Here is a 225,939-nt window from a genome sequence, read left to right on the forward strand (position 1 = left end):
ATAGTCCGCCTTTCGGCTTAACGTGCGGAAAGAATTTTCTTAGATCAGTTATTACTTTTCGCCTACTTGCTTTCTTCTCGGCCAAAAACGTTATCTCAGCCAGCTCCAGATCCTTATCCAGTTCATACTTCTCGGCGAAATGCCCAACCAGTTCATTGACGCCTGGAGCTCCTGACGGGATAGACGCACCCGCTCCGAACAGAAGGACAGTTTTCTCTGGGTCAACCAGACTAATAAATTCATCCATCGAAACTGGCATGAGGGAGCTTTCACTTTTCAGTTCTTCTTACGCGCGAGGGTAAATGAACAAGATAACGGCTTGCGTCGCAAGCCTTGGGTACGAACACTACACTGAAATTTTCGTTTTCACCTCGGACAATGCGGTTCACTAAACCGTGGCTCTCAACGCTACGCGGCGGGATCGGCTTTGGCATCGAACCAGTCATTGGCGACAAGATACCTGAACGTCGGCTCAGGGCCGGAAGCAACAAAGCCACCTCGGTCCACCGTTGCGGGATTATAGACAAATATGATTTTTTGTCTGTAACGCTTTCCACGGCAATGCTGGCATCATTACGCCGCTCCTCCGGTGGATTGCTGACAAGAGCTCGAACCTAGGGGGGCACCCGAACTTTCTCTCCCTGTCGTTCCTCAATATCGGCACCCCGGGTCAACCTCGCCGCGCATATCAGCCCTCTCCCGTGTCGTTACGCGCCATACGTTCCCGCCAGGCCCCTAACAGCTCATCAAGCAGCAACAGGTCATCCAGTGGCCGATACCCTGGCAGGTCAATCTGAACGAATCCTGAAGGGGCTTCTTCCATCCCGAGGCTCTCGGCGATCGTCGCCTCATAGTCAGAGAAGGGTTGAGCCAGAACATACCATCGAGACGCCGTACGCGCCCAAGCTCGGTTGGCGTCAATCGCGACAAGCTGCGAGGTTGTGATCCAGCCCTCGGCCAGTGTTGGATGCCCCGAAGCCATCCCCCACAAGATTGGGGCGCCATGATGAGTGATATGCGGACGCCAGTAGTTCAGCACCGGTGCCTCGGCGAGGTCATGTTCCGAAGGGCCACCTTCGGCAGCGGTGATAGCGGTACGAATTTTCTGAGCCCAGAAGTGTCTATTGTTCATGGGGAACTCCAAAGTAAGATTGATTGTCTGATTGTGGGGTAAGCAGCATGGCCGTTCGGACGAGACGCCCCTCGGCCCCGCCGACCTTGTTCAGTGCAACAGAGGGCGGTTCATCGCTTGCTCGACAGCATCCAGCATCCGAATGACCGAGCGCAGGCTGACGTGGTGCGGAGTCCGGATGGCCTCGATAATCTCCTTGACCGCATCAACCGCATCCTGGGGAAGATCGCGACGCGTCCCATCCCGTTCCGCAAAGCCAATCAGGTGTTCTTGCGTCAAGGCGGCCAGTTCCGTGGGTGGACAGCGGCTCAGGAAAGGCGCCGACAGACCACGAAGGCTATTGGCTGTCAGGATCCAAGTAATCCAGGACATGTCGAAGCCGATGCGGAAGTACGGACATGACCAGTGGCGCGCGGTAGACCTCTCTAGGAGCGGTAGCAGACCCTCATCCAGGGAATAGCGCTGTCCGCCAGTCGACTGGACACCCCCAGCCTTCTCAATCTCGTCGATCACGATCACAGGGTTGGCAATTTGAGACGCCATGATCCCTTCCAGAACCTTTCCGGGGCTCGCCGAACCCCAGCCCCTCTGTGACCCCGTCACAGCAAACGAGGCAGGCTCCCCTGTGGCTTCGATGATTGTCGTTGGCACGGAGAGCAGATCCCCAAGCAGGCGGGCAAAGTGGCTCTTCCCGATCCCTGGTGGACCAACAAGAAGCATCGGTCTCAGACGGGGCGCAGGGTCGCCGTCGCGGACCGAAGCCCGCATATCCTGCCAGAGACGATCAGTGGCAGGTGCCATCCACGGCATGGCGGTATGAATAGCGCTGGCGATCTCGTCAGCGCGGTGCTCTGTCTCTACGGGCTGTATCTCTGCGCCATTGCGGAAGACCTCGAGCCGCGCACGATCTTTCCTGTCGAGATGCGCCAACCCGGATTGGTTCGCGACCGCGCGGAGGTATTTCTGTGTTCGGCGCTCTATCTTTGCGCGGTCCTCTTCCGACAAGCTCCACTCATCTGGAGGGTTTTCCATGTTCTCCTTGTACCGCCACAGGAAACGTTTCAGGCGCGTGTTGAGCTCGAATTCAGTTGGCAGGTTTTCGGGAGGGAACCTGACATCGGCAAACGGTATTCGGGGCATTGGGTATCCTCTCTGAGCCGGCGCGCCATTCGATTGGCGACCAGCATTCGGCAGCGCGGGGCTGCCAAGGGTTTCAGTAAAAGGATCCGGATCCTTGAGAACGTTATGAGAACATGTAGCTGCTCAGGTCAACCTCGCCCACCGCGGGCCAACCCAGAATGAAAGAACGCCGGCCCTTTCGGGCCGGCGTTCTTCATTTCAAGCAATATCAATAACTTAGCTTCCACTGGTCATTTTATACCCAACAAATGTCCGTTTTTTTGGCCGGAATGTCCCTCAATTGCCCGCCGAAACATCTCACAACAACAGCCCCAGGCAGGCCTAGCCGCATTTGGAGTGGCCACAGCTCGCACAGGTCATGCAGCCTTCAACCATCCGCATCTCGAACTGACCACAAGACGGGCAGGCCTTGCCGCGCGGGGCTTCGCCCACGGCCATAGCTTCGGTAGTGGGGTCTGCCTTGAGGCCAAGACCCTCGCCCTCGATAAAGCCGATGGCGATCATGTGGCGCTCGATCACGCCGCCGATCGCGGCAAGGATCGACGGGATGTATTTCCCTTCCATCCATGCACCGCCGCGCGGGTCGAACACGGCCTTGAGCTCTTCGACGACAAAAGACACATCCCCGCCGCGACGGAACACCGCCGAGATCATCCGCGTCAGCGCCAGCGTCCAGGCGTAATGCTCCATGTTCTTGGAATTGATGAAGACCTCGAACGGACGCCGATGACCATTGATGATCACATCATTCACAGTGAGGTAAATCGCGTGCTCACTATCGGGCCACTTGAGCTTATACGTGGCCCCTTCAAGCGCCTTGGGCCGCTCAAGCGGTTCCGCCATATAGATGACCTCGCCATCGGCGACGTGATCTTCGGGTTTCTCGCCCGGCGCACTTTCCGTCTTCTCCGACACGGCAAGCACCGACCCGGTAACGTCATTCGGACGATAAGTCGTGCAGCCCTTACAGCCGGTATCCCAAGCCTGCATGTAGACGTCTTTGAACGCCTCAAAGGAGATATCCTCAGGACAGTTGATGGTCTTGGAAATCGACGAGTCGATCCACGATTGCGCCGCCGCCTGCATCCGCACGTGATCGGCGGGCGACAGGGTCTGGGCGTTGACGAAATAGTCAGGAAGCGCCTTGTCCCCGAACTTGTCGCGCCACATCTGCACGGCGTAATCGACAACCTCTTCCTCGGTGCGGCTGCCGTCCTTCTGAAGCACCTTGCGCGTATAGGCATAGGCAAAGACCGGCTCGATCCCGCTCGAGACATTGCCCGCATAAAGGCTGATTGTGCCCGTCGGCGCGATAGACGTCAAAAGCGCATTGCGAATTCCATGTTCGGCAATTGCCGCCTTCACGTCTTCATCCATATGCGCGACAAGCCCGCCAGATACATATTTCTCTTTATCGAAAAGCGGGAACGCGCCCTTCTCCTTGGCAAGATCGACCGACGCCAAATAGGACGCCCGCGCGATCGCCTTCATCCATTTTTCCGTCTGCTCTGCCGCCTCTTCGCTGCCATAACGCAGGCCAAGCATCAAAAGCGCATCGGCAAGACCTGTCACGCCAAGCCCGATCCGGCGCTTGTTGCGCGCCTCTTCGGCCTGTTCCGGCAACGGGAAGCGCGAGGCGTCGACCACGTTGTCCATCATCCGCACCGCCAGCGCGACAAGCTCCGAAAGCTCCGCCTCATCAAGCGCGGCGGCGTCCTCGAACGGCTCTTTCACCAGCCGCGCAAGGTTGATCGAGCCAAGCAGACAGGCCCCATAGGGCGGCAGCGGCTGCTCGCCGCAAGGGTTCGTCGCCGCGATGGTCTCGCAATAGCTGAGGTTATTCATCTGGTTGATGCGGTCGATAAAGATCACGCCGGGCTCGGCATAATCATAGGTCGACTGCATGATCTTGTTCCAAAGATCGCGCGCATCCACCGTGTGATAGACCTTGTCCCCGAACTTGAGCTCCCACGGCCCATCCGCCTTCACGGCTTCCATGAAGGCGTCGGTGACAAGCACCGACATGTTGAACATCCGAAGCCGCGCCGGATCGGATTTCGCGGTGATGAATTGTTCGATATCCGGGTGATCACAGCGCATCGTCGCCATCATCGCCCCTCGGCGCGACCCGGCAGACATGATCGTGCGGCACATCGCGTCCCACACATCCATGAACGAAAGCGGCCCCGACGCATCCGCTGCCACGCCCATCACATCCGCGCCGCGCGGACGGATGGTCGAGAAATCATAACCGATCCCGCCCCCCTGCTGCATCGTCAGGGCGGCTTCCTTGAGCATGTCGAAGATACCCGCCATGCTGTCGGGGATCGTGCCCATCACGAAACAGTTGAAAAGCGTCACGGACCGTCCCGTTCCGGCCCCGGCGGTGATCCGTCCTGCGGGCAGGAATTTGAAATCCTCAAGCGCGCCGTAAAACTTCTCTTCCCAGCCTTTGGAATCGTCCTCGACCCGCGCCAGATCACGCGCGATTCGACGCCACGAATCCTCGACCGTCTTGTCGATTGCCGTCCCATCGGCCTCTTTGAAGCGGTATTTCATGTCCCAGATGGACTCGGCGATCGGGGCGGCAAAGCGGCTCATGCGGTGATTCCCTGTCGGTGCTGTTCGCGGAAGAGGTTCCCAGAGTAACCCGAACCACCCCCGCGACACAACGCTTTGAGGGGTGGAAAAATGCCCTGAAATGACAATTGAGGCACAACGCCTTGCCGCTGCTCGGAATTAACCTACTATATGAGGTTCATTCCACGAGAGCCGCTCCCAGTGACCAAGACCGTCAATCTCATCAAACTGTCCGTCGGCACAGAAAGCGTCGAAACCCTCGCCGCCTGGCAGGAAAGCCGCGCGGCCCAGACACCGGATGGCCTACCGCGGCACGTCACCCGCATGTGGCCCAAACGCGAGGCGGAATTGCTCAATGGCGGCTCGATCTATTGGGTGATCAAAGGGTCGATCCAGTGTCGGCAGAAGATTCGTCGCCTCGACGAGGTGATCGGCGCGGACGGTATCCGCCGCTGCGCCATTGTGCTCGAACCGGAATTGCACCGCACGGCCTCGGCCCTGCGCCGTCCGTTTCAAGGCTGGCGCTACCTCAAACCTGAGGATAGCCCGCGCGACCTGCCGCCAGGCCGGGATCAGGAAGACGCCCTCCCCGAAGATCTGAACCGCGCACTGGCCGAAATAGGCGTCCTTTAGGGCTAGAGCTCGCCTTCTGTCTCAATATGAATGACCGCGCCGCAATGCTTGCAATGCACCGCGTCCGCATCATGCAGGCTGAGCCCACAGGTCTTGCAAGTCTCCTTGACCTTTGGCGGACGAAACAGCACCTGCGCCAGCCGCAGGAAAAGCGTGACCCCGAAAATCATCACCCCGACCGAGAGCATCCGCCCGCCTGTGCCGCTTAGCGTGATGTCCCCGAACCCCGTCGTGGTAAGGGTCGTCACCGTGAAATAGAGCGCGTCGGCATAGTTGCGGATGTCCGGATTGACCTCGTGCTGAAGCGCATAGATCAGGCCCGTCATCACGAAAAGAAACACCGCGAGGTTGATCGCGGCAAGCACCACCTCTTCGTTGCGCCGGAAATAAGGGAAATCCGCCCGCAACCGATGCAGCAGTTGATAGGTATGCAGAAGGCGCAGTGTGCGCAGGATGCGCAGGAACCCAAGCCCCTCTCCCGCTATCGGCGCAATGAAGGAGACAATGGCAATGATATCGGTCCATGTCGCGACCCGCAGAAAGAACATCCCCTTCCGCCTCTCAATCGCCACCCGCACAAGGAAATCCGCAAGGATCACCACACCAAGCACGAGGTCGGTGATCTCGATGGCAGGCGTATGGGGAATGAAAGAGGTCACGATCACAAACAGGATCGTCAGGATATCAAAGATCAGAAGGGCATAGCGAAACCGATGCGATGCCGGGCCATGCCCCTCGTATAGCTCTTTGAGCCGCGCCAGCACGCCAGCCTCCTGCTTCTTTCCGCGCCAAGCCTAGCCCTGCGCTGCGGTCAACTGCAAGCCTAGCCGTCAACCCCGAGCTTCGCGACCAACGTCTCGAGCGCCGCCTTTTCCGCGTCATCGACCGGCGCCCTGCGGCTGCGCCAGAGGGTCGCCTGACTGCGGAGGATAAGGCCATCCGCAAGGATCTTCAGGTGGTTCGCCCGAAGCGTATCCCCCGTCGACGTGATATCCGCCACAGCTTCGGCGGTCAGGTTCTTGACCGTGCCTTCCGTCGCGCCTTGGCTGTCGACAAGCTGATAGTCCGCAACGCCATTGTCGCGCAGGAACTCCCGCACGAGCCGGTGATACTTCGTCGCGATCCGCACGCGGAACCCGTGTTCCGCCCGGAACGCCGCCGCCGCCGCGTCAAGATCGTCGAGCGTGTCCACATCGACCCAAATCTTTGGCACCGCAATGATCAGATCCGCCTGCCCGAACCCGAGCGGCTCGACCTCTTCGACCTGCTGGTCCCACTGGCCAAGCTTTTCGCGCACGAGGTCCGTGCCGGTGACGCCGAAATGGATGCGACCCGCAGCAAGTTCGCGCGGGATCTCCCCCGCCGACAACAGCACCAGTTCGACCCCCTCGACGCCTTCCACGGCCCCGGCATATTCCCGTTCCGATCCGGTCCGCGCGAGCGTCACGCCCCGCGCCCCGAACCAGTCGAATGTCTTTTCCATCAACCGCCCCTTGGACGGCACGCCAAGCTTGATCGTCATAGCACGCCCTCCAGTTGCAGCATCAGGCCCGGGCGGATCACCCCGCCCACAGCCGGGATTTCGCGCCCTTGGCCAAGCACACGGGTCAGCGCATCATACCGCCCGCCCGTCGCGACAGGCGGCATGTCATGCCGCCCCTCGGCGTAGAACCCAAAGACGAACCCATCATAGTATTCCATCTGGGTGCGCCCATAGCTCGTCTCGAACTCAAGCGCATCGACATCGACGCCGCGCGCGGCAAGCGCCTCCATCCGGTCCTTGATCCGGAACACGGCCTCTGTGATCGCGGGCATATCGACCGCGATATCGCGCAGGTGCTCGAGCGCGAAAGGCAGCGTCTCGCGCACGCCCAAAAGCGCCTCGAGCATCTCGACCTGTCCCGCCGACAAGGGCGGCGTCTCGGCGTCTTCGCGCAGCGCCTCGATCCGCGCCGCAATCTCCGCTTCCGAGCGCATCCCGATCATCGGCGCGTCAATCGCCATCGGATCAGTCTTGGCCAAGAGCGCAGATCGGCTCGCAGGTACAGGCGCACGGCCTGCAAAGCGTTCGATCAACGCCCGGAACCGACGCGGCCGCCAGATATGACGCATCAGCGCAGCCTTGCGCCGCGCGCTCGTCTCAAGCCCCTGCACCGCTGCCATGAGGACACCAATATCCCCTGTCGCCGCCCGAAGCCCCAAGGGCGCCACGACCGACTGGATCAGCGCGAAAACCTCCGCATCCGCCGCCGCCGGATTCTCGCGGTCAAAGACCTCATAGCCGACCTGCGTATACTCATTGTCCTTGCTGGCGTCGTCTTCCTGCCGCCGGAACACCTGCCCCGAATAGGTATAGCGCGCAGGCTCCGCGCCGTGCTCCATATGCATCTGCACAACAGGCACCGTGAAATCGGGCCGCAGCATCTGCTCGCCCCGAAGCGTGTCCGAGGTCACATAGGCGCGCCCCCGGATATCCTCACCATATAGGTCGAGAAGGACTTCGGCAGGCTGCAAGACATTGGTCTCGACCGGCTGCGCCCCTTCCGCCTCGAACATGGCGCGCAGCTCTGCCGCCCGCGCCCGGATTTTTCCCCGTGCCGGCATGTTAGCTGTCCTGCCCCGCAAGGATTTCGCGCACCTTCACCACAAGGTCGCCACGCGGCACCTCGAACTGGCTCGGGCGCTCTTTCCATTCCTCGAGCGTCGCGCTCTCGGCAATCTTCGCGCCAAGGATCAGGTCCTTGATCTGCACCTTGCCCGCATCGAACTCGTCCCCGCCCGCGATTACGGCCAAAGGCGAATTGCGCTTGTCCGCGTATTTGAGCTGGTTGCCAAAGTTCTTCGGGTTGCCAAGGTAAACCTCGGCGCGAATACCCGCATTACGAAGCTCTGCAACCATCGCCTGATACTCGGCCATCCGGGCGCGATCCATGACCGTGACAACCACAGGCCCCTGCACCGTCCCGCCGATCCGGCCCTTCTCGTGCAGCGCGGCCAGAAGGCGATCCACCCCGATCGACACACCCACGGCTGGCACTGCCTGCCCGGTAAACCGCGCCACGAGATCGTCATAGCGCCCCCCGCCCGCGACCGAGCCGAACTGCCGCTTGCGACCTTTCTCGTCAAAAATCTCGAAGGTGAGTTCTGCCTCGAACACCGGCCCGGTGTAATAGCCAAGCCCGCGCACCACCGAAGGATCAATCTCGATCCGGTCCGCGCCATAACCGCCCGCCTCAAGAAGCGCCGCGATCTGCTCCAACTCGGCAATGCCGTCCGCGCCGACCTTGGACTCGCCCACCGCCTCGCGCAGGTTGGCAAAGGTCTCATCCGCGGAATCCGCTTTAGAGGTCAGAAACGCCACAACCGGCGCCGCCTGTTCATCGCTGAGGCCCACGCCGTCGATAAAGGCTCCCGACGCATCAAGACGCCCCTTTCCGAGCAACTCGCGCACACCTGCCTCGCCAACCTTGTCGAACTTGTCGATAGTGCGCAGAACTGCATCCTTGCGGTCCTGATCGTCGCCAAGGCCCATGGCCTCAAGCACCCCGTTCAAAACCTTCCGGTTGTTCACCCGAACGATGTAGTCGCCACGCGGAATACCCACCGCCTCGAGCGTATCCGACAGCATCGCGCAAATCTCCGCATCCGCCGCCATGCTCGCCGTGCCCACGGTATCCGCATCACACTGATAGAACTGGCGGAACCGCCCCGGCCCCGGCTTCTCATTGCGCCAGACCGGGCCCATCGCATAGCGCCGATACGGCGTCGGCAACTCATTACGATGCTGCGCATAGACCCGCGCCAACGGCGCCGTCAGATCATAGCGCAGCGCCATCCAGTCGCCTTTGTCGTTCTCGTCAAATTCCTGCCACGCAAAGACGCCCTCGTTGGGCCGGTCCACATCCGGCAGGAACTTGCCAAGCGCCTCGACGGTCTCGACAGCACTCGATTCCAACGCATCAAACCCGTAATGATGATAGACCCCCGCGATCTTCTGCAGCATCTCTGCACGTTCGGTCACCTCGGCGCCGAAATAGTCGCGGAACCCCTTGGGCGTGATCGCCTTGGGGCGGGGGGCTTTCTTCACTTTGGCCATGTCGCATGGTCCCTTCGGTTTGCAGTCGCCCCGCCTTTACCCAATGGACCGCACGGGGGCAAGCAAACCCTCTGTAACAGGGGGGCTAGATATCCCCGAAATCGCCGCCCCGACCCTTGCCCGAGGCAAACCGCGCCGCACCCGCCGCGCCCTCGGCGGCAAAGGCCGCGAACGAGGCCCACTCGCGACGGATCAAACTCGCCAATGCTGCGCCATCCATCCGGCCCGAGGCGAAATCCGCCCGCATGCAGGCTTGCGGAAACCGCACCAGCCCCTCGGCAATCTCTTTCGCCGCCGCCAGCGCCCCGCCTTCCGGCACAACCCGGTCGGAAAGCCCCATCCGGTAGGCCTCTTCCGCCCCCACGGGCCGCCCGGTGAGGATCAGGTCATTGGCCCGCCCCTGCCCGAGGATTCTCGGCAAGCGCACGGTGCCGCCGTCGATCAACGGCACGCCCCACCGGCGACAGAAAACCCCGAATGTCGCGCTTTCGCTCGCCACCCGCATGTCGCACCACGCCGCCAACTCGATCCCGCCGGCAACCGCATAGCCCTCGACCGCCGCGATGACGGGCTTCGTCAGCATAAGCCGCGATGGCCCCATTGGCCCCGGAATCGGCTCTGCCGCCGCATCCTGCCAGCCTTCCGGGATATCCACCTGCGCCAGCCAGGCCGCACCGCCCTCTCCCGCCGCCGCCTTAAGATCGTAGCCCGCACAGAAATGCCCGCCCGCTCCCGTCAGGATCGCCACATCCACGGTCTCATCTGCCTCAAAGGCACAAAACGCCTCAAAAAGCGCCCGCGCCACCTCCGGGTTGACCGCGTTGCGCGCCTCTGGCCGCTGGATCGTCACGATCCGCACCCGGCCTTCTGTCTCGACTGAAATGCTCATGATGTCTCCTCCCTCACCAACCGCAGCACCCCGCCCCGTTCCGGTCAAGACAGACGCCGCGTCGCTTGACCCCGACGCGCAAGCGGCCTATCGCAAGAGGCATGGAAGACCTCGAAGCCCAGATCGCCCACCTGACCCGCACCGTCGATGACCTCTCCGAGATCATCGCCCGTCAGGATGCAGAAATCGCCGTGCTGACTCGCCGGGTGCACATGCTCATGGAGCGCGAAGCCACCCGCGAATCCGAAGGCACCGGCGGCGTGGTCCTCGGCGACGAACGCCCACCGCATTACTGACGCCCAATTCTTCCTCTTGCCAGAAATATCCCGGGGGGGTTGGGGGGCTGGCCCCCCAATGAGGAGTGATTGGTTTGGGGGCAGCGCCCCCAATTCAAATGGGCTTGAGAACGCCCCCTCAATACTCCTCGACCGCCATCACCCCATCGAGCGATTTGATCGCGCCCTTGATCTGCGGGTTGACCGGAAATTCCCGGCCGGTGTCGATCTCGACCTCGCCGGGCAGGTCCGCGCTCATCAGACAAAAGAGCACCGGCCCCTTCGCCCCCGCCTTCACGGTCTCCGCGGCCTGCTGCAGCACATTGGCCACCGGCCCGACGGCCTCGGCATCCTCGAGGAACACCTTCAAGCCCGCACTACCCGCATCGGCAACCACTGCATCAATCGGCGCAATCGAGCGCGCCAGCAATTTCAACTGCTCCGACTCAAGCGTCGCCTCCGCCGTCACAACAACCTTGGATCCGGTTTCGAGATACTCCCGGCTCTTCTCGAGCGTGTCTGAGAAGATCGTCACCTCATAGGCCCCGGTCGGGTCGCTCAATTGCGCAAAGGCGAACCGGTTGCCCTTCATAGACTTACGCTCTTGCCGCCCAGACACCCGCCCGGCGAGCTTGACGACGCATGGCCCGCCCTTGGCCTGCTCGGCCACCTCGTCAAGCGTCAGAACCTTCTTGCGCTTGAGCGCAGGCATGTAATCCTCGAGCGGATGGCCAGACAGGAAGAAGCCAATCGCCTTCGCCTCCTCGTCAAGCCGCTCCGCCGGGAGCCAATCGCCCACCGGCGAAAGCCGCGGCTCCGGCAGGTCGTCCCCCGCCTCACCAAAGAGCGAGACCTGGTTGGAGGCTTTTTGCTCATGGATCGCCGCCGAGTAATTCACCAAGGAATCGAGGCTCTCGAGAACCCGCCGCCGGTTCGCGTCCAACTCGTCAAACGCCCCCGAGCGCGCCAGCATCTCCAAGGGGCGCTTACCCACCCGCTTCAAATCCACCCGGCGCGCAAAATCATAAAGCGTCGCAAAGGGCTTCTCCACGCCCTCGACCTTGCGCCCCTCGGTCACAAGCCGCATCGCCTCGACGCCGACATTCTTCAACGCGCCCAGCGCATAGACGAGCGCCCCGTCGACAACCTTGAACATCGCATCCGAACGATTGACACAAGGCGGCACGAAAGGCAGCGCCAGCGCCTTCTTCACCTCTTCGAAATACACGGCGAGCTTGTCGGTCAGATGAATATCGCAGTTCATCACGCCTGCCATGAACTCAACCGGATGGTTCGCCTTGAGCCATGCGGTCTGATAGGACACCACCGCATAGGCCGCCGCGTGCGATTTGTTGAAACCGTAGTTGGCGAATTTCTCGAGAAGGTCGAACACCTCTGAGGCCTTTGCCTTGTCGACCCCGTTCTCCGCCGCGCCGGTCTCAAACTTCGGGCGCTCGGCGTCCATCGCCTCCTTGATCTTCTTGCCCATCGCACGACGCAGCAGGTCCGCACCGCCAAGCGTGTAGTTCGCCATGACCTGCGCAATCTGCATCACCTGCTCCTGATAGACGATGATGCCCTGCGTCTCTTCGAGGATATGGTCGATCAAGGGATGCACCGAGGTGATCTCCTTCAGACCGTTCTTCACCTCGCAATAGGTCGGGATATTCTCCATCGGACCCGGACGATAAAGCGCCACAAGCGCAACAATATCCTCGATACAGGTCGGCTTCATCCGCTTCAGGGCGTCCATCATGCCCGAGCTTTCAACCTGGAACACAGCGACGGTCTTGGCCGAGGCGTAAAGCTTGTAAGTCGCCTCATCATCAAGCGGGATGGCGTTGATCTGGTTCTCCGCCCCGTCCGCCGGTTCATAAAGCTGCGTGCCATCCGCCGCGACATGCAAGTCACGCCCCGACGCGTGAATCTGCTCGATCGCATTCTGGATCACGGTGAGCGTCTTCAGGCCAAGGAAGTCGAACTTCACGAGCCCCGCCTGCTCGACCCATTTCATGTTGAACTGCGTCGCGGGCATGTCTGACCGCGGGTCTTGGTACAAGGGCACGAGATGATCCAAGGGCCGATCCCCGATCACAACCCCCGCCGCGTGGGTCGACGCATTGCGCAAAAGGCCCTCGACCTGCTGACCATAGGTCAAAAGGAGATCAACAACCTCTTCCTCGCGCGCCGCCTCGCGCAAACGCGGCTCTTCCTTGAGCGAATCCGCGATCGACATCGGCTTGACCCCCTCGACCGGGATCAGCTTCGAGAGGCGGTCCACCTGCCCATAGGGCATCTGCAACACCCGCCCGATATCGCGCACCGCCGCTTTCGACAAAAGCGCACCAAAGGTGATGATCTGGCCCACCTTGTCGCGGCCATATTTCTCCTGCACGTAACGGATCACCTCTTCGCGCCGGTCCATGCAAAAGTCGATGTCAAAGTCCGGCATCGAAACACGTTCCGGGTTGAGGAAGCGTTCGAACAGAAGCGAATAGCGCAGCGGATCAAGGTCGGTAATCGTCAGCGCATAGGCCACGAGCGAGCCCGCGCCAGAGCCCCGCCCCGGCCCGACCGGGATATCGTGGTCCTTGGCCCATTGGATAAAGTCCGCAACGATAAGAAAGTAGCCGGGGAACCCCATCCCCTCGATAATCCCAAGCTCGAAATCGAGCCGTTCCTGGTATTTCTCGACACTGACCGCATGTGGGATCACGGCAAGCCGCGCCTGAAGTCCCTCATTCGCCATCCGCCGCAATTCCGCGACCTCGTCATCGGCGAATTTCGGCAGGATCGGATCGCGCCGATAGGCCATAAAAGCACAGCGCTTGGCGATCTCGACCGTGTTCTCGATCGCTTCCGGCAGGTCCGCAAAAAGCGTGACCATCTCTTCCTGGCTCTTGAAATAATGCTGCGGCGTGAGGCGGCGACGCCCCTCCTGCTGATCGACATAAGCCCCGTCCGCGATACAGATCAGCGCATCATGTGCCTCATACATATCGCTCTTGGGGAAATAGACGTCGTTGGTCGCCACCAGCGGGATCGCCATCTCATAGGCCATCTCGATGAACCAGCGTTCCGTGGCGCGTTCCGGCTCCGGCAACCCGCCCTCGCCCGGATGGCGCTGCAACTCGATATAGAGCCCATCGCCATAAATCTCGTGAAACCGCCGCATGAGCGCATCGGCCTCGTCCCATTTGCCCGCCTGCATCAGCCGCCCGACAGGCCCGTCCGCCCCACCGGTCAAACAGATCAGTCCCGCGCCATGCACCGCCAGCTCGTCCATGCTGACCTGCGGCAACTGCCCGCCCTTGTCCACATAGAGACAGGAGGAAAGCTTCATCAGGTTCTCATACCCGACCTCATTCTGCGCCAATAGGACAATCGGCGCCGGCTTGGCGATCTGACCCCGCCCATTGTTCGGCACCTCGTCTTCCGGTGGCGTCACATCGACCTGACAACCGATGATCGGCTGCACCCCGGCCCCGCTCGCCGTGACGGAGAACTCCAACGCCGCGAAAAGGCTGTTGGTGTCGGTGATCGCCACCGCGGGCATGTTCATATCGGCGCACATGCCGGGAAGTTTCTTGACCCGAACCGCCCCCTCGAGAAGGGAGTATTCGGTATGCACGCGGAGATGGATGAATCGGGGATCGCTCGTCATCCCGCAAGGCTACCCGAGCGCGCCGCCCTTTGGAATGGGCCAAACGCCCTGCTCTTCCTCTTGCCGGAAATATCCCGGGGTGAATTGGCCGCCTTCAGGCGGCCAAGAGGGGCTGGCCCCTCCCCCCCTCTCAGTGACGCAGGTGGCAGGCGTTGATCTCACCGCGCCAATAGGGCTCATAGCCATCCGGATAATCATACCCGACCTCGCCCCGCGCCGGAATGCGCCGCCCCCCGATCCAACGATACTCCGAAAACCGCCCGCGCCAATCGCGCAAGCGGCTTTCGCCATCAGGGTCGCGCACCGGGCGACCCTTGGCCGTCATCTCGACAATATCGCCCGCTCCATCGAACCGGAACTCGACCGCCACCTCGCCAAGGCTGACCCGCACGCGCTGCGCCTCGATCTGGTTCCAGATCAGCGCCCCGTTCTCGAGGATCGCATCCGGCACCCACGGGAGCTCTGCGAGATAGCGCATCGCCTCGCCCCGATCGATATCCGCGCCCTTCGCCCGCACCACCGGGATCGCCCCAAGGAGATTGACCCAAAGTCGCCCTTCGCCCCACACATAGGCATCCAGCACGAGGATTTTCGCCAGCGGCCTCCAAAGCTGCTGACCCGCTTTCCAGACAAAGCCCGGCTCGCGCACGCAAATCCATTGCCACGCCCAAAGCCGGGTCCAGCGCCCCCGCCGCTCAAGCCGCATCTCGACCGATTGTCCAAGCTCGACCCGACGCACCCGCGGCCCCCGGCCCGCCCCGTTGCGGCGCGCAAAATCCCGCACGATGCGTGGCATTGGTGCCTGCTGAACCGGGCCGTCCGCCTTGCTCATCTCGCCCGCACACCAGTTCGCGGCCCGCTCGAACAGGAAGCGCCCCAAAATCAAGCCCGCAACCACCAGAAAGAGGGCGAACACAAGCAGCCAAGCCCAGAGGTTCATTGAAACACCTTCAGGTTTTTCCAAATAATAATGTGCGCGCAACCGTCTGAAACTTAACGTTTTTATAAGACCCCAGCAATGCCGAAAATTTAGCCATTTGCCCAGCCAGGCGGCGTCCTGACCCAAGTTTCCCTTGCCAAGATCAATCCCCCCTTCCTAGTGTGGGTCGGCACAAAAAACGGCATGCCGGGTAACGGCTCTGCCCCTTCAGGGAAAAAACATATGACAGGGACTTTGCTAAGTATCCGCGGCCTGACCAAGGCCTACCCCGGAGTGGTGGCAAATGATTCAGTCTCCTTCGATATTCAGGAAGGCGAAGTCCACGCCCTCTTGGGGGAGAATGGCGCCGGGAAATCAACTCTCGTCAAGATGATCTACGGCCTTGTAAAGCCCGATAGCGGCACCATGACATGGCGTGGCGGCGAATTCGCGCCGCCCGAACCACGAGCCGCCCGCGCCACCGGCGTCGCAATGGTGTTTCAACACTTTTCCCTCTTCGACGCCTTGAATGTCGCAGAGAACGTCGCCCTCGGCATGGAGAACCCGCCTTCGATGCGCGATCTCGCCGCGCAGATCCGCTCGGTCTCCGAGAATTACGGGCTGCCGCTCGATCCCGACCGCATCGTCGGTGACCTCTCCGCCGGCGAACGCCAGCGGGTCGAGATCATCCGCTGCCTGCTGCAAGACCCGAAACTCCTGATCATGGACGAACCGACCTCGGTTCTGACCCCGCAAGAGGTCGAGATCCTGTTCAAGACTCTAAACAAACTCAAATCCGAAGGCACCGCGATCCTCTACATCTCGCACAAGCTCGAGGAAATCCGCACCCTCTGCGATCACGCCACGATCCTGCGCCTTGGCAAGAACGTCGGCACCTGCATCCCGTCCGAAACCACAGCGCGGCAGATGGCCGAGATGATGGTGGGCGACACGCTCCACACACCGACCCGATCCGCCAAGGAAGAAGGCGCGCCGGTGCTGCGTGTCAACGATCTGTCGCTATCCTCGGCCAACCCGTTTGGCACCCGGCTCAAGAACATCTCCTTTACCGTGCACGCCGGGGAGATACTCGGCCTTGGCGGCGTCGCGGGCAACGGGCAGGACGAACTCCTCGCCGCGCTCTCCGGCGAAGCCCCGACCGAAGCGGAAACGATTACCGTCAACGACAAACCTGTCGGCCATTTCGGCCCCAACGAACGGCGCGAACTTGGCATCCTTGCCGCGCCCGAAGAACGGCTCGGCCATGCTGCCGCCCCGGATATGAGCCTGACCGAGAACGCCCTCCTGACCGGGGCGATCCGCGAAAAGCTGATGAACAACGGTTTTGTGGACTGGAACGCCACAACGAAATTTGCCGAACGCATCATCTCGGCCTTCGATGTGCGCACCCCCGGCCCGACAAGCGCCGCGCGCTCGCTCTCCGGCGGTAACCTGCAAAAATTCGTCATTGGCCGCGAGGTTCTGCAAAACCCGCAAGTCCTCGTCGTCAATCAACCGACATGGGGCGTTGACGCCGCCGCTGCGGCTTCGATCCGTCAGGCGCTTCTCGACCTCGCTGCCGAAGGCGCCGCCCTCGTCGTCATCTCGCAGGATCTCGACGAGCTGATGGAGATCGCCGACCATTTCGGCGCCCTCAATGAAGGCCGCCTCTCCGAAATCCGCCCCGCCTTGGGCCTGACCATAGACGAGATCGGTCTGATGATGGGCGGCGCCGACGCCTCCGAAGGAGCCGCCGCATGATTGTTCTCGAGAAACGCCCCGAACCCTCGCGCCTGCTGTCGATGAGCACGCCCGTCTTTGCCGTGATCGTGACCATGATCGCCGGGGGCCTGCTCTTTGCTGCGCTGGGCAAGAACCCGTTCGAAGCCATCCGCACGATCTTCTGGGATCCGCTCTTTGGCGAATATGCCTTCTACTACCGGCCACAACTCCTCGTGAAAGGCGCGCCGCTTGTGCTGATCGCCATCGGCCTTTCCCTCGGCTTCCGTGCCGGGATCTGGAATATCGGCGCCGAGGGCCAGTATATCATGGGCGCGATCTGCGGCGCGGCGGCGGGCCTTGCCCTCTACCCGTCCGAAAGTGTCCTGATCTTCCCGCTCATGGTTCTTGCCGGGGCGCTGGGGGGCTGGATCTGGGCGATGATCCCGGCGCTTCTCAAGGTGAAATTCGGCACCAATGAAATCCTCGTCTCGCTGATGCTCGTCTATGTCGCCGAACAGCTCCTTGCCTCGATGTCCCTCGGCCTCTTGAAGAACCCGCAAGGCTTTGGCTTTCCCGGCTCACGCAACATCGCTGAATGGGAGGCCGCAAATAGCTGGATCGCGCAAGACTACGGCATGCACTGGGGCGTGGTCGCCGCGATGATCGCCGTCATCATGGCCTATGTCCTCCTCAACAAGCACATTCTCGGCTTCAACATCCGCCTGACAGGTGAAGCCCGCCGCGCCGCGCGCTTTGCGGGCGTGAACCCAACCCGCTTGATCCTGTTCTGCCTCGGCACCTCCGGCATGCTCGCCGGTCTCGCTGGCCTCTTCGAGGTCGCAGGTCCCTCCGGTCAGGTGAGCATCGACTTCAATGTCGGCTACGGCTTCACCGCCATCATCGTCGCCTTCCTGGGTCGCCTGCACCCGGTCGGCATCCTCCTCGCCGGTCTCCTCATGGCACTCACCTATATCGGCGGTGACATCGCGGAATCCCAAATGGGCCTCCCCGCCTCCGCCATCCAGGTCTTCCAGGGCATGCTCCTGTTCTTCCTGCTGGCGCTTGACCTCTTGACCAACTACCGCGTGAAACTTGCTATGAAGGGGACTGCATAATGGATCTCTCAGCCATCAACCCCGTCCTCCTTGTCGCCTCCCTCATGGTCGCCGCAACACCGCTCCTACTCGCCGCGATTGGCGAATTGGTGGTCGAACGCTCCGGCGTCCTCAACCTCGGCGTCGAAGGCATGATGATCACCGGCGCCATCGCGGGCTTTGCCGTCTCGGTCGAGACCGGCTCGCCCTATGTCGGCGTCCTCGCCGCCGCCGTGGCTGGTGCCGCCCTCTCGTTCCTCTTCGCCTTCCTGACCCAGTTCGCGCTGGCCAATCAGGTCGCCTCCGGCCTTGCGCTGACCCTCTTTGGCCTCGGCCTCTCGGCGCTCATGGGACAAGGCTATGTCGGCATCCGCCCCCCGGCGATGACCCGCCTCGACATCCCCGTGCTCTCTGACCTGCCCGTGGTCGGCCCGATCCTGTTCGGCCACGATCCGATCCTCTACTTCGGCCTCCTCCTCACGGCGGCAGTCTGGGCCTTCCTCAAGTTCACCCGCGGCGGTCTCATCCTGCGCGCCGTCGGTGAAAACCACGATGCCGCCCACGCGCTTGGCTATAGCGTGATCCGCGTGCGCGTCCTCGCGATCCTCTTTGGCGGTGCCTGTGCAGGTGTCGGCGGGGCCTATATCTCGCTCATTCGTGTGCCCCAATGGACCGAAGGTATGACCGCCGGCATCGGCTGGATCGCCCTCGCCCTCGTGGTATTTGCAAGCTGGAAACCCTGGCGCGTGCTGCTTGGTGCCTATCTCTTTGGCGGCATCAACGTGCTACAACTCAATCTACAGGCCGCAGGCGTTGCGATTCCCGTCGAATACTTGGCAATGTCGCCATATCTGATAACCATCCTCGTGCTGGTTATCATGTCGGCTGACAAGAGCGGCGCACCCGCCTCGCTCGGCCGCAGTTTCCACGCCTCGCAATAATGCGCGGCATCGTTTGACTACCAACAGGGGGATATCCCGAATGAAACTGACCAAACTCCTGACAAGCGCAGCTGTCGCGCTGGGCCTGGCGACCACCGCCATGGCCGAGGACAAGACCAAAGTGGGCTTTGTCTATGTCGGCCCCGTCGGCGACGGCGGCTGGACCTATGAACACAATCAGGGCCGCCTCGCGGTCGAAGAAGAATTCGGCGACAAGGTCGAAACCGTCTTCGTCGAATCCGTCCCCGAAGGCCCCGACTCCGAACGCGTGATGACCCAGATGGCTCTCAACGGCGCCGACCTGATCTTCACCACCTCGTTTGGCTACATGGACCCGACGATCAACGTCGCGAAGAAATTCCCGAACGTGAAATTCGAACACGCCACCGGCTACAAGACCGCGCCGAACGTCTCGGTCTATTCGGCCCGCTTCTACGAAGGCCGCGCCGTGCAGGGCCACATCGCAGGCAGCATGACCAAGTCGAACATCGTCGGCTATATCGGTTCCTACCCGATCCCCGAAGTGATCCGCGGCATCAACTCTGCCTTCATCCACGCCCGCAAGGTGAACCCCGACGTCCAATTCAAGATCGTCTGGGCCTATACTTGGTTTGACCCGGCAAAAGAGGCCGACGCCGCCAAGGTTCTCATCGAACAAGGCGCCGACGTGATCCTTCAGCACACCGACTCCACCGCGCCGCAAGCCGCGGCTCAGGCCGCTGGCAACGTCATCACCTTTGGTCAGGCCTCCGACATGAGCGAATACGCGCCGCTGCCGCGCGTCTCTTCGATCATCGACGACTGGGCGCCCTACTACATCGCGCGCACCAAGGCCGTGATGGACGGCACCCGGGAAAGCAAGAGCACTTGGGACGGTATCGGCGCTGGCATGGTCGGCATCGGTGAAATCTCCGACGCAGTGCCCGCCGACGTGAAAGAAGAAGCCCTCGCGCTCAAGGCATCGCTGGCCGATGGCTCCTACCACGCCTTCACCGGTCCCCTGAACAAGCAGGACGGCTCGGCATGGCTCGCCGAAGGCGAAACCGCTGACGACGGCACGCTCGCGGGCATGAACTTCTACGTCGAAGGCATCACCGGCGACATTCCGCAATAAGCGACCTGCCCTTTAAGACACAAGAAAGGCCCGCCAATCTCGGCGGGCCTTTTTCATTGAGGCTCAAAGGACGCGCTGTTAGGCTCAATCCATGATTGTTTCACGCATTCTCTTTGTCCCCTCAAAGAGAGCATTCATACAAGGTTATATTCCCGATGAACTATATCGCCGCCGCTCTCTGCGCCCTCTGCTTCGCGACCCAGTCCCACGCCGGTCAGGTCTGGAAATGCACGATGGAAAAGAAATCCCCAATGGATCTTGGTGCCGTGCAGGACACCATCTTCTTCGAGCACGATGTCAAAGCGGACGCGGTACTCGTGCTTGACGCCTTGATTCACTTCTTCGGGAAGAAATACGTCAAGGCCGCTATCACGTCGAATACAGAAGAACGTCTCAGATTCGATTGGCGCCTGAAAGATATCCCCACTGTCGCCCTGAACACGACCGAGAGAGAACTGGTCGAATGGCGCTTCAAAGCCTTCTTCATCAAGAAGAACAACAATCTGGTGGTGCGCAGCATCTCTGCCGGCGAGACGAATGTCTCTCGGCGCGGCGTCTGTGAGAAATACTAAGACACAGCGCAGGAAAAAGGCCCGCTCAACGCACGGGCCTTTCTTATCCCTGCCCCCGCTTTACTTGGCCTTACAGGTGTTGATCCCGAGGATCGAATAGAGCGCGCAATTGCCCATCAGTCCGGTCGCCAGCGGAATGATCCCGATCAGGCCCCACATGCTTCCCCCGGTGATCGGAAGCAGCAAGAGCGCAATCCCAACAATGATACGCAGCGCGCGATCGATAGTGCCAACATTTCGGGTCATCACGAATCTCCTGAATTGGTATATAATATATTCGATATATAGCACATTTCCCGCAAAAAACCCGGCATCAAATGTCACATCTTCGCGCGCCCGGTTTGCCAGCACCGCCCCCGCCCCCTATCCTGTGCATGACGCGACAGGAGACACCTCATGACAGACATCCAGCGCATTCAATCTCAGGGCGTGCACCACATCACGCTCACCGGCGCAGACCGCCAAACTTCGATTGATTTCTGGGAAGGGGTGCTCGGCATGCCCTTCATCTTCGACCAACCCAATCTCGACGACCCGGACGAAGGCCACCTCTATTTCGATCCCGGTGATGGACGGCTGATCACCATCTTCACCAACGAAACCCGCAAGCCAGATCGTAGGCGCACACCGATGGAACCGGGCTGTGTCCACCATCTCGCCTTCAACGTGAGCCGGGCCAGCTTCCTGCTCGCAGCCGAACGGCTCGAGGCGCGCGGTATCGGCCATTCCGGCGTCAAGGATCGTGGCTTTATGGATTCGATCTATTTCAAGGATCCGCTCGGCCTCCTGATCGAACTGGCCTGCTATAAATTCGAACCGCCCGTTGGCTGCACCCATGCCGACGTGATGATCCGCGCCCACCGCATCCGTGTCGCGGCCGGGGATTACAACATCGCCGAACCGCATCTCGCCGCCGCCATCGAAGAGCTGGTCCTCGCCCGACAGGACTCGCTTTCCAAAGATCGCGGCCCGCGCAATCCGTTCTGAAACCAGTCTCGCGGGAAGGTGGGCGGGGCGTCTTTGCCAAAAGAGCGCCCGCCCTCCCGCGAAAACCACACCACCGCAATACCGACGTCATACCGACGCGATACAGACCCCCGTTTTTCGCGACTTTGCCCCCCTTTCCCTAGCTCTGAAACCATGGCAACGTCGCGCCATGACTCGCGCCGCCACCGGCCCAAGACAGACTGAAAAACGCATGAACGATTTCCTCGTGATCGGCGGCGGCATCGCCGGAACGTCCGCAGCCGCCCGTCTCGCCCAGCTTGGCAAGACCCTTCTTCTCGAACGCGAACCCGCGCTCGGCTATCACGCCTCTGGCCGGTCGGCGGCCCTGTTCGAGGCGAACTATGGCCTCGACTCCACCGTTGCCCTGTCTAAGGCGAGCGCCGATTTTCACACCAACGCCCACGGTGGGTTCCTGTCGCCGCGTGGCCTGATGCTTGTGGGTAAATCTGAGGACGCCGCCGCCTTTGAGGCGGCCTGCATTGACCTCAACATGGACCCGATCCCGCTTGCCCGCGCCTTTGACATGGTGCCGATCCTGAACCCCGATGTGATCGGCTTTGCCGCCTATCACGACGAAGCCTATGACGTGGACACCGACCGCGAAATTCAGGTCTTTGCCTCAATCGTGCGCGACAACGGCGGCGCGGTCATCACGGGCCAGGACGTCACCGCCATCCGCCGCACCCAAAGCGGCTGGAGCGTGACCTCGAACGGCACCGACCACGAGGCCCGCACCCTCGTCAACGCCGCCGGAGCATGGGTCGACGTGATCGCCCGCATGGCCGGGATCAAACCCCTCGGTTTTACCCCGTTGCGCCGCTCGATGGCGCGCTTGCCCGCGCCAGGTGGCCATGATGTGAGCAAATGGCCGATGATTATCGGCGCGCACGAAGATTGGTACGCCAAACCCGACGCCGGGAAATTCCTTGTCTCGCCTGCCGACGAAGACCTGCAAGACCCCTATGACGCTTGGGCCGATGACATGGTGCTGGCCGAGGGTCTTGCCCGCTACGAAGAATACGTCACCGAACCCGTGACCCGCCTCGAAGGCAGTTGGGCCGGGCTTCGCACCTTTGCGCCGGACCGCAACCTCGTGATCGGCCCGGCTTCTGACGATCCCGCGTTCCTTTGGTTCGCCGGGCAAGGCGGCTACGGGTTCCAAACGGCCCCCGCCGCATCGCAGCTTCTGGCCGATATCGTCTCTGGTGCGCCGTCCGAACTCGACGAGACAACCCGCGCCGCCCTTGATCCGCATAGGTTTGCCTGATGCCCAAACGCCTGAACCTGCCCGATAGCGCCTCAGTCGCCACGCCCGATGCCGAAGGCCGCCTCTTTGCCCCCTCCGCCGCGCGCAACGCCGAAGCCATCGTCTCGCTTATAGGGGATGTCGCAGGCGAAATGACCGGCGTCGCGCTCGAGATCGCCTCCGGCACGGGCCAGCATATCGCCGCACTGGCAGCAGCCCTCCCCGGTCTCCACTGGCAACCAAGCGATATCGACGCCGAGCGCCGCAAAAGCATTGACGCCTACGCGGCATCGGCCAACCTTCCGAACCTCTCCCCCGCCATCGCGCTCGATGCGACAAGCCCCGGTTGGGGCGCGGAACATGGCGGCAAGTCCTTCATCTGCCTTGCCAATCTCCTGCATCTCATCTCCACGAAAGAGGCCCGCATCCTGATCTCCGAAGCCGCCGAAGCCCTTGCTCCGGGTGGCCGCCTGATGATCTACGGCCCCTTCATGCGCGATGAAGAACTGACAAGTGCGGGCGACGAAGCCTTTCACGCAAGCCTCGTCTCACAAGACCCCGAGATTGGGTACAAGAGCGATTTCGACGTCGTCGAATGGGGGCTGTCTTCTTGGCTCGATTACGAGGATATGGTGGAAATGCCGGCGAATAATCTCGCGATCCTCTGGCGCAAACCGGGCTGACGCGAGGAACGCCAGCTTTTCAAAGGTCTATCTGATCTTAATCAAAGAACACACAGGCGAAGCATGGTCTCCAACCGATGAACACAATCATTGGAGACGCCCATGTCCTGGAATGACACGCTCGACAAGACTCGCAACCAACTGCGCGCCCTGAACAAGACCATCCCCGATACGACCCGCGCTTTCGGTGCCCTCGGCAAGGCGGTAAAGGAAGGTGGCGTTCTCGAATTCAAGCAGAAGGAATTCGTTGCTCTCGGCATCGCGGTCGCGGTCAAATGCGAGGCTTGCATCGCCCTGCATATCGAGGCGCTGGTGCGTGCCGGTGCGACCCGCGAAGAGGTCGGCGACGTGCTCGCCATGACGATCCAGATGGGGGGTGGCCCGGCCATGATGTATGCCGCCAAGGCGCTCGAGTGCTACGACGCGCTGACCAAAGAATGAGCATGAAAGGGCCGCTTCACGCGGCCCTCGAGACGCCTGCGGCAAGGCGCCTGATTTTCCCCTGAAATGGATCGACATTCCCTGATCTAATCGTCGCGACGATACAAAGAAGTGGAATTTCAGAATGTCGATTCTCTCTCTCCTGCAACAAGCCCAGAACGGTCAGGGCCTCGCCAATGTCGCCTCCCAGTTCGGGATCGGCACCGACAAGGCCGCCGAAATTGCCGAGATGCTCGCCCCCGCGATTAGCGGCGCAGCCAAGCAAAAAGCCGCCTCGGGCGGACTGGATGCGCTGCTCGGCAATTTCCAAGGCGAAGCGCAAGGCGCGCTATTCGAAGATGCCTCAGCCGCCGCATCCTCCGAAGGTCAGGCCCAAGGCGCCGCATTCCTCGACTCGCTCCTCGGAGGTCAGGAAGGCCGCGCTGCGCTCGAAGGTGTCGCCGCCGAGAAATCCGGGCTCGACTTCTCCATGGTGCAGCAGATCCTACCCGCCCTCGCCGCAATGGCCCAAGGCGGAATGCAAAAGTCGCTTCCCGATGACTCGATCTCGTCGATGCTCGGCGGAGCGTCCTCTGGTGGTGGTGGTCTGCTCGGCATGGCGGCAGGTCTCTTGGGCGGCGGCGCGAAAGGCGGGCCCGATCTTTCTATGCTGACCAATATGCTCGACGATGACGGAGACGGCTCGGTCGTCGATGATCTGCTCGGCAAGTTCCTCAAGTAAGACGCGGGTTCGGCCCCGGCCTACGCGCCGGGGTCAGGCCGCGCGCGGCTTTGCCCACATCCGAACCACAAGGACGAACCCGCCCAAAAGCATCATCGGCAGGATCAGGATTCGGAACACAAAGACCGACAGGATCGTCACATAGCTCGCGATCAACGCGTCCGCCCGATCGACAAGCGCAGAGGCCAACCGGGAATACTCCTTGGCGTCCTCCCATACGCTCCAGCCCCGTGCATCTTCCTCCACGACGACGGGCGCAATAGAGCCGGTGATCTCTTCGAGAAGGGCCTCGTTCTCGGCCCAGACGTCGCGCGTCATGGCATCGGCAAAGAGGCTTGCCAAGACGAAGGCCAGTGGCACCGCCACGCCCAGTATCGCCCCATACCAGCCAAGGCTACGCGTGATCTCCGTCACCCGCCGCCCGGCCCCCATGCGCTTTTCAAGAAGCCACACGATCAACGCCACCCCCACAAGCGCCGCCCCAACCGCACTCGCCGGGCCAAGCGCAACCGAGAGAATGCCGGTCACCACCATCACGTAAAAAACGATATCCGAGATGCGCTCGACCGTGTCGTCGATGGGTTCGAGCACCTTGAAGGGCTGCGCCGTGCCCTGCACGACAAGCGATCCGCCGACCTCGATCTCCTGCGCAGCCGAAAGAAAAGCATTCACACCGCGCAGCGAGACATAAAGAACCGCGCTCGAGGTGGCGATATCCTCGGCATAGGTTTCGGCCTGCCGGACAAGGGGGTTGCGATCGAAAAACGCCATGGCAACAAGAGCTGCCATGGCGATCACGAAGAGGATTATCTGGCGCGAAGCGCGCATCTAGCCATCCTTGCGGATCGTTTCGTTCTTCGGGTCATAGGGGCTGTCGCAGGTCACGACCGCATCCCAGAGCTTATCAAGCATCTTAACCTTCAGCTTCGTCCCTTCAACCGCGAGTTCCGGGCGCACATAGCCCATGCCGATGCTCTTCTCGAACGCGACCGAGTAGCCGCCCGAGGTCAAGCGTCCCACGCGGGTGCCATCCTCAGCATAGAGCACCTCACGGCCCCAAGGGTCTGCATCCTCCGGACCATCGATGAGCACGGTGACACATTTCGAGCGAATGCCCTTGGCGACCATCTCATCCTTGCCGTTGAAATCCTTCTCGAGGTCGATGAACCGCGGCAGGTCGGCTTCCGCCGGGGTCGCATCACGGCCAAGCTCGTTGCCGAATGCACGATAGGATTTCTCCTGACGCAACCAGTTCTGAGCCCGCGCCCCGACGAGTTTCATACCGTGCTTCTCGCCCGCTTTGTTGAGCAGATCCCAAAGGTAGTTCTGCATCTCGATCGGGTGGTGAAGCTCCCAGCCAAGCTCGCCGGTATAGGCCACGCGGATCGCGCGCACCGGGCACATGCCAAGCTCGATATCGCGCGCAGAAAGCCACGGGAACCGTTTGTTGGAAAGCGCGGTCTCCGGGTCTGCGTCGCTGATGATTTCCTTGAGAACATCGCGCGATTTCGGGCCCGCGATGGCAAAGACGCCCCATTGCGTGGTCACATCCTGGATCTCGATATAGCCGAACTCTTCGGCCTTCTCGGCGGCTGCCTTGCGCAGGTAATCGGCGTCGTATTCGGTCCATGCACCGGCTGAGACGAGATAATAGTCATCCTCGCCGCGCCGCACGATGGTGTATTCCGTGCGCGTCGTGCCTGCCGACGTAAGCGCATAAGTCAGGTTGATGCGTCCCACCTTCGGAAGCTTGTTGCAGGTGAACCAGTCGAGGAACTGCGTCGCGCCGGGGCCTTTGACCACGTGCTTGGTAAAGGCGGTGGCGTCGATCAGGCCAACGCCTTCACGGATCGCCTTGGCCTCGTCCACGGCATATTGCCACCAGCCACCGCGGCGGAAGCTACGCGCATCGTGATCGAAGTTTTCCGGTGCATCGAGCGGCCCGTAATAGTTCGGACGCTCCCAACCGTTGACCCAACCAAACTGCGCGCCTTTCGCCTTCTGGCGGTCAAACGCCGGCGCGGTGCGCAGCGGACGACATGCCGGGCGCTCTTCGTCCGGGTGGTGCAGGATGTAGACGTGCTCGTAGCATTCTTCGTTCTTGCGTGCCGCAAACTCGGTGGTCATCCAGTTCTGCGAATACCGTTTCGGGTCGAGGCTCGCCATGTCGATCTCGGCTTCGCCGTCGACCATCATCTGTGCGAGGTAGTAGCCCGTGCCGCCTGCTGCGGTGATCCCGAAGGAGAAGCCTTCGGCAAGCCACATGTTTTGCAGCCCCGGTGCCGGGCCAACCAGCGGGTTGCCGTCCGGCGTATAACAGATCGGACCGTTGAAATCGTCCTTGAGACCGGATTCGGCACAGGACGGCACGCGCTCGGCCATCGCCATGTATTGCTCGGCAATCCGGTCAAGGTCGAGCGGGAAAAGGTCGGCGCGGAAGCTATCCGGCACACCATGTTCGAAGCGCGCAGGCGCACCGCGTTCGTAGATGCCGAGGATCCAGCCGCCGCGCTCTTCACGGGCATAGGATTCATTGTCCGCATCGCGCACGACGGGGTGCTCGGGATTGCCCGCTTCGCGCCATTTGACGAGTTCCGGATCCTTGTCCATGACGATGAACGTATGCTCAACCGGGATCGCGGGCATCTTGATGCCAAGCATCTTGGCGGTGCGCTGCGCGTGGTTGCCCGATGCAGTCACGACATGCTCGGCAGTGATGACAACCTGCTCGTCGGATTCGACAAGGTTGCCGCCCTTCTCGACCATCTTGGTGCAGGTGACTTCCCAATGGGTGCCGGTCCAGTGGAAGGCATCGGCCTGAAGCTTCCGAACGATCTCGACGCCACGCTGACGTGCGCCCTTGGCCATCGCCTGGGTCACATCGGCGGGGTTAATGTAGCCATCCTCGGTGTGATAGATCGCCCCCTTGAGATCGTCGGTCTGGATCAGCGGCCAACGTGCCTTGATCTCGTCCGGGGTCAGCCACTCATAGGCGACGCCACAGGTCTCTGCGGTAGACGCATAAAGCATGTATTCGTCCATACGCTCTTGCGTCTGCGCCATGCGCAGGTTGCCGACAACCGCAAAGCCGGCATTGAGGCCCGTTTCCTCTTCGAGGGTCTTGTAGAAGTCGACCGAGTACTGGTGAATATGCGTGGTCGCATAGGACATGTTGAACAACGGCAAAAGGCCGGCTGCGTGCCATGTGCTGCCACTGGTGAGCTCATCGCGTTCAATGAGCATCACGTCGTCCCAGCCAGCCTTGGCCAGGTGATAGGCAATGGAGGTGCCGACGGCACCGCCGCCGACGATCAGAGCTTTGACTTGGGTTTTCATGTCCTACCGACTCCCGAGGAATTATCTTGCCACACCCTGACAAAACAATGATCCTCGCGGCGGTTTCAGCCGACCGAAAATCGCCGAAAACCGACCCATCGGCGCGGAATGACATTTTTTCGCCGCGCGACCAGCCGTTATTGTAGCGTCTCGACCTCGATCTTGCCCGGCTTGAAGGCATAGCCCGCCATCTCCTGAGGCGGTTCAACTTGGGCTTGGTAGGCCGCCATGGCAAAGAGGAACCCGGCGCTTAGCAAGAAGAGAAAGGGTTTGCGCATTGTCTCAATCCTCACATCGTTGCCCCCATGACGAAGAGTCTCGCACGGCAACACGGCGCTCTCACGGAGGAATTGCGGCATCGTTCAGGCAATGACGCTGCGCCCGTAGTATCACGGCTTCCCGCTATAGCGCTTGCCGCAGCGCAGCGCCCCCTGCTAAGAAAACACGCAGAAAGACCGGAGACTGCGCACCTTATGAAAACCTGCCGCACCATCGCCGATTGCCGCGCTGCCGTGGCCGAATTCCGCCGCGCCGGGGAAAGCGTTGGCCTCGTGCCGACCATGGGTTTCCTGCACGAAGGCCATATGGCGCTGGTCGCCGCCGCCAAATCCGCGGCCGATCGCGTCGTCGTCACGATTTTCGTCAATCCGACACAGTTCGGCGAGGCCGCGGACCTCGACGCCTACCCCCGAGACGAGGCGCGCGACCTTGCCATGCTCGAAGCGGCGGGCGTCGATCTCGTGCTGATCCCATCGGTCGAAGAGGTCTACCCCGAGGGGGATGAAACCATTGTCGAGACCACGCGCATGGCCAATATGCTGCATGGTCTCGTGCGCCCCGGCCATTTCCGCGGCGTGACCACCGTCGTTGCGCGTCTCTTCAACTTCGTGCAGCCCGACATCGCCTGTTTCGGCGAAAAGGACTATCAACAACTTCAGGTCATCAAGCGCATGACCCGCGATCTCGCCTTCCCGATCAAGATTCGCGGCGTGCCGACAGTGCGCGAACCGGATGGCCTCGCCATGTCCTCGCGCAACGTCCGCCTCAGCGCCGAGGACCGGAAAGCCGGCCTCGTGCTCTCCAGCGCGCTCGATGCTGCAGAACAGGCAGCACGCCAGGGCACCACCATCGAAGCCCTGCACAGCCTCATCTCCGACACCATACATGCCGAACCCCGCGCAACCCTGCGCGGGCTCGACATCGTGGGCGCCGAAGATCTCTCCGATCTCTCCGGCCCCCTCACCACCCCCGCCGCCATCATGCTTTCGGCTGAATTCGGCGGCATTCTTCTGATTGATCAAAGGGTCGTCACACCATGAGCACTCAAGCCAAAATCCGCCGCAACACCGTTCCCCAGATCGCTGCGCGCAAAGGGGGCGAGCCCATCGTGTCGCTGACCTCCTACCACGCCCACACCGCCGCCATCGTCGACAAATACGCCGACTTCATCCTCGTCGGCGATAGCCTCGGCATGGTGATGCACGGCATGGAAAGCACCGTCGGCGTGCCCCTCGACTTGATGATTATGCACGGCAAGGCCGTGGTGCGCGGCACGCAAAAGGCGCTGATCGTCGTCGACATGCCCTTCGGCACCTATGAGGAAAGCCCCGGCGTTGCCTTTCGCAATGCCGCCAAGATCATGAAGGAAACCGGCTGCGGCGCGGTGAAGCTCGAAGGCGGCAAGCGCATGGCCGAAACCATCCGCTTCCTCGTCGAGCGCGGCATCCCCGTCATGGCCCATATCGGCCTCACCCCGCAGTCGAGCCATGTGATGGGCGGCTTCAAGACGCAAGGCCGCGATGAAGAGAGCTGGGCCGAACACGAAGAAGACGCCAAGGCCGTCGCCGAGGCGGGTGCCTTCTCGATCGTGCTCGAAGGCATGGTCGAACCGCTCGCCGCAAAAATCACCAAACAGATCGACATTCCCACCATCGGCATCGGTGCGTCGGCTGAATGCGACGGGCAAATCCTCGTCCTTGAAGATATGCTTGGCCTGAACGAATGGACCCCAAAATTCGTCAAGGTTTATGGCGATCTCGGCCCCGCCATCGAACGCGCCGTCGAGCAATACGCCGAAGAGGTCAAGGACCGCTCCTTCCCCGGCGAAGATCAGGTCTACCGCTGAATGCACAAAGGGCGCCCTAACCGGCGCCCTTTCTTCTTCTCTGGTAAAGTACTCCCGCCGGAGGCCTCGACTCTCAATCACACCCGTTATGCTTGCGCCACATATCCGGGTCATGCCCTTCCGGCACCGCCTCGCAGGGATCGCTCGCGTAACCGCGCAGGCGGTTATAGGCCGCGATCTGCTCTGGTTCGAGAATCTCCACCGTCGCCAAATGCTGGCGCAGATGCACGAACCGCAGATCGGCCCGCGCCTTGCCTGACGCCTCAAGCAGCCCGCGCAACGTCGCCTCATCCAGGCTATCGCCCGCAAACGCATCGCTGAGCGCCGCTTCGGCGTCGATAAACCGGTCGCCCGCTGCGATCGCCTCGCTCTGCATCTCGGCAAAAAGCGCCTCAATGGCGCGAACCTGTTCCTTCGAAAGACCGATTTCCGCCTGCAATTCAAGAAGATGCGCCGGACCGGGCTTGCCGTTCAACTCCGCTGCAAGTGCAAGCCCCCAGCCCTTTCCGGCCCGCAACTGCGCAAGATCTTCCTCCGAAAGACTCTTGATCGCGCGCCCCTCGAACCCGGCATAAGGCTGATGGGCGCCATGCCCATGCGACTGCGCCGAGACCGCCCCGGCGGTCATCGCCAAGAAAAACGAAAGTAAACCGAGTGTCTTCATCGCCACCCTCATGCGTCCGGAAGGATCTTGCCGGGGTTCATGATGTTATCGGGGTCAATCGCCCGCTTGATCGCGGCCATCATATCGACCGCCCCGCCAAGTTCCTTGACGAGATAAGGTCGTTTGCCTTGCCCGATCCCATGCTCACCGGTGCACGTCCCGCCCATTTCAATCGCCAGATCGTTGAGCCAACCGATGAACGCGTCCGCCTTGGCAAGTTCCTCTGGGTTCTCCACATCGACAAGCGGCAGGCAATGGAAATTCCCATCCCCCACATGGCCCACGATGGGCGCAATGAACCCAAGCTCATCAAGCCGTGCCTGCGCCGCAGAAACGCATTCCGCAAGCCGCGAGATCGGCACACAGACATCGGTCGAAATCCCCTTCGCACCGGGGCGCAGCGCGACCCCCGCCCAATAGGCATCGTGGCGCGCCTGCCAGAGCTTGTTGCGCTCTTCCGCGCTGGTGGTCCATTCGAACCCCGTACCGCCAAATTCCTCGGCAATGCCGCCAAACAATTCCGCCTGCTCCGCGACGCTGCTCTCGGAGCCATGGAACTCCAAGAGGAGCAACGGCGCCTCGGGCAGCGATAGCTTGGAATAGGCATTCACCGCCTGAACCGATAGCGTATCGAGAAGCTCGATCCGCGCCACGGGGATGCCGTATTGGATCGTCATCATCACCGCCTGACAGGCCGCATCGAGGCTCTCGAAGGACACCCGCGCCGAGGACATTGCCTCGGGAATACCCTGCAATTTGAGCGTGATCTCAGTGATTAGGCCCAATGTCCCCTCCGAGCCCACCATAAGCCGCGTCAGGTCATAGCCTGCGCTCGACTTCTTCGCCCGCGTCCCGGTGCGGATGATCTCGCCCTGCGGCGTGACCACCTCAAGACACACCACATTGTCCTTCATCGTGCCATAGCGCACCGCGTTGGTGCCGCTCGCCCGCGTCGCTGTCATCCCGCCAAGCGAGGCATTGGCGCCGGGATCAATCGGAAAAAACAGCCCCTGATCGCGCAGGTAGGTATTGAGCTGTTCCCGCGTCACGCCCGGCTGCACCACGCAATCGAGGTCTTCGGCATTGACCGCGAGAATCTCGTTCATCTCCATCAAATCAATGGAAATCCCGCCTGCTGGCGCGTTCACATGCCCCTCAAGAGACGTGCCCGTGCCGAACCCGATGACCGGCACTTTATGCGCGGCACAGGTCTTGACGATCTCGGCGACTTCCTCAGTGCTTTTCGGAAAGACAACCGCATCCGGCAACTGGTTCTTGATCCAAGTGGTCGTATGCCCATGCTGTTCGCGCATCGACTCCCCGGTCTGACATTTCTCGCCAAATCGCTGCTTCAAGACGCCAAGAACGGCGGCGATGCCCGTCTCGTTTCGTGGCAGATCGGTTGCTTGGACCATGGATGTTTCCCCTCACTTTGCGCCGCGCACTATCTGCTTTCCCTGCTGGGCCTGCAAGGGCTACTCGCCAAAGGCAAGCCCCTCGCGACGCGGGTCCGCCCCGCCGCGCAATCCGCCTTCAAGGGAAATCGCGTGCAACCCAGAGTTCAGCGCCCTCTCGCGGGTCTCAAACCCCATCTCGGCAAGCGCCGACACCATCGCCTCCGGCACTCGCCCCTCTTCAAGGTCATAGGTGCCAAACCGGTTGACCATATGCGGCAACGAGACCGCCTGCTGCACATCCATTTGCCAATCAATATAGGCAATGATCGTGGTCAGAACGTAGGGAATGATCCGGCTGCCACCCGGCGATCCCACGGCCAGCACCGGGTCGCCCTTCCACAAGACGATGGTCGGCGACATGGATGAGCGCGGCCGCTTGCCCGGTGCGACCGCATTGGCCACGGGCACGCCCTCCCGATGCGACCGGAACGAAAAGTCCGTCAGCTCGTTGTTAAGCAGGTAGCCATTCGCCATGACCCGACTGCCAAAGCCGTTCTCGATTGTGGTCGTCATCGACAACACGTTGCCATAAGCATCCACGATAGAGATATGCGAGGTCGATGGCGCCGCGCGTTCCTCGTCATCGGCCCAGTTGAGCGCGTGATCGAACGCTGGCTGGCCCGGCTCTGCGCGCTCAAGCGCCCGCTGGGGTCGCAGCAATTCCGCCCGATCCGTCAGGTATCTCTGCGCGAGCATCCCCTCAACAGGCACCGGAACATAATCGCTATCGGCCACGTATCGCCCCCGGTCCGCAAAGGCGAGCCGCGTCGCATCCCCGATCAACCGCCAAGTCTGTGGGTTTTCCGGGCCAAGCCCCGTCATGTCATAAGGCGACAAAATGCCAAGCGCCTGCCCAACGGCCAACGCTCCCGAGGACGGTGGCCCCATGCCGCAGACATCGAACCCGCGATAGGGCGCACAGACCGCCGTCCGCTCCTTCACCTCGTAAAGCGCAAGGTCCACAGGCGTGAGCTTGCCCGGCTTGGCCGCGCCCTGCACCGCCTCGACAATGCCTGTCGCAAAGCGGCCCGTGTAAAACGGCGCGCTCCCCTCTTGCGCCAAAGCGCGCAGGCTTTCGCCATAAGCGGGATTGCGCAGCACATCCCCCGCCGCAACCGGCGCACCACCTGGTAGGAAATAGGCCGCCGTCTCTGGATGCACCGCCAGTCGCTCCGCATCCCGCGCCACCGACTCGGCCATGCGCGGCGAAACGGTAAATCCCTCCTCCGCGAGCCGGACCGCATCATCGAATAGCCCGGCCCAGTCCTGTCGCCCCCAGCGCGCCTGCGCCGCTTCCATGAGCTTTGGCGTCCCCGGCACGCCGACGGACAACCCACCGACCACAGCCTCAAAGAACCCAAGCGGTTCGCCCGTCGCATCCTGCAAAAGCTGCGGCGTCGCTGCCAAGGGCGCGGTTTCGCGCCCGTCCAATGTCGTGACCGTGCCGCTTGCGGCATCATACCAGACAAGGAACGCGCCTCCGCCAAGGCCCGAGCTTTGCGGCTCGACAAGGCCAAGCACGGCCTGCACCGCGACCATCGCATCCGCCGCCGTGCCACCTGTGCGCAGGATTTTCGCTCCGGCAGCCACGGCCTCTGGATGCGCCGCAACCACCATCCAGTCCTCGGCCTCAACCGGGCGACCGGCGTCTTTTTCCGCTTGCGACGCCACAAGGCCCGGCAGAACCGCCGCCCCAACCACCGTGCGCCCCTCCGGCGCGACCGTATCGGCCTGTTCCTGTGCAAACACCGGCCAAGCGACCAGAGCCATTGCCGCCACGGCGGCCCGCAAACTGCGATATGTCATGAAATCCCTCCGTTTCGCGCATCCCGACTGTATCATGGGCGCGCGAAACCGCAGGTCAATTTTTGTGCGCGCTGGCTCAGAGCATCGCCGGCACGACAAGGTCCGGCGGACGGTGCCCGTCGTCGAAGGTCTTGATATTGATAAGAACCTTCTCGCCCATCTCGAGCCGTCCTTCGATCGTCGCCGATCCCATATGCGGCAGCAGCACCACATTCTCAAGCGCGACAAGGTCGGGGTTGATATCGGTGCCCCGCTCATACACATCAAGCGCCGCCCCTGCGATGTCGCCCGCCTTGAGCGACCGCACCAGCGCGTTCTCGTCGATCACCTCACCGCGCGAGGTGTTCACAAGATAGGCCTCCGGCTTCATGAGCCGCAGCCGACGGGAATTCATAAGGTGGAACGTCCCCGGCGTATGCGGGCAATGCACGGTCAGCACATCCATCCGCGCCACCATCTGATCAAGGCTCTCCCAATAGGTCGCCTCGAACTGTTCCTCGATCTCCGGGCGCAAGCGGCGACGGTTATGATAGTGGACTTGCATCCCAAAGGCCTGCGCCCGTTTGGCGACGGCCTGCCCGATCCGGCCCATCCCGAGAATCCCAAGGCGCTTGCCGCTGATCCGCCGACCAAGAAGCGCGTTCGGCGCCCAGCCCGTCCACTCGCCCTTGGCCAGAAGGCGCATCCCTTCGGGGATCCGACGCGTCGCACCAATGATCATCGCCATGGTCATATCCGCCGTATCATCGGCCACGACGCCCGGCGTATTCGACACAAGAATACCACGGCTGCGCGCGGTTTCGACGTCGATATGGTCAACGCCTGCACCATAGTTCGCAATCAGCTTGAGCCGATCCCCGGCCTGCGCCAAGAGCGATTGGTCAATCGTGTCGGACAAGGTCGAGACAAGCACATCCGCCTCGCGCACCGCATCCACAAGCTCTCCCCGGCTCATCGGGGCATCGTCGTCGCGCAACTTCACATTGAACAGTTCGGACAACCGGGTCTCGACCGCTTCTGGCAAGCGTCGCGTCACGACAACACTCAGACGTTCCTTGGGCATACGGGACCTCCCAATCCTTTTCAAAACAGCGCTTTGGTGACACAGTGCAACACACATCGGCGGGCTACAAGAACCCGCTGACCGATAGAGCAGAAAAAAACGAAAAACAAATGTCGGGGCAAACAGGATGATCTTGCGGATAAGCTTGGCACTTGGGCTGTGTCTTGGCCTTCTTGCGGGCATGGTCGCCGCCGAAGGCGCGCGTGGGCCGGTCACCAACCTGCCATTGCCGCGCTACGTCTCTCTCAAGGCAAGCAAGGCCAACGTGCGGCGCGGCCCTTCGCTCACGCACCGGATCGACTGGGTCTTTACCCGCCGCTCCATGCCCCTCGAAGTCACCGCGGAATACGGTCATTGGCGCCGGGTGCGTGATGTCGAGGGTGCGGGCGGCTGGGTGCACTATTCGCTTTTGTCCGGCGCACGCACCGTGATCGTCGAAGAGGACATGCTGCCGCTCACGGTTCAGCCAACCTCGGAAGCACAGGAAAAGGCCTATCTCGAAATCGGCGTCATCGCGCGCCTTGGCGAATGCAATCCCGATTGGTGCCGCCTGAGTTCCGGTGGTTACGAAGGTTGGGCGCCCAAAGCAGCGCTTTGGGGAGTCAAACCGGGCGAACTGCGCGAGTAGCGCCCTACCCCGCCTTTGCCGCTGCCTCGCGCAAGGCACGGATGTTCGCGCCGTAGACCTCGGGCGTGTCCACCGTGCCGCCCCTGAACACCGCCGAGCCCGCGACAAAGCAATCCGCGCCCGCCTCGACCAAAGCGCCAATCGTCGTTGGATCGACCCCGCCATCGACCTGAATATGGATCTCCCGATCGCCGATCATCTCGCGGATCTGACGCACTTTCTCGACGCTCGAGGGGATGAATTTCTGCCCGCCAAAGCCGGGGTTCACGCTCATCACAAGCACCATGTCACACAGGTCGAGAAGATACTCGACCGCCGAAGCTGGCGTGCCGGGATTAAGGCTGATCCCCGCCTTCGCCCCCGTCGCCTTGATCGCCTGAAGCGTGCGGTGCGGATGCGGCCCGGCCTCAAAATGTGCCACGATCATATCGGCGCCCGCATCGGCATAGGCCTGAATATACGGGTCCACCGGCGCGATCATCAGATGCACATCCATAAAGGTCTTCACATGCGGGCGAAACGCCTTCACAGCCGGCGGGCCAAAGGTCAGGTTGGGCACGAAATGGCCGTCCATCACGTCCACATGCACCCAATCCGCCCCTTGATCTTCAATCGCCCGAATCTCCGCCCCGAAATTGGCGAAATCAGCAGAAAGGATCGACGGTGCGATCTTGATGTTGCGGTTGAAGGTCATGGCGACGGTCCTTTGAAGTTTCACCGCGCCCTCTCTGGCCCGGTCGATTCGACGATGCCGCGAAGATGATCCGCCCGGCCCAAAAGTGCAAACCCCGGCGGCCAAGATTTCTCTGCGCCGCAGCATCCGCGCTGCCTATTTTTTGGGCAGATCAACTTTGTCGCGCCCGCAGAAACGCCAATTCCCTTGGATCAGCCCAATTCTTCGGCACACTTGTCTCCATTCTGACATGCTGCACTGCCAAAATGCAGCCAATGGCTGGAGGCCCCCATCAACGCGTTTGCGCAAATATCGTCGCTCGACGCCAACACCGCCCCCCCGCGGGCGCGCGGTTCGGTCCACCTCGCCGCCAAGGCGCGCGACGGCCAGAGCCATATTGCCGATCTGCGCCTGTCCGGGTCGAGCCGGGCGCTCTTTCCGCGCAATCGCGACGCCGCGCTTGAGGCCGTCCTTCTCAATACATCCGGGGGCATCACCGGTGGCGATCATTTCGACATCAACGCCACGGCCCTCCCCCACAGCCACCTGACTTTGACCACACAGGCCGCCGAACGCGCCTATCGCGCCCTCTCTGAGACCCCCGGCATTCTCGACACCACCCTCACGGTCAGCGACCACGCCGCGCTCGACTGGGTGCCGCAGGAAACGATCCTCTTCGAAGGCTCCTCTCTGCGTCGCCGCCTTCGTGTCGACATGGCGACCACCGCGCGCTTGCTCCTCGTCGAACCGATGATCTTCGGACGCACCGCGATGGGCGAAACATTGCATGACGCGCGCCTGAATGATCGGATCGAAATCCGCCGCGCGGGTCGTCTCCTCTTTGCCGACGCCATCGCCCTTGAGGGCGACATGCAAGCGCAACTCGACCGTTCTGCCATTGCCGGCGGCGCACGTGCCATGGCCTCGCTCATCCTCGTCGCCCCGGAAGCCGAAGCCGCGCGCGACACGTTGCGCGCCCTCCTGCCGCACGGTTGCGGCGTGAGCCTGATCGGCCCCGACCTCTTGTTCGCACGCCTCCTCGCCGAGGATGGTCATATGCTCCGCAAGGCCCTGATCCCCGCGCTCGAAACCCTGCGCGCCCGTCCCCTCCCAAGAACATGGATGCTCTGACATGCAACTCACCCCGCGAGAAAAGGACAAACTCCTGATCGCCATGGCCGCCGAAGTGGCCCGCAAGCGCCTCGCCCGCGGCGTCAAGCTCAACCACCCCGAGGCCATTGCCCTCATCACCGACGCCGTCGTCGAAGGCGCGCGCGATGGTCGCTCTGTGGCTGACATGATGCAGGCAGGCGCCGAGATCATCACCCGCGAAGACTGCATGGAAGGCGTGCCCGATATGATCCACGAAGTGCAGGTCGAAGCGACCTTTCCCGACGGCACCAAGCTCGTCACCGTCCACAACCCGATCCGCTAAGACCCTGAAGGAATTAGACTAATGAAACGTCTCGCTCTTGCCCTCCTGCCCGCGCTCGTCGTCGCAAGCCCCGCCCTCGCCCATCTCAATCCGGGCGAACACGGCTCTTTCGCCGCCGGGTTCAGCCATCCGATCTTTGGCACAGACCACGTGCTTGCCATGCTTGGCGTTGGCCTCTGGGCCGCGCTGCTCGGCAAGGGCGCGACGCTGCGCCTGCCGCTGGCTTTTGTCGGCGCGATGATCGCAGGCTTTCTCCTCGCACTGCTAGGCATGCCGCTGCCCTTCGTGGAACCGGCGATCCTTGCCTCGGTGCTGATCCTTGGCGTGTTGGTCGCCCTCGCCGTGCACATGCCCGCATCCGGGGCGGCGCTGACAGTGGCCGCCTTCGGCCTTTTCCACGGCCACGCCCACGGCGCAGAGATCGGCTCGGCCTCGCCATGGGGCTATCTCGCTGGGTTCGCCATCGCGTCCATGGCACTGCACCTCGCCGGGATCGGCATCGGCCTTGCCCTATCACGCCTGCAGGCCCTTTCGCTCACCCGCGGCTTTGGCGGCCTGATCGCGCTCATGGGCGCGTGGCTCGTCGTGAACTGAGGAGATCCGCACATGATTCCCGGAGAATTGCTACCTGCCGACGGCACCCTGACCCTCAATGGGGACCGCACCGCTCTGACGCTCATGGTCGCGAATACGGGCGACCGCCCCGTCCAAGTCGGCAGCCATTTCCATTTCGCGGAAACCAATCCCGCACTGGACTTCGACCGCGACGCCGCCCACGGCATGCGCCTCGACATCGCCGCCGGAACCGCCGTCCGGTTTGAACCCGGCCAACGCCGCGAAGTGGCGCTGATCCCGATCACCGGGGCGCGCACGATCTACGGGTTCAACCAAAAAGTCATGGGGCCGCTCGGGTCCTGATATCTCATGGAGGAATGACCAATGCAGACGATCCTGACGACACAGTATACCGGCGCCCTGACGGGCATGCTTGCCTTTGGCCGCGTCGTGGAACAGCAGATGCGCATCCAATCCGCCATCGGCAAGGCCGTGCTCGAAGCGCACCCGTTCTTCACCGCCAAAGCCGCCCCGATGCTTGGCGATGCGGGCCTCGTGGCCAAACCAGCCGCCAAGGTGAAACCGACCGCCAAGGCCAAGCCAGCTGCGAAACCGAAACCTGCCGCGAAGGCAGAAACCCCGGCCAAGCCAGCCCCAGCGCCCAAGGCCGAAGCAAAACCGGCTCCTGCACCAAAGGCAGAGGCAAAACCCGCCCCAGCCTCCAAACCCGCACCGAAGCCCGCACCCAAGGCCAAACCGGCCAAGAAAGCAAAGTCCAAACCGGCCCCGACCAGGGCGGCCAAGGCCCCCGAGGCCAAAGCCGAAGCCCCCGCCGCACGCAAACGCCCGCGCGCGCCCTCAAAACCGCCCGCGATGCCCGAAACGGCCGCGCCCAAGACAGCGCCCAAGACCGCTCCAAAGAAAGACGGCTGACGCAGATCGCGCCCGCCACGCCCTGACCTCCCGGCGCCCTCTGGCGCCGGACCTGCCAAAGAGACGCCCCATGCCTGCAACGATCTCCCGCTCCGACTATGCCGCCATGTTCGGCCCCACCACCGGCGACCGCCTGCGCCTCGCCGATACAGAGCTCGTGATCGAGGTCGAACGCGATCTGACCGCGGAACGCGCCGGGGCTGCGGCCACGGGCGGCAGCGGCGACAACGCGCTCCTCTATGGCGAAGAGGTCAAATTCGGCGGTGGCAAGGTGATCCGCGACGGCATGGGCCAATCGCAGGTGACACGCGCCGACGGGGCCGTCGATACGGTCATCACCAATGCGCTCATCGTCGACCATACCGGCATCTACAAGGCCGACGTGGGCCTGCGCGACGGGCGCATCGCCAAGATCGGCAAAGCGGGCAACCCCGATACGCAACCAGGTGTCGACATCATCGTTGGCCCCGGCACCGAGGCCATCGCCGGCGAGGGCAAGATCCTGACCGCCGGCGGCTTCGATAGCCATATCCACTTCATCTGCCCACAACAGATCGAAGACGCGCTGCATTCTGGCCTGACGACGATGCTCGGCGGCGGCACCGGCCCGGCCCATGGCACGCTCGCAACAACCTGCACACCGGGCTCTTGGCATCTTGGCCGGATGCTGCAGTCCGCTGACGCCTTCCCGATGAACCTCGCCTTCGCGGGCAAAGGCAACGCCTCGCTGCCCGCCGCACTCGAGGAACAGATCCTCGGCGGCGCCTGCGCCCTGAAGCTGCACGAGGATTGGGGCACCACGCCTGCCGCCATCGATTGTTGCCTGTCGGTCGCCGATGCCTGGGACGTGCAGGTAATGATCCACACCGATACGCTCAATGAGTCCGGCTTTGTCGAAAACACCGTTGCCGCCATGAAGGGCCGCACGATCCACGCCTTCCATACCGAGGGTGCGGGCGGTGGCCACGCCCCCGACATCATCAAGATCTGCGGCGAGGAACACGTCCTGCCCTCCTCGACCAACCCGACCCGCCCGTTTACCGTGAACACGGTCGACGAACATCTCGATATGCTCATGGTCTGCCACCACCTCGACAAGTCCATCCCCGAGGATGTCGCCTTTGCCGAGAGCCGCATCCGCCGCGAAACCATCGCCGCCGAGGATATCCTGCACGACATGGGTGCGTTCTCGATCATCGCCTCAGATAGTCAGGCCATGGGACGGGTGGGCGAAGTGTTGATCCGCACCTGGCAGACCGCCGACAAGATGAAGAAACAACGCGGTCGCCTAGCCGAAGAAACCGGCGACAATGACAATTTCCGCGTCCGCCGCTACATCGCGAAATATACGATCAACCCCGCCATCGCGCATGGCATCGGCCACGAGATCGGCTCTATCGAGGAAGGCAAACGCGCCGACCTCGTGCTCTGGAACCCAGCCTTCTTTGGCGTGAAGCCCGAGATGGTCCTGATCGGCGGATCCATCGTCGCGGCACAGATGGGCGATCCCAACGCCTCGATCCCGACACCCCAGCCCGTCTACTCCCGCCCCATGTTCGGCGCCTATGGCCGCTCGGTCGAGAATTCAGCCGTAACCTTCGTCTCCGAGGCCGCCCACGCCGACCGGATCGGTGATGCCCTTGGCCTCGCCAAGACGACAATCCCGGTCAAGAACACCCGCAATATCGGCAAGTCCGCGCTCAAGCTCAACGACGCCACACCCGAGATCGAGGTGCACCCCGAAACCTATGAAGTGCGTGCAGATGGCGAGTTGCTCACCTGCCAACCCGCCGAAGTCTTGCCCATGGCGCAGCGCTACTTCCTGTTCTGAAACTGCCCGAAATTCATGCTGCAATGCAGCACACGCAAGGTGGCCATGAGAGATCAACACTAGTAAAGTCAACAATGATGACCCATTATCAAAGCCAAGGGAGGACCAACTTGAGACATATCGAGGGTCCAAATGGCACATACAGCACTTCACATCGGCGACAGCAGTGCGCTTCTTCACAAAATCGCTGCTCCGTTCAACGCGATCGGCAAAGCGATGATCCGCCTCGCGGAATCGAACTCGCGCATGCAGGAAGTCAACTATCTCAACGGCTTGACCGACGCCGAGCTCAACAAGCGCGGCATCAAGCGCAGCGAGATTGCGCATCACGTCTTCAAGGACGTCTACTACGTGTGATCCGCACGGGAGGTGCCGCATGAGCACCTCCCTGCTGACCGCCCGCGCCTATCATGGCCATAGCCATGGCACAGTGACCGGAAAGGTCGCGCTGACCTACGAAGACCGTTTCCTGCGCCGCAAGGTGCTTCAGACAACAGATGGCCGGTCGCTTCTCGTCGACCTGCCGAAGACAACCTCGCTCGATCATGGCGGGGTGCTCGTTCTCGAAGAAGGTGGCGAAATCGAAGTCATCGCCGCGCCCGAGCCGCTTCTCTCCATCACTTCGGACACCCTGACCCGCATCGCCTGGCATGTCGGCAATCGCCATACCCCTTGCCAGATCGAACCGGGCCGTCTCTTGATACAACCCGATCACGTCATCCGCGAGATGCTGCGCCATCTCGGGGCCGAGGTCACGGACGTGACCGAGCCCTTCACGCCCGAGGGCGGCGCCTATGGTCACGGACGCACCCATGCGCATGAACACGGCCATACCCATCACCACGGCCAAGATCACGATCACGCCCGCTCCCATGAGCACTGATCCGATCCTGACCCTGACGCAATGGCTGTCGCCCGCCTACCCGGTGGGCGCCTTCAGCTATAGTCACGGACTGGAAGCCACGGTGCAGGACGGCACGGTGCAGGACGCCGCTTCTTTTCGCGGCTGGCTCTCGGATGTCCTGACCCACGGCGCGGGACGCAATGATGCGATCCTCCTCGCGGCCGCATGGCACAGCCGCGACACTGAAACCCTGCAAGAGATTGACGATTGGGCCCGTGCCCTTGCGCCGTCTTCGGAACGTCTTCTCGAAACGGATCAACAAGGCGGTGCCTTTAGCCGCACCACGGCAGAGGTCTATTCCCATGACCTACCTGCCCTCGCCTACCCGGTCGCCGTTGGCCGCGCCGCCGCGCTCGAGGGGCTGCCCCTGGCCGAGACCGCACGTCTTTTCCTGCATGCTTTCGCCGCGAACCTGACCTCCGCCGCGATCCGCCTCGTGCCCTTGGGCCAGACTGAGGGTCAACAGGTGCTGCATAGCCTGACCCCACTCTGCCGCGAGATCGCCGACCGCGCCATCACCCAAACCCTCGACGATCTCGGCAGCGCCTGTTTCGCCGCCGACATCGCGTCGATGACCCACGAAACTCAATATTCGAGGCTTTTCCGCTCATGACCTCTCCCAATGGACCTCTTCGCATCGGCATCGGCGGCCCTGTTGGCGCTGGCAAGACGACCCTGACCGCCAATCTCTGCCGCGCCCTGCGCGATCGGCTTTCTATCGCCGTGGTCACCAATGATATCTACACCCGCGAAGACGCAGAGGCGCTCATGCGCGCCCAAGCCCTGCCGCTCGATCGGATCAAGGGCGTGGAAACCGGCGGCTGCCCGCATACCGCGATCCGCGAAGACGCCTCGATCAACCTCGCAGCCATCGCCGAATTGAACGCCGATTTTCCCGACCTCGACATCGTTCTCGTCGAATCCGGTGGCGACAACCTCTCGGCAACCTTCTCGCCCGAGCTGGCCGACTTGACGCTCTACGTGATCGACGTCGCCGCCGGAGAGGAAATCCCCCGCAAGGGCGGCCCGGCGATTACCAAATCCGATATCCTCATCATCAACAAAACCGACCTCGCGCCCTATGTCGGGGCCTCTCTCGAGGTGATGGACCGTGACGCCGCAAAGATGCGCGGCGACCGTCCCTATGTCTTCACCAACCTCAAGACGGGCGCCGGACTCGACGCGATCTTGCCTCTGATCGGCGCCATTGGCGGCATCCCGGAACTGCTCGAAAACAAAGAGCAATCCCAACCGCTCGACGCCTAAGACCATGCCAGTAGGGCATTTTTTGCCCGAGCCTTCCTCCGCGACCAAATACCGAAAAATACGGACTATTCAGAAAGCGCCAGCTTGGCTAGGCTACCTCTCGATACGGAAAAGAAACCAATCCGTGCAATGGGAGGAAATTATGATGAACCTTATGGGTAAGGCCGCAGTCGCGGCCCTTGCATTTGGCTTTGCAAGTGAAGCCGTGGCGACGGAATGGAATGCCTCGGTCTGGGGCAAGCGCCGCGCCTTTACCGAACACGTTGAGAAACTGGCCGAACTGGTCGCCGAAAAAACCGGTGGTGAGTTCACCATCAACATCAGCTACGGCGGCCTGTCCAAGCCAAAAGAGAACCTCGACGGTATCTCCATCGGGGCCTTTGAAATGGCTCAGTTCTGCGCCGGCTATCACCGCGACAAGAACCGTGTTGTGACCGTGCTTGAACTGCCCTTCCTTGGCGTGAATACCCTCGCCGAAGAAGTCGCCGTTTCCGGCGCCGTCTACGCCCACCCGGCCGCTGCCGAAGAAATGGCCCAGTGGAACGCCAAGCTTCTGATGACCTCGCCCATGCCGCAGTATAACCTTGTCGGCACAGGCGATCCGCGCGACACGCTGGCCAAGATGGACGGCATGCGTGTGCGCGCCACCGGCGGTATCGGCCAAGCGTTTGAGGCCGTGGGCGGTGTCCCGACCTCTGTGCCTGCCCCCGAAGCCTATCAGGCGATGGAATCCGGCGTTGTCGATACTGTCGCCTTCGCCCAACACGCGCACCTGAGCTTTGGCACCATCAATCAGGCCGACTGGTGGACCGCGAACCTCAACCCCGGCACCGTGAACTGCCCTGTGGTCGTCAACACCGACGCCTATGAGGCCCTCTCGGACGCCGAGCGCGAAGCCCTCGATAGCTCGATCCCCGAAGCCCTCGACCACTACCTCGCCAACTACGGCAAACTGCTCGAGAAATGGGATACGGTCCTGGCCGAGAAGGGCGTCGAAAAAGTGACGCTCTCCGAAGAGGAGCTTTCCAAGTTCCGCGCCACGGCCGCCGATCCGATCCGCGAAAAGTGGATTGCCGATATGACGGCACAGGGCCTTCCGGGCCAGGAGCTCTATGATCTGGTCATGAGCACCCTCGAAGAAACCCGCGCAGGCAACTGATCTGCGCGCTGCGCGCCCTCCTTCCCCGTGAAGGAGGGCGCTTTTTTGTCCCTACCTGACATGATTGGGGGTATGCATGGCAGGCGCCTCACCCGTCCTCGAAGATGGCTCGATCCTAAGCCGCATCGACCGGTCCCTACTGACACTTGAACGCTTCTTTGCTCTGATCGCTGGAATCGCGGTCTTCTCGCTGATGCTCTTCGCAGTGCGCTCCGTCGGTGGGCGCATCTTCTTCGAAGCGCCGCTTTCGGGCTATGTCGACTGGATCGAGCAACTCATGCCCTTTGTCGCCATTCTCGCCGTCTCCTACGCCCAGCGCGACGGCACCCATATCCGCATGGATCTCCTCGTCGAAAACCTGCGCGGGCGTGCGCTCTGGTTCTTCGAACTGGTGACCGTGACCGCGATTTTCTTGCTGATCCTGCTCCTGATCTGGGGAAGCTGGTCGCATTTCGACCGCTCCTTCGATTTCTCGCGCCCTTTGTGGAGCCGCGATAGCTCGACCGACATCGCCCTGCCGCTCTGGCCTGCGAAACTCGTGGTACCATTGGCGTTTTCCGTGCTCGGCCTGCGCCTGTTGATCCAGATTTACGGCTATGGCCGCGCCCTCATCCTCGGGTTGGAAAAGCCCGTCGCCGTGCCCATGGTGCTCGACGCCGCAGCACAGGCCGCCGCCGAGGCCGAAAGCCTCGAAGAGCAGGAGAATTAAGACATGGACTCGATCGAAATCGGTCTCTGGGTCACCGCTGGCCTGCTCGTCATGGTCGTCATCGGCATGCGCGTCGCCTTTGCCGCTGCGCTTGCAGGTATGGTCGGCCTGATCCTCATCTTCTGGTCCAAGAAGAACTTCGCCATGGACCAATTCGACTGGGCCCTCACCGTCGCCGCAAAACAGGCCGGCACCGTGCCCCATTCCAAGGTCGCCTCGCATACGCTGAGCCTGATCCCGACCTTCATCCTGATCGGCTACCTCGCCTATTACGCAGGCCTCACCAAGGCCCTGTTCGAGGCCGCCAAACGCTGGCTTGCATGGCTTCCGGGCGGCCTCGCCGTCTCGACCGTCTTCGCCACCGCGGGCTTTGCCGCCGTCTCTGGCGCCTCCGTCGCGACCGCTGCGGTCTTTGCCCGTATCGCCATCCCCGAGATGCTGAAGATCGGCTATAACAAGCAATTCGCCGCCGGGGTCGTCGCTGCGGGCGGCACGCTCGCCTCGCTGATCCCGCCTTCGGCCATCCTCGTGATCTATGCCATCATCGTCGAACAGGACGTCGGCAAGCTCCTGCTCGCGGGCTTCGTCCCCGGCGCCTTTTCCGCCGTGGTCTACGGCACGTTAATCGTCGGCATCGCCCTGATCTTCAAGAATGTCGGCCCTCCGGTCACGGGCTTTACATGGCGCGAACGCTTCGCCGCCCTGCCGCCCGCCCTGCCGATCCTCGCCGTGGTGATCATCATCATCTTCTTCGTCTACAACCCCTTCGGCGAAAAGGCCTGGGGCACGCCCACTGAGGGCGGCGCGATCGGCGCCTTCATCGTCTTCTGCATGGCGCTCTGGCGTGGTATGCGCTGGCCACAACTCAAGATGGCCCTGCTGGAAACCGCCAAGCTCACCGTGATGATCTTCACGATCATCTGGGGCGTGCTGATCTATGTGCGGTTCCTCGGGTTTGCAGACCTGCCAGGCGCGTTTTCCGACTGGATCACCTCGCTGCACTATTCGCCGATGACGATCCTGATCTGCATCCTCTTGGGCTATGCCGTGCTCGGCATGTTCATGGACGCGATCGGCATGCTGCTGTTGACCCTGCCCGTCGTCTATCCGGCGGTGATGGCGCTCAATGGCGGCGAATACGTGACAGCCGCCGATAGCGCCTTCGGCATGAACGGCACCATGTGCGCGATCTGGTTCGGTATCCTCGTGGTCAAAATGGCCGAGTTCTGCCTCATCACGCCCCCCATCGGCCTCAACTGCTTCGTGGTCGCAGGCGTGCGCGATGACCTTTCGGTACAGGACGTCTTCAAAGGCGTGACCCCTTTCTTCGTCGCCGACGCCCTCACCATCGCAGGCCTCATCGCCTTCCCACAAATCGTGCTCTGGCTGCCATCCTTGGCGTCTTGAACAAGCAACCCCGTCACCCTGACAAGAGCCGCGGCCTCTCGTGCTGCGGCTCTTTTCGTCAAAAGGCACCCTCGCGCCCCACTCTCGCCAAATTCCCCTGCTTCATTTGCCGGGTATCAAGAATGTTAGAGAGTAGTCATGAGTGAACCAGTGGCCGTGCTCGTCGATGGTGACAATCTGAATGCGAAATACGCGGGCGCGATCCTCGCCATCGCCCGCAAGCATGGAACCCCGACCGTCATCCGCACCTATCTCGACGCCCAGCGCAACGACGCCTGGCACGAGGCCCCCGCGTTCCGCGTGATCCACGCTGGCACCGGTAAGAACGCGGCAGACCTCTTGCTCGCGCTCGACGCGATGGAGATCCTCCTCACCCAGCACATCATGAACTTCGTCATCGCGTCATCCGATGGCGACTTCGCTCACCTCGCCCAACGCCTGCGCGAACATCAGGCCAAGGTGATCACGGCCGGAGAGGCCAAGGCCCCCGCCCCCTTCCGGGCAAGCGGACATCACTTCGTCGAACTTGGCCCGCGCCCAACGGTCCAACTTGTCGAACCTGGCACCAAGTCCCACACTGATCTCGACCTTAGAATCCGCTCGATGATCGCCGCCCATAGCACCGGCGGCAAGGGAATGCGCATGACCGACCTCGCTCGCGAAATGCACCGCAAGCACGGTATCAAGATCAGCTCCTCCCCAGAAAAGACATGGCGTGCCTATCTTCTAGCACGCCCCGCCCTCTTCGAACTCGATCCGCGCGGCCCCGAGGCCATGGCCCGTTTCCGCCCCGAAGGATTCGCCGCCGTCGCCTGACATCCTGCTGCCCCCCTTCTTCTCTGCCAAATACTCCCGCCGGAGGCGTCGGACGTGTCAGCCGGGCAGGCCCTTTTCGATTTCCACGACTGGACTCTCGACGGACCGAGCCTCTAACGTCCGCGCATGAAGCCCAAGATCCTGACGACACTGACCACCTATTCATGGTCTCTCCTGCTGCGCGACACGCTCGCGGGGATCACTGTCGCTATGGTCGCCCTCCCCCTGTCCCTCGCCATCGCCATTGCCTCCGGTGCAGGCCCGGAAAAAGGGCTCATCACAGCCATCGTCGCCGGCTTCCTGATTTCCCTCCTCGGCGGGAGCCGGGTGCAGATCGGCGGCCCCACAGGGGCGTTCATCGTCGTCGTCTTCGGCGTCATCATGGAACACGGCTATGACGGCCTTGTCCTTGCCACGCTCATGGCCGGGCTGATCCTGCTCGTCGCCGCCTATTTCCGCGCCGGGAACCTGATCCGCCTGATCCCCGAGCCGGTCATCAACGGTTTTACCATCGGCATCGCCGTCATCATCGCCACCAGCCAGATCAAAGACCTCGGGGGCTTGCAACTCGCCCATGTCCCCGCCGAATTCCTTGAGAAAACAACCGCGCTCTGGGCCGCTCGCGACACGCTCTCCCCCGCAGCAACTGCGATAGGGCTGGCCAGCATGGTCTTGATCGTTGTTTTTCGTCGCCTCGCCCCGCGCCTTCCCGGCCTTATCGTCGCCGTCGCATTGACCTCTGCCATCGTCGCCGTCGCGGGCCTTCCCGTGGAGACGATCCACTCCCGCTTCGGCGCCCTGCCCAATAGCCTACCAGTCCCACAAGTGCCCGACCTCTCCTTTGCCCGCATCGTGGAACTCCTGCCCTCGGCGCTCATCATCGCGTTCCTCGCCGGGGTGGAATCGCTGCTCTCGGCCATGGTCGCCGACCGCATGATCGCGGGCCAGCACCGCCCCAACGCCGAGCTTCTGGCACAAGGCGCGGCCAATATCGGCTCGTCGCTCTTTGGCGGCCTGCCCGCCACCGGCGCCATCGCCCGCACCGCGACCAATATCCGCGCGGGCGGCAAGACGCCGGTCTCTGGCCTGATCCATGCCGTGACAATCCTCCTTGTGATGCGGCTCGCCGCGCCATTGGTCGGCTACCTCGCCATGCCCGCCCTCGCTGGCCTTCTCCTGCTGACCGCCTGGAACATGAGCGAGCCGCATAAATGGCGTGGCTACCTCTCGGAACCACGCGCGCATCAACTCCTCCTGCTTCTGACCCTCGTCCTGACCGTTCTCGCCGACCTCACCGTCGCCATCGGCGTTGGCGTGGCCCTCGGCCTTGCCTTGCGCATGCAGACCCGCCATGTCCCCGCCTCCGACTGGTCCGACCCGGAACGCTAACCCCATACGCCCCCCGCCCTTCTTCTCTGTCCAAATACTCCCGCCGGAGGCGTCCGACGCTTCAACCGCCGCCGTCCTTGGTGTATGAGCGCCTCAACGAAGCATCTGGACCCGCACCATGATCGAGATCGAAACCGTCCGCCTCGCCTATGGCGACCGCACCGTGCTGCACGATATCTCGCTGTCCCTGACCGAGCGCCGCATCGGCATCATCGGCGCCAACGGCTCGGGAAAATCCTCCTTCGCGCGGCTCCTGAATGGCCTCGTCCTGCCGAGTTCCGGCAGCGTCCGTATCGACGGTCTCGACACGCGCGCCAAGGGCAAAGAGGTGCGCCGCAAGGTCGGCTTCGTGTTTCAAAACCCTGACAACCAGATCGTTTTTCCAACCGTCGCCGAAGACCTCGCCTTCGGAATGAAGAACCTGCGGCTGCCCAAGGACGAGATCGCCCGCAAGACCGACGCCATCCTCGCGCGCTACGACCTGAGCGACCTGCGCGACCACCCCGCCCATCTCCTCTCTGGCGGCCAGAAACAGCTTCTGGCGATCTCCGGCGTCCTCGTCATGGACCCGGCCTATCTCGTGCTGGACGAACCCACGACGCTGCTTGACCTGCGCAACACCCGCCGCATCGCCGCGGCGCTCGAGGCACTTGCACAAACGGTGATCCTCGCCACCCATGATCTCGACCTGCTCGAAGGCTTTGACCGCGTGCTTGTCTTTGACGAGGGGCGCATCGTCGCCGACGACACCCCCGCCGCCGCTCTGCCGTTCTATGTGGAGCGCATGGCCTGATGCTCGACCTCTACCGCCCCGGCACATCCCCCCTACACAGTCTCTCTCCGGGGCCGAAGATCCTCGTGATGATGGCGGCAGGGACGGCGCTATTCTTGGTCGAGAGCCTGCCTCTCGTCCTAGGCGCATTGCTACTGACCCTCGCGCTCTATCGCCTCGCCGGGCTGACGCTGGGCGACGCGCTGGTGCAACTGCGCCCGCTGGCGCCCATCTTCGTCATCTTCCTCGCTCTGCAATACTGGCTCTCCGGCCCGGTGCTCGCGGCCTTCGTCGTGCTGCGCCTCGCGGCCCTGATCCTCTTGGCAAGTCTGGTGACCCTGACCACCCGCGCCTCCGACATGATCGACACGATCACCCGCGCGCTTGCGCTCTTGCGCCCGCTCGGCGTCAACCCGGCCAAGGTCGGGCTCGCGATCTCTCTTGCCCTGCGTTTCATCCCCGTGCTCGGCCAAATTACGACCGACGTGCGCGAGGCACAAAAGACCCGTGGACTCGAACGCTCGGTGATCGCCACGGCCCTGCCGGTCGCCATCCGCACCCTGAAAATGGCCGACGATATCGCCGACGCGATCGAAGCGCGCGGCTACGATCCCCGCGCCTGATCTCCAACGCAGGCTTGCGATCTTGTCGCCCGTCACGTATCCCTGCCTGAAAAATACGCACAGGACACACCCATGGACACTCGCAGCATCGTCTACATCGCCCTCTTCGCGGCTCTGACCGCCGCCCTCGGCCTTGTTCCGCCCATTAGTTTCGCAGGCCTCGCCCTGCCTCCGATCACCGCCCAAAGCCTCGGCGTCATGCTCGCAGGCGCGATCGCCGGTGCGCGCCGCGGTGGCCTCGCGATGCTTCTCTTTGTGGCCCTCGTCGCCATTGGCCTGCCGCTTCTCTCCGGCGGGCGCGGCGGCTTTGGCATCTTCGCCGGGGCGTCCGGCGGCTTCGTTGTGGCTTGGCCGATCTGTGCCGCCGTCATCGGCTGGCTCGTTGGACGCGCCGAGACATCCCCGCTGCGCCTCGCCGTGGCCATTGCCATCGGCGGCATTCTCGTCATGTATGCCATCGGTATCCCGTGGATGGCCGTGGTCGCGAAGCTGCCGCTGTCCAAGGCGGTGATGATCATGCTGGCCTACGTACCCGGCGACCTCGTGAAGGTGGCGATCGCCGTAATCGTGACGCGCGGCATCCGCCGCGCCTATCCCGCGCTCTGAGGTCGGCGTGCCTCTCGGCACCGCCCTTGAAACCCACGCCCGCCAGCGCCCCGAGGCGCTGGCGGCCTGCATTGGCGACACGGCGCTCTCCTATGCCGCCCTGCGTGATCAAACCGCCCGGCTTGATGCAGCCCTGCGTGCCCTGCCCGCCCGCGAACACCCCGGCCTGACACTCTCAGCCCCGGCCCGTCTTTTTGCGCTGACCACAGGCAACCACGCCGCCGCGCTTCCCCTCTTGGCGACAGCCTTCTCGACACCCCACGCAGTGCAGCTCCTCGATCCCCAATGGCCCGAGGCGCTCTTGATTGCGGCGCTCGAAGCGCAGCGCCCTGACGCGCTCTTCTGCCTTACCGATCAAACCGCTCTGCGCGCCGCCGCTGCGCGCCTCTCGATCCCCGCCTATCCCGTCGAGACCGCCCTCCCGGACCTTCTCGCGACCGCTCCCGCCGCGCCCCTGCCGCGCGCGCCGGACGAAACCTTCCTCGTCGGCTACACCTCCGGCACAACCTCGCGTCCCAAGGCCTTCGCCCGCTCCCGCCATTCCTGGCGCGCCTCCCTCGATGCAAGCCGCACCGCCTTTGGCCTCACCGACCAAAGCCACACGCTCGCCCCCGGCCCTCTCGCCCACGGGGTGACGCTCTATGCGCTGGCCGAAACCCTCGACAATGGCGCAACCTTCCACGCTTTGCCCCGCTTCGACGCTCCCGCCGCAAGCGCCCTTCTCAAGGCCGAAGCACCCCGCCTCGTCGCCGTGCCTGCGCTCCTTCAGGCGCTCACCCGCCACGCCCCCTTGCCATTCGTGACCAACATCACCACCGCCGGGGCCAAGCTCGACCCTGCCCTCCTTGCAGCCGCACGCGCAACCTTCCCCACCGCCACGCTCTATGAATATTACGGTGCCTCCGAGCTTGGCTTCCTGAGCCTCTCGCGCCACGACGCCCACGGCTCCTCCGCGCCGCCCGACACCGTGGGCCATCCCTTTCCCCATGTGGCCCTGTCGATCCGAACCGAAGGCCGCGCCCTGCCGCAGGGCGCAACCGGCGCCATCTTTGCCCGTGGCGACCTCGCCATCGACGGTTACCTCACACCCAATACCCGCTCAGGCTTTCGCCGCGAGGGGGACTGGGCGACCGTGGGCGACCTTGGCCGGATCAACCCCGATGGCTCGCTCTCCCTCATGGGGCGCGAAGGCGGCATGATCGTCACCGCCGGCCTCAACGTCTATCCACAAGAGGTCGAAACCGCGCTCGCCGCCTGCCCCGGTGTGACCGGCGCCGTGGTCCTCGGTCTGCCCCATCCGACCCGTGGCCAAGACCTCGTCGCGCTCCTCACCGGCGACACCACCCTTGCGGCCTTACGCGCCCATCTCGCCCCGCGCCTGCCGCGCTATAAAATCCCGCGCCGTGTGGCTATGCTGGAAGACTACCCCCTGACCAGCAGCGGCAAACCCGACCGCCGCACCCTGATGGACTGGATCGAGAAAGAGGATGCGCGCCTTGTCCCCCTTACCGCCTGAGCGCTGCCCCGTCATCGTCGCTGCCCGGCGAAGCCCCATCGGCCGCGCCGGGGGCATGTTCCGCGACCTCGACATCGAAGACCTCGCCGCCGCGCCCCTCACCGCCGCGCTGGCCGACACACCCTTCGCACCCGCCGAGATCGACGACGTGATCCTCGGCAATGCCGCTGGCCCCGGCGGCAATGTCGCGCGCCTTTCGGCCCTGACCGCCTGGGACGATGTCTCCGTGCCCGGCCTCACCGTAGACCGTCAATGCGGCGCAGGGCTTGAGGCCGTGATCCTCGCCTGCCGCCTTGTGCAATCCGGCGCTGGCGACCTCTACCTCGCAGGTGGCGTCGAAAGCCAAAGCCGCAAACCCTTGCGCGCCCTGCCCGCCCACGATGGCGGCGCGCCGCTGCCCTACGACCGCGCGCGTTTCTCCCCCGAGTCCATTGGCGACCCCGAAATGGGCGCCGCCGCCGATACCGTCGCCGCCCGTTTCTCCGTCTCGCGCGACCGGCAAGACGCCTTCGCCCTGCGCTCCCACGCCCGCGCACTGGCAGCACAAGCCGAGGGCGCCTTCGACGCCGAGATCGCCCCCCTCGCGGGCCAGGCCCTCGACGAATGCCCCCGCTCCGGCCTCACACCCGACCGCCTCGCCCGCCTGCGCCCGGCCTTTACCCCGGACGGCACGGTCACCGTCGCCAATGCCTGCCCCCTCAACGATGGCGCAGCGGCTCTCGTCGTGACCTCCCGCGCCCGTGCCCGCGCCGCCGGGCTGCCCTATGCGCTGGGTTTCGAGGACGCCGCCGCCGCCGGGGTAGATCCGAACCTCCTCGGCATCGGCCCTGTCGCTTCGACGCAAAAACTCCTCTCCCGCCGCCCCGACCTGTCGCTCGACCGGCTGACCCATCTGGAATTCAACGAAGCCTTTGCCGCGCAGGCGCTGGCGTGCCTCGACGCACTCCACCTCCCCGAGACGTTTCCCAACCCGCACGGCGGCGCCATCGCCCTCGGCCATCCCTTCGGCGCCTCCGGAGCAATCCTCGTGGCCCGCCTCTTCGCGCAACTGCGCCCCGTCTCGCAAACTGCCCCCGAGGGCGCGCTCGCCATGGCCATGATCGGCATCGGCGGTGGCCAAGGGCTGACCGCTGCCTTCCGCCCTCTCACCCCCTGATCCTCTTCCTCTTGCCGAAAATATCCCGGGGTGAATTGCCTGCCTTGGCAGGCAAGAGGGGCTGGCCCCTCCCGTTTTCTTTCCAAGAAAACGCCCCCCCCCAAATGCAAAACGGGGCCGCTCAAGGCGACCCCGCTCCAATAAGACCAAGAAACGGCCTTACACGTCGTCTTCGTCGATCTGGCGCACCGCCCCGAGCGAGGCGTTCGACACATGCGCCGCATAGACCTTGAGCGCCTTGGACACGGCCCGCGGCCGCCCCTCCGCCTTCCAGAACTTGCGATCCGCCTGCGGGTGGTTCGCACGGCGACGTTCAAGCTCCTCGTCGCTGACATCAAGATGGATCGTGCGGTTCGGCACCGAGATCTTGATCTTGTCGCCATCTTCCACAAGCCCGATGACCCCCTTCTCCGCCGCTTCCGGCGAGGCGTGACCGATCGAAAGCCCCGCGGTGCCGCCCGAGAACCGGCCATCGGTGAGCAAGGCACAGGTCGTGTCGAGCTTCTTCGACTTGAGGTAGGCGGTCGGATAGAGCATCTCCTGCATCCCCGGCCCGCCCTTCGGCCCCTCGTAGCGGATCACCACGACGGAATAGGGCTGAACCTCGTTCTGGAGGATGCCATGCATCGCGTCTTCCATGGATTCAAAGACCTTTGCGGTGCCTTCGAATTCATACATTTCCTTGATGACGCCCGCCGTCTTCAGGATACAGCCCTGCTCGGCGATATTGCCGAAAAGCACGCACAAACCGCCCTCCTCGGAATAGGCATTGCCGAAATCACGCACGCAGCCGTCCTCGATATCAAGGTCAAGCTCGGTATACATGCGCGACTGGCTGAAGGCTTCCGTGGTGCGCACACCGCCCGGCGCGGCGATGAACAGGTCGCGCGCCTCGTTGCCCGCGGTTTCGCGGCGGATATCCCACTTGTCGATGAACTCGCCCATGGTCTTTTCATGCACCGTGGCGCAATCGCGGTGGATTTTGCCCTCGCGATCCAACTCGCCCATGATCCGTGCGATCCCGCCCGCGCGGTGCACGTCTTCCATGTGATAGAGCGGCGTCGACGGCGCCACCTTGCACAGATGCGGGATCTGACGGCTCATCCGGTCCATATCGGCCATGGTGAAATCGACCTCGCCCTCATGCGCGATGGCAAGGAGGTGCAGCACCGTGTTGGTTGACCCGCCCATCGCAATGTCGAGCGCCATGGCGTTCTCGAAGGCGTCAAAGGTCGCAATCCCGCGCGGCAGGGCGGTTTCGTCGCCGTCTTTGTACCAGCGGTCGCAAAGCTCCACGATCTTGCGCCCGGCTTCCTCGAAAAGCCCCCGGCGCTTGGAATGTGTCGCCAGAAGCGAGCCGTTCCCCGGCAGCGCGAGGCCAAGCGCCTCGGCAAGACAGTTCATCGAGTTCGCCGTGAACATGCCCGAGCACGAACCACAGGTCGGACAGGCCGAACGTTCGAGCTTGTTGACCTCGTCCTCGCTGCGATCCTCATCGGTCGCACCGACAATGGCGGTCACGAGGTCGGCCTTATGCTCGCCATCCTTGAGAAGCACCTTGCCCGCTTCCATCGGCCCGCCCGAAACGAAGATCGCCGGGATGTTGAGCCGCATCGCCGCCATGAGCATCCCCGGCGTGATCTTGTCACAGTTCGAGATACACACGAGCGCATCGGCGCAATGGGCATTGGCCATATATTCGACGCTGTCGGCAATGACTTCGCGCGACGGCAGCGAATAAAGCATCCCGTCATGGCCCATGGCGATCCCATCATCGACGGCGATCGTGTTCATTTCCTTGGCGACACCGCCCGCTTTCTCGATCTCTTCCGCGACCAGAGACCCCATGTTCTTGAGGTGCACGTGGCCGGGCACGAACTCGGTGAACGAGTTGACGACACAGACAATCGGCTTGCCGAAATCTTCGGTCTGCATGCCTGTCGCGCGCCAAAGCGCACGGGCTGCGGCCATACGGCGGCCAAAGGTGGATGTCTTGGAACGAAGATCAGGCATCGGGCTCTCCTCGGATATCGCGCATCCCCTCGCGGGGCTGAAAAGAGGACGTGCCACCGAGAACAACAATTTGCAAGGGAGTTTGGCAACATTGTTACCCTCTCGCACCGCTTTCGCGCCAATATTGTCCGCCCCCCACGGCGCGGAATCATCCGGCTGCTCGCAACGCGCCCGGCGCAAGACGCGCAGAAATCAGGCAGGCTGCGCACCGCACCGCGCCTCAAACCGCCTATTCCGAAGGCAATCCCCCCTCAAGACTGCCCGCAAAAAGGGCAACCACGGTCCTTCGCCCGGTTTTTCACCGCATATGTTTGCCGGATTGCCGCAACGCAGAAACTGTAAGGGCGCCCAGAGGGAACGCTCGCCAGACCCTTGGGGAGTGTGACGGCCAGACGACTTGGACCTCGAACAGGCCGCCACACGTTACGCAACACATGTTGCAGGGCTCGAGCTAGGCTTTCTTGCGCATTGCGGCAAGGGGAGCGCGGCAAAAAGCCCTGCTGGGAGACACTTATGAACTTTCTTAAGAACACGCTCGCCGGCTCGCTGGTCATGGCCGGCCTCGCCTCCTCGGCGCTCGCAGCGGACGACACGATCAAGGTCGGCGTCCTGCACTCGCTCTCGGGCACCATGGCTATCTCCGAAACGACGCTGAAAGACACCATGCTGATGCTCATCGAAGAGCAGAACGCCAAAGGCGGTGTGCTCGGCAAACAGCTCGAAGCCGTGGTCGTTGATCCGGCCTCTGACTGGCCGCTCTTCGCCGAAAAAGCGCGCGAACTGCTGACCGTCGAAGAAGTTGACGTGATGTTCGGCTGCTGGACGTCCGTCTCGCGCAAATCGGTGCTGCCGGTGATCGAGGAACTGAACGGTCTCCTCTTCTACCCGGTGCAATATGAGGGCGAAGAAAGCTCCAAGAACGTCTTCTACACCGGCGCCGCGCCCAACCAACAGGCGATCCCCGCCACCGACTATTTCCTCGAGGAACTGGGCGTCGAGAAATTCGCCCTCCTCGGCACCGACTATGTTTATCCCCGCACCACCAACAACATCCTTGAAAGCTATCTCAAGGGCAAAGGCATCGCCGAGGAAGACATCTTCGTCAACTATACCCCGTTTGGCCATTCCGACTGGTCCAAGATCGTCGCGGACGTTGTGGCGCTTGGCGCGGACGGCAAAAAGGTCGGTGTGATCTCGACAATCAACGGCGACGCCAACATCGGCTTCTATAAAGAACTCGCCGCCGCCGGCGTCTCCGCCGACGACATTCCCGTCGTCGCCTTCTCGGTCGGCGAAGAAGAACTCTCCGGCCTCGACACCACCAACCTCGTCGGCCACCTCGCCGCCTGGAACTATTTCCAGTCGGCAGAGAGCGACCTCAACGAGGAATTCATCGCCGCTTGGAAAGCCAAAATGGGCGAAGAGCGCGTGACCAACGACCCGATGGAAGCGCATGTGATCGGCTTCAACATGTATATCAAAGCGCTCGAAGCGGCTGGCACGACCGACGTCGATGCCGTGCGCGAAGCGATGTATGGCCTCGAGGTTCCGAACCTGACCGGCGGCACCGCCGTGATGCTGCCGAACCATCACCTCGCCAAGCCGGTTCTCATCGGCGAGATTCAGGAAGATGGCCAGTTCGACATCATCTCCCAGACCGCCGAAGTTCCGGGCGACGCCTGGACCGACTTCCTGCCGGAATCTGCGGTTCTGAAATCGGATTGGAAAGACCTCGGCTGCGGTATGTACAACACCGACACCAACTCCTGCGTGCAGATTCAGTCGAACTACTGATCTGATCGACCTCTCGGAAAGGGGGCTCCGGCCCCCTTTCTTTTCCTGACGCCCCTTTCTCCCAACAGGTAGGACTCATGCGGGTTTTCCTTCTGGCGCTTGCCGCCATCCTGTCCCTTGCGCCTTCGCTTCAGGCCCAGAGCGGCTCCGGCAATACCCCGGTGCAAGACCTCCTTCAGGTACATCGCGCCCTGATCGAAAAAGGCTCGCGCAAATCCATCGCCCCGGCCATCGACGCCATTGCGACAAGTGGCCTACCCGCCGCCCAAACCGTGCTTCAAACCTGGCAGTCTAAGGACATGTGGCAGCGCGAAGAAGACGGGCTTTTCTTCCGCGCCGAGGAAATCGCCAAGAAAACCTACCGCCTCTATGACTTTGATAGCGGCGATGCCGTCGGCGACTACGACAAGGACGCCCTTGACCAGCTCAAACCCAATAGCGGCGTGCGCGCCATGATCGGCACCGCGCTCGTCGTGTTCCAACTCTCCGACCCCGATCCGGCCCGCCGCCGCGATGCGCTCGACGCGCTGCAGCGCGACGCCGAGGCCAGCCACCTCGCCCCCCTGCGCGCCTCCCTCGAAGGTGAGACCGACCCGGAAATCAAGGCCCGCAAGGAACAGCTCGCCACGCTCCTGACCCTGCGCTTCGGCGCCGATGACACGGCCCGCATCGCCGCCATCGAAAGTATCTCGACCGATATCTCCCTCGACGCCCGCGCCGCGCTGAACATGCTCCTGACCACCAGTCGCGAAATCGCCCAAGGCCCGGTGCCCCAAGGCGTGAATGTCGCCGCCATCCTGACGCCCGGCGAAGACATGCCCGAGGCCGAGGCCTATGCCATGCTCGCCGACAAGGGTCTCGCTCCGCCGCGCCTCTCGCCCGACGATATTCGTAACACGCTCGCCGCTCATATCGACGGCGGCAAGGTCGGGGGCGTCCCTCTCGCCGCGCTCAATACGGACGCCGCCCGCGCCACGGCCTACGCCGCTCTTGTCGAGGCGGGCCTCGCCCCGGCCCAACCGACCGAAGCCGCAATCAAAGAGGCCCTCGCCGCCCATACTATCTACGACGCCTATGCCGAGCCCTCCGCCGCCGTGACCGCCGCCGCCGAGGACGCGCTCGCCGCGATCAAGACCCGCGTCGGCCTGAACCAGATGCTCGACCTCGCGCTCGATGGCATCTCGCTCGCCTCGATCTTCTTCCTCGCGGCCATCGGCCTCGCCATCACTTTCGGCGTCATGGGCGTCATCAACATGGCGCATGGCGAGTTCATCATGATGGGCGCCTATACCGGCTATGTGGTGCAACAGTTGATCCCCAACTACACCGTCTCGATCCTCGTGGCCCTGCCCCTCGCCTTCGCCGTGACCTTCGCCGCGGGCGTCGCGATGGAACGCCTCGTGATCCGCTGGCTCTACAACCGCCCGCTGGAAACCCTTCTGGCGACCTTTGGCATCTCCATCGCGCTCCAGCAGATCGCCAAGAACATCTTCGGCACTCAGGCCCGCCCCCTGACCTCTCCGGGCTGGCTCGATGGCGCGTGGGTGATGAACGACGTGGTCTCGATCTCCTATATCCGCATCGCGATCTTCGTTCTCGCGCTGACTTTCCTCGCGCTATTCCTCTTCATCATGAAACGCACGCGCCTCGGCCTTGAAACCCGCGCCGTGACCCAAAACCCCCGCATGGCCGCTTCCATGGGGATCAACCCCGACCGCGTGAACATGCTGACCTTCGGCCTTGGCTCCGGCATCGCCGGGATCGCCGGCGTCGCCATCGGCCTCTTTGCCAAGGTCACCTCGGAACTTGGCTCCGACTATATCGTCCAATCCTTCATGACCGTGGTTGTCGGCGGTGTCGGCAATATCTGGGGCACGCTCGCAGGGGCCGCGATGATCGGCTTCCTGCAAAAGGGCATCGAATGGATGAACCCCTCAAACACCCTCGCGGCCCAAACCTACATGATCATCTTCATCATCATCTTCATTCAGTTCCGCCCCCGAGGCATCATCGCCCTCAAGGGCCGCGCCGCAGGAGACTGATCCAATGCCGCTCTGTTTCCCCGCCCTCTTCACCTGTCTCCCCCCGTCTTCATCAAAAGAAAACGGCCCGGGATGTTCAAAGAGTTCCGCCCCCGCCACGGAGGCCACCGCATGACCCGGCAACCCTTCATCGCGCGAAACCCCTCGCTGCTGATCTTCCTCGCCTGCCTTGCGCTGTTTACCCTTCTCGTGACGGTGTTTTCCGAAGCCATGGGCACAGGCCTCATCTCGACAAGCTTCGTCAAAACACTGGGCAAGACGCTCTGCCTCTGCCTCGTCGCCATCGCGATGGACCTCGTCTGGGGCTATGCGGGTATCCTCTCGCTTGGCCATTTCGCCTTTTTCGGGCTCGGCGGCTACATGATCGGCATGTGGCTCATGTATGCCCGCACCCGCGACATCGTCGTGACCTCCATGGCCAATGCCGAGATCCCGCCAACCGACGCCGAGGTCATCTCCGGCATTGGCAACCAGATCTTCGGCGTCGTCGGAAGCTCAGACTTCCCCCTGATCTGGGCCTTCTCCCATAGCTTGACGCTGCAACTGATCCTCGTGGTCGCCGTGCCGGGCCTGCTGGCGCTGGTCTTCGGCTGGCTCGCCTTCCGCTCACGCGTCACGGGCGTCTATCTCTCGATCCTGACCCAGGCCATGACCCTCGCCCTCGCCCTCTACCTGTTCCAGAACGACAGCGGCTTGCGCGGCAATAACGGCCTTTCCGGCCTTCAAAACCTCCCCGGCGCCGACGCCATCCCGCAGGCCACGATCTCGCTCTGGTTCCTCTGGGCCTCGGCCCTTGCCCTCGCGCTTGGCTATGGCTTTGCGACATGGGTCGTCTCGGGCAAGTTCGGCTCGGTCCTGCGCGGCATCCGTGATGACGAGGCGCGCGTGCGCTTTCTTGGCTACTCGGTCGAAGGCTACAAGCTCTTTATCTTTACCGTCACCGCCATCATCGCCGCCATCGCCGGCGCGCTCTATTACCCACAGGCGGGCATCATCAACCCCGCCGAAATCGCCCCCATCGCCTCAATCTACCTCGCGGTCTGGGTCGCCATCGGCGGGCGTGGCCGCCTCTACGGCGCGGTCATCGGCGCGGCCTTCGTGTCGCTCGTCTCCACTTGGTTCACCGGCGGTCAGGTGCCCTCGATCCCGCTCGGCTTCTACACGGTCGACTGGGTCGATTGGTGGCTCGTTCTCCTTGGCCTCTCCTTCGTCCTCGTGACGCTTTTCGCGCCCAAGGGCATCGGCGGCCTCTTCGACCTCATCACCGACCGCCAGAGCCCGATGCGCCACGGCCAAGACCTCGGCCCCGACCAAGGCGCGCTTCAGGAAAAGGAGGCCGACTCATGAAAACCCTTCTCGAAGTCTCCGGCGTCTCGGTCTCTTTCGACGGCTTCAAGGCGATCAACAACCTCTCCTTCCAGATCGGCAAGGCCGAGATGCGCGCCATCATCGGCCCCAACGGCGCGGGCAAAACAACCTTCATGGACATCATCACCGGCAAAACCCGCGCCGACGAAGGCCGCGTGCTCTGGGGCGACAAATCCGTCTCGCTCCTGAAGATGAGCGAAGCCCAGATCGCCCGCGCCGGGATCGGCCGCAAATTCCAGCGCCCAACCGTGTTCGAGGATCAAACCGTCTTCGCCAACCTCCTCCTCGCGCTCAAGAAAGACCGTGGCCCCTTCTCGGTCCTGTTCTACCGCCAGAACGCTGCGGATACCGAGAAGGTCGCGGCGCTCGCTGCCGAGATCGGCCTGACGGACCACCTTGCCCGCAAATCGGGCGAACTCTCCCACGGTCAGAAACAATGGCTCGAGATCGGCATGTTGCTGGCGCAAGACCCGCAACTTCTCCTTGTCGATGAACCCGCCGCCGGGATGACACCCGAAGAACGCGAACACACAACCGCCATCCTTGTGGAGGCCGCCAAGACCCGCGCCGTGGTCGTCGTCGAACATGACATGGAATTCGTGCGTCGCCTCAACTGCAAGGTCACCGTCCTGCACGAAGGTTCGGTTCTCGCCGAAGGCGGCCTCGACCACGTGACAAGCAATCAGGACGTCATCGACGTCTATCTGGGACGCTAAGCGATGCTCAAACTCGACAATCTCACGCTCCACTACGGCAGCTCGCAAATCCTCAACGACATCTCCATGCAAGCCGACCTTGGCAAGATCACCTGTGTCATGGGCACCAATGGCGTCGGTAAGACCTCGCTCCTCAAGGCGATCTCCGGCACCCATATCCGAAGCGGCGGCGCCATGACCTTCAACGACGAGGACATCGGCAAACTCCCCGCCCACGCCATGGCCCGGCGCGGGGTCGGCTACGTGCCGCAGGGGCGCGATATCTTCCCGCTGCTGACGGTGCGCGAGAACCTCGAGACGGGCTATGCCTGCCTGCCGCCTTCCGAACACGTCATCCCGGACGAGATTTTCGAGCTGTTCCCGATCCTCAAGGACTTCCTGCACCGGCGCGGCGGCGACCTTTCGGGCGGCCAACAACAGCAGCTCGCCATCGCGCGCGCGCTCATCACCAAGCCGAAACTGCTGCTTCTTGATGAGCCGACCGAGGGCATTCAGCCCAATATCATCAAGCAAATCGGCAAGGTCATCACCTACCTGCGCGACCGGGGCGACATGGCAATTATCCTCGTCGAGCAGTTCTTTGATTTCGCCTATGACCACGCCGACGATTTCGTCATCCTGCGCCGTGGCAGCGTGGTCAAATCCGGTCCTCGCGCCACGCTCAGCCGTGATGAACTTCTCGAAGCGGTCTCCGTCTAAGACGCCCCTCAATCCACATTCCGCCTACTTCTTGGGCGCAGCTGCTTAAGAAATGGCGCAACCGCCCGGTTTTCACGTCAAGGTGATGGGAAATGAGGCATCTCATTGCCGCCATACCGGGGCGGCGTAGCGTGGTGATATGACAGAATCAAAGCCCCATCTTGACGAGATGTTCGTCTCCGAGGGTGCCCCCCGCGCCCCTTATGAACTTTATCACGATTGGTTCTCCGGAGAGGACATCAAGCACCTGCGGCGCAAGTCCGCCGAAGCCGAAGCTTTCTTTCGCCGCATCGGCATTACCTTCAATGTCTACGGTCAGGAAGACGCCGACGAACGCCTGATCCCCTTTGACATTGTGCCCCGCGTGATCTCGGCCCGCGAATGGGCCCGGCTCGAACGCGGCATCGAACAGCGCGTGCGCGCGATCAACGCCTTCCTGCACGACATCTACCACCGTCAGGAAATCCTGCGCGCAGGCCGCGTCCCGAAAGAGCTGATCGCCGGGAATGAGGCTTTCCTCCCCGAGATGATCGGCGTCTCGCCCCCCGGCGGCGTCTATACTCATATCGTCGGCGTCGATCTCGTGCGCACCGGCCCGGACGAGTTTTTCGTGCTCGAAGACAACGCCCGCACACCCTCCGGCGTCTCCTATATGCTCGAGAACCGCGAGACGATGCTCCAGATGTTCCCCGAGCTGTTCACCAACATGAAGGTGCGGCCCGTCTCCGACTATCCCCGCGCCCTGCGCCGCTCGCTCGCCGCCAGCGCCCCGCCCTGTGTGACCGGCAAACCCGAGGTCGCCGTGCTCACCCCCGGTATCCACAATTCCGCCTATTTCGAACATGCCTTCCTCGCCGACCAGATGGGCGCCGAACTTGTCGAAAGCACCGATCTGCGGATCACCGATGGCCGTGTCTCGATGCGCACGACGCAAGGCTACAAACCTGTTGACGTGCTCTACCGCCGGGTCGATGACGCCTATCTCGACCCGCTGACCTTCAACCCCGAAAGCCTGCTTGGCGTGCCGGGGATCATGGATGTCTACCGCGCGGGCAATATCACCATCGCCAATGCGCCCGGCACCGGGATCGCCGACGACAAGGCGCTCTATTCCTACATGCCCGATATCGTCGAGTTCTACACCGGCGAGCGGGCCATTCTTCAGAACGTGCCGACATGGCGCTGCTCAGAGCCGGACGCGCTCAAATACGTGCTCGACAACCTTGCCGATCTGGTCGTGAAAGAGGTGCATGGCTCGGGCGGCTACGGCATGCTCGTCGGCCCCGCCGCCTCCAAACGCGAACTGGCCACCTTCGAGAAGAAACTCCGCGCCCGCCCCGCGAACTATATCGCCCAACCGACGCTGGCGCTGTCGACCGTGCCGATCCTGACCCAGAAGGGCCTCGCGCCGCGCCATGTCGACCTGCGCCCCTTCGTGCTCGTCTCGCCCAACGAGATCAACATCACGCCCGGCGGCCTGACCCGCGTGGCGCTCAAGAAGGGCTCTCTCGTGGTGAACTCGTCACAGGGCGGCGGCACCAAGGACACATGGGTATTGGGGGAGTAACCAGATGCTAGGAAGAACCGCAGGTGGCCTGTTCTGGATGTTCCGCTACCTTGAACGCGCCGAAAACACCGCACGCCTGATCGAAACCGGCTGGCGCATCGCCCTGACCCGCTCTGAACGGGCCGAAACCGAATGGGAAAGCGTGGTGACGACCGCCGGTCTGCGCGACGCCTTCCTCGCAAAGTACGACAGCTTTGATCCCCAATCCGTCGTCAACTTCCTCCTGCGCGACCGCGATACCCCCTCCTCTGTGCTCTGCACCCTAAGCGCCGCGCGCTCCAACGCCCGCATGGTGCGCACCGCGCTCTCCTCCGAGGTCTGGGAGGCCACCAATGAATGCTGGATGGCCATCAAAGACGCGCTCTCCCGCCCGGTGACAACGCGCACCCTGCCCGAGATCCTCGCCGCGATCCGCTACCGCACCGCCGTGGTGCGCGGCGCCCTGCATGGCACCATGCTGCGCAACGACATTTTCGCCTTTGCCCGCCTCGGCACGTTTATCGAACGCGCCGACAACACGGCGCGCATCCTCGATGTGAAATACTACGTCCTCTTGCCCTCCGCCGCCTTCGTCGGAAGCTCGATGGACAACACGCAATGGGAAACCATCCTGCGCTCGGTTTCTGCCGACCGCGCCTTCCGCTGGCTTCATGCTGGCGAAAGCTCGCCTCTCGCCATTGCCGACTTCCTGATCCTCGATCAACGCATGCCGCGTTCTCTCGCCTTCTGCTGCGCCGAGATCGGCGACAACCTCGCTATGCTCGAACGCGAATACGGCGAAAGAAGCCCCTGCATGGATCTCGCCCAGACACTCTGCCAAGGCTTCATGTCGCGCAACATCGACGAGATCTTCGAAGACGGCCTGCACGAATTCCTAAGCGATACCCTATCCGCTGCCGCCTGCCTCGCCGGACAGATCGAGCAGGATTTCAGGTTCAACGGATAACATCACATGCGCCTCCGGATATCTCACAAGACCACCTACAATTACGACACACCCGTCCACTACGCGCTTCAACAGTTGCGCCTGCGCCCCCGAACCGGCCACGGCCAGACCGTCCACGACTGGACCACCGAGATTTCCGGCGCCACGCGCCAGTTGAGCTTTGAGGACCAATACACCAACCAGACCGACCTCCTCCTCGCGGATGATGGTACAACCCATATCGAGGTCCATTGCGAGGGCATCGTCGAGACCACGGATACCGCGGGCGTCATCGGACGGCACAAGGGTTTTGCCCCGCTCTGGCTCTTCGAGAACGAAACCGCGCGCACCAAACCCGGCCCCGAGCTGCGCCGCCTTGCCCGCGACGTCGCCAATGCCGACGACACGCTCGCCCAGATGCACGCCCTTTCGGCAACGATCTACGAACAGGTCACCTACGACATCGGCAAGACCGACAGCACGACACCCGCCGAAACCGCCCTCGCCGCCGGGCATGGCGTCTGTCAGGACCACGCCCATATCATGATCGCCGCCGCCCGCCTGCTCGGCCATCCCGCCCGCTACATTAGCGGCTATCTCCTGATGGAGGGCCTCGTGGAACAGGACGCCTCGCATGCCTGGTGCGAAGTCTGGACCGACTCGCTCGGTTGGGTCGGTTTCGATGTCTCCAACCGCATTTGCCCGGACGACCGCTATGTCCGCGTCGCCACGGGGCGCGACTATGGCGACGCCGCCCCGATCCTCGGAATTCGGCAAGGTATGGGACAGGAAGACCTCCATGTCGCCTTGCAAGTTCAGCAATAAAGCTGTTCTTAGGGTCAAACCTCAAAGGACGAGACGTCGATGACATATTGCGTTGGGATGATGCTGGACCGCGGGATGGTGTTCATGTCGGACACCCGGACGAATTCCGGCGTCGACAATATCTCCACCTTCCGCAAGATGGTGATCTGGGAGAAGCCCGGCACCGCCTGCATCACGGTGATGACCGCCGGAAACCTCGCCACGACGCAGGCCGTGATCTCGCTCCTCGAGGAACGCTCCAAATCGCCCTTCGAACGCGATCCCGACATTCTTAGCGCAAGCTCGATGTTTCAGGTCGCCACGATGATCGGCAACACCCTGCGCGAGGTCATCTCGACCCATGCCGACGAAGGCCAACGCGCCGACGCCGCCTTCAACGCCACGATCCTCGTCGGCGGCCAGATCGCAGGCGGCGAGCCGCGCCTCTTCCTGATCTATCCCGAGGGCAACTTCATCGAGGCCAGCGCCGACACCCCCTTCTTCCAGATCGGCGAGACCAAATATGGCCGCCCGATCCTCCTGCGCGCCTATGATCCGGCAATGAGCTATGAGGAGGCAATCAAGCTCCTGCTCGTCTCCTTCGACTCCACGATCAAGGCCAACCTATCGGTCTCCCTGCCGCTCGACGTGCATGTCTACGAGAAAGGCGCGCTCACCACCGGCCGCCGCTTCCGCATCACGGGCGATGATCCCTACTACCAGGAAATCTCCGCCGGCTGGGGCGACGCCCTCAAAGCCGCCTTCGCCCAACTGCCGGAATTCTCCTTCGATTGAGGCCGCACCACCGCGATACCGACGCAATACCGACGTGATACATATGTGAGCCTGCGCACAGATCCTAGGCCACGCGATTGCCTTTGCTCCATACCGCACGAAGCGCCGGAACGCCTTCGGTCAGGCGGAAGCGGATCAGATCACCCTGAAGCCCCGCCTCGATCCGGCCCCGGTCATGCAGTTCCGTCATCCGCGCAGGCGTCGCCGTCACCGTCGCCATGCCCTTGGCCATATCGCCCCAATGCTGCCCCAACTGCACCGCCCCAAGGAGAAGCGAGCCGGGTACATAGTCGGACGAAATGATGTCGAGAAGATCAAGATCGGCAAGGTCAATCGCCGCGACATTGCCCGAATGCGACCCCCCCCGCACAAGGTTCGGCCCGCCCATAATCGTCGCGATTTCCTTTTGATGACAAGCCCTTGCTGCCTCTTCCGTGGTCGGGAATTCGGCCAGGTGAATCCCGTAGGAGGCCGAGGTCTCGACCTGCTCCGCGGTGGTATCGTCATGGCTCGCAAGCACCGCGCCAAACCGTTTCGCCGCCGCCACGGTCGCCTGTTCATGCTTTTCGCCAAGCCGGTCCCGCAGCCCATAGAGGAAATCGCAATATTCCTTGAACCCTTCCGCCGGAAGCGCGTATTTGCCCCGGATATAGGCTTCGAACTTGGAGATATCGGTGAATTGCCGCTGCCCCGGCGTATGATCCATCAGGCTCACGATCCCAACCCGATCTTCCGGCCCGAACTCCTCCAATTCCTCAATCAACGTCTCCGAACACGTCTCCGCCCTGAGGTGCAGATGGTGGCTGATCTTGAGGCCTCCATGCTCGCGCATCGACAGGATTTCATTGGCCATCTCGCGCGCATATTTGCCGTATTTCTTATTCGGATCCGACAGGATCGACCCAACCCGGATCGCGTCGAAAACGGTTGTAATCCCGACACTTGCAAGCTCGGCGTCATGGGCCACAATCGCCGCCTGATGCGGCCAGTCGACCTTGGGGCGCGGATGCAGGTGACGCTCGAGGTTGTCGGTGTGAAGCTCGATCAGGCCCGGCGCAACAAAGTCGCCGTCGCAATCTTCTGCGCCCGCAGGCACCGCCGTGCCGCTATCAACCGCGGTGATGATGCCGTCCTTTACGACAAGGCTGCCGCGGAGCGTTTCTTTCTCAAGAACAAGGGTGGCATTGGCGAGGATCATGTCTTGTGTCATCAGGATGTTACGCTGTTTTGTCAGTGGCGTGGAAAACGAAAGGGGCCCCATGCAGTTTCGCAGATTTGGCATCTACTACACCCCCCAAAGCGGCGCCTTCGCCACGTTCGGCGCGCAGTGGTTGGGTTGGGACATCGAGACAGGCGCGCGCGTCGCGCACCCAGAGATTTCGGGCCTGCCGCGCCCGGTCGAAGAGATGACCGCCACGCCGCGCAAATACGGGCTGCACGGCACGATCAAGCCGCCCTTCCAACTTGCGGAGGGGACGACGCAGGAGGTGCTTGAAAGCGCGATGGCAAGTCTCGCGACGCGCCTCGCCCCGGTAACGCTCGACGGGCTGAGCCTGAGCCGCATCGGCAGCTTCGTGGCCCTCACCATCGCAGGCGATCAGTCGCCGCTCGCGGACCTTGCCGGAGAGGTCGTTCAAGATCTCGACGCCTTCCGCGCCCCGCCAAGCGACACTGAACTCGCCCGCCGCCGCAAATCCAACCTCACCGCGCGCCAAGAGGCGCTTCTGGCCGCGTGGGGCTACCCTTACGTGTTGGACGAGTTCCGCTTTCACATCACGCTCACAGGCCGCCTTGCGCGTGGCGAGGCCGAAGCCGTCCAAACCGCCCTCGCGCCGCATCTCGCGCCGCTCCTGCCCATGCCCTTCAATGTGCCGGACCTGACGCTTGTCGGTGAGAATGAGGACGGAATGTTCCATGAAATTCAACGCTTTGCCCTTTCCGGAGAGAGCGCCTGAAGCACCGCTGCAACGGTCTCGTCTAGCGGTCCGTCATTGCTGATCTCGATCACATCCGCACCTTCGGGCCGCACATAACCCGCCCTTGCAAGCCGCGCCGCGATCTCTGCCTCGCTCTCGCGCCCGCGCCCGGCAAGCCGATGGGCAAGCGTCTCTGGCGCTGCTGTGAGGGATAGAACCGCAAACCCCGGATAGCGCGCCCGCGCCTCGTCGAGCACCGCCCGCGACAGGTTCACAAGGGCGATTTCTCCATCCGGGCGGCCCTCGACCTCCGAATGTGGAATGCCATAGGCCATCCCATGCGCGCGCCACCAAAGGCCGAAATCCCCCGCTGCGGCACGCGCCGCGAACTCCGCCTCGCTCACGCCCTCGAACGTCTCGCCCCCCGCATCTGAGGGCCGCGTGATGACCCGCCGCACGAGCCGCAATCCCGGCACGCGCGCGGCAAGCGCCGCCATGACGGAATCCTTCCCGACACCGGACGGCCCCACGACCCCTATGAGCCGCGCCGACATCAGGCGGCCTTGGGCGTATAGACCGAGACGTCGATCTCGCGGTCGCAAACCCGGTCGCGCGCCGCCTCGTCATGGAAAATCCCCACGATCGCCGCCCCCCGCGCCTTGGCCTCCTCGATCAGCGACAGAACCGTCTCGCGGTTCGCCGCATCGAGGCTCGCCGTCGGCTCGTCGAGAAGCATCGCCGGATAGTCATGCGCAAAGCCCCGCGCGATGTTCACCCGCTGCTGTTCGCCGCCCGAAAACGAGGTCGGGCTGAGGCTCCAAAGCCGTTCGGGAATCCGCAGCCGCGTCAGCAGATCGCGCGCCCTGTCACGCGCCGCCTCCGTCTCCACGCCCACCGCCAGAAGCGGCTCGGCCACAACATCGAGCGTCGGCACGCGCGGCACCACGCGCAGGAATTGCGACACATAGCCAAGCGTATGGCGGCGCAATTCGAGGATCTCGCGCGGCTCCGCCTTGGTCACATCGACCCCATCGACAAGGATATGCCCTGACGCCGCAAGGTAGTTGCCATAGATCATCCGCATGAGCGTCGACTTGCCTGCCCCTGACGCGCCGGTCAGCGCAACACATTGCCCGCGCGCCACCGACAATTCGGCCCCCTGCATCACGGGGATCACAACGCTGCCTTGATTGTGGAGCGTGAAGGTCTTGGAAAGATTGGAAATCTCGATCATCATCCGGTCCTCAAACTTGCAGCACAGAGCTGACGAGAAGCTGCGTGTAGGCGTGTTGCGGATCGTCCAGAACCTGATCCGTGAGGCCGCTTTCGACCACATGCCCGTCTTTCATCACCATGAGCCGATCCGCCAGAAGCCGCACAACGGCAAGGTCATGGGTCACGATGATCGCGCTCAATCCCATCTCGCGCACAAGGCCGCGCAACAGGTCGAGAAGCCGCGCCTGCACCGACACATCGAGGCCGCCCGTGGGCTCATCCATAAAGACAAGCCGTGGCCCGGTGACGAGGTTGCGCGCGATCTGCAAGCGCTGCTGCATGCCGCCGGAAAACGCCGTTGGGCGATCATCGACCCGGCTCTCGTTGATCTCGACCCGGCCGAGCCAGTCAATTGCCTCATCGCGGATATGCCCATAATGCCGCGCGCCCACAGCCATGAGCCTTTCGCCCACATTGCCGCCCGCCGAAACATTCATCCGTAGCCCGTCACGCGCATGCTGATGCACAAAGGCCCAGTCCGTGCGCGAGAGCATCCGCCGCTCCGGTTCCGACATCGTCACCGTGTCCTTCACCGCGCCATCGCGCATCTCGAACAAGACCTCGCCGGTATCTGGAGTCAAAATACCGGCGAGGCAGTTGAGAAGAGTGGATTTTCCCGATCCACTCTCGCCAACTATCCCCATGACCTCTCCGGGATAGAGATCAAAACTCACATCGCGACACCCGATCCGGGCGCCATAGCGTTTCTCGATGCCCTGCACCTTGAGAAGCGGGGTCATGCTGCGTCCTCCTCTTGCGTGGAGACGCCTTGCGCGCCCACATGGCCCGCTGCGCGTCGTCCCGCGCAGTAATCCGTGTCCGAGCACACGAACATCCGTGTGCCCGCGTCATCCATGATGACCTCGTCGAGATAGCTGTCCTCCGCCCCGCAAAGGTCGCAGGGGTGGTCCGCCTTGCTCGCCTCAAAGGGGAAGTCCTCGAAATCGAGGCTGACCACCTGCGTATAGGGCGGCACCGCGTAAATCCTCTGCTCACGCCCCGCCCCAAAGAGCTGAATCGCCGCCATCTCGAGCTTGGGATTGTCGAATTTCGGGATCGGTGACGGGTCCATCACGTACCGCCCCTCTACCTTCACAGGATAGGCATAGGCCGTCGCAATCGCACCGTGCCGCGCGATATCCTCGTAGAGCTTCACATGCATGAGGCCATACTCCTCGAGGCTGTGCATCTTGCGGGTCTCGACCTCGGAAGGCTCAAGAAACCGGAGTGGCTCCGGGATCGGCACCTGATAGACCAAGATTTGATCCTCGCGCAGAGTCTCTTCGGGGATACGGTGGCGCGTTTGGATCACGCTCGCCTCCGCCGTCGCCTCTGTCGTCGCGACGCCCGCCGTCTTCTCAAAGAACTTGCGGATCGACACCGCGTTGGTCGTATCATCCGCGCCCTGATCGATGACCTTCATCGTATCGTCCGGCGTGAGTGTCGCCGCCGACACTTGAACACCCCCTGTGCCCCAGCCATAGGGCATCGGCATCTCGCGGCTCGCGAACGGCACCTGATAGCCCGGAATGGCCAACCCCTTGAGGATCGCCCGCCGGATCATCTGCTTGGTCTGTTCGTCGAGATAGGCAAAATTGTAGTCGCTCATTCCGCGGCCTCCTGTTGCACGGTCTCGCCCGCCTCCATCGCCTCGCGGCGCAGCTTACGGATGAGTTCCAGCTCGGATTGGAAATCGACGTAATGGGGCAGCTTAATATGCTCGAGGAACCCCGTCGCCTGGATATTGTCAGAGTGATAGAGGACGAACTCCTCGTCCTGCGCCGGGGCGCCAAGGTTGTCCTCGCCCAACTCCTTCCAACGCAGCGCCCGGTCCACCAGCGCCATGGAGATCGACTTGCGCTCGGATTGGCCAAAGACGAGGCCATAGCCGCGCGTGAACTGCGGCGGCTCGGTCTTGGAGCCCGCAAACTGGTTCACCGTCTCGCATTCCGTGAGTTCAATCTCGCCAATGTCGATGGCGAACCCAAGCTCGGGAATGTCCATCTCGACCGCCACGCGCCCGATCCGCAATTCCCCGACAAAGGCGTGGTTACGCGCGTATCCGCGTTGCGTCGAATAGGCCATGCCAAGGACAAAGCCCTCGTCGCCGCGTGTGAGCGATTGCAACCGCAACGCCCGATCCGCCGGAAGCTCAAGCGGCTCGCGGGTCAGATCGCCCGGCACCTCGTCGCTCTCATCCTCGGTCTGGATAAGCCCCTCTTTGTTGAGAAACTCGGTGATATGCGGCACCGGTCCGGGCTTTGCTTCGGCCTCTGCCGCCTCCGGCACCTCACCCTCTGCCGCCAAAGCGAAATCCAAAAGACGGTGCGTATAGTCGAACGTCGGCCCCAAGACCTGCCCACCCGGCGCGTCCTTGAACGTCGCCGAAATCCGCCGATCACAGGCCATATCCGCCGTCTCGACCGGCTTGGAATATCCGAATCGCGGCAGGGTCGTGCGATAGGCCCGGATGAGGAAGATCGCCTCGATCATATCGCCCCGCGCCTGCTTGATCGCCAGCGCCGCAAGGTCGGGATCATAAAGCGACCCTTCCGCCATCACCCGGTTCACGGCAAGGCTCAACTGCTCGCGGATCTGCGCGACGGAGAGCTCCGCCACATCGCGGTCGCCCCGCCGTTCCTCGGCCAACCACGCATGCGCGTTGTCAATGGCGCGCTCGCCACCCTTCACAGCCACATACATCAGAAAGCCTCCACACGTGTGGTGCGCGGCAGCGCCGCAAGGCGGCTCCCGGCACAGAAAAAGAAATCAAGCCCGAGCGGGAACAACACCGCATTGCGCTGAAACGCCGCCACCTCGGGAAGCGAAAGCGCCGCTTGTGTCTTGATCCCCGGCCCGCGCAGCACCGCACCTTCTGCCGCAAGCGCGTCCATCTCGACAATCACTGTCGCCGAGCGATCCGGATATTCCGCCGTGCCGATGGCATAGACCTCAAGCGGCTGCACCGCGCACCATGTCCCGACCACGAACATCGCCTTCTGCGGCGCCACGACCGGCGCACCGATATGGAACGCGATCCACTCTCGCACATCCGCGCAATCATGCGCCCCGCAAAGGGCAATCGGCGTTTCCGGGTCGCACAGCGTCAAGAGCAACACCCCCGCCGCAACAGACATCGGCGCCGGCGGCACCGCGCCCGCGACCTCTTCGATCACACCGGGCCGCGCCATGACATTCATCGCTGCGCGAAACGCATGCGCCGCATCCACAGGCGCATCCGCGAACCCACCCTTGAGAACATCCGCATTCATCAGTCTTCCCCCCGCACCATGGTAAAGAAATCGACCTTGGTCGCCGCCGCCTTGGCCGCGCGCGTGGCGCTGTCTGCCGCCATCTCGTCCTGCAACGGGATCAGAAGCTCTGCGCGCACCTGCGCCGCCGCGTCGCCTTGCATGACAGCATCGACAAGCGCCGCGATCCGCGCCTTGTCCTTGTCGCGCCCCTGCACATAGCCATGCCCAACCTCGCCCGAGGCAAGCTGGAGCGAGCAGCGCGTGACCGTCATTTCTCCAAGATTGAAGGGCGCACCCGTGCCGCCCATCCGTCCGCGCACCATCGTCGCGCCGATCTCCGGCGCCCGAAGCCACGTAAACTCCGGCGCCATCTCAAGCGCCTGCCAAAGCGCCGCAAGCCGCGCCGCCGGCGCCTTGGCCAGCGCGCTCATCCAATCGCGGCGGGTCATTTCAACTGTCATCTAGACACCTTGTCGATTTGTCTATTTTCCTATACAACTAGACAAATCATTACGCATTCCCCGCGAGTCGGGCAATCCCACCCCTCATGAAACTTTTTTGACATGACCCAATCGCGCAAGAAGACGCCTGTCTGGCAATCCATCTCCCAGAGCCTCACCGCCGACATCGGCGAAGGCCGCTATCGCCCCGGCGACAAGCTCCCGACCGAGGCCGAGCTTTCGGCGCGTTTCGGGGTCAATCGCCATACCGTCCGCCACGCGCTCAAGGACATGGCAGAGCGCGGCCTCGTCCACGCCCGGCGCGGTGCAGGTGTTTTCGTTGCCCAAAGCCCGACCGATTATCCCATCGGCAAACGGGTCCGGTTTCACCGCAACCTACAAAAGGCCGGACGCCTTCCGGCCAAGGAAACCCTCTCTATCGAAACCCGCTCTGCCGACGCGCGCGAGGCCGAAGCGCTGGCGCTCTCCAAGGGGGATCGCGTGCATGTCTACGAGGGCCTGTCGCTCGCCGATGACCAGCCCATTCTCGTCTTCCGAAGCGTCTTTCCCGCCGACCGATTTCCGGCCCTCCTCGAGCATATGACCGCCTCGCAATCCGTCACCGCCGCGCTTAAGGCCTGCGGCATCGAAGACTACACCCGCGCGTCGACCCGGCTGACCGCGAAACGAGCCACCGCGACACAGGCGCTGCACCTCAGAATCCAGGAAGGCGACCCGATCCTGCGCAGCGTTGGAATCAACGTCGACCCCGATGGCGTGCCAATCGAATACGGCGTCTCATGGTTCGCAGGTGATCGCGTCACGCTGACTTTTGCCGAAGGCGATGAAGGCTAATCCATTGTATTTAAATAATGAATAGTCACTTCACGCAACGCCCCTAAGCTGCTCAAAAACCGCCCCTTCATCAAAGGATGGATTTTGGCAAATCTTTCTGTACCCTGATTCGGCGCGCTCCCGGAGGAGGAAGCCGGCCGCGCATTTCGCAGGAGGATCGGCCATCACGCCGCGTAAGACACACATCGACAAGGTGCTGAGCACGGTGCAATCCGGCTCTGCCGCGGCCCGTTCGACACTGGCCGCGTCGTGGCATCGTTCGGTCAAACACTACGGCCTCGATCCCGCCGAACACCGCGCCCCCCAACGCATCAGCGCAAGCGAATTGCAATCCCGCCACGAACAGCAGGAACGCTTCATGCTCGTCGCCGCCCCAAAGCTCGATCAGCTTTTTGGTCTGGTCGGCAATTCCGGCTGTGGCGTGCTGCTCACAGACGAGACGGGCGTGGTGCTCGACCAACGGTGTTCGGACGGCGACAGCGCGATTTTTCAGGACTGGGGCCTCTGGACCGGCGCCGACTGGAGCGAGGCCGCCGAGGGCACCAACGGCATCGGCACCTGCCTGACCGAGAAACGCCAGGTCATCGTACATCGTGACGACCATTTCTTTGCTCGCAACATCGGCATGAGCTGCATGGACGCGCCGATCTTCGGCACCGATGGCAACGTGGTCGCCGCGCTCGACGTCTCCTCCGCCCGTGCGGATCAGACCGAAGCCTTCAACCGCCTCATCGGTGCCACCGTCGCCCAGACCGCGCGCCAGATCGAGGCGGATTTCTTCCGGGCCTCCTTCCCTGACGCCCGCATTGTGATTGCCGATAGCGGCGAGACCGATAGCTCCGTCCTCCTCGCGATCGATGCCGACGATATCGTCATCGGCGCGACCCGTGGCGCACGCAAGTGCTTCGGGCTTGAGGCCAACGGCGCGCTCAAACCGCGCCCCGCGACCGACCTCTTTGGCCGCGAGGACGGCCCCTCGGGGTTCGAGAAAGCCGAGCGCGCCGCCGTCATGCGCGCACTGGCACGCGCCGACGGCAACGTCTCGCGCGCCGCCCGCGCCCTCGGAATCGGACGCGCCACGCTCTATCGCCGCATGAAACGCCTCGGCATCGGCGATTAAGCGACGCGACCTGTCTCATTCCTGAGACACATCCCCCCTCTGACCTGCTCTGCCCCCGCTGACTTGGGACCGCCCCCGCGTCATCCTCAGTCGCATCCGGGGAGAGGAGCCCCGGCTCAAGAGGAGGACAATCCATGAATGAAATGACACAAACCGCTGGGCAATTCGCATCGCCCTTCAAATCCCGCTACGACAACTTCATCGGCGGCAAGTTCGTCGCCCCCGTAAACGGCAAGTATTTCGACAACATCACCCCGATCACCGGTGCCAAGGTTTGCGAAGTTGCGCAATCCGATGCCGCCGATGTGGAGCTTGCCCTCGACGCGGCCCACGCCGCCAAGGACGCCTGGGGCAAGACCTCAGCCGCTGAACGCTCCAACATTCTGCTGAAGATCGCCGATGTGATCGACGCCAACCTCGACCTGATCGCGATGGCCGAGACCTGGGACAACGGCAAGCCGATCCGCGAAACCACCGCCGCCGATATTCCGCTCTCCGCCGACCATTTCCGCTATTTCGCTGGCGTGCTGCGCGCCCAAGAAGGCAACATGTCGGAGATCGACGCCGATACTGTCGCCTATCACTTCCATGAGCCGCTCGGCGTCGTCGGCCAGATCATCCCGTGGAACTTCTCGATCCTGATGGCCGCTTGGAAACTCGCCCCGGCGCTGGCGGCAGGCAACTGCATCGTCCTGAAACCGGCGGAACAGACCCCCGCCGCGATCATGGTGCTTGTGGAACTGATCGCCGATCTCCTGCCCGCAGGCGTGCTCAATATCGTCAACGGCATGGGCCCGGATGTCGGCGGCCCGCTCGCACGTAGCCCACGCATCGCCAAGATCGCCTTCACCGGCTCGACCGAGACCGGCCGCAAGATCATGCAGGCCGCGACCGAGAACCTGATCCCGGTGACGCTCGAACTGGGTGGTAAGTCGCCCAACATCTTCTTCTCCGACGTGATGGCCCAAGATGACGCCTTCCTCGACAAGGCGGTCGAAGGTTTCGTGCTCTTTGCCTTCAACCAAGGCGAGGTCTGCACCTGCCCGTCCCGCGCCTTGATCCAGGAAGACATCTATGAAGAGTTCATCGCCCGCTGCATCGAGCGCGTGAAAGCGATCAAACAGGGCGACCCGCGCCTCCCCGACACAATGGTCGGCGCTCAGGCGAGCCGCGAACAACAGGACAAGATCATGTCCTACCTGACCATCGGTGTCGAAGAAGGCGCCGAGGTACTCGTGGGCGGCGACGCTGCGCGCTTCAACGGCGATATCGCAGAGGGCTATTACATCCAGCCGACGATCCTCAAAGGCCACAACAAGATGCGCGTGTTCCAGGAGGAAATCTTCGGCCCCGTGGTCTCCGTCACGACCTTCAAGGACGAGGAAGAGGCCCTCGCCATCGCCAATGACACGATGTATGGCCTCGGCGCCGGTGTCTGGACCCGCGATGCAAATCGTTGCTACCGCTTTGGCCGCGCCATCGAGGCCGGTCGCGTCTGGGTCAACAACTACCATGCCTACCCGGCGCACGCGGCCTTTGGCGGCTACAAACAGTCGGGCATCGGACGCGAAACTCACAAGATGATGCTGGACCACTACCAGCAGACCAAGAACATCCTGATGAGCTACAACCCCAACAAGCTCGGGTTCTTCTAGACCCTCCCCCGTTCCGCTCCCCGGAACACTCCCGAGCCAAGCAGGCGCGCGCGATCCCCATCGCGCGCGTCTTTCCGTTTGGTCAAGACTTTCCCGATTGTCACGCTGGCGACACAGAACACCCCTAAAATAAGCCGAAAACGTGTTTCACACACATCAAGAGCAGGCCCATGCCACAACGTCCTCTTTCCCTGCGCCTCACCGGCGCAACGATCCTGCGCGACGGCGCGCTACAGCAACGATCCCTCGTGATCGAGGACGGGCGCATTTCCAAGGGCCCGCTGCAAGAGGTGGACCTCTCGGGCTACCTGCTCCTGCCCGGCATCATCGACATGCATGGCGACGCCTTCGAACGCCACATCGCCCCGCGCCCCTCGGCGCCCTTCCCGCTCGAAACCGGCCTGCGCGCGACGGATCGTGACGCCGCCGTCAACGGCGTGACAACCGCCTGGCTCGCCCAGAGCTGGAGCTGGGAAGGCGGCCAACGCGGCCCCGATTTCGCCGAAGAACTGTTCTGCGCGATGGACGATTTCCGCGACCACGCCCTAAGCGACCTACGCATCCAGATCCGTTGTGAAACGCACACCGTCGAGACAGCAGACCGCCTGCTCGCCGCCGTGGAGCGGCACAAGATCGACTACGTGGTGTTCAACAACCACCTTGATGAGGCGCTGCACGTCGCCCGCCTGCGCCCCGAGGAAATCACCCTCTGGGCCAAGAAGGCCGGCCGCACCCCGACGCAGCACATGCGCCTCGTGCATGACGCGCTTGAACAAACGCCCCGCGTGCCGCGCTATCTCTGCCGCCTCGCAGAACGTTTTGACCAACTGGGCGTGCGCTATGGCTCGCATGACGATCCCGATGGCGAGACCCGCGAACGCTTTTCCATGATCGGCGCAAAAATCTGCGAATTCCCCACCGCGCGCTCCGCGGCAGGCCTCGCCCATGCGGTCGGCGATCATGTCGTCATGGGGGCGCCCAATATCGTGCGCGGCGGCTCGCAATCGGGCAATATCGCCGCCGTCGATCTCGTAAGCGCTGGCCTCTGCGACGTGTTGGTCTCCGACTACTATTACCCCGCCCTCGCCCAAGCGGCCTTCCGCCTTGCTGATGATGGCATCCTGCCGCTCGAGAAGGCCTGGAAGATGATCTCGGAAACCCCGGCCCGCATCATGGGCCTCGCGGATCGCGGCTATTTCGACTATGGCCGCCGCGCCGATGTGGTGATCGTCAACGCCGCCACCCGCGCCATCGAGGGCACGATCTCCGCAGGCCGCATCACGCATCTCGTCGGCGAGGCGGCACATCGCTTCTTCGGCGCGGCAACCCCGGTGCGCATGGCCGCCGAGTAGTTATTCGTATTTCTCGAGGAAGGCTTCCGCCTCCAAGGCGCGGAAATCGTCAAGCGCGGCGCGCAGGCGGTCATGGTCCCAATCCCACCACGCCAACGCCATAAGACGCTCGGCAATCGCCTCCGGGAACCGCGCCCGGATCGGCTCTGCCGGGATGCCCGCCACGATCATGTAGGGCGGCACGTCCTTGGTCACGACCGCCCCCGCCGCCACAACCGATCCATGGCCAAGCGTCACCTCAGGCTTCACCATCGCGCCATGGCCGATCCATGTATCATGCCCGATATGGGCGACGCGTGATTTGCGATGGGCAAAGAACGCCGCATCCGCCTCCGCATCGTCCCAATAATCCATCGACCGATAAAGAAAATGATGCAGGCTCGCCTTTTCCATCGGATGATCCGTCGCGCCGATCCGGCTGAAGGCGGCGATATTGGCGAATTTGCCGATCCGCGCATTGGCGATCTCGGCCATCCTGTCGCAATAGCTATAGTCGTCCAGATGCGCGTTTAGCACCCGGCTCCCCGCACCGATCTCGACAAAACGCCCAAAGGTGCAGTCCTCGACAATGCTGCCGGGATGGATGAACGGGGACTCGCCCAGACGTGCCATATCGTGTCTTTCTTTAGTGTCTGCTGGTGAGCGGGCTTAATGCCCGCTCTCGCTCCCGGCGATCAGGCGACGGCGGAGCCAGCCCGAGAACCAATCCATCGCCATGACCATGAGGATCACCAGAACGATGTAATAGCTGACCTCTTCCCAATCCTTCTGCGTAATCATCGCCTGCGTCAGCAACAGACCGATGCCGCCCCCGGTGATCGCGCCGATGATCGTCGCGCTGCGGGTGTTGGATTCAAGGTAATAGAGGATCTGGCTGAGAAGCACCGGCGTCACCTGCGGGATCACACCAAAGCGATAGCGCTGCACCGGCTTCGCCCCGGTCGATTGCACCCCTTCGATCTGTTTCTCATCCACGTTCTCAAGCGCCTCCGAGAACATCTTGCCGAAACTGCCCGTATCCGTGATGAGGATCGCGAGCGCCCCGGTAAGCGGCCCCGGCCCAAAGGCGCGGGCAAGAACGATGGTCCAGATGAGCGCATCCACACCGCGGAAAAAGTCAAAGAACCGCCGCATGACCTGCCGCACAGCCATCAGCGGCGAGAAGTTCTTCGCCGCAAGGAACGCCAGCGGAAGCGCCACAATCGCCGCGCCCATCGTGCCAAGGAAGGCCATCAGGATGGTCTCGAACAAGGCCCAGACAACTTCGCTATGGCGCCACATCTTGTTGTTCCAGAAATCATTCCAGATCGCCCCGGCCTCGCCATCAAAGGCACGCCCGACAAGATTGCCAAAGCTCATCCCGTGATAGGGGCTATCGAGGGTGAAAAAGAACAATTCCCAGCCGGTGAAATAGCGGAAAACCTCGGTCCGGTTGCGCGTCACCGTAAGACGCCCGGCCTCCGTGGTGATCGTAAGGCGGTTCTTGGATTTGTTGATCCACTCCGGCAGATCGCCCTCCGGCAGGGTCGTCACGACGCCCTTGCTACGCGAGGTTTGGGCATGGATCGTGCCATAGCCCGGAATATCATAGGTCACGACCTGCTCGGGCAGGAATGTCACGACATGCCCATCCTCAAGGTCGATCCGTGTCGTCTCGCCAAGGCTGACCCAATCGGGCGCTTCGCCTTCCGGGTAGGTGCCCTTGCGCTCGCCCTCAATCGCGACCTCGACACCGCCAGTGCGGTTGTCGCGCGCCACATGGGTCTTGTAGCTATAACTATCCGCGACAAGCGCGCGGGCATTGTCGATCTCAAACCGCTTGATGAGGCCCGGCACGTCGAAGGAAAAGAACGTGTAGGTGAGGTAAAGCAGGATCAACAGCGGCAGACCAAAGGCCAACAGGCGCTTGCGCCGGAAAATCCCGTCCGCTTCAAGTTTGAGCGTATCCGTCGCCGTCATGGTCATGCCGTCACCTTGCGTTTGTCTTTGCGCCCATGGGTAAGCTGTTCGCGGAAATGGCTCGAAATCTGGTCCACCACGACGATCGAGAAGAACAGCAAGAGGAAGATCGCCGCCGCCTCGTCATACTGCCCCTTGCCCCAGCTCATGGCGTTCTTAAGCTCATAGCCGATGCCGCCCGCACCAACGAAGCCAAGGATCGCCGAGGCGCGAATATTGATTTCAAAGCGCAGGAGCGCATAGCTGAGATAGTTCGGGCTCACCTGCGGAATGACGCCAAGCCACATCCGCTGGGCCCAGTTCGCCCCAACCGAGGAAAGCCCCTCAACCGGCTTGAGCGACACGTTCTCGTTCACCTCGGAGAACAGCTTGCCAAGCGCACCCGCCGTGTGAAACGCGATGGCGATCATCGCCGGCACCGGCCCACCACCCATCACAAAGATCAGGACAAGCGCGATCACGATCTCGGGGATCGCGCGCATGATGTCCATCAGGCGCCGGAACACCGGGATCAGGCGTGGCCACCGGGCAAGACCCCGCGTCGCCAGAAGCGACAGGATCATCGCCCCCATCGCCCCAATGAGCGTCGCGGCCCCCGCGATATTGATGGTCTCGATAAGAGAGGGGAAAAACTTGACGAAATGCGCCGGAAGCTCGGTGACTTTCTCACCCGCCTCGCTGAGCACTTCCTTGGGGAAATCAAAGAACCGGTGAATCCCGTCCCAAAAGCCGCCGGCATTGCGGTCATCCGCAATCATGAACCCCGACACCATGAGCGCGATGAACACGATCAGGAGAATCCCGTCCATAAGCCGCTTGCGCCGGACGAGCGCGAGGTAATCCGCGCGCATTTCCTCGATATTGCCGTGTATTTCCGTCATGACTGCCCCTCGTCAGAAAACAGGCCCCGCGCTGGATTGCGGGGCCTGCCAATCGTGATCGAACCTGTTTAGTTCGACTTGAGTTTGCGTGCTTCGATGATGACTTCGTAAGCGTCGTGGGTGATCGGCATAAAGCCTTTCGCGTCACCCTGAAGAACGCCATAGGCGCATTCTTCGTCCATCGACTTCAGCGATGCCATCAGGCCGGTCATCTTGAGCTTGACGTCTTCCGGAAGCGCCTTGCGCAGTACAACCGGGCCTTCCGGGATCGGCTTGGACTTCCAGATTTCGACGAGATCGTTCATGTCGACGAGACCCGCATCCACGGCCTTGCGAAGCGCGCCCGAGTTGTAGCCGTCTTCCCAGTTGCCAAGGCCATCGGCCCAGGTCACACCGGCGTCGATGTCGCCGTTGTTGACTGCAACGATGGTCTGCTCGTGGCCGCCGGTGAATTTCACTTCACCAAAGTAGTCGCCCGACGTCATGGTCGCGCCGGTCGCGGCCGGGATTTCGATCGACGGGATCAGGTAGCCCGAGGTCGAGTTCGGGTCGCCAAAGCCAAAGACCTTGCCCTTCATCGCTTCAAGGCTGTCGATGCCAGCGTCCTTGCGGGCAAACCCGATCGAGTAGTAGCCATAGCCGCCATCGGTGTTGACCTTGACGAGGATCGGCTCAACCGCTTCCGGGTCGCTCAGGAAGGTTTTCGCATAGCCCGATGCGCCGAGCCACGCCATGTCGATGGTGCCGCCAAGGAGGCCCTGAATGACGCCGTTATAGTCGGCCGGGGCAAAAAGCTTGGTTTCGACGCCGAGCAGTTCTTCGGTCTTCGCGCGCAGGCACTCGTTCGAGTTCATGCGGTCCTGGGCGTTCTCGCCGCCAAGAATGCCGATGCGGAATTCGTTGATGTCTTCGGCCAGAACCGGGGTGGTCAGGGCGGTGGTTGCCAGTGCGGCAGCGATCAGTCTTTTCATCTTCTCTCTCTCCAGTTGGTAAAAGCCCCGCGTTCGCAGAACGGGGCAGATGAAACTCAGGCAGGGACGCTGTTCAGCGTTTGAATTTCTGTCGATGTGTAGGCTTCGTTAAAGCTGTCATCGGCGCCATAGATGTCGCGTGCGACACCCGTCGTCAGTTGCTCGGGCGTGCCGTCAAAGACGATCCGCCCGTCGCGCATCCCGATCACGCGGTCGCAATAGCGCCGCGCCGTATCAAGGGTGTGCAGGTTGGCAATCACCATGCGGCCATCCTCTTCGTGGATGGCGCGCAGGGATTGCATAACGACCTGCGCGTTCATCGGGTCGAGCGAGGCAATCGGCTCGTCCGCAAGGATGATGCGCGGGTCTTGCATGAGGGCACGGGCAATTGCCACGCGCTGCTGTTGACCGCCCGAAAGCGCTTCGGCGCGCTTGGGGCCATGTTCGGCAATCCCGAGGCGGTCAAGAATATCAATCGCCCGGTGGATGTCTTCTCCCGGAAACAGGTTGAAGATCGTGGCCAGCGTCGAGCGACGGTTCAGCGTCCCGTGCAACACGTTCGACACCACATCCATCCGCGGCACGAGGTTGAACTGCTGAAAGATCATCGCGCATTCGGACTGCCAGCGGCGTTTGTCGGCCCCCTTGAGGCTGGTGATCTCGCGCCCGTCGAACACGATCCGGCCCGAGGTCGCATCGCTCAGACGATTGAGCATCCGAAGAAGCGTCGATTTGCCAGCGCCGGACCGGCCAATAATGCCAATCATCGCCGGTTCGCGGATTTCGATATTTGCCGAATCCACGGCGACATTCGGACCAAAGGACTTGGTCAGGTTCTCGATCGTTAGCACAGCTTACCCCCAGCGTTCTTGAGCCGGGGGATAGGCCCGCCCGAAGAAGAAGACTTGTCAGTTTGGTGAAAGTTTTGTGACGCGGGTCACTTGATCCAGATCGGATTCGACCAGGCCCGCTTGCCTGCCGCATCAATGACCGAGATGCGCACCCAGTCACTATTGTAGAACCGCTGCAGCGGCACTTCCGTGCGCGTCATCGAATGACCATGCACTGCCGTTGCCGCCGTTCCGTTGCCCTGCGCGATCACGCTCACCACCGAGGAACTCTCGACCGTGACCGATTTCTCGTTGGCCTCAACAAGATGCAATTCCGGCCCCTGGCTCGAATAATAGTCGCCCCGCTTGAGCGCCTCGAGCAGGAGGTCCGGCTCGTTCGCCTCGGCCTTGACCATGACCCAGCCGCCGAAATGGTCCGGCTCGGTGAAATGCGCGTCATCCGTCGCCACGAGGTCAAGCTTGCGCCCCTCCGCCAGAAGAAGATCAAGCGTGTGGAACCCGTCCGGACGATCACAGCCCGTCGCACAGCCGTGGTTATAAACCTCGACCGCATGCGCCGCCTCAAGGCTGCGCGCATCCTCAAGCGTGAGGCCTGACCACTGCGGATGCGCCACGGCGACAAACGCCCCGGCGTCGCGGGCGCGCTTGGCAATCTCTGCGCCGCTTTCCTGCCCCTCGACCGGCAGGAAAGCCGGCGAATGGCTGGGTTCGAAATCGGCCGGAAGGCCAACCGCAAGGATATGCCACAACTCGCCATTCGCCATCGCCCCGGAATGCAACTCCGCCCCGAGGATCGTGGTGAAATTCTCGTCGCGGAACGGCACCGTGTCTGCGATGGGATACTTATAGATACCGATGAAATGATCCGTCAGGCTGATGAAATCATAGCCTTCCGCCTTGTAGCGCCGACAGACCTCCTCCGGCGTCAGGCACCCATCCGAAAGGTTTGAATGCGTGTGCAGGTTGCCGCGATAGAAACGGCCGGGGGCGGTAAAGGCGGAATGGATCATGACGGGCTCCGTTGGTGGTCTTGTGCACGGTTTTCCGCCGAGTATCGGCCCGTGACGATAGTTTTGTGACGGTTATGGCATTGCACCGGGTCGCTGGGAAAGAAAATCGGGCCAACTGCCGGAAAATCGCGCGTCAGACCGCCACCATATGATTGTCCCAGCGGATATCCTGCCGCCCTGTCTCTTCAAGGCGATCGCCCACATAGCGCGCCACCCGGCCATCGCCGGACGTGAGGACAAACCCCGCTGCGTTGGCGCCGATGCCGCAGACATCCGCCATCGCCACAGACCGCGCAACGCGCATGCCCTCAAGGTCGATCACCTGCACAACCCCGCCCCGCGGCGAGGAAATCGCAACCTCCCGCCCGTCCTGCGAAAAGGTCACGCTGCCCACATAGGCGTTGAGCGCCGCATGCTGTTCCGGCGTTGGTTGCAGCAATCGCACCTCCTCGCCCAACCGATGCGCCCCGAACAGAACCGGCGCCTGCGCCCGGTCGCCCTGCCATTGCATCCCGAACGCAACCATCCCATCGTCGCGCACCGCGATATGGCGGATCGAATTCATATGCATCTCGCGCGGCAATTCCATCACCTCGATCTCCGCACCCTCGGGCGAAAGATAAGCAAGGTTCGGCTCCATCATCGGGATATTGAGCTTTGCCCGCCCCGCATCCGGATGCGTCTCAATCCCGCCATTGGCAACAACCAAGGTCTCGCGCCCCGGCAGCCGGCAAATCTGATGCGGCCCGACCCCACCCGAAGCGAACTCTCCAATCCGACGATACCCCGCGCTCCGATCCCAAACGCCGATAACGCCCTGCCCAGCCTCGAAATCGTTCTCCGTGGTGAAAAGCGTATTTCCGTCCATCGAAAAGGCGCCATGGCCATAGAAATGCCGCCCCTCAGGCGCCTCCAAACGATGCAACACCGCCCCGCTGAGACAATCGACGACAAAGGCGAAATTGCCCGGCCTGCGCGCGAACCCGACGGCCTCTGCCGCGCTCGGATGCGCCGCCGCCGCATGGCCCCGCGCCGGAAGCGGCACCGAGAAAATCGCCGCGCCCGTCTCCGCCATCCCGATGAGGCGATAGGCCCCCTCCCGGTCCTGCGCCGCACTAAGGAAATGTACATCCCCAAGCCCGGCCCATGTCACCGTCGATACCGACCCCGCCGCCAATGCGCCCGCGATAAATCCCCGCCGTGTGACCATGGCTCAGTCTCCGTCCAATGCGTTGAACCCGGCCACCACACCAAGGTGACTGCCAAGCTCCACCGCCGCGATCTCGCGCAGATCATCAAGCACCGCCTGGATCGTCTCGATATTAAGCCGCTTGGCCGGATCACTCACCGTCGCCAGAACCGGATCGTCAAGCGCGACGCTCGCCGCGCGCACATAGTCGAACCCTTCGTGGAACTGTGCCGCAAGGCTCGGCGAGCCCGCCGAAAGCATCCCCGCCAGCTCGTCGAGTGCCTCCGCCGACAGGATCACATGCCGCACTGACCGCCCTGAAAGCCGCGCCTCTGCCCGGTTCGGACGCGGGCGTTCAAAACTGCCCAACGGCCGCTGGAGCCGCATATCCGCCGTCACCTGAAGCCCGGTGCCAAGCGCCTTGAAAAGCTCCTGCACCCCTTCTTCCTCTGTGCGATAAACGGCGTTGTCCTCGGCCCCCGCACGCCGCAGCGTCTCGGCATAAGAGGCGCGCCAATCGGCCTCAATCGCCCGCGTCACCGCCGCGATCTGCCCCGCCATCGCCCGCACAAGATCACAACGAAACGCCTCACTGCCAAGGGTCGCGATCTCCGGATCATAGAGAAGGTATTCCATCGCGTAGTAGCCCTGCACCGCGATGGACTGGATCGCGAACCCCTCGGGCGTAAGGACGCTCTCATCCCCCTTGAGGATCATCGCCCGTAGCGCCTTTGGCGTCTTTCCCCGGCTATCAGGCCAAAAGGCGAGCGCGAAGGCGCGGTTGTCGGTCTCCGACGGGCCGAACCGCAAATGGCTGACCCCAATCCACGCATCAAACGCCAGCCCCCACGCCGCGCGCAGCGCCGGATCATCCGCCCCGCAATGCGCCTCTGCCGTCTCGGCAAGCGCCGCGCCCGTCTCGGCAAGTGCCGCGTAGCGGGGCAGGATATGCTGATCCGTAACCGACGCGATCAGCGCCCCCCGGTCCGAAACCTCCGCCCCTGCCCCGATAGGCAAAAGGCCAAGACACAAGACTGCCAAAAGACGTTTCATCGCTATCGCCCTCCTTAAAGGCTCTTCAAGAACCGGATCAGCGCCGCGCGCTCTTCCGGTGGCAAGGACACGACCCGCTCCCGCGCCGCCTTGGCCTCCCCCCCGTGCCAGAGCACCGCCTCAAGAAGACTGCGCGCCCGGCCATCGTGCAAGTATCGCTCCTGCCCTGCAACCGCGCCCGTCTGGCCAAGCCCCCAGAGCGGCGGCGTTTTCCATTCCCGGCCCGTCGCCATGCCCTCGGGGCGGTGATCCGCAAGCCCCTCTCCCATATCGTGCAGGAGGAAATCCGAATAGGGCCAGATCAGTTGAAACGACCGCGACGGATCGTCCTTGAGGCGGTGGGTGACATAGGCGGGCTTGTGACACGCGGCACAGCCCAGCTCCTGAAACACCGCCTTGCCCCGCAAGACCTCGGGCGCATCCGCTTCTGTTCGCACCGGCACTGCAAGATGCGCGGTATAAAGCGTCAAAAGATCGAGCCCCTTGGCGTCGATCTCAAACACGCGCGCATCCTCATCCCCATGTGGGCGATCACGGCAATCGCCCTGCGCCGCGCTACAATCGCCCCATGGATCGGGATAAAGCGGGCTGGAAATGCCGATATCGTTCGAGAACGCATCCGCCGATTGCTCGCGCACCGTCGCCATCGCGCCCTTGCGTCCGAAGCGGCCAATCATCTCTGTGCCGTATTCGCGCGACATCACCCGGCGCGCGCGCCCCGAAATCCCGTCGCCATCCGCATCCTCCGGGTCTTCGCCCGCAAGGATATCCTCGGCCCGGATCGCCTCGATGAGGCCAAGCCCCGGCAAGGGCGGCGCAAGCCGCGGGCTGGTCATCGCGCCCTCAGGCCACGACCCATAGCCCAGAGCGCTGACCGCATAGACCGGGTGATGCAGCGTTACCACCTCGCCGCCCGCAAGCGTCACATTCTCGGTTTCATACTGCACGTCGAGCCGCGCTTCCGCTGCGAGACCCGAAAGGGAATTGGTCTGAAGCTGGCCACCATAGCCCGGCACACCCGAAAGCTTGAGCATCAGCGCCGCACCGCGATGCCCGCCACCGATCTGCCCCGATTCCGGCACATGCCCGCGCCCGTTGCCCGGATGGCAGGCAAGGCACGAGCGCGCATTGTAAAGCGGCCCAAGCCCGTCCGACGCCTTGGTCGAGCTTGGCGCGCCAACCCATATTTTCTTGAAAAGCGCGCGCCCAGAAAGGAAGTCCAGCTCTTGGCGTGCTTCAAGCGTCGGCATGGCATGGCTAAAGGCTTTGTCGCCCGACGCCGCCACGCTCGCCGCCCCGGCAGAGAGATGTTCGAACCGATTGAGCGCCGCAGCACTCTCAATCGCCGCGGCGATCCGCGCCTCTTCCGCCGCACTGCGCGGCAAGGCGTCAAGATGCGGCTCGAGCGCCTCTGGCCCGGCGGCTCCGGCGCTGGCCCAACACAAGGCCCAAAGGCCCATCGCGATCGCAGCGCGTCTCATGCTTATTCGTGTCTCCCGGCCCATGTCATGCCCTATGGCTACCGCAGGGCCAGACGGAACAACAGGGCGCGCAACCGCACGCCCTGCCGCATGTCATCAAATGGCGATTACCCGCCGAAGGGAATCACGAAAGCCGCACCGATCTGGGTCGAGTTCACACCCGCATCGTCGATGAAGGCCACCGCGCCGCCAAATTCCACACCGTTCTTGAACGTGTAATCCGCGCCGAACGTTGCCATCTTGGTCTCGCCCGCGCTGGTCACGTCGCGCAGGGCCAGCGACCCGGACAGGGTGATGTCGCCAAAAGCGCGCGACGCATTGAGAAGCGCATAGGTCGCATCATCGCCTGCTGTGCCGCCATAGTTGTCGAACACGCCAACCTCACCGAAAAGCGTCACCGAGCCAATCGTGCCACCAACGCCCGCAACAAAACCGGTCTCGTCGGATTCGGTCGCATTGCCGCTCAGGTGCCGCGCGCCGATGTTGTAGAACACGCCACCATCAAGCTCCTGCGCCCAGTTGATCGCGAGGTTGTCGAACTTGCCGGTGTTGCCCGCGCCGGACCCCGCCACGCCCGAGACGTTCGGACCGACGTTAAAGCCAAGCTGCTCGCTAAAGATCGTGTCATCCGCGTAGAAGGTCGCGATCGAAAGCGTGCCGCCCGCGATCTCGATATCGGCGGCAAGCACAATCTGCTCTGTCAGCTCGTAGTCGTCGGCAAGGCCGCTGGCATAGAACCCGGCTGCCGAATCCCAGGCCGAACCGAACGCAACGCCGGTCTTACCAACGGTCAGTGTCGTGTTGCCAAGGCCAAAGGACAGGCCGATTTCGCCAAGATAGAACCCAAGATCTTCGAACGCCCGGTCATTGACTGCGCCAGTCATCGACTCACCTGTGCCCGCGACGAAGAGGGTCACGTTGTCGGTGAGCGCCCATTCCGCCGCCACATCGACGATGCCATAAAGGTCGTTGACCTCGTTGCCGGCCACATCCGAGCTGACAACGCTGTCGATGCCGATCTCAAGCGATCCTTCCCAGGTCAGGCGCGGATCCGCGAGACCAGACGTTGCGGCGAGAGAGAGGGAGGCCGCCGCGACCCCCATGCTGAGGTGTTTCATTCTTCATTCCGTTTTGTGCCTCGACACAGGGGCTACTCAGTGTTGGCTGTGTATCGAAGGGTTTGTTATGTTATAACGTTAGACGCCCTTACTGGAACACAGCCGACGGATTGTCCAGACTGTCCGAGCCCTCAACGGCGATTCCGTCGAGACCAAGCACCGAAACAACGCGCTCAAAGCTCTTTGTTTGTGCAACAAGCCCGTTGACGCCGCCCATGACGAGCGCTTCGCCCTTGGCGTTGCCCGGCGCAAGCATCTGGTCATAAGACATCTCGCCCGCATCCGCCGCGGCCTTCATCTCGCCCATCGCGGCCATGGTCGCCTCAAGTTTGGCGATCACTTCGGCATTCAGCTCTGCATCCTGTGCCGCCACGAGATCGGACACCGACGCGCCCTCGACGACCGAGCCATCCACGCGGGTATAGGCACCGAGATAGACGTTCTGAATCCCTGCCGCATCGTAGTAGTGGCTATTGTGGGTGTTGTCCGAGAAGCAATCATGCTCTTCTTCCGGGTCGTTGAGCATCAGGCCAAGGCGCATCCGCTCCCCGGCAAGCTCCCCATAAGAAAGCGACCCCATGCCCGTCAGAATCGCGGTCAGGCCTGCGGTTTCGTCCTTCATGACCTCGGCCCGCGCGGCGCCGCCCTCTGCCCAGGCGCCCGCCATGTCCTCAAGATCGCTCACGAGGAGATCGGTCGCCGCCTTGAGATAGGCTGCGCGACGGTCGCAATTGCCCCCGGTACAGCCTTCCCCCGTGACAAAATCGGTATAGGGACGGTTGCCCGCACCGGCCTCGGTGCCATTGAGGTCTTGGCCCCAAAGCAGGAATTCAATCGCGTGATAGCCGGTCGCCACATTCGCCTCGACCTCGTCCGCCTCATGCAGCGTCTCTGCGAGCAGCACCGGGGTGATCTCGCTGGCATCCACCGTCTCACCCGAAAGCGCGAAGGTCGGATTGGCGATCACATTGGCCGCGTAGAGCGCGTTCTCTTCGTTCTCCGCGCCATAGCTGGTGTCCACATAGTCGATCAAACCTTCATCGAGCGGCCAGGCGTTCACCTTGCCTTCCCAATCATCCACGATGGCGTTGCCGAAACGGTAAACCTCGGTCTGCTGATACGGCACGCGCGACGCGAGCCAGGCCGACTTGGCCGCGGCAAGCGTCTCTTCCGAAGGGTTCGCGATCAGAGCATCCACCGCAGACCCGAGGGTGCGCGCCGTGATGAGGCTGTCTTCGTACCCGGCTGCCGCGATATCGGCATAGGTTTTGAGAACGGCCTGGTTGTCCGCTGCGAAGGCGGTGCTTGCAAAGCCAAGCGCGGCAAGCGTCACGCCAAGTTTAAGAGAGGTCATTGTGATGTCCTTCATATCCGGTGCTGTCTGGTCCTTGTTGAGATCCCGCCTTCTGCGTGCGGGTATCCTGATGGGGTCTATTTGGTGAGAATGAGCTTGTTGGCGCGGGTGATCCGCAACGTGTAGACCTGACCGTCAAGAACAATGCGCGCCTGCGCCTTGCCTTGGGTCAGCTCTTTCGCATCATGAATTGGAAAATCTTCGATGGGCGGGGTCTTGTCCGTTTCCAACATATCTCAATCTCGTCCGTCAGAGGTCCTGTCGCGCCCCTTAACTGACTAAATTAATCAGAAACGTCAACCCGACTTATTTAGTCGGAAAAATCTTTCTCCGGTCCGATCACATTTTTAAGCGCCATGCGGAATATTTGCTCTTGCGGCGAAATCCCCTCGTCCGGCCGCCGCATGAGACCAACCGGACCGCGTGTGATCCCGGTGTCAAAAGGCAAGGGCACAAGAAAGCCATCGGCGATCTCATTCGCCACAACCCCCGCCGAGATGATCCAGATCGCATCCGAGCGCCGCGTATAAACCCGCCCGAACGCGCCCGAAACGGTTTCGATCCGGTTCGGCACATTGCCCACCCCATGCGCAATCAGGAATCGCTCGATCAACGGACGGATCGCCGATCCCTGTGGCGGGTAGATGACCTGCCACTCGCCGATCCGCGCAAGGTCCGGCGCGTCAAGAAGCGGATGACCCGCGCGCACGATGAACTCGACCTTCTCTTCATAAAGCTGCGTGAACGAAAGCCCCTGCATCGTCTCCGGCCGCCCAAGCCGCCCAATCACAAGGTCCAGCCCCCCAAGCCGGAGCCGGTCGACAAGGAACCCGTGCGGGCCGTCTTGCACATGCACCTCTACATCCGGGGCGATCTTCGACATCTCGGTCACCACCGCTGGCATGAGGCGCGCCGCCACCGACGGCAACGCACCGACCGCAATCCGCGCCTTGCCCGCCGTGCCGACCTGCTCTACCCCGGCAAGCCCCTGCTGAAGCGCTGCCAGCGACTGTTCCGCGAAATGCAGGAACACATCCCCCTGTGGCGTGAGCGTCACCCCTGCCCGCGACCGTTCAAGAAGCTCGGCGCCAAGGATCTCTTCAAGCTCTTTGAGCGTCTTGGAAATCGCCGGCTGCGTCAGGAAAAGCCGCTCCGCCGCGAGCTTCAAAGATCCTTCCCGGCAGATTTCCACGAAACATTGGATATGCCGGAACTTGATACGTCGATCGATCACATGCTTTCCACTTTAGGCAACTATATGGCGAATATCTTCATTTTACTTGCCAAGATCAACCATTCAATATCCCAATGTAACGGGAGGAAAGACCATGCGTACACAAGTGGCCATCATCGGTGGCGGCCCTTCGGGCCTGCTTCTGAGCCAGCTTTTGCACAAGAAAGGCATCGATAGCGTCGTGCTCGAACGCAAGACCCGCGACTACGTGCTTGGCCGTATTCGCGCCGGGATTCTCGAGCAGGGTTTCGTGGATCTGATGCACGAGGCTGGGGTCGGCGAGCGCATGGACCGCGAAAGTTTTGTGCATGACGGCACTGTGGTGTCCTATGGCGACGAAGAATTCGGCATCAACTTCAAGGATCTGACCGGCACCTCCGTAGTCGTCTATGGCCAGACCGAAGTCACCCGCGACCTCTATGACGCCCGCGAGGCGATGGACGGCAAGATCGTCTTCAATACCGAGAACGTGCAAATCCACGAGGCCGACAGCGACGCGCCCTATGTGACCTATACGGTCGACGGCTCCGAGCACCGCATCGACTGTGATTTCGTCGCCGGTTGCGATGGCTTCCACGGCGTCAGCCGCCAGACCATCCCCCTCACCGTGCGCCGCGAATACGAAAAGGTTTATCCCTTCGGCTGGCTCGGCATCCTCTCGGAAACGCCGCCCGTGCATGACGAACTGATCTATGCCGGTTCCGAACGCGGCTTTGCCCTCTGCTCCATGCGCAACGACAACCTGAGCCGCTATTATATCCAGTGCTCCCTCTCCGACAGCCCCGAGGACTGGACCGACGCCGCCTTCTGGCAGGAACTCAAACGCCGCATCCCGGCGCATTACGCCGAGAACCTCGTCACCGGCCCCTCGATCGAGAAATCCATCGCGCCGCTGCGCTCCTTCGTGACCGAGCCGATGCGCTGGGGCCGCCTGTTCCTGTGCGGCGACGCCGCCCATATCGTGCCGCCCACCGGCGCCAAGGGCCTCAACACCGCAGCAAGCGATATCCACTATCTCTACAACGGCCTCGTCGCCCACTATCACGACGGCGACGACGAAGGCCTCGACCGCTATAGCGAAAAGGCGCTGGCCCGCATCTGGAAAGCCGAACGGTTTAGCTGGTGGTTCACCTCGCTGATGCACCGTTTCCCGGATCAATCCGATTTCGATCTCAAGATGCAGCAGGCCGACATCGCCTTCCTGCGCGACAACCGCGCCGCGCAAACGGTTATGGCCGAGAACTACGTCGGTCTGCCATACTGATCGCCATGAGGGACACGATGACCAACAAATACGATTCCGGCATGCAGGTCCGCCGCAAGATTCTCGGCGACGATCACGTGGACCGCGCCGAGGCCGCCAAGACCGACTTTGACGCCCCCTTCCAGACCCTCATCACCGAGGGCGCCTGGGGCACGGTCTGGGCCTCTGACGGCATCACTGATCGCGAACGCTCCATGTTGACGCTGGCGCTTCTGGCCGCTGCCGGGAACTTCGAGGAAATTCCCATGCACATCCGCGCCACCGCCCGCACCGGCGCGAGCAAGCAGGATGTGCTCGAGGTGTTTCAGCATGTCGCCGTCTATTGCGGCGTGCCGCGTGCCAACCACGCGCTGAAGCTCGCCAAGCAGACCTACGCCGAAATGGAAAACGACGCCTAAGACGACCAACGGGAAACGCGCCCGCCCTAAGGAGACACCACCCATGAGCACACCAGGGGAATTCTACCAGCGAGATCGCTTGTGGCACCCGCCCGCCTTCGCGAAGGACTACAAGACCTCCGTGACGCGCTCGCCGCAATACGCGCTGATCTCGCTTCAGAACTCGGCGAGCGAGATCACCGGCCCGACCTTTGGCCACCGTGATATCGACCCGATCGACAATGACCTGATCTCGAACTACGCCAAAGCGGGCGAAAGCCCGATTGGCGAGCGTATCATCGTGCATGGCCGCGTCCTCGACGAGAATGGCCGCCCCGTGCCCAATACCCTCGTCGAAGTGTGGCAGGCCAACGCGGGCGGGCGCTATCGCCACAAGAAAGATACCTATCTCGCGCCCATCGACCCGAACTTCGGCGGCTGTGGCCGGACCCTCACCGACGAGAACGGCTATTACTACTTCCGCACCGTCAAACCCGGCGCCTACCCGTGGCGCAACTGGGTCAACGATTGGCGCCCGGCGCATATCCACGTCTCGGTTTTCGGCTCCGGCTTTGCCCAGCGCCTCATCACCCAGATGTATTTCGAGGGCGACCCGCTCATCGACACCTGCCCGATCGTCAACACGATCCCCGACAAGGCCGCCATCGGCCAGCTGATCGCCGCACTGGATCGCAACGCGACGATCCCGCTCGATACCATCGCCTACAAGTTCGATATCGTCCTGCGCGGTCGCCGCTCGACGCTGTTTGAAAACCGTCTGGAGGGCAACTGATGACTCAGAAACTCGACTACCTCAAGGAATCCCCCTCCCAGACCGCCGGCCCCTACGTCCATATCGGCCTCGCCCCCGGCGCGGCAGGGTTTGACATCTACCGTCAGGAACTCGGTTGGGACATCGCTGGCCCCAACGCCAAGGGCGAACGCATCCGCGTCGAAGGCATCGTCATCGACGGCACCGGCTCGCCGATCAAGGATGTGCTGCTCGAGGCCTGGCAAGCCAATAGCGAAGGCGTCTACGCCCACCCCGAACACCCCGGCGAGGTCGAAGAGGGCTTTCGCGGCTGGGGCCGTGTCATCACCGATTTCGCCACTGGCGAATGGGGGTTTGATACGGTGAAACCGGGGGCCGTCATGGGCCGCAACGGTCATATGATGGCGCCGCATATCAACCTCTGGATCGTGGCGCGTGGCATCAATGTCGGCCTCAACACCCGCATCTATTTCGACGACGAGACCGAGGCCAACGCCTCTGACCCGGTGTTGAACATCATTGAATGGGAACGCCGCCGCGCAACCCTGATCGCCAAGCGGACCGAACGCGACGGCGAGATCGTCTACCGCTTTGACGTCAAGATGCAGGGCGAAGACGAAACCGTGTTCTTCGACATTTGATCGTCGTGACAACCCGGCCCGCTCCGATATACGGTGCGGGCCAAAAAGGAATCCGCAATGAGCAACCCCTGTATTCTCTGCTGCGCCATCACGGGCAGCGTGCCGCGCAAATCTGACAACCCCGCCGTGCCAACCACGGTCGAGGAACAGATCGAAAGCAGCCACGCTGCCGTCGAGGCTGGCGCCTCCATTATCCACGCCCATGTGCGCAACGATGATGAAACCCCCTCCTCCGATCCCGAGCGCTTCGCCCGCCTCAAGGAAGGGCTCGAGAAACACTGCCCCGGCGTGATCATCCAATTCTCGACGGGTGGCCGCTCCGGCGCTGGCCACGAACGCGGCGGCATGCTGTCCCTGCGCCCCGACATGGCCTCGCTCTCAGTCGGCTCGAACAACTTCCCGACCCGCGTCTACGAGAACGCGCCGGACCTTGTCGCGTGGCTCTCCTCCGAGATGCAGACCTACGAGATCACCCCCGAGATCGAAGCCTTCGATCTCTCGCACCTGATTCAAGCGATCCGTATGCATGACGAGGGCAAGCTTTATGGCCGCCTCTACGTGCAATTCGTCATGGGCGTGAAGAACGCCATGCCCTGTGACAAGGAAGTCTTCGATTTCTACGTCCACATGATGAAGACCCGCGCGCCCAAGGCCGCGTGGTGCGCCGCCGGGATCGGCGCAAATCAGGCCGTGGTCAATGAATGGGCCATCGCCGCTGGTGGGCATACCCGTGCGGGCCTCGAGGACAACGTGCGCCTCGACCGCAACACGCTCGCACCCTCCAACGCAGCGCTGATCGCGCGCGCCGCCGATCTCTGTGCGAAATACGAACGCCCCGTGGCGACTCCCGCACAAGCGCGCGAAATCCTCGGCCTGCGCTCGGCCTGAGGCGCGCAAGTTTTTCGAAACTCCATGGACCAAGCGATGCCCAAATCGCTTGGCCCCGCCCCGTTCATCGGGACGGTGCTGTAACGACTCCCCACAGACGCAATACCGACGCGATACCGACGTTATACCGACGTCGGTTTTGCCGTTTACGATTGCCTGCATCGACCGGGGCCCGGGCCCAAAGAAAAGGCCCTGAAAGCGTCTGCTTTCAGGGCCGGAATTCTTGGTGGCGGTACAGGGACTTGAACCCCGGACACGCGGATTATGATTCCGCTGCTCTAACCAACTGAGCTATACCGCCTTAGGTGCAGAGCGATTTATGAGAACCTCCGCACGGGGTCAAGCGGAAAAACGGCCCCTCGCCAAAGTTTTCCCGCCGCTCAAGTGATGGCCACCGAGAAGGCATGCGGCGAGGTTCCGAACCGTTCCCGAAAGCGCCGCGAGAACTGCGTCGCCGAGGCGAACCCACAGGCCAACGCAACCTCCCCCACCGGCAAATCCGTCTCCGCCAAAAGCGCCCGCGCCCGCTGTAGGCGCAGGTCGATGAGATAGCGTTTCGGTGTGCGCCCGACGTGATGCGCAAAGAGCCGCTCCATCTGGCGCCGCGACACGCCAACCCGCTCCGCAACTTCGTCGAGGCTAATCTCTTGGTCGATCTCGTCGTCAAAAATCCGCACGATTTCAAGAAGTCGCGCATTGCGCACCCCAAGCGTCGCCGCACGCGACACCATCTGGCTATCCCCATCCGAGCGATGCACCGAATGCAGGCACATGTTGAGCACCGCCTGACTGAGCAGTGGGCCATACCGGTCGTCGATGAGCTTTAGGAACAAGTCCGTTGCCGCCGCCCCGCCGCCGCAGGTCATGATCCGCCCGTCTACGACATAAAGCTGTTCGCGCAGGTCTAGATCGGGATAGCTTTCACGGAATGGCACCTGATTTTCCCAATGCAGGGTCACACGACGCCCCTTGAGAATGCCCGCCCGCGCAAGCGTATAGGCTCCGGTACAGAGCCCGCCCACGGTCCGCCCCATCCGCCATTGATAACGGATCCAATCCGCCGCCTTGCGCGAGGCCGCCTTCTCCGGTTCGACCCCGGAACACACAAGCACATAGGCGCTGTTCGGGGTATCGCCCAGCGCCGCATCCACCGAAATCTCGACACCGTTCGAACACCGGACCGGCGCGCCATCCTCCGACATGGTCGTCCAGCGATACAGCGCCCGCCCCGTCAGCTGGTTCGCAATCCGCAACGGCTCAATGGCCGAGGAAAACGCCAACATCGACAGGTTCGGCAAGAGCAGAAAAACAAAGTGCTCCGGCTCGCTCACCCCGTCGGGCCCAAGCTCTACATAGGCAACACCTTTCGGGATCAACCCGCCACTCATCTGCCAGTCCTCTCTTTTGCGACGGGACATGGTATGATCGCTGATACGACTCGGACAAGTCGGAAAACGACCCTATTTATAGCTTTTACCGCATGGAAACGCTGGCGGTGGGCGGATGCGCCCGAAGTGCCGCCCGAAGCCACTGCATCGCCCGCCCCGGCCCGCTACCGGATCGCGACGCAAGCACCATCGGCAACGGCGCCCCCATATCGAAATCGATGACTTCAAACCGGCTCCGAAAGGCATGGCTCTGTACAAAGGAATCCACCACCACGCCAAGCGCGTCTGTCCGCTCGATTATGCCCGACGCCATCGGAAAGTTCTCGATGATGTGCAGGCCGCGCACGGAATCCCCCTCGAGGTGATCGAGCACCTCGATCAACGGGCGCACATGGGGCCCCGAAAGGTCCGGTGCGATGATCGGATAGCGCGCCAGATCCTCCGCTCCGACAAGATGCCCGCTGAGCGGATGCCCCTTGCGCGCATACATGCGCGAGCGCAGCGGCGGCAGTGGCTCCATGGCAAATCCCGCCTCCCCCATAAGCCCATGTTCGGGCGCGATGAGCGTGTCGAGATCGCCTTGCCGCAGGAATTGAATCCCCGTCTCAAAAGTCACCCCGCGCAAATGCACCCGCACTTCCGAATGGCTCAGGACAAGGTGGCGCACGGCCCGGTTCATCAATCCCTCAAGCGACGGTGGCGCAATCCCGATGCGCAACACCCGGTCGCGCGTTTCTCGCCCGCTGCGGGTATCACTCACGAGTTGATCCATATCCGACAGGATACGCGCCGCCCGGTCGATGAATGTCCTGCCCGCCGCCGTCGCCACAACGCCACGGGCACGCCGCTCGAATATCGCAAATCCTAGGTCGGCCTCGATATCGGCCACCGCCTTGGTCACCGCCGACTGCGTGATATGCAGATTGCGCGCCGCCGCAGAGATCGCCCCGGCCCGGTCCACCGCCAGAACATAGCGCAGTTTGCTTAGGTTCATTCCATAGACCCATTCCAATAATGAATATCATTGGACAATATAGAATTTGTCAGATGGATGAAAGCACCCCCATACTTCCCCCGAAACAGGGATTCGGGGAGGATACCCATGACCAAGACCATCGTTGCCGGTGTCGGCATGATCAAATTCGCCAAACCGGGCGCGTCCGACAGCTATGACAAGATGGGCGCCGATGCGATCCGCGCGGCGCTCGCGGATTCCGGGCTGTCTTATGAGGACGTGAAGCAAGCCTATGCCGGCTATGTCTACGGCGATTCCACCTGCGGCCAGAAAGCCCTCTATCAGGTCGGCATGACGGGCATCCCGGTGATCAACGTCAACAACAACTGTTCCACCGGCTCGACCGCGCTCTTTCTGGCGCGTCAAGCCATCGAGCATGGCATTGCCGATTGCGTCCTCGCGGTCGGCTTTGAACAGATGCAGCGCGGCGCGCTTCAGAGCCACTGGACCGACCGCCCGACGCCGTTCGACGATTTCGACCACGAGACCGATGTGCTCGTCGGGAACTCGCAAGTGCCGCTGGCGCTGCGTTACTTCGGTGGCGCGGGCAAAAGCCATATGGAGAAATACGGCACCGAGCTGCGCGACTTTGCCAAGATCCGTGCCAAGGCCTCGCGCCACGCGGTCAACAATCCCCTCGCCCTCTTCAACACCGAAGTGAGTGAAGACGACGTGATGAACGCCCCCTTCATGTGGGAAGGCGTAATGACCCGCCTCATGGCCTGCCCCCCGACCTGCGGCGGCGCGGCGGCCATCCTCTGCTCTGAAGAGTTTGCCAAAAAGCACAACATCCCGACCACCGTCTCAATCGTCGGTCAGGCGATGACGACAGACTACCCCTCGACCTTCGATGCGCACGATATGATGCAGGTCGTTGGCTACGATATGACCGCCGCCGCCTCGAAACAGGTGCAGGATCAATCCGGTATCGACATCAAAGACGTGGACGTGGTCGAACTGCACGATTGCTTCGCCCATAACGAGCTCATCACCTATGAGGGCCTTGGCCTCTGCCCCGAGGGCGGTGCGCAGAAGTTCATTGCTGATGGCGACAATACCTATGGCGGAAAATACGTCACCAACCCCTCCGGCGGGCTACTCTCCAAGGGCCACCCGCTTGGCGCGACGGGCCTTGCGCAATGCTATGAGCTGACCCACCAACTGCGCGGCACTGCCGAGAACCGGCAGGTCGACGGCGCCAAGACCGCGCTTCAGCACAATCTCGGCCTCGGCGGCGCCTGCGTCGTGACGCTCTATCAGGCGGCCTGACCCATGGGGATTTTTGACCGAAGCACAGCGGGGCAGAAGACCCCGCCCATCGAGGTGACCCTTGAACGCGGCGCGATCGCCTTCTTTGCCGAAACCATTGGCGAGACAAACCCGATTCATTTCGACGTCGACGCCGCTCGCGCAGCCGGGCACCCGGACGTGGTCGCACCCGCAACCTACCCCGTGGTCGTCGGCACCTTCGCGGGCAAGGAAAGCATGCGTCGGGGATTGCCCGGCATCCATGCAATTATCAACGCTGACTTCCGCTGCCTTCTGCATGGCACCGAGAGCTACATCTATCACGGCCCAATACACGCGGGTGAAACCGTGTCGGTCGAGAACGAAGTGCTCGGCTTTGCCGATGCCAAGGGCGGCAAGCTGGAAATCGCGCAGGTCGCCACCCGCATCACCCACCCCGAGCGTGGCCTACTCGTCGAGGCCAAGCGCGACATCATTCACGTTCTGGGCTGAGGAGGCGCAACGATGACCATCACCCCCGCCACCGCCAAACCCGGCGACACGCTACCGACGCTCGTCTTTGGTCCTGTCTCGCGCACCAAGCTTGCGCTCTATGCCGGCGCGTCGGGCGATCACAACCCGATCCATATCGACCTCGATTTCGCCAAGGGCGCCGGGTTCGACGACGTCTTCGCGCACGGGATGCTGTCCATGGCGCAACTGGGCCGCCTCGTGACCGACTGGGCCGGACAGGAAAACGTCCGCACCCTCTCAACCCGCTTCACCGCAATCACCCCCGTCAACGCGACTGTGACCTGCGAAGGCAGCGTCGCTGAGATCGTCGAGAAGGATGGCGAGACGCTCTTGAAACTGACCCTGTCGGCCAAGGTCGACGACGGAACCCAAACCCTGAAAGGCGAAGCGCTCGTGCGCGCCGCCTGAAGACGGAGAGACCCCCATGCCCAACCATCTGTGGATGCAGGAAGACCACAAGGCGTTCGCCGACACCGTGCGCCGCTTCTTCGCCGAAGAAATCACCCCCAACAAGGACGCCTGGACCGAAGCTGGCACCGTGCCGAAATCGCTTTGGAAGAAGGCGGGCGAGCTTGGCATCCTCGGCGCGACCTTCCCCGAAGAACACGGCGGCCTCGGCCTCTCGCGCCATTTCGACGCCGTGACCTTCCTCGAACAGACCCGCGCCGGCGATAGCGGCTGGGGAGTCTCGGTCCACAACATCGCCGCCCATTACATCACCGCCTTCGGCACCGACGAACAAAAGGCCCGCTGGCTCCCCGGTCTCGCCTCGGGCGACAAGGTCGCCGCCATCGCGATGACCGAACCGGGCACTGGCTCCGACCTTCAGGCGGTCAAGACCACCGCCATCAAGGACGGCAATGAATACCTCATCAACGGCTCCAAGACCTTCATCACCAACGGCGGCAGCGCCGACCTGATCGTCCTCGTCGCCAAGACCGATCCCAAGGCCAAGGGCCGTGGCGTGTCACTCATCGTGGTGGAGACCGAAGGGCTCGAAGGTTTCTCTGTCGGTCGCCGCCTCAAGAAAATGGGCATGAAGCGCAACGACACCGCCGAATTGTCCTTCGAGGACGTGCGCGTGCCGCTTACCAACCTGATCGGCACCGAGGAAGGCCAGGGCTTTATCCAGCTGATGAAGCAACTGCCCTGGGAACGCCTGATCCTCGGCTTCATGGCCCTCGGCGCCTCACAATGTGCGCTCGACATGACGCTCGACTACGTGCGCGAACGCAAGGCCTTTGGCCAACGCATCATGGACTTCCAGAACACCCGCTTCAAACTCGCCGAAGCGGCGACAAAGATCGAGCTTCTCGCCGCCTTCGTCGATCAATGCCTCGCCGAATTGGAAACCGGCACCCTCACCCCGGAAAAGGCCGCCATGGCCAAGTGGTGGGGCACCCAGACCCAATGCGAGATCATCGACGAATGTCTCCAGCTTTTCGGCGGCTATGGCTACATGCAGGAATACCCGATCTCCGAACTCTATACCGACGCCCGCGTGCAGAAGATCTACGGCGGCACCAATGAAATCATGAAAGAACTGATCGCGCGCGATCTCGACCGCGACTGAGGGAGGACACCATGGGAAAACTTGACGGAAAGACCGCCTATATCACCGGCGCAGGCAACGGCATCGGCCGCGCGCTGGCCCTGAAACTCGCCTCCGAGGGGGCCAATGTCGTGGTCAACGACCTCGAAGCAGAGCCCGCCATGGCCGTGGTCGAAGAAATCGCCGCCATGGGCGGCCATGCCATCGCCGTGCCCGGCTCCGTGACTGAACAAGGCTTTGCCGAACGCTTTATCGGGGCGGGCGTAGAGAAATGGAACGCCATCGACATCATCGTCAACAATGCGGGCTACACATGGGATAGCCTCATCGGCCACATGACCGACGAACAATTCGACGCCATGATGGATGTGCACGTGAAGGCCCCCTTCCGCATCCTGCGCGCCGCCTCCGGCTTTATCAAAGGCGCCGCCGCGCAAGAGGCCGAAGACGGGCGCGAGGTGTTCCGCAAGGTGGTCAATATTTCCTCCATCGCGGGCACGTCAGGCAATGTCGGACAAGCCAACTACTCGACAGCGAAGTCTGCCGTCCTTGGCCTCACCAAGACGCTCGCCAAGGAATGGGGCCGCCACAAGGTCAACGTCAACTGTGTCGCCTTCGGCTATATCGAAACCCGCCTGACCGAGGCCACGGACGAAAAGAAAACCATTACCGTGGACGGCAACGAGGTCGGCATCGGTATCCCGAAAAAGGTCGCTGGCGGGTTCGCCGCGATGGTGCCGCTTGGTCGCCCCGGCACTCCGGCAGAGGCCGCAGATGGCGTCTATCTCTTCTGCTGCCCGGAATCGAACTACGTCTCGGGCCAGACCCTCATCGTCGGTGGCGGCCTGACGGGATGACGCAGAAGGGCATGCTCTCCGGGGTCCGCATCGTCGAGATCGAAGGGCTTGGCCCCGGTCCCTTCGCCGCTATGACGCTGGCCGATCTTGGCGCTGATGTCATCGTGATCCATCGCAAGGGCAAAGGCGGTCAGGTCACCGCCGAGGCCTCGGTCCTCGACCGGGGCAAGCGCTCCATCGCGCTCGATCTCAAAGATCCCGACGACATCGCCACAGCCAAGGCGCTCATTGCCCGCGCCGATGGCCTTATCGAAGGGTTTCGCCCCGGTGTCATGGAACGGCTCGGCCTCGGCCCCGAGGCCTGCCACGCGGAAAATCCGGCCCTCGTCTATGGCCGCATGACCGGCTGGGGTCAGGACGGCCCACGCGCCCCCACCGCCGGGCATGATCTCAACTACATCGCGACCTCCGGCGCGCTGCACTACGCCTCGGAACCCGGAAGCCCCCCAATCACGCCCGCAACCCTCGTCGGCGACATCGGCGGCGGCGCGCTCTACCTCGTGGTCGGCATGCTCTCCGGCATTCTCAACGCCCGCGCGACCGGACAAGGCACGGTCGTCGACGCTGCCATCGTGGACGGCTCCGCCCATATGCTCGGCCTCCTCATGGCGATCCGCCAGAGCGGACAGCTTGTCGATGATCGTGGCCAGAGCCTGCTGGACGGCCCGCACTGGTCCCGTAGCTACGCCTGCGCCGATGGCGGCTTTATCTCGGTGCAATGCCTCGAGCCGCAATTCTACGCACTCTTCCTTGAAAAGCTCGGCCTTTCGGAAGACCCCGAGTTCCAACGCCAGCATGACAAGGCGCTCTGGACCAAGCTCACGGCGCGGCTCGAGGATATTTTCGCCGCCGAGCCCCGCGCTCACTGGGCCACGCTCTTTGACGGCTCTGACGCTTGCGTTGCGCCCGTGTTGTCTCCCGGCGAGGCTGCGGATGACCCGCACATGCGCGCGCGCAAAGTCTGGTCCGCACCGGACGGCGTGTTGCAAGCGGCCCCCGCCCCCCGGTTCGGTGGCGAATTGGCCCCGATCCACGCGCCCTGCACACGCGGCGCGCACAGCGCCGAGATTCTCGCGGAACTCACGCACAAAGCCTAGGCTGGGAAGGTCTTTCAAAAGACCTTCCCCACGCGATTTCAAAACGGTTTTCCCCGACCTCGCGGTGCCCGGCAAACGCAATTCCTCATGCCGCGACAAATAAACCCAAGATTGCACGATACGCCCCTTGAATACGCCTAAAGGATAGGTAAAACCGCAGCGACTATTCACGGTTCTGTGAGGCGGCACCCCTCGTGTTTTCTCCACGGAACGCCCCTTGCGTAACGATCAACACCGAAAGACCCCTTATGAAGAAAGCCTTTTTCATCCTGCCCGCCGCCATCGCCCTCGCGGCCTGTACCCAGAGCATGGAGATCACCCAAAAGCCCGTCGATTTCGCCCATGTCAGCACCAAGAACAAGGTCGTGCGCCTGAGCGCCGTGCCGGTGCGCACCTATGCCAAGGGCGAAGACGGCAAGAGCAAGGAAATCGGCGGTGCGGTCTGCACGATCAAGTCCGACGAGTTCAAGACCAGCTTCACCAGCCCGGCCATCGTCCGCTTCCCGACGACCGAAGGCAAATCCGCGCCGCTCGACGTGGCCTGCAAGCTGGATGAGAAAACCGCCACCGGCACGCTCGAGCCCAAGCTGCACGCGAACTACGCCTCGGTCACCTCGGGCACCCATGCGGGCGCCGCCCTCTTCGTCACGCTGGTGGCTGCCGCAGCGACCCACGCCGTCGCGACCGAGCGGGACCACTGGGCCTTCGTCAAGGATCCCGAAAGCGGCCTGCATTTCACCCTCAAGTGATCCGCGCGCGTCGCGATTGCACACCACCGCGATACCGACGCAATACCGACGTGATACAGAAATGAAAAACGGGGCCCTCAGGCCCCGTTCTTTTTTGCTCTGTCGGTCGGTTTACTTGCCGCGCACCGTATCGATCATCAACTGCACATTCTCCGGGTCCGCATCCGGCGTGATGCCGTGACCAAGGTTGAAAATATGCGGGCCGGAGCCAAGCGCCTCGACGATCTTGCGGGTTTCATCGACAAGCGCCTGCCCGCCCGTAACCATATGGGACGACTTGAGATTTCCCTGCACGCAGCCATCTTTCTGCACATGCTCGGCCACCCAGTCTGCGCTCACCGCGTCATCGACTGCAACGCAATCCGCCCCGGTCGCCTTGGCAAAGCCCTCATAGCGTTCTCCCGCACCGCGCGGGAAGGCGATGACCGGAATGCCCGGATGCCGCTCCTTGAGCGCCGCGATGATCTTCTTCGCAGGCTCAAGCGCATACTTGTCGAAATCCGCCCCCTTAAGCGACCCGGCCCAGCTATCAAAGATCTTCACGACCTCCGCGCCCGCCTCGATTTGTTTCGACAGGTAGTCAATCGTGCCCTCGGTGAGCAATTCGATCACCTGATCGAACAGCGCCGGGTTGCTATCCTTCAACGCATGCGCCGGGCCCTGATCCGGCGTGCCGCGACCCGCGATCATATAGGTCGCCACGGTCCAGGGCGCGCCCGCGAACCCGATAAGCGTCGTCTCTTCCGGCAATTCGCGCGACAGGATGCGCACCGTCTCGTAGACCGGGTTCAGCGTCTCATGAATCTCGCCCGCCGCTTTGAGCTTGTCGAAATCCGCTTGGCTTTCGATCGTCGAAAGGCGCGGGCCTTCCCCGGTCACGAACCAAAGATCCGCCCCAAGCGCCTGCGGCAGCAAAAGGATATCGGCAAACAGGATCGCCGCATCGAACCCATAGCGGCGGATCGGCTGAAGCGTGACTTCCGCCGCCAGTTCCGAGTTATAGCAAAGCGACAGGAAATCCCCCGCCTCGGCCCGCGTCGCGCGATATTCCGGCAGGTAACGGCCCGCCTGACGCATCATCCAGATCGGGGGCGTGTCGAGCGTCTCGCCCGCAAGCGCGCGCAGAATTTTCTTGGTCGTAGCCATGTGCGGTCTCTCCTCTTTGCCGTCTGTAGGTCTCGCCACAGCGACGAGATGTCAAGCATGGATGACTTGAAAGGACAACCTGCCGCGACTAAGAGTTCGGGCCATGACATTGACCCTGCCCTCCCCCGACTCGCCCCTCAAGATCGGCACCCGCGGCTCCCCGCTCGCCTTGGCACAAGCGTATGAGACACGCCGCCGCCTCGCAGCGGCGTTCGACCTGCCCGAAGAGGCGTTCGAGATCGTCATCATCAAGACGACGGGCGATGATGCGGCGCTGATCGCCAAGGACAAGCCGCTCAAGGAGATCGGCGGCAAGGGTCTCTTCACCAAGGAGATCGAAGAAGACCTCCTGTCGGGCAAGATCGACATCGCCGTGCACTCCATGAAGGACATGCCGACGCTGCAACCCGAGGGTCTTTTGCTCGACACCTACCTGCCGCGCGAAGACACGCGCGATGCGTTTGTCTCTTCCAAGGTCAAAACGCTCGCCGACCTGCCCAAAGGCGCCGTTGTCGGCACCTCCTCGCTGCGCCGGCGCGCCCAGCTTCTGAACTTCCGCCCCGACCTCAACGTGGTCGAATTCCGCGGCAACGTGCAGACCCGCCTCAAGAAACTCGAAGATGGCGTGGCCGAATGCACCTTCCTTGCCATGGCCGGGCTGCACCGTCTCGACATGGCCCATGTCGCAGCCTCCGCAATTGCCCCGGAAGAGATGCTGCCGGCCGTCGCCCAAGGAGCGATCGGCATTGAGCGGCGCGCGGATGATCGCCGCACGGCCGAGATGCTCGAGGCCATCCACGACACGCAAACGGGTCAGCGCCTCGCCGCCGAACGCGCTTTCCTCGCCGCGCTTGACGGGTCTTGCGAAACCCCGATTGCCGGGCTGGCAGAACTTGACGGCAATACCCTGCGCCTGCGTGGTCAAGTGCTGCGCCCTGATGGCTCCGAGAGCCTCTCCGACGACCGCACCGCCCCAATCGAGGATGGCGCCGCGCTCGGTCGCGAAATGGCCGAATCACTTCTCTCGCAGGCCGGTGCAGGCTTCTTCGACTGGCGATGCTAGCCACCACGGCATCGCGATGCCCAAATAGGACAGGCTTCGAACTGCGCCGAAAATGCGGCGAAAACAAAGGGATCCGACCGGATTTCCCTTAACAAAGTCCTAATTTACCCAAAAGCCCTTCCACATTTGGACACTTTTTCTTGGCCTACTGCCGTTGGAAACGTGTTCGGAGGGAAGAGCATGAATGCAGCAGCTATCACCGATCTGACGGTCGGGCCGGTCAAGAAACGCAGTATCAAAACGTCGCGCCACGATCAGACATATCGCGCGCGTGAAACCGAAGGGTATTTTCGCACCACGACCCAAAGCGAAGCGGTCCTGCGCTTCATTGGTATCGTGATCGTGCTAGGTGCCTTCATTCAGTGGCTATTGCCCAACGGGGAAAGCATTGAGATGGTGATGACCAAGGTTGGCCTTGCCGTCGCGTTCTCGATCATCGGCCTTGCGCTCTACACTTTCACCATGCGGGGGAGCCGCTATGAAATCGCGCTGGACCCGACCGACCTGAGCTTGACGCTCTCGCGCCTCGATCGCCGCGACAATGTCCGCAAAGCGCGCAAATTCCCCCTCAGCGAGATCAAAAGCATCTATGTGCTCAAAGGGGATGGCGTCGGCGTGCCGTCAAAAATGCGCCTCCGCCTCCGTCACGAAAACGCCGAAATCACCGCCCTGCGCGGACGCTATGAAGACGTGGAGCTTATGCACCGCGCGCTCTGCCGAAGCATCCGTCAACTCCGCGCCTGACCGTCCCCCCGGCTCAGACCCACTTCGCCATCGGCGGCAGGCTCATCAGCACGGCATTGGCGTCGTGCCCGGTCTCAAGGCCGAACTTCGTGCCCCGGTCATAGACGAGGTTGTATTCCGCATAGAGGCCGCGATGCACGAGCTGCGCGTCTTTCTCTGCCTCGCCGAACGCATCGACGCGGCGTTTCTCGACAAGCGGCACAAAGGCCGGAAGGAACGCCTTCCCGACATCTTGGATAAACGCGAAATCCGCCTCCCAGTCACCGCTGTTGTGGTCATCAAGGAAAATCCCCCCGACACCCCGCGCACGACCCCGGTGCGGCACATAGAAATACTCATCCGCCCAAGCCTTGAGGCGCGGATAATGCGCCTCGTCATGGCGGTCACAATGCGCCTTCTGCACATTGTGGAAATGTGCGGTGTCCTCGTCATACTCAAGACAGGGGTTGAGGTCCGATCCTCCCCCGAACCACCATCCATGCGGGGTCCAGAACATGCGCGTGTTCATGTGAACAGCCGGGCAATGCGGGTTTTGCATATGCGCCACAAGGCTGATCCCGCTAGCCCAGAAACGCGGGTCATCCTTCATGCCCGGAAAGCCCTTGCGCGCCGCCATCGCGGCCTGCGCACGTTCGCCGAGTTCGCCATAGACGGTCGAGACATTGACGCCGACCTTCTCAAACACGCGCCCGCCGCGCATCACCGACATCAATCCGCCGCCCGCATCCGAGCCATCGGCACTCGCGCGCGTGGTTTCGGTGACATCGAACCGCCCCGGCGCCTGATCGGCAAAAGGCCCTTCGGCGTGACTATCCTCGAGCATCTCGAAGGCGGTAACGATCTGGTCCCGCAACTCCCGGAACCACGCGGACGCGCGCGCCTTTTCGCTTTCCATCTGGTCGCTCATCGCGTCCTCCCTGATCCTATTTTCTAGGCGTTCAATGCGCCGGAGCCGCCACAGGATCAACAAGCGTGCGCCCGCCATCCACCGTGATGATCTGCCCGGTCATGAACCCTGACCCTTCCGACGCCAGATATTGCACCGCTTCCGCAAGCTCCCCCGGCCCCGCAATACGGCCAAGCGGTGTGTTGTCCTCGATGGTCTCGCGGAACTCGCTGTGATCCTTGAGCATGTTCTGGAGGCTCGTGGACATCACCGATCCGAACGCCACGGCGTTGACCCGGATCTTATGCGGCGCGAGGGCAACCGCCATCGCGCGCGTCATCTGGTCAAGGGCAGCGGTCGACACAGAATAGGCCATAAGGTCCGGATGCGACCGGCGCGAGGCGATCGAAGACAGGTTGACGATTGCACCCGCCTGTTTGCCGGGTTCGTTCCCCTCGGCCTGTTTGATCATGCGCTTGGCCACATATTGCGACAGGCGCAGCGAGGTCATGAGGTTCTGGTCGAGCATGGTTTCGACCGATTTGTCATCCGGATCGAGCGCATCCGAGCGGATCACCTGCCGACAACCGTTGACGAGGATGTCCACCGTATCAAACGCATCAATCGTCGCGGAAAGCAGATTGGCAATCGTAAGCTTCTCGCGCAGATCGCCCGCGAAATAACGGATATTGCCCTCTTCCTTGTTTTCGCCGACCTCTTCGACAAGCCGCTGTTCGTCCATGTCGGCGAACATCACATTGGCACCATGGTCTGCAAAGTGACGCGCCACGGCAAGGCCGATCCCATTCGCCGCACCGGTCACGATGGCGGTCTTGCCTGCAATCGAGAAAGACATGTCTTAACTCCTGTGATTCTCTTGAGCAGCTTACGCGCTAACCCCGTCTCACGCGAGACGGGCGCGCAGCGTGAAGCACCTTGAACCGGCCGTCGCCAGCGACTTCCTCCACTGCGCCAAACCGCTCTCTGAGCGCCGCCTCGTAAGGCAAGTGGCGGTTCGCGACAAGCCAAAGCTGCCCGGTCGGGGCAAGCATGCGTGCCGCCGCCGCGATAAAGGCTTCTCCAAGTGCGGGCTCTGCACTGCGTCCGGTATGAAACGGCGGGTTCATCACCACCGCATCCATCCGCGCCCGCGCTTCCCAAGTCGTCGCATCCGCCCAATGAAACTCCGCCCGCGGATCCGTCACATTCTCGCGCGCACAGTCGAGCGCGACGTGATCGGCCTCTACAAGGTACAGCGTTTCAACCGTCTCCCGCGCAAGGATTTCCCGCGCGAGATAGCCCCACCCTGCGCCAAGATCGGCAACATTCCGTCCGAGTTTCGCCGGCAACGTCTTCGCCAGAAGCCTTGAAGCCGGGTCGATCCCGTCCGCCGAGAACACGCCCGCGCGCGTCACGAACCCATCGACCTGCGTAGGCACCGCGCGCCAATCGTTGAAATCGCCGCCCTGGAACCAAAAGAGCTTGCCATGCGCCTTCGACAGCACGCCGCCAATCTCTGCCCGTTTCTTGCACTCTTTCAGTAGGCTATCCGCGCCTTCGGTCTTTTGCCCATCCACGATCACAAGATCGGCCACCGCCACGGCCCTTGCGATCAGGTCGCGTGCAAGCTGTTTGGCGCGCGGCAAAAAGACGATGGCCGCGCCATAGCGCCCTGCCTCCACCACGTCACAGGCATAGCCCGCCCGGCGAAACGCCTCGTAATCGACGCGGTTCGGCTGAATGATCCGCACCCTTGCGCGCTCCAACGCGCCAAGGTCGGCGCCCGCGCGCGGGGCAAAAACGGCGATCTCACCTTCGGGCAGGTCAAAACCATGCCCTTCAAGGGCGAGGGTCAAACGCGATTGGGACATGGGCTCTCAACGATCCGCAGCGGGATCATTCCTTTTCCATGGTGCATTGCAAAGGATGCTGGTGGCGACGCGCGAAATCCATCACCTGCGTCACCTTGGTCTCGGCGATCTCGTGGCTGAATACGCCAACCACGGCCACCCCCTTCTTGTGCACCGTAAGCATGATCTCGAACGCCTGCGCATGTGTCATGCCAAAGAACCGCTCAAGGATATGCACGACGAATTCCATCGGCGTGTAATCGTCATTCAGCAGAAGAACCTTGTAGAGCGGCGGGCGCTTTGTTTTGGCGCGCGTCTGCAGGGCAACACCAAGGTCGCCATCATCACCATCATCGGCGGACATATGAATCGGCTCGAAAGTCATGACCTGGCGCGTTGAGACTCCTGTTGTCGCTCTGAGCGATCTATATAACCTGTCATGCACCTGAGAAAAGAGGCAGGGCAAGGGAATTGCGAGGCTATCATGCAACAGAGCCTGACAACGATCGGTTTTGACGCGGATGACACGCTCTGGCACAACGAGCGTTTCTTCCGCATCACACAAGATCGCTTTGCCCGCCTTCTCGCCGACTATACCGAACGCGATCACCTCGAAGACCGCCTGCTCGCCGCCGAGAAACGCAACCTCGGACACTACGGCTTTGGCATCAAGGGCTTTGTACTTTCCATGATCGAAACCGCGATCGAAGTGACCGAAGGCAAGGTGCCCGCCGCCGTGATTGCCGAGTTGATGGAGGCCGGGCGCGAAATGCTCGAACACCCGATCGAGCTTTTGCCCCATGCCCGCGAAGCGATTGAGGCGCTCGCCCCCGATTATCGCATCCTCTTGATAACCAAAGGAGATCTGATCGACCAAGAGCGCAAGCTCGCGCAATCGGGCCTTGGCGATCTCTTCGATGGGGTGGAAATCGTCTCGCATAAGACCACCGAAACCTATGTCGAGATCTTCGCCAGACATTGCCAAGACGCCTCGCGCGCCATGATGGTTGGCAACTCGCTGCGCTCTGATGTGATCCCGGTGATCGAGGCTGGCGGCTGGGGAGTGCATGTCCCGCATGATCTCACATGGAGTCTCGAACACGCCGAACCACCCCGCACCGCGCCGCGGTTTGCCGAAATTTCGAGCTTGGAAGATCTTCACGATTTCGTGCTTAGCGTGCGCTGACGGAACGTCACCTTCCTAAAAAGTCGCCTCTCTTGGGGGGATGATTTCGCGACCCCCAACATCTAGGTGACCCACACCCCACACCTACCTTTGGATAGTAAACCAATACTTTATCAGGGTGCGGAGCTGTGTTAGCGTCATGTTAACAAAAAGCCGAACCGGAAAACCGGCGGCACGAGGCAGTAAGGGCAGTTAAGGTGAAGGTTCGGCAGATTCCGCCGGCTCGATTCGGGCTATTGGCATTCGCATCATGTCTCTGGATGTTGACTCTGACTCTCGCGGTCAGCGCAGCCCCTTATGCTGCGATGGTGATGGATGCCCGCAGTGGCGAAGTCCTGCATTCCCGCAACGCAGACACCCGCCTGCACCCGGCTTCCCTGACCAAGATGATGACGCTCTATATCGTCTTTGAGGCGGTCAAGAACGGCGAGATCACCCTTGATACCCAAGTGCGTATTTCCCGCAACGCCGCCAGCGAGCCGCCGTCCAAGCTCGGCCTGCGCTCGGGTCAGAAGATCAAGCTACGCTACCTGATTCGCGCTGCGGCGGTGAAATCCGCCAACGACGCTGCGACCGCGCTTGGTGAGGCCATTGAAGGCTCCGAAGCCAAGTTCGCCCGCCGTATGAACCGCACCGCCCGCGCCCTTGGCATGACCAACACGACATTCAAGAACGCGCACGGCCTGACCGAGAACGGACACATGTCCACGGCGCGGGATATGACGATCCTCGGGCGGCACCTGCTCTACGACTACCCTCAGTATTACAACCTGTTCTCGCGCCGCTCGACCCATGCCGGGATCAAGACCGTGTCCAACACCAACCGCCGCCTTCTTGCCGCCTATCGCGGCGCCGACGGGATCAAGACGGGCTATACCCGCGCTGCCGGGTTCAACCTCGTGGCGTCTGCCGAGCGCGGCAACGAACGCGTGATCGCAACAGTCTTTGGCGGCCGCTCCTCAACCTCGCGCAATGCCAAGGTCGCGGAACTGCTTGACCTCGGCTTCCGCCGCGCCCCGAGCCGTGTCGCCCTGCGCAAGCCAAGCCCGCCGCAATACAACGGCCTGCGCAAAGCCGGCAAGACGATCCGCGTCACCACAGCCGTCAAGCGCAGCTTGCGCCCGGTCCTGCGCCCTGTGCGCAGCGAACAAGAGACCGCCCCTGTCCTTGTGGCAGAGGCCGCGACACCAGAGGCAACCACGCCCGCCGCCACAGAGGCCACAGTCGTCGCCACCGCACGCACTATAGAATATGACATCCAATCCGCCCTGATCGAAGCGCGCGGCGCGGCCCCCGTACCCGAAACCGTCGCGACAGAAGCGCTCGACACGCCACAGGTCGTTACGCGCCTTTCAACCTCTGGTGGGCGGCATTGGGGTATCAACGTGGGCCGCTACCCATCCCGCTACGCTGCCGAAAAAGTGCTGTTGAAAACCGCCCTGACCGAGATGAGCACATTGGACGGCACCCTACGCAAGGTCGTGCAGGGAAATCGGGGCTACGAGGCGAACTTCGTCGGCATGACCCGCGAAACCGCCGACCTCGCCTGCCGCCGCCTGCAAGCGCGCCAGATCGCCTGCTTCACCATCGGCCCATCCTGAACGCAAAGAAGGCCCTCGCAAGGGCCTTCGGCATTCTGCAATTCCGCGAGAGTATCAAGGTTTGGGATGATCGTCCCATTCGCCGCTCAGGATGCGGCGTGCATCGCCTTCGGGGTCGTCATACTGGTTCGACTTGACCGTGTAGACAAAGGCGAGAAGCCCCACGCCGCCAAGCAGGATCGAGATCGGGATCAGATAGGACAGGACTTGCATTCGCGGATTACCTCAGGCGCAGCGCATTGAGCGAAACTGTAATCGAAGACGACGACATGGCCAAGGCCGCGATCAATGGCGTCGCCAGCCCCGCCACCGCAAGCGGCACGGCTATGATATTGTAGACCGTCGCGATGCGGAAATTCTCGCGGATACGTTTCGTCGCCGACCGTGCCGTCGCGACCGCATCGGCAATCGGGCTCAGGTCGCCGCCAAGCAGCACGATATCCGACGCCACCCGCGCCGCATCAAGCGCCGAAGCCGGAGAGATCGACACATGCGCCGCGGCAAGCGCCGCCGTATCGTTGAGCCCGTCGCCCACCATCAACACGCGCTTGCCTTCGTCGGTCATGGCCTGCACGCGTGCCGCCTTGTCCTCGGGAAGCGCCTCAGCGATCCATTTCGTGATGCCAAGACGCACGGCAAGTGCCTCGACCGCGCCGGTGCTGTCGCCCGAGACAAGAAGCACATCCTTGCCCGAGCCCAGCAATCCGCGCACCGCCTCTTCCGCACCATCGCGCAGACTATCGCTAAAGGTAAACGCACGCGCCGCGCCGTCCCCGACCGAGAGAAACGCCGAGGTCTGCGCCAAGGGCTGCGTCCCGATCCAGGCCGCCCGGCCAAGCCGCACGCGCGTATCGCCAACCTTGCCTTGGGTGCCATAGCCCGGCACTTCCTCAATCTCGCTGACCTTTGCGGGTTTGATCCCCGCCTCACGTGCTGCATCGGCAAGCGCCATACTCAACGGATGAGACGACCCCATCGCCAGCGCCAGTGCGATCTCAAGGTCTCGGCGCGGGAAATCGCCAAGGTTTTCAACCTGCGGCGTCCCCGCTGTGAGCGTCCCGGTCTTGTCAAAAACAACCGTGTCCACCTCGGCCAGCCGTTCAAGCGCGGTCGAATGTTTGATGAGCATCCCCTTGCGGAAAAGCCGCCCCGAGGCCGCCGTCGTCACCGCCGGCACGGCAAGCCCGAGCGCACAGGGGCAGGTGATGATGAGAACCGCCGCCGCGATATTGAGCGCCGTGCGCATATCAAACGTGTAGAGATACCAACCCACGAAAGCGAGCGCCGACAGGATATGAACCCCCGGCGCGTAGAGTTTCGCCGCCTTGTCCGCAAGCGAGGTATAACGACTGCGTCCGCTCTCCGCGATGGCCACAAGGTCCGCCATCCGGTGCAGGCTCGTCTCCTCACCCACCGCCGTGGCGCGCACGACCAGCGGCCCGGTGAGGTTGACCTCGCCCGCGCTGACGCCAAAGCCCGGCTCGGCAAAGACCGGCACGGTCTCGCCGGTAAGAAGCGACCGGTCAAGCTCGGACTGCCCCTCGACAATCTCGCCATCGACGGGCATCCGCCCACCGGGGCGCACGAGGATCATATCCCCGACCGCCAGTTCGCTGACCTGAACGGTTTCTTCCTCCCCATCGCGCACCCGGATCGCACGTGGCACCTCGAGCGCGGCAAGCTCCTCCGCCGCCGACCGCGCCACGGCGCGGGTTCGATGGTCAAGGTAGCGCCACGCCAAAAGGAAAAACGTCAGGGTCAGGGCCGCATCGAAATAGGCATGTTCCCCCGAAAGGGTCGTCTCCCAAAGAGATGTCGCCACCGCGAGCACGATGGCAAGCACGATCGGCACATCCATGTTGAGCCGCTTATGCTTGAGCGCCGACCAAGCGTTGACGTAAAACGGCTTGCCTGAGAACACGATGGTCGGCAGGGCAATCGCCGCCGAAATCCAATGGAACATGTCCCGCGTCGCCGCTTCCGCCCCGGACCAGACCGACACCGACAAAAGCATCACGTTCATCGACGCAAACCCCGCCACGGCAAGCCGCATCAGAAGATCGCGCCCCGCCTTGTCCGATGCCGTCGACGACAGCGTGCCGACATCAAGCTCATGCGCCTCATACCCGATCCGCTCGAGCACCCCGATCAGGTCTGCCGCGCTGACCTCCGCATCGGCTTCGACCGAGGCCCGCTTAAGCGTCAGGTTGACCCGCGCGGAATGCACGCCCGGCGTCTTGTTGAGTTCCCGCTCGACCGCGGAAATACAGGCCGCGCAATGCACCGTCGGCAGCGAAAGCGCGAGACGCGCCTCCTTGTCCTCTGCCATCTCGGCCAGCGCCTCTGCCGCCGGGGCGGCGGAACAGGCGGGACAGGCCGAAGCCTGGGGGCGCATTGCGGCGGTCATGCTTAGCTTTCCTTCTTCACGCGAAAGACGACGCGCTGGATGAACTCAGTGCCATCCGCCGACGTGGCCTTCATGCGAATGTTCCAGTTGCCCCGCCCAAGCGGCACCGCCGCGACATAGGCCGCGCCGTCAAACTGAAAGTCGGGGGTCACATCGTCTTTGACATGGGTCGGACGGCCCACCACGGCCTCAAGGGTGTTCGGCTTGATCGCCCCGCCCTCCTCGTCCGTGATCGCAAGGATCAGGCGCCCGTCCACATAGTCGGCATTGACCTGCCAACCAAGCGCGAGCTGGTCATGCAGGCGGGTGTTGAACTCCTGGCTTGCGACATAGGAGTTCTTGACCTCAAGCCCGGGGAAGGTCCGCACCGCCGAAACGGCAAGCGCGACATTCACCGCGATGATGATCCCGAAAGCACCGACGAAGATCATCGCCACGTGCTTTCCGGTAAGTTTCTTCTCTGCCATCAGTTGGCCTTTCCGTTGAACACGGTGTCTTTATACACGCGATCGGCGTTGGTTGTATCCTCGACCCACATGCGGAAATCCGTGCGTTCAGAATGTGCCGCGTCCGACTCTGGCGGCGCGAGGACATAGACCCGCTGAAGTTTCATCTCATCCGCAGGCACATCCACGACCGAACCTTCGACGCCTTCAAGGCGCACCACGAGCGTATCATCGCCTGTCACGCTGATCTTGAAGGGACGTTCCTCGCCATGCTTGTTGCGCAGGCGCACCTCATAGGTGTTGCGGATCGTGCCATCGGATAGGGTTACGAAAGTCGGGTTGCGCACCGGCGCGACTGTCAGGTCGATATCCGAGCGCATGAAGAGCGCCACAACAAGCCCCACCCCGACAAGCGACCACAGGGTCGTGTAGAGGATGGTGCGCGGCCGGAAGATATGCTTCCAGATGTTCTTGGGCGCGCCACCGGCCCGCTCGGATGCCTCATCCGAGAGCGCCATATAGTCAATGAGACCGCGCGGCTTACCAACCTTTTCCATCATCTCGTCACAAGCATCGATGCAGAGCGCGCAGGTGATGCATTCGAGCTGTTGCCCGTCGCGAATGTCGATCCCCACCGGGCAGACGTTGACGCAGGCCATGCAATCGATGCAATCGCCAAGCGCGCTATCTTCCGTGCGTTTGCCTTTCCCGCGCGGTTCCCCGCGCCATTCGCGATAGGCGACGGTGATGGTGTCTTCGTCCATCATCGCGGCCTGAATACGCGGCCAGGGGCAGGCATAGATACAGATCTGTTCGCGCGCGATGGCGCCAAAAAAGATCGTGGTGCCGGTCATCACGGCGATGGTCGTATAGGCAATCGGGTGCGCCGTGCCCATCACAAGATCAACAAGAAGCGTCGGCGCATCGGTGAAGTAGAATACCCACGCCCCGCCGGTCGCGGCACCGATCAACACCCACGAGAGGTATTTCGTAATCCGAAGCCGGACCTTGCGCAGATCCCATTTCTTCTGACGATGCAGGCGCAGCCGCGCGTTGCGGTCGCCTTCGATCCATCGTTCCACAAGGATGAACAGGTCGGTCCAGACGGTCTGCGGGCAGGCATAGCCGCACCAGACCCGCCCAAAGGCCGACGTAAAGAGGAAAAGGCCGAGGCCGGCCATGATCAATAGGCCCGCGACAAAGTAGAATTCGTGCGGCCAGATCTCGATCATGAAGAAAAAGAAGCGACGATTCGCAAGGTCGATCAGGACCGCCTGATCCGGCAGGCTCGGCCCGCGATCCCAACGGATCCACGGGGTCAGGTAGTAGATGCCAAGGGTAAAGGCCATCAGGTACCATTTCAGGTTCCGGAATTTACCACTGACTCGCTTGGGAAAAACTGGCTCCCGGGCGGCATAAAGGCCCGGTTCTTGGTCGGTCGTGCTCACAGGACTCACTCGCGCTTTGGAATTGGCTACCTGCCGTTCTGAACCCTAAGCCGCCCACTGGCTTTGATATGGGTCAAACATTTCCGCGAATCTGATATTTCAAATGCAGGTTTGCTAGGCTATCCTGAGCGCAGCAACCGTGTTGCCTGCGTCTCTCCACGTCATTGCAGTTCTGCGAGTGGGTGGTAGCATGGTTCGGTAGGTGTCGGCTTTCCAGGAAACGCGCGAACAGGACGGAAAGCCGACACTCCTTGCCTCTCCGAAAAATCGGCGGCAACCCGAAAGGCCCTTCGTCTCGCAAGCGATGATTCCGAACCCGGTATGGCCTGACATTCACAGATACGCCGCCGCGCTCCCTTGACCCAGATCAAACGGCGCGACATTTCTGTCTTTTGCCGGCGCATTTCCGTCAGAAAGGCAGACACCCCCCGAAACTTCAGAAAGGCCCCGGCAAAAGCCAGCGCCAAAGCCTCTTTCGCAGAGGTGGCTCTCAAATGTGGGGGGAAAGAAAAAAGCGCCGGTTTTCCAGGAAACGCGCGAACAGAACGGAAAACCGGCGCTGAACCGAGGGCGTTGCCGCCCCCGGAATTCTTCAAGCTGCGATCACTCGCCGCCACCAAGCTGGTGGACATAGACCGCGACGGCACGGATCTGTGCCTCGGTCAGACGGCCCGCTTCGGACGCTTCTTCCGACCAGGGCGGCATCACGCCGTAACGGCTGTAGGTGACGGTCTCCTTGATGGTGTCGTAGTCGCCACCATAGAGCCAGATCGCGTCGGTCAGGTTCGGAGCACCCTGTGCCCGGTCGCCGGTGCCGTCTTCTGCGTGGCAGGCGGTGCACTCATTGAGGAACACTTCCTGCCCTGCATCGACGAGCGAGGCGTCCATCGGAGCCTGCCCCGACAGGGTCATCACGTAGTTGACAACCGCGTCGATCTCTTCGGCCTCGAGGTAATCATCACCAAATGCCGGCATCTCCGAATAACGGGCGTCGCCGTCATCCTCGTTGCGGATACCATGCGAAATGGTGGTGTGGATCGCCTCGATGTCACCACCCCAGAGCCAGTCGTTGTCGAGCAGGTTCGGGTAGCCCACGGCACCTGCCGCACCAGACCCGTGGCACTGTGCGCACCAGGTCTTGAAAACGGCGGCCCCTGCCGACACCGCATAGCCCTGAAGTTCCGGGTCCGACGTGATTTCCGTCAGTTCCGCAGCTTCGAGCTTGGCGTTGATCGGGCCGAGCTTTTCTTGTTGCTCGGCGATATCGGCCGCGACATTGCCGCGAGTCGAGAAGCCGATCAGACCGGCAGTCGAGTCCTTCAGGCCGGGCCACGCAGGGTATGCGATCGAATAACCGATGCCCCACACGATACAGGCGTAGAAGATATAGACCCACCACTTGGGAAGCGGATTGTTATATTCTTCAATGCCGTCCCAGGAATGGCCGGTCGTCTCGACCTGGTTTCCTTTTTGAACAGGTTTCTTACTCATGTCCTCGCCTCCTTATCCGTGGCGGGTTTGTCGTCGTGCCGGAACGGGATGCTTGCCGTGTCCTTGTATTCCTTCGACGCACCCGGGCGAAAAACCCAGACGATGACGCCAATGAAGAAAGCAAACAGGAACAGAAGCATCCAGCTGTCGGCAAATTCACGCAGAAGGGAATATGTTTCCATGACCCTTCCCCTTAACGGTGCGCGTCTGGCGTGAAGGTCGAGAAGTCAACCAGAGTGCCCAGCATTTGCAGGTAGGCAATCAGGGCATCTGCTTCCGAAACACCATCTTGGCCGTCGAAGTTGCGCACGATGACGCTCTCTTCGCCATACCGCTCCAGCAGACCGTCATAGTCGCTGTCGGGGTCGGCCTGTGCCGCAAAGTCAGCCTGAGCGTTCTCGAGCATCTCGTCGGTGTAAGGCACACCAACCAGACGGTTCGTCGCGAGAACATCCTGGATGTACTTCCCGTCGATCATGCGGTTCTCGAGGAAGCCGTATTTCGGCATCACCGATTCAGGCACAACCGACTGCGGGTCACGCAGGTGGTCCACATGCCACTCATCCGAGTAACGGCCACCAACCCGCGCGAGGTCAGGCCCCGTGCGCTTGGAGCCCCACTGGAAGGGGTGGTCATACATGGACTCTGCAGCCAGCGAGTAGTGACCATAGCGCTCCACCTCATCGCGCATCGGGCGGATCATCTGCGAGTGGCAGACGTAGCGCCCTTCACGGATGTAGATGTTGCGGCCAGCCATTTCGAGGGGCGTGTAGGGACGCATGCCCTCCACTTCCTCGATGGTGTTTTCGAGCCAGAACAGCGGTGCGATTTGCACGATGCCGCCCACGGTCACGACCAGGAAGCTGAAGATCAGCAGGAGGGTCGCGTTGGTCTCGAGGATTTTATGTTTATCGAGAATAGCCATGCTCCGGCCCTCCTTATTCAGCCGGGACTGCAGTAGCGAGCGACTCTTTGGCCGGCGCTTTACGTACAGTCATCCAGAGGTTGTAAGCCATGATGATGGCGCCGAGCAGGAACAGGCCACCGCCAGTTGCACGCACGACATACATCGGGAATTTGGCTGCCACAGTGTCGGCGAATGCGTTCACGAGGAAACCATTGGCATCGACTTCGCGCCACATCAGGCCTTCCATGATACCCGTCACCCACATCGACGCTGCGTAGAGCACGATGCCGATCGTGGCGAGCCAGAAGTGCCAGGACACGAGGCTGAGCGAGTAGAGACGCTCACGCTTCCACAGCACCGGAACCAGATAGTAGAGAGCACCGAAGGTGATCATACCGTTCCAGCCAAGAGCACCAGAGTGCACGTGACCAATGGTCCAGTCAGTGTAGTGCGACAGCGAGTTCACCGCGCGGATCGACATCATCGGACCTTCGAAGGTCGACATGCCGTAGAAACCGACCGAGATGACCATCATGCGGATGATCGGGTCGGTGCGCAGCTTGTCCCATGCGCCCGAGAGCGTCATCAGGCCGTTGATCATACCGCCCCAGGACGGCATCCAGAGCACGACCGAGAACACCATGCCGAGGGTCGACGCCCAGTCCGGCAGCGCGGTGTAGTGCAGGTGGTGCGGGCCAGCCCAGATATAGATGAAGATCAGCGCCCAGAAGTGGATGATCGACAGCTTGTAGGAGAAGACCGGACGTTCAGCCTGTTTCGGGATGAAGTAGTACATCATGCCGAGGAAGCCTGCGGTGAGGAAGAAGCCCACGGCGTTGTGGCCGTACCACCACTGCGTCATGGCGTCCTGAACACCAGAGAACACCTGCACCGACTTGGAGCCGAAGATCGACACCGGGATGGCGAGGTTGTTGACCACGTGCAGCATCGCCACGGTGACGATGAAGGACAGGTAGAACCAGTTGGCCACGTAGATGTGCGGCTCTTTGCGCTTCATGATCGTGCCGAGGAAGACCGCCAGATAGGCCACCCAGACGATGGTGAGCCACCAGTCAACGTACCATTCCGGCTCTGCGTATTCCTTGCCGTGCGTCGCGCCGAGCACATAGCCGGTCGCGGCAAGCAGGATCACGATCTGGTAGCCCCAGAATACAAAGCTCGGAAGACCGCCGCCCCAAAGACGCGCGGCGCTGGTGCGCTGAACGACATAGAAGGAGGTGGTGATGAGGGCCGTGCCGCCAAAGGCGAAAATCACCGCGCTGGTGTGCAGCGGGCGAAGACGACCGAAGTTCAGGTAGCCCTGCGCCCACTCGAAGTTGAGCGCCGGAAAGGCCAGCTGCGAGGCGATGACAACACCGACCAGGAAGCCGACAACACCCCAGAAAGCCGTGAGGGCAACACCGATCCGGATTAGCCCGTCATTATACTCATTCTGAGGTGCGACAGTTTTGTCACCTACCTTGCGCAGGTGATAAATAAAGAGGCCACCTGCGATCACGGCCACCAAGATGGCGTGAACGAGATAGGCCAGATCGCGCGCATAGTTTGCTGCGACCAACGCCAGAAGCGTGACCAGAGCAAGCGCGATCAGCTTGATATAATTCAACATTTTGCGTCCCTTCGTCTTGCCGCGCGCGATTCGAAAGCGTTACGGCGGATTTAGACTAGGTTCCTTTTCGGTCGCCCCCCCTTTCAATGCCTTGATCTGTGTCAAAGCAGAATGGTTCCAAGTTGGACCAATCATGGAGACAGGACACGGCAGACACCTGCCCACCCCGGAAACGCCATCCCACGGAGATCGAAATGGCCTTCAAATCAATGCTGTCGGTGCTGACCAATCTAGAGCTCGCGGACACCGTCCTTGCTCAGGGCGTTGCGCTCGCCCGTGGCGCCGATGCTCACTATGACGCCTTCTGCCTTGGCGTCGATCGTAGCCAGACCGGGTATTACTATGCCGGGGCCAACGCGATGATCCTTCAGGAGACCCTCAACCGCGCCAAGACGGAAAGCGAAGAACTCGAGGAAAAGGCCATCGAAGTCCTGCGCGCCTCTGGCGTGCGCTGGGGGGCCGAAACCGGCGTCGCCCAGATTGCCGACCTTGGCCGCCATGTCGCCGCCCATGCCCGGTTCGCGGATCTGGTGATCCTGCCGAAACCCTATGGCAAAAACATCGGTGCCGAGGTTGAGCCAACCATCGAGGCCGCTCTCTTCGAGGGCCAGGCACCGGTGCTTGTCGTGCCGGAAAACACCACACCGATCACCGCGCCCAAGCGGATCACCATCGGTTGGAACGAAAGCAGCGAGGCCTTGGTCGCCGTGCGCGCCGCGATGCCATTCCTGCAAGCCGCAGACTCGGTGCGCGTTGTGGTCATCGACCCGCCGACACACGGGCCGCACCGTTCGGATCCGGGCGGTCTCCTGTCGCAGTTCCTGTCGCGTCATGGTGTGCGTGTCGAGATTGATGTGCTCTCCAAGACCCTGCCACGCGTGTCCGACGTTCTTATGCGCCACGCCAAGGATACCGAGGCCGACATGGTCGTGATGGGCGCCTATGGGCATTCCCGCTTCCGCGAAGCGATCCTCGGCGGCGCCACACGCAACATGCTCGAGCAGGCAGATATCCCTGTCTTCATGGCGCATTAACCCGTTTCAGCGGACACGCCCCGCAGGAGGCTTCCCATGGGACTGCATGTCCTTGTTCAACTTGGTCTTTTCTTTCTCCTGACATTCGCAGGGATCGGCGTCTTGCTGGTCGGTCTCGGCGTCATGAAATGGGGCAATGGGCAAGAGCTGCGCCATTCCGGTGGCGCGGCGAAAGACGGCAAACCCGCCGACAAGACCTGAGACAGCCCCCCCCAAGAACACGAAAGCCGCCCCTCGGGCGGCTTTTCCTCTTGCGCAGCGCGCAGGCGACTAGACCATCATGCCGCCATCGGTGTCGTCTCCGGCCTCTTCAAGAAGGCGGCCGAGATCGGGAATGGTCACGTGGCGTTTGCCTTCGAGGTGGATCACCCCATCGCGCTTGAGCGCCGACATCTGCCGACTCACCGTCTCAAGCGTCAGGCCAAGATAGTCCGCCATTGCCTCGCGCGTCAGCGGCAGATCAAAGACCAACGGCCCTTTGCCCCCGGCAAGTTTCAGCGACGCATCGCGCCGCGCAATGATCGAAAGAAGCGACGCAATCTTCTCACGCGCTGTCTTGCGGCCAAGGACGAGCATCCATTCGCGCGCCGCATCCAACTCGTCGAGCGTCATCTCAAGCAGGCGCTGCGCAATATGCGGCGTTTCCACCATCATCCGCTCGAACGGTTTCTTACGGAAACAGCACATGACGAGTTCCGTCGTCGCCACCACGTCATAGGCCGCGGAATCCCGTCCCGGACGGCCGACGAAATCGCTCGGCAGCAAAAGGCCGACCATCTGCGTGCGCCCGTCTTCCATGGTTTGCGTCAACGAGGCGATTCCCGACACCACGGAGCCGACGAAATCCATCTGGTCTCCCGACCAGACAACCGTCTGACCCGCCTCAAAGGTGCGGTAATACTTCACCTCTTCGAGCGCTTCGAGCTCGGCACTGTCACAGCGCGCGCAAACCGCGCGATGGCGGATTGGGCAATCCTCGCAGTGCTGCGTATGGTGGCTTAACTGATCGTTTGGCATTTTCATGTTCGCGCTTGATCTGGGTCAAGGCTTTCCCTGACCCGATGCACATAAGCGTAATCTTATGGAAACGAAAACTCAATTGGCAAAGCTGGGCCTTTTTGACGCGAAAGTACCGCGTTACACAAGTTACCCCACGGCACCGCACTTCAAGAACAACGTGACGCCGGATCTTTTCGGCGATTGGATCTCTGCGATCAAAGATGATTCGCAGATATCGCTTTACGTGCACGTGCCCTTCTGCCGACGCCTCTGCTGGTTCTGCGCTTGCCGAACCCAAGGCACCGCGAGCGCCTCGCCCGTTGCGGCCTATGTCGAGACGCTGAAACAGGAACTCGAGATTCTCAAGGCAAGCCTGCCCTCCGGCGTGACGCTTTCGCGCCTGCATTGGGGCGGTGGTACGCCAACGCTCCTTGAGCCGGGCATGATGGAAGACCTCGCCGGGGCGATCTTCGATGTCGCGCCAATGGCGCCGGATGGCGAATTCTCGGTCGAAATCGACCCGAACGAGATCGACGACGCGCGCCTCTCCGTCCTGTCCAAATCCGGCATGAACCGCGCTTCCATCGGGGTGCAGGATTTCGACGACGAGATTCAAAAGGTTATCGGCCGCATCCAAGGCTATGACGTGACCCGCGACGCGGTCGAGATGATCCGCGCCCACGGCGTTCATAGCCTCAACGCCGATATCCTCTACGGCCTCCCCCACCAGAGTCAGGCCCGCATCACAGAAAGCGTGCAGAAACTCCTCTCGCTCTCGCCTGATCGCGTCGCGCTCTATGGCTATGCCCATGTGCCGTGGATGGCCAAGCGCCAACAGCTCATCCCCTCGGATGCCCTGCCAACGCCCGAAGAACGGCTCGACCTGTTCGAGACCGCGCGCAAGCTCTTCATGTGGGACAATTACAACGAGATCGGCATCGACCATTTCGCCACCAAGGAAGACGGCCTCTCGGTTGCCCTCGAAAACGGCACCCTGCGCCGTAATTTCCAAGGCTACACCGACGACACATCTGAAGTTCTGATCGGCGTCGGCGCCTCCTCGATCTCGCGCTTCCCGCAAGGCTACGCCCAAAACGCCCCCGCAACCTCGGCCCATACCGCCGCGATCCGCGAAGGCCGCTTCTCAACAGCGCGCGGCCACGCCTTCATGGGGGAAGACAAGCTGCGCAGCCGGATGATCGAAATGCTCATGTGCGACTTCCGCACCCAGAACGACGAGCTGATCGAGACCTTCGGCCTGACCCCGGCGAAGCTGCAAAAGCTCTACCAGCCGCTGATTCAGGGCTTCCCGGACATGCTCAAGGTAACGCCGAACGGTGTCGAAATCCCCGAACACGCCCGCCCGCTGACGCGGATGATGGCGCGTGCGCTCGACGCCTACGACATGGATCAGGCAGGGCATAGCTCGGCGATCTAAAAGCCGCTACCCTGCTACCCTGCTACGGCTATGCGACTGGTCTCTTTCAACGTGCAGAACATGCGACTGCGCGGGTCCCGCCTCGACGGGGCCCGCGATCGCGACCTGCCCGAAGATCTCGGCCCCGCAGCCCCGCTTCTCGACGACTATGACCGCCGCCTGACCGCGCGTGTCCTCGCCGAGGCGAATGCCGATATCATCGCGCTTCAGGAAGTCTTCGACCAAAAGACCCTCGACCATTTCCACGACGCCTTCCTCCTGCCCACAGGCACCGCCCCCTACCCGTTTCGCACCTGCCTGCCCGGCAATGACGGGCGCGGGCTGGATGTGGCGCTCCTGTCTCGCATCGCGCCGCGCTCGGTCACGAGCCACGCCGCCCTGACGCCCGCCGATCTCGCCCTGCGCACCCCCGCCGGGGTCAATCCCCGCGCACCGCTGTTTCGCCGTGACTGCCTCGAGATCGCCTTTGACGGGCTCACGCTCTTTATCTGCCATTTCAAGGCGCCCTACCCCGATGTCGCCGCGACATGGCCCATTCGCAACCTCGAAGCCCGCGCCGTGCGCTGCCTGATTGAGGCTCGCTTTGAAACGCCCGCATCCGCAAACTGGCTCGTCCTGGGCGATCTGAACCGCCCCCGCGCCGAAGACCCAGACGCGCTCCAGCCTCTGACCGAAGGCTTTGGCATCGACCTCCTCAATCGCCTGCCGCGCGGCAGCCGCTGGAGCTATCACAATGCCCATGAAGGCTATACCGCGCGCCCTGACGCACTCATCGCCTCGCCAGCATTGGCCGCGTCCAATCCCGAAACCGTGCCGCGCCTGATCCGTTCCGGCCTCGGGCACGAGGCGACGGCCTACAAAGGCGACCGCCTGCCCACCGTGGGCACCCACCGTCCCCACGCCTCGGACCATGCGGCCCTCGTCCTCGATCTCGACATATCCTGACGCGCAAGGATTCTCGAAATCGCTTCGCCGCCCTACAAATCCGGTGCCGCCGCCAGCAATTTTCGCGTGTAGTCGGTCTTTGGCGCGGCAAACACCTCCTGCGCCTCGCCCGCCTCGACCACATCACCCGCCTTCATCACGATGATCTTGTGGCTCATCGCCCGTACAACGTGCAAATCATGGCTGATGAACAGGTAGGCCAGCCCGTATTTGCGCTGCAAATCCCGTAGCAGGTCCACGATCTGAACCTGCACCGTCATATCGAGCGCCGAAGTCGGCTCGTCCAAGACCACGAGCTTCGGGCGCAGGATCATCGCCCGCGCAATCGCGATCCGTTGCCGCTGACCGCCGGAAAACTCGTGCGGATAGCGGTCCATCGCCGCCGGGTCGAGCCCGACCTCCTCCATCACCTCGGCCACAAGCTCCCGCTCGCTGCGCCCCGCATCATGGCCATGCACGCCCAATCCCTCGGCGATGATCTGTTCGCAGGTCATCCGCGGGCTCAGGCTTCCGAAAGGGTCTTGAAACACTATCTGCATATCCTTGCGCAGATTGCGCAGTTCCTTGGTGTTCCACTGGCGGATATCCTGCCCGTCGAACCGCATGCCCCCTTCCGACCCGATAAGCCGCATGAGCGCGAGCGCGAGCGTCGTCTTGCCCGACCCGGATTCCCCCACGATGCCAAGCGTCTCGCCCGCCCGCACGGAAATCGTCGCATCGTTGACGGCCTTCACATGGCCCACCGTGCGCCGGAAGAACCCCTTCAGGATCGGGAACCAGACCCGCAGGTTCTCCGTCTGAGCCATCACCGGCGCATCCGTCGTCACAGGGTCCGGCGCGCCCACGGCCCGCGCCGAAAGAAGCTTTTTCGTATAGGCATGCTGCGGGTTGGCGAAGATTTCTTTCACCGGCCCCGCCTCGACGATCTCACCGTCCTTCATCACGCAAACCTTGTCGGCGATCCGCTGCACAATCCCAAGGTCATGGGTGATGAACAAAAGCCCCATATCCTCGGTCTCTTTCAACTCCGCCAGAAGCTCGAGAATCTGCGCCTGAATGGTCACGTCGAGCGCCGTGGTCGGCTCATCCGCGATAAGGATATCCGGCTTGTTGGCAAGCGCCATCGCGATCATCACGCGCTGCCGCTGTCCGCCCGAGAGCTGGTGTGGATAAGCCCCAAGGCGGCTTTCGGCATCGCGAATCCCGACCCGCTCGAGCAACTCAAGGATACGTCCCCGCGCCTTGTCGCCCGATAGCCCCTGATGCAATGCAAGGCTCTCGGCGAGTTGCTTTTCCAACGTGTGCAACGGGTTGAGAGAGGTCATCGGCTCCTGAAAAATGAACGAGATATCATTCCCGCGCACCTTGCGCAGCCGTCTCTCCGGCGCGCCGATCATTTCCTGACCGTCATATGTGATCGAGCCCTGCACCTCCGCGCTCGGCCCGAGGAGCGACACCGTGGACAAGGCCGTGACCGACTTCCCCGACCCGCTCTCGCCCACAAGCGCCACCGTCTCGCCGCGATCCACGCTGAAGGACACGCCCTTGACCGCCTCAACGCTCTGCCCGTCCTGTCGGAACGCCACACGCAGGTTCTTGACCTCAAGGATACTCATAGACCGATGACTCCGTTTAGCACGAAGATGCCCCAAACCGTGCCCCCCGCAACGATCGCCAGACCGAGCCAGCCAAATACCTGCCGCCGCATCCGCGCGGCGACCGCATAAACCGCCGAAACCAGCGTCGGCGCAAGAAGCGCCGCCTCCGGCCCCGTCATCCCCGACCGCACCGCCTCAATCCCGGCCCACGCAAGGATCATCAGCGACATCACCATCGCCGTCCCCGCAAGGCCATTGATCTGGCACTGGGCTTTGCTCTCACAGACAGGCGCGCTCATGAAAAGGTCTTCCTCGGATCGAACGCATCCCGCACGCCTTCAAAGATAAAGACCAGAAGCGAGAGCATGATGGCAAAGGTGAAAAACGCAGTGAAGGCAAGCCACGGCGCCTGAAGGTTCTGCTTCGCCTGAAGCGTCAACTCGCCAAGGCTCGGCGCTGTCGAGGGCAGGCCAAAGCCAAGGAAATCCAAGCCCGCCAAAGTCGAAATCGTCCCCGTGACGATAAACGGCAGCATCGTCACCGTCGCCACCATCGCATTGGGGAGCATATGGCGGAACATGATGACCCGGTTGCTCACCCCCAACGCCTTCGCCGCGCGCACATACTCAAGGTTCCTTGCCCGCAGGAACTCGGCCCGGACAACCCCGACAAGCGCGGTCCATCCGAACAACACCGTGAGCAAGACAAGGAGCCAGAAACTTCGCCCCAGAATGGCGAACAGGATGATGATGACATAAAGGCTCGGCGTCGAAGACCATATCTCGATCACGCGCTGGAAAATAAGGTCGATCCAGCCGCCGAAATAGCCCTGTATCGCGCCTGCAATAATCCCGATCACGCTCGCCAGCGTGGTCACAACAAGCGTGAACAGGATCGAAAGACGGAAGCCATAAATCACCCGCGCCACCACGTCGCGCTTGCGGTCATCCGTCCCAAGCCAGTTATGGCTGCTCGGCGGCAAGGGTGCCGCGCCGGGCTGATTGACGGGCGTATCATAGGAATAGGGGATCGGCGGCCAGAGCGCCCAGCCCTTCTCGAACCCGTCTTCGGCATAGGTGCCCGCCGCGACCTCTTCGACAATCGCCTCCGGCTCGTCGAAACAGAATTCGACACCCCCCGTCGCGATCAGACACTGCACAACCGGGTCTTTGTAATCCGCTTCCGTTCTGAAATCGCCGCCAAACGCCGTCTCCGGATAGAACTTTGCCACCGGCGCATAGATCTCGCCCCGGTAGGAGACGAGGATCGGTTTGTCATTGGCCAGAAGCTCGGCAAAAAGCGAGACGAAAAACGCGATTGAGAAAATGATAAGTGACCAATACGCTCGCCGGTTGCGCTTGAAATTCCGCCAGCGCCGCTGGTTCAGAGGAGACAATGCCATCAGCCTTCCCTCTTCTCGAAATCAATACGCGGATCGACAAGCACATACATCATGTCCGACAGAATCCCGACCACGAGGCCGATCAGGCCAAAGATGAACAATGTGCCGAAAATGACCGGGTAATCCCGCGCCACCGCCGCCTCAAAGCCAAGCCGCCCCAACCCATCGAGCGAAAAGATCGTCTCGATGATGAGCGAGCCGCCAAAGAACACCCCGATGAACACCGCCGGGAACCCCGCGATCACGATGAGCATCGCATTGCGGAACACGTGCCCATATAGGACACGCCCCTCGCTCAACCCCTTGGCCCGCGCGGTCATCACATAGTGCTTCTTGATCTCGTCGAGGAACGAATTCTTGGTCAAAAGCGTCAGCGTCGCAAAGGCCGAGATCGTCGAGGCCGCCACCGGCAGCGCGATATGCCAGGCATAGTCCGCGATCTTGCCAAAGAAACTGAGCGTCTCGAAATCGTCCGAGGTCAGCCCCCGCAGCGGGAATATCTTCCAGTATGACCCGCCCGCGAACAGCACCAACAACAGGATCGCGAACAGGAAGCCCGGGATCGCATAGGCCACGATGATCGCCCCCGAGGTCCATGTATCAAAGGGCGACCCATCCTTGACCGCCTTGCGAATACCCAACGGGATCGACACCAGATAGGCAATGAGCGTCGACCAGAGGCCAAGCGTGATCGACACCGGCATCTTCTCGAGAACAAGGTCAATCACGCTGATCTTGCGGAAATAGCTCTCCCCGAAATCAAGCCGCATGTAATTGCCAAGCATGGTGAAAAACCGCTCAAGCGGTGGCTTGTCGAACCCAAACTCCTTCTCCAGCTCGGCGATGAATTCCGGCGGCAAGCCCTGCGCACCCGCATATTTGCTGCCGCCTCCGCCGCCGCCGGTAAATTCCTCGGTCTCAAGGGTAGTCGCATCCTGTCCGCCGCCCGCAAAGCCTTCGAACACGTCGCCCTGCCCTTGGATTTGGGCGATGACCTGTTCGACCGGCCCGCCCGGAACGAATTGCACAAGGGTGAAGTTGATGATCATGATCCCAAGAAGCGTCGGGATGATGAGCAGCAACCGTCGGAGAATATAGGCGCCCATGCGGCCGTTACCTCAATGCGCCGGCGGCTTTGAGCTCTGCCGCCTTATCCGCGTTGAACCACCAGAAATCCAGAACCCCAAGCGCATAGCGCGGCAGCGGTTCGGGATACTCATACTGATCGAAATACGCGACCCAGCTCGAGTCGTTATACCAGACCGGGATCATGAACCGCTCCCAGCGCAGCACCCGGTCCAGTGCCATAAGCGCCACATCGCGGTCCTCGCTGGTCTCGGTCTCGAGCGAGATATTGATGATCTTGTCGACAAGCGGGCTGGCAAGCCCCGCCGGGTTGAAAAGGCTGAACGCCGCCTCGTCCGATCCATAGCGCTGCATGAGGCCCGTGCCGGTATCAAGGAACGCCACATAGCTATCATAGATGAGGTCATAATCCCGGTCCCGCTCACGTAGCGTATATTGCGCCGGATCGACCTTCTCCATCTCCGCCGCGATCCCCATCTTTTGCAGGTTCGAGACAAAAACCTCCACAAACGCGCCAAGCGTCGCCGAGGACGAAGACGGGATCGGGAAGTTGATCGTCAGCAAATCGCCCTCCGCATTGCGCCGCATCCCGTCATCGCCGACGGCCCAACCCGCCCCATCCAAGAGCTTCATCGCGGTGCGCAGGTTGCGCCGGTCAATCTCGCGCGCGGGGCTCGAGCTATGCGCCATCACCGCCGGTTCGTTGAGGATTTCCTCCGGAACAAGGTCGCCAAGGCTCTCGAGCAACGCCCGCTCCTTGCCTTCCGGCACGCCCTTGGCCTCGGTCGGCGCGCCCTGCACGAAGGAATGGCGCTGTTTGAAAAGGCCATATTGCAGCGATTCATTGGTCCATTCGAAATTATAGGCAAGCGAGATCGCCTCGCGCACGTCGCGATCCTGAAGCGTCTCGCGCCCGAGGTTGAAGATGATGCCGGTCGGGGTCGGCGGGGTGCCATCCGGCAACTCCTCCTTCACGACCCAGCCCTTCGCGATCCCCGGAAATTCGTACCCGGTCGCCCATTGCTTGGAATTGCCTTCGCTGCGGAACGTGTATTCGCCTGCCTTGAACGCCTCGAACGCAGCCGAGTCATCGGCGAAATACTCGATGCGGATACGGTCGAAATTGTGCCGCCCCTGATTGATCGGCAGGTCCGCGCCCCAATAGTCAGGGTTGCGCTTGTAGACGATGCGGCGATTGATGTCGTAGCTCTCGATCATATAGGGGCCAGAGCCGGGCGACACCTCCATCCGCGGCTCGTCCAGCCGCGCGCCGGTTTCTTCGTACCACGCCTTGGACCAAACCGGCACACCGCCCACTTGATCGATAAGGCTGCGCCGCGAAATCCCCTCCGCAAAGGTGAACTTCACCGTGTGATCGTCCAAAGCCTCGGCGCTCAACACCCGCTTCTTCACCGCCTGCGCATAGGACGGCAAGCCCTGTTCCAAAAGAAGATTATGGCTAAACACCACATCATGCGCCGTCACCGGCGTGCCGTCCGCAAACCGCGCCTCGGGGCGCATATGGAAAATGACCCAGGTCTTGCCCTCGTCATACTCAAGGCTTTCGGCCAATAGCCCGTAGGATTCGCCATAAGCATCCGCCGGCGCGCCGCCACCCGAGGCCGGCATCTCCCCCAACAGGCTTTCATACATCATCCAGCTATAACGCCCCGCGCGGCCCTTGCGGCTATAGGGGTTGAGCGAATCAAACGTCCCCGGCGCCCAGAGCGAGATTTCTCCGCCCTTGGGCGCGTCCGGATTCACATAGTCGAAATGCGGGTAGTCCGCCGGATAGGTCAGGTCGCCGAAATAAGAATAGCCATGGCTGCGGATGATCCCATCCTCCTCCTGGCTTCTGACCTGCCCCGCCGCGATCATCACGCCAAGTGCCGCCGCCCCGGCAACAAGCCATCGCCCAAGAAGGGCGGGCATCGGTCTCTGGGCTACTGCGGCACGCGATCGGGACATGGCTCTTCCTCTGACTGTCGGATGATCTGGATCATTCTCGTTGCCGGTCAAGCTAATGGTCAGGCGCCCCCCTGTTCAAGGCAGGAATGGCTCAACACCCCGTGAAATAGCGCGAAACGCTGTCCCGTCTTCCTCTTGCCCGAAATATCCCGGGGTGAATTGGGCCAAAGGCCCAAGAGGGGCTGGCCCCTCCCCCCGACCGCCACAAAGAAAAAGGGCCGCTGCATCGCTGCAACGGCCCCCGAATTCTGGCTCTCGCGCCCGATCAGTCGTCGAGGCTGTCGAGATAGGCGATGAGGTTCGCGCGATCCTTGGCTTTGCCAAGACCGTTGAAGGACATCGCAGTGCCCGGCGCAAAGGATTTCGGCTTCTCGAGGAAGGCGTCGAGGTTCTCCGGCGTCCACACATCGGCCACGGCCACGAGGCTGCCCGAATAGCCAAAGCCATCAACCGACCCCACGGCGCGATTCACAACACCAAAGAGGTGCGGACCAGTGCCGTTTTCACCGTCTTCAACCTTGTGGCAGGCGCGGCATTTGCCGAACACCTTGGCGCCCTTGCCCACATCAGCAGAGGCCAGCAATTCTTCGAGGGTCGGCTCGGCTTCTGCCGCTTCGTTGCCGCCTTCATCTGCGCCTTCGACCTCGATCACATAGGCTTGCTCGGCGTGATCGCCGTGGCCACCGGCACCTGTGTGATACAGAACCTCTGCACCCCATTTGCCGAGAAGGAAGATAAGCAGAGCGCCGCAAAATGCGCCCAGCGTCTTGGTCATTGTCATCGTGTCAAACATGCTACGGTTCCGTTTCGTGGCGTTTGCCGGGTATCTATCCGCTTCCCTGCCTCGAACGCAAGGTGTAGTTAGCGCGACCAATGGGTCAAATTGCCCAAGAAGCAGGAAAATTTACCAATGACGAACCGCATCGCTTTCCAGGGGGAACCCGGCGCCTATTCGCATCAGGCCTGTCACGAGGCCCGCCCCGACATGGAGGCCCTGCCCTGCGACACCTTCGAAGAAGTGATCGACGCGGTGCGCTCGGGCGCAGCCGATCTTGCCATGCTGCCCATTGAAAACACGACCTATGGCCGCGTCGCCGACATCCATCGCCTGCTCCCCGAAAGCGGGCTGCATATCGTGGACGAGGCCTTTGTACGCGTGCGCATCGCGCTGATGGGCCTGCCCGGCGTGCCGCTTGACGAGATCGAAACCGTGCGCGCCCACCTTGTCCTCCTGCCGCAATCCGCGGGCTTCCTGCAACGCCACGCCATCAAGGGCACCGCCGCCGCCGATAGCGCGGGCGCGGCGCGTGAGCTCGTCGCCTCGGGCATCCGCTCGCAAGGCGTGCTTGCCTCAGAACTTGCCGCCGACATCTACGGTCTCGACGTGCTCGCCTCCGATATCGAGGACCACGGCCACAACACGACCCGCTTTGTCATCATGTCGCGCGAACCCGACCATAGCCGCCGCGGCGAAATCGCGATGATGACCACCTTCGTCTTCGAGGTCCGCAACATCCCCGCCGCCCTCTACAAGGCGATGGGCGGTTTCGCGACCAACGGTGTCAACATGACCAAGCTCGAAAGCTACATGGTCGACGGAAACTTTACCGCGACCCGCTTCTATGCCGATATCGAGGGCCATCCCGACGATCCGCCCGTGCGCCGCGCGCTCGAGGAGTTGGACTATTTCACCAACTCCCTCAACATCCTCGGCGTCTACCCGGCGGCCGCGCCCCGGCACCTCGACTAGGCGCGCGACGCGCCCTGCGCGCACTCTGTGAAATAGGTCTCGCCGTGACGCTGCACGGCGAGCGCCGTCGCCGCCAAGGCGCCAACGCCAAAGAACTCTCCCGCCTCTTCGAGAATCATGATGACGCCCCGAAGAAACTCGGCCTCTTCGGGCAAGGCGATACAGAGCATATCAAGCCCGATCCCACCCCCGACCAAGAGAGCAAAGGCCCAGAACACCGCAAGGAGAATCCCGCCATCCCCTGCCCGTCTGCGCCCAAGGCTCCAGACCAGAAGCAGCACGAAAAACGCCCCGGCAAGCGCCCAGGCGAGGATTTCTCCACTGTCTTGCGCCCGCACGAACGGCAAGGCTCCAAGGTCGAAAGACCGCACGAGAAACGCGCCAAACCTCTCATGATATTGCAGGGAATCATCGGCAAGAATGAAGACCATCACCACGCCAAGCACGAAGAGAAGCCGCCCGCGATGCCGCGCATAGGCCGCGAGAAACATCGCCGCACCAAAGAACTCCACCGTGAAGCAGACCGTTTCCCCGAAACTGCCGTCCCGGTCTAATCCGATGACATCGCGGAACCCGCGCACAGCAACAAGATCGTCAGGCATTTGCGAGAATAGAAAGACCACAAGGTCCGCCCCGGCAAACGCGAGGATCACAAACCCAAGAGCCGCAAAAATGGCCCCTGCAAGGCCCCGCGTGACCGGATCGCCCGCCGCAAGAGCAACGAGCCGCGCCATATCGGCCCGCATCCTCAAATGGCGTTGCCATTGCATTGGCAAAGACGTCGCAGCACCCCGTTACGCCATCTTCGCGGCGCGATCTTCCATGTCGCGTGCCACGGTCGCGAGGCGCTGCTCGAACCGTTTCATAACGCTGCCCCGAGCAAGCTTGAAAGACTGCAACAAGAGCCGCGCCGAAAGCGTCTGTGGCTTGAGATCCGCCATCAGGCTAAGCCGGGTACGGGTCTTGGAGAGCGCCACAAGCATGAACTCGACCTGAGCATCCATGCCCTGCATCTTGACCGCGAGGGTGATCTGGTTGGGGCGCTCAAACTCGGTGATCTCAATACGCGCCTTGCGCGGTTTGCCACGATACTTGAACGATGCCGTCCAGGTCGCGCCAACGCCCTGCTTTTTGCTGGCATCATCGCGTGAAATTTCGATTCCACGGCGCAAGGCCGACCGTTCATGGCGCTCGAAATCGACAAGCATGTCGAAGACTTTTTCGATCGGTGCCTCGAGATCTTCCTTGGCTTTGAACTTCATCACTCGCCCCTCATGGTCTTCTCAACAGCGCGCGTTTCTTTTCCATGTCCAATAGTCGCTAACCAAGCCTGTCCGCAAGCCAGTTGCGCAGGATAAAATGGGCAATTGCGCCCTTTCGCGCGGGTTTAAGCACCGGATGCTGCCCGGCAAAGGCGGCCATCATCTCTTCGCGACTGACCCAGATCGCGTCCTCGATCTCCGCCGGGTCAATGGTGATCTCCCGGCCCAGCGCCTCACCGCGACATCCGAACATAAGCGACGCCGGAAAGGCCCAAGGCTGACTCGCAAGGTAGTCGACCGCCCCGACCCGCACGCCCGCTTCTTCAAAGACCTCGCGCCGCACCGCCGCCTCGAGCGTCTCGCCAGGCTCCACGAACCCCGCGAGAAGCGAATACATCCCCTCCGGCCAGCCGGGACTGCGCCCCATCAACACGCTGTTGCCATGGGTGATGAGCATGATGACAACCGGGTCCGTGCGCGGGAAATGCGAGGCGCTGCAAGACGGGCAATCCCGCTGCCAGCCCGCCATCGACATCGCGCTCTCGGCGCCGCAACGGGCACAGAACCGGTGCGAGCGATGCCAGAGGAACAAGGCCCGCGCCGTCGCCGCAAGCTCCGCATCCCGCGCGTCGAGCCGCGTCATCACGCCCCGCAATTCGGCAAAGACCTGCCCCGCCTGCAAATCGGGATGCTGCTGCTCGCTCGGATCGAAGAACCCTTCAAGCGCCGCCTTGTCAAACGCCTCCGGCTCCCAAGCCGAAATATCCGTCGCGAAACAGCCGCCCGTATCCTCAAGACCAAGGAAAATCGGCTCCGCCCGCGCCGCGCCCAATGCCGGATGATCAAGCGGCAGACGCACGAGCCTGTCGCGTCCCTCCCCCTCGACAAGCGGTTTGCCACGCCAAAGCACGATGGTCCGGCTTGCCTTGTCCTGCCGAAGCTGTCCCAGATCGCCGCGCAAATGCGCCGCCCGGTCAAGCCCCGATCCTCCGAATGTCACCGTTTCGGCATGTCTCATGCGCGTGCTCCCTGCCTGCTGCCAAAGACATGACATGCCTGCCCGCTTTCCTCAACAACCCCCTGAATCTGAACTTCTTTGCAATTGCCCCCTTTCCGCGTCGCAAGTTTCTGCTAGATACAGTGATAGAGTGTTTACGCGCCCCAATTCACACGTATAAGGCGATTTCGTGAGACCGACTTCCCCGCCCGCGCCCGACGCGCCGCACATCCCTCTGACGCTCTTCGCGACGAGCGATGTGCATGGTCATCTCCTGTCCTACGATTACGCGGCCGATCAACCCGCCGAAGCCCCCTCGCTCGCCCGGATTGCCACGCTTCTGACCCGCGAACGCGCGACGACACGCAATTCGCTTTTGTTCGACAATGGCGATTTCCTGCAAGGCACGGCACTTGCCGATCTCTTCGCCGACCACCCCGTCTCCGACGAGCGCCGACACCCCGCCATCGACGCCATGAACGCGCTTGGGGTGGATGCTGCCGCGCTTGGCAACCACGAGTTCAACCTCGATCTCGAAACGCTCGCCTCGGTGCTTGCCACCGCGCAGTTTCCCCTGCTCTCTGCCAATCTGCACCCAACCGAAAGCGCCCCCGACGCGCTGCGCGGCCTGTGGCAGCCAAGCATCCTCCTCCCCCGCGACCTGACCGATACGGATGGCGTGACACACCGCCTGACCATCGGTGTTTTCGGTGTCCTGCCGCCGCAGGTCGTGCTCTGGGATCATTCGCGGATTGGCGACGCCCTGACCTCCGAGGACATGATCGACGCCGCCACCCGCGCCATCGCCGACCTGCGCGCCCAAGGTGCAGACCTCGTGATCGGCCTTTGCCATACCGGCATCGACACTGCGCCCGCCCGCCCCGGCATGGAAAACGCAGGCCTTCATATCGCCGCCCTGCCCGGCCTCGACGCGATGGTCCTTGGCCATACCCACCTGCGCTTTCCCGCGCCCGACGCGCCGAACCACCCGGCCATCGACGCCACACGCGGCACCCTGCACGGGGTGCCCGCCGTCCTGCCCAACGCCGCAGGCGGCGCGCTTGGTCGCATCGACCTGCGCCTCGCCCAAAGCGACACCGGCTGGCAGGTGGTGGACGCCCAGTCGCGCGCACTCCCAACGCGTGACACGCCCGAAGACCCCGCCCTCCTCGCGCGCCTCGCGCCCGCCCATGACGAGACCCTGACCGCGATCCGTCGCCCCATCGGCACCCTCGCGCAGCCGCTGCATAGCTTTTTCGCCCCCCTGCCCGGCTGCGACGCACTGCGCCTCGTGGCCGAGGCTCAGGCCGCCTACCTCGCAACGGTCTTCCAAGACAGCCCCCTCGCCGACCTCCCTCTGATCTCCGCCGTCGCGCCGCAAAAGGCCGGAGGCCGTGGCGGGCCGGGGCACTTCACCAATGTCGCCGCCGGTCCCGTCGCCATGAGCCACGTGACCGACCTACAGTATTTCCCCAACGATCTCGCCGTCCTGCGCCTGACCGGCGCCGAGATCGCGGACTGGCTCGAGATGGCCGCAGGGTTCTTCCACCAGATCACCCCCGGCGATGGCGACCAGCCGCTGACCGACCCGGCCATCCCGGCCTACAACTTCGATACGCTCTACGGCCTTACCTACGAGATCGACCTGACCGCCCCGGCGCGCCTTGCCGCCGATGGATCGCTCGCCGCCCCCGAAAGCCGCCGCATCCGCGCGCTCTGCCTGAATGAGGCGCCGCTCGCGCCCGACGCCGACCTCCTTCTCGCGGTCAACACCTACCGCGCGGGCGGTGGCGGCTATTTTCCCAACGCCACCCCGGCCAAAACGGTCTACGAAGACACCACCAAAATCCGTGATATCGTCGCCCGCCACATTTCCGAAACCGGCGGCGCGCCCGGTCTGTGGCCCGACCCGTGGCGCTTTACCCCGATTTCCGGCGCGGCAGGCGTGTTTGACACCGCGCCCACGGCAGCGACCTATTTCGACGCGATCCCCGGCCTGACCGCCCTCGGCCCGACCGAGACAGGTTTCCTGCGCCTGCGCTATGATTTTCCCGCCTGACGCCCGTCTTGCACTCGCCGCCGACTCCCCCTATATCGGCGCTTGAGGGGTTGGCGCGGGCAAGCGCCTCGCCAACCTGGTCAGGACCGGAAGGTAGCAGCCACAACGAGCCCCGCTTGGGTCGATGTCCAACCTCTCACCTAAGCGTAGTCCCGAAGGGAATGCGCGAAAGCCGATAGGCGGGTGTGCCCTGCGAACCCTGCCGAAAGGCCACGTCGGGTTCTGCCGCAGGCAGGTTCCGACGGCCCGATAGGCGGGTTTGCTTGCAAACCCTGCCGAAAGGGCGCCCATCTAAACACCCGGAGGATACATGACGATTGTAGCACCCTTCCGGGCCGTCGCTGTCTAAGTAGGATAGCCACCGCCCGACCGTTTTGAACCGCATTGCCGCGCCCCGCGCCGCCATGCCGTGACTCATTTCGTATCGGGACCAATCCATTGACTGAATATTCCCTGACCGACCTCGGATGGTCGGCCCCCTTCCGCGCGCAAACCACCGCCGAAGACCTCTCCAACGTGGCCCGGATCACCTCCGTCGCCCGCGACCGCCTCTTTGCCCTCTCGCAAACCGGCCCCCAGACCCTCTTGCCCGCTTCGGATAGGACCACCGCCGCCTATGCGGTGGGCGACTGGGTCGTGACAACACCGGACGGCACGCGCATTGCGCGGACGCTCTCCCGGCAAACCGCGCTCACCCGCCGCGCCGCAGGCACCGGTGCCGAAGCACAGCTCATCGCCGCCAATGTCGATACGCTCGGCATCGTCACCTCCTGCAATGCCGATTTTAACGAGGCGCGTCTCGAACGCTTCCTCGCATTGGCGGCAAGCGCCGGAAGTCTGCCGCTGGTCATCCTGACCAAGGCCGATCTCTGCGACGATCCCCGCGCGTTTGCGCGCCGGGCCGAACGCCTTTCGCCGCTGGTCACGGCCCTCGCCCTCAACGCCACCGATCCGCTCGAGACCGAGATGCTTGCGCCGTGGTGCCGCACCGGGCAAACCCTCGCGCTTGTCGGCTCGTCGGGCGTCGGCAAGTCGACCCTGACCAACGCCCTGACGACCGAGGCCCTTGCCACCCAAGGCATTCGCGAAGACGACGCCAAAGGCCGCCACACGACAACATCGCGCGGCCTCTACCAAACCCGTTTTGGTGGTTGGCTCATCGACACGCCCGGCATGCGCGCCCTGCGCCTGACGGACGCCGCCGAAGGGATCGACGCCGTGTTCGACGATATCGACACGCTGGCCCGATCCTGTCGTTTCTCCGATTGTCGCCACGAGACCGAACCGGGCTGCGCCGTGCAGGACGCCATCGCCTCGGGCGCGCTCTCAGAGGATCGCTTGCACCGCTGGCAGAAACTGCGCCGCGAGGACGCCCATAATAGTGCGACCCTCCACGAGGCCCGCGCCCGCGACAAGGCGTTCGGTAAGATGGTCCGCCGGGTCATGGCCGAGAAACACAATCGCAAAGGCTGAGGCACCCACGTCTCAGCCCGCGCCAAGGGTTTTCCAGAACCCTTGGCCAAGCGATTTCCAAATCGTTCCCCCCGCAAGAACACGCTGGGCAACTGTCTTGGCCTGAACTACCCTCTGCGCTGCGCCGCATGTCGTGGCGCACGCAAGCCCTCTATGTCCCCGACCGGCGATGACATGACACCGTTCAAAGCCTATGCCCGCCGCCTCTTTCCTACCGCGCTCCAGACCGCCGCTTGCGCCGCAGTTTTGCATACGACCCTCGTCGCCATCTTCGCCCGCCACATCGGCCTCGAATCCCTCCATATCGCGGCCATAAGTTTCCTGTTCGTGCTGGCCCTCGCCTTGCCCGGCGGCGCTGTTCTGCTTCTGACGGTCTGGGCGCTCCGGCTCGGCCGCACCGCCGCCTTGATCCTCTTCCTGGTGACGATTGAGGCTCTTGCCATCGCGCTCGAGATGTATGGCTTTGACATCGGCCTCGAGGATGTGTCTTGGCAATATGGCTTGATTACCCTGCCCTCTGCTGTCGTCGCATGGCATGGCTCGGTCTATCAGGTCGCGAAACACGCTGGTGCGAAAGGTTAACGAAAACCGCGCTGCCCCATTTCACACGGACGCAATACCGACGTAATACCGACGCGATACAGATACGAATTTTTCACGTTAACCCAATGTGTTAGAGGCCCAATCCGCCTGCGCCTCCGTCTCCACTGCGCAAGGCCGCACGGCCCGTAAACGCGCCAGCGCCGCCTCCGGTTCCTCTCCCATCTCAACGAGGAGCCGCATCACCGCCATCCCCGACCGCCCGCACCCGCCAAAGCAATGCACAAGGACGCCGCCGCCCTGCGCCAGAACCGCCCTCGCGCGGCCTGCACTCTCCGGCCAAAGACAGGCCGTTCGCCCCATTGGCGCACCAAAGTCTCGGATCGGCAGGTGAATGCGCCCGATCCCTGCCATGGCAAGGTCATCTGCGAACCCCGCCGCGCCGACGCGGCCAAGTTCCGGCGTCTCGGTCATACTCAGGACAAGGCGCGGCCCCCACGCAAGGATCTCTTTGAAATCACTTGCATAATCTCCGAACCGCCCCGGCGCGGGACAGATGCCGATCCGCCCCGATCCGGCCTCAAGCGCCGCGATCGCAAAGCTCATCGCTGCGCCCGCGTGGCGCGTCGCGCTTGGCTGACCCGCATGATCTGTCTCCTCGTTCTAGCCCTATGTTCATAGCGCGAATGCCACCGTCACACCAAGACCCATGCGGCGTTTCATCCCGTGACAGGCCCGGGCCTGCCCGATACGGTCGCGCGATCATCCGGAGGAGACCCCATGACCCGCATTCTGACCGCGCTCGCCGCCCTTCTGGCTCTCGCGCTGCCCGCCACTGCCGACCCGTTGCAAGTCACCGAGGTCGCGCCCGACACCTACGCCATCGTCGGCCCCAAGGAGCAACGCAACCCGGAAAACCTTGGAAACAATGCCACTTTCGGCCTCGTCGTCACCTCCGAAGGCGCCATCCTCATCGACGCAGGCGGCAGCTACAAAGGCGCCGAGGCCCTGCATACCGCCATCAAATCCGTCACCGACAAAGAGGTGGTCCACGTTATCAACACCGGGGGTCAGGACCACCGCTGGATCGGCAACAGCTATTGGCAAGACCAAGGCGCCACGATCATCGCTTCCGAGGATGCCATCGCCGATCAGAAGGCCCGCGCCTCGATGCAGCAAACCATGCTCTCGGCGCTCCTGAAGGATGCGTTGGCGGGCACCAAACCCGCCCATGCCAATGTGACGTTTGAGACGGAATACGACCTGACCCTCGGCGGGCGCAGCCTCGAAATCCGCCACCCCGGCGCCGCTCATACCCCCGGCGAAAGCTATGTCTGGCTACCCGAAAGCGGCGTCATGTTCACTGGCGACCTCGTCTATGTCGAGCGCATCCTCGGCGTGATGGACTTCTCTTCCTCCCGCGAATGGATCGAGAGCTTCGAGGCCATGGCAGACCATGATCCCGAGGTGATCGTCCCCGGCCACGGCCCCGCCACCGATCTTGCCACGGCGACGCGCGATACCTATGACTATCTCGTCAACCTGCGCACCCAGATGGCCGAGCATATCGACAACGGCGGCGACATCCTTGGCGCTGTCGAAGTGGACCAATCCGCCTTCGCATATCTCGAGCAATTCGACCAACTCGCCCGCCGCAATGCCCAGGAAGTGTTTTCTCAGATGGAATGGGAGTGATTTCCTTCTAGGATGACCCCATGAGCGACAAAACCGAAGACGCCGCCGAAACCCGGACCCGCTGGGCCGAAGACCGCACCATCATGGCCAATGAACGCACCTTCTCAGCTTGGATGGGCACTGGGCTCGGCGCGGTAGGTGTCGCCGTTGGTCTCAAGGCGGTGTTCGGCGAGTTTGACCCCACCTGGGCGGCCAAGGCGGTGGCCTCGCTTTTCCTATTGGTGGCTCTTGTGATCTTCTGGTCGGCCCGCCGGCAGGCCTGCCGCACCCTGCGACGCTTACAGGACGAGGACTCCGAACCCATGCCCACCCGCGGCTTTACCCGCCTCGCCACTCTGATGAGCCTCGCCACCCTCGGAACAGGTGCCATATTATGGGCGCTCTGAGGTGGACCTTGGCCTCTCCTGACCGTAACCTCTGACTGTTCTGCCGATTCCTGTGCAAAGGCTCTCCATGACCGACACCCCCGAGAAAGGCTATCAGGTTCTCGCCCGCAAATACCGCCCCGAGACCTTCGCCGATCTCGTCGGGCAGGACGCCATGGTGCGCACACTGAAAAACGCCTTCGAGGCCGACCGCATCGCGCAGGCCTTCATCATGACGGGCATCCGCGGCACCGGCAAAACCACGACCGCGCGCATCATCGCCAAGGGGATGAACTGTATCGGCCCCGATGGTGAGGGCGGCCCCACAACCGAGCCTTGCGGACAATGCGAACACTGCACTGCCATCATGGAAGGCCGCCATGTCGACGTGATGGAGATGGACGCCGCCTCGCGCACGGGTGTTGGTGATATCCGCGAGATCATCGACTCGGTCCACTACCGCGCCGCGTCTGCGCGCTACAAGATTTACATCATCGACGAGGTGCACATGCTCTCGACCTCGGCCTTCAACGCTCTGTTGAAGACGCTCGAGGAACCGCCCGCGCATGTGAAGTTCATCTTCGCCACAACCGAGATTCGCAAGGTGCCGGTGACGGTCCTGTCGCGCTGTCAGCGGTTCGACCTGCGCCGTATCGAGCCCGAGGATCAGATCGCCCTCCTGCGCAAGATCGCGACCGCCGAAAGCGCCGAAATCACGGACGACGCCCTCGCCCTCATCACCCGCGCCGCCGAAGGCTCGGCCCGCGATGCGACCTCGCTTCTCGATCAGGCGATTTCCCACGGCGCGGGCGAGACGACCGCCGATCAGGTGCGCGCCATGCTGGGCCTCGCCGACCGGGGGCGCGTGCTTGATCTCTTCGACATGATCCTGCGCGGCGACACCGCTGCCGCCCTTGGCGAGCTCTCCGGGCAATATGCAGACGGGGCCGATCCCATGGCCGTGCTGCGCGACCTCGCCGAGATCACCCATTGGATCAGCGTTGTGAAGGTGACGCCCGACGCCGCCGACGATCCCACGATAAGCCCCTATGAGCGCACCCGCGGCGCCGAGATGGCCGAGAAACTGCCGATGCGCGTCCTGACCCGCATGTGGCAGATGCTCCTCAAGGCGCTCGAAGAGGTCGCCGCCGCGCCCAACGCCATGATGGCCGCAGAGATGGCCGTCATCCGTCTGACCCACGTCGCTGACCTACCGAGTCCCGAGGACCTCGTGCGCAAGCTTCAGGACATGCCCGTTCCGCCCCCCATGCCGCCGTCCGGTGGCCCGGGCGGTGGTGGCGCCGCACCCTCCGGCGGCGGCGGTGGCGCGACGGCCTATGGCACGTCGCGGACCTCTGGCGCCTCAGGTGGCCCGGTCACAGCACTGGCACAGGACGCCGAACATGCGCTCGCCCGCTACGCGACCTTCGACCACGTGCTCGAACTGATCCGCGACAACCGCGACGCCAAGCTCCTGATGGATGTCGAAGCCGACCTGCGCCTCGTCTCCTACCGTCCCGGCCGGATCGAGTTTCAACCGACCGACAACGCCCCTTCCGACCTCGCCCAACGTCTCGGCGCGCGGCTGCAGCACTGGACCGGCAACCGCTGGGCCGTCAGCATCGCCAATGCGGGCGGCGGCGAGACCATCGTCGAAAAGCGCAACGCCGCCCAGAACGCCCTCGAACAGGAGGCCCGCGCCCATCCGATGGTGCAGGCCGTCCTGAGCGCCTTTCCAAAGGCCAAGATCACCGATATCAAGACCCGAAAGGAGATCACCGCTCAGGCCGAAGCCGAGGCGCTTCCCGAGGTCGAAGACGAATGGGATCCGTTCGAGGAGGAGTGAGCCCAAAGACTCTGCCCCTAGTCCGCTAGGATATCCTGCGTGCCAAGCACCCTGCCATAGCTCATACCCAGCGATGCCATATAGGCCGCGTGGACCTGATCTGCAGCCACACTGACCTCGCCAAATTGCGTCTCCTTTGCACCGCAAGCATCCGCTGCAACCGTCACAGCATAGCCAAAATCTGCCGCCGCCCGAGCCGTAGCGTCAATGCACATCTGGCTCATCGCCCCACAGATCACCACCTCTTCGATCCCCGCCGCAGACAAACGCGCCTGTAAATCCGTTGCGTGAAAGCTGTTCGGCCGGGCCTTGGTGACCACCGCCTCCCCCGCCTGCGGTGCGACGCTGGGATGAATCTCCGCGCCTACTGTGCCGGGCCGAAAAAACGGCGCCTGCGGGCTGGCTTCATGGCGGATATGCACCACCAAATCGCCTACCTGCCGTGCCCGCGCCAACAACTGTGCGGCATTCTGGGCCACAGTATCCATCTGCGAAACGGGCCACAGACCACCGTCAAAGTAATCGTTCTGAATATCCACAAGGATAAGCGCTGTCTTGGTCATCATTTTGTCCTCTGCATTCTTGCGACTCCCAAACTACCTGCCCTTGCCACGCCGCCCCATTGGCACGTATGACAAAGATCATGCAGAAAATGCCATATATCCGCCTTGCCATTGTCGACTTCCCCGGTGCCCAACAATCTGCCCTCCTTGGGCTGGCCGATCTCTTCGCCCTGCTGCCGCGCCTTGCCGATGGCCCGGTCCCAACGCTGAGCGCGACAATCGTCTCTCCCGATGCCCTGCCCGCAAGGGTGTTCGATGCCATCCTGCTACCGCCCTCGATCCAAGGCACCTTCCCTGCGCCGGACGACCCGCTGCTTGCGTGGATTCGCGGCCAACACGACCGCGGCGCGATGGCCTGTTCGGTCTGCGCCGGGGCGTTCTGGTTGGCCGAGGCGGGGCTGCTCTCAGGGCGCCCGGCCACAACCCACTGGGCGCTTGAGGATCGGTTTCGCGCGACCTATCCGGATGTAGACCTGCGACCGGACCACATCCTGATCAACGATCTCGACGTGGTGACCGCCGGCGGACTGATGGCGTGGCCGGATCTTGGACTGTTCCTCACTGGCCATTGGTGCGGCCCCGATATGGTGTCACGTCTGGCGCGCCATTTGCTGATTGATCCTGCGGGACGCGAACAACGCCACTACGCCACGTTTCGCCCCAACCGAACCCACGGCGACGCCGCCGTCCTGCGCAGCCAACGGCGCATGGACAGGGATCATGCCGCCGCCCTGCCCCTGCGCGACCTTGCCGAGACCTCAGGCCTCAGCCTACGCACCTTTCAACGTCGCTTCCACACCGCCACCGGCCTCGCCCCGGCCTCCTACCTAAAGGCCCTGCGCATCGAAAAAGCCCGCGGCAGGCTGGAACGCAGCAGTGAAAACATCGCCACAGTCGCCTGGTCCGTCGGCTATCACGATAGCGCCGCCTTTGCTCGCGCCTTCCGCGAAATCACCGGCCTGACCCCCGGCGCCTATCGCAAGCGTTTTCGCATGTCGGCGCCTGCATCCTTGCCGGGATCCCAGCCGCCCTCCCCCTTGCCTGAAAGGCCTGCGCCCCGTATCTAGACCAGAACGCAATCCGCTGTCAGGAGACAACACATGCTCAAAGGACTGGGCCAGCTTGGCGACATGGCCAAGATGATGAAACAGGCGCAGGAAATGCAGGCCAAGGTGACAGAGCTTCAGGAAGAGCTTGAAACCATGACCGTGACCGGTGAATCCGGTGCCGGCCTCGTCAAGGCCACCGCGACCGCCAAGGGCGAACTCAAAGGCCTCGACATCGACCCCTCGATCTTCAACGGCGACGACAAGGAAGTGGTCGAAGACCTGATCCTCGCCGCGATCAAGGACGCTCAGGCCAAGGCCTCCGAGAAGTCCCAATCCGAGATGAAGGCGTTGACCGATAGCTTCGGCCTGCCTTCCGATTTCAAGATGCCCTTCTAAGGCTTCTTCTCTGTAAAAATACTCAAAGAACCGGCGGTGCCGCCCCGGCGCCGCCCCCCACCAAGGGCAGCACATGAGCGGCAACGAGATCGATACCCTGATCGACCTGATGGCGAAATTGCCGGGCCTTGGCCCGCGCTCTGCCCGCCGCGCCGTGCTACACCTGATCCGCAAACGCGCCCTTCTGCTGACCCCCTTGGCCGATGCCATGCAACAGGTCGCCGTGACTGCGCGTGAATGCCTCAATTGCGGCAATGTCGGCACCTCTGACATCTGCGACATCTGCGCCTCCGAGAAACGTGCCACGGGCGAGATCTGCGTGGTCGAGGATGTGGCCGATCTCTGGGCGATGGAACGCGCGGGCGTGTTCAAGGGTCGCTACCATGTTCTTGGCGGCACGCTCTCGGCGCTCGACGGCATCGGCCCCGAGGACCTCGCCATTCCCCGCCTGATTGACCGGATCGAGGCCGAAAGCGTCACCGAGGTGATCCTCGCGCTCAACGCGACGGTCGATGGCCAGACCACCGCGCATTATATCGCCGACCAGCTCGAGGATCGCGTCCGCCTGACCTCGCTGGCCCAGGGCGTGCCTATCGGTGGTGAGTTGGACTACCTCGACGAAGGGACGATTTCCGCGGCCCTCTCGGCCCGCAAATCCCTCTGATCTCACTCGACCAGTTGCGACACATTCCCGCACTGGAGGGTTACTTGATCTAGTCGCTGTTTCCGGCGCATTTCATTCCTTACCATATCCCTCGGACGCGCTGAAATCGGAGGGATGAAATGACGACATATGTTTTCGATAGTATGCTCATTCACGAACGTTACGACATCGTGGACGATGGCGGGGAACAAACTTGGGAGGTCAGTTTTGGCGAAATCTACCAAGGCGATCTCGCGCTGGTGGCAAGCGAAAACTCTGACTCTTTCAGCTACACGAGCCTCGGCGTTACCGAAGAAAACGAAATGGAGGCGCTCCTGACGGGCTTTGGCATGCCCTATGCGATCGCGCTTCCCGGCGGCGAGGACTACATCAAGCTGCTCGATTCAGACTTTAGCGATGCCACTGTCTCAAGCCTCTACTGGACCAATGAAGGCTCCAAGTCTGCGGCCATTCTTGCGATCACATGGGAATGGGAAGATCTCGAGGAGATGACGGCCGATAGCGCGACGCTGGTCATCCAATTGGCTGGCGACAATATCCCGCCATTCGAGAACTATGCTGACCTCGGCAGCTTCCTCGATGGTCTAGACACCGTCTTGCCCTATGCACCTCCAGGCTACCAACCCGGCGACGTCATTGAGCTGCATAGCGTGCTCGACCATGAAGACATCATTCAAGAAGACCTGATCAAAGGCACTGCAGGCAATGATACGTTGATCGGCGGCCTCGGCAACGACACGATCTCCGGCAATCAGGGAGGGGACTATATCACTGGTGGCATCGGCCATGACGTTCTGCGCGGTGGCGAAGGAAGAGACGACATCTCGGGCGGCAAACATGGCGATCTGATCTATGGTGGTGACGGCGATGACCTGATCCGCGGTCAGAAAGGCAATGACACGGTCTATGGTGGCGACGGTGCCGACCTCGTCAACCTAGGAGGGGGCGCGCGCGACGTCTTCTACGACAGTCCCGAAACCGGGCCTGCGGGCAATGACACGGTCTTTGGTGGCGATGGTCGCGACATCATCAATGGCCGTGGGGGCGACGACTCCTTCTACGGCGAAGATGGTAACGACAAGCTGCGGGGCGGCGTTGGCGACGACGAGCTTTATGGCGGCGCAGGCGACGATACGCTCAGCGGTGGCAGCGGCAGCGATACGCTGGCCGGTGGTGAAGGGGCGGACGTCTTCAGGTTCCGCAATGACCTGTCCAGCGATGACAACGTCATCACCGATTACGAACTCGGGGTCGATATAATCGAGATGTATGACGGCTATGACGCCGAGGACACGACCTATACGCTCGCCAATGGCACCGACACGTTGATCACCCTTGTCTCTGGCGCGACGATCCTCGTCGAAGGCGTGACCGACACGCTCGCACTACGTGCCGAGATCGAAGCACAGCTCTGAACGCCGCACAGACAGGTGAAACCAAAAAGGCCCGCCAAGCGGCGGGCCTTTCTTATGTCTTCGAAGCGCAGGGCGCGATCAGGGCTGTTCGTCCTCATCGTCGTCGTCGCTGTCCGGCAGGTTAAAGAAGCTGTCGGCATCGGCGTAGGCGCCATCGTCTTTCTCGTCTTCTTCCGAGTCATCATTGCCAAGAGTGAAGGTCTCAAGACCCTCGATCGCCGTCGGCATCTTCGGCTCGGCATCCATTTCCAGCGACTGCTCGGTCGACACCAGCTTGCGGCGCTCGTCATCGCTCATCACTTCGCCCTCAGCGGCGCGCTTCTCCGCGGCCTTCTGTACGGCGGCGTCAAGCTCGCTCTGCTTACACAGGCCAAGCGCAACCGGGTCGATCGGCTGCATGTTGGCGATGTTCCAATGCTCGCGGTTGCGGATCGACTGGATCGTCGGCTTGGTGGTGCCGACGAGCTTGGAAATCTGACCGTCCGAAAGCTCGGGGTGGAACTTCACCAGCCACAGGATCGAATTCGGGCGGTCCTGACGTTTCGAGAGCGGCGTATAGCGCGGGCCACGGCGCTTCTCTTCGCCGCTCGCTGCGGCGTTGAATTTGACCTTGAGCTTGAACAGCGGGTCACCCTGCGCCTTGTCGATGTCGTCCTGCGTCAGCTGGTTGTTGGCGATCGGGTCAAACCCCTTTACGCCGCCAGCCACGTCGCCATCGGCGATGCCCTGAATCTCAAGCTCATGCATACCAACGAAATCCGCGATCTGCTTAAAGCTGATCGTCGTGTTGTCCACGAGCCAGACAGCGGTCGCCTTCGGGTGCAGCAGTTTGCTCATATCGTGTCTCCTTAACGCATATCTTCCCCGATGCCTGACTTTGCAGGCGGCACCGATTTGCGCGGTGCGGGTTTCCGTTGTCGGGGAACTTGCGGCCTATATAGTGACATCGGATCAATAAGGAAAGAGTTGAATGCGACTTGTGAAATCCCTCGCCTTGGCCTGCCTAAGCGCCGCTCCGCTCATGGCAGAGGGCGAACGCGCGGGTGCGTTTGACTACTATGTCCTGTCGCTGAGCTGGTCGCCCTCATGGTGCGCCCTTGAGGGCGATGCGCGCAACTCTCCCCAATGCCACGAGCGCGAGGACTTCGGCTGGGTGCTGCACGGGCTCTGGCCCCAGCTCCATCGCGGTTGGCCCTCCTACTGCAACACCATTGAGCGTAATCCGCCCCGTGGCCTGACCGAGGACATGGCCGACATCATGGGGACCTCCGGCCTCGCATGGTATCAATGGAAGAAACATGGCCGCTGCTCGGGCCTCTCTGCCGAGGACTACTACGCCCTCTCGCGTCGCGCCTACGAAGGCGTCAACCGGCCCGAGGTGTTCCGCAAACTGACCAAGCCCGTGACCCTCCCCGCCACTGTGGTGGAACAGGCCTTTCTCAAAGCCAACCCTACGCTCGAGCCGGACATGATTACCATCACCTGCCGCGATGGCCTCATCCAAGAGGCGCGCATTTGCCTCTCCAAGTCGCTCGATCCCGTCCCCTGCGGCCAGGACACGGTGCGCGACTGCTCGCTGAAGAACGCCCGCCTCGACCCCGTGCGCTGACCTCCCAAAACGAAAAACCCGGCCGCATGGGCCGGGTTTCTCAATTCGTCCGTGTGGACAAGCTTAGTGCAGCTTCGCGTCTACTTCGGCAATCGCGTCTTCGATGAGCTTGTTGCCCTGGGCAGCAGTCATCTGTGCCGCGATCACGTCCTTCGCCGCGCCAACGGCCACGGTCACGGCCTGGTCGCGCACTTCCTTGACAGCAGAGGCCTGAGCCGATGCAATCTGGTCTTCCGCAGCCGCCATCCGGCGGGCGATCGACGCCTTCAGCTCTTCCTTGGCGAGTTCCGCCGCGGTGGTCGCTTCGGCTTTCGCGTGTTCGACGATGCGGTCAGCCTGTTCCTGAACCTCTTTCTGCTTGCGCTCATAAGAGGCGAGCAGGGTCTGAGCTTCTTCGCGCAGGGCGCGGGCTTCGTCGAGCTCCGATTGGATGCCTTCGGCGCGCTTGTCGAGCATCCCGCCAAGCATCGAGGGCACCTTGAAATAGAACAGGACCGCGATGAACAGGATGAAGGCCAGCAGCACGATGAAGTTCGTGTTGTGCAGCGAGAAGAACGGGCCGCTCGCGGCGAATGCCGGGCTGGCGGCACCGAGGGCGAGGAGAGTAGCAAGTTTGCGCATGGTCCTTACCCCTTCACACGTGTGCCGATCGCGTCGGCGATCGCTTTGTCATCCGCGCTACCACCAAGGGCAGCAACGATTTCTGCCGCGGTCTCGGTCGCAACGACCTTCACGCTTTCAAGGGCACCGGCGCGGATCTCGGCAATCGCCTTCTCCGACTCGGCAGCCTTTGCGGCAATCTCGGCATCCGCCTTGGCGGTGGCTGCATCGAGATCGACCTGAATCTCGGCCTTTGCCTCTGCGACGATGCGCTGTGCTTCTGCACGGGCATCTGCGAGTGCCTTGTTATAGGCCTCTTCCGCTTCGACGGCTTTCGCCTTCAGCTCTTCAGCTGCGGCGATATCATTCGTGATGGTCCCCTGGCGCTCGGCCAGCACGTTCGCGATGCGCGGAAGCGCGATGCGCGACAGGACGAAGTAGATCACGACGAGCGTGACCAAAAGCCAGAAAATCTGGTTGCCCCAGTTCGAGAAATCGAGCTGCGGCATGCCCGGCGCGGATGCGGCGGCATCTGCGGCGTGGCCTGCGGCTTCGTGGGTTTCAGTCGCCATGTCGTCCTCCTGGGAACTTCCGTTAGATTACGGGCGGGGCGCTTGCCTTAGGGCGCGCCCGCGCCCGCACGTAAGGATGGTTCCGTTCGGATTAGACGGCGAACATCAGCAGCAGAGCAACGAGGAACGAGAAGATGCCCAGTGCTTCTGCGAATGCGATACCGATGAAGAGGGTGGCGGTCTGCGAAGCAGCTGCCGACGGGTTACGCAGAGCGCCTGCGAGGTAGTTGCCTGCAACGTTACCAACACCGATAGCGGCTGCGCCGGAACCGATTGCTGCGAGACCTGCGCCGATGTGTGCGAGTTGACCTTCCATGGGTGTATCTCCTTACGATTGGAAGTTGGAATGATAAGTGTTCGGATCGAACCTGTGTCGGGAGGATGGGCTATGCGCCCACCGCCCTTAGTGCGACGGATGCAGTGCGTCCTTCAGATAAACACAGGTCAGAATGGTAAAGACGTAGGCCTGGATGAAGGCCACGAGAACTTCGAGACCGTACATCGCGGTGATCGCGACGACAGACACCGGCGACACGACGGCAATTGCGGCGAAGCCTGCGAAAACCTTGATCACCGCGTGGCCCGCCATGACGTTGCCAGCAAGACGAATGCTGTGGCTCACGGGGCGCACGAAGTAAGAAATCAGCTCGATGATCGCGAGGATCGGACGCAGCGCAAGCGGCGCGCTCGAGACCCAGAACAGACCGAGGAAGCCCGCGCCGTTCTTCACGAACCCGACGATGGTCACGGTGAGGAAAACCAGAAGCGCAAGCACCACGGTGACCGCGAAATGCGAGGTGGTGGTGAAGGACATCGGGATCAGGCCAAGGAAGTTGGCGAACACGATGAACATGAAGAGGGTCATGATGTAGGGGAAGAACTTGACCGCGTCCTTACCGGCGACATCCTCGACCATCTTGTAGACAAAGCCGTAGGCAAGCTCACCGATCGACTGGGTGCGGTTCGGAACCATCGCGCGGCGGCGCGTGCCGAGCACCATCATGGCGATAATGCCGACCACGGCGAGCGCCATCCACAGGGTGACGTTGGTCACGGTGTACCACTCAATCGTGTCTCCGCCGAAAAGCGGCTTCACGATGAACTGATCCATCGGGTGGAAAACCAGACCGCCCTCTTCGGCGCCGTGTGCTTCGCTTGCCACGTTTAGTCCCTCTCGTCTCTCTCCGCCGCCTCGGCGGCTTCTGTGTCCTCTTGGATCTCCTTGGCGCTGCGCAGCATCGTCTTGATACCGGCCGCGAGACCCAACATTGTAAACAGCACCAGGAATATCGGGATGGTTCCCAACAACAGGTCAAGCCCGTATCCGATGCCAAAGCCGATCCCGAGACCGGCGACCAATTCAATCACCATGCGCCAGGCCAGGTTGGCCGCCGAATAGTGCTCGTCCGCGCGAGGCTTGGGGTCTTGGGCCCGTTTGGCCGCCTCGATCCGCTTTTCCAGGTGCGTCATACGCTCTTGGGTTTCGGGATCGGTCACACGCAAATTCCCCGTTTGGACGTTGCGGCATAGCTACGGCGCAGCGCCCCCCGAGTCAATGCCGTTAGCGGCAACGGAGAAACACCCCTAAACCATTGTTATATTGAGTATTTTCACAGAGAAGAAGAGCAGGGCAGAGTCTGCCGCACCCCGCCATCCCCCGGATTCCGCCAAAACACCATATTCAACCAAATGGTTGACGATAATCGGGGGGCCGGGTTTATGGGGGCATGACCGATACGCTCGACACCGTCTTTGCCGCCCTTGCCGATCCGACACGGCGCGCGATCCTGTCGATGCTGCTCGAGGACGATATGGCCGTGACCGACGTGGCCGAGCCGTTCGACATCTCCCTTGCCGCGATCTCCAAGCACCTGACGATCCTGACCCGCGCCGGCCTCATCTCGCAGGACAAACGCGGCCGCGTCAAATGGTGCAAGCTGGAACCGGACGCCCTGCGCGCCGCCAGCGTGTGGATGCAGGGTTTCGGTCAGTTCGACCCCGTCGACCTCGACGATTTCGAAAAGTTCCTGAAGGCCGAACTCGGCGACTGACTAATGCTCGTTCCTGAGCAGAAGCAACAGCGACACCACCGTGAGCGCCACACCGACAAGGATCATACCGCCCGGCGCCCCGTGGCCCAAGATGATCTCCCAGCCGATGACCCAGCTTGGCACAAGATAGGTATAGGCCATGACCTTGGCACTCGGCAGGTGCAGCACCGAGAACTGCAACAACACGAAGGTCGCCGCGCTGGCAAAGATGGCGAGATAGACCACCGTGATCCACACGATCCCCGGCAATCCTGCCCAGTCCGTCGCACAGATATCGGACCAGCCATAGACAGTCAGGATCACGAATCCCGCGATCAGCATCCCGAAGGTGAACACCACGGGCCGCTCCCCTCGGTTCAGCTTGCGCACCATCGGCGTATAGATCGCATGCGCGACGCAGCCCCAGAAGTAATAGATCTCTCCCTGCCCGACCCGGAACCGCAGAAACGCCGCCCAATCGGCCTTGAAGATGACCCAAAGCGCACCAAGCGCCCCGATCGCGAGGGCGATCCCCATGCGTCTCGTCGTGATCTGGCCAAGAAGCGCATACCCGAACCCCGCTGACATGATCGGCGTCAGGGTAAAGACCGCCGCTGTGCTGACTGGCGCCGCGGTCTTGAGCCCCTCGAACATCAGCACGAAATAGGCCGCAAAAAGCCCCCCAAGCACGAGATAACGCCACGGCGCATGGAACGCCCCGCGCCCGATCCCACCCGTCGCAAGCGCCGCCGCCCCGATCACGCAGCCCGCAATCAGGAACCGCACCGCGTTGAGCGCGGCAGGGGCAATCTCATTTGCTGCCAAAGAGCCGAGCGAGAACGACCCAGCGACCAGCGCCGAGAACAAAAGCATCGCCAGATGGCCGCGGCCTTGCCAACTCATGCCATGGACCAATCCGGGGCACGATCCTTGAGGAAGCTGAGGAAGGTCTGAACCTTATGCGTGCGGTGCAGGTCCACATGGGTGACGAGCCAGAGCGGCCCGCTCCAATCCTCATCGCGCGGGATCACCTCGACAAGCTCAGGATGCGCGCGCTGCGCCCAGACCGGCAAGAAACCGATCCCCGCCCCGGCCACGACCGCCACCTCGGTCGCGTACCAATCCATGGTGCGGAACATCACCTGCGACCGCGCGACATGTGCGGTCATCCACTTGCTGTAGGGCACCCGCGACCGTTCTTCGTCCGGCCCGACGAAACGATGCTGCGCGAGGTCTTCGATGCTTTCGGGTCTTCCATGGCGCGCGATATAGTCCGGGCTGGCAAAAAGCCCCACCGGCAGGCGCCCAAGCGCCTGCACCACGTTGTCGAGCTCTTCCGGCGCAGGCCCCGCCCGCAGCGCCACATGCGCCTCGCCATATTCAAGCCGGAAAAGCCGCGTGCCGGTGAGGTAACGCACAATGATATCCGGGTGCGCCTGCTGGAACTCGGACAAGAGCGGCACCATGACTGGCGCCATGGTCTCGAGCGAGGTCACGACAAGCTCGCCCTCCATGCTGCGCCCCTGCCCCTTGATACGCCCTTCAAGCTGGCCGAACTGATCGTCTGTCGCCTTGGCCACCCGCATCAGGTCTTCGCCCGCTTCTGTCGGCGTGTACCCCCGCGCATGACGCTGGAAAAGCTTGACGCCAAGCCGTCCCTCAAGCGCATCGATATGGCGAATGACCGTCGCGTGATGCACGCCAAGCACATCGGCCGCTCCGCTGACCGTCCCCATGCGCGCCACTTGGAAAGCGGTGCGGATTTCATCCCAATTGTCCATGTGGCCGTCCTGTGCGCAATCCAACAAACCTGTGCCAACTATGCCGACACTGTTCGCAAATGCAAAGACCAGCTCTTCATCTTGGCAGAAATACTCTGAAGACGACCGCAAGGCCGGGGCCAAAGCCCTTAAAGTTCGAGCCAGTGCACCTCGGCACCAAGGTGTTCGAGAACCCGCTCGAAATCCTCAGGCGTGACTCCGATGGTCCGATCATTGACCAACGGGTGCATGTAAATCCGATCCGCGTTGCGCGCCGCCGCATCCATGTAAAAGATGACACCGGTCTCCACGCCCGTCGCCATGGCAAGCGGGCTGACCGCGCCGGGCCGGATGCCGAGGAATTCCATCAACCGATCCGCCGAGCCAAAGGACAACCCGCCAATCCCCAACTCCGCGCCAAGCGCCTTGAGGTCGATCTCGCGATCCTGTTCGAGCGTGACGAGGTAATTGCGCTTCTTGCGATCGCGCAGGTAAAGGTTCTTGAGCCGAAACGGCACCTCGCCCGGCTCCACCAGCGCCGCCTCAACGCTCTTGGCCTCTTCGACGGTCCGAAGCGGCACATGCTCATGATAGGTAAACCCAATCCCCCAGCTCCGCAGGCGCTCCAAAAGCGCATCTGACGAGAGCGGCAGGCTGTCTTGATGAGCGGATGAGGCGTCCATTTGATGTCCTTTCGACCGAAACCGGCGCGAGACTTAGGCGTTTTGCGCCTCTACGGCAAGACACGGCGCACCCGGTCGAAGATCGGATCGAACAGCCCATCGAGCCGGATCATCATCCGCGCCCGCCAGAGCGCCCGCGCATAGCCGCGATCTTGCGGATATCCGTTGTCCGCCACCACATGCGCCGCCCGCAACACCCGCGCCCGCCGCCGCGCCTCTTTCCCACCGCGGACGCGAAACCGCGTCTCCTGTTCAAGGCTGGCGAAAAGGCTCGCCCCCGTATCCTCAAAGATCGACGCGACCGGCGCGCCTTGGCGAAGCGCAAGATACCCTGCCGGCACGTCCCTGCCACAGGCCAGCGCGAAATTGACCGTGCCCGAGATACGCGGGTTGATCTCAAGAACGACAAGCGTGCCATCGGGCCGCGCGAGGCAATCAAGGTCGATCCCGCCCGTCCAGTGAAGCGCCCCCGCGATCCGCGCGAGGTAGTCATCGATGACCGCGTTCTCATCGCGCAGGGCATAGGGCGGTGTGCCGGCAAAGGAGAACTCATAGTCCGTGCAGAACCCAAACCGCGAGAGCACCTCTCCGTTCCGGCAAACCCCGGTCACACCCACGAAATCGCCGTCGACCGCCTCCTGTATCTGCACTGTGCCGGTCGGCCCCGAGGCAAGGAAGCGCTCGAAATCGGCCTCGTTGCGAAGCGCACTGACGCCAAGCCCCGCGACGCCATCCACCTTGAGGAAAAGCGGAAAGCCCCAGCCCGGCACCACCTCACGCAGCCGCTCCGCCTCGACCGCCTGCGAGCGCGGCGTTGCAATCCCGAGCCTCTCGCAAAGTGCGACCGTCGCCGTCCTGTCCCGAGCCAATGCGAGGCTCTCTGGCGACGGCGCGAAGAGCGCGGTTGCCTGTGGCGATCCCGGCTCTGCCGCCTTTGCTGCAAGGGCGACGACGCTCGCGTCATGGTCACTGATCGGCACGACAAGGTCGATCCCCCGCGCCGCGATCAACTCAAGAAGCCACGGCACATCCTCTTCCGGCGTGGCTGCAGGCGCATGGTAAACAATGTCGGACACGTAATCGGATTGCCCGTGCAGCTTTGTGCCGCTCTTGTCCCACGCGACAAGAGTGATCTCGTGGCCGCGCTGTCCGAAGGACTGAAGACAGGCCAAGGCCCCCTGCCAATGGCAGGACATGATCAATATGGAAAACCGCGCACTCAAACCCTTACCCTCGGTTTCGCCTCCACTTGGCCCTCTCGCCACGTCACGCTCTCTCGCCACATGGAAACCATGCTACACAAGCACAAGAACGCGGATGAGATCAGCCCTAGAGACAGCCTAATTTTATCACGGAGACGGGAATGCTTGCCACCCCCCTGACGCTGCCCTGCGGCGTAACGCTTCACAATCGGATTGCCAAGAGCGCCATGACCGAAGCCATGGCAGACCGTGCCGACCACCCCACCAACGCGCACGCGACGCTCTATAAACGCTGGGGCGATGGGGGCTTTGGCCTTTTGATGACCGGCAATGTGATGATCGACAGCCGCTATCTCGAACGCCCCGGCAACGTGGTGGCCGAGGATGAAACCGTCCTGCCTTCCCTGACCGCGTGGGCCAACGCCGTCAAACCGACCAACGCGGCGCTGTTCATGCAAATAAGCCATCCGGGCCGCCAATGTCCCGCCATCGTCAACCGCCGCCCGCTCGCGCCCTCCGCCGAACGCCTCCGCATCCTTGGCGTCTTCGGCACGCCCCGCGCCATGAGCGAGAACGACATCGCCGACACCATCGCCCGCTACGCCGCGACCGCGCGCCTTGCCAAGCGCGCAGGGTTCGACGGGGTGCAACTTCATGCCGCCCACGGCTATCTTCTGAGCCAGTTCCTGTCGCCCAACACCAACCGGCGCAGCGACCAATGGGGCGGGTCGCTCGAAAACCGCGCCCGTTTCCTGCGCGCAACCCTTGCCGCGACCCGCGCCGGCGTCGGCCCCGCCTTCCCCATCGCCGTCAAACTCAACTCCGCCGATTTTCAAAAAGGCGGCTTTACTCTCGAGGACTCCATGCAGGTCGCTCGCTGGCTCGAGGAGGACGGCATTGACCTGATCGAGATTTCCGGCGGCACCTATGAACAGATGTCCTTTCTCGAGGCCGATACCGAGGGTCAGCGCGACAGCACCAAGCGTCGCGAGGCGTTCTTTCTCGACTACGCCCGCGAGATTCGCGCCGCCGTTTCCGTGCCGCTCATGGTCACTGGCGGCTTTCGACACCGCGCCGCCATGCAAGAGGCGCTTGCCACGCATGGCATCGACCTCATCGGCCTCGCCCGCCCCGCCTGCACCGATCCCGACTGTGCCACTCGCCTGCTCTCTGGCGAGGTGGACCAGATCGGCATCGACGAATCCGGCCTCATGCTCGGACGCGGCCCGCTTGGGGCCAACGCCAAGGGCGCACTGGCCGGGCTGGTCAACGCCGTGGCGCGCGTCGAATACTATGTCTGGCAGATGATGCGCATGGGCCGGGGCCAAGCCCCCGACGCCTCAGGCCGCGCCAACGCACTCGGTTATCTCATGTGGTATTTGACCCGCTCCGCCCGCGTCGCACTCGCCCGCAAGCTCCCCGGCGCTTGACTCCTCACGCCCACGCGCGTAAACGCCCCTCAATTCCGGGAGTCCGTCATAGCTCTCGGTCCCTTTGCCTTTGCGCAGGGATCGCCCCCCGTCAGCGAGTTTCGCCCACGGGGGACATTGGCGTTTGAGCGGTTCGTTCCTATGTTCGGGCCATGTTGGAAACGGTGCAAAGGAGCCGGAAGATAGATGTTTGAGAATCTGAGCGATCGCCTATCCGGTGTCTTCGACCGCCTGACGAAACAGGGCGCGCTGTCCGAAGAAGACGTCAAAACTGCCCTGCGCGAGGTGCGTGTCGCCCTGCTCGAGGCCGACGTCTCCCTCCCCGTCGCCCGCGATTTCGTCAAAGCCGTTCAGAAGAAAGCCACCGGCCAAGCCGTCACCAAGTCGATCACCCCCGGCCAGCAGGTCGTGAAGATTGTCCATGACGAGCTGAAAAACGTGCTCTCGGGCGACACCGAAGACCCCGGTGCGCTCAAGATCGACAGCCCGCCCGCCCCGATCCTCATGGTCGGCCTGCAAGGCTCCGGTAAGACGACGACCACTGGTAAACTCGCCAAGCGCCTTTCGGAAAAGAACGGCAAGCGCGTGCTGATGGCCTCGCTCGACATCTACCGCCCCGCCGCTCAGGAACAACTCAAGGTTCTTGGCCAACAGATCGGCGTTGACACCCTGCCGATCGTGCCCGGCGAAACCGCCGTGCAGATCGCCAAGCGCGCCAAGCAACAGGCGACGCTCGGCGGCTACGACGTCTACATGCTCGACACCGCCGGTCGCCTTCAGATCGACGAGACCCTGATGAAAGAGGTCGAGGACGTGCGCGACGCGGTGAACCCGCGCGAAACGCTGCTCGTCGTCGATGGTCTCACGGGTCAGGTCGCGGTCGAGGTCGCCGAGGAATTCGACGGCAAGATCGGCATCTCCGGCGTCGTCCTGACCCGGATGGATGGCGACGGGCGCGGCGGTGCCGCGCTTTCCATGCGCGCCGTGACCGGCAAGCCGATCAAATTCGTCGGCCTTGGCGAAAAGATGGACGCGCTCGAAACGTTTGAGCCGGACCGCATCGCGGGCCGCATCCTTGGTATGGGCGATATCGTTGCCCTCGTCGAGAAAGCGCAGGAAACGCTTGAGGCGGAACAGGCCGAGCGCATGATGAAACGGTTCCAGAAGGGCCGCTTCAACATGAACGACCTCAAGATGCAGCTTGAGCAGATGGAGAAAATGGGCGGCATGGAAGGCGTCATGGGCATGATGCCGGGCATGGGCAAGATGGCCAAGCAGATGGAAGGCGCGGGCATCGACGACAAGATGATCAAGCGCCAGATCGCGCTGGTGAACTCCATGACCAAGATGGAACGCGCCAACCCGCAAATCCTTCAGGCCAGCCGCAAGAAACGTATCGCCGCCGGTGCCGGGCTTGAGGTCGCGGAGCTCAACAAACTTCTCAAGATGCAGCGCCAGATGGGCGACATGATGAAGAAGATGGGCAAGATGGGCAAAGGCGGCATGCTGAAACAAGCCATGAAAGGCATGTTCGGCAAGGGCGGCCCGAGCCCCGAGGAAATGGCCGCAGGCATGGACCCGAAACAACTCGAGGCCGCGGCCAAGGCGATGGGCGGCAAAGGCGGCCTTCCCGGCGGCATGCCCGGTTTGGGCGGCGGCGCTGGCTTGCCCCCCGGCCTCTCCGGCTTCGGCAAGAAGAAGTAAGACCCCATGCAGGCTCCCACGATCCATACCCCGCGCCTGACGCTGCGCCCGCTCACTGCCGAGGACTTCCCGGCAGTGCGCGATTTCTATGCGTCCGAGCGGTCCCATTTCGTGGGCGGCCCCAAGGACGCCGTGCAGGCTTGGCGCCATTTCGCGATGGAAATCGGCCACTGGGCGCTCAAGGGCTTTGGTCGCTGGGGCGTCGAAGTGACGGAAACCGGCGAGTTTGCCGGGATCATCGGCGTCTTTGCCCCCGAAGGCTATCCCGAGCCGGAACTCGGCTGGGACCTGATGGAAGGCTTTGACGGCAAGGGCTACGCGACCGAAGCGGCCGAGGCGGCACGCCACTGGGCCTATACCGTGGGCGGCTTCACCACGATCATGAGCCTGATCGACCCCGAGAACACCGCCTCGCGCAAACTCGCCGAACGTCTCGGCGCGGTGAAGGATGGCGAGTTCGAACATAGCATCGTCGGCCATACCGAAATCTGGCGCCATCCCTCCCCCGAAGCCCTCAAGGCGGAGGGCGCGGCATGACCTCGACCACCTTCACCATCCCCACGCTCGAGACCGAACGCCTGATCCTGCGCGCCCATCGCGAAGAGGACATCGCCGCGGAAAAAGCCTTTATGGCGAGCGACGAGTCGCGTTTTGTCGGCGGCCCCGTGCCGCCGCACCGCGCGTGGCGCACGATTGCCGCGATCATCGGCCATTGGGCGTTGCGCGGCTATGGGCTCTGGGCGCTCGAACATAAGGCGAGCGGCACCTATGTCGGCCGCGTCGGCCTTTGGTTCCCCGACGGCTGGGACGAACGCGAAGTCGGCTGGACCCTGATGCCCGCCGCATGGGGCAAGGGCCTTGCCACCGAGGCCGCGCTCGCCTCGCGCGCCTATGCCTATGACATTCTCGGCTGGGACACCGCGATCTCGCAGATCGACCCGGCGAATGACGCCTCCAAGGCCGTCGCCCGCCGCCTCGGCGCGACATACGAGAAAACCTATGACGACCCCGAATATGGCGCGGTGGAAGTCTGGCGCCATCCGGCCCCGGAAACCCTCGTCAATGGCGGCATGGAGGCCTACGCGTAATGGCTACCCGCAACATCCCCGTCATCGAAACCAAACGCCTTGTCCTGCGCGGCCCCGAGCCCGAGGACTACCCGAACTTCAAGGCGACCTTCGCCTCCTATCGGTCGCGCTTCATGGGCGGTCCGCTCAATCCTTATGAGACATGGATGCTCTACGCCGCCGAGATCGGCCACTGGAACATTCGCGGCTACGGCATGTGGATGATCCACGACAAGGACACCGACGAGACCCTCGGCATGGCCGGTGGCTGGATGCCCGCCCAATGGCCCGAACGCGAGATCGCCTGGATCATCTGGCCCGAGAAGGCCGGCAAGGGCTACGCGCTCGAGGCGACAAATGCCGCGCGCCGCTATTTCTACAAGGAACTGGGCTGGGATGGGGCGGTCTCCTATCTCGACCCCAAGAACCTCGATTCCATCCGCCTCGCCGAACGCCTCGGTGCTGTGAAAGACAAAGAGGCCGCCTCGGTCGATGGCCACGACGTCGTCTATCGCCACCCGAGCGCTGACCAGCTTGCCCATAGCCAGATCGGCCATGCCATCGAGATGGAAATCAACCACTACGCCGCCGACCCCAAATATCAGCCGAAAGGATACGCCCTTGACTGATCCCGTGACCGATGACGTGATCCGCGCCGCGCAAGTGTTGGCCGACCACCGCGAGAGCATCGACCGGCTCGACGCGATCCTCGTCTATACGCTGGGCGAGCGGTTCAAGCACACGCAGGCCGTGGGCCGCCTCAAGGCCGAACATGCCCTGCCCCCCTCCGATCCCGATCGCGAGGCCAAGCAAATCGCCCGTCTCGAGGATCTCGCCAAACGCGCCGACCTCGACCCGGAATTCGCCAAGAAATTCCTGAACTTCATCATTGATGAGGTCATCAGGCACCACAAGAAGCACCAAGAATAAACTGAAATGTCAGGTGGTTAGAACCACCGCACAAAGCCAATCTTAAGGAGAAACACCATGGCTATGAAAATTCGTCTCGCCCGCGGCGGCTCGAAAAAACGTCCCTTCTACCGCATCGTCGCAGCCGACTCGCGCATGCCGCGCGATGGCCGCTTCATCGAGAAGCTCGGCACCTACAACCCGCTCCTGCCGAAAGACTCGGAAGAGCGCGTGAAAATGGACCTCGAGCGCGTTCAGTACTGGATGGACCAAGGCGCCCAGCCCTCCGACCGCGTGTCGCGCTTCCTCGAAGCCGCTGGCGTTGTCGCCAAGAAAGAGCGCAACAACCCCGAGAAAGCCAAGCCCGGCAAGAAAGCTCAGGACCGCGCGGAAGAAAAAGCTGCCAAGGCCGCTGAAGCTGCCGAAGCTGCGGAAGCACCGGCAGAAGAAGCCGCTGCAGAAGAATAAGACCTCCGCTCCCATCGGAGCATCGGTTGAAGGGGCGTGCCTTTGGCGCGCCCCTTTTTCTTGCGGGGCATGGTCTGCGTCGCGACGTTTCTTGGCGAACGCGGCGAAAGAGGTTTAGACCGCGCCCGAAACATGCTCCTCTGCCCGCGCAAAGGAACAGGACACCCTCTTGGAACGCAAGCCGGACAACGCCCCCCTCGCCATCGCGATCAGCGTCGCGGCGATTGTCCTGTTCGATCTGATGGGCCTCATCATCAAGCACCTCTCTCCACGCTACGGCGCCGCAGAGCTTTCCGCCTACCGCAACCTCTTTGGCATCCTGCCAAGCCTCATCGCGCTTTGGATCAGCGCCTCATGGCATAGGGCGGGGCGTCGTCTGCGCATTCGGCAATGGCGCCTTGCACTCCTGCGCGGGGCTGCCGTGACCTTTGCACAGTTCATGTTCTACCTCTCGCTTGGCATCATGGCCTTCGCCACCGCGACGACGATCTCCTATTCCACAGCGCTTTTCACCACTGCGCTGGCCGTGCCGTTGCTTGGCGAACGGGTCGGCATGATCCGCTGGGGCGCGGTCGCCATCGGCTTTGTCGGCGTGGTGATGATCATCCAACCCGGCACCGAGGGTTTCTCTTGGCAGATGCTCCTGCCCTTCGGCGCCGCCGCGCTCTACGCCTTCAATAGCGTGACCGCCCGCCGCATCGACGCAGACGTGCCCACCCCTCTCTTCAACCTCTATTCGGCCGCGATCGCCGCAGTCGGTTCGCTTTGCCTTGCCCTCGCGCTTGGCGGTTTCACCTCGATTGCCTCCTTGCAAGACCTCGGCTGGATCATCCTCATGGGCTTATTCGGCGGCTCTGCCGTCCTTTGCCTCGTGATCGCCTTCCGCCTCACCGAACCAAGCAACCTCGCCCCGTTTAGCTATTTCGGCATCCCCATCGCCTTTAGCCTCGGATGGTTGTTCTTTGACGAGGCTCCGATTGACGATCTCTTGCCCGGTGCCGTGTTGATCGTGGCGGGGGGCTTGATGATCGTCTACCGCGAACGCCGCCTCGGACGGCGATAACCTCGCACTGAAACGAGTGCTTTTTCCGGCTCCCGCCTTGCCTCTCGTCTCCGGATGGAGGACAAGAGAGAAAGGAATTCAACCCACGGGATGACGGATGACGGAACTGGTCTGTGTCGGAGCCATTGCGGGCGCCTATGGCGTGCGCGGCGAAGTGCGCCTCAAGAGCTTTACGGCCGACGCAGAGGCCATTGCCGACTATGCCCCCCTCCTGACAGAGGACGGCAGCGAGAGCTTTACGGTGACCATCACCCGCGCGATTAAGAACGGTCTCGCCGCTCGCCTTTCCGGTGTCACCACCAAGGAAGCCGCCGATGCCCTGCGCGGAACGCAGCTTTTCGTGCCTCGCGATCGCTTTCCCGAACCCGAAGACGACGAATATTACCACGCTGATCTCGTTGGGCTCGAGGTGCGCGATACCGGTGGAACAGTGCTTGGCCGGATCAAATCCGTTCAGAACCACGGCGCGACAGACCTGCTCGAGGTGGCTGGCCCCGATCTCAAGGCCTCGGTGCTGCTGCCCTTTACCCTCGAGGCGGTGCCAACGGTCGATCTCGCCGGGGGGCGCGTGATCGTCGACCCGCCCGAAGGTCTTTTCTAACATGGGCCGGCTCCTCATACATGCCGGCTTTCACAAAACCGGCACGACAAGCGTCCAGCGCCTCTTGGCCAAGAACAAACGCGTTCTCGCCCCCCTGACGCATGTCTTTCTGCGCAAGCATCTGGATGCCGCCTGCGACGCCGCCCGCGCCTATTCCGCAAGCCGCAAAGCCTCTGACCTCCTCGCCTTCAGCGCCGCCATCGCAGAGTTTCTCGAACAGCGGAACCTCGAGGATTCCCGCGACATCATCATCAGCACCGAAGATCTCAGCGGCCTGATGCCCGGTCGCCGCGACCTTCGGAGCTATGACGCGGCGCCAATCCTGATGAAGGCCCTGACCATGATGATCGACCGCACCGTGGGCGATCACTTTGACGAGGTGATCTTCTACTTCTCCCTACGCAAACCCGCGCCGTGGCTGCGCTCCTGCCATACCCAACACCTGCGCGCGATCCGCATGACGCTCGACGAGGCGGACTATGCACGCGAATACGCCGACTCCGCCAACCTGCCCCGCATTGTCGACAAGGTCCGCATCGCCGCCGCGCCTCATCGCGTCGAAAGCGCCTGGCTCGAGGACTGCGCCGATGCGCCCCTCGGCCCGCTGACCCCCATTGCCGATCTCCTCGGCTGGCCCGAGGCCACGCGCGACGCCCTCAACATGCTGCCCCCCGCCAATGTCTCGCTCCCGCCAGAGCTGCGCGCGGAATTCCTCGAGATCAACCGCGCGACCGAGGATCACGACGAAATGCGCAAGGCAAAAGAAGCCGCGCGCCGCCGCCATGGCAAGGCCCGCCCAGAGACAGCCAAACACTGAACCGGTCTGGACGGCAGCGCCCAGATAGGCGAAACAGTTTCGCCAAACCCCGATCCGACACAGGTTTCCCCATGTCCGACAAACCCCGCTCTCATGGCCGCAAGTCCATTTCCGTCTCGCTCAAGCCGCGCGAGCTGGTGACTCATAACCCCCGCCTCGCCGGGGTCTGGACCGCCCGCATCATCACGCTCTTCCCCGACGCCTTTCCCGGTGTCCTCGGCGAGAGCCTGACCGGCAAGGCGCTCAAGGACGGCAAGTGGCAGATCGAGACCACCGACCTGCGCCAGTTCGGCGAGGGCAAGCACCGCAACGTGGATGACACCCCCGCGGGCGGCGGTGCGGGCATGGTCCTGCGCCCCGATGTCCTTGGCAACGCCATAGAGCACACGCTGCGCGGCACGCGTGGGAACCTGCCCCTCGTCTATCTCTCCCCGCGTGGCCGCCGCTTCGATCAGAAGATGGCCCGCGCGTGGTCTGAATGCGATGGCGTGACGATGCTCTGTGGCCGTTTCGAAGGTGTCGATCAACGCGTCCTCGATCACTACAACATTCAGGAAGTCTCGCTCGGCGACTTCGTCCTCACCGGCGGCGAGATCGCCGCGCAGGCCATGATCGACGCCACCGTGCGCCTCCTGCCCTCGGTCCTCGGCAACGCCGACAGCATCGAGGACGAAAGCCACTCCAACGGCCTCCTCGAACACCCGCAATACACCCGCCCCGCCGACTGGATGGGCCGCCCCATCCCCGAGGTACTGATGTCCGGCCATCACGGCAAAATCGCGGAATGGCGCCAAGCGATGAGCGAAGAACTCACCAAACAACGCCGCCCCGACATGTGGGAAGCGTATCAAGCGCGCAAAACCAAGACCGACTGACAAGACTTGGCAACAGGCTGTCGCGCCCTTACCCTCGCCCCTTAGCAAGCCACCGCGAGCAATCATGTCCCCGCACAATGAGAGTTCCATGCGCCTTTTTGCCTTCATCCTGTCCGCCCTTGCCCTCTCTCTGACCTCAGCGGCCCATGCCGACCCGATCGAAATCCCCGGCCCCGCTGGCCCTCTCGGCGGCGAATACCTCGCCGTGGACGGCGCCCGACACCTCGTCATCACCATCCCCGGCTCCGGCCCGATTGACCGCGACGGAAATGGCCCTGCCATCATGCTGCACTCCGACAGCTACCGCCTCATCGCCGAAGGTCTCGCAGAGCACGGCATCGCCTCGATCCGCATCGACAAGCGCGGCTTCTTCCGCAGCGAGGCCGCCGTCGCAGACCCCAATGACGTCACCATCGCAGGCTATGGCACGGATATGCGCGGCTGGATCGCCCGTGCCCATGAAGAGGCTGACTGCGTCTGGCTCGCGGGGCATTCCGAAGGTGGCCTCGTTGCCCTCGAAGCCGCGAGCCATCACCCGGACGGCCTCTGTGGCCTCATCCTCATGGCCGCGCCCGGTCGCCCCATCGGCGGCCTCCTCATCGAACAGCTCGCCGCCAACCCGATGAATGCGCCCCTCATGGCGGACCTGCGCGCCATCGTGGCCGACCTCGAAGCGGGCAAGACCCGCCCACTGGAAGACATTCCCCCCGCCCTGCGCATGATGTTCCAGCCGGGGGTGCAACGTTTCATGATCGACCTGTTCTCCTACGCCCCCGCCGAACTGGCCCGCGCTTGGCCCGGTCCGGCGCTGATCCTTCAGGGGGATCGCGACCTTCAGGTCAAACCCCTCGACGCCGCCCTCCTTGCCGAAGCCCTGCCAAACGCCACGCGCCACGATCTGGCCGGGGCAACGCATATGCTCAAATCCGACAAGCCCGGCGCGCCTTTCGCGACCTATTCCGATCCGACCCTGCCGCTGCATCCCGATCTGATCCCGACACTTGCCGAATTCCTGTCGGCCCACGCCCCCTGACCCCTTGCCACGCGCGCACCTTTCCCTTAAAAGCCGCCCATTCCCGACCGGCAAATGCCGACTCGGGTGTTTTTGATGTGCCTGCATGGGGCTGCAACGGGTTTTCTTCTGCCCTGCGCACCGCCTGCACCCCGGCACAGAGGAAACAGGACCAAGGAAAGACGATCTTACCTCCGGCGGGCGCATCCTCGCGGACCCGAGCGAAGACCAGGAGCTATGAGACCGCGCAAATCTTCGTGGGTTAACCACGGGCAAAATAGGAGATGATCAGATGGACCTGATCGCACAGCTCGAGGCGGAACAAGTTGCCGCCCTGGGGAAAGATATCCCCGATTTCAAAGCCGGTGACACCGTGCGTGTCGGCTACAAAGTGACTGAAGGCTCGCGCACCCGTGTGCAGAACTACGAAGGTGTCTGCATCAGCCGCAAGAACGGCGACGGCATCGCCGGTTCCTTCACCGTCCGCAAGATTTCCTTCGGCGAAGGCGTGGAACGTGTGTTCCCGCTGCACTCGACCAACATCGACGCGATCACCGTGATCCGCCGTGGCCGCGTGCGTCGCTCGAAACTCTACTACCTGCGCTCGCGCCGCGGCAAATCGGCCCGTATCGCGGAAGACAGCAACTACAAGCCCAAGCAAGCCTGAGGAGTGGTATCATGAAAAAAGACACACATCCCGACTACCACTTCATCGACGTCAAAATGACCGACGGCACCGTCATTCAGATGCGCTCCACCTGGGGCAAAGAAGGCGACTCCATGCAGCTCGACATCGACCCGACCGTGCACCCGGCATGGACCGGCGGCACCTCGCGCCTGCTCGACGCTGGCGGCCGCGTGTCGAAGTTCAAAAAGAAATACGAAGGCCTCGGCTTCTAATAAGCCCCTTCTGGTTTCAAAAAGACGCCGCTCCAACCGGGGCGGCGTTTTTCTTTGGCTCAGACAAAACGCCGATCCGGCGCAAACCCCGCAATCGGCAGGTTCGGCTGACGCCCCTCGGCAAGGTCCGCCACGATCCGCCCGGTGATCCCGCCAAGCGTCAGCCCAAGATGCTGATGTCCAAAGGCATGAATGATCCGCTCCGACTGCGGCGATTGCCCGATCACTGGCATACTGTCGGGCATCGTGGGACGAAACCCGAGCCATTGGCTCTCCGGCTCCGGCAGCGGGCCAAGCATCCGCTCGCCCATCTTGGCAAGGTAGCGGAGTCTGCCCTGGTTCTCCGGCGCATCCAGCGCGGCGATCTCCACCGTGCCGACGATCCGAAGCCCCTGCGCCATGGGCACCGCATAGAAACCGCCCTCGGCCCACCCGACGGGCCGCGAGACCCGATGCGCCTCTTCCGGGAAAAGCAGGTGATAGCCCCGCTCCGTCCCGAGCGGCAATCTCTCAGCCCCCGAGCCGCGCACGGACTTCGAATGCGCCCCCGCCGCAATGACAACCCGCGCCGCATTCACCCTGTCGTCACCCACGCAGACCTCGACACCCTCCGCATGTGCGCGTGTCTCGTCCACGCCGGCCTGCCGCCACTGCCCGCCAAGGGCAATGAACCGGCGATACATCCGCGTGATGAGTTCCTGCGGATCGCGCACCGAGCGCGCAGCCTTGAAATGCACCGCCGAATGCACCGGCAGCTTCAACCCCGGCTCCATCGTAAGCGCCTCTTGCGGGCCGAGCGGCTCAAACGGAATCCCTTGCGCCTTGCGAAAGGCGAGCGCCCCGGCATCCGCCTCCGCCCCGGCCTTCGTGGACCAGACCGTCATTTGCCCCCGCTCCACAATCAGGTCTTCCGCCCCGGCGTCTTCGATCAACGGGTTAATCCCGGCATCGGCATGCGCCATGATCCCGGCCAACTGCCGCGCGATATGCGCCGACCGCGCCGACCGGCAATTCGCAAGAAAGGACAGCATCCAAAGCGGATGCCGCAACGCATGTGCGAAATTGAGAGACAGCGGGCTTTCACTGCCAAAAACCAACTTGGGCAGATCGCGAAAAACAGACGGTGTATTGACCGGAAGGACCGCATAGGTCGCCAATGTGCAGGCATTGCCGAAACTCGTCCCCGACCCCGGCGCATTCGGATCACACAGGAGCACCTGCAAGCCTCGCTTCTGCGCCCAAAGCGCCGAAGATACGCCCACGATGCCCGCACCGACAACCACAAGGTCAAAGTCATGCATGTTCCGGCTTCCCGTCCCTAAACGTCCGAAGGCGAGTTAGGTCAGTGCAAATCCCCCCTGTCAAGATATGGACCGCGCCGCTGTTCTCATCCACGCAAAAGGGTTTTCGATAGCCCTCCCCCCGGCGCGAGACCCCACACCGTCGCCCGCCAAATCCCCTCTTGCACTGCGCGCGCGCATCGCAATAGTGACCCCCCTGACCCATTTCACGCGCCTGCCCTGCCACACTGACCTCAAGGATGCCGCCCCATGCAAGACCCAAGAACCCCCGTCACCTTGTTGACCGGCTTCCTCGGCGCCGGGAAAACGACGCTTCTCAACGCGATCCTTGCCGATTCCTCTGCCGGGCGCATCGCCGTGATCGTCAACGAATTTGGCGAGGCCGGGCTTGACCATGACCTGATCGAAAGCACCAGCGAAGAAGTCATCCTGATGCAATCGGGCTGTCTCTGCTGCACGGTGCGCGGCGATCTGGCCCGCACGATCATTAGCCTCTATGCCCGCCGCGAGCGGGGCGAGTTGGAGTTCGAGCGCGTGGTGATCGAAACCACCGGCCTCGCCGATCCCGCGCCAATCCTGCAAACCCTGACGACCGATCCTTACCTTGCCCAGACGACGCGCCTCGACGGCGTGGTGACGGTCGCCGATTGCGCCAACGGCCCGGCCACGCTCGACGCCCAGTTCGAGGCCGTCTCACAGGCCGCGATGGCCGACCTCATCGTCATGAGCAAACCCGACCTCGTGTCCCCGGAACAACTCATCATGTTCGAAGAGCGCCTGCGTGGCATCAACCCCGGCGCGCGCCTGCTGCACGCCGTGCGCGGCGCGGGTCTCGAAGGCCGCCTCTGGGGGCTTAGCGGTCTGCGCCAAGGCGTTGCGCCGAAAGAGGCGCTCGACTGGATGAAACTCCCCAAGCCCGCCGCCGATCCGCTGGCCAACCTCTCCGGCCTTGCTCCCGCCGCCCCAGCCGCCAAACCGATCTCCTCGCATGACACCCGCATCAAAAGCGCCTCGATCACTTTTGATCACCCGCTGACGGATACCGCCTTCGACAACTGGCTCAATATCCTCGTCGCCCGACACGGCGCCAATCTTCTGCGCGTCAAAGGCATCGTCTTTCTTGAAGGGATCGACTTCCCCTTCGTCTTCCACGGGGTGCAGCACATCTTTGAACCGCCCTTGCCGCTCAAGGATTGGCCCGCCGGAGACACCACCTCGCGCGTCGTCATCATCGCCCGCGACCTAAGCGAACGCACTTTGAAAGAAAGCCTCGAAGAGCTGCGCGCCAATGAGGCACCGGAAAAGGAAGACCCATTCCCCGGCTGGAAAGACGTCGAGGTTACGAACTGGCCGTAAGGGTCCGCGCAAACCCCCCCCTGTCGCGGCATCTCTGCCCCCACAGCGCATATTGGACCGGAGGGCCGGTGAAGGTCGGGTTGGGGCACATTTTGACCTTGGTCCAACACGCGGATACAAGGGCCAATAAAAACGCGTTCGACTGGCTGCATGAGGCTTGCCTGTCGAGAGGAGTGCGAATGGAGAACAATCCGACCACCGGACAATGCCTCTGTGGCGCAGTAAAATTTCGCATAGCGGGAGAGTTCGAGAGCTTTTTCCTGTGTCACTGCACCCGCTGCCGTAAGGACAGCGGTTCAGCCCATTCGGCTAATCTGTTTTCGTCCACCGCCAAAATCACTTGGGTCTTAGGCGAAGAACAGATCAAGACGTTCCAGTTATCCGGTTCACGCCATGTGAAGAGCTTTTGCTCCCAGTGCGGGTCCGCGCTGCCAGTTTCCCAGCCGGAGATTGGATTGCTTGTGGTGCCGGCGGGGGCACTTGACAGCCAATTCGACATGCGACCGAACGCGCATATCTGTTGTTCCAGTCGCGCGAACTGGGACAACGACCTTGCCTCCATTGAAAAGATCGAAGGGCTTCCCGGCTGAACGGTCGAGCCGATGATGCAACTCAGACAATAGGCGGATGACAAATGCGGGAATGTCCACTTCGCCCGCATAGCCGACCTCCCCCTTGTGCCCCCTGCCATTTCTGAGTCAGATACATCCATGGGTGTTGTCGAGGAAATCATGCTGCGCCAGTCGGTGCGGTTTGGGCTGCTTCTTGCGGGGGGCGGGGCGGCGCTGATTTATGCGCTGTGGTTTTGTTATCGCGGGGCCTCGGGGCTCAAGACGCTGGTAAAGGCGATCCCGATGCTCGCGTTCGCGGTGGCGGTCTGGGTGTCGTTTGGCCATCCGCTCATCACCCTCGCGCTTCTCGCTTCGGCGCTGGGCGATATTGCCTTGTCGCGATCGGGGGAGCGGGCGTTTCTTGTCGGCCTCATCAGTTTCGCAGTGGCGCATCTGTTCTATATCCTGCGCTTTTGGGGGCTTGTGGGGCTCGAGGGCGTGATCGCATTGCCTTGGGCGGCGGGGCTCGTCATCATTTTCGCGCTCTCAACCGAACGCTGGCTTATCCCGCATACGGAAGATTTGAAGGTGCCGGTGCGGATCTATGTGGGACTGATCTCGCTCATGGGGCTGACGGCGCTTGGCCTGACGGCGGTGCCGGTCGCGGTGATTGGCGCGTTTGCCTTCATGGCCTCGGATACGATCCTCGCGATCCAGTTGTTCCGCATGACAGAAGCATCCCGCCTGCAAATCCCGGCCTCGATCCTTCTTTGGTTGCTCTATGCGGGCGGGCAATTGGCGATCGTGATTGGCGTCGGCTGGGCAGAGCCGCTCTTCCATCTTTGATAAACTGGCATTAGGTGAGAAGGGGTAACACCCGGAGGCCCACGCATGGCGTTTTTCTCGAAACTGAAAGACCGTTTGTTCAAGTCGTCGTCCAAACTCGATGAGGGGTTGGATGCGATTGTCGAGGAAGGCGGGGAAGAAAGCGTCGAGGAGATCGCGGGCGTCCCGGCCGAAGAGGCATTGACGCCACCGATCGCCGATCCTGAACCGCTTGCCGCGGCAGAGCCTGACGTGCCCCAAGAGGATGCAGGCGCGCCGAAGGCCGGCATCCTTGCGCGGCTCACGGGGCGCGCGACGGGCGCGGGCGAGGTCAAGCGGGTGCTTGATGACGAGATGCTCGAGCAGCTCGAAGAACTGCTCATCGCCTCGGACATGGGGGTTGATACGGCGCTGCGTGTCACGGCGAATATCGCCGAGGGCCGGTTCGGCAAGCGTCTTTCGGCGCGCCAGATCAAGGAGCTTCTCGCCGAAGAAATCGCGCGCATCATGGAACCGGTGGCCAAGCCCTTGCCGATCTATCCAACCACGCCGCAGGTTGTTTTGGTCGTGGGGGTCAATGGGTCGGGGAAGACGACGACCATTGGCAAGCTTGCGAGCCAGTTCAAGAACGCTGGGAAATCGGTTGTCATCGCGGCGGGCGATACGTTCCGCGCGGCGGCGGTCGAACAGCTTCAGGTCTGGGGCGAGCGGGCCGGGGTGCCGGTTCTGACAGCGCCGGAAGGGTCAGACCCGGCAAGCCTTGCCTTTGACGCCATGACCAAGGCGCAGGCCGAGGGCGCGGACCTTCTCATGATCGACACGGCGGGGCGCTTGCAGAACCGCGCGGATCTCATGGAGGAGTTGGCCAAGATCGTTCGGGTGATCCGCAAGAAAGACGAGAACGCACCGCACAATACGCTCCTCGTGCTTGATGCGACGACGGGACAGAACGCCATCAATCAGGTCGAGACCTTCCAGAAGCTTGCCGATGTGTCGGGCCTTGTCATGACCAAGCTCGACGGGACGGCGAAGGGCGGCATCCTCGTGTCACTCGCCGACAAATTCGGCCTGCCGATCCACGCGATTGGCGTCGGTGAACAGATTGAAGACCTTGCACCGTTTGACCCGGAAGAATTTGCTGCCGCGCTGACCGGATTGTCAGACTGATGGCGGCGGCACGGGCATGAGCGACTGGCTCATCTCCCTTGAAGGCACCGAAGCGGGGCATCAGCTTGCGCTTGCGCTGGCGATCCTTGCGGCCTTCCTGCACGCGGTGTTCGGCGCACTTCAAAAAGGGCGGCATGATCCGTGGCTGTCGCGCGGGGCGATAGATGGGGCCTATGGCCTAATGGCGATGCCGTTTGCGCTTTTCGTGGTGCCTTGGCCCGAACCGCATATGTGGATCATCTTTGCCGGCGCGTTCGTCATTCATACGGCCTACAAGTTCCTACAGGCCTATGCCTACACCAAAGGCGCCTACACCGTGGTCTACCCGGTGGTGCGTGGCACGGGGCCGCTTTTCGCGGTCATCGGGGCGTGGCTTGTCTTTGGAGAGCAGTTCACGCTTTGGCAATGGGGCGGTGTGGCAGTCTTGTTGATGGGGATTTTCGGGCTGGCGCTCTATAACCTCGTCTTCCTGACCACTGCGCGCGACACGCTGCCGACGGCGCTTGGTGTTGCCGTGGTGACGGGGCTGTTCGTGGCGCTCTATACGACCTACGACGCCTATGGCATCCGCGCGACGGAGAACCCGTTTACCTTTCTCGCGTGGTTTTTCTTTCTTGATGGTCTTGTATTCCCGCCCATCGCGGCGCTTCGGTGGTGGAACATGGTCGAGCGCCCCGCTTTGCCGCCGCTTCTGTTGCGCGGCTTTTCCGGCGGGATTGTCGCCTTCTTTAGCTTTGGTGCGATCATGATGGCGACACGGCTCGACAAGGTGGGCGAAGCGGCGGTCCTGCGCGAGACCTCGACGGTTTTCGCGGCACTGATCGGGTGGCTCGTGCTGCGCGAGACGGTGGGACCACGGCGGATTGCTCTCATGACCTTGATCGCGGCGGGCGCGGTGCTGGTTGAATTGGGCGGGTGAATACGCCAGATAAAGCGAAACCAGACAGGACAGACAACAGATGAGCGACACCAAAAAGATCAACCCGCTTCTTAAGATGGGGCTCGAGCTTGGTCCGATCGTGGCGTTCTTCGTCGCCTACCTGCGGCTGCGCGACAAGACGTTCCTCATTGGCGGAACGGAATACGAGGGGTTTATCCTCGTCACCGCCGGGTTCATCCCCCTGATGATCCTAAGCACGACGATCCTGTGGAAGCTGACAGGGCACCTCTCAAAGATGCAGATCGCGACGCTTGTTCTCGTGGTGATCTTCGGTGGGCTGTCTGTGTGGCTCAACGATGATCGGTTCTTCAAGATGAAGCCGACGATGATCTACCTGCTGTTCGGTGGCGCGCTCGGCATCGGTCTTCTGAGAGGGCAAAGCTACCTGCGCTACGTGATGGAAGAGATGGTGCCGTTGACGCATGAGGGATGGATGATCCTGACCAAGCGCCTGACGGCGTTCTTCCTTGGGCTGGCGGTGTTGAACGAGATCATCTGGCGCACGCAGAGCACGGATACTTGGGTCTATTTCAAGACCTTTGGCCTCACGGCGGCGGTGTTCGTGTTCTTCATGACGCAAGGCGGCTTGCTTCAGCGCCACGCGGCCGACGAGGGCGAAGGCGAGGCCTAAGGCACCTTAGCCAGAAGTTTTCCGACCTTGATGCATGGCAGGCGGCAGGAACGCAATCCGGCGCACCGGGCGCACCTGTGGCTGGGGCGTGGCAAGACGATCCTGCAGGTGCTGGAGCGGCAGGCGCGCGGGCGTGCGGATAAGCGCGTTGTAAAACGGGAACACGCCAGGGCGCAGGTACGTCGACCAATGACAATGCCGGTGACGCCGCGGCGCGATGACATGGCCCATATCGGCCAATGTCTCGAGCGTCCTGGGATCGTCGAGCCGCACCGTCAGAGCATTGCGCGCGCGCAACCCGCGACCAACGGCGCGGTCCCCGCTCTGCTCGGAGGGTAGGACTTTCTCAAAAAGGAAATCATAGGGCGCGTTCTCGCGGCTGACGATGTTGAGAAGCTCTGCGCCCTGCCCGCCCGACGCGGCAAGCGCGGCTTCGGCGTGGCTCTGGTAGGTGGCGCCATTGAGCAGGATCACCCGGCCCAGAACTCCGCGCGCAACGCGTTGCATCGCCGACAGGACAAGGTGCGCTCCAAGAGAATGCGCAATGAGGTTCACGGGACGATCTGGCGCAATCTCTGACAGCATCGCCACAAGCTCTGCAAGAGCGCGGGCGGCGTTCTCGGCCTCCTGCCGCGCGGCCCGCAACCCGCTGCGCGCAGACCACCCGAACGCAATCGCAAGCCCCTCATCAGACGCGTTGCGCCCAAACCCAAGCTGGCGCGGCCAGCTCAGAGCCTTGGGGCAGTCATGGCTCTCGCCAGTCGAGAAGATATGCGTATGGGGGCAGTGGCGCGGATCGCCGGGCAAGAACTTGAACCCGTGCACCATGATGACAATCGGGCCGGGCGCGGCAAGGGCGCGAAAGAGGACCGGAGCGACCGGGTGCGGCGCCCCGTGCAGCACGGGCCTTTGACCGTCGGCGTTGATCCGTATGAGCGGCACGGTGTGGCCTCCCCCTACATGTTGTGTGGTGTATCGAGGATTTTTGAAACGGGGCCGTGAAATCCGTGTTAAAGCTCCGTGACGGTCTTGACCCGCAACGGGAGCGGCTCTATGGCATCGTTTAGTGGCGATTTGTTACCGGATTGCGGGCCACTTAAAAGATTCCGCTAAAGAGGTCAGGACGACAGTAAACCCCTGTTCGCTTGGCCGATCGGGGGTTTTTTGTTGGGCCGTGGCCCGGGAAAGGATACGCGAATGAGCGATTGGAAAGCACGCACGAAGCTCGTGCATGGCGGGACACGACGGAGCCAGTATAACGAGGTGAGCGAGGCGATTTTCCTCACCCAAGGCTTTGTATACGACACAGCGGAACAGGCCGAGGAACGGTTTATCAAGTCGGGCGAAGATGAATTCATCTATGCCCGCTACGGCAACCCGACCGTGGCCATGTTCGAAGAGCGGATCGCGGGTCTTGAAGGGGCCGAAGATGCCTTTGCCACGGCGTCCGGGATGGCAGCGGTCAATGGCGCGCTGATGTCGATGCTCAAGGCGGGCGACCACGTGGTCGCGGCGCGGGCGCTGTTTGGGTCGTGCCTTTACATCCTCGAGGATATCCTGCGCCGCTATGGTGTCGAGGTAACGCTGGTCGATGGCACCGACCTCGACCAATGGCGCGCGGCGGTGCGCGAAGACACGGTGGCGGTCTTTTTTGAATCCATGTCCAACCCGACGCTCGAAGTCATCGACTTGGTCGCCGTGGCCGAAATCGCTCATGCGGTCGGCGCGACAGTCGTGGTCGACAATGTGTTTTCGACCCCGGTCTTCTCGGATGCCATCGCGCAAGGGGCGGATGTGGTCATTTACTCTGCGACCAAACATATCGACGGTCAGGGCCGCGCGCTTGGCGGGGTGATCCTTGGCACGCGTGACTTCATTCGTGGCACGGTCGAACCCTACATGAAACATACCGGCGGCAGCATGTCGCCCTTCAACGCTTGGATCATGCTCAAAGGGCTTGAGACGATCGACCTCCGGGTGCGGGCTCAGGCGGCGAGTGCAGAGGCCATCGCCAAGGCATTCGACGGCCATGAAAAGCTCGCCCGGATGATCTATCCGGGCCTCAAGAGTCATGCACAGAACACGCTTGCCCAGAGCCAGCTTGGCGGCAAGGGCGGCACGGTCGTGTCTCTCGACCTCAAGGGCGGACAGGCAGCGGCGTTCCGGTTCCTCAACGCGCTTGAGGTGGCAGTGATTTCCAACAACCTTGGTGATGCGAAATCCATTGCGACCCACCCGGCGACGACGACGCATCAACGCCTTCCCGAGGACCAGAAGGTCTCGCTTGGCATCACGCCCGGCCTGATCCGGTTCTCGGTCGGGCTTGAGGACGCGGAGGATCTCATTGCCGATATCTCCCGCGCGTTGGAAAGCGCCTGAGCCAATCTGCGGCGGGAATGATCCACAGGGTCGTTTCCGGCGTAAACCTTTCGGAATTGGCAATTCTGCCGGGGACGCCCTAAGTTAAGACTGTCCCAAGGCGCGAAAGGGCAAAGCAATGAATGTTCAGATGCACGACAAGACCGACGATCAGGCACGCAAGGAAGCTGTAGAGGCGTTGGCGCTTCTGCGGGACTGGGCCGCGCGCGCGACGGCGACCGAAATCGCCGAGCTTGATCCAGCGATTGCCCGTCTTCTGCCGGATCAGCCGTTGCCGAACTATCCCGACCTGAGCCGCGATTACCCGGAAGATTTCGAGGTCGATGCCGCCTATCGCGCCTCGCTCCCCGATCTTCAGAACGGCCCGTCGAGCCTCATCAAGGGCGAGAAACAGCATATTGAACATGTGGGGATATCGAATTTCCGCCTGCCGATCCGGTTTCACACCCGTGACAACGGCGATATCACCCTCGAAACCAGCGTCACCGGCTCGGTGAGCCTTGAGGCCGAAAAGAAGGGCATCAACATGTCCCGGATCATGCGGTCATTCTACAAACACGCGGAAAAAACCTTTAGCTTCGAGGTCATGGAGGCGGCGCTGAGCGATTACGTGACCGATCTCGAGAGCATTGATGCACGCATCCAAATGCGGTTTTCCTACCCGATGAAGGTGCCGTCGCTGCGCTCCGGGCTTGCGGGCTATCAATATTACGATATCGCGCTCGAGAAGGTGCAGCGCGCAGGCGTGCTCTACAAGATCATGCACCTCGACTTCGTCTATTCCTCGACCTGTCCCTGTTCGCTCGAGCTAAGCGAACATGCGCGGCAGATGCGCGGGCAACTCGCAACACCGCATTCGCAGCGCTCGGTGGCGCGGATTTCCGTTGAGGTCAAAGGCGACGAATGTCTCTGGTTCGAAGACCTGATCGACATTGCGCGCGCCGCGGTGCCGACCGAGACGCAGGTCATGGTCAAACGCGAGGACGAACAGGCCTTTGCCGAGTTGAACGCGGCAAACCCGATCTTCGTCGAAGACGCGGCGCGGCTCTTCTGTGAGCAGTTGAAGGCCGATCCGCGTGTCGGCGATTTCCGCGTGGTGGCGAGCCATCAGGAAAGCCTGCACAGCCATGACGCCGTGTCCGTGCTGACCGAAGGCCCGCTCTTTGACGCGATTAGCCTTGATCCCCGCCTGTTCCAGACCCTGTTCCACGTCGGGTAACTTGCAGAGCCAGAGCGCACGCGCCCACTGGTAGTAAGAGAGGTCGGCCCGCTCGTCGCTTGAACGGACCGACTTTGCCTATGATGCTCAGGACACCATGGCTCTAACGCTCGGCACGACGCGCAGTAGCGTTCTATCAAGCACGAGCACAGTCAGGATCGCCAGCCCTGCCATCGGGAAGAGCACCCCCAGTCCAATCACCAGAGCCGCCGCCGTTTTCCAGATCGCCAGCCCTTTGGGCTTCGGCGGAGCCGCAAGGCGCGCGGTGCCATCCGGCCGACGTTTCCACCACATGACCAGACCCGAGATCGAGACCATCACAACCGAAAGGCAGAACAGCGTGTTCAACACGAGGTTCCAGATACCCATGTCCCCCTCATGTAGGGCAATGCCCCAGGCCATCGCCTTGGCATAGGGCGAATAGTCGGCATAGCGCACATCGGCGAGCACATGACCGGTATACTGGTCAATATGCAGCGTCCGATCCGCGGACGGGTTCGGGCCGTCATTCGACATGCTGTCATGGCTGATCGTCCAGACCCCGGTGGCTTCCACAGGGAGGCTGACCTGAAAGCGCCCCACGAACCCAAGGCCGCGGGCAAACTCCGCAATGCGATCAATGTTGACCGGCTGCGAAATGGCCGCTTCTCCGGCCAGAGACCCCGAGAGCGGAAGCGGAGTCTGCTCCAGTGTCCACGGCACCTCTTCTGCGCCATTGTGGTTCATGTCGGCATGGGTCGCGTCCGATAGCGGCGCACCCCATTTCTCGGCCGGGAAGGTGTTCCAGGCCTGCACCATGCGTTCGCCCCAAATCCCGGCCCAGCTTAGCCCGGACAAAAGGAACATCACGAGGATCAGCGAAATCCACATGCCAAGCGCGCCGTGCAAGGACTTCCAGAAGGACCGCCCCTTGGCCGACAGGCGCGGCAAGAGCGCCGCACGCCAACCACCGCCCCTTGGCCAATGCAGATAGAGCCCGGTGAGGACAAGAACCATAGCCAGGCTCGCCGCGATCTCGATCATGCGATCTCCGAAAGCGCCGAGCATCAGGGTGCCGTGGATTTCGTTCATCGTGTCATACCAGCCGCCACGCCATGCAAAGCGATGAAGCACCTCGCCGGTATAGGGGTTGAGCGCGATGCCGGTGCGTCCGGTTTCGGAATCGATCGCAAAGGTGGCGACGCGATCCGCAGAGAGCGGTTCTACGTATTGCACGGCAACCCCGCCGGGCACCGCGCCTTCCGCAGCGGCCTGAAGCGTGCTGACCGCAAGAGGGGCGTCTTGTGGCGCAACGCTCATACGCTCCGCGCCGATCCCCGCGCCCCATGCGATCCACAACATGGTCAGGCCAGTAACGGCGAGCATGAGCAAAAACGGGATTACATAGAGCCCGGCATAGAAGTGCCAGCGCCAAGCGATGAAGTAATAGGTGTTCGCAGCCGATTTGGCCGCCGGAGCTTTCGCCCCGTGGATGACATCCGTCATGATGACCTCGTTGTGTCTCTGAAGTTTCTAAAAGGGGAACGTCAGAGAACGCCAGGAGGCCCAGTTGCCGGGGGCAGCCCGGTTGCATGGCTCGCCACGAGATGCGCCGGCGGGATGGGCAAGGCAAGGCCTGTCGCGTCGACCTGGTGCGCCAGAAGCTCGGCGCTTGAGAACAAGGTCACGAGCGGCGTCGCGCTGGCCCAGTCGCAGCGATCCGGTCCCCTGTCGGGCCCTTCTTCGATGGGGGCGCCGGTCTCGCGATCAATCGTGACCTCAAGCGGCCCCTCGCCGGTACAGATCACCAGAACGAACCCATCGGCGGTTCGCACAGGCATAACCGTGTTGGAAAACAACGACAGCAGGAAGAACGGCAAAAGCAAAAATGCGATTGCCGTCTTTCGTATCCATTCTGTCCCGTCGCGCGTCATTGGGTGTGACCTATCGGTCTTTCCCCATCGCCGTCAATCCACAGACAGAACCCGATCCGGCCTCAAAGGAAACGTTTTGCGAATGAGGTTGTGGGTGCAGCCGCCGCAAAAGCCGACTTCGTCCGCAAACAGATGCACGATCCCCTGCACAGAGCACCCATTAACCATGTCTCCCCGCCAAGCCCCGCACATACGCGATACCGACGCAATACCGACGTGATACCGACGTTGGTTTTTGGCCCTTTGGGGCGTTAACCCTTGCGGACTACTGCCCCAAAGCCTGCCCGAGATCTGCAATCAAATCGCCGGCGTCTTCGATCCCGATACTGATCCTCAATAGGTTCTCCGGAATGCCCGTATGAGGTTCGATCGTGTGGCGATGCTCGACAAGGCTTTCGACCCCGCCAAGCGACGTTGCGCGGTGAAACAGGTTGAGCCGCCCTGCCACTTTCAACGCCTCTTCCCGCCCCCCTTTGACAAGGAAGGACATCAGGAACCCATAGCCGCCCTGCATCTGTTTCGCGGCGACCTCATGGCCTGCAAACCCTTGTAAACCTGGATAAAACACGTCCTCGACCTTTGGGTGATCGGCGAGGAACTCGGCGACTTTCATTGCGTTTTCGCACATCCGCTCAACCCGGAGCGGCAGTGTCCGCATCCCCCGCAAAAGAAGCCACGCCTCAAACGCGCCAAGCACCGCACCCGCGCCCGCCCGGTCCGTCGCGATCTCGTCCCAGACCGCGCCGCCCTCTTTGGTGACAAGCACCCCGGCCAAAACATCCGAATGCCCGTTGATCGCCTTGGTGGCCGAGTGCATCACCATATCCGCCCCAAGTTTCAATGGGTTCGAGAGGATCGGCGTCGCCGCCGTGCTATCCACAACCAACACCGCCCCCGCCCCATGCGCCGCCTCTGCCGCGGCTGTGATATCGGTGGTCTTGAGCCACGGGTTCGACGGCGTTTCGATCCAGACAAGATCGGCCTTTCCCTTGTCACAGACCACCCGAAGCGCCTCTGCATCGGTGGCATCCACCTCATCCATAACCACCTGACGGCGCTCGCAAAATTCACGCATCCACTTGGTCGCGCCCCAATAGATGCCGGACTGCACCACGACCCGTCCACCGGTCGGGACGGTGCGGAACAACGCGGCAATCGCCGCCATGCCCGACGGGAACAATAGCGCCTCTGCGCCCCCCTCCATCTGTGCCAATACCGCCTCCGCCTGCCGCACCACGTCATTGTGGTCGCGCGCATAGGTGTTGGCGGCATTGAGCGGCGCATATTCCCGGTCCCGCGCGTAGGTCGTCGCCGGCTGGATCGGCGGCACCACCCCCCCGCTCTGAAGGTCAATCGCTCCCCCGGCCTGCGCCGCCAGCGTGGCGGGCTGCATGTCTTTCATGTCCATGACGCGCTCCTTGTCTGTCGCCCCCAAGACACGCCAGAACCGCCCGACTTGCAAGCCCCCCGTCCCCACCTCTAGAACGAAGGGACAGCAATCCGGAAACCCCATGCCGCGCACCATCCTATTCAACAAGCCTTTCGACGTCCTGTCACAGTTCACAGACAAGGGCACCGAAGGCAGCACCCGCCGCACCCTGTCGGATTTCATCGACGTGCCAGGGGTTTACGCTGCAGGCCGCCTCGACCGCGATAGCGAGGGATTGTTGATCCTGACCGATGATGGCCGCCTGCAACAGCGCATCGCCAACCCCAAGAACAAATGGCCCAAGACCTATTGGGTGCAGGTCGAAGGCACCCCCTCCGACGCCGCGCTCGCGGACTTGCGCAAGGGGGTCACGCTCAAGGATGGCAAGACCCGCCCCGCCGAGGTCGCGCGGATGGATGAACCGGCCAATCTCTGGCCGCGCAATCCCCCGATCCGGGTGCGCAAATCAGTGCCCGATAGCTGGCTCTGCCTGACCATCCGCGAGGGGCGCAACCGTCAGGTCCGCCGCATGACCGCCGCCGTCGGCCACCCGACCCTTCGCCTGATCCGCTATAGCGTGGGCGACTGGACCATCGACGGGCTGCTCTCTGGGCAATGGAATGATGCCCCGATGCACCACACACCGCCCAGACGATGACATATCCACAAAAATCTGACGCTCTGCACATCCATCGCGCTTCCCCTCAAAGCCGCCACAACATATAGTGGCCCCATAACGCGCCTCGGGTCGAACCCGTGGCCAAACCCGGATTTTCGAAGGGCAGACGGGACAAATCGCATGGCACATATCATCGTTGTAGGGAACGAAAAGGGCGGCGCGGGCAAATCCACCGTATCGATGCACATCGCCACCGCTCTGGCCCGCATGGGGCACAAGGTCGGCGCGCTTGATCTTGACCTGCGCCAGAAGACCTTTGGCCGATACGCCGAGAACCGACAAAAGTTCCTCGGCGAGGCACAACTTTCCCTGCCAAGCGCCGATTACCACGACCTCCCCGAAGTCGACCCGGCAAGCCTCAAGCCAGGCGAGAATATCTACGATCATCGCCTGTCGCTCGCCGTGGCCACGCTCGAACCCGACTGCGACTTTATCCTGATCGACTGCCCCGGCTCACATACTCGTCTGTCTCAGGTGGCCCATTCGCTTGCCGATACGTTGGTGACACCGCTGAACGACAGTTTCGTGGATTTCGACCTGCTCGCCCGCACCGATCCGATGGCCGACAAAATTCTCGGCCCTTCGGTCTATTCCGAAATGGTCTGGAACGCGCGTCAGCTACGGGCACAGGCGGGTCTCAAACCCATCGACTGGATCGTGCTGCGCAACCGCATGGGGGCTCAGCAGATGGTCAACAAGGAAAAGATGGGCAAGGCGCTCGACAACCTTGCCAAACGGATCGGCTTTCGCGTTGGCCCGGGCTTCAACGAGCGCGTGATCTTTCGCGAGCTGTTCCCGCGCGGCCTGACGTTGCTGGACCTCAAGGATATCGGGGTGAAACAGCTCAACATTTCCAACGTCGCCGCGCGGCAGGAACTTCGCGACCTCGTGAAGGCGCTCGAGTTGCCGGGGGTCGAGGTCGATTTCTGAGCGGCCCCGTTTTCTTCAATAGAAAACGGACCGAAATCTTTCAAAGATCGCGCGCATCTCAACGCCGCCGCAAGAGCGCAACCGCATTTGACACCGCCAGCGCGCCCACCACGATCGCTCCACCGGCCAAGGCCCAGCGACCGGGGTCTTCCCCCACCACGGCCCAAGCCAGCAAAGGCGCGAGCACCGTCTCGAGCAGGATCAAAAGCGCCACTTCCGCCGAAGTGATATAGCGCGGCCCAAGCGCGAGCCCGATCGAGCTCCCGGTAATGAAGGCCCCGTGCAACAGGACGAGCCAGACCTGATCCTGCGCGATACTCATCGGCTCGACCATGGGCCAGAGGATCACGGCGGAGGCAAGGAACGCCACCGGCACAGCGGGCACCATCGACACATCCCTGACCCGACGCACCGCCGTGAGCGCGGCTGCGAAACTCACCGTCAGCAAAAGCGCCAGCGCATCACCCGACCGGCTCGCCGTGGCGTTCTCGCCGGTGCCATAGGCCACGATGGCGAGTCCCACGATCACGAAGAGCATGGTCAAGACCATGCGCCGGCTGATCGGCTCACCAAGGAAAATCCGGCTGAAAATCGCAGCAAAGACAGGCATCGTGGCAATGATGATGACGACGTTGGCGACGCTGGTGAGGCTCACGGCCATGACAAACAGAACCCCGCTCGCGGCCAGAACGACAATATATAGCGCCCCGTGCCAGCCCGTCCGAAGCGAGGCCGAGACCGCCCGCGGCCCCATCCACACGAGCACGCCGACAAGCACCGCCGTGCCGGAGGTGACCGCGCGCCAAAAGGCGATCACGAGCGGATCGGCGTCAATCAACCGCACGAAAAGCGAATCCGGCACCACCAGAAGCGCGCCCATCATCGTGATCAGAAGCCCCTTGGCCTGCATGCTCATGCGTGCGCTTCCTTCATGACCGCATCGAACAGAATATCGAGATCCCGCTCCGACGTGCGATGATTGGTGATATTCACACGGATCGCAAGATTGCCGCCGATCCGCGTGGTTGAAGGCGCTGCGATCCCCGCCTCCTGAAGCCGGAGCACGATTTCCGCGTTAAGCGCGTCGAGCGCCGCCGCGTCTGCTCCGTCGCGCAGCACGCGGAAACACACGATATTGAGCGCCACGGGTGCAAGAAGCTCCATCTCTGGCGCGGCCTCGACCCGGTGCCCGAGATAGGCTGCCTGTGTACAGTTGCGCTCGACAAGGGCGCCGAACCTATCGACCCCGTGCTCGACGAAAGACGCCCAGACCTTCAACGCCCGAAACCCGCGCGAAAGTTCCGGGCCATAATCCACGGGCCAGCGATCCCCCGCGGCAAGCCCCCGAGGCGCCCCGGCAAGATAGTCGGGCCGCGCCGCAAACGCACGGCGGTGATCCTCTTCCGAGCGGATCAGGACACAGCCCGCGTCATAGTTCACATGCATCCATTTGTGGAAATCAAAGGCGAGGGAATCGGCGCGTTCGAGGCCGCAAAGCTGCGGCTTGATCTTGGTGCTCGCCATGCCAATCGCGCCAAACGCCCCATCCACATGCAACCAAAGCCCTTCTGCCGCGGCAATCTCGGCAAGCGTGTCGAGCGGGTCAATTGCCCCCACATTCACCGCACCGGCCGTCCCGACGATCAAAAAAGGCTGCGCCCCATCGGCGCGATCCTTGGCAATGGCCTCACGCAATGCCTCTGGCTGCATTCGAAATGCTGCATCGACCGGGATAAGCCGCAAAGCATCGCTGCCAAGCCCGAGAATATCAAACGCGCGCGCCACACAGGCATGGGTTTCGCTTGAGCAATACCCGACAAGCCGCGCCGCGCCGCACCCTGCCCTCCGCGTCTCGATCCCAAGCGTGCGATCCCGCGCCGCCTTGAGCGCGATCAGCGTCGCCATCGACGTGCCCGACACGACGAGGCCGCTCGCGCTTTCGGGAAAGCCCATCAATGCGCGGCACCACTCCACGACCTGCCGTTCGACATAGATCGCTCCATGGTCACGCCCGCCCAGATTGGCGTTCATCGCCGCCGCTGCGATTTCGGCGATTATGTTGCCCGGCGTGCCACTGCCGTGAACCCAGCCGAAAAAGCGCGGATGCGTATTGCCGACGCCATAGTCGAGAAGCGCCTCACAGCCCTCACGCATCGCCGCAACGCCACGCCCTTGGCGCGGCAGCGCCTCTTGCAGCCCGGCTTTCGCGTCCTCTGGCAAGGGGGTCCAGACGCGGCCATCGCAAGCGCCCTGCATCCGGTCGAGCGCCGCGTCGAGCATCGCATGAGCCTCCTTGCGGAACCCCTCCCAGTCTTCGGGATCAAGCCCGCCCGCCGCATGTCCTGCTGTCATCTCTCGTTCCCCTGATCGCCTTTGTCCCGCCTATTCAGCAGGTGCCCCGCAACCCGTCAAGAGAGCGACCGCCTTCAGCCCCGCTCGCCAAGCCGTCGCAGCATGGCCCGCAAGAGCGCAACTTCCTCCTCCGAGAACTTCGCCTCCAACGTCCGATCATAGGCCGCCGCCACCTCGCGCAGGTCTTTATAGGCCGCGAGTCCAAGCGGCGTGAGGCGCAGGAATTCCTGTCGTCGATCATCCTCGGACCGCTCCCGCGCCACGAATCGCTTCTCGACGAGCTTCTGCACCGCACGGCTTATTTTGGTCTTGTGAATGCGCGCGCGGGTCACGATCGTCGAGGCCGTCATTTCCCCAAACGCCCCGAGATGGAATAGGACTCGCCACTCTGTGCGAAGGATTCCGTATTTGTTTTTATAGACTTGCTGGAACTCGAGACTGCTTTCCTCCGCCGCTTGGTTGAGCAGGTAAGGCAGGAAATTCTGGAGATCAAAATCATCTTTTTCTACCATGAAGTCGGTCCTCCTACCTTGTTAGTTACAAATCCAACCATTACCAAAGCAACTAAATTCAGAACAGGAGCCTGAAATGACCAAGCACACTGTCCCGTCCCGCATGCAGATGGCGCCCTCGATTTCCGGGCCGCACGAAGGCTACATGCCGGGTTTTGGGAATGACTATGAGACCGAGGTATTGCCGGGAGCTTTGCCGCAGGGGATGAACAGCCCGCAGAAATGCAACTACGGTCTTTATGGTGAACAGTTGTCTGGCACGGCGTTTACGGCCAATCCGCCGGAGCGGACGTGGTGCTATCGCATCCGCCCCTCGGTCAAACATTCTGCGCGCTATACGAAGATCGACGTGCCTTTCTGGAAATCCGCGCCCAACGTGGACCCGGACGTGACCTCGCTTGGCCAGTATCGCTGGGATCCCGTGCCGCATACCGAGGACAAGCTGACCTGGGTGACGGGGATGCGCACGATGACCACGGCAGGCGACGTCAACACGCAAGTCGGCATGGCGAGCCATGTCTATCTGGTGAATGAGTCGATGGTGGATGACTATTTCTTCTCGGCCGATTCCGAGCTTCTGGTGGTGCCGCAGGAGGGCGTCCTGCGCTTCTCGACCGAGCTTGGCATCATCGACCTCGAACCCAAGGAGATCGCCATTCTTCCGCGCGGCCTTCTCTATCGCGTTGAGGTACTCGAGGGCCCGGCACGCGGCTTTGTCTGCGAGAACTACGGCCAGAAATTCGAACTACCGGGCCGCGGCCCGATCGGCGCCAACTGCATGGCCAACCCGCGTGACTTCAAGGCGCCCGTGGCGGCCTATGAGGACCGCGAAGTGCCCTCGACCGTGACCGTGAAATGGTGCGGCCAGTTCCACAAGACTGAAATCGGTCAATCGCCGCTCGACGTGGTGGCATGGCATGGCAACTACGCGCCGGTCAAATACGACCTGCGCACCTATTGCCCGGTCGGCGCGATCCTCTTCGATCACCCGGACCCGTCGATCTTTACCGTGCTGACCGCCCCCTCGGGCCAGCCCGGCACCGCCAATATCGACTTCGTCCTGTTCCGCGAACGCTGGATGGTGGCCGAGGATACGTTCCGCCCGCCATGGTATCACAAGAACATCATGTCCGAGCTGATGGGCAACATCTACGGTCAGTATGACGCCAAGCCGCAGGGCTTTGTCCCCGGTGGCATGAGCCTCCACAACATGATGATCCCGCACGGCCCCGACCGCGATGCCTTCGAGGGTGCGTCGAATTCGAACCTTGGACCGGACAAGCTTGAAAACACCATGTCCTTCATGTTCGAAACCCGCTTCCCCCAGCATCTGACGGGTTTTGCCGCCGATGAAGCCCCGCTTCAGGATGACTATATCGACTGCTGGACCAGCCTCGAGAAGAAATTCGACGGCACCCCCGGCAAGAAATAAACCGTAGGGCGGGCATCTGCCCGCCACAACGACCAAGGAAACGCGAATGCCCCTTCTGAAATCTTGGGTGGCATCGGCCAATAGCGCCGATCACCCTTTCCCGCTCAACAACCTGCCCTATGGCGTGTTCTCGACCGAAGACAGCGATCCGCGCTGTGGTGTCGCCATTGGCGACAGCATCCTCGACCTCGCCGCTGCCGAAAAGGCGGGCCTTGTCGCGATCTCCGGGATCCCGGTTTTTGATGCGCCGCATTGGAACGACTTTATGGATCTTGGCGCAGAGGCCTGGGACGCTCTGCGCGCCCGCCTGACCGAGATCCTCACCGAAGGCAGCGCCGACGAGGCCAAGGCCGCGCCGCTTCTCGTACCGATGGATAAGGCGACGCTGCATATGCCCATCGCCGTGCGCGAATACACCGATTTCTATGCGGGCCGGAACCACGCCTTCAATGTCGGCACCATGTTCCGTGGCCCGGAAAACGCCCTGCCGCCGAACTGGCTCCATATCCCGATCGGCTACAATGGCCGTGCCTCTTCCGTGGTCGTGTCGGGCACCGATGTGCGCCGCCCTTGGGGGCAGCTCAAATCCCCCGACCACGATCTTCCCGCCTTCCTGCCCTGCCGCCGGTTTGACCTCGAGCTCGAGATGGGCGCGATTGTCGGCACCGCCTCAAACGGCCCGATCACCGTGCAGGAAGCCGATGACAACATCTTTGGCTACGTGCTCCTGAACGACTGGTCCGCGCGCGATATCCAGGCTTGGGAATATCAGCCCCTCGGCCCGTTTCAGGCCAAATCAACCGCGACCTCGATCTCGCCCTGGATCATCACCAAACCGGCGCTCGAGCCGTTCCGCACCGACACGCCCGAACGCGAGTTCGAGCTTCTCGACCATCTCAAGGATTGCGGGCCGATGCTTTATGACATCGACCTCGCCGTGACGCTGGCCCCCGAGGGCAAGGACGCGACGACCATCACGCGCACCAACTACAAAGAGATGTATTACTCCGCCGCCCAGCAACTCGCCCATCACACCACGGCAGGCACGCCGATGAACGTCGGCGACCTGCTCGGGTCGGGGACAATCTCTGGCGCGACAAAGCCTGAGCGTGGCTCGCTCCTCGAACTGTCGTGGGGCGGAAAAGAGCCGCTGACCCTCGACACCGGCGAGACCCGGACCTTCCTCGAGGATGGCGACACGCTGACCCTTACGGGCGCGGCCAAGGGCGATGGCTACACCATCGGCTTCGGCACCTGCACCGGCACGGTCCTGCCCGCACTCAAAGACCCGTACGCAAGATAAGCAGTGGCGGGCCAAAGCCCGCCCGCCCCTCCATTCGTAGGGTGGGTTTCCAACCCACCAAACCGCAAAGGACAAATCCAATGGCCAAAGCATTCGCATCCCAAGGCGACATGACCGAAAAAGAAATCTCCTTCACCGAAGTCGGCGAAGGTCTCTACGCCTTCACCGCCGAGGGCGACCCGAACTCCGGCGTCATCATCGGCGATGACAGCGTGATGATCGTCGAAGCCCAAGCCACGCCGCGCCTCGCCAACAAGGTGATCGAATGCGTGCGCTCGGTGACCGACAAGCCGATCTCCCACGTGGTCCTGACCCACTACCATGCCGTGCGCGTCCTCGGCGCCTCGGCTTTTGGCGCGGATCAGATCATCATGTCCGACACCGCCCGCGCCATGGTCGTGGAACGCGGTCAGGAAGACTGGGACAGCGAATTCCAACGCTTCCCGCGCCTCTTCGAAGGCCATGAATCGATCCCCGGCCTGACCTATCCCACCACGACCTTCTCGGACTCGATGACCGTCTATCTCGGCAACCGCCGCGTCGATATCCGTCAGATCGGTCGCGCCCACACGGCGGGCGACTCGATCATCCACGTCCCGGACCAGAACGTCATGTTCACCGGCGATATCGTCGAATACCACTCCGCCTGTTACTGCGGCGACGGCCATTTCGGCGACTGGGGCACGACCCTCGACCGGATCAAAGCCTATGACGTAGACGCCATCGCACCGGGCCGAGGGGACGCGCTCGTCGGCAAGGAGATGGTCAACGCCGCCATTGAGAACACCCGCGATTTCGTCGAAAGCACCTACCGCCCGGTCGCCAAAGTCGCCGCGCGCAACGGCACGCTCAAGGAAGCCTGGGACGCCTGCCGCGCCGAATGCGATCCGAAATTCGCAGAGTACGCGATCTACGAACACTGCCTGCCGTTCAACGTCGCGCGCGCTTATGACGAAGCCCGCGGCATCGACACCCCCCGCATCTGGACCGCCCAGCGCGACCTCGAGATGTGGGACGCTCTACAGAGCTGACCACGGTGAGCCACGCCTTGATCCAGATCGTGGCGAGGCCAGCACGGCCATGAAAGCATGACGCCAAGACCCTCGCCGCCACGCGCGCGGCGGGGTGCAGAGGAGATTTGCCCATATTTGGGAGGAGACACCATGAACAAGATCTTCGAAACACCGCTCTACCCCTATGAGCGCCACCCCGACCAAAACGCCGACACCCCGGTGCGCCGCAAGGTCGTCATCGTGGGTGCTGGCCCCATCGGCCTCGCCGCCGCCATCGACCTCGCCCAGCAAGGCATCGAGGCGATCATTCTCGATGACAACGACAAGGTGAGCTTCGGCTCGCGCGCGATCTGTTTCGCCAAGCGTCCGCTCGAAATCCTTGACCGCCTTGGTGCAGGCAAACAGATGGTCGAGAAAGGCGTCAAATGGGACGTGGGCAAGGTCTTCTTCGATAACCGCAAGGTCTATGAGTTCAACCTCCTGCCCGAGGACGGCCACGAATTCCCCGCCTTCATCAACCTTCAACAATACTATTTCGAGGATCACCTCGTCCGCCGCGCCCACGAACTTCAAACCGACGGCGCTCCGATCGAGATCCGTGGCAACAACAAGGTTCTCAAGGTCGAGGACAAGGGCGATCATACGCTTCTGCATATCGACACCCCCGATGGCCCCTATGACCTCGAGGCCGACTGGCTCCTCGCCTGCGACGGGGCCGGTTCACCGATCCGTGGCATGCTTGGCCTCGATTTCGTCGGTCGCGTCTTCGAGGACAACTTCCTCATCGCCGACGTGATCATGGATGCCGATTTCCCGACCGAACGCTGGTTCTGGTTCGACCCGCCCTTCAACCGGGGCCAGTCCGCCCTCCTGCACAAACAGCCCGATGGCGTCTGGCGCATCGACCTTCAGCTCGGCTGGGACATCGACAAGGAAGAAGAGAAGAAACCCGAGAACGTCATCCCCCGGCTCAAGGAAATGCTTGGCGAGGATGTGCAGTTCGATCTCGAATGGGTCTCGATCTACACCTTCCAATGCCGCCGCATGGAGAAATTCCGCCAAGGCCGTGTGATCTTTGCTGGCGACGCCGCGCATCAGGTCTCGCCCTTCGGCGCCCGCGGGGCCAATTCCGGCGTGCAGGATACGGATAACCTCGTCTGGAAACTGAAACTCGTGATAGACGGCAAAGCCCCCGAAAGCCTGCTCGATACCTACGATATCGAACGGATCCACGGCGCGGATGAGAACATCCTGAATTCCTCGCGCTCGACCGATTTCATCACCCCGAAATCGGAAATGAGCCGCGTCTTGCGCGATGCTGTGCTTGACCTCTCGGAACATTATGAGTTCGCCCGTCCGCTGGTTAACTCGGGTCGCCTCTCGGTGCCCTGTACCTATGACGGCTCGCCGCTCAATTCCGCCGACGCGCTCGACGGGCCAGAGCGCACGCGCCCCGGCTCGCCCTGCCCGGACGTGCCGCTCAAGGATGGCTACCTGTTGCCGAAACTGGCAGACAAGTTCACCCTCCTGACCATCGACGCCGACGCTCCCGACGAGATCGAAGAAGACGGCATCACGGTCACGCGCCTCGCGCTGTCTGTGCATGACGATCCGACCCGTTTCCTCAAAGAACGTTACCTCGGCGACGCCACGTCCGGCGTCTACCTGATCCGCCCGGACCAGCACGTCGCCGCGCGTCGCCCCTCCTTTGACGAGAAACTCTTCCGCGCCGCGATCCGCCGCGCCACAGGCAAGGAGTAATCCCATGTCCGAGACCCTGACCCTCGCCCCGAACCTTGAACAGGCCGACGATTTCTACGCCGATCTGCTCGCTGCTCACGACGGCCTGTCCAAGGCCGAAAGCGATGCATTCAACGCCCGCCTCGTGCTTATCCTCGCGAACCATATTGGCGCACGCACCGTGTTGACCGAGGCGCTCGCCGCTGCGGCCCGCCAACAGGCAGAGGACTAAGCCCATGAAAATCGAGAAAATCCACCACGTCGCCTATCGCTGCAAGGACGCCAAGGAAACCGTCGAATGGTATGGCAAGATGCTGAACATGGATTTCATCCTCGCCATCGCCGAGGACCATGTGCCGTCGACCCACGAACCCGATCCCTACATGCATCTCTTCCTTGATGCGGGCGACGGCAACGTGCTCGCCTTTTTCGAGTTGCCGACCAAACCCGAGATGGGCCGCGATCCCAACACGCCGATCTGGGTTCAGCACATCGCCTTCAAGGTCAAGGACCGCGAGACGCTGATCGAATTCAAGGACCACCTCGAGGCCAATGGCGTCGAAGTTCTTGGCGTCACCGACCATTCGATCTTTCACTCGATCTATTTCTTCGATCCCAACGGCCACCGGGTCGAGCTCGCCTGCCCCGATCCCGAAGAGGAGGCGCTTCTCGAACGCATGGACGCGGTCAAATGGGACATGCTCGAAGAATGGTCGCGCACCAAGAAAGCGCCCCAGCACGCGGCATGGCTACATGCCAAGGAACTCGACAAAGACGTTTAACATCGCAAGCAGTTTGCGGTATATCTTCCTGCGCCGACCTCTCACGGGGTCGGCGTCTTGCCTCCTGAAGGATTCCCCATGACCGTAACGATCCTGCACGACTATTGGCGCTCATCGGCGAGCTACCGGGTGCGTATCGCGCTCAATCTCGCCGAGATCGACTATCGCGCCGTGTCGGTCGATTTGGTCGCCGGGGATCACAAGGCAGAGGCCCATGTCGCGCTCAACCCACAAGGCCTCGTGCCTGTGCTCGAAATCGACGGACATCGATTCACGCAATCGCTCGCGATCCTCGACTACCTGAACGAGACCCGCACCCTCGGCCTCCTGCCCGCCGACCCGGCAGACGCGGCCCGCGTCCGCGCGCTCGCCCATTCCGTCGCGGTCGATGTGCATCCGGTCTGCAATCTCGGGGTGGTGGGCCATGTCTCGCGCCTCCTCCCGGATCAGCCCGACGCCAAGGTCAACTGGATGCGCCGCTTTATCCCGCCCGGCCTCGCCGCCTTCGAGGCGCTTCTCGAAGGCTTCGACCAAGCGCCCTATTGCTGCGGCGACAGGCCTTCGCTCGCCGATATCTGCCTCATGCCGCAACTCTACAACGCGCGCCGCTGGGAGGCTGACTATCGCGCCTGCCCCCGTATCCGCGCGGTCGAGGCCGCCTGCGCCGCGCACCCGGCCTTTGCCGCCGCACACCCGGACTCGGTCGGGCCACACTAAACTCCCCCAAGTGACGCAGCGACGCTCGAAAAGGCATCCGCGCACCTGGCCTCTTCTTGGTCTAAAATACCTCGGGGTGAATGGGCCGCTTGCGGCCCAGAGGGGCAGCGCCCCTGCGCCCCCCGAAAATGGAGTTACGTTACCGAAAAATGAAAAATTCATTCACATCGTAACATAATTCTTGCCACGAATCGCTTCAGGCCTTATCCCGACCATGCGGTCGGCTTATATTCGGGCCGATGAACAGGACGAAGGACACTATTCCCAATGGACGCATTCATCTGTGACGCCACCCGCACACCCATCGGCCGCTACGGCGGCGCGCTGTCCTCGGTGCGCGCGGACGATCTCGCCGCAAGCCCCATCGCCGCTCTCATGGCGCGCAATCCGACCGTGGATTGGGCCAGCGTCGATGACGTGATCTACGGCTCCGCCAACCAGGCTGGCGAAGACAACCGCAACGTTGCCCGCATGGCAGGCCTCCTCGCAGGACTGCCCATCGACGTGCCCGGCACCACCGTGAACCGCCTCTGCGCCTCGGGGATGGACGCTGTCGGCATGGCGGCCCGCGGCATCAAGGCGGGCGACTATGACATGGTCATCGCAGGCGGTGTGGAGAGCATGTCGCGCGCGCCCTTCGTCATGCCGAAACATACTTCGGCCTTTTCGCGCGCCAACGCGGTCTTTGACACGACCATCGGCTGGCGCTTCGTGAACCCGAAGATGAAAGACATGTATGGCATCGACTCGATGCCCCAGACCGCCGACAACGTCGCCGCCGATTACAACATCTCGCGCGCGGATCAGGACGCCTTCGCCGCCCGGTCGCAGGCCCGCTGGGCCGCCGCGCAGGAAGCAGGGCTTTTCGCCGACGAAATCACCCCGGTCTCCGTGCCTCAGCGCAAGGGCGATCCGATCGTGGTCGATACCGACGAACATCCCCGTCCCGGCACCGACGCGGCGAAACTCGCCAAGCTGCGCGGCGTGAACGGCCCCGACCTCTCCGTGACCGCGGGCAATGCCTCGGGCGTCAACGATGGCGCGGCGGCGATCCTGCTGGCCAACGGCGCGACGGCCGAAAAGAACGGCCTCACGCCCATCGCCCGCGTCGTCGGCATGGCCGCCGCCGGTGTCGCGCCCCGTGTCATGGGGATTGGGCCGGTTCCCGCCACCCGCAAAGTGCTCGCGCGGACCGGACTCACCATCGAACAGATGGATGTGATAGAATTGAACGAAGCCTTCGCAAGCCAGGGTCTCGCGACACTGCGCGAACTGGGTGTCGCGGATGACGCGCCCCATGTGAACGCCAATGGCGGCGCGATCGCACTTGGCCACCCGCTCGGCATGTCCGGCGCGCGCCTTGTGCTGACCGCCGCCTATCAACTGAAACGCACCGGCGGGCGCTATGCCCTCTGCACCATGTGTGTCGGTGTCGGTCAGGGTGCGGCCCTGATCCTCGAACGCGTCTAAAACAGGGAGGAGCCTGTCATGTATGCACAAATGGTCAAATCCACCGGCTCGGGTGTCAAATCCCGCGACGAGATGAGCGACGAAGAACGCGCCTTTCAGGACAAGGTCGACGCCGATATCAAGATCGAGCCGCGCGACTGGATGCCCGAGGGCTATCGCAAGACGCTGATCCGTCAGATCGGTCAGCACGCCCACTCCGAAATCGTCGGACAGCTTCCCGAAGGCAACTGGATCACCCGCGCGCCGACACTCGAGCGCAAGATGATCCTCCTCGCCAAGGTGCAGGACGAGGCCGGCCACGGTCTCTACCTCTACTGCGCCGCTGAAACCCTCGGCGTGACCCGCGACGACCTCACCGAACAGCTTTTGTCGGGCAAGATGAAGTATTCCTCGATCTTCAACTACCCGACCCTGAACTGGGCCGATATCGGCGCCGTGGGGTGGCTCGTCGATGGCGCCGCGATCATGAACCAGGTGCCGCTTCAGCGAACGTCCTACGGTCCCTATAGCCGCGCCATGATCCGCATCTGCAAGGAAGAGAGCTTCCACCAGCGTCAGGGCTACGACATCATGATGAAGATGGCCCAAGGCTCCGAAGCCCAGAAGAAGATGGCGCAGGATGCGCTCAACCGCTTCTGGTATCCCTCGCTGATGATGTTCGGCCCGTCGGACGCCGAAAGCGTCCACTCGGCCCAATCGATGGCGTGGAAAATCAAGATCAACACCAACGATGAGCTGCGCCAGAAGTTCGTCGATCAGACCGTGCCGCAGGCCGAATACCTTGGCCTCACGATCCCGGACGAAAACCTGAAATGGAACGAGGAAAAGGGCGGCTACGATTTCTCCGAGCCGGACTGGACAGAGTTCTTCGAGGTCCTCAAGGGCAATGGCCCCTGCAACAAGGAACGCCTCGGTGACCGGGTGAAGGCATGGGAAGACGGCGCATGGGTCCGTGACGGCCTGCTCGCCCACGCCGAAAAGAAAGCCGCGCGCAAAGTCGCCGCAGAGTAAACGCCGCATCCACGCGCGCGAACCAAGCCGCTCATCGCCTGTCCGGGTCGCCACGAACCCAAGCCCCGCACAGGCATGACGAGCACCGCAAGGAAAAGGGAAGAGACATGAAAAACGAATGGCCCCTTTGGGAAATCTTCATCCGTGGCCAACACGGCATGAGCCACCGCCACGTCGGCTCGCTGCACGCACCCGACGCCGAGATGGCGATCAAGAACGCCCGCGACGTCTATACCCGTCGCAACGAAGGCGTCTCGATTTGGGTCGTCGAGGCCCGCCATATCGCGGCCACCGTGCCGGGCGAAAAGGGCCCGCTCTTTGAGCCCTCCGAGAGCAAGGTCTATCGCCACCCGACCTTCTTCGACATTCCCGATGAAGTGGGGCACATGTGATGGCTGCCGAAAAGAACCTCCTTCTGGAATTCCTGCTGCGGCAGGGCGACAACGCGCTGATCCTCGGGCATCGTGTGTCCGAATGGTGTGGCCATGCGCCGGTGCTCGAAGAAGACATCGCGCTCGCCAATACCGCGCTGGACCTCATCGGCCAGACCCAGATGTGGCTCGGCTATGCCGCCGAGGTGCAGGGCGAAGGCAAGACGGCGGACGATCTCGCCTTCCTGCGCGACGCTTGGGATTTCCGCAACGTGCTCTTGACCGAACTGCCCAATGGCGACTTCGGCCAGACCCTGATGCGCCAGTTCCTCTTTGATGCGTTCCAGTCGGTCTACCTCGCCCGCCTGCTCGGCTCGTCGGACGAGACCGTTGCCGCCATCGCCGCCAAGGCGTCGAAAGAGGTCGCCTATCACGTGGAACGCTCCGCCGATACCGTCGTCGGCCTTGGCGACGGCACCGAGGAAAGCCATGCCCGCATGCAGGCCGCGCTCGACTACCTCTGGCCCTATGTCGGCGAGATGTTCGAAAGCGATGCGGTCGATACCGCCATGGCCGAGTCCGGTGTCGCCCCCGACCCCGCGACCCTGCGCGAAGAGTATGACGCGCTGGTCACTCGTGTGCTGACCGACGCCACGCTGACCATTCCCGAAAGCCGTTTCGCCCACAAAGGCGGACGCACGGGCCAGAGCCATACCGAACATCTCGGGCATCTTCTGACGACGATGCAATGGCTGCAGCGCGCCTATCCGGGCAACACCTGGTAGGCACCGCGCCCCCGCCGCCCAAGGAGCAAGGACATGACCCAGCCAAGCATCGAACAGGTCTGGGAGTGGCTCGGAGCCATTCCCGACCCCGAGATCCCGGTCATCACATTGGTCGATCTCGGCATCATCCGCGATGTCGCCTTTCATGGCGAAACCTGCGTCGTCTCGGTCACGCCGACCTATTCCGGCTGCCCCGCGACCTCGATGATCAATGTCGATATCGAGACCTGCCTGCGCGATCACGGGCTGAACAAGATCGAGCTCAAACAACAGCTGAGCCCCGCCTGGACCACGGACTGGATGTCCGACAAGGCCCGCGCCGCGCTCGAGGAATACGGCATTGCCCCGCCCCAGGCCAAAGGCACGCCCGCCCGCTGCCCGCGCTGCGGCGGTGATCATATCGAGAAGCTGAGCCAATTCGGATCGACCCCCTGCAAGGCGCAATGGCGCTGCAAGGACTGTCTCGAGCCGTTTGAATATTTCAAGTGCATATAGGGAGGAGACCCGATGGCACGTTTCCATGAACTGGAAGTCACCGACATCCACAAGACGATCCGCGACGCCGTTGTCGTGACCCTCAAGCCGACCAATGGCGCGGCGACCGAATTCGACTTCACCCAAGGCCAATACCTGACCTTCCGCCGCGATTTCGACGGCGAAGAACTGCGCCGCTCCTATTCGATTTGCGCCGGCAAAGGCGAAGGCATCCTTCAGGTCGGCATCAAGCGCGTCGATGGCGGCGCCTTCTCGACTTGGGCCAATGAAGACCTCAAGATCGGCGACCGGATCGAGGCCATGCCCCCGATGGGTGGCTTCTTTACCCCGCTCGACGCCGCGCAGGAGAAACAATATCTCGGCTTTGCCGGTGGGTCCGGCATCACCCCGGTGCTCTCGCTCATCAAGACCACCCTCACGCTCGAGCCGAGATCGACCTTCACCCTCGTCTACGCCAACAAGGCGGTGAACACGATCATGTTCCGCGAAGAAATCGAAGACCTCAAGAACACCCATATGGGCCGGTTCAACGTCATCCACGTCCTCGAGTCCGACGCCCAGGAAATCGACCTCTTCACCGGTCTCGTGACCGAAGAGAAATGCGCCGACCTATTCAAGACCGGCTGGATCGACATCGACCACGTTGACACTGCCTTCATCTGTGGCCCCGAGCCGATGATGCTCGGAATCGCCTCCGCCCTGCGCAATGCGGGCCTCGACGACTCCCGGATCAAGTTCGAGCTTTTCGCCTCGTCGCAACCGGGCCGGGCCAAGCGCAAGGCCGTCTCCAAGGACGCCGCCGCCGGGGCCAATCAGGCCAGCGCCGCGATTACCCTTGATGGCTCGACCCAGACCATCGAGATGCCCAAGGATATGTCCATTCTCGATGCCGCGCTCTCGAACAACATGGACGCGCCCTACGCCTGTAAGGCCGGGGTCTGTTCCACCTGTCGCTGCCGCGTGATCGAGGGCGAGGTCGAGATGATGACCAACCACGCCCTCGAGGACTACGAGGTTGAAAAGGGCTACGTGCTCTCCTGCCAATCCTACCCGGTGACGGACAAGCTCGTCATCGACTACGACCAGTAAGGAGGACAGAGCCATGGCTGACGACATGTCGATCGAAAACTACCTCGCCCAAGGCGGGGTTCTCACCAACCCCTCTAACGTGCCGCCGCGCTACCGGGGCGAGTTGATGAAACTGATGGCGAGCTTCGTGGATTCCTCTCTCGCAGGGGCCGCTGGCTTTGCCGATATCATCAATGAGGGTCCGGGCATCAAAGAACGCATCGCCGCCGCGCGCATCGTGCTTGAAAAGACCGACAATGCCGACAAGGTGCTCTCGATCATGGGGGAGTTCGGCGCCGATACCGCCCGCTACGCAACGCATCACCCGTGGACCGCGCGCCTCGCACGCGACGCCGACATCGGCACAACGCGGACCGAACAAGACATGCGCCTCGCGGTGTTCAACTACCCGCTCGCGGGCTGGTCGGATGCGGTGGTGATGAACCTACTGATGGGCCGCGCCGTCACCGTGCAACTGACCGAGCTGTGCCGCGTCTCCTATCAGCCGCTCGCCGAAGCCTTCCGCGCGATCCAACCGGTGGAACGCCATCATGCGGAACTCGCCGAAGAAGGCGTCGCCAAACTTCTTGAAACCGAAGAGAGCACCACGCTGCAAGCCTCGGTCAACTATTGGATGCCGCGCGTGGCCGCCTCTTTCGGCGCCGCGGAATCGACAAAGGCAGAGATGCTCGCCGCGATGGGGCTGCGCCACGAAAGCAACGCCACGCTGAAAGCACGCTGGAGCGCGGAAACCGGCGCCTGCCTCGAAAAGCTGGGCCTGAGCGCCGCCTGAAATCGCGATGGGATGCGGGTCAAAGGCCCCATCCCTTGCTTTTTTGCAACGCGCCCTGTCCGCAAAGGTCTGGCGAAACGCGATTCCGCATTGACTTTGCAGCCCGTCTCGGGCCATTCACCTCTCGTTCTGGTCGGGCTGTTCAGCAGCCCGTGAAAAGGGAACGAGGTGCGCCGCGACCCGCGGCAAACCCTCGACTGCCCCCGCAACTGTAAGCGGCGAGCGACCTCGGACAATGCCACTGTTCTCCTTAGGAGAGGATGGGAAGGCCCGAGCCAGCTTTGACCCGCAAGTCAGGAGACCTGCCAGAATGTTCACCCTGTCCGGACGCGGGGCGCGTTCAGACAACGGACCTTCCGTCGTGGTGGCACTTCTCACCGTCGCGGGAGGGCCACGTCCTTCCTCAAGACATCTTGCATCAAACGGGCATCACCCGAATGAAGGACAGACACATGAAACGGACGCTCCTGGCCTCCGCCGCCCTCGCGGCCCTCGCCACAGGCCTTACAACCCAAACCGCATGGGCCGAAGAGGTCTATGACCTCGACGAGATCCTCCTCTCCCCAAGCCTCGCCCCTGTCGAGGCTGCCCGCACCGGCGCGACGGTCGAAATCATCGACGAGGAAGACCTCGAAGATGCCGATACAACCCTGATCCAGACCCTGTCTCGTGAACCGGGCGTGTCCTTCTCGGCAAACGGTGGCGTCGGCACCAACACCACGATCCGCCTGCGCGGCCTCGATAGCAAATATATCGGCGTGCGCATCGACGGCATCGACGTGAGCGATCCGACCTCAACCCAGAACGCCTTCAACTTCGGTGGCCTGACAAGCGCAGGCATCGGCCGCATCGAGGTTCTCAAAGGCTCGCAATCGGCGATCCACGGCTCCGAAGCCATCGCTGGTGTGATCAACATCACCTCCAAACGCCCGACCAAGCTTGGCTTCTCCGGCTCTGTCGGCGGTGAGGTCGGCAGCTTCGGCACCGTGTCGAGCGATTTCACCACCGCCTACATGAACGATCGCGCCGAAATCTCCTTCACCCTGTCGCGTTTCCATACCGAAGGTATCTCCGCAACCGCGGGCGACCCCGAGAAGGACGGCTTCGATCAGACCATGGCGAACTTCAATTCGCGCTTCGACCTGACCGACACCCTGACCATCGGGGCCTCGGCGCTGTGGCGCGACTACGAAGTCGAAATCGACGGCAGCACCCCGAACAACCTCGGCACCCAGAAAGGCGCGCGCGTCTTTGCCGAGTTCGTGACCGGCGCCGTGACCCACGAACTGAGCTATTCTTACTACAAGACCGACCGCCGCGATCCGGCCAGCGCCTTCACCACCCGCTTCCTCGGGGACCGTGAACAGATCGCCTATCTCGGTTCGGTTGACCTCGGTGCCAATGCAGGCCTGACCTTCGGTCTCGATCACACCGAAGAAACCGCGAGCCTGACAACCGCCGTTCCGGCCACCACCGTCAATACCATCGACACCAACTCGGCCTTTGCCGAACTCATGGTGCAGCCGATGGCGAACCTCGACCTTTCGCTCGCCCTGCGCCGAGACGATCACTCGCTCTTTGGCGGCGCCACGACGGGCCGCGTTGCAGCTGTCTGGCACGTCTCTGACGACCTGCGCCTGCGCGCGGTCTATGGCACCGGCTTCCGCGCGCCGTCGCTCTATGAACTCTATAGCGCATCGGGCAACCCGGCCCTGAAACCGGAAGAAAGCCGCTCCTTCGAGCTTGGTCTTGAGAAAGACTTTGGCCCGGGCAACACGGTCCGCGTCACCGCTTTCCGCACCGATGTCGACGACCTGATCGAGTATTTCGACCCCGATGGCTGGCTCGGCCCGATCCCCGGCGCCTATGCTCAGGTGCCCGGCACCACCTCCTCCAAAGGGATCGAGCTTTCGGGCACCTATGTGATCTCCGACATGCTGTCCTTCTACGGCAACTATACCTTTACCGATGCCGACAACTCCGGCGTGACCCTCGCGCGCGTGCCCAAGCATGACCTGATCCTCGGCCTTGACGCCACCTTCGGCAACGGCTTCACCGGCAATGCCGAGGTGCAGCACGTCGCGGACATCACGCCAAGCATCTACGCCCCCGCGGGCCACAAGGTCGGCGACTACACGCTCGTAAACCTTGGTGTCGGCTATGACATCAACGAGACGGTCAAGGCATATCTGCGCCTCGAGAACGTGCTCGACGAAGACTACGAGACCGCAGGCGGCTTCAATACGCCAGGCCGCGCAGCTTACTTCGGTATCCGTGCGTCTTTCTAAGGTCATATCCCTGCTCGCCGCGCTGGTGCTTTCCAGCGCGGCGGCGCTTGCCGATGCGCCCCGGCGCGTCGTCTCCCTGAACCTGTGCACAGATCAGCTCGCCATGCTGCTCGCCGCTCCGGATCAGCTCAAATCCGTTTCCTACATTGCCCGTGATCCACGCGCCTCCGCCATGCCCGAAGAGGCTGCGCACTACCCGATCAACTATGGCGGTGCGGAAGAGGTCTATCTCCTCAATCCCGACCTCGTGCTCGCCGGCGCTTATACCGCGCGTGCGACCGTCAACATGCTGCGCCGCCTTGGCATTCCCGTCTACATCATGCGCCCCGCCCTGACCCTCGATGAGGTGTCGATCCGCATCACGGAAATGGGCGCAGCCTTGGGTCGTGAAGAGGCCGCCGCCGCGCTGCGCTCGTCTTTCGAAACCGAGCTTGCCGCCCTGCGCATAACCGACGGCCCCCGCCCCCGCGCCGCAATCTACAACGCCAATGGCTGGACACCGGGTGAGAACTCGCTGCCAAGCCAAGTGCTCAAGGCCGCAGGGTTCACTAATGTCGCCACCGAAGCAGGCTTTGCCTATGGCGGGTCAATGCCGTTAGAACTCTTGGTCATGGCCGAACCCGATATCATCATCTCCGCCGCCGCCTATGACGGCCATTCCCGCGCCGAGGACATCCTCACGCACCCCGCCTTGCGCGCCCTCAAAGGGGCCGTCGCCGGGGAACAGGTCGGCGACAACCACTGGATCTGCGGCACACCCCATGTGCTCGACGCCGTGCGCAATCTTTCTGCCGCGCGCCGCGCCCTTCTGGAAGAGGCCAACTGATGCGCCTGTTCCTGATCCTCGCCACGCTCGTCACCGTCCTCTTCGCCGTTTCCCTGACCATCGGCCCCGCCGAAACCGGCGGCCTCCAGAGCCTCGCCGCGCTCCTGACCGGCTCGGACGGCCCGCTGCCGATGGTCATGCGCGAAATCCGCCTGCCCCGTGCCCTGCTTGCAGCGTTGATCGGCGGCGGCCTCGGCATGGCCGGTGCCGCGCTTCAGGGCTATCTGCGCAACCCCCTTGCGGAACCGGGGCTGATCGGCGTCTCTGGCTCTGCCGCTTTCGGCGCAGTGCTCGCGCTTCAGGCCGGGCTCACGGCGACCGCCACGCTTGGCCTGCCGCTGGCCGCGCTTCTTGGCGCAGTCGTGGGCGTGTTCCTCGTCATGGGCCTCGCCGGGGCGCGCGGCGGCTCTCTGACCCTGATCCTCGCGGGCATTGCCATCTCGGCGCTGGCAGGCGCACTGACCTCGCTGGTGCTGAACCTCTCGCCCAACCCCTTCGCCGCCAATGACATCGTGTTCTGGATGATGGGCTCGCTCGCCGACCGCTCCATGACCCACCTCTGGCTCGCCCTGCCCTTTATCGTGATCGGTGCAGGCCTCCTTGCAAGCACGGCGCGCGGCCTCGATGCCCTGACCCTTGGTGAAGACGCCGCCGAAACCCTCGGCCTGAGCCTCTCGCGCCTACGCCTTCTCGTGGTGCTCGGCACCGCCGCCATCGTCGGTGGCGCAACGGCTGTCGCGGGTTCCATCGGCTTCGTCGGCCTCGTCGTGCCCCATATCCTGCGCCCCTTTGTCGGCGCACAGCCCTCGCGCCTGCTCTGGGCTTCGGCGCTCGGCGGCGCAGCGCTCCTGCTTATGGCCGATATTTCCGTGCGCGTGATCCTACCTGACCGCGACCTCAAGCTCGGTGTCGTCACCGCCCTGATCGGGGCCCCGCTCTTCCTGCACCTGATCTTCAAGACCCGGAGGGAACTGCCATGACCCTCCTCTCCCTGACCGATCTCGCCGTGACCCTGCGCAACCGTCCGGTCTTTTCCGGCGTTTCGCTGACGATTGGCGAAGGCGAACTGGTTGGCCTCATCGGTCCCAACGGTGCCGGGAAAACAACCCTGATGCGCTCCGCCCTCGGCCTCCTGCCGATCCAATCGGGCCAAAGCTCCCTCGCCGCGATGTCCACAGCCGACCGCGCCCGCGCCGTCGCTTGGATGCCGCAAGCGCGCGAGATCGCCTGGCCCGTGCCGGTGGAACGTCTCGTCGCGCTTGGCCGCCTGCCCTACCTGCCAATCTCCGGCAAGATCCCCCCGGCGGATCAGGAAAAGATCGACGCCGCCATTGCCTATCTCGGCCTTGAAGAGTTCCGCGCCCGCGCCGCCTCGCGCCTCTCGGGAGGGGAACAGGCCCGCGCCCTGATCGCCCGCGCCATTGCGCAGGACACACCGCTCCTGATGACCGACGAACCCATCGCAGGCCTCGACCCCGCGCACCAGATCGCCACGATGCAGGTCTTTGCCGACCTAGCACGCCATGGCCGCTCGACCCTCGTGTCGCTGCATGACCTCGGCCTCGCCGCGCGCCACTGTACCCGCCTTGTCCTTCTTGCTGAGGGCGGAATCCTCGCCGACGGTGCGCCCGAGGACGTTCTGACAGACGCCCTTCTCGCCCGCGCCTTCGGCGTCACGGCATGGCACCAACAGACGTCCTCCGGCCCGGTCTTTCAGCCGCTCGAGGTGATTTGATGCCCACCCTGTCGCGCCCCTGGTTGGCCTTCGACCTTGGCGAAGAGATGCGTGTTCTGAGTTGGGCCGTGCATCGCCCCGGCTTCGTGACCGCCTCGCGCATCCTCTGGCGCGAAGTGCACGAGGACGACCTGCCAAGGGATCTCGATGCCGAAACATGGCTCGCCTCCGAACTCGCCGCGCGCGGTGCCTCGGACGCGGTTGCCTTCCTGACCTCCCGCGACCTCGCCCGGCATCACTGTAAGACCGCCCGTGTCGAGGATGTGACCGCCGACGCCATCATCACCATCGGCCTCTCCAACGCCGAACGAGTCGGTAGTCGTGAGGACTATACCGGCCGCGATTGGGGCAAGGATTGGGGCACCATCAACATCGCCCTGCGCGTCGATCAGCCCCTTTCCGACATCGGTCTCCTCGAAGCAATGAGCGTCGCCACCGAAGCCCGCACCGCCGCCGTGCACGATCTTGGCCACCGTGTCGCCACCGGCATCGCGACCGGGACAGGCACCGACTGCATCGCCGTTGCCGCTCCGCCGGGTCACATGCCCTATGCTGGCAAACACACCGCCCTCGGAGAAGCCATCGGCAAGGCGACCTACGACGCGGTGCTCGAAGGTGCGCGCCAATGGCTCATCGACGACACAGAACGCCGCAGCCGCGCAAGCTGAAGCCGGTTTCTTGCAAAAGAGAACGGGCCGAAATCTGTTTCAGATTTCGACCCGCTCCCGATTTCCGCACCACCGCGATACAGACGCAATACCGACGTGATACCGACGTTGGTTTTCAGAGCGCTTTCAGCCCCCCAAGCGTCAGGTTCACAACCAGCGTCGCATAGGATTCCCGCGCTTCGCTGCCCGCGCCGCTGTTCCACATGTAGTACCAGTTGAGCATCCCAAAGACCGACATGGTCGTCGCCCGAAGGGTCTCTCGCTTCCCGTCAAAAACCTCTGGCGCAGCCGCGCAAATGATGGCTTCGACGAATTTGACAAGGTCGCGCTGATAGCCCCGCAAGAGCTGCTGTTGATCCTCCGGCAGGGCCGACATGGCGCCGATCTGAACTTGATGTTCATAGTCCGCGCCTTGATAGGCCATGAGGATTTCCGCGACCACCGCCCGCAGCTGCGCCTCTTCGGACAAGTCACTGATCTCAATGTGACAAATCCGGTCCCGAAGCTCCCGAAGGTAGGTCTCGAGCAGGTCGAACAGAAGCGCATCCTTGCTGTCATAGTAGTGGTAGATATTGGCCTTGGAGATGCCGCACTCCCGCGCCAGCAGGGCCATGGACGCGCGATCAAACCCCTGCGTGGCAAAGACTTTTGCCGCGCTCTTGAGGATTTGATCACGCTTCTGATCGTGGTCTTTTGCTATCGTGCGGGCCAAATCCTACTCCTTGTCGCGGTTGTCGACGACGCGCACCGCCTTGCCTTGCGAGCGCGCCACATCGCCGGGATCACCGACGATAACCTCGGTCGAAACCCCGACCATGTCCTTGATATGCTTGGTCAACATCCGCGCCGCCGCCGTCTTCGACAGGTTGTCCGCCGCATCCGCATTGGCCTCCACATAGACCCGCATCGCATCCATCCGACCGGACTTGTAGAGCTCGATCTGGAAATGCGGCGCGAGGCCACCCGTGGCCATGACCTGTTCTTCGATCTGGGTCGGAAAGACGTTGACGCCACGCAGGATGATCATGTCGTCGCTGCGCCCGGTGATCTTTTCCATCCGCCGCATCGACCGCGCCGACCCGGGCAATAGCCGCGTCAGATCGCGCGTGCGATAGCGGATCATCGGCATCCCTTCCTTGGTCAGCGTGGTGAACACCAATTCGCCCTCTTCGCCTTCTTCCACGACCTCGCCGGTCGCCGGGTTGATGATCTCCGGGTAGAAATGGTCTTCCCAGATATGAAGCCCGTCTTTGGTCTCGACGCATTCATTCGCGACACCCGGCCCGATGATCTCGGAAAGGCCATAGATATCAACGGCGTGCATGTCAAAGGCGTCTTCGACCTCCTTGCGCATCGCGTTGGTCCACGGCTCTGCCCCAAAGACCCCAACCGAAAGCGACGAGGCCCGCGGATCAAGGCCCGCCTTGTGGAACTGCTCAAGGATGTTGAGCATGTAGGAGGGCGTCACCATGATCCCGTCCGGCTGAAAATCCTGAATAAGGTTGACCTGTTTCTCGGTCTGCCCGCCGCCCATCGGCACGACCATCGCGCCAAGCCGCTCGATCCCGTAATGCGCGCCAAGGCCGCCGGTGAAGAGACCATAGCCATAGGCGTTATGCACGGTATCGCCCGCCCGAAGCCCCGAGGCCCGCAGGCTCCGCGCAAGAACATCTGCCCACATCGAAATATCGTTCGCCGTATAGCCGACAACCGTCGGCTTGCCCGTCGTCCCCGACGAGGCATGCACCCGCACGATCTTCTCTTTCGGCACCGCGAAAAGGCCAAACGGGTAGTTGTCGCGCAGGTCGTTCTTATAGGTGAACGGGAATTTCGCGAGGTCTTTCAACTCCTTGAAGTCATCCGGATGCACCCCGGCCTCGTCGAACCGCTGCCGATACATCGGCACGTTCTCATAGGCATGGCGCAGCGACCACTTGAGCCGGTCGAGCTGAAGCTTGCGGATTTCGTCGATCGACGCGGTTTCGATCGGATCAAGGTCTCCCGGTTTCGGGCTCAGGTCTTTCATGTCGTCCTCCTCGACAACTATTCTTCGAAAAGCTGGCCTTTGATCGCGCGGGACATACCCCGAAACTCCGCGATCACTGTGCCGCTCTGATTGGTCACTTTCACATCGTAAATTCCGCTGCGCCCGGTAAGGCTCAGCTCGGTTGCCTCTGCCCGAAGACGGTCTCCCAACCGGCCCGGCGCGAGGTAGCTGACGATATTGTGCTGCGCGACAGTCGCCTGATTGCGGCTGTTGCAGGCAAAGGCAAAGGCACTATCGGCAAGCATGAAGGTCACCCCCCCGTGGCAAATCCCATGCCCGTTGCAATGGTGTTTCTCGACGCTCATCTCGAGCGTCGCGGTGCCCTCATCGACCGAGGTGATCTCGAACCCCGCCCATTGCGAGGCATTGTCATCCGCCCACATGGCGGCAGCGGAATTTTCCGCGCGCTCCTTTGGCGTCATCGTCATTTCCCCTTGAACTCTGGTGCGCGCTTTTCAAGGAATGCCGCGACGCCCTCCGCGTAATCCGCGCTTTCACCGCAAGTCTTCATCGCGTCGGCTTCCATCTCGAGGTGATCCTCAAGCGTATCGACCGCTGCGGCCTGAATGCATGCCTTGCTAAGCCCAAGGCCAAGCGTCGGCCCGGCGGCAAGCCGCGCCGTGAGCGCGCGCGCCTCCTCCATCAGCGTCTCATCCGGCAGCGCTTTCCAGATCAGGCCCCAATCCTCGGCTTTCTGCGCGCTGATTGGCTCGGCGGTAAAGGCAAGCCCCTTGGCCCGCGCTTCGCCAAGAAGCCGGGGCAGGTGCCAACTTCCGCCCGTATCCGGGATCAGGCCGACCTTAGAGAAGGACTGAATGAACTTCGCGCTCTCGGCGGCCAAAACCATGTCACACGCCAGCGCGATATTCGCCCCGGCCCCCGCCGCCACGCCGTTCACGGCACAGATCACCGGGAACTCAAGCGACCTGATAAGCCGCACCAGCGGCGCATAGAAGGTCCGCACAGTGTGCCCGAGGTCCGGCGCGCCTTTCGACGGGTCACGGTCCCCAAGATCTTGGCCCGCGCAGAACCCGCGCCCCGCCCCTGTCAGAAGAATCGCCCGCGCGCCATTGTCCCGCGCCGCTTCGATGGCAGCGCGCAGCGCGCCATGCATTTCGTCATTGAACGAATTGAGCCGGTCCGGACGGTTGAGTGTAATTTCAACCCAATCCCCATGCTCCTCGATGCGTATCGTCTCGCTCACCCTGTCCTCCCAAAACGATGATCTGAGACTCATCTTGCATAAACCGAACGGTTGGTCAATAAATAGCATCAACCACTCACACCGGCCTTTCTGGAGGAGAAAGACGATGACCATCGAACAGATTTCGAGCTTTGCCGCCGGGCAATGGATTGCCCCCGGCTCTGGTGCGCGCACCATTCATAGCGCCATCACTGGCGCGCCCTTTGCTTCTGCTGGCAATGAGGCGCTCGACGTACAGGCCATGCTCGACCATGCCCGCAACGTCGGCGGCCCCGCCCTGCGTGCGCTCGGGTTTCACGACCGCGCCCGCATGCTCAAGGCCCTCGCGGCCCATCTCGGTGCGCATAAACAAGCGCTCTATGACCTCTCCTTCAGCACCGGCGCGACCCAAAGCGATCACCTGATCGACATCGACGGCGGCATCGGCACGCTCTTCGTCTTCGCCTCCAAGGGGCGCCGCGAAATGCCTGACGGACAGGTCTATGTCGATGGCGACGTGGAACAGCTTTCGCGCAACGGCACCTTCCTTGGCCAGCATATCTGCACCCCCCTGCATGGCGTCGCGGTGCATATCAACGCCTTCAACTTCCCGGTCTGGGGGATGCTCGAGAAACTCGCCCCGACGATTCTCGCGGGCGTTCCGGCGATCGTGAAACCGGCGACCAATTCCTGCTACGTGACCGAACTCGCGGTGAAACTGATGCTCGACTCGGGCATCCTGCCGGAGGGCGCGCTGCAACTGGTGACGGGCGGCCTTGGCGACATGCTCGATCGCCTGACCTGTCAGGACGTGGTGAGCTTTACCGGCTCCGCTGACACCGCCCTCAAACTGCGTCGGAACCCGCATATCCTTGAGAACTCGGTCCGTTTCGTTGCGGAGCAGGATAGCCTCAACGCCTCGATCCTCGGCCCCGACGCCGGCCCCGGCACGCCGGAATTCGATCTCTTCGTGAAAGAGGTCCAGCGCGAAATGACCGCCAAGGCCGGGCAGAAATGCACCGCCATTCGCCGTATCATCGCGCCGGAAAATACCGTCCCCGCCGTGATCGAAGCCCTTTCCGCGCGCCTCGCCAAGACCACCATCGGCGATCCCCGCCTCGAATCGACCCGCATGGGCGCGCTGGTCTCGCTGGATCAGAAACGCGACGTGCTCGCCAAGGCCGCCCTCATCGGCCAAGAGGCGGAACGCGTCTTCGGTGACCCCGAGAATTTCGCCGTCGAAGGCGCAGATCGCGACGCCGGTGCCTTCCTGCCGCCAATGCTCTTCCATTGTGCCGACCCAGACCGCGCCACACATGTGCATGACACCGAAGCCTTCGGCCCGGTCTCGACCGTGATGGGCTACCGTGACCTCGAACACGCCATCGCACTGGCCAATCGCGGCGAAGGCTCGCTTGTCGCCTCGGTCATCACCCATGATCCGACCGTCGCCCGCGAAGTCGCCCTTGGCGCAGGGGCGTTCCACGGTCGCCTCTATTTCAACAACCGCGATTCTATGAAGGAATCGACAGGCCACGGCTCGCCCCTGCCGCACATGGTGCATGGCGGCCCCGGTCGCGCCGGTGGTGGCGAGGAAATGGGCGGCGTGCGTGGCGTCATGCACTACATGCAGCGCACCGCCATCCAAGGCTCTCCCGATATCCTCTCGGCCATTGCCGACGTCTGGGTGCCAGAGGCGCAGGAGATCAAGGCCGAGGCCCATCCCTTCACCCGCCGCTTCCACGACCTCTCCATTGGCGAGACGATCCACACCGATCCGCGCACCGTCAGCCTCGAAGATATTGAGCATTTCGCCGAGTTCACCGGCGATACCTTCTACGCCCATACCGACGAAGACGCGGCCAAGCGCAACCCGTTCTTCCCGGGCCGCGTGGCGCATGGCTACCTGCTCCTGTCCTTCGCTGCCGGTCTCTTTGTAGAGCCGAACGAAGGCCCGGTCCTCGCCAATACCGGCCTCGACAACCTGCGTTTCATGAAGCCCGTTTCGGCGGGCGATGCGATCAAGGTTCGCCTCACGGTCAAGAAGAAGACCCGCCGCAATGACGAGTATGGCGAGGTGCGCTGGCACGTCACCCTCACCAATCAGGACGACGAGAAGGTCGCGGAGTATGAACTCCTGACCATGAACGCCTATTGATCCCGCCTGCGGCACCCTCGCGCGAGAGGGTGCCGCATGGCCAAACCCTTTCGCGCCAAGTATAATCCACCCATGCGCGACAGTTCCGAGACATGGTTCGACAAGAGCCTCGATATCCTGACCTACAACCGCAACCAGATGGTCTGGTCCATCTTGGTAACGATCTTTGGCGATCTGGCGCGTCGCCCCGGCGACCGCATCAGCGGCTCGCTTCTGTCTCGCCTGACCGAGCCAATGGGGATCAAGCCCGAGGCCGTGCGCGTCGCGCTTCATCGGTTGCGCAATGACGGCTGGATTGCCTCCGAGCGTCAGGGCCGCACGAGCCGCTATAGCCTGACCGCTCACGGCCTGACCGAAAGCGACGCCGCAAGCCCGCGCATCTATGCCGAAACCCACCACGCCGAGGAGGCTGGCCCATGGCACCTCTTGCTTGGCGAGCCCGGCCCCGCCGCGCAACGAAGCGAGGCCGAGAGGGTCTGGCGCGGTCGCGGCTACGTCCCGGTCGCGCCCGGCGCCTACCTCGCGCGCGGCGCCGCCCCCTCGGACGCCCCCGACTTCCTCGTGATCGAAGGCCTACCGCAACAGGTGCCGGACTGGCTCCGTGACAAGATCGGCCCGCCCGACCTCGCCGCCGCCTACCAAGCGCTGGAAACGGCCCTCGACGCTGCACTTCCGCAGATCACCAAGCCAGCGCAGATCTCACCATTGGAGACAGCGATCTTGCGGGTGGTGATCGTGCACAATTGGCGCCGCGCCTTGCTCGCACATCCTGACCTGCCCGCGATGTTCTTCCCGGCGCATTGGCGCGGCGCAGCCTGTCGCGACAAGGTCATGACCGCGCTCGCAGCCCTACCGCGCCCTGCGCTCGATCGCTTGGAAGAGACGCAAAGAAACGGCTAAGGCATGTCTGGGAAAATGGCTCGGATCAGGCGCCGTGGTCTTTTTCAAGATCAAGTTCGGTCAACTCGGCCAGAAGCTCGATCAGGATTTCATGTCGCTCCGCCCCAAGACGCTCGCGCATATCGGTGAGGATGCGGCGGCTCGTCGCCATGTTCGCGTCGATGATATTGCGGCCATCCACTGTGATGTCGATCACCTGTCGACGCCGATCATGATCATCCCGCCGACGTGACACGAGGCCTTTTTCCTCAAGCTTCTGCAGGATTCGCGTCAGGCTCGGGAGCAATAGCACAGCTCGCGAGGCGATGGTCGTCGGATCGAGCGGCCCTTCCTCGTCAAGCACACGCAACACCCGCCATTGCTGTTCTGTCACCCCGGCATCGGCCAGCATCCCGCGGATCGGCATCATAACGCGCTCGCGGGCGCGCAGAAGGGCAATGGGCAAAGACCGGTTTGTAAGGGTCTTGGATTGTGTCGTCGTCATGCGATATTCATGCACCGCAACCCCTCAGAGGGCAACAAAAAGCGACCAATCCGCCGCCGAGCGCGCGCAAGAGCCGCACCTATCGGGCGCAATAGGTAGCAAAGACAGGAGAGCAGTGATGAAATGGAGCGAATTCGCCACCTGGGGCGCCCGGATTTCCGACTGGGCGCGCCAGTATCACGAGACACTGCGCGACCGGCCCGTGCGGGCTCAGGTCGCCCCCGGCGACATCCTTGCCCAGCTCCCCGCGACCCCGCCGAAGAAAGGCGGCGCGATGGAAGAGGTCTTTGCCGATTTCGAACGCATCGTCATGCCCGGCCTGACCCATTGGCAACATCCCCGCTTCTTTGCCTATTTCCCCGCGAACGCGACCCCACCCTCGATGCTTGCCGATTACCTCGCGACCGTGATCGCGCCGCAATGCATGCTGTGGCAGACCTCTCCAGCGGCGACCGAGATGGAAACCCGCATGCTCGAATGGCTGCGCGACGGGATCGGCCTCGCGCCGCATTTCACCGGCGTCATTCAGGACAGCGCCTCGACCGCAACACTCGCCGCCGTGCTGACGATGCGCGAACGCGCCCTCGGCTGGCAAGGCAATGAGACGGGCCTCTCGGGTCTCGACACACTCCGGGTCTATTGCTCGGACGAAGTCCATACTTCGATCGACCGCGCGATCTGGATCTCCGGCATCGGGGCCGCCAACCTACGCCGCATCCCAACCACCGGCCCAACCCGCGCCATGGACGTCGCCGCGCTCGACGCCGCCATTGCCGAGGACATTGCCGCTGGTCTCAAACCTGCCGGCATCATCGCCTGTGTCGGCGGCACAGGCACCGGCGCTTGCGACGACATTTCCGCGACCTGCGATGTGGCCGCAAAATACGACCTCTATACCCATGTCGATGCCGCTTGGGCCGGGGCGGCTATGATCTGCCCCGAGTTCCGCACACTTTGGAACGGGGTCGACAAAGCGGATTCGGTCGTCTTCAACCCACATAAATGGCTCGGGATGCAGTTCGACTGCTCCGCGCATTTCGTCCGCAATCCCGAAGACCTCGTGCGCACGCTGGCGATCAAGCCGGAGTACCTCAAGACGCACGGCCATGACGGGATTATCAACTACTCGGAATGGTCTGTGCCCCTTGGTCGCCGTTTTCGGGCGCTGAAGATCTGGTTCGTGCTGCGCACATACGGTCTCGAAGGGTTGCAGGTGATGATCCGCAACCATGTGACATGGGCCGAAGAGCTTCACACCCGCCTCGCCGCCGAACCCGATTTCGAGATCGTGACCGCGCCTGTCCTGTCGCTCTTCACCTTCCGCTATGCCCCCAAGGGCGCGGGCGACCTTGACGCACTGAACCAACGGCTCGTCGATGCGATCAACGATGACGGACGCATTTACCTGACCCAGACACGCGTTGGTGGCGCCCTTGTGATCCGCTTTCAGGCAGGTCAGGTCGACGCCACGAAAGAGGATATCGACTCGGCCTTTGACGTCATCTGTGAGATCGCGCGCAACATGGCCTGAAAGGACGCATATCCGATATAGGTATTTTCACTCAATTGACCGATTAGCCCCCTGCCTCCTACTGTTTTGACAATGCATAAAGGGCCAAATCCGGCCCCGGCATAAGGGAGGAAATCAAATGAAGAAGATGCTGCTCGGCGGCATGGTCTCGGCGCTTGCCATGACCAGTGCGGCCTTTGCCGATATCAAGATCGCTCATGTCTATGGCAAGACCGGCCCCTACGAGGCCTACGCCAAGCAAAGCCATGACGGTCTCATGCTCGGTCTCGAATACGCGACCGGCGGCACCATGGAGATCAACGGCGAAAAGATCGTCGTGATCGAAAAAGACACCCAGCTGAAGCCCGACAACGGCAAGGCGCTCCTCGAAGAGGCCTATGGCGATGACGAGGTCGATCTCGCAATCGGTCCGGTAAGCTCGGGCGTGGCCCTCGCCATGCTGCCCGTGGCCGAGGAATACGAGAAGATCCTGATCGTCGAGCCCGCCGTGGCCGACTCGATCACTGGTGATAACTGGAACCGCTACATCTTCCGCACGGGCCGCAACTCGTCGCAAGACGCCGTCTCCAACGCCATCGCCCTGAGCAGCGGCGGCGCACATATCGCCACGCTGGCGCAGGATTATGCCTTTGGCCGCGACGGCATCGCCGCGTTCAAGGAAGCGCTTGAAAGCGTCGGTTCCTCGGTGACGCACGAAGAATACGCGCCCACCGACACCACCGACTTCACCGCCGCAGCCGAGCGTATCTTCAACGCCATGAAGGATCTCGACGGGCCGAAAAAGCTCTTCATCATCTGGGCCGGTGGCGGCAACCCGATGGGCAAGATCAACGCGATGGACCCGTCCCGCTTTGGCATCGAGATCGCAACCGGGGGCAACATCCTCGCCGCGATGAAGGCCTACAAGGACTTCCCCGGCATGGAAGGCGCGACCTACTACTACTATGAGATCCCGCAAAACCCGATCAACGACTGGCTCGTGAAGACGCATTTCGAGCGTTTTGACTCCCCGCCGGATTTCTTCACCGCAGGTGGCATGGCCGCAGGCCTTGCAGCGGTCGAAGCGATCAAGAAAGCGGGCGGCACGGATACCGAAGACCTGATCTCGGCCATGGAAGGCATGGAATGGGAGACCCCGAAGGGCACCATGAAATTCCGCGCCGAGGACCATCAGGCGATGCAATCCATGTATCACTTCAAGATCCGCGTGGATGACGATGTGGAATGGGCGATCCCGGAGCTGGTCAAGGAACTGACCATCGACGAACTGCCGATCCCGATCCGCAATCAGTAAATCCTGACACCATCATGGCCCGGCGGCATCCCTCGCCGCCGGGCTGTTCTTTTCCCGCACGCGGAAACCAAGCCCCATGTCCCATCCCATTCTCGAAACCCGCGACCTGACCGTGCGCTTTGGCGGCCACGTGGCGGTGGATCGCATCTCCTGCCGCTTCAACACCGGTGAACTGACGGCAATCGTTGGCCCGAACGGCGCAGGCAAGACCACCTATTTCAACCTGATCTCGGGCCAGATCCCGGCGAGTCAGGGTTCGGTGACGCTCAATGGCCGCGACATCTCGCGCATGTCCGTCGCCCAGCGCACACACCACGGCATCGGCCGGGCCTTCCAGCTCACGAACCTCTTCCCGAACCTCAATGTTCTGGAAAACGTCCGCCTCGTGATCCAATCCAAGGCCGGGCGTGGTTTCAACATGTTCTCCATGGCCTCAAGCCACGATGACCTCACCATTCCCGCCCTCGAGATCGTCGAGCGCGTCCGCCTGCGCGACCAGGCCGACCAGATCGTCTCCGAACTCTCGCATGGCGACCAACGCAAACTCGAAGTCGCGCTCCTGATTGCGCTCGACCCGCTTGTCTACATGTTCGACGAACCCACCGCCGGGATGAGTGTCGACGAGGCCCCTGTGGTCCTCGACCTTATCGCCGAGTTGAAACACCGCAAAGACCGCTCCATCCTCCTTGTCGAGCACAAGATGGACGTGATCCGCACTCTCGCCGACCGCATCATCGTGCTGCACAACGGCGCCCTCGCCGCCGATGGCGACCCCGCCGAGGTGATCGCCTCCGACGTGGTACAAGAGGCCTATATGGGCAAGGAGCTGACCGATGTCTGACCCGATCCTCAAACTCTCGGGCGTCAACACCAACATCGCCCAGTATCATATCCTGCAAGGCGTCGACCTAGTTGTTCCGCGCGGACAAGTGACGATGCTCCTCGGGCGCAATGGCGTCGGCAAGACGACGACCCTGCGCACGATCATCGGCCACTGGCGCAACCACGCGGGCGAAATCCTCTTTGACGGCGAGGACATCTCGCGCCTGCCGACCCCCGCCATCGCGCGGCTTGGCATTGGCTTCGTGCCCGAGGACATGGGTATTTTCTCGGACCTCACGGTCGAGGAAAACATGGTCCTTGCCGCCGTCTCCGGTCCCATCGACAGCGCACGGTTGGATTGGTTGTTCTCTGTCTTTCCCGCGCTCAAGACCTTCTGGAAGAAGGACGCAGGCACGCTCTCGGGTGGTCAGAAACAGATGCTCACCATCGCCCGCGCGATGATCGAAGAGCGCCGCCTCTACCTCATCGACGAGCCGACCAAGGGCCTCGCGCCCGCGATCATCTCGACCATGGCCCGCGCCCTGCGCGAGTTGAAAGACCAAGGCGCGTCGATCCTCCTCGTGGAACAGAACTTCTCGGTCGCCCGCGCCCTGGGCGACAGCGCCAACGTAATGGACGACGGCCGCATGACATGGTCCGGCGAGATGAAACAACTCGCGACAGATGCCGAACTTCAGGAACGCCTCATGGGCCTCAGCCTGGAGGCGCACCAATGATCCCTGCGTTCCGTCACCTCGCATTCAACCGACAGGAGCCATGCCCATGAGCGCCGCCCCCGATCACACCCCGACCATGGCCGCCGCGAGCCTCTCGCAGCGCCTCGCACCATACGCTCCCGTCTTGTTGGTGGTGGTGCTGATGCTGCTCGGTCTCATCGCCATTCCCTCGACCTCGAGCTGGCTCACGCTGACAGTGTCCGGCCTCGCTATGGGCATGATGATCTTCATCATGGCCTCCGGCCTGACCCTGGTCTTCGGCCTCATGGACGTGATCAACTTCGGCCACGGTGCCTTTGTCTCGGTCGGGGCCTTCGTTGGGGTCTCTTTCCTGCTCCTCTTGGAGAACATGACAGGCGCCCCCTCTCTGGCCCTCAACCTCACCGCCATGATGGTCGCCATCATCGGGGCCATGGCAGCCACGGCCCTCATGGGCTGGGCCTTTGAAAAGGTGATCGTCAAACCCGTCTACGGCCACCACCTCAAACAGATCCTCGTGACCATGGGCGGGCTGATCGTCGTGGAACAGCTCATCATCGTCTTCTGGGGGCCGGAAGAAATCTACATCACCCGCCCCGAAGCCCTCAAAGGCGCCGTGACCTTCTTCGGTGCCGCGCTCGAGAAATACCGCCTCGTCGCCGTCGGCATCGGCGCGGTCGTCTTCCTCGCCATGCGCTGGATCCTGCGCCGCACCAAGATCGGCCTGATCGTGCGGGCTGGCGTCGAGAACGGCGAAATGGTCGAGGCGCTCGGCTATCGCCTGCGTCTCGTCTTTATCGGCGTCTTTCTCGCAGGCTCTGCACTGGCCGGTCTCGGCGGCGTCCTCTGGGGACTCTACCAGGAAGTCATCACCGCCCATATGGGCAACCAATCCATGATCCTGATCTTCATCGTGGTGATCATCGGCGGCCTCGGCTCGGTCGAGGGCTGCTTCATCGGCGCGCTCCTCGTGGGCCTGTTGCAAAACTACGTGGCCTTCCTCGAGCCAAAAGTGGCGCTGATCTCCAATATCGGCCTGATGGTCGCGATCCTGATGTGGCGTCCCATGGGCATGATCCCCGTGGTCAAGGCGAAGTGAGGAAAGACAGATGCTGACCAAACTCCTCTCCGGCGACATGCCCCGAAGCCCCGTCCTCGCGGTGATCCTCATCGCGATCCTCATCGGCCTCGCCTTTGCACCGTTCCTGTTTCCGGGTGTGCGGTCCATCGACACCGCCGCAAGGATCTGTGTCTTTATCGTGCTGGTCGCCTCCTATGACCTGATGCTCGGCTATGGCGGCATCGTGAGCTTCGCCCACACCATGTTCTTCGGCCTCGGCGCCTATGGCGTGGCGCTCGCCTCGACGCATATGGGGCGCGGCTTTGACGCGCTTTTTGTCGGCGCGGTCTCCGGCGCGCTCCTCGCCGCGATCCTCGCCTTCATCATTGGCCTGTTTTCGCTCCGGGTACGGGCAATCTTCTTTGCGATGATTACCCTTGCCGTCGCCTCCGCCGTCGCGGTCCTCGTGTCCCAGCTCTCGGGCCTCACGGGCGGCGAAGATGGCCTCTCCTACAAGATCCCCCGCGAGCTTGGCCCCGCCTTCAAATTCGCCGATGGCGAGCTTTTCGGGGTCAAGATGAACGGCAAGCTACTGAAATACTACCTGATCTTCGGCGGCTCTCTGGTGCTGTTCCTGGTGATGCTGCGCATCGTGCATTCGCCCTTTGGCCGCGTCCTCCTCGCCATCCGCGAGAACGATTTCCGTGCCGAAGCGATCGGCTATCGGGTGGTGCACTACCGCGTCGCCGCAACCTGCCTCTCGGCGGCCATCGCGGCTCTCGCCGGGGCGCTCTACGCGATCTGGCTGCGCTATGTCGGCCCGGATACATCGCTCTCGATGGAGATCATGATCGACATCCTCCTGATGGTGGTGATTGGCGGTATGGGCACGATGTATGGCGCGGTGATCGGCGCGACGATCTTTATCCTCGCCCAGAACTACCTCCAGAATCTCATGGGCACCGCCGCCGACGCGCTTCAGGGGCTGCCGATCCTGCCCGATCTGCTCAATGCCGACCGCTGGCTCCTATGGCTCGGTGTGCTGTTCATTCTCTCGGTCTATTTCTTCCCGACCGGGATCGTCGGACGCTTGCGCAGCGGCAAATGACATCCAAGATTTCTTTTTGGTGAAAATACCTTGGGGGTGAATTGGGCCAGCGGCCCAAGAGGGGGCAACGCCCCCTCCCCCTTGCCTTTCCCCGCGCCATGGGATCATGTCCTGCGCAGGAGGAAACCCGCATGCGCCCAGACCTGATCCTGTTGTGCTTCGCCTATGTGCTGAGCCAGTTTTTCCGTGCCTTCCTGGCGGTTCTGACCAAGGCACTGGAAGCCGATATTGGCACTACGCCCGAAGACCTTGCCTTTGCCTCCGGCATCTGGTTCCTCGTCTTCGCCGCAATGCAGGTTCCCGTAGGCGCCGCGCTCGACAAGATCGGCCCGCGCCGCACCGCGGCCTCGCTCCTGCTTGTGGGCGGGGGCGGCGGCGCGCTCCTTTTTTCGGTCGCGACAACGCCTGCCCATGTCACGCTCGCCATGGGTCTGATCGGGGTCGGCTGCTCCCCCGTTCTCATGGCCTCCTATTACATTTTCGCAACCTCCTACCCCCCTGCCCGGTTTGCGACGCTTGCCGCGCTGATGCTCGGGGTCGGCACCGTCGGCAACCTCGTCGCCTCCTATCCGATGGCGCTTGCGTCCGAACTCATCGGCTGGCGCCTGTCGCTGGTCGGCCTTGCCGCACTATCGTCGCTGACGGCCGTCGGGCTCTACATCCTGATCCGCGATCCCGAACGCGACGCCGCGGCCCAGAAAGGCTCGCTCCTAGATTTGCTAAAGATCCGCGCCCTTTGGTTCATTTTCCCGGTCATGTTCGTGAACTACATGGCCGCCGCTGGTATTCGCGGCCTCTGGATTGGGCCGTATCTGTCGGACACCTTCGCCCTTTCCACCGGCCAGATCGGCACAGCCTCCCTCGTCATGGGGTTGGCGATGATCGCAGGAACCCTCGCCTATGGCCCGGCAGACCGCCTCTTCAAGACCCGCAAATGGGTCGTCTTCGGTGGCAATCTGATCGCGGCCATTGCGCTTTTCTGGCTCGCCTTCGCGCTGTCGGCCTCGGTCTGGCTCTCGGTCGTCCTCATGGCCGCGATCGGCTTTTTCGGGGCGTCTTTCCCGGTCATCATCGCCCATGCCCGGAGCTTCTTCCCCTCTCACCTCACCGGGCGCGGCGTCACGCTGATGAACCTCTTTGGCATCGGCGGTGTCGGGATCATGCAATTCGCCTCAGGCCGCCTGCACACATCCCTCTCCGCAACCGATCCCGCTCTCGCCTACCAGACGCTCTTCCTTCTCTTCGGTGCATTGCTTGTCGCAGGGCTTGCGGTCTATCTCTTGTCTCAGGACCGCACCGACTAAGGCCACCCTATGACCGCGCCAAAGGACATCGCCGTGATCGCGCCCAACCTGAACCGCCGCCTCTCGGGCGTGACGGCCACGGTGATCGCGCTCGTCCCCCTGCAGGCGCGTAAGATCGGCATTGTCACAGCGGGCACCGGCCTTCCGCCAGGCCTGCCCGCCGTCCCACTCTGGAAACTCCCTTTCCTCAAGCGCCGCCTGCGCGTCTGGCACGCCCGCCGCAACAACGAACTCCTGCTCGGCATCTTCTTGCGTAGCCTCGGCCTGATGCGCCTGCGCCTTGTCTTTACCTCATCCTCGCCGCGCAAACGCGGCGGGCTGACCAACTGGATGACCCGGCGCTGCGACGCGCTCGTCGCGACAACCCCCGTCAATGCCGAGGTGATGCCCGGCCCGTGCGAGATCATCCCCCACGGTGTCGACACGACGCATTTCGCCCCCGGTACGCCACATGACTATGGCACCGGCGGCCAAAAGCTCATCGGCTGTTTCGGCCGTGTCCGGCCAATGAAAGGCACGCATCATTTCGTCGAAGCCATGTGCCGCCTCCTTCCGGATCACCCGGAGTTCAGCGCCGTCATCATGGGCCGGATAACCCCCGACAATGCCGACTATGGCGAAACGCTCAAATCCCGTATCCGCGACGCCGGGCTCGAAGATCGCATCCTGTTCAAGGACGAACTCCCCCTTCCCGCGATGCCCGCTGCCTACCGCGCGCTCTCGCTCTATGTTGCGCCCTCGCTCCTCGAGGGATTCGGGCTGACCCCGCTCGAGGCGCTTTCCTCTGGCGTGCCCGTTGTGGCAACGAATGTCGGCGCCTTCGCCGATTTCGTCTCACAGGACTGCGGCATGATCGTGCCCAAGGACGAGACCGACGCCCTGACCGGAGCTATCTCAACCATGCTGGCGCGTGATCTCCCGGCCATGGGGCGCGCCGGGCGCACCCGTGTCATCGCCGAGTTCGGCCTCAACCGAGAGGCCGACGCCCTCGTGGCGCTCTATCGCGATCTGCTGGACGACGCCTAGCCGCTCATCGCACCCCGAAATGACCCCCATCACGAAAAAGGCGCGCTTTGCCCTTTTTTCTTTGGGGAATCGACGGTATGAGGGCGCGTCTGAAACTTTGGAGAGACACAATGGGTTATCGCGTCGTCGTCGCAGGCGCCACGGGCAATGTGGGCCGCGAAATGCTGAACATTCTGGCCGAGCGCCAGTTCCCGGTGGATGAAATCGCCGCACTTGCTAGCCGCCGTTCGCTCGGCACCGAGGTCACGTTCGGCGACAAAACCCTCAAAACCCAAGACATCGAACAGTTCGATTTCTCGGGGTGGGACATGGCGCTGTTCGCGATCGGCTCTGACGCGACCAAGAAATACGCCCCCATCGCCGCTGCGGCGGGCTGTGTGGTGATCGACAACTCGTCGCTCTACCGCTACGACCCGGACGTGCCGCTCATCGTGCCGGAATGTAACGCCGATGCGATCCACGGCTATTCCAAGAAGAACATCATCGCCAACCCCAACTGCTCGACCGCGCAGATGGTTGTCGCGCTGAAGCCGCTGCATGACCGCGCCAAGATCAAGCGCGTCGTGGTCTCGACCTATCAATCGGTCTCCGGCTCGGGCAAGGACGCCATCGACGAGCTCTGGGACCAAACCAAGGCCGCCTACAATCCGACCGACGATTATGAGCGCAAGGTCTACCCGAAAGACATCGCCTTCAACGTCATTCCCCATATCGACGTCTTCATGGAAGACGGCTCGACCAAGGAAGAATGGAAGATGGTCGCCGAAACCAAGAAGATCATCGACCCGGCGATCAAGGTGACCGCAACCTGCGTGCGCGTCCCGGTCTTTGTGGGCCACTCCGAAGCCGTGAATATCGAATTCGAAGAGTTCCTCGACGAGGACGAAGCCCGCGATATCCTGCGCGAAGCGCCGGGCATCATGGTCATCGACAAGCGCGAAGACGGCGGCTACGTGACGCCCAAGGAATGCGTCGGCGATTTCGCCACCTTCATCTCGCGCATCCGTCAGGATTCGACCATCGACAACGGCATCAACCTTTGGTGTGTCTCCGACAACCTGCGCAAGGGTGCCGCGTTGAACGCGGTGCAAATCGCCGAAACGCTCGGTCGCGAAGTCCTCAAGAAGGGCTGATCCAAGCCAACCATTTCTGTTTTGAAGGGGGCGTCATGCGTGGCGCCCCTTTCTCTTGCCGCCTGCCTCACAGGAACGAACCCTACGCTTTCGGATATGAGACGCTCCGCTCGGGACACCGCATATCCGTTTTCGGGGCGCGAAAAGGCCATCTCTCTGCGCTACCTCTCGGGACATAGCGGAACCCGCCGAGAGGACCAAAGCCATCTACCAAGAGATGACAATCGCCAGCGCAACGCCTGTGGTAGACGACGAGAGCCAACAATCGGCATGGGCCAGCGCCCGTATCGCACGGCGCATGGACACCGAAACCCGCGTGTGGCTCCGCGCCAGCCTTCTGCCCGAGTTCGACGCGTCAAATTCCCTCAACGGATTGAAGCGACGCCTCGCGCAAAAGGGGTTCTACCTCGCCAAGAGCAATGCCGGGATTGTCCTGCGGGATTGCCACAGCCGTGTCGAGATCTGCACCCTCGAGGCTTTGGGCGTGTCGGCCTACGCGCTCGAACGTCGTTTCGCTGACGCATAAGCCGGCAACTGGCTTAAACCTCGAGAAAGGCTCCCATCTCCGGGTCATAAGCCTCAAGACCGCCTTCCGCGATATTGTGCCAAAGCCCGTGCAGTGTCAGGTCGCCGCTCGCCACGCGGTCTTGCACAAAGGGAAAGCTCATCAGGTTCTCAAGCGATACAAGCACCGCTTCCTTCTCAAAGGCCCGCGACTTCTCGGCTTGGTCCTTGATCCCGGCGACCTTCTCATAGCTCGGGCGCAGCGTGTCCATCCACCGCCCGACAAAGCTCTCCTTGGCTTCAAGCGCCGGGGCATTGCCCTCGCACATATCGATGCAGCCCTGCACCCCGCCGCATTTCGAATGGCCAAGCACGATCAGATGCGCCACCTGAAGTGCCGTCACCGCGTATTCGATCGCCGCCGAGGTCCCGTGGCGATTGCCATCCGGCTCATAGGGCGGCACGAGATTGGCGATGTTGCGGTGGATAAAGAACTCTCCCTGATCCGCTCCGAAGATCGACGTGACATGGACCCGGCTATCGCAACAGGAGATGATCATCGCCCGCGGGTGTTGCCCGAGGATTCCGAGGTGGCGGTACCACGACTTGTTGTCGGAATAAGTCGTCGCTTTCCAACCCTGATAGCGTTGCACAAGGTAAGACGGCAAAGGCTTTGCGTGTTTCATCTGATCTCCTGTAAATCTCAGCGTTCGAATGGAAATAAGCGCAATTTGCGCAGATTTCGAGAGAAAAACGCGTTTCAGGGAAACCTTTTGGGAAGGGTTTGCCCCGCATCCTGCGATTTGCCGTGGGGGCTGATTGTGGGTGAGAGAAATGCACGTATCCGTTCTGAAAATGCGGGAACCGGTCTATGTCAATCATGACCGGGTCCATCAACTGAATCGCCAGTTGGGAGAAGAGACAACGCGCTCGATCCTGACCCGCGCAATTGAGGAGGCGGCGGTACGCCTCGAACACATTGCGCGCACGCATGCCAGCGCCGCTCTGGATGAGATGACGCGCTGCACCCGATCGCTCATCGGCATCAGCGACCAGATCGGCCTCGATACCCTGACGATGGTGGCCGACGATGTACTGGCCTGTCTCGAATCGTGCGACACCGTGGCCACCGCGGCAACCACCGCGCGCCTCTTGCGGATCGGCGAAGGCTCCTTGCGCGAAATCTGCGATCTTCAGGGCCTGCCACGCTGAGCGACGCGCCTTCCCGCTTGCAGGTCCGCCCCGGCGCGCTAGGCTACGGGCAAACAGGATCGACGCGAAAGGCCTATCATGCCCCTGAGTTTTGCCCCCGACAGTGAGGACGCCCTGCCTCTGCACCTCGTTGATAGCGACGGCTATGACGGCTGGTGCGCGGCACAAACCCCGGCTCATCAAGCCTGGCTCGCGGCGGGTGATTTCAAACCGGGCATAGGCAAATCCGCACTCCTGCCCGGCCCGGATGGCGCCCCGGTGATGGCCGTGGCCGGATTTGGCGATGCGCGGGCGCGCGCGCGTGGCCGCTTCCCGCTTGCTGCGGCTGCCGCCTCCTTGCCCAAAGGCACCTATCGACTTGCCACGCCGCTCCCGGCTGGCGATCTCGAGACCGAAGCGCTGGGTTGGCTTCTGACGGGCTATCGCTTTGACCGTTACACCTCGCAACCCGGCGACGGCGCCGCGTTGGTCTGCCCCGAAGGCCTCGACGCCGTCCGGATCGAGGCCATCGCCAATGCCGAGGCGCTGACCCGCGACCTCATCAACACACCCGCCTCCGACATGGGCCCCGATGCGCTCGAGGCGGCCTGCCGTGACCTCGCCACGGCCTTTGACGCGACACTCACGGTGACAACAGGCGACGCGCTTCTGGCCAACAACCTGCCGATGATCCATGCCGTCGGTCGCGCCGCCACGGCTGCGCCGCGCCTGATCGACATGCGCTGGGGCACATCCGGCCCGCAACTGACGCTTGTCGGCAAAGGGGTCTGTTTTGACACGGGCGGTCTCAACCTCAAGCCCGGCAATTCCATGGCGCTGATGAAAAAGGACATGGGCGGCGCGGCCACGGTGCTTGGTCTTGCGCGCATGATCATGGCCCTCAACCTGCCCCTGCGCCTCCGTGTCCTGATCCCGGCGGTCGAAAACGCCGTCTCCGGCAACGCCTTCCGCCCCGGTGACATCCTGACGTCGCGCAAGGGCCTGACCGTCGAGATCAACAATACCGACGCCGAAGGCCGCCTTGTCCTCGCCGATGCCCTGACCTTGGCGGACGAGGACGACCCCGATCTCCTGCTCTCCATGGCGACGCTGACCGGCGCGGCGCGCGTCGCCGTCGGCCCGGACCTCTCGCCCTTCTATACCGATGACGACACCCTCGCCGCCGCCCTGTCCTCGGTTGCCTCCGAGGTCTCCGATCCGGTCTGGCGCATGCCCTTCTGGGAACCTTACGAAAAAATGATCGAACCCGGCATCGCCGATCTCGACAACGCGCCCTCCGGCGGGTTTGCTGGCTCGATCACCGCCGCGCTCTTTCTGCGCCGGTTCACCAGCAACCCGCGCTATACCCATTTCGACATCTACGGCTGGAACCCGACCCCGGCGCCGGGCCGATCCAAAGGCGGCACGGGCATGGGCGCGCGCGCCCTTCTCGCCGCGCTGCCCGAGCTCTTGAACCTGTGAGCGATCGTCGCCTGACACCGAACCCGGACTGGGCCACAGGCGAGACGCCGGCGCGCATCTGCCTGCCCGTGGTGGACCTTCTCGCGCGTCCCCACGGCCCCCGGGATCGCCAACTCCTCATGGGCGAGGCCGTCACGATCCTCGGACAACGCGAGGACACCGCCCATATCCGAACCGAGAAGGATGGCTACCACGGCTTCGTCAATGCTGCCGCGCTCGGCCCTGAGAGCCCGCCAACGCACAAGATCTCGGCCCCCGCGAGCCATGCCTATGCCGCGCCGGACCTTAAATCCCCCAACCGCCTTTCGCTCAGCTTCGCAAGCCGCGTCGCCGTCATCGCCACCTCAGGCAGTTTCTGCGAAACGGAATACGGCCACATCCCGGCGCAACACCTGCGCCCCATCGACAGCCTCGAAACCGACCCCGCCGCGATCGCCGAGAGGTTCATCGGCACGCCTTACCTCTGGGGGGGCAATTCCCGCTTCGGCATTGACTGCTCCGGCCTCGTTCAGACCGCCTTCCTCGCCTGTGGCCATCCCTGCCCCGGCGATAGCGATCTGCAGGCCGCAGATCTGGGTGAGGCGCTTCCTGACGGCACGCCCTATCTGCGCAACGACCTCCTCTTCTGGAAAGGCCATGTCGCTCTGGTGCTGACCCCGAAAACCCTGATCCACGCCAACGCCCATGCCATGGCCGTAGCCGTTGAGGGCATCGACGCCGCGATTGCACGGATCGCGTCCCAAGGCGACGGCCCGGTCACCGCGCATAGACGCCTCTGAGCGCCCGTCTCTTTCTCTTGCTGAAAATATCCCCGCCGGAGGCATGAAATCTCCGAGGTCGCCCGCAAAGGCGGCTGAGGCTGTGCTAATCGACCGCGCGGATCAATTTCCGCTCGAGCACTCTGAGCACGGTCTTGAGATCATGTCCGCGTTTGAGGATCTGTCCATCCATGCCGATCACGGCGTACATCCCCTGTTTGGCGCGCAGCTTCGGACGTTTCTCGATCTGGTAGAGCGGATGCTCAGCCGTGCGGCGAAACACAGAAAAGACCGCGACATCGCGCAGGTTCGAAATCCCGTAGTCGCGCCATTCCCCGGCCGCGACCATGCGCCCATAGAGCGACAGGATGACATTGAGCTCCGTGCGGTGAAAAGAGACCTGCGTCGGGGCGACTGCGGCAAATGGCGAGGTTGGGGGCGCGTTCATATCCCCAGAGTTGCGCCGCTTGGAGGAAAAATCAACCCCGCCCCCGTTTCGCCTCAAATTCTTCTGCAAAAGGTCACCGGCTTTCCCTCTTACTGCCCAAGGCCGGGGCAATATTGGCATCATAGCGAAAGATAACGCTACCTCCGGCGACGCAGCGCATTTGCCCCCACCCAGTCTGTGTCGTCGGAGGGCCTATTTCCGCCTCTTTTCACCATAGCCTGCCTGCCGGTCTCGCGCCTCGTGCCGCAAATGGTCCGCAGGACGACGCGCTTCCCCTTGCACGGCCACGGCACCTGCCTCTACTCTCCCCGAAAGTAACAGGAGGACTCCCCCATGCGCACCCGTGCCGCCGTCGCCCTTGAGGCTGGAAAACCGCTTGAAATCATGGACGTGAACCTCGAAGGCCCGAAGGCCGGCGAGGTGCTGATCGAGGTCAAGGCCACCGGCCTTTGCCACACGGATGAATTTACCCGCTCCGGCGCCGACCCCGAGGGGCTTTTCCCCTCGATCCTCGGCCACGAAGGGGCCGGCATCGTTCTTGAAGTCGGTGAAGGCGTCACCACGCTGAAACCCGGCGATCACGTGATTCCGCTCTACACGCCGGAATGCCGCGAATGTCATGCGTGCTTGTCTGGCAAGACCAACCTCTGCACCGCCATTCGTGGCACCCAAGGCCAGGGCCTCATGCCCGATGGCACAACGCGCTTTTCCATGCTCGATGGCACCCCGATCTATCACTACATGGGCTGCTCGACCTTCGCCAACCACACCGTGATGCCCGAGATCGCGCTCGCCAAGGTGCGCGATGACGCGCCCTTCGACAAGATCTGCTATATCGGCTGCGGCGTGACGACGGGTATCGGCGCGGTCATCAATACCGCAGGCGTCGAAATCGGCTCCTCGGCGGCGGTCTTCGGCCTCGGCGGCATCGGTCTCAACGTGATCCAAGGCCTGCGCATGGCGGGCGCGGACAAGATCATCGGCGTCGACCTCAACGACGACAAGGCAGAGATGGCGCGCAAGTTCGGCATGACCGACTTCGTGAACCCCTCCAAACTCCCCGAGGGCCAATCTGTCACCGAAGCGATCATCGAACTGACCAAGACCGACAAAGACCAATTCGGCGGCGTCGACTATTCCTTCGACGCGACAGGCAACGTGCAAGTCATGCGCGATGCGCTCGAATGCTCGCATCGCGGCTGGGGTGTGTCGGTCATCATCGGTGTCGCCCCGGCGGGCGCCGAAATCTCCACCCGCCCATTCCAACTCGTCACGGGCCGCGTCTGGAAAGGCACGGCCTTCGGCGGTGCCAAGGGCCGCACCGACGTGCCGAAATTCGTCGATTGGTACATGGACGGCAAGATCGAGATCGACCCGATGATCACGCACAAGCTCACGCTGGACGAGATCAACCACGGCTTCGACCTCATGCACGAGGGCAAATCCATCCGCGCCGTGGTGGAATTCTAAGGCCCGAGACCATATACTCGACCGAACAGGGCGCGCTGATCTTGGCGCGCCCTTCTTTGTTGCAAGGACTTCCATGCCCAACCGTGACCGCCCGCTTTATGCCGTTCTGATCGACGCCGACAACATCCCCGCGAAATACGCCGGGCCGATCCTTAAGGAGATCACCTCCGTGGGCGAACCCGCCCTGCGCCGGGTCTATGGCGACTGGTCCTCCGGCCAGCTTCGCGGCTGGGCGGA

236 protein-coding genes, 1 tRNA gene, 1 other RNA gene and 2 riboswitches (1 of these 240 only partly in view) are annotated in these 225,939 nt (G+C 62.5%); of the genes, 143 read left to right on the plus strand and 95 right to left on the minus strand.

The features are described from left to right. From MK745_RS00005 to MK745_RS00020, 4 genes are all read right to left on the minus strand, one after another. Positions 1-247, minus strand: a 247-nt coding sequence (locus MK745_RS00005; protein ID WP_243611220.1) for a hypothetical protein, incomplete at its 3' end; no start/stop codon positions are given. A gap of 441 nt (positions 248-688) precedes the next feature. Continuing rightward, positions 689-1,132 carry a DUF6634 family protein gene (locus MK745_RS00010; protein ID WP_243611221.1) on the minus strand — a complete coding sequence of 148 codons (444 nt, stop codon included), beginning with the start codon at positions 1,130-1,132 and terminating at the stop codon, positions 689-691. 90 nt (positions 1,133-1,222) lie between these two features. Further along, positions 1,223-2,272, minus strand: a complete 1,050-nt coding sequence (locus MK745_RS00015; protein ID WP_243611222.1) for an AAA family ATPase — start codon at positions 2,270-2,272, stop codon at positions 1,223-1,225. Positions 2,273-2,593: 321 nt separating this feature from the next. Next, on the minus strand, positions 2,594-4,873 hold the full coding sequence (locus tag MK745_RS00020) for an adenosylcobalamin-dependent ribonucleoside-diphosphate reductase (protein WP_243611223.1): 2,280 nt from the start codon (positions 4,871-4,873) through the stop codon (positions 2,594-2,596). A gap of 180 nt (positions 4,874-5,053) precedes the next feature. Between MK745_RS00020 and MK745_RS00025 the strand changes: the two genes are divergently transcribed. Further along, positions 5,054-5,485: a DUF1489 family protein gene (locus tag MK745_RS00025; RefSeq protein WP_243611224.1), complete on the plus strand. Its 432-nt coding sequence runs from the start codon at positions 5,054-5,056 to the stop codon at positions 5,483-5,485. A gap of 2 nt (positions 5,486-5,487) precedes the next feature. On the opposite strand, the gene MK745_RS00030 is transcribed toward MK745_RS00025, so the two are convergent. The 5 genes from MK745_RS00030 to MK745_RS00050 all read right to left on the minus strand — a co-directional run bounded on the left by MK745_RS00030 (position 5,488) and on the right by MK745_RS00050 (position 10,470). After that, positions 5,488-6,249, minus strand: a complete 762-nt coding sequence (locus tag MK745_RS00030) for an ion channel (RefSeq protein ID WP_243611225.1) — start codon at positions 6,247-6,249, stop codon at positions 5,488-5,490. A 59-nt stretch (positions 6,250-6,308) separates the two neighbouring features. Next, on the minus strand, positions 6,309-7,007 hold the full coding sequence (hisG, locus tag MK745_RS00035; RefSeq protein ID WP_243611226.1) for an ATP phosphoribosyltransferase: 699 nt from the start codon (positions 7,005-7,007) through the stop codon (positions 6,309-6,311). Next, positions 7,004-8,089, minus strand: coding sequence for an ATP phosphoribosyltransferase regulatory subunit (locus tag MK745_RS00040; RefSeq protein ID WP_243611227.1), 1,086 nt, complete (start codon positions 8,087-8,089; stop codon positions 7,004-7,006). The genes hisG and MK745_RS00040 overlap by 4 nt, the downstream gene beginning before the upstream one ends. Before the next feature lies 1 nt (position 8,090). Continuing rightward, a complete protein-coding gene (gene hisS / locus MK745_RS00045; RefSeq protein ID WP_243611228.1) occupies positions 8,091-9,581 on the minus strand; it encodes a histidine--tRNA ligase in 1,491 nt (496 codons plus the stop codon). An 85-nt stretch (positions 9,582-9,666) separates the two neighbouring features. Further along, a complete protein-coding gene (locus MK745_RS00050) occupies positions 9,667-10,470 on the minus strand; it encodes a crotonase/enoyl-CoA hydratase family protein (protein WP_243611229.1) in 804 nt (267 codons plus the stop codon). A 101-nt stretch (positions 10,471-10,571) separates the two neighbouring features. On the opposite strand from MK745_RS00050, the gene MK745_RS00055 reads away from it, so the two are divergent. Continuing rightward, positions 10,572-10,766 (plus strand): SlyX family protein, encoded by a 195-nt coding sequence (locus MK745_RS00055; protein ID WP_243611230.1) that lies wholly within the window; start codon positions 10,572-10,574, stop codon positions 10,764-10,766. A 118-nt stretch (positions 10,767-10,884) separates the two neighbouring features. Here the strand turns inward: MK745_RS00055 and dnaE are convergent, their stop codons facing one another. Both dnaE and MK745_RS00065 read right to left on the minus strand, forming a co-directional pair. Next, positions 10,885-14,409 (minus strand): DNA polymerase III subunit alpha, encoded by a 3,525-nt coding sequence (gene dnaE, locus MK745_RS00060; protein WP_243611231.1) that lies wholly within the window; start codon positions 14,407-14,409, stop codon positions 10,885-10,887. Positions 14,410-14,539: 130 nt separating this feature from the next. Further along, the gene (locus MK745_RS00065) at positions 14,540-15,349 is read right to left on the minus strand and encodes a DUF6544 family protein (RefSeq protein WP_243611232.1); all 810 of its coding nucleotides are present in this window, start codon (positions 15,347-15,349) and stop codon (positions 14,540-14,542) included. 222 nt (positions 15,350-15,571) lie between these two features. On the opposite strand from MK745_RS00065, the gene MK745_RS00070 reads away from it, so the two are divergent. The 5 genes from MK745_RS00070 (at position 15,572) to MK745_RS00090 (ending at position 20,771) form a co-directional block, all read left to right on the plus strand. Next, a complete protein-coding gene (locus tag MK745_RS00070) occupies positions 15,572-17,089 on the plus strand; it encodes an ABC transporter ATP-binding protein (protein WP_243611233.1) in 1,518 nt (505 codons plus the stop codon). Next, positions 17,086-18,165: an ABC transporter permease gene (locus MK745_RS00075; protein ID WP_243611234.1), complete on the plus strand. Its 1,080-nt coding sequence runs from the start codon at positions 17,086-17,088 to the stop codon at positions 18,163-18,165. The genes MK745_RS00070 and MK745_RS00075 overlap by 4 nt, the downstream gene beginning before the upstream one ends. Next, on the plus strand, positions 18,165-19,085 hold the full coding sequence (locus MK745_RS00080; RefSeq protein ID WP_243611235.1) for an ABC transporter permease: 921 nt from the start codon (positions 18,165-18,167) through the stop codon (positions 19,083-19,085). The genes MK745_RS00075 and MK745_RS00080 overlap by 1 nt, the downstream gene beginning before the upstream one ends. Before the next feature lie 40 nt (positions 19,086-19,125). After that, positions 19,126-20,199, plus strand: coding sequence for a BMP family ABC transporter substrate-binding protein (locus MK745_RS00085; protein WP_243611236.1), 1,074 nt, complete (start codon positions 19,126-19,128; stop codon positions 20,197-20,199). A 233-nt stretch (positions 20,200-20,432) separates the two neighbouring features. After that, positions 20,433-20,771: a hypothetical protein gene (locus MK745_RS00090; protein ID WP_243611237.1), complete on the plus strand. Its 339-nt coding sequence runs from the start codon at positions 20,433-20,435 to the stop codon at positions 20,769-20,771. Positions 20,772-20,831: 60 nt separating this feature from the next. Here the strand turns inward: MK745_RS00090 and MK745_RS00095 are convergent, their stop codons facing one another. Further along, the gene (locus MK745_RS00095) at positions 20,832-21,017 is read right to left on the minus strand and encodes a YgaP family membrane protein (protein ID WP_243611238.1); all 186 of its coding nucleotides are present in this window, start codon (positions 21,015-21,017) and stop codon (positions 20,832-20,834) included. Positions 21,018-21,167: 150 nt separating this feature from the next. On the opposite strand from MK745_RS00095, the gene MK745_RS00100 reads away from it, so the two are divergent. The 5 genes from MK745_RS00100 (at position 21,168) to MK745_RS00120 (ending at position 24,870) form a co-directional block, all read left to right on the plus strand. Further along, positions 21,168-21,758: a VOC family protein gene (locus MK745_RS00100; protein WP_279391693.1), complete on the plus strand. Its 591-nt coding sequence runs from the start codon at positions 21,168-21,170 to the stop codon at positions 21,756-21,758. Positions 21,759-21,969: 211 nt separating this feature from the next. Then, entirely contained in the window at positions 21,970-23,046 is a 1,077-nt protein-coding gene (locus MK745_RS00105) for an NAD(P)/FAD-dependent oxidoreductase (RefSeq protein ID WP_243611239.1), read from the plus strand. After that, positions 23,046-23,708 carry a DUF938 domain-containing protein gene (locus MK745_RS00110; RefSeq protein WP_243611240.1) on the plus strand — a complete coding sequence of 221 codons (663 nt, stop codon included), beginning with the start codon at positions 23,046-23,048 and terminating at the stop codon, positions 23,706-23,708. Before MK745_RS00105 ends, MK745_RS00110 begins: the two co-directional genes overlap by 1 nt. 102 nt (positions 23,709-23,810) lie before the next feature. Further along, the gene (locus MK745_RS00115) at positions 23,811-24,149 is read left to right on the plus strand and encodes a carboxymuconolactone decarboxylase family protein (protein WP_243611241.1); all 339 of its coding nucleotides are present in this window, start codon (positions 23,811-23,813) and stop codon (positions 24,147-24,149) included. Positions 24,150-24,273: 124 nt separating this feature from the next. Continuing rightward, positions 24,274-24,870: a DUF937 domain-containing protein gene (locus MK745_RS00120; RefSeq protein ID WP_243611242.1), complete on the plus strand. Its 597-nt coding sequence runs from the start codon at positions 24,274-24,276 to the stop codon at positions 24,868-24,870. A gap of 33 nt (positions 24,871-24,903) precedes the next feature. On the opposite strand, the gene MK745_RS00125 is transcribed toward MK745_RS00120, so the two are convergent. The 3 genes from MK745_RS00125 to MK745_RS00135 all read right to left on the minus strand — a co-directional run bounded on the left by MK745_RS00125 (position 24,904) and on the right by MK745_RS00135 (position 28,484). Continuing rightward, positions 24,904-25,698 (minus strand): hypothetical protein, encoded by a 795-nt coding sequence (locus MK745_RS00125; protein WP_243611243.1) that lies wholly within the window; start codon positions 25,696-25,698, stop codon positions 24,904-24,906. Beyond that, positions 25,699-28,206, minus strand: a complete 2,508-nt coding sequence (locus MK745_RS00130; protein WP_243611244.1) for a GcvT family protein — start codon at positions 28,204-28,206, stop codon at positions 25,699-25,701. Positions 28,207-28,343: 137 nt separating this feature from the next. Then, entirely contained in the window at positions 28,344-28,484 is a 141-nt protein-coding gene (locus MK745_RS00135; protein WP_243611245.1) for a hypothetical protein, read from the minus strand. A 195-nt stretch (positions 28,485-28,679) separates the two neighbouring features. Here MK745_RS00135 and panC point away from each other — a divergent pair, with 195 nt between their 5' ends. After that, positions 28,680-29,525: a pantoate--beta-alanine ligase gene (panC, locus tag MK745_RS00140; RefSeq protein WP_243611246.1), complete on the plus strand. Its 846-nt coding sequence runs from the start codon at positions 28,680-28,682 to the stop codon at positions 29,523-29,525. Next, positions 29,522-30,331 carry a 3-methyl-2-oxobutanoate hydroxymethyltransferase gene (gene panB / locus MK745_RS00145; RefSeq protein WP_243611247.1) on the plus strand — a complete coding sequence of 270 codons (810 nt, stop codon included), beginning with the start codon at positions 29,522-29,524 and terminating at the stop codon, positions 30,329-30,331. The genes panC and panB overlap by 4 nt, the downstream gene beginning before the upstream one ends. Positions 30,332-30,404: 73 nt before the next feature. On the opposite strand, the gene MK745_RS00150 is transcribed toward panB, so the two are convergent. The 4 genes from MK745_RS00150 to MK745_RS00165 form a co-directional block, all read right to left on the minus strand. Continuing rightward, complete coding sequence (locus MK745_RS00150) at positions 30,405-30,995, minus strand: Spy/CpxP family protein refolding chaperone (protein ID WP_243611248.1); 591 nt, start codon at positions 30,993-30,995, stop codon at positions 30,405-30,407. A gap of 8 nt (positions 30,996-31,003) precedes the next feature. Next, positions 31,004-32,410 (minus strand): FAD-binding oxidoreductase, encoded by a 1,407-nt coding sequence (locus MK745_RS00155; protein WP_243611249.1) that lies wholly within the window; start codon positions 32,408-32,410, stop codon positions 31,004-31,006. 60 nt (positions 32,411-32,470) lie between these two features. Beyond that, positions 32,471-34,258: a gamma-glutamyltransferase gene (gene ggt, locus MK745_RS00160; RefSeq protein ID WP_243611250.1), complete on the minus strand. Its 1,788-nt coding sequence runs from the start codon at positions 34,256-34,258 to the stop codon at positions 32,471-32,473. Between the two features lie 76 nt (positions 34,259-34,334). Next, complete coding sequence (locus MK745_RS00165) at positions 34,335-35,321, minus strand: 2-hydroxyacid dehydrogenase (RefSeq protein WP_243611251.1); 987 nt, start codon at positions 35,319-35,321, stop codon at positions 34,335-34,337. A gap of 127 nt (positions 35,322-35,448) precedes the next feature. On the opposite strand from MK745_RS00165, the gene MK745_RS00170 reads away from it, so the two are divergent. Further along, positions 35,449-35,949 carry an SH3 domain-containing protein gene (locus MK745_RS00170; RefSeq protein ID WP_411028133.1) on the plus strand — a complete coding sequence of 167 codons (501 nt, stop codon included), beginning with the start codon at positions 35,449-35,451 and terminating at the stop codon, positions 35,947-35,949. 4 nt (positions 35,950-35,953) lie between these two features. Here the strand turns inward: MK745_RS00170 and rpe are convergent, their stop codons facing one another. Next, complete coding sequence (gene rpe, locus MK745_RS00175; RefSeq protein WP_243611252.1) at positions 35,954-36,643, minus strand: ribulose-phosphate 3-epimerase; 690 nt, start codon at positions 36,641-36,643, stop codon at positions 35,954-35,956. A gap of 390 nt (positions 36,644-37,033) precedes the next feature. On the opposite strand from rpe, the gene MK745_RS00180 reads away from it, so the two are divergent. From MK745_RS00180 to MK745_RS00275, 20 genes are all read left to right on the plus strand, one after another. Next, complete coding sequence (locus MK745_RS00180) at positions 37,034-37,753, plus strand: urease accessory protein UreD (RefSeq protein ID WP_279391698.1); 720 nt, start codon at positions 37,034-37,036, stop codon at positions 37,751-37,753. Position 37,754: 1 nt separating this feature from the next. After that, the gene (locus MK745_RS00185; protein ID WP_243611253.1) at positions 37,755-38,057 is read left to right on the plus strand and encodes an urease subunit gamma; all 303 of its coding nucleotides are present in this window, start codon (positions 37,755-37,757) and stop codon (positions 38,055-38,057) included. A gap of 21 nt (positions 38,058-38,078) precedes the next feature. Beyond that, a complete protein-coding gene (locus tag MK745_RS00190) occupies positions 38,079-38,651 on the plus strand; it encodes a HupE/UreJ family protein (RefSeq protein WP_243611254.1) in 573 nt (190 codons plus the stop codon). Between the two features lie 12 nt (positions 38,652-38,663). Further along, positions 38,664-38,975 carry an urease subunit beta gene (locus MK745_RS00195; protein WP_243611255.1) on the plus strand — a complete coding sequence of 104 codons (312 nt, stop codon included), beginning with the start codon at positions 38,664-38,666 and terminating at the stop codon, positions 38,973-38,975. 21 nt (positions 38,976-38,996) lie between these two features. Beyond that, positions 38,997-39,545, plus strand: a complete 549-nt coding sequence (locus MK745_RS00200) for a hypothetical protein (protein WP_243611256.1) — start codon at positions 38,997-38,999, stop codon at positions 39,543-39,545. A gap of 70 nt (positions 39,546-39,615) precedes the next feature. Further along, positions 39,616-41,376 carry an urease subunit alpha gene (gene ureC / locus MK745_RS00205; RefSeq protein ID WP_243611257.1) on the plus strand — a complete coding sequence of 587 codons (1,761 nt, stop codon included), beginning with the start codon at positions 39,616-39,618 and terminating at the stop codon, positions 41,374-41,376. 132 nt (positions 41,377-41,508) lie between these two features. Beyond that, positions 41,509-41,733, plus strand: a complete 225-nt coding sequence (locus MK745_RS00210; RefSeq protein WP_243611258.1) for a hypothetical protein — start codon at positions 41,509-41,511, stop codon at positions 41,731-41,733. A gap of 19 nt (positions 41,734-41,752) precedes the next feature. Further along, positions 41,753-42,259: an urease accessory protein UreE gene (gene ureE / locus MK745_RS00215; protein ID WP_243611259.1), complete on the plus strand. Its 507-nt coding sequence runs from the start codon at positions 41,753-41,755 to the stop codon at positions 42,257-42,259. After that, a complete protein-coding gene (locus MK745_RS00220) occupies positions 42,249-42,893 on the plus strand; it encodes an urease accessory protein UreF (protein ID WP_243611624.1) in 645 nt (214 codons plus the stop codon). Before ureE ends, MK745_RS00220 begins: the two co-directional genes overlap by 11 nt. Next, positions 42,890-43,546, plus strand: coding sequence for an urease accessory protein UreG (ureG, locus tag MK745_RS00225; RefSeq protein ID WP_243611260.1), 657 nt, complete (start codon positions 42,890-42,892; stop codon positions 43,544-43,546). Before MK745_RS00220 ends, ureG begins: the two co-directional genes overlap by 4 nt. A 142-nt stretch (positions 43,547-43,688) precedes the next feature. Further along, the gene (locus MK745_RS00230; RefSeq protein WP_243611261.1) at positions 43,689-44,705 is read left to right on the plus strand and encodes a C4-dicarboxylate TRAP transporter substrate-binding protein; all 1,017 of its coding nucleotides are present in this window, start codon (positions 43,689-43,691) and stop codon (positions 44,703-44,705) included. Between the two features lie 76 nt (positions 44,706-44,781). Then, a complete protein-coding gene (locus MK745_RS00235; RefSeq protein WP_243611262.1) occupies positions 44,782-45,414 on the plus strand; it encodes a TRAP transporter small permease subunit in 633 nt (210 codons plus the stop codon). A gap of 3 nt (positions 45,415-45,417) precedes the next feature. After that, positions 45,418-46,821 carry a TRAP transporter large permease gene (locus tag MK745_RS00240; protein WP_243611263.1) on the plus strand — a complete coding sequence of 468 codons (1,404 nt, stop codon included), beginning with the start codon at positions 45,418-45,420 and terminating at the stop codon, positions 46,819-46,821. Between the two features lie 138 nt (positions 46,822-46,959). Further along, entirely contained in the window at positions 46,960-47,637 is a 678-nt protein-coding gene (locus tag MK745_RS00245) for an NYN domain-containing protein (RefSeq protein WP_243611264.1), read from the plus strand. 126 nt (positions 47,638-47,763) lie between these two features. After that, positions 47,764-49,026 carry a SulP family inorganic anion transporter gene (locus tag MK745_RS00250; protein ID WP_243611265.1) on the plus strand — a complete coding sequence of 421 codons (1,263 nt, stop codon included), beginning with the start codon at positions 47,764-47,766 and terminating at the stop codon, positions 49,024-49,026. A 118-nt stretch (positions 49,027-49,144) separates the two neighbouring features. Beyond that, positions 49,145-49,819 carry an energy-coupling factor ABC transporter ATP-binding protein gene (locus MK745_RS00255; RefSeq protein WP_243611266.1) on the plus strand — a complete coding sequence of 225 codons (675 nt, stop codon included), beginning with the start codon at positions 49,145-49,147 and terminating at the stop codon, positions 49,817-49,819. After that, complete coding sequence (locus MK745_RS00260) at positions 49,819-50,421, plus strand: energy-coupling factor transporter transmembrane component T family protein (RefSeq protein ID WP_243611267.1); 603 nt, start codon at positions 49,819-49,821, stop codon at positions 50,419-50,421. The genes MK745_RS00255 and MK745_RS00260 overlap by 1 nt, the downstream gene beginning before the upstream one ends. Positions 50,422-50,493: 72 nt before the next feature. Beyond that, entirely contained in the window at positions 50,494-51,027 is a 534-nt protein-coding gene (locus MK745_RS00265) for a biotin transporter BioY (protein ID WP_243611268.1), read from the plus strand. A 7-nt stretch (positions 51,028-51,034) separates the two neighbouring features. Continuing rightward, the gene (locus MK745_RS00270; protein WP_243611269.1) at positions 51,035-52,543 is read left to right on the plus strand and encodes an AMP-binding protein; all 1,509 of its coding nucleotides are present in this window, start codon (positions 51,035-51,037) and stop codon (positions 52,541-52,543) included. Further along, positions 52,524-53,699, plus strand: coding sequence for a thiolase family protein (locus MK745_RS00275; protein WP_243611270.1), 1,176 nt, complete (start codon positions 52,524-52,526; stop codon positions 53,697-53,699). The genes MK745_RS00270 and MK745_RS00275 overlap by 20 nt, the downstream gene beginning before the upstream one ends. A 159-nt stretch (positions 53,700-53,858) precedes the next feature. On the opposite strand, the gene ilvD is transcribed toward MK745_RS00275, so the two are convergent. Beyond that, the gene (gene ilvD, locus MK745_RS00280; protein ID WP_243611271.1) at positions 53,859-55,712 is read right to left on the minus strand and encodes a dihydroxy-acid dehydratase; all 1,854 of its coding nucleotides are present in this window, start codon (positions 55,710-55,712) and stop codon (positions 53,859-53,861) included. A gap of 513 nt (positions 55,713-56,225) precedes the next feature. Here ilvD and urtA point away from each other — a divergent pair. The 9 genes from urtA to MK745_RS00325 all read left to right on the plus strand — a co-directional run bounded on the left by urtA (position 56,226) and on the right by MK745_RS00325 (position 66,422). Continuing rightward, positions 56,226-57,506, plus strand: coding sequence for an urea ABC transporter substrate-binding protein (gene urtA, locus MK745_RS00285; protein WP_243611272.1), 1,281 nt, complete (start codon positions 56,226-56,228; stop codon positions 57,504-57,506). 77 nt (positions 57,507-57,583) lie between these two features. Further along, positions 57,584-59,548, plus strand: a complete 1,965-nt coding sequence (urtB, locus tag MK745_RS00290) for an urea ABC transporter permease subunit UrtB (protein WP_243611273.1) — start codon at positions 57,584-57,586, stop codon at positions 59,546-59,548. 111 nt (positions 59,549-59,659) lie between these two features. After that, positions 59,660-60,895, plus strand: a complete 1,236-nt coding sequence (gene urtC / locus MK745_RS00295; protein ID WP_243611274.1) for an urea ABC transporter permease subunit UrtC — start codon at positions 59,660-59,662, stop codon at positions 60,893-60,895. Continuing rightward, positions 60,892-61,632, plus strand: a complete 741-nt coding sequence (gene urtD / locus MK745_RS00300; RefSeq protein WP_243611275.1) for an urea ABC transporter ATP-binding protein UrtD — start codon at positions 60,892-60,894, stop codon at positions 61,630-61,632. Before urtC ends, urtD begins: the two co-directional genes overlap by 4 nt. Positions 61,633-61,635: 3 nt before the next feature. After that, entirely contained in the window at positions 61,636-62,331 is a 696-nt protein-coding gene (urtE, locus tag MK745_RS00305; RefSeq protein ID WP_243611276.1) for an urea ABC transporter ATP-binding subunit UrtE, read from the plus strand. A 139-nt stretch (positions 62,332-62,470) separates the two neighbouring features. Next, complete coding sequence (locus tag MK745_RS00310) at positions 62,471-63,898, plus strand: circularly permuted type 2 ATP-grasp protein (RefSeq protein ID WP_243611277.1); 1,428 nt, start codon at positions 62,471-62,473, stop codon at positions 63,896-63,898. A 4-nt stretch (positions 63,899-63,902) separates the two neighbouring features. Further along, positions 63,903-64,844 carry an alpha-E domain-containing protein gene (locus tag MK745_RS00315; RefSeq protein ID WP_243611278.1) on the plus strand — a complete coding sequence of 314 codons (942 nt, stop codon included), beginning with the start codon at positions 63,903-63,905 and terminating at the stop codon, positions 64,842-64,844. A 6-nt stretch (positions 64,845-64,850) separates the two neighbouring features. Beyond that, positions 64,851-65,648, plus strand: a complete 798-nt coding sequence (locus MK745_RS00320; protein ID WP_243611279.1) for a transglutaminase family protein — start codon at positions 64,851-64,853, stop codon at positions 65,646-65,648. Positions 65,649-65,687: 39 nt separating this feature from the next. Then, positions 65,688-66,422, plus strand: coding sequence for a proteasome-type protease (locus tag MK745_RS00325; RefSeq protein WP_243611280.1), 735 nt, complete (start codon positions 65,688-65,690; stop codon positions 66,420-66,422). A 64-nt stretch (positions 66,423-66,486) separates the two neighbouring features. On the opposite strand, the gene MK745_RS00330 is transcribed toward MK745_RS00325, so the two are convergent. After that, complete coding sequence (locus MK745_RS00330) at positions 66,487-67,632, minus strand: alpha-D-ribose 1-methylphosphonate 5-triphosphate diphosphatase (RefSeq protein WP_243611281.1); 1,146 nt, start codon at positions 67,630-67,632, stop codon at positions 66,487-66,489. Between the two features lie 49 nt (positions 67,633-67,681). Between MK745_RS00330 and MK745_RS00335 the strand changes: the two genes are divergently transcribed. Next, on the plus strand, positions 67,682-68,377 hold the full coding sequence (locus tag MK745_RS00335; RefSeq protein WP_243611282.1) for a DUF1045 domain-containing protein: 696 nt from the start codon (positions 67,682-67,684) through the stop codon (positions 68,375-68,377). On the opposite strand, the gene phnN is transcribed toward MK745_RS00335, so the two are convergent. The 7 genes from phnN to phnG are packed head-to-tail and all read right to left on the minus strand — an operon-like array spanning position 68,344 to position 73,328. Further along, positions 68,344-68,892 carry a phosphonate metabolism protein/1,5-bisphosphokinase (PRPP-forming) PhnN gene (phnN, locus tag MK745_RS00340; RefSeq protein ID WP_243611283.1) on the minus strand — a complete coding sequence of 183 codons (549 nt, stop codon included), beginning with the start codon at positions 68,890-68,892 and terminating at the stop codon, positions 68,344-68,346. The two genes, MK745_RS00335 and phnN, sit on opposite strands and share 34 nt — an antisense overlap. Beyond that, complete coding sequence (gene phnL, locus MK745_RS00345; RefSeq protein WP_243611284.1) at positions 68,892-69,572, minus strand: phosphonate C-P lyase system protein PhnL; 681 nt, start codon at positions 69,570-69,572, stop codon at positions 68,892-68,894. The genes phnN and phnL overlap by 1 nt, the downstream gene beginning before the upstream one ends. Before the next feature lie 10 nt (positions 69,573-69,582). After that, positions 69,583-70,353, minus strand: coding sequence for a phosphonate C-P lyase system protein PhnK (gene phnK, locus MK745_RS00350; RefSeq protein ID WP_243611285.1), 771 nt, complete (start codon positions 70,351-70,353; stop codon positions 69,583-69,585). After that, positions 70,350-71,222: an alpha-D-ribose 1-methylphosphonate 5-phosphate C-P-lyase PhnJ gene (locus MK745_RS00355; protein WP_243611286.1), complete on the minus strand. Its 873-nt coding sequence runs from the start codon at positions 71,220-71,222 to the stop codon at positions 70,350-70,352. Before MK745_RS00355 ends, phnK begins: the two co-directional genes overlap by 4 nt. Continuing rightward, positions 71,219-72,316, minus strand: coding sequence for a carbon-phosphorus lyase complex subunit PhnI (locus MK745_RS00360; RefSeq protein ID WP_243611287.1), 1,098 nt, complete (start codon positions 72,314-72,316; stop codon positions 71,219-71,221). The genes MK745_RS00355 and MK745_RS00360 overlap by 4 nt, the downstream gene beginning before the upstream one ends. After that, entirely contained in the window at positions 72,316-72,885 is a 570-nt protein-coding gene (phnH, locus tag MK745_RS00365; RefSeq protein ID WP_243611288.1) for a phosphonate C-P lyase system protein PhnH, read from the minus strand. Before phnH ends, MK745_RS00360 begins: the two co-directional genes overlap by 1 nt. Then, the gene (gene phnG, locus MK745_RS00370) at positions 72,885-73,328 is read right to left on the minus strand and encodes a phosphonate C-P lyase system protein PhnG (protein ID WP_243611289.1); all 444 of its coding nucleotides are present in this window, start codon (positions 73,326-73,328) and stop codon (positions 72,885-72,887) included. The genes phnH and phnG overlap by 1 nt, the downstream gene beginning before the upstream one ends. A gap of 102 nt (positions 73,329-73,430) precedes the next feature. On the opposite strand from phnG, the gene phnF reads away from it, so the two are divergent. The 4 genes from phnF to MK745_RS00390 all read left to right on the plus strand — a co-directional run bounded on the left by phnF (position 73,431) and on the right by MK745_RS00390 (position 78,289). Then, a complete protein-coding gene (gene phnF / locus MK745_RS00375) occupies positions 73,431-74,162 on the plus strand; it encodes a phosphonate metabolism transcriptional regulator PhnF (protein WP_243611290.1) in 732 nt (243 codons plus the stop codon). A gap of 193 nt (positions 74,163-74,355) precedes the next feature. Beyond that, positions 74,356-75,282, plus strand: a complete 927-nt coding sequence (locus MK745_RS00380; protein WP_243611291.1) for a helix-turn-helix domain-containing protein — start codon at positions 74,356-74,358, stop codon at positions 75,280-75,282. 134 nt (positions 75,283-75,416) lie between these two features. Next, positions 75,417-76,937, plus strand: coding sequence for an aldehyde dehydrogenase (adh, locus tag MK745_RS00385; RefSeq protein ID WP_243611292.1), 1,521 nt, complete (start codon positions 75,417-75,419; stop codon positions 76,935-76,937). 170 nt (positions 76,938-77,107) lie between these two features. After that, positions 77,108-78,289 carry an alpha-D-ribose 1-methylphosphonate 5-triphosphate diphosphatase gene (locus tag MK745_RS00390; RefSeq protein ID WP_243611293.1) on the plus strand — a complete coding sequence of 394 codons (1,182 nt, stop codon included), beginning with the start codon at positions 77,108-77,110 and terminating at the stop codon, positions 78,287-78,289. Here MK745_RS00390 and MK745_RS00395 read toward each other — a convergent pair whose 3' ends face one another. The 13 genes from MK745_RS00395 to pcaQ all read right to left on the minus strand — a co-directional run bounded on the left by MK745_RS00395 (position 78,290) and on the right by pcaQ (position 91,390). Beyond that, complete coding sequence (locus MK745_RS00395; RefSeq protein ID WP_243611294.1) at positions 78,290-78,901, minus strand: chloramphenicol acetyltransferase; 612 nt, start codon at positions 78,899-78,901, stop codon at positions 78,290-78,292. A gap of 36 nt (positions 78,902-78,937) precedes the next feature. Beyond that, positions 78,938-80,248 carry a phosphonate ABC transporter, permease protein PhnE gene (gene phnE, locus MK745_RS00400; protein ID WP_431978959.1) on the minus strand — a complete coding sequence of 437 codons (1,311 nt, stop codon included), beginning with the start codon at positions 80,246-80,248 and terminating at the stop codon, positions 78,938-78,940. A 2-nt stretch (positions 80,249-80,250) separates the two neighbouring features. After that, the gene (gene phnE, locus MK745_RS00405; RefSeq protein ID WP_243611296.1) at positions 80,251-81,129 is read right to left on the minus strand and encodes a phosphonate ABC transporter, permease protein PhnE; all 879 of its coding nucleotides are present in this window, start codon (positions 81,127-81,129) and stop codon (positions 80,251-80,253) included. Between the two features lie 68 nt (positions 81,130-81,197). After that, positions 81,198-82,100 carry a phosphonate ABC transporter substrate-binding protein gene (gene phnD / locus MK745_RS00410; protein ID WP_243611297.1) on the minus strand — a complete coding sequence of 301 codons (903 nt, stop codon included), beginning with the start codon at positions 82,098-82,100 and terminating at the stop codon, positions 81,198-81,200. A gap of 56 nt (positions 82,101-82,156) precedes the next feature. Beyond that, positions 82,157-82,951 (minus strand): phosphonate ABC transporter ATP-binding protein, encoded by a 795-nt coding sequence (gene phnC, locus MK745_RS00415; RefSeq protein WP_243611298.1) that lies wholly within the window; start codon positions 82,949-82,951, stop codon positions 82,157-82,159. An 86-nt stretch (positions 82,952-83,037) separates the two neighbouring features. Continuing rightward, a complete protein-coding gene (locus tag MK745_RS00420) occupies positions 83,038-83,961 on the minus strand; it encodes a PHP domain-containing protein (RefSeq protein WP_243611299.1) in 924 nt (307 codons plus the stop codon). A 133-nt stretch (positions 83,962-84,094) separates the two neighbouring features. After that, complete coding sequence (locus MK745_RS00425; RefSeq protein ID WP_243611300.1) at positions 84,095-85,171, minus strand: DUF1513 domain-containing protein; 1,077 nt, start codon at positions 85,169-85,171, stop codon at positions 84,095-84,097. A 3-nt stretch (positions 85,172-85,174) separates the two neighbouring features. Next, positions 85,175-86,203: an imelysin family protein gene (locus tag MK745_RS00430; RefSeq protein WP_243611301.1), complete on the minus strand. Its 1,029-nt coding sequence runs from the start codon at positions 86,201-86,203 to the stop codon at positions 85,175-85,177. A gap of 14 nt (positions 86,204-86,217) precedes the next feature. Continuing rightward, complete coding sequence (locus tag MK745_RS00435; RefSeq protein ID WP_431978953.1) at positions 86,218-87,684, minus strand: di-heme oxidoredictase family protein; 1,467 nt, start codon at positions 87,682-87,684, stop codon at positions 86,218-86,220. Positions 87,685-87,791: 107 nt separating this feature from the next. Continuing rightward, positions 87,792-88,802: a hypothetical protein gene (locus tag MK745_RS00440; protein ID WP_243611302.1), complete on the minus strand. Its 1,011-nt coding sequence runs from the start codon at positions 88,800-88,802 to the stop codon at positions 87,792-87,794. A gap of 88 nt (positions 88,803-88,890) precedes the next feature. After that, complete coding sequence (locus tag MK745_RS00445; protein WP_243611303.1) at positions 88,891-90,156, minus strand: imelysin family protein; 1,266 nt, start codon at positions 90,154-90,156, stop codon at positions 88,891-88,893. 77 nt (positions 90,157-90,233) lie between these two features. After that, entirely contained in the window at positions 90,234-90,389 is a 156-nt protein-coding gene (gene hemP / locus MK745_RS00450) for a hemin uptake protein HemP (RefSeq protein ID WP_243611304.1), read from the minus strand. 77 nt (positions 90,390-90,466) lie between these two features. Further along, positions 90,467-91,390 (minus strand): pca operon transcription factor PcaQ, encoded by a 924-nt coding sequence (gene pcaQ, locus MK745_RS00455; RefSeq protein WP_243611305.1) that lies wholly within the window; start codon positions 91,388-91,390, stop codon positions 90,467-90,469. Positions 91,391-91,484: 94 nt separating this feature from the next. Here pcaQ and pobA point away from each other — a divergent pair, with 94 nt between their 5' ends. From pobA to MK745_RS00480, 5 genes are read left to right on the plus strand one after another with little or no spacing between them, the layout of a single operon-like run. Beyond that, a complete protein-coding gene (pobA, locus tag MK745_RS00460) occupies positions 91,485-92,654 on the plus strand; it encodes a 4-hydroxybenzoate 3-monooxygenase (RefSeq protein WP_243611306.1) in 1,170 nt (389 codons plus the stop codon). Positions 92,655-92,671: 17 nt separating this feature from the next. Continuing rightward, on the plus strand, positions 92,672-93,052 hold the full coding sequence (pcaC, locus tag MK745_RS00465) for a 4-carboxymuconolactone decarboxylase (RefSeq protein ID WP_243611307.1): 381 nt from the start codon (positions 92,672-92,674) through the stop codon (positions 93,050-93,052). A gap of 43 nt (positions 93,053-93,095) precedes the next feature. After that, positions 93,096-93,824: a protocatechuate 3,4-dioxygenase subunit beta gene (gene pcaH / locus MK745_RS00470; RefSeq protein WP_243611308.1), complete on the plus strand. Its 729-nt coding sequence runs from the start codon at positions 93,096-93,098 to the stop codon at positions 93,822-93,824. Then, on the plus strand, positions 93,824-94,444 hold the full coding sequence (gene pcaG / locus MK745_RS00475) for a protocatechuate 3,4-dioxygenase subunit alpha (RefSeq protein WP_243611309.1): 621 nt from the start codon (positions 93,824-93,826) through the stop codon (positions 94,442-94,444). The genes pcaH and pcaG overlap by 1 nt, the downstream gene beginning before the upstream one ends. Positions 94,445-94,501: 57 nt before the next feature. Then, complete coding sequence (locus tag MK745_RS00480) at positions 94,502-95,332, plus strand: 3-keto-5-aminohexanoate cleavage protein (protein WP_243611310.1); 831 nt, start codon at positions 94,502-94,504, stop codon at positions 95,330-95,332. A 224-nt stretch (positions 95,333-95,556) separates the two neighbouring features. On the opposite strand, the gene MK745_RS00485 is transcribed toward MK745_RS00480, so the two are convergent. From MK745_RS00485 to MK745_RS00495, 3 genes are all read right to left on the minus strand, one after another. Further along, positions 95,557-95,633, minus strand: a tRNA-Met gene (locus tag MK745_RS00485). A gap of 79 nt (positions 95,634-95,712) precedes the next feature. Then, the gene (locus MK745_RS00490) at positions 95,713-96,720 is read right to left on the minus strand and encodes a GlxA family transcriptional regulator (RefSeq protein ID WP_243611311.1); all 1,008 of its coding nucleotides are present in this window, start codon (positions 96,718-96,720) and stop codon (positions 95,713-95,715) included. A gap of 85 nt (positions 96,721-96,805) precedes the next feature. Further along, positions 96,806-97,714, minus strand: coding sequence for a LysR family transcriptional regulator (locus MK745_RS00495; RefSeq protein ID WP_243611312.1), 909 nt, complete (start codon positions 97,712-97,714; stop codon positions 96,806-96,808). A 108-nt stretch (positions 97,715-97,822) separates the two neighbouring features. Here MK745_RS00495 and MK745_RS00500 point away from each other — a divergent pair, with 108 nt between their 5' ends. From MK745_RS00500 to MK745_RS00530, 7 genes are all read left to right on the plus strand, one after another. Next, positions 97,823-99,004 (plus strand): lipid-transfer protein, encoded by a 1,182-nt coding sequence (locus MK745_RS00500; protein WP_243611313.1) that lies wholly within the window; start codon positions 97,823-97,825, stop codon positions 99,002-99,004. 3 nt (positions 99,005-99,007) lie between these two features. Then, positions 99,008-99,475 carry an FAS1-like dehydratase domain-containing protein gene (locus MK745_RS00505; protein WP_243611314.1) on the plus strand — a complete coding sequence of 156 codons (468 nt, stop codon included), beginning with the start codon at positions 99,008-99,010 and terminating at the stop codon, positions 99,473-99,475. 12 nt (positions 99,476-99,487) lie between these two features. Then, positions 99,488-99,904 (plus strand): MaoC family dehydratase, encoded by a 417-nt coding sequence (locus MK745_RS00510; protein ID WP_243611315.1) that lies wholly within the window; start codon positions 99,488-99,490, stop codon positions 99,902-99,904. Between the two features lie 16 nt (positions 99,905-99,920). After that, positions 99,921-101,069: an acyl-CoA dehydrogenase family protein gene (locus MK745_RS00515; protein ID WP_243611316.1), complete on the plus strand. Its 1,149-nt coding sequence runs from the start codon at positions 99,921-99,923 to the stop codon at positions 101,067-101,069. Between the two features lie 11 nt (positions 101,070-101,080). Next, on the plus strand, positions 101,081-101,905 hold the full coding sequence (locus tag MK745_RS00520) for an SDR family NAD(P)-dependent oxidoreductase (protein WP_243611317.1): 825 nt from the start codon (positions 101,081-101,083) through the stop codon (positions 101,903-101,905). 11 nt (positions 101,906-101,916) lie between these two features. Further along, entirely contained in the window at positions 101,917-103,002 is a 1,086-nt protein-coding gene (locus tag MK745_RS00525) for a CaiB/BaiF CoA transferase family protein (protein ID WP_243611318.1), read from the plus strand. Positions 103,003-103,250: 248 nt separating this feature from the next. Then, complete coding sequence (locus MK745_RS00530; RefSeq protein ID WP_243611319.1) at positions 103,251-103,751, plus strand: hypothetical protein; 501 nt, start codon at positions 103,251-103,253, stop codon at positions 103,749-103,751. 111 nt (positions 103,752-103,862) lie between these two features. Here the strand turns inward: MK745_RS00530 and hemE are convergent, their stop codons facing one another. Next, on the minus strand, positions 103,863-104,897 hold the full coding sequence (hemE, locus tag MK745_RS00535) for a uroporphyrinogen decarboxylase (protein WP_243611320.1): 1,035 nt from the start codon (positions 104,895-104,897) through the stop codon (positions 103,863-103,865). A gap of 103 nt (positions 104,898-105,000) precedes the next feature. Between hemE and hemC the strand changes: the two genes are divergently transcribed. Both hemC and MK745_RS00545 read left to right on the plus strand, forming a co-directional pair. Next, complete coding sequence (hemC, locus tag MK745_RS00540) at positions 105,001-105,960, plus strand: hydroxymethylbilane synthase (protein ID WP_243611321.1); 960 nt, start codon at positions 105,001-105,003, stop codon at positions 105,958-105,960. A gap of 180 nt (positions 105,961-106,140) precedes the next feature. After that, entirely contained in the window at positions 106,141-106,704 is a 564-nt protein-coding gene (locus MK745_RS00545) for a hypothetical protein (protein ID WP_243611322.1), read from the plus strand. Between the two features lie 13 nt (positions 106,705-106,717). Here MK745_RS00545 and hemF read toward each other — a convergent pair whose 3' ends face one another. Genes hemF through clpS form a run of 4 tightly spaced genes read right to left on the minus strand, consistent with a single transcriptional unit; the run spans position 106,718 to position 109,825 of the window. Then, entirely contained in the window at positions 106,718-107,611 is an 894-nt protein-coding gene (gene hemF / locus MK745_RS00550) for an oxygen-dependent coproporphyrinogen oxidase (RefSeq protein ID WP_243611323.1), read from the minus strand. Positions 107,612-107,642: 31 nt separating this feature from the next. Then, complete coding sequence (locus tag MK745_RS00555; protein ID WP_243611324.1) at positions 107,643-108,446, minus strand: SDR family NAD(P)-dependent oxidoreductase; 804 nt, start codon at positions 108,444-108,446, stop codon at positions 107,643-107,645. A gap of 37 nt (positions 108,447-108,483) precedes the next feature. After that, entirely contained in the window at positions 108,484-109,461 is a 978-nt protein-coding gene (locus MK745_RS00560) for a class I SAM-dependent methyltransferase (RefSeq protein ID WP_243611325.1), read from the minus strand. A gap of 25 nt (positions 109,462-109,486) precedes the next feature. Continuing rightward, on the minus strand, positions 109,487-109,825 hold the full coding sequence (gene clpS / locus MK745_RS00565; protein WP_411028131.1) for an ATP-dependent Clp protease adapter ClpS: 339 nt from the start codon (positions 109,823-109,825) through the stop codon (positions 109,487-109,489). A gap of 99 nt (positions 109,826-109,924) precedes the next feature. Here clpS and MK745_RS00570 point away from each other — a divergent pair, with 99 nt between their 5' ends. Together MK745_RS00570 and MK745_RS00575 are read left to right on the plus strand one after the other, a co-directional pair. Next, a complete protein-coding gene (locus tag MK745_RS00570; RefSeq protein WP_243611326.1) occupies positions 109,925-110,626 on the plus strand; it encodes an HAD family hydrolase in 702 nt (233 codons plus the stop codon). A gap of 260 nt (positions 110,627-110,886) precedes the next feature. Then, entirely contained in the window at positions 110,887-112,227 is a 1,341-nt protein-coding gene (locus MK745_RS00575; protein WP_243611327.1) for a D-alanyl-D-alanine carboxypeptidase family protein, read from the plus strand. Between the two features lie 54 nt (positions 112,228-112,281). Here MK745_RS00575 and ccoS read toward each other — a convergent pair whose 3' ends face one another. From ccoS to ccoN, 8 genes are all read right to left on the minus strand, one after another. Beyond that, the gene (ccoS, locus tag MK745_RS00580; protein ID WP_243611328.1) at positions 112,282-112,440 is read right to left on the minus strand and encodes a cbb3-type cytochrome oxidase assembly protein CcoS; all 159 of its coding nucleotides are present in this window, start codon (positions 112,438-112,440) and stop codon (positions 112,282-112,284) included. Positions 112,441-112,447: 7 nt separating this feature from the next. Beyond that, positions 112,448-114,634 (minus strand): heavy metal translocating P-type ATPase, encoded by a 2,187-nt coding sequence (locus tag MK745_RS00585; RefSeq protein ID WP_243611329.1) that lies wholly within the window; start codon positions 114,632-114,634, stop codon positions 112,448-112,450. A gap of 2 nt (positions 114,635-114,636) precedes the next feature. After that, positions 114,637-115,101, minus strand: a complete 465-nt coding sequence (locus MK745_RS00590; protein ID WP_243611330.1) for a FixH family protein — start codon at positions 115,099-115,101, stop codon at positions 114,637-114,639. After that, positions 115,101-116,528: a cytochrome c oxidase accessory protein CcoG gene (ccoG, locus tag MK745_RS00595; protein WP_243611331.1), complete on the minus strand. Its 1,428-nt coding sequence runs from the start codon at positions 116,526-116,528 to the stop codon at positions 115,101-115,103. Before ccoG ends, MK745_RS00590 begins: the two co-directional genes overlap by 1 nt. A 603-nt stretch (positions 116,529-117,131) precedes the next feature. Next, positions 117,132-118,019, minus strand: a complete 888-nt coding sequence (gene ccoP, locus MK745_RS00600; RefSeq protein ID WP_243611332.1) for a cytochrome-c oxidase, cbb3-type subunit III — start codon at positions 118,017-118,019, stop codon at positions 117,132-117,134. Next, positions 118,016-118,201, minus strand: coding sequence for a cbb3-type cytochrome c oxidase subunit 3 (locus MK745_RS00605; RefSeq protein WP_243611333.1), 186 nt, complete (start codon positions 118,199-118,201; stop codon positions 118,016-118,018). Before MK745_RS00605 ends, ccoP begins: the two co-directional genes overlap by 4 nt. 11 nt (positions 118,202-118,212) lie before the next feature. Then, positions 118,213-118,944: a cytochrome-c oxidase, cbb3-type subunit II gene (gene ccoO / locus MK745_RS00610; protein ID WP_243611334.1), complete on the minus strand. Its 732-nt coding sequence runs from the start codon at positions 118,942-118,944 to the stop codon at positions 118,213-118,215. A 13-nt stretch (positions 118,945-118,957) separates the two neighbouring features. Beyond that, complete coding sequence (gene ccoN / locus MK745_RS00615; protein WP_243611335.1) at positions 118,958-120,556, minus strand: cytochrome-c oxidase, cbb3-type subunit I; 1,599 nt, start codon at positions 120,554-120,556, stop codon at positions 118,958-118,960. 194 nt (positions 120,557-120,750) lie between these two features. On the opposite strand from ccoN, the gene MK745_RS00620 reads away from it, so the two are divergent. After that, on the plus strand, positions 120,751-121,590 hold the full coding sequence (locus MK745_RS00620) for a universal stress protein (RefSeq protein WP_243611336.1): 840 nt from the start codon (positions 120,751-120,753) through the stop codon (positions 121,588-121,590). A 36-nt stretch (positions 121,591-121,626) separates the two neighbouring features. After that, positions 121,627-121,791: a hypothetical protein gene (locus MK745_RS00625; RefSeq protein WP_243611337.1), complete on the plus strand. Its 165-nt coding sequence runs from the start codon at positions 121,627-121,629 to the stop codon at positions 121,789-121,791. A 69-nt stretch (positions 121,792-121,860) separates the two neighbouring features. Here MK745_RS00625 and fnrL read toward each other — a convergent pair whose 3' ends face one another. Further along, entirely contained in the window at positions 121,861-122,607 is a 747-nt protein-coding gene (fnrL, locus tag MK745_RS00630) for a transcriptional regulator FnrL (protein WP_243611627.1), read from the minus strand. Positions 122,608-122,671: 64 nt separating this feature from the next. On the opposite strand from fnrL, the gene hemN reads away from it, so the two are divergent. After that, entirely contained in the window at positions 122,672-124,027 is a 1,356-nt protein-coding gene (gene hemN, locus MK745_RS00635) for an oxygen-independent coproporphyrinogen III oxidase (protein ID WP_243611338.1), read from the plus strand. A 30-nt stretch (positions 124,028-124,057) separates the two neighbouring features. Then, on the plus strand, positions 124,058-124,972 hold the full coding sequence (locus MK745_RS00640) for an endonuclease/exonuclease/phosphatase family protein (RefSeq protein WP_243611339.1): 915 nt from the start codon (positions 124,058-124,060) through the stop codon (positions 124,970-124,972). Positions 124,973-125,004: 32 nt separating this feature from the next. On the opposite strand, the gene MK745_RS00645 is transcribed toward MK745_RS00640, so the two are convergent. The 6 genes from MK745_RS00645 to MK745_RS00670 form a co-directional block, all read right to left on the minus strand. Next, the gene (locus MK745_RS00645; RefSeq protein ID WP_243611340.1) at positions 125,005-126,588 is read right to left on the minus strand and encodes an ABC transporter ATP-binding protein; all 1,584 of its coding nucleotides are present in this window, start codon (positions 126,586-126,588) and stop codon (positions 125,005-125,007) included. Beyond that, entirely contained in the window at positions 126,585-126,869 is a 285-nt protein-coding gene (locus MK745_RS00650; protein WP_243611341.1) for a hypothetical protein, read from the minus strand. The genes MK745_RS00645 and MK745_RS00650 overlap by 4 nt, the downstream gene beginning before the upstream one ends. Beyond that, positions 126,866-127,972 carry an ABC transporter permease gene (locus tag MK745_RS00655; RefSeq protein ID WP_243611342.1) on the minus strand — a complete coding sequence of 369 codons (1,107 nt, stop codon included), beginning with the start codon at positions 127,970-127,972 and terminating at the stop codon, positions 126,866-126,868. The genes MK745_RS00650 and MK745_RS00655 overlap by 4 nt, the downstream gene beginning before the upstream one ends. Then, positions 127,972-129,078: a microcin C ABC transporter permease YejB gene (locus MK745_RS00660; protein WP_243611343.1), complete on the minus strand. Its 1,107-nt coding sequence runs from the start codon at positions 129,076-129,078 to the stop codon at positions 127,972-127,974. The genes MK745_RS00655 and MK745_RS00660 overlap by 1 nt, the downstream gene beginning before the upstream one ends. Before the next feature lie 7 nt (positions 129,079-129,085). Continuing rightward, on the minus strand, positions 129,086-131,026 hold the full coding sequence (locus tag MK745_RS00665; protein ID WP_431978956.1) for an extracellular solute-binding protein: 1,941 nt from the start codon (positions 131,024-131,026) through the stop codon (positions 129,086-129,088). Positions 131,027-131,291: 265 nt separating this feature from the next. After that, the gene (locus tag MK745_RS00670) at positions 131,292-131,819 is read right to left on the minus strand and encodes a c-type cytochrome (protein WP_243611344.1); all 528 of its coding nucleotides are present in this window, start codon (positions 131,817-131,819) and stop codon (positions 131,292-131,294) included. A 117-nt stretch (positions 131,820-131,936) separates the two neighbouring features. Here MK745_RS00670 and MK745_RS00675 point away from each other — a divergent pair, with 117 nt between their 5' ends. Beyond that, on the plus strand, positions 131,937-132,776 hold the full coding sequence (locus MK745_RS00675; protein WP_243611345.1) for a prephenate dehydratase: 840 nt from the start codon (positions 131,937-131,939) through the stop codon (positions 132,774-132,776). Here the strand turns inward: MK745_RS00675 and MK745_RS00680 are convergent. From MK745_RS00680 to nudC, 3 genes are read right to left on the minus strand one after another with little or no spacing between them, the layout of a single operon-like run. Continuing rightward, a complete protein-coding gene (locus MK745_RS00680) occupies positions 132,773-133,510 on the minus strand; it encodes a hypothetical protein (protein WP_243611346.1) in 738 nt (245 codons plus the stop codon). The two genes, MK745_RS00675 and MK745_RS00680, sit on opposite strands and share 4 nt — an antisense overlap. Positions 133,511-133,570: 60 nt before the next feature. After that, positions 133,571-134,038 carry an SRPBCC family protein gene (locus MK745_RS00685; protein WP_243611347.1) on the minus strand — a complete coding sequence of 156 codons (468 nt, stop codon included), beginning with the start codon at positions 134,036-134,038 and terminating at the stop codon, positions 133,571-133,573. Between the two features lie 58 nt (positions 134,039-134,096). Further along, positions 134,097-135,056 (minus strand): NAD(+) diphosphatase, encoded by a 960-nt coding sequence (nudC, locus tag MK745_RS00690; protein WP_243611348.1) that lies wholly within the window; start codon positions 135,054-135,056, stop codon positions 134,097-134,099. 169 nt (positions 135,057-135,225) lie between these two features. On the opposite strand from nudC, the gene MK745_RS00695 reads away from it, so the two are divergent. From MK745_RS00695 to MK745_RS00710, 4 genes are all read left to right on the plus strand, one after another. Then, positions 135,226-137,094: a bifunctional 2',3'-cyclic-nucleotide 2'-phosphodiesterase/3'-nucleotidase gene (locus MK745_RS00695; RefSeq protein WP_243611349.1), complete on the plus strand. Its 1,869-nt coding sequence runs from the start codon at positions 135,226-135,228 to the stop codon at positions 137,092-137,094. Between the two features lie 43 nt (positions 137,095-137,137). Beyond that, an RNA gene (gene ffs / locus MK745_RS00700) (signal recognition particle sRNA small type) lies at positions 137,138-137,236 on the plus strand. A gap of 296 nt (positions 137,237-137,532) precedes the next feature. Continuing rightward, the gene (gene rsgA, locus MK745_RS00705; RefSeq protein ID WP_243611350.1) at positions 137,533-138,567 is read left to right on the plus strand and encodes a ribosome small subunit-dependent GTPase A; all 1,035 of its coding nucleotides are present in this window, start codon (positions 137,533-137,535) and stop codon (positions 138,565-138,567) included. A 174-nt stretch (positions 138,568-138,741) separates the two neighbouring features. Continuing rightward, positions 138,742-139,149, plus strand: coding sequence for a hypothetical protein (locus MK745_RS00710; RefSeq protein ID WP_243611351.1), 408 nt, complete (start codon positions 138,742-138,744; stop codon positions 139,147-139,149). Between the two features lie 78 nt (positions 139,150-139,227). Here the strand turns inward: MK745_RS00710 and MK745_RS00715 are convergent, their stop codons facing one another. Further along, positions 139,228-139,713 carry a protein phosphatase gene (locus MK745_RS00715; protein ID WP_243611352.1) on the minus strand — a complete coding sequence of 162 codons (486 nt, stop codon included), beginning with the start codon at positions 139,711-139,713 and terminating at the stop codon, positions 139,228-139,230. A gap of 174 nt (positions 139,714-139,887) precedes the next feature. On the opposite strand from MK745_RS00715, the gene MK745_RS00720 reads away from it, so the two are divergent. The 3 genes from MK745_RS00720 to MK745_RS00730 all read left to right on the plus strand — a co-directional run bounded on the left by MK745_RS00720 (position 139,888) and on the right by MK745_RS00730 (position 143,013). After that, positions 139,888-140,802, plus strand: coding sequence for an MBL fold metallo-hydrolase (locus MK745_RS00720; RefSeq protein ID WP_243611353.1), 915 nt, complete (start codon positions 139,888-139,890; stop codon positions 140,800-140,802). A gap of 20 nt (positions 140,803-140,822) precedes the next feature. Further along, a complete protein-coding gene (locus MK745_RS00725) occupies positions 140,823-141,188 on the plus strand; it encodes a YidH family protein (RefSeq protein ID WP_243611354.1) in 366 nt (121 codons plus the stop codon). Between the two features lie 67 nt (positions 141,189-141,255). After that, positions 141,256-143,013, plus strand: a complete 1,758-nt coding sequence (locus MK745_RS00730; protein ID WP_243611355.1) for a DNA polymerase III subunit gamma/tau — start codon at positions 141,256-141,258, stop codon at positions 143,011-143,013. Between the two features lie 17 nt (positions 143,014-143,030). Here the strand turns inward: MK745_RS00730 and MK745_RS00735 are convergent, their stop codons facing one another. Beyond that, positions 143,031-143,576, minus strand: a complete 546-nt coding sequence (locus MK745_RS00735) for a cysteine hydrolase family protein (RefSeq protein WP_243611356.1) — start codon at positions 143,574-143,576, stop codon at positions 143,031-143,033. An 80-nt stretch (positions 143,577-143,656) separates the two neighbouring features. Here MK745_RS00735 and MK745_RS00740 point away from each other — a divergent pair, with 80 nt between their 5' ends. The 4 genes from MK745_RS00740 (at position 143,657) to MK745_RS00755 (ending at position 147,100) form a co-directional block, all read left to right on the plus strand. Beyond that, the gene (locus MK745_RS00740) at positions 143,657-144,643 is read left to right on the plus strand and encodes a GlxA family transcriptional regulator (protein WP_243611357.1); all 987 of its coding nucleotides are present in this window, start codon (positions 143,657-143,659) and stop codon (positions 144,641-144,643) included. A gap of 33 nt (positions 144,644-144,676) precedes the next feature. Then, positions 144,677-145,021, plus strand: a complete 345-nt coding sequence (locus MK745_RS00745; protein ID WP_243611358.1) for a YbaB/EbfC family nucleoid-associated protein — start codon at positions 144,677-144,679, stop codon at positions 145,019-145,021. A 73-nt stretch (positions 145,022-145,094) separates the two neighbouring features. Next, the gene (recR, locus tag MK745_RS00750) at positions 145,095-145,685 is read left to right on the plus strand and encodes a recombination mediator RecR (protein ID WP_243611359.1); all 591 of its coding nucleotides are present in this window, start codon (positions 145,095-145,097) and stop codon (positions 145,683-145,685) included. A gap of 119 nt (positions 145,686-145,804) precedes the next feature. Continuing rightward, on the plus strand, positions 145,805-147,100 hold the full coding sequence (locus MK745_RS00755) for a calcium-binding protein (RefSeq protein WP_243611360.1): 1,296 nt from the start codon (positions 145,805-145,807) through the stop codon (positions 147,098-147,100). Between the two features lie 78 nt (positions 147,101-147,178). On the opposite strand, the gene MK745_RS00760 is transcribed toward MK745_RS00755, so the two are convergent. Then, the gene (locus MK745_RS00760; RefSeq protein WP_243611361.1) at positions 147,179-147,937 is read right to left on the minus strand and encodes a DUF1013 domain-containing protein; all 759 of its coding nucleotides are present in this window, start codon (positions 147,935-147,937) and stop codon (positions 147,179-147,181) included. A gap of 133 nt (positions 147,938-148,070) precedes the next feature. Here MK745_RS00760 and MK745_RS00765 point away from each other — a divergent pair, with 133 nt between their 5' ends. Next, positions 148,071-148,709, plus strand: coding sequence for a ribonuclease T2 (locus MK745_RS00765; RefSeq protein WP_243611362.1), 639 nt, complete (start codon positions 148,071-148,073; stop codon positions 148,707-148,709). 63 nt (positions 148,710-148,772) lie between these two features. On the opposite strand, the gene MK745_RS00770 is transcribed toward MK745_RS00765, so the two are convergent. From MK745_RS00770 to MK745_RS00790, 5 genes are all read right to left on the minus strand, one after another. Beyond that, complete coding sequence (locus tag MK745_RS00770; RefSeq protein WP_243611363.1) at positions 148,773-149,330, minus strand: F0F1 ATP synthase subunit B; 558 nt, start codon at positions 149,328-149,330, stop codon at positions 148,773-148,775. Between the two features lie 5 nt (positions 149,331-149,335). Next, positions 149,336-149,881, minus strand: a complete 546-nt coding sequence (locus tag MK745_RS00775; RefSeq protein ID WP_243611364.1) for a F0F1 ATP synthase subunit B' — start codon at positions 149,879-149,881, stop codon at positions 149,336-149,338. A gap of 91 nt (positions 149,882-149,972) precedes the next feature. Continuing rightward, positions 149,973-150,197, minus strand: coding sequence for a F0F1 ATP synthase subunit C (locus tag MK745_RS00780; protein WP_022572950.1), 225 nt, complete (start codon positions 150,195-150,197; stop codon positions 149,973-149,975). Positions 150,198-150,284: 87 nt separating this feature from the next. Further along, positions 150,285-151,043 (minus strand): F0F1 ATP synthase subunit A, encoded by a 759-nt coding sequence (locus MK745_RS00785; protein ID WP_243611365.1) that lies wholly within the window; start codon positions 151,041-151,043, stop codon positions 150,285-150,287. 2 nt (positions 151,044-151,045) lie between these two features. Then, positions 151,046-151,351 (minus strand): AtpZ/AtpI family protein, encoded by a 306-nt coding sequence (locus MK745_RS00790; RefSeq protein ID WP_279391704.1) that lies wholly within the window; start codon positions 151,349-151,351, stop codon positions 151,046-151,048. A gap of 257 nt (positions 151,352-151,608) precedes the next feature. On the opposite strand from MK745_RS00790, the gene MK745_RS00795 reads away from it, so the two are divergent. Next, positions 151,609-151,932 carry an ArsR/SmtB family transcription factor gene (locus MK745_RS00795; protein ID WP_243611367.1) on the plus strand — a complete coding sequence of 108 codons (324 nt, stop codon included), beginning with the start codon at positions 151,609-151,611 and terminating at the stop codon, positions 151,930-151,932. Here the strand turns inward: MK745_RS00795 and MK745_RS00800 are convergent, their stop codons facing one another. From MK745_RS00800 to MK745_RS00815, 4 genes are all read right to left on the minus strand, one after another. Continuing rightward, the gene (locus tag MK745_RS00800) at positions 151,933-152,814 is read right to left on the minus strand and encodes a DMT family transporter (RefSeq protein ID WP_243611368.1); all 882 of its coding nucleotides are present in this window, start codon (positions 152,812-152,814) and stop codon (positions 151,933-151,935) included. It abuts the gene before it with no gap. Beyond that, positions 152,811-153,692 carry a LysR family transcriptional regulator gene (locus MK745_RS00805; protein WP_243611369.1) on the minus strand — a complete coding sequence of 294 codons (882 nt, stop codon included), beginning with the start codon at positions 153,690-153,692 and terminating at the stop codon, positions 152,811-152,813. The genes MK745_RS00800 and MK745_RS00805 overlap by 4 nt, the downstream gene beginning before the upstream one ends. Before the next feature lie 128 nt (positions 153,693-153,820). Further along, positions 153,821-154,354, minus strand: a complete 534-nt coding sequence (locus MK745_RS00810) for a prolyl-tRNA synthetase associated domain-containing protein (RefSeq protein ID WP_243611370.1) — start codon at positions 154,352-154,354, stop codon at positions 153,821-153,823. Between the two features lie 50 nt (positions 154,355-154,404). Then, positions 154,405-155,577 (minus strand): hypothetical protein, encoded by a 1,173-nt coding sequence (locus tag MK745_RS00815; protein ID WP_243611371.1) that lies wholly within the window; start codon positions 155,575-155,577, stop codon positions 154,405-154,407. Positions 155,578-155,717: 140 nt separating this feature from the next. Here MK745_RS00815 and MK745_RS00820 point away from each other — a divergent pair, with 140 nt between their 5' ends. From MK745_RS00820 to rpmE, 14 genes are all read left to right on the plus strand, one after another. Next, positions 155,718-156,986: an NADH:flavin oxidoreductase/NADH oxidase family protein gene (locus tag MK745_RS00820; protein ID WP_243611372.1), complete on the plus strand. Its 1,269-nt coding sequence runs from the start codon at positions 155,718-155,720 to the stop codon at positions 156,984-156,986. Between the two features lie 186 nt (positions 156,987-157,172). Beyond that, positions 157,173-158,690, plus strand: a complete 1,518-nt coding sequence (ffh, locus tag MK745_RS00825; protein ID WP_243611373.1) for a signal recognition particle protein — start codon at positions 157,173-157,175, stop codon at positions 158,688-158,690. A gap of 6 nt (positions 158,691-158,696) precedes the next feature. Then, a complete protein-coding gene (locus MK745_RS00830) occupies positions 158,697-159,227 on the plus strand; it encodes a GNAT family N-acetyltransferase (protein WP_243611374.1) in 531 nt (176 codons plus the stop codon). Continuing rightward, entirely contained in the window at positions 159,224-159,778 is a 555-nt protein-coding gene (locus MK745_RS00835) for a GNAT family N-acetyltransferase (protein ID WP_243611375.1), read from the plus strand. The genes MK745_RS00830 and MK745_RS00835 overlap by 4 nt, the downstream gene beginning before the upstream one ends. Further along, positions 159,778-160,386 carry a GNAT family N-acetyltransferase gene (locus MK745_RS00840; RefSeq protein ID WP_243611376.1) on the plus strand — a complete coding sequence of 203 codons (609 nt, stop codon included), beginning with the start codon at positions 159,778-159,780 and terminating at the stop codon, positions 160,384-160,386. Before MK745_RS00835 ends, MK745_RS00840 begins: the two co-directional genes overlap by 1 nt. A gap of 4 nt (positions 160,387-160,390) precedes the next feature. Then, on the plus strand, positions 160,391-160,687 hold the full coding sequence (locus MK745_RS00845; RefSeq protein ID WP_411028147.1) for a chorismate mutase: 297 nt from the start codon (positions 160,391-160,393) through the stop codon (positions 160,685-160,687). A 57-nt stretch (positions 160,688-160,744) separates the two neighbouring features. Then, positions 160,745-161,134, plus strand: coding sequence for a 30S ribosomal protein S16 (gene rpsP, locus MK745_RS00850; RefSeq protein WP_243611378.1), 390 nt, complete (start codon positions 160,745-160,747; stop codon positions 161,132-161,134). Between the two features lie 169 nt (positions 161,135-161,303). Continuing rightward, the gene (locus MK745_RS00855) at positions 161,304-162,197 is read left to right on the plus strand and encodes a DMT family transporter (RefSeq protein ID WP_243611379.1); all 894 of its coding nucleotides are present in this window, start codon (positions 161,304-161,306) and stop codon (positions 162,195-162,197) included. Between the two features lie 97 nt (positions 162,198-162,294). Then, positions 162,295-162,798, plus strand: coding sequence for a ribosome maturation factor RimM (gene rimM / locus MK745_RS00860; protein ID WP_243611380.1), 504 nt, complete (start codon positions 162,295-162,297; stop codon positions 162,796-162,798). Position 162,799: 1 nt separating this feature from the next. Then, entirely contained in the window at positions 162,800-163,615 is an 816-nt protein-coding gene (locus tag MK745_RS00865; RefSeq protein WP_243611381.1) for a hypothetical protein, read from the plus strand. 71 nt (positions 163,616-163,686) lie between these two features. Beyond that, a complete protein-coding gene (gene trmD / locus MK745_RS00870; protein ID WP_243611382.1) occupies positions 163,687-164,490 on the plus strand; it encodes a tRNA (guanosine(37)-N1)-methyltransferase TrmD in 804 nt (267 codons plus the stop codon). A gap of 88 nt (positions 164,491-164,578) precedes the next feature. Further along, positions 164,579-165,523 carry an alpha/beta hydrolase gene (locus tag MK745_RS00875; RefSeq protein ID WP_243611383.1) on the plus strand — a complete coding sequence of 315 codons (945 nt, stop codon included), beginning with the start codon at positions 164,579-164,581 and terminating at the stop codon, positions 165,521-165,523. 271 nt (positions 165,524-165,794) lie between these two features. Beyond that, the gene (gene rplS, locus MK745_RS00880; RefSeq protein WP_243611384.1) at positions 165,795-166,169 is read left to right on the plus strand and encodes a 50S ribosomal protein L19; all 375 of its coding nucleotides are present in this window, start codon (positions 165,795-165,797) and stop codon (positions 166,167-166,169) included. A gap of 11 nt (positions 166,170-166,180) precedes the next feature. Further along, a complete protein-coding gene (gene rpmE, locus MK745_RS00885) occupies positions 166,181-166,402 on the plus strand; it encodes a 50S ribosomal protein L31 (RefSeq protein ID WP_243611385.1) in 222 nt (73 codons plus the stop codon). A gap of 59 nt (positions 166,403-166,461) precedes the next feature. Here the strand turns inward: rpmE and MK745_RS00890 are convergent, their stop codons facing one another. After that, on the minus strand, positions 166,462-167,703 hold the full coding sequence (locus MK745_RS00890) for an NAD(P)/FAD-dependent oxidoreductase (RefSeq protein WP_243611386.1): 1,242 nt from the start codon (positions 167,701-167,703) through the stop codon (positions 166,462-166,464). A 249-nt stretch (positions 167,704-167,952) separates the two neighbouring features. On the opposite strand from MK745_RS00890, the gene MK745_RS00895 reads away from it, so the two are divergent. From MK745_RS00895 to MK745_RS00920, 6 genes are all read left to right on the plus strand, one after another. Beyond that, positions 167,953-169,059: a CobW family GTP-binding protein gene (locus MK745_RS00895; protein ID WP_243611387.1), complete on the plus strand. Its 1,107-nt coding sequence runs from the start codon at positions 167,953-167,955 to the stop codon at positions 169,057-169,059. A 179-nt stretch (positions 169,060-169,238) separates the two neighbouring features. After that, positions 169,239-169,649: a GFA family protein gene (locus MK745_RS00900; RefSeq protein WP_243611388.1), complete on the plus strand. Its 411-nt coding sequence runs from the start codon at positions 169,239-169,241 to the stop codon at positions 169,647-169,649. 120 nt (positions 169,650-169,769) lie between these two features. Then, positions 169,770-170,456: a lysoplasmalogenase gene (locus MK745_RS00905; protein WP_243611389.1), complete on the plus strand. Its 687-nt coding sequence runs from the start codon at positions 169,770-169,772 to the stop codon at positions 170,454-170,456. Between the two features lie 45 nt (positions 170,457-170,501). Continuing rightward, positions 170,502-171,602, plus strand: coding sequence for a signal recognition particle-docking protein FtsY (gene ftsY / locus MK745_RS00910; RefSeq protein ID WP_243611390.1), 1,101 nt, complete (start codon positions 170,502-170,504; stop codon positions 171,600-171,602). A gap of 16 nt (positions 171,603-171,618) precedes the next feature. After that, positions 171,619-172,521: a DMT family transporter gene (locus MK745_RS00915; RefSeq protein WP_243611391.1), complete on the plus strand. Its 903-nt coding sequence runs from the start codon at positions 171,619-171,621 to the stop codon at positions 172,519-172,521. Positions 172,522-172,561: 40 nt separating this feature from the next. Further along, the gene (locus MK745_RS00920) at positions 172,562-173,173 is read left to right on the plus strand and encodes an inner membrane-spanning protein YciB (protein ID WP_243611392.1); all 612 of its coding nucleotides are present in this window, start codon (positions 172,562-172,564) and stop codon (positions 173,171-173,173) included. A gap of 6 nt (positions 173,174-173,179) precedes the next feature. Here the strand turns inward: MK745_RS00920 and MK745_RS00925 are convergent, their stop codons facing one another. After that, the gene (locus MK745_RS00925; protein WP_243611393.1) at positions 173,180-174,115 is read right to left on the minus strand and encodes an alpha/beta hydrolase; all 936 of its coding nucleotides are present in this window, start codon (positions 174,113-174,115) and stop codon (positions 173,180-173,182) included. A gap of 114 nt (positions 174,116-174,229) precedes the next feature. Next, a riboswitch (SAM riboswitch) is annotated at positions 174,230-174,307 on the plus strand. Between the two features lie 63 nt (positions 174,308-174,370). Here MK745_RS00925 and metZ point away from each other — a divergent pair. Beyond that, positions 174,371-175,552 carry an O-succinylhomoserine sulfhydrylase gene (metZ, locus tag MK745_RS00930; RefSeq protein ID WP_243611394.1) on the plus strand — a complete coding sequence of 394 codons (1,182 nt, stop codon included), beginning with the start codon at positions 174,371-174,373 and terminating at the stop codon, positions 175,550-175,552. Between the two features lie 118 nt (positions 175,553-175,670). After that, on the plus strand, positions 175,671-176,771 hold the full coding sequence (gene folE2 / locus MK745_RS00935) for a GTP cyclohydrolase FolE2 (RefSeq protein ID WP_243611395.1): 1,101 nt from the start codon (positions 175,671-175,673) through the stop codon (positions 176,769-176,771). An 87-nt stretch (positions 176,772-176,858) separates the two neighbouring features. Here folE2 and MK745_RS00940 read toward each other — a convergent pair whose 3' ends face one another. From MK745_RS00940 to MK745_RS00950, 3 genes are all read right to left on the minus strand, one after another. Then, entirely contained in the window at positions 176,859-178,256 is a 1,398-nt protein-coding gene (locus MK745_RS00940) for a PepSY-associated TM helix domain-containing protein (protein WP_243611396.1), read from the minus strand. A 41-nt stretch (positions 178,257-178,297) separates the two neighbouring features. Next, a complete protein-coding gene (locus MK745_RS00945; RefSeq protein ID WP_243611397.1) occupies positions 178,298-178,684 on the minus strand; it encodes a hypothetical protein in 387 nt (128 codons plus the stop codon). A 265-nt stretch (positions 178,685-178,949) separates the two neighbouring features. Then, positions 178,950-180,092: a trans-sulfuration enzyme family protein gene (locus MK745_RS00950; protein ID WP_243611398.1), complete on the minus strand. Its 1,143-nt coding sequence runs from the start codon at positions 180,090-180,092 to the stop codon at positions 178,950-178,952. A gap of 103 nt (positions 180,093-180,195) precedes the next feature. Here MK745_RS00950 and MK745_RS00955 point away from each other — a divergent pair, with 103 nt between their 5' ends. Together MK745_RS00955 and MK745_RS00960 are read left to right on the plus strand one after the other, a co-directional pair. Then, entirely contained in the window at positions 180,196-180,771 is a 576-nt protein-coding gene (locus MK745_RS00955) for a pseudouridine synthase (protein WP_243611399.1), read from the plus strand. A 141-nt stretch (positions 180,772-180,912) separates the two neighbouring features. Then, a complete protein-coding gene (locus tag MK745_RS00960) occupies positions 180,913-181,722 on the plus strand; it encodes a division plane positioning ATPase MipZ (RefSeq protein WP_243611400.1) in 810 nt (269 codons plus the stop codon). 58 nt (positions 181,723-181,780) lie between these two features. Here the strand turns inward: MK745_RS00960 and MK745_RS00965 are convergent, their stop codons facing one another. The 3 genes from MK745_RS00965 to MK745_RS00975 form a co-directional block, all read right to left on the minus strand. Next, complete coding sequence (locus MK745_RS00965; RefSeq protein WP_243611401.1) at positions 181,781-182,638, minus strand: DMT family transporter; 858 nt, start codon at positions 182,636-182,638, stop codon at positions 181,781-181,783. Further along, positions 182,635-184,074 carry a pyridoxal phosphate-dependent decarboxylase family protein gene (locus MK745_RS00970; protein WP_243611402.1) on the minus strand — a complete coding sequence of 480 codons (1,440 nt, stop codon included), beginning with the start codon at positions 184,072-184,074 and terminating at the stop codon, positions 182,635-182,637. The genes MK745_RS00965 and MK745_RS00970 overlap by 4 nt, the downstream gene beginning before the upstream one ends. A gap of 74 nt (positions 184,075-184,148) precedes the next feature. Next, positions 184,149-184,586, minus strand: coding sequence for a MarR family winged helix-turn-helix transcriptional regulator (locus MK745_RS00975; protein WP_243611403.1), 438 nt, complete (start codon positions 184,584-184,586; stop codon positions 184,149-184,151). A 76-nt stretch (positions 184,587-184,662) separates the two neighbouring features. Here MK745_RS00975 and hmgA point away from each other — a divergent pair, with 76 nt between their 5' ends. The 19 genes from hmgA (at position 184,663) to MK745_RS01070 (ending at position 203,083) form a co-directional block, all read left to right on the plus strand. Next, on the plus strand, positions 184,663-186,018 hold the full coding sequence (gene hmgA, locus MK745_RS00980) for a homogentisate 1,2-dioxygenase (RefSeq protein WP_243611404.1): 1,356 nt from the start codon (positions 184,663-184,665) through the stop codon (positions 186,016-186,018). A gap of 46 nt (positions 186,019-186,064) precedes the next feature. Next, entirely contained in the window at positions 186,065-187,321 is a 1,257-nt protein-coding gene (gene fahA, locus MK745_RS00985; RefSeq protein WP_243611405.1) for a fumarylacetoacetase, read from the plus strand. A gap of 80 nt (positions 187,322-187,401) precedes the next feature. Further along, complete coding sequence (locus MK745_RS00990) at positions 187,402-188,352, plus strand: MBL fold metallo-hydrolase (protein ID WP_243611406.1); 951 nt, start codon at positions 187,402-187,404, stop codon at positions 188,350-188,352. Positions 188,353-188,484: 132 nt separating this feature from the next. Further along, positions 188,485-190,095 (plus strand): FAD-dependent oxidoreductase, encoded by a 1,611-nt coding sequence (locus MK745_RS00995; protein WP_243611407.1) that lies wholly within the window; start codon positions 188,485-188,487, stop codon positions 190,093-190,095. Between the two features lie 4 nt (positions 190,096-190,099). Next, the gene (locus MK745_RS01000; RefSeq protein WP_243611408.1) at positions 190,100-190,306 is read left to right on the plus strand and encodes a DUF2783 domain-containing protein; all 207 of its coding nucleotides are present in this window, start codon (positions 190,100-190,102) and stop codon (positions 190,304-190,306) included. Between the two features lie 4 nt (positions 190,307-190,310). Next, positions 190,311-190,856 (plus strand): VOC family protein, encoded by a 546-nt coding sequence (locus MK745_RS01005; RefSeq protein WP_243611409.1) that lies wholly within the window; start codon positions 190,311-190,313, stop codon positions 190,854-190,856. 78 nt (positions 190,857-190,934) lie between these two features. Beyond that, positions 190,935-191,573, plus strand: a complete 639-nt coding sequence (gene maiA / locus MK745_RS01010; RefSeq protein ID WP_243611410.1) for a maleylacetoacetate isomerase — start codon at positions 190,935-190,937, stop codon at positions 191,571-191,573. Positions 191,574-191,840: 267 nt separating this feature from the next. Further along, positions 191,841-193,043: a 3-oxoadipyl-CoA thiolase gene (gene pcaF / locus MK745_RS01015; protein ID WP_243611411.1), complete on the plus strand. Its 1,203-nt coding sequence runs from the start codon at positions 191,841-191,843 to the stop codon at positions 193,041-193,043. Positions 193,044-193,061: 18 nt separating this feature from the next. Continuing rightward, the gene (paaA, locus tag MK745_RS01020; RefSeq protein WP_243611412.1) at positions 193,062-194,054 is read left to right on the plus strand and encodes a 1,2-phenylacetyl-CoA epoxidase subunit PaaA; all 993 of its coding nucleotides are present in this window, start codon (positions 193,062-193,064) and stop codon (positions 194,052-194,054) included. Positions 194,055-194,161: 107 nt separating this feature from the next. Then, a complete protein-coding gene (paaB, locus tag MK745_RS01025) occupies positions 194,162-194,446 on the plus strand; it encodes a 1,2-phenylacetyl-CoA epoxidase subunit PaaB (RefSeq protein WP_243611413.1) in 285 nt (94 codons plus the stop codon). Then, positions 194,446-195,210 (plus strand): 1,2-phenylacetyl-CoA epoxidase subunit PaaC, encoded by a 765-nt coding sequence (paaC, locus tag MK745_RS01030; protein WP_243611414.1) that lies wholly within the window; start codon positions 194,446-194,448, stop codon positions 195,208-195,210. Before paaB ends, paaC begins: the two co-directional genes overlap by 1 nt. A 33-nt stretch (positions 195,211-195,243) precedes the next feature. Further along, on the plus strand, positions 195,244-195,705 hold the full coding sequence (gene paaD, locus MK745_RS01035) for a 1,2-phenylacetyl-CoA epoxidase subunit PaaD (protein WP_243611415.1): 462 nt from the start codon (positions 195,244-195,246) through the stop codon (positions 195,703-195,705). Positions 195,706-195,717: 12 nt separating this feature from the next. Then, positions 195,718-196,794: a 2Fe-2S iron-sulfur cluster-binding protein gene (locus MK745_RS01040; RefSeq protein ID WP_243611416.1), complete on the plus strand. Its 1,077-nt coding sequence runs from the start codon at positions 195,718-195,720 to the stop codon at positions 196,792-196,794. Between the two features lie 13 nt (positions 196,795-196,807). Then, on the plus strand, positions 196,808-197,566 hold the full coding sequence (locus MK745_RS01045) for a Phenylacetic acid catabolic protein (protein ID WP_243611417.1): 759 nt from the start codon (positions 196,808-196,810) through the stop codon (positions 197,564-197,566). Positions 197,567-197,679: 113 nt separating this feature from the next. Next, positions 197,680-197,890: riboswitch (cobalamin riboswitch) on the plus strand. Between the two features lie 128 nt (positions 197,891-198,018). Then, a complete protein-coding gene (locus MK745_RS01050; protein WP_243611418.1) occupies positions 198,019-199,854 on the plus strand; it encodes a TonB-dependent receptor plug domain-containing protein in 1,836 nt (611 codons plus the stop codon). After that, a complete protein-coding gene (locus MK745_RS01055; protein ID WP_243611419.1) occupies positions 199,841-200,680 on the plus strand; it encodes an ABC transporter substrate-binding protein in 840 nt (279 codons plus the stop codon). The genes MK745_RS01050 and MK745_RS01055 overlap by 14 nt, the downstream gene beginning before the upstream one ends. Continuing rightward, entirely contained in the window at positions 200,680-201,660 is a 981-nt protein-coding gene (locus MK745_RS01060; protein WP_243611420.1) for a FecCD family ABC transporter permease, read from the plus strand. Before MK745_RS01055 ends, MK745_RS01060 begins: the two co-directional genes overlap by 1 nt. Next, positions 201,657-202,415 (plus strand): ABC transporter ATP-binding protein, encoded by a 759-nt coding sequence (locus tag MK745_RS01065; protein ID WP_243611421.1) that lies wholly within the window; start codon positions 201,657-201,659, stop codon positions 202,413-202,415. The genes MK745_RS01060 and MK745_RS01065 overlap by 4 nt, the downstream gene beginning before the upstream one ends. After that, positions 202,415-203,083, plus strand: coding sequence for an adenosylcobinamide amidohydrolase (locus MK745_RS01070; RefSeq protein WP_243611422.1), 669 nt, complete (start codon positions 202,415-202,417; stop codon positions 203,081-203,083). Before MK745_RS01065 ends, MK745_RS01070 begins: the two co-directional genes overlap by 1 nt. 115 nt (positions 203,084-203,198) lie before the next feature. On the opposite strand, the gene MK745_RS01075 is transcribed toward MK745_RS01070, so the two are convergent. Genes MK745_RS01075 through paaG form a run of 4 tightly spaced genes read right to left on the minus strand, consistent with a single transcriptional unit; the run spans position 203,199 to position 206,334 of the window. Next, complete coding sequence (locus MK745_RS01075; RefSeq protein ID WP_243611423.1) at positions 203,199-203,795, minus strand: TetR/AcrR family transcriptional regulator; 597 nt, start codon at positions 203,793-203,795, stop codon at positions 203,199-203,201. A gap of 3 nt (positions 203,796-203,798) precedes the next feature. Beyond that, on the minus strand, positions 203,799-205,109 hold the full coding sequence (gene paaK, locus MK745_RS01080) for a phenylacetate--CoA ligase PaaK (RefSeq protein WP_243611424.1): 1,311 nt from the start codon (positions 205,107-205,109) through the stop codon (positions 203,799-203,801). A gap of 17 nt (positions 205,110-205,126) precedes the next feature. Further along, entirely contained in the window at positions 205,127-205,552 is a 426-nt protein-coding gene (gene paaI, locus MK745_RS01085; protein ID WP_243611425.1) for a hydroxyphenylacetyl-CoA thioesterase PaaI, read from the minus strand. A gap of 2 nt (positions 205,553-205,554) precedes the next feature. Beyond that, positions 205,555-206,334, minus strand: coding sequence for a 2-(1,2-epoxy-1,2-dihydrophenyl)acetyl-CoA isomerase PaaG (paaG, locus tag MK745_RS01090; RefSeq protein WP_243611426.1), 780 nt, complete (start codon positions 206,332-206,334; stop codon positions 205,555-205,557). A 106-nt stretch (positions 206,335-206,440) separates the two neighbouring features. Between paaG and paaZ the strand changes: the two genes are divergently transcribed. Both paaZ and MK745_RS01100 read left to right on the plus strand, forming a co-directional pair. Then, a complete protein-coding gene (paaZ, locus tag MK745_RS01095; RefSeq protein WP_243611427.1) occupies positions 206,441-208,471 on the plus strand; it encodes a phenylacetic acid degradation bifunctional protein PaaZ in 2,031 nt (676 codons plus the stop codon). Positions 208,472-208,507: 36 nt separating this feature from the next. After that, positions 208,508-209,371: a PaaX family transcriptional regulator C-terminal domain-containing protein gene (locus tag MK745_RS01100; RefSeq protein WP_243611428.1), complete on the plus strand. Its 864-nt coding sequence runs from the start codon at positions 208,508-208,510 to the stop codon at positions 209,369-209,371. A gap of 25 nt (positions 209,372-209,396) precedes the next feature. Here MK745_RS01100 and hpaR read toward each other — a convergent pair whose 3' ends face one another. Beyond that, positions 209,397-209,855, minus strand: coding sequence for a homoprotocatechuate degradation operon regulator HpaR (gene hpaR / locus MK745_RS01105; protein ID WP_243611429.1), 459 nt, complete (start codon positions 209,853-209,855; stop codon positions 209,397-209,399). A 118-nt stretch (positions 209,856-209,973) separates the two neighbouring features. On the opposite strand from hpaR, the gene MK745_RS01110 reads away from it, so the two are divergent. The 10 genes from MK745_RS01110 (at position 209,974) to MK745_RS01155 (ending at position 220,375) form a co-directional block, all read left to right on the plus strand. Next, positions 209,974-211,386, plus strand: a complete 1,413-nt coding sequence (locus tag MK745_RS01110; protein WP_243611430.1) for a pyridoxal phosphate-dependent decarboxylase family protein — start codon at positions 209,974-209,976, stop codon at positions 211,384-211,386. 118 nt (positions 211,387-211,504) lie between these two features. Further along, on the plus strand, positions 211,505-212,680 hold the full coding sequence (locus tag MK745_RS01115; protein WP_243611431.1) for a substrate-binding domain-containing protein: 1,176 nt from the start codon (positions 211,505-211,507) through the stop codon (positions 212,678-212,680). A gap of 76 nt (positions 212,681-212,756) precedes the next feature. Continuing rightward, the gene (locus tag MK745_RS01120; RefSeq protein WP_243611432.1) at positions 212,757-213,521 is read left to right on the plus strand and encodes an ABC transporter ATP-binding protein; all 765 of its coding nucleotides are present in this window, start codon (positions 212,757-212,759) and stop codon (positions 213,519-213,521) included. Then, complete coding sequence (locus tag MK745_RS01125) at positions 213,514-214,239, plus strand: ABC transporter ATP-binding protein (protein WP_243611433.1); 726 nt, start codon at positions 213,514-213,516, stop codon at positions 214,237-214,239. Before MK745_RS01120 ends, MK745_RS01125 begins: the two co-directional genes overlap by 8 nt. A 46-nt stretch (positions 214,240-214,285) precedes the next feature. Continuing rightward, on the plus strand, positions 214,286-215,317 hold the full coding sequence (locus MK745_RS01130; protein ID WP_243611434.1) for a branched-chain amino acid ABC transporter permease: 1,032 nt from the start codon (positions 214,286-214,288) through the stop codon (positions 215,315-215,317). A 10-nt stretch (positions 215,318-215,327) separates the two neighbouring features. After that, positions 215,328-216,386 carry a branched-chain amino acid ABC transporter permease gene (locus MK745_RS01135; RefSeq protein ID WP_243611435.1) on the plus strand — a complete coding sequence of 353 codons (1,059 nt, stop codon included), beginning with the start codon at positions 215,328-215,330 and terminating at the stop codon, positions 216,384-216,386. A gap of 131 nt (positions 216,387-216,517) precedes the next feature. Continuing rightward, positions 216,518-217,690: an MFS transporter gene (locus tag MK745_RS01140; RefSeq protein WP_243611436.1), complete on the plus strand. Its 1,173-nt coding sequence runs from the start codon at positions 216,518-216,520 to the stop codon at positions 217,688-217,690. Between the two features lie 9 nt (positions 217,691-217,699). Then, positions 217,700-218,716 carry a glycosyltransferase family 4 protein gene (locus MK745_RS01145; RefSeq protein ID WP_243611437.1) on the plus strand — a complete coding sequence of 339 codons (1,017 nt, stop codon included), beginning with the start codon at positions 217,700-217,702 and terminating at the stop codon, positions 218,714-218,716. A gap of 110 nt (positions 218,717-218,826) precedes the next feature. Beyond that, the gene (locus MK745_RS01150; RefSeq protein WP_243611438.1) at positions 218,827-219,849 is read left to right on the plus strand and encodes an aspartate-semialdehyde dehydrogenase; all 1,023 of its coding nucleotides are present in this window, start codon (positions 218,827-218,829) and stop codon (positions 219,847-219,849) included. A 217-nt stretch (positions 219,850-220,066) separates the two neighbouring features. Then, the gene (locus MK745_RS01155) at positions 220,067-220,375 is read left to right on the plus strand and encodes a hypothetical protein (protein WP_243611439.1); all 309 of its coding nucleotides are present in this window, start codon (positions 220,067-220,069) and stop codon (positions 220,373-220,375) included. 13 nt (positions 220,376-220,388) lie between these two features. Here MK745_RS01155 and MK745_RS01160 read toward each other — a convergent pair whose 3' ends face one another. Beyond that, positions 220,389-221,039 (minus strand): carbonic anhydrase, encoded by a 651-nt coding sequence (locus tag MK745_RS01160; protein WP_243611440.1) that lies wholly within the window; start codon positions 221,037-221,039, stop codon positions 220,389-220,391. A gap of 148 nt (positions 221,040-221,187) precedes the next feature. Here MK745_RS01160 and MK745_RS01165 point away from each other — a divergent pair, with 148 nt between their 5' ends. From MK745_RS01165 to MK745_RS01175, 3 genes are all read left to right on the plus strand, one after another. Next, the gene (locus MK745_RS01165; protein WP_243611441.1) at positions 221,188-221,565 is read left to right on the plus strand and encodes a hypothetical protein; all 378 of its coding nucleotides are present in this window, start codon (positions 221,188-221,190) and stop codon (positions 221,563-221,565) included. Positions 221,566-221,643: 78 nt separating this feature from the next. After that, on the plus strand, positions 221,644-223,026 hold the full coding sequence (locus MK745_RS01170) for a leucyl aminopeptidase family protein (protein WP_243611442.1): 1,383 nt from the start codon (positions 221,644-221,646) through the stop codon (positions 223,024-223,026). Beyond that, complete coding sequence (locus MK745_RS01175) at positions 223,023-223,805, plus strand: NlpC/P60 family protein (protein ID WP_243611443.1); 783 nt, start codon at positions 223,023-223,025, stop codon at positions 223,803-223,805. The genes MK745_RS01170 and MK745_RS01175 overlap by 4 nt, the downstream gene beginning before the upstream one ends. Positions 223,806-223,890: 85 nt before the next feature. On the opposite strand, the gene MK745_RS01180 is transcribed toward MK745_RS01175, so the two are convergent. Then, complete coding sequence (locus MK745_RS01180) at positions 223,891-224,232, minus strand: DUF2794 domain-containing protein (protein ID WP_243611444.1); 342 nt, start codon at positions 224,230-224,232, stop codon at positions 223,891-223,893. Positions 224,233-224,565: 333 nt separating this feature from the next. On the opposite strand from MK745_RS01180, the gene MK745_RS01185 reads away from it, so the two are divergent. Both MK745_RS01185 and MK745_RS01190 read left to right on the plus strand, forming a co-directional pair. Further along, positions 224,566-225,702 carry an S-(hydroxymethyl)glutathione dehydrogenase/class III alcohol dehydrogenase gene (locus MK745_RS01185; protein WP_243611445.1) on the plus strand — a complete coding sequence of 379 codons (1,137 nt, stop codon included), beginning with the start codon at positions 224,566-224,568 and terminating at the stop codon, positions 225,700-225,702. Positions 225,703-225,775: 73 nt separating this feature from the next. After that, positions 225,776-225,939: the beginning of an NYN domain-containing protein gene (locus MK745_RS01190; RefSeq protein ID WP_243611446.1), read on the plus strand. 550 nt of this gene lie beyond the right edge of the window; 164 of the gene's 714 nt are visible here — the first part of the coding sequence; its start codon is at positions 225,776-225,778; its stop codon lies off the right edge, out of view.

It is taken from the genome of Shimia aestuarii (genome assembly GCF_022814865.1).
In the GTDB taxonomy this organism is placed as follows: domain Bacteria; phylum Pseudomonadota; class Alphaproteobacteria; order Rhodobacterales; family Rhodobacteraceae; genus Shimia; species Shimia aestuarii_A.

Coding starts and splice junctions, on each gene's coding strand:
- MK745_RS00010 (WP_243611221.1), bottom strand. CDS start 1,132: ATGAACAATAGACACTTCTGGGCTCAGAAAATTCGTACCGCTATCACC.
- MK745_RS00015 (WP_243611222.1), bottom strand. CDS start 2,272: ATGCCCCGAATACCGTTTGCCGATGTCAGGTTCCCTCCCGAAAACCTG.
- MK745_RS00020 (WP_243611223.1), bottom strand. CDS start 4,873: ATGAGCCGCTTTGCCGCCCCGATCGCCGAGTCCATCTGGGACATGAAA.
- hisG (WP_243611226.1), bottom strand. CDS start 7,007: ATGACGATCAAGCTTGGCGTGCCGTCCAAGGGGCGGTTGATGGAAAAG.
- MK745_RS00040 (WP_243611227.1), bottom strand. CDS start 8,089: ATGCCGGCACGGGGAAAAATCCGGGCGCGGGCGGCAGAGCTGCGCGCC.
- hisS (WP_243611228.1), bottom strand. CDS start 9,581: ATGGCCAAAGTGAAGAAAGCCCCCCGCCCCAAGGCGATCACGCCCAAG.
- MK745_RS00050 (WP_243611229.1), bottom strand. CDS start 10,470: ATGAGCATTTCAGTCGAGACAGAAGGCCGGGTGCGGATCGTGACGATC.
- MK745_RS00055 (WP_243611230.1), top strand. CDS start 10,572: ATGGAAGACCTCGAAGCCCAGATCGCCCACCTGACCCGCACCGTCGAT.
- dnaE (WP_243611231.1), bottom strand. CDS start 14,409: ATGACGAGCGATCCCCGATTCATCCATCTCCGCGTGCATACCGAATAC.
- MK745_RS00065 (WP_243611232.1), bottom strand. CDS start 15,349: ATGAACCTCTGGGCTTGGCTGCTTGTGTTCGCCCTCTTTCTGGTGGTT.
- MK745_RS00070 (WP_243611233.1), top strand. CDS start 15,572: ATGACAGGGACTTTGCTAAGTATCCGCGGCCTGACCAAGGCCTACCCC.
- MK745_RS00075 (WP_243611234.1), top strand. CDS start 17,086: ATGATTGTTCTCGAGAAACGCCCCGAACCCTCGCGCCTGCTGTCGATG.
- MK745_RS00080 (WP_243611235.1), top strand. CDS start 18,165: ATGGATCTCTCAGCCATCAACCCCGTCCTCCTTGTCGCCTCCCTCATG.
- MK745_RS00085 (WP_243611236.1), top strand. CDS start 19,126: ATGAAACTGACCAAACTCCTGACAAGCGCAGCTGTCGCGCTGGGCCTG.
- MK745_RS00090 (WP_243611237.1), top strand. CDS start 20,433: ATGGAAAAGAAATCCCCAATGGATCTTGGTGCCGTGCAGGACACCATC.
- MK745_RS00095 (WP_243611238.1), bottom strand. CDS start 21,017: ATGACCCGAAATGTTGGCACTATCGATCGCGCGCTGCGTATCATTGTT.
- MK745_RS00100 (WP_279391693.1), top strand. CDS start 21,168: ATGACAGACATCCAGCGCATTCAATCTCAGGGCGTGCACCACATCACG.
- MK745_RS00105 (WP_243611239.1), top strand. CDS start 21,970: ATGAACGATTTCCTCGTGATCGGCGGCGGCATCGCCGGAACGTCCGCA.
- MK745_RS00110 (WP_243611240.1), top strand. CDS start 23,046: ATGCCCAAACGCCTGAACCTGCCCGATAGCGCCTCAGTCGCCACGCCC.
- MK745_RS00115 (WP_243611241.1), top strand. CDS start 23,811: ATGTCCTGGAATGACACGCTCGACAAGACTCGCAACCAACTGCGCGCC.
- MK745_RS00120 (WP_243611242.1), top strand. CDS start 24,274: ATGTCGATTCTCTCTCTCCTGCAACAAGCCCAGAACGGTCAGGGCCTC.
- MK745_RS00125 (WP_243611243.1), bottom strand. CDS start 25,698: ATGCGCGCTTCGCGCCAGATAATCCTCTTCGTGATCGCCATGGCAGCT.
- MK745_RS00130 (WP_243611244.1), bottom strand. CDS start 28,206: ATGAAAACCCAAGTCAAAGCTCTGATCGTCGGCGGCGGTGCCGTCGGC.
- MK745_RS00135 (WP_243611245.1), bottom strand. CDS start 28,484: ATGCGCAAACCCTTTCTCTTCTTGCTAAGCGCCGGGTTCCTCTTTGCC.
- panC (WP_243611246.1), top strand. CDS start 28,680: ATGAAAACCTGCCGCACCATCGCCGATTGCCGCGCTGCCGTGGCCGAA.
- panB (WP_243611247.1), top strand. CDS start 29,522: ATGAGCACTCAAGCCAAAATCCGCCGCAACACCGTTCCCCAGATCGCT.
- MK745_RS00150 (WP_243611248.1), bottom strand. CDS start 30,995: ATGAAGACACTCGGTTTACTTTCGTTTTTCTTGGCGATGACCGCCGGG.
- MK745_RS00155 (WP_243611249.1), bottom strand. CDS start 32,410: ATGGTCCAAGCAACCGATCTGCCACGAAACGAGACGGGCATCGCCGCC.
- ggt (WP_243611250.1), bottom strand. CDS start 34,258: ATGACATATCGCAGTTTGCGGGCCGCCGTGGCGGCAATGGCTCTGGTC.
- MK745_RS00165 (WP_243611251.1), bottom strand. CDS start 35,321: ATGCCCAAGGAACGTCTGAGTGTTGTCGTGACGCGACGCTTGCCAGAA.
- MK745_RS00170 (WP_411028133.1), top strand. CDS start 35,449: ATGATCTTGCGGATAAGCTTGGCACTTGGGCTGTGTCTTGGCCTTCTT.
- rpe (WP_243611252.1), bottom strand. CDS start 36,643: ATGACCTTCAACCGCAACATCAAGATCGCACCGTCGATCCTTTCTGCT.
- MK745_RS00185 (WP_243611253.1), top strand. CDS start 37,755: ATGCAACTCACCCCGCGAGAAAAGGACAAACTCCTGATCGCCATGGCC.
- MK745_RS00190 (WP_243611254.1), top strand. CDS start 38,079: ATGAAACGTCTCGCTCTTGCCCTCCTGCCCGCGCTCGTCGTCGCAAGC.
- MK745_RS00195 (WP_243611255.1), top strand. CDS start 38,664: ATGATTCCCGGAGAATTGCTACCTGCCGACGGCACCCTGACCCTCAAT.
- MK745_RS00200 (WP_243611256.1), top strand. CDS start 38,997: ATGCAGACGATCCTGACGACACAGTATACCGGCGCCCTGACGGGCATG.
- ureC (WP_243611257.1), top strand. CDS start 39,616: ATGCCTGCAACGATCTCCCGCTCCGACTATGCCGCCATGTTCGGCCCC.
- MK745_RS00210 (WP_243611258.1), top strand. CDS start 41,509: ATGGCACATACAGCACTTCACATCGGCGACAGCAGTGCGCTTCTTCAC.
- ureE (WP_243611259.1), top strand. CDS start 41,753: ATGAGCACCTCCCTGCTGACCGCCCGCGCCTATCATGGCCATAGCCAT.
- MK745_RS00220 (WP_243611624.1), top strand. CDS start 42,249: ATGAGCACTGATCCGATCCTGACCCTGACGCAATGGCTGTCGCCCGCC.
- ureG (WP_243611260.1), top strand. CDS start 42,890: ATGACCTCTCCCAATGGACCTCTTCGCATCGGCATCGGCGGCCCTGTT.
- MK745_RS00230 (WP_243611261.1), top strand. CDS start 43,689: ATGATGAACCTTATGGGTAAGGCCGCAGTCGCGGCCCTTGCATTTGGC.
- MK745_RS00235 (WP_243611262.1), top strand. CDS start 44,782: ATGGCAGGCGCCTCACCCGTCCTCGAAGATGGCTCGATCCTAAGCCGC.
- MK745_RS00240 (WP_243611263.1), top strand. CDS start 45,418: ATGGACTCGATCGAAATCGGTCTCTGGGTCACCGCTGGCCTGCTCGTC.
- MK745_RS00245 (WP_243611264.1), top strand. CDS start 46,960: ATGAGTGAACCAGTGGCCGTGCTCGTCGATGGTGACAATCTGAATGCG.
- MK745_RS00250 (WP_243611265.1), top strand. CDS start 47,764: ATGAAGCCCAAGATCCTGACGACACTGACCACCTATTCATGGTCTCTC.
- MK745_RS00255 (WP_243611266.1), top strand. CDS start 49,145: ATGATCGAGATCGAAACCGTCCGCCTCGCCTATGGCGACCGCACCGTG.
- MK745_RS00260 (WP_243611267.1), top strand. CDS start 49,819: ATGCTCGACCTCTACCGCCCCGGCACATCCCCCCTACACAGTCTCTCT.
- MK745_RS00265 (WP_243611268.1), top strand. CDS start 50,494: ATGGACACTCGCAGCATCGTCTACATCGCCCTCTTCGCGGCTCTGACC.
- ilvD (WP_243611271.1), bottom strand. CDS start 55,712: ATGCCTGATCTTCGTTCCAAGACATCCACCTTTGGCCGCCGTATGGCC.
- urtA (WP_243611272.1), top strand. CDS start 56,226: ATGAACTTTCTTAAGAACACGCTCGCCGGCTCGCTGGTCATGGCCGGC.
- urtB (WP_243611273.1), top strand. CDS start 57,584: ATGCGGGTTTTCCTTCTGGCGCTTGCCGCCATCCTGTCCCTTGCGCCT.
- urtC (WP_243611274.1), top strand. CDS start 59,660: ATGACCCGGCAACCCTTCATCGCGCGAAACCCCTCGCTGCTGATCTTC.
- urtD (WP_243611275.1), top strand. CDS start 60,892: ATGAAAACCCTTCTCGAAGTCTCCGGCGTCTCGGTCTCTTTCGACGGC.
- urtE (WP_243611276.1), top strand. CDS start 61,636: ATGCTCAAACTCGACAATCTCACGCTCCACTACGGCAGCTCGCAAATC.
- MK745_RS00310 (WP_243611277.1), top strand. CDS start 62,471: ATGACAGAATCAAAGCCCCATCTTGACGAGATGTTCGTCTCCGAGGGT.
- MK745_RS00315 (WP_243611278.1), top strand. CDS start 63,903: ATGCTAGGAAGAACCGCAGGTGGCCTGTTCTGGATGTTCCGCTACCTT.
- MK745_RS00320 (WP_243611279.1), top strand. CDS start 64,851: ATGCGCCTCCGGATATCTCACAAGACCACCTACAATTACGACACACCC.
- MK745_RS00325 (WP_243611280.1), top strand. CDS start 65,688: ATGACATATTGCGTTGGGATGATGCTGGACCGCGGGATGGTGTTCATG.
- MK745_RS00330 (WP_243611281.1), bottom strand. CDS start 67,632: ATGACACAAGACATGATCCTCGCCAATGCCACCCTTGTTCTTGAGAAA.
- MK745_RS00335 (WP_243611282.1), top strand. CDS start 67,682: ATGCAGTTTCGCAGATTTGGCATCTACTACACCCCCCAAAGCGGCGCC.
- phnN (WP_243611283.1), bottom strand. CDS start 68,892: ATGTCGGCGCGGCTCATAGGGGTCGTGGGGCCGTCCGGTGTCGGGAAG.
- phnL (WP_243611284.1), bottom strand. CDS start 69,572: ATGATCGAGATTTCCAATCTTTCCAAGACCTTCACGCTCCACAATCAA.
- phnK (WP_243611285.1), bottom strand. CDS start 70,353: ATGACCCCGCTTCTCAAGGTGCAGGGCATCGAGAAACGCTATGGCGCC.
- MK745_RS00355 (WP_243611286.1), bottom strand. CDS start 71,222: ATGAGCGACTACAATTTTGCCTATCTCGACGAACAGACCAAGCAGATG.
- MK745_RS00360 (WP_243611287.1), bottom strand. CDS start 72,316: ATGTATGTGGCTGTGAAGGGTGGCGAGCGCGCCATTGACAACGCGCAT.
- phnH (WP_243611288.1), bottom strand. CDS start 72,885: ATGAATGCGGATGTTCTCAAGGGTGGGTTCGCGGATGCGCCTGTGGAT.
- phnG (WP_243611289.1), bottom strand. CDS start 73,328: ATGACAGTTGAAATGACCCGCCGCGATTGGATGAGCGCGCTGGCCAAG.
- phnF (WP_243611290.1), top strand. CDS start 73,431: ATGACCCAATCGCGCAAGAAGACGCCTGTCTGGCAATCCATCTCCCAG.
- adh (WP_243611292.1), top strand. CDS start 75,417: ATGAATGAAATGACACAAACCGCTGGGCAATTCGCATCGCCCTTCAAA.
- MK745_RS00390 (WP_243611293.1), top strand. CDS start 77,108: ATGCCACAACGTCCTCTTTCCCTGCGCCTCACCGGCGCAACGATCCTG.
- MK745_RS00395 (WP_243611294.1), bottom strand. CDS start 78,901: ATGGCACGTCTGGGCGAGTCCCCGTTCATCCATCCCGGCAGCATTGTC.
- phnE (WP_431978959.1), bottom strand. CDS start 80,248: ATGACGGCGACGGATACGCTCAAACTTGAAGCGGACGGGATTTTCCGG.
- phnE (WP_243611296.1), bottom strand. CDS start 81,129: ATGACGGAAATACACGGCAATATCGAGGAAATGCGCGCGGATTACCTC.
- phnD (WP_243611297.1), bottom strand. CDS start 82,100: ATGAAAAGACTGATCGCTGCCGCACTGGCAACCACCGCCCTGACCACC.
- MK745_RS00420 (WP_243611299.1), bottom strand. CDS start 83,961: ATGATCCATTCCGCCTTTACCGCCCCCGGCCGTTTCTATCGCGGCAAC.
- MK745_RS00425 (WP_243611300.1), bottom strand. CDS start 85,171: ATGGTCACACGGCGGGGATTTATCGCGGGCGCATTGGCGGCGGGGTCG.
- MK745_RS00430 (WP_243611301.1), bottom strand. CDS start 86,203: ATGAAACGTCTTTTGGCAGTCTTGTGTCTTGGCCTTTTGCCTATCGGG.
- MK745_RS00435 (WP_431978953.1), bottom strand. CDS start 87,684: ATGAGACGCGCTGCGATCGCGATGGGCCTTTGGGCCTTGTGTTGGGCC.
- MK745_RS00440 (WP_243611302.1), bottom strand. CDS start 88,802: ATGAAACACCTCAGCATGGGGGTCGCGGCGGCCTCCCTCTCTCTCGCC.
- MK745_RS00445 (WP_243611303.1), bottom strand. CDS start 90,156: ATGACCTCTCTTAAACTTGGCGTGACGCTTGCCGCGCTTGGCTTTGCA.
- hemP (WP_243611304.1), bottom strand. CDS start 90,389: ATGTTGGAAACGGACAAGACCCCGCCCATCGAAGATTTTCCAATTCAT.
- pobA (WP_243611306.1), top strand. CDS start 91,485: ATGCGTACACAAGTGGCCATCATCGGTGGCGGCCCTTCGGGCCTGCTT.
- pcaC (WP_243611307.1), top strand. CDS start 92,672: ATGACCAACAAATACGATTCCGGCATGCAGGTCCGCCGCAAGATTCTC.
- pcaH (WP_243611308.1), top strand. CDS start 93,096: ATGAGCACACCAGGGGAATTCTACCAGCGAGATCGCTTGTGGCACCCG.
- pcaG (WP_243611309.1), top strand. CDS start 93,824: ATGACTCAGAAACTCGACTACCTCAAGGAATCCCCCTCCCAGACCGCC.
- MK745_RS00480 (WP_243611310.1), top strand. CDS start 94,502: ATGAGCAACCCCTGTATTCTCTGCTGCGCCATCACGGGCAGCGTGCCG.
- MK745_RS00490 (WP_243611311.1), bottom strand. CDS start 96,720: ATGAGTGGCGGGTTGATCCCGAAAGGTGTTGCCTATGTAGAGCTTGGG.
- MK745_RS00495 (WP_243611312.1), bottom strand. CDS start 97,714: ATGAACCTAAGCAAACTGCGCTATGTTCTGGCGGTGGACCGGGCCGGG.
- MK745_RS00500 (WP_243611313.1), top strand. CDS start 97,823: ATGACCAAGACCATCGTTGCCGGTGTCGGCATGATCAAATTCGCCAAA.
- MK745_RS00505 (WP_243611314.1), top strand. CDS start 99,008: ATGGGGATTTTTGACCGAAGCACAGCGGGGCAGAAGACCCCGCCCATC.
- MK745_RS00510 (WP_243611315.1), top strand. CDS start 99,488: ATGACCATCACCCCCGCCACCGCCAAACCCGGCGACACGCTACCGACG.
- MK745_RS00515 (WP_243611316.1), top strand. CDS start 99,921: ATGCCCAACCATCTGTGGATGCAGGAAGACCACAAGGCGTTCGCCGAC.
- MK745_RS00520 (WP_243611317.1), top strand. CDS start 101,081: ATGGGAAAACTTGACGGAAAGACCGCCTATATCACCGGCGCAGGCAAC.
- MK745_RS00525 (WP_243611318.1), top strand. CDS start 101,917: ATGCTCTCCGGGGTCCGCATCGTCGAGATCGAAGGGCTTGGCCCCGGT.
- MK745_RS00530 (WP_243611319.1), top strand. CDS start 103,251: ATGAAGAAAGCCTTTTTCATCCTGCCCGCCGCCATCGCCCTCGCGGCC.
- hemE (WP_243611320.1), bottom strand. CDS start 104,897: ATGGCTACGACCAAGAAAATTCTGCGCGCGCTTGCGGGCGAGACGCTC.
- hemC (WP_243611321.1), top strand. CDS start 105,001: ATGACATTGACCCTGCCCTCCCCCGACTCGCCCCTCAAGATCGGCACC.
- MK745_RS00545 (WP_243611322.1), top strand. CDS start 106,141: ATGAATGCAGCAGCTATCACCGATCTGACGGTCGGGCCGGTCAAGAAA.
- hemF (WP_243611323.1), bottom strand. CDS start 107,611: ATGAGCGACCAGATGGAAAGCGAAAAGGCGCGCGCGTCCGCGTGGTTC.
- MK745_RS00555 (WP_243611324.1), bottom strand. CDS start 108,446: ATGTCTTTCTCGATTGCAGGCAAGACCGCCATCGTGACCGGTGCGGCG.
- MK745_RS00560 (WP_243611325.1), bottom strand. CDS start 109,461: ATGTCCCAATCGCGTTTGACCCTCGCCCTTGAAGGGCATGGTTTTGAC.
- clpS (WP_411028131.1), bottom strand. CDS start 109,825: ATGACTTTCGAGCCGATTCATATGTCCGCCGATGATGGTGATGATGGC.
- MK745_RS00570 (WP_243611326.1), top strand. CDS start 109,925: ATGCAACAGAGCCTGACAACGATCGGTTTTGACGCGGATGACACGCTC.
- MK745_RS00575 (WP_243611327.1), top strand. CDS start 110,887: ATGTTGACTCTGACTCTCGCGGTCAGCGCAGCCCCTTATGCTGCGATG.
- ccoS (WP_243611328.1), bottom strand. CDS start 112,440: ATGCAAGTCCTGTCCTATCTGATCCCGATCTCGATCCTGCTTGGCGGC.
- MK745_RS00585 (WP_243611329.1), bottom strand. CDS start 114,634: ATGACCGCCGCAATGCGCCCCCAGGCTTCGGCCTGTCCCGCCTGTTCC.
- MK745_RS00590 (WP_243611330.1), bottom strand. CDS start 115,101: ATGGCAGAGAAGAAACTTACCGGAAAGCACGTGGCGATGATCTTCGTC.
- ccoP (WP_243611332.1), bottom strand. CDS start 118,019: ATGAGTAAGAAACCTGTTCAAAAAGGAAACCAGGTCGAGACGACCGGC.
- MK745_RS00605 (WP_243611333.1), bottom strand. CDS start 118,201: ATGGAAACATATTCCCTTCTGCGTGAATTTGCCGACAGCTGGATGCTT.
- ccoO (WP_243611334.1), bottom strand. CDS start 118,944: ATGGCTATTCTCGATAAACATAAAATCCTCGAGACCAACGCGACCCTC.
- ccoN (WP_243611335.1), bottom strand. CDS start 120,556: ATGTTGAATTATATCAAGCTGATCGCGCTTGCTCTGGTCACGCTTCTG.
- MK745_RS00620 (WP_243611336.1), top strand. CDS start 120,751: ATGGCCTTCAAATCAATGCTGTCGGTGCTGACCAATCTAGAGCTCGCG.
- MK745_RS00625 (WP_243611337.1), top strand. CDS start 121,627: ATGGGACTGCATGTCCTTGTTCAACTTGGTCTTTTCTTTCTCCTGACA.
- fnrL (WP_243611627.1), bottom strand. CDS start 122,607: ATGCCAAACGATCAGTTAAGCCACCATACGCAGCACTGCGAGGATTGC.
- hemN (WP_243611338.1), top strand. CDS start 122,672: ATGGAAACGAAAACTCAATTGGCAAAGCTGGGCCTTTTTGACGCGAAA.
- MK745_RS00640 (WP_243611339.1), top strand. CDS start 124,058: ATGCGACTGGTCTCTTTCAACGTGCAGAACATGCGACTGCGCGGGTCC.
- MK745_RS00645 (WP_243611340.1), bottom strand. CDS start 126,588: ATGAGTATCCTTGAGGTCAAGAACCTGCGTGTGGCGTTCCGACAGGAC.
- MK745_RS00650 (WP_243611341.1), bottom strand. CDS start 126,869: ATGAGCGCGCCTGTCTGTGAGAGCAAAGCCCAGTGCCAGATCAATGGC.
- MK745_RS00655 (WP_243611342.1), bottom strand. CDS start 127,972: ATGGCATTGTCTCCTCTGAACCAGCGGCGCTGGCGGAATTTCAAGCGC.
- MK745_RS00660 (WP_243611343.1), bottom strand. CDS start 129,078: ATGGGCGCCTATATTCTCCGACGGTTGCTGCTCATCATCCCGACGCTT.
- MK745_RS00665 (WP_431978956.1), bottom strand. CDS start 131,026: ATGTCCCGATCGCGTGCCGCAGTAGCCCAGAGACCGATGCCCGCCCTT.
- MK745_RS00670 (WP_243611344.1), bottom strand. CDS start 131,819: ATGTTTGACACGATGACAATGACCAAGACGCTGGGCGCATTTTGCGGC.
- MK745_RS00675 (WP_243611345.1), top strand. CDS start 131,937: ATGACGAACCGCATCGCTTTCCAGGGGGAACCCGGCGCCTATTCGCAT.
- MK745_RS00680 (WP_243611346.1), bottom strand. CDS start 133,510: ATGGCGCGGCTCGTTGCTCTTGCGGCGGGCGATCCGGTCACGCGGGGC.
- MK745_RS00685 (WP_243611347.1), bottom strand. CDS start 134,038: ATGAAGTTCAAAGCCAAGGAAGATCTCGAGGCACCGATCGAAAAAGTC.
- nudC (WP_243611348.1), bottom strand. CDS start 135,056: ATGAGACATGCCGAAACGGTGACATTCGGAGGATCGGGGCTTGACCGG.
- MK745_RS00710 (WP_243611351.1), top strand. CDS start 138,742: ATGACACCGTTCAAAGCCTATGCCCGCCGCCTCTTTCCTACCGCGCTC.
- MK745_RS00715 (WP_243611352.1), bottom strand. CDS start 139,713: ATGAGCTTTGCGATCGCGGCGCTTGAGGCCGGATCGGGGCGGATCGGC.
- MK745_RS00720 (WP_243611353.1), top strand. CDS start 139,888: ATGACCCGCATTCTGACCGCGCTCGCCGCCCTTCTGGCTCTCGCGCTG.
- MK745_RS00725 (WP_243611354.1), top strand. CDS start 140,823: ATGAGCGACAAAACCGAAGACGCCGCCGAAACCCGGACCCGCTGGGCC.
- MK745_RS00730 (WP_243611355.1), top strand. CDS start 141,256: ATGACCGACACCCCCGAGAAAGGCTATCAGGTTCTCGCCCGCAAATAC.
- MK745_RS00735 (WP_243611356.1), bottom strand. CDS start 143,576: ATGACCAAGACAGCGCTTATCCTTGTGGATATTCAGAACGATTACTTT.
- MK745_RS00740 (WP_243611357.1), top strand. CDS start 143,657: ATGCAGAAAATGCCATATATCCGCCTTGCCATTGTCGACTTCCCCGGT.
- MK745_RS00745 (WP_243611358.1), top strand. CDS start 144,677: ATGCTCAAAGGACTGGGCCAGCTTGGCGACATGGCCAAGATGATGAAA.
- recR (WP_243611359.1), top strand. CDS start 145,095: ATGAGCGGCAACGAGATCGATACCCTGATCGACCTGATGGCGAAATTG.
- MK745_RS00755 (WP_243611360.1), top strand. CDS start 145,805: ATGACGACATATGTTTTCGATAGTATGCTCATTCACGAACGTTACGAC.
- MK745_RS00760 (WP_243611361.1), bottom strand. CDS start 147,937: ATGAGCAAACTGCTGCACCCGAAGGCGACCGCTGTCTGGCTCGTGGAC.
- MK745_RS00765 (WP_243611362.1), top strand. CDS start 148,071: ATGCGACTTGTGAAATCCCTCGCCTTGGCCTGCCTAAGCGCCGCTCCG.
- MK745_RS00770 (WP_243611363.1), bottom strand. CDS start 149,330: ATGCGCAAACTTGCTACTCTCCTCGCCCTCGGTGCCGCCAGCCCGGCA.
- MK745_RS00775 (WP_243611364.1), bottom strand. CDS start 149,881: ATGGCGACTGAAACCCACGAAGCCGCAGGCCACGCCGCAGATGCCGCC.
- MK745_RS00780 (WP_022572950.1), bottom strand. CDS start 150,197: ATGGAAGGTCAACTCGCACACATCGGCGCAGGTCTCGCAGCAATCGGT.
- MK745_RS00790 (WP_279391704.1), bottom strand. CDS start 151,351: ATGACGCACCTGGAAAAGCGGATCGAGGCGGCCAAACGGGCCCAAGAC.
- MK745_RS00795 (WP_243611367.1), top strand. CDS start 151,609: ATGACCGATACGCTCGACACCGTCTTTGCCGCCCTTGCCGATCCGACA.
- MK745_RS00800 (WP_243611368.1), bottom strand. CDS start 152,814: ATGAGTTGGCAAGGCCGCGGCCATCTGGCGATGCTTTTGTTCTCGGCG.
- MK745_RS00805 (WP_243611369.1), bottom strand. CDS start 153,692: ATGGACAATTGGGATGAAATCCGCACCGCTTTCCAAGTGGCGCGCATG.
- MK745_RS00810 (WP_243611370.1), bottom strand. CDS start 154,354: ATGGACGCCTCATCCGCTCATCAAGACAGCCTGCCGCTCTCGTCAGAT.
- MK745_RS00820 (WP_243611372.1), top strand. CDS start 155,718: ATGCTTGCCACCCCCCTGACGCTGCCCTGCGGCGTAACGCTTCACAAT.
- ffh (WP_243611373.1), top strand. CDS start 157,173: ATGTTTGAGAATCTGAGCGATCGCCTATCCGGTGTCTTCGACCGCCTG.
- MK745_RS00830 (WP_243611374.1), top strand. CDS start 158,697: ATGCAGGCTCCCACGATCCATACCCCGCGCCTGACGCTGCGCCCGCTC.
- MK745_RS00835 (WP_243611375.1), top strand. CDS start 159,224: ATGACCTCGACCACCTTCACCATCCCCACGCTCGAGACCGAACGCCTG.
- MK745_RS00840 (WP_243611376.1), top strand. CDS start 159,778: ATGGCTACCCGCAACATCCCCGTCATCGAAACCAAACGCCTTGTCCTG.
- rpsP (WP_243611378.1), top strand. CDS start 160,745: ATGGCTATGAAAATTCGTCTCGCCCGCGGCGGCTCGAAAAAACGTCCC.
- rimM (WP_243611380.1), top strand. CDS start 162,295: ATGACGGAACTGGTCTGTGTCGGAGCCATTGCGGGCGCCTATGGCGTG.
- MK745_RS00865 (WP_243611381.1), top strand. CDS start 162,800: ATGGGCCGGCTCCTCATACATGCCGGCTTTCACAAAACCGGCACGACA.
- trmD (WP_243611382.1), top strand. CDS start 163,687: ATGTCCGACAAACCCCGCTCTCATGGCCGCAAGTCCATTTCCGTCTCG.
- MK745_RS00875 (WP_243611383.1), top strand. CDS start 164,579: ATGCGCCTTTTTGCCTTCATCCTGTCCGCCCTTGCCCTCTCTCTGACC.
- rplS (WP_243611384.1), top strand. CDS start 165,795: ATGGACCTGATCGCACAGCTCGAGGCGGAACAAGTTGCCGCCCTGGGG.
- rpmE (WP_243611385.1), top strand. CDS start 166,181: ATGAAAAAAGACACACATCCCGACTACCACTTCATCGACGTCAAAATG.
- MK745_RS00890 (WP_243611386.1), bottom strand. CDS start 167,703: ATGCATGACTTTGACCTTGTGGTTGTCGGTGCGGGCATCGTGGGCGTA.
- MK745_RS00895 (WP_243611387.1), top strand. CDS start 167,953: ATGCAAGACCCAAGAACCCCCGTCACCTTGTTGACCGGCTTCCTCGGC.
- MK745_RS00900 (WP_243611388.1), top strand. CDS start 169,239: ATGGAGAACAATCCGACCACCGGACAATGCCTCTGTGGCGCAGTAAAA.
- MK745_RS00905 (WP_243611389.1), top strand. CDS start 169,770: ATGGGTGTTGTCGAGGAAATCATGCTGCGCCAGTCGGTGCGGTTTGGG.
- ftsY (WP_243611390.1), top strand. CDS start 170,502: ATGGCGTTTTTCTCGAAACTGAAAGACCGTTTGTTCAAGTCGTCGTCC.
- MK745_RS00915 (WP_243611391.1), top strand. CDS start 171,619: ATGAGCGACTGGCTCATCTCCCTTGAAGGCACCGAAGCGGGGCATCAG.
- MK745_RS00920 (WP_243611392.1), top strand. CDS start 172,562: ATGAGCGACACCAAAAAGATCAACCCGCTTCTTAAGATGGGGCTCGAG.
- metZ (WP_243611394.1), top strand. CDS start 174,371: ATGAGCGATTGGAAAGCACGCACGAAGCTCGTGCATGGCGGGACACGA.
- folE2 (WP_243611395.1), top strand. CDS start 175,671: ATGAATGTTCAGATGCACGACAAGACCGACGATCAGGCACGCAAGGAA.
- MK745_RS00940 (WP_243611396.1), bottom strand. CDS start 178,256: ATGACGGATGTCATCCACGGGGCGAAAGCTCCGGCGGCCAAATCGGCT.
- MK745_RS00945 (WP_243611397.1), bottom strand. CDS start 178,684: ATGACGCGCGACGGGACAGAATGGATACGAAAGACGGCAATCGCATTT.
- MK745_RS00950 (WP_243611398.1), bottom strand. CDS start 180,092: ATGGACATGAAAGACATGCAGCCCGCCACGCTGGCGGCGCAGGCCGGG.
- MK745_RS00955 (WP_243611399.1), top strand. CDS start 180,196: ATGCCGCGCACCATCCTATTCAACAAGCCTTTCGACGTCCTGTCACAG.
- MK745_RS00960 (WP_243611400.1), top strand. CDS start 180,913: ATGGCACATATCATCGTTGTAGGGAACGAAAAGGGCGGCGCGGGCAAA.
- MK745_RS00965 (WP_243611401.1), bottom strand. CDS start 182,638: ATGAGCATGCAGGCCAAGGGGCTTCTGATCACGATGATGGGCGCGCTT.
- MK745_RS00970 (WP_243611402.1), bottom strand. CDS start 184,074: ATGACAGCAGGACATGCGGCGGGCGGGCTTGATCCCGAAGACTGGGAG.
- MK745_RS00975 (WP_243611403.1), bottom strand. CDS start 184,586: ATGGTAGAAAAAGATGATTTTGATCTCCAGAATTTCCTGCCTTACCTG.
- hmgA (WP_243611404.1), top strand. CDS start 184,663: ATGACCAAGCACACTGTCCCGTCCCGCATGCAGATGGCGCCCTCGATT.
- fahA (WP_243611405.1), top strand. CDS start 186,065: ATGCCCCTTCTGAAATCTTGGGTGGCATCGGCCAATAGCGCCGATCAC.
- MK745_RS00990 (WP_243611406.1), top strand. CDS start 187,402: ATGGCCAAAGCATTCGCATCCCAAGGCGACATGACCGAAAAAGAAATC.
- MK745_RS00995 (WP_243611407.1), top strand. CDS start 188,485: ATGAACAAGATCTTCGAAACACCGCTCTACCCCTATGAGCGCCACCCC.
- MK745_RS01000 (WP_243611408.1), top strand. CDS start 190,100: ATGTCCGAGACCCTGACCCTCGCCCCGAACCTTGAACAGGCCGACGAT.
- MK745_RS01005 (WP_243611409.1), top strand. CDS start 190,311: ATGAAAATCGAGAAAATCCACCACGTCGCCTATCGCTGCAAGGACGCC.
- maiA (WP_243611410.1), top strand. CDS start 190,935: ATGACCGTAACGATCCTGCACGACTATTGGCGCTCATCGGCGAGCTAC.
- pcaF (WP_243611411.1), top strand. CDS start 191,841: ATGGACGCATTCATCTGTGACGCCACCCGCACACCCATCGGCCGCTAC.
- paaA (WP_243611412.1), top strand. CDS start 193,062: ATGTATGCACAAATGGTCAAATCCACCGGCTCGGGTGTCAAATCCCGC.
- paaB (WP_243611413.1), top strand. CDS start 194,162: ATGAAAAACGAATGGCCCCTTTGGGAAATCTTCATCCGTGGCCAACAC.
- paaC (WP_243611414.1), top strand. CDS start 194,446: ATGGCTGCCGAAAAGAACCTCCTTCTGGAATTCCTGCTGCGGCAGGGC.
- paaD (WP_243611415.1), top strand. CDS start 195,244: ATGACCCAGCCAAGCATCGAACAGGTCTGGGAGTGGCTCGGAGCCATT.
- MK745_RS01040 (WP_243611416.1), top strand. CDS start 195,718: ATGGCACGTTTCCATGAACTGGAAGTCACCGACATCCACAAGACGATC.
- MK745_RS01045 (WP_243611417.1), top strand. CDS start 196,808: ATGGCTGACGACATGTCGATCGAAAACTACCTCGCCCAAGGCGGGGTT.
- MK745_RS01050 (WP_243611418.1), top strand. CDS start 198,019: ATGAAACGGACGCTCCTGGCCTCCGCCGCCCTCGCGGCCCTCGCCACA.
- MK745_RS01060 (WP_243611420.1), top strand. CDS start 200,680: ATGCGCCTGTTCCTGATCCTCGCCACGCTCGTCACCGTCCTCTTCGCC.
- MK745_RS01065 (WP_243611421.1), top strand. CDS start 201,657: ATGACCCTCCTCTCCCTGACCGATCTCGCCGTGACCCTGCGCAACCGT.
- MK745_RS01070 (WP_243611422.1), top strand. CDS start 202,415: ATGCCCACCCTGTCGCGCCCCTGGTTGGCCTTCGACCTTGGCGAAGAG.
- paaK (WP_243611424.1), bottom strand. CDS start 205,109: ATGAAAGACCTGAGCCCGAAACCGGGAGACCTTGATCCGATCGAAACC.
- paaI (WP_243611425.1), bottom strand. CDS start 205,552: ATGACGCCAAAGGAGCGCGCGGAAAATTCCGCTGCCGCCATGTGGGCG.
- paaZ (WP_243611427.1), top strand. CDS start 206,441: ATGACCATCGAACAGATTTCGAGCTTTGCCGCCGGGCAATGGATTGCC.
- MK745_RS01100 (WP_243611428.1), top strand. CDS start 208,508: ATGGCCAAACCCTTTCGCGCCAAGTATAATCCACCCATGCGCGACAGT.
- hpaR (WP_243611429.1), bottom strand. CDS start 209,855: ATGACGACGACACAATCCAAGACCCTTACAAACCGGTCTTTGCCCATT.
- MK745_RS01110 (WP_243611430.1), top strand. CDS start 209,974: ATGAAATGGAGCGAATTCGCCACCTGGGGCGCCCGGATTTCCGACTGG.
- MK745_RS01115 (WP_243611431.1), top strand. CDS start 211,505: ATGAAGAAGATGCTGCTCGGCGGCATGGTCTCGGCGCTTGCCATGACC.
- MK745_RS01120 (WP_243611432.1), top strand. CDS start 212,757: ATGTCCCATCCCATTCTCGAAACCCGCGACCTGACCGTGCGCTTTGGC.
- MK745_RS01125 (WP_243611433.1), top strand. CDS start 213,514: ATGTCTGACCCGATCCTCAAACTCTCGGGCGTCAACACCAACATCGCC.
- MK745_RS01130 (WP_243611434.1), top strand. CDS start 214,286: ATGAGCGCCGCCCCCGATCACACCCCGACCATGGCCGCCGCGAGCCTC.
- MK745_RS01135 (WP_243611435.1), top strand. CDS start 215,328: ATGCTGACCAAACTCCTCTCCGGCGACATGCCCCGAAGCCCCGTCCTC.
- MK745_RS01140 (WP_243611436.1), top strand. CDS start 216,518: ATGCGCCCAGACCTGATCCTGTTGTGCTTCGCCTATGTGCTGAGCCAG.
- MK745_RS01145 (WP_243611437.1), top strand. CDS start 217,700: ATGACCGCGCCAAAGGACATCGCCGTGATCGCGCCCAACCTGAACCGC.
- MK745_RS01150 (WP_243611438.1), top strand. CDS start 218,827: ATGGGTTATCGCGTCGTCGTCGCAGGCGCCACGGGCAATGTGGGCCGC.
- MK745_RS01155 (WP_243611439.1), top strand. CDS start 220,067: ATGACAATCGCCAGCGCAACGCCTGTGGTAGACGACGAGAGCCAACAA.
- MK745_RS01160 (WP_243611440.1), bottom strand. CDS start 221,039: ATGAAACACGCAAAGCCTTTGCCGTCTTACCTTGTGCAACGCTATCAG.
- MK745_RS01165 (WP_243611441.1), top strand. CDS start 221,188: ATGCACGTATCCGTTCTGAAAATGCGGGAACCGGTCTATGTCAATCAT.
- MK745_RS01170 (WP_243611442.1), top strand. CDS start 221,644: ATGCCCCTGAGTTTTGCCCCCGACAGTGAGGACGCCCTGCCTCTGCAC.
- MK745_RS01180 (WP_243611444.1), bottom strand. CDS start 224,232: ATGAACGCGCCCCCAACCTCGCCATTTGCCGCAGTCGCCCCGACGCAG.
- MK745_RS01185 (WP_243611445.1), top strand. CDS start 224,566: ATGCGCACCCGTGCCGCCGTCGCCCTTGAGGCTGGAAAACCGCTTGAA.